We start from the raw sequence: 230686 nt of genomic DNA, 5'->3' as shown, positions 1-230686 counted from the left end.
AAACCGGCCCGTTCCGTCTGGATTGCGCCTGCAAACAGGCCAGACAGCGTTGCTCGTCGTTTATTTGGAATGACCAAACTTCGCTCCTCGCGCCTTGCCTGGCCTGTTTGCAGGCAGCAACTTGGCGGTGCAAATAGGTCAGTGTTTCCCTATTGTTGTGCCACAACAAGCGGCACTGAGGAGACTGCCCGTGAGAACACTACTATCTGCCAGCTGTGGTGTGCTGGTCGCATGTTCGCTGATGGCTTGTAGCGGCAGCGACTCTTCACCTTCCTCGCCGGTCGCCCAGCAGGGGCCGGTGCCCAAGGCCGCCTGTGGCCCCGGCTCGGTGCCCGAGACCGGCATGCAGGGGAGGGTGAGTTCCGAAGATCACGCCGAAGGGCGCGCGGCCGAGGGATTCCGCTGCAACATGGAGGTGGTCGGCAGCTATCTGGTGCCCAACGCCATCGGCACCGTCGGCGGTTTCAAGGTTGAGCGCTACGTCGACGGCCAGGGCAATGAATGCGCCTACTACGATTCGACGCTGCTATACCCCACCAATGCGCTGGATGCAGAGGCGGGTGTCAACGTCATGGATTTGTCGGACCCCAGCAATCCGCAGTTGGTCACCCGGCTGCTGACACCGGCCATGCTGACCCCGCACGAATCGCTGGTGGTCTCGCAGCAGGCAGGCGTGCTGGCGGCGGTGACGGGCAATCCGGGTTTTTATCCGGGCAATGTCGACGTCTACGATATCTCCGAGGACTGCCGCAATCCGGTGCTGCGCTCCTCAGCGCTGGTCGGCAACCTGGGGCACGAGAGCGGGTTGGCGCCGGACGGTCGAACCTTCTACTCGGCCAACCCCGGGACACCCACGCTGGTGGCTCTGGACATCACCAATCCCCTGGTGCCGACACGGCTGTGGACCGGGCCGTACTACTCGCATGGCCTGTCCATCAGCAATGATGGCAACCGCGCCTACATCGCCTCGGGAGACGGCCAGGGCATGCTGATTCTGGATGTCTCCGAGATCCAGGCGCGTGCCGAAGACCCTCAGGTTTACGAGGTCGCCAACATCACCTGGCCCAACCTGACGATTCCGCAAAACGCGATTCCGTTCACCCGGGATGGCCGCGAGTACGTCATCGAGATCGACGAGTACTCCGCCGATTCGCCGGATGGCGGCGTGGCCGCGCATGGCGACGTGGTCGGGGCCGGACGCATCATCGACATCTCCGATGAAACCCAGCCGGTGATCGTGTCCGACCTGCGCCTGGAGGTGCATGAACCGGAAAACCGGGACGAAATCGCCGGTGATCCCGGTGCGCAATTACCGGTGCAGGGGTATGCCGGGCATTACTGCAATATCCCCACGCGCGTGAATCCGGATATCGTGGCCTGCAGCATGATTGTGTCGGGTCTTCGCGTATTCGATATCCGCGACCCGGCCAATCCCAAGGAAATCGCCTATTTCAACGCGCCGGTGAATCCCCGGATCACCCCGGTGTTCGAGGCCAGTAACTGGGCCATGTCCAGCCCGGCCTTTGCACCGGAGCGCAAGGAGATCTGGTACACCGACGGCTACAGCGGTTTCTACGTGCTGCGGGTAACGAACGGGGTCTGGTAGGTCGGGATCAGGGCGCGTCTGCGGGCCGCTCATAGGTCTGGCTGCAGCGGTGCAGGCGCTGTTTGGTGGGGGATCCGATGCAGCGGGTCACCATCTTGCCCTGCGCCGCATCACCAAAAACGAACGCGGCTAGGTCGGGCCGGGAAACGGGTGGTGTGGTTGGGTCGCTGACCAGAAACACATCGCCTGGGGCCAGTTCCACATTGGCGGCGGCATCGTTGCTCAGGCCCACGGCTCCGTCCAGCAGCCCCACCACGGTGCCTTCGTCCGAGGGCGGACGCTGGCAACTGGGCGGCAGGCAAAGCTGCGCCGCAAAGTCGGTACCGCGGATGCCGATAACGGACGTCGGCGTCCGCAACTGATAGTTGGTGGGCGCCTCGGCGTCATTCGCGGGCTGCGCTTCATCTGGGTCTGCGGTGGGGTCCCGCTGGATGAGGTTGCTAACCCAACGTAGACCGCCGCGGGCCAGTGTGAGCAAGGACTTGCGGACATTGCCGCGCGCGTCCACATCCAGGCTGTTAATCGTGAGCTCGCTGGATTCGCGGACGACCAGCAGGCGTCCGTCCACGAGCCGGACGACGGCCTGACTGTCTTCGCCGGTCGCAATTGTGTCTTCCACGTGGACCGCTGCGCCGCGGTCCAGTGCGCGGGCCGGCCGGTCATTACGCAGGGCTTGCGCGTCCGTCCCTTCCAGACTCACCACGCTGCCGGCTGTGTACAGCGGCGCCGGTGGTGTCGGCGCAGGCACAGGCGCCGGCGTTGGCTGGGCCACGGCAGGCAGCGCCAGCGTGGTCCCGACCGGCAGGCGGTGCTCGGTGCCGACAAACTGTTCTCGGTTGACGGTGAAGATGGCTCGCATCATGTCTTGCCAGTGCCCGCGCTGATCCGGGTACTGCTGCATCACAATGCTGCCCAGCGAATCGCCAGGGCGCACGGTGTAGTCGTATTCACCCGCCTGCTCGAAGGGGACGAGTTGCGGGTCAAAGCGGGGCGCGGCGATCGCCAAGCTGCTGGTCAGACCAAGCAGAAGCCAGGCCAGGGCTCGCATCGTCATTCCTCGGGTCAGGCGCTTCTGGGTCATGAGAGCTCGTTTGGAGTCGGGGCACACATGGTCGGTCATGCCCGTGCAGCACGCCAGTCTGCGTAGCCCCAGGACATTGCGCGTGCTTTGCACGGGCTGACCACGATCACCCGGCAGCGTAGGCTGGTGGCATCGCAATCAGCTCTTCTGACATGCCCAAGCACCCCAACCCCCAGGGCAAGGGACTGGTTCCCGTGCTCGCCGATTTGTCGCGGCACCGTGGCCAATGGCTGGCAGCGCCGGCCAAGGCGGTCGAGCAGGTGTCGGCCGAGTTGTTCACCTCGCTCTTCGTTCTCGGGAGCCAGTTCGGGTTTCGCCCGGTGGCTGGCCGGACCTATTTTCTCTATCGCAAACCGGACAAGTTCTGGTTGTCGATGTTGGGCCCGGAGCACTGGAGCGAGGCGGTGGCCGGTGTTTTCATTGGGCGGTGCGTACTGCAGAACGATATGACCTGGACGCTGGCGCTCTCCGATGCTGCCTCCACTGACGTGGCCTTCATGCAGCAACTGGACGAGGCGCGTGCCGATTTTGATACCCGGTTGCGCCAGGCGGCCCAGGTCGAAGACGCCTTGCCCGAGTTCGCGCGCGAGCGGTCTTATTACAAACGCGTGCTGAGTTTTGCGCTGGGGCATTCGCTGGGTGCTTCGCTGTCTCGTGCGGGGCTGGCCGGGCTGTCCTACGAACAGGCTCGCGCGGCACTGGGGCAGGCCTCGAATGACGAGGCATCCACAGGTCACCAGGCTGTCACCGAGGGCGGTTAGCCTGCGTGTCGGCAACTGCGTGGGGTGCTCGATCATGGTGTGTCATGGCTGGCTCAATCGCGCTTGGAGTGGGCGTGGGCGCGGTAATGGTCTCGGGCCGCGTCTAATGACCCAGCTCGTGAGGACGAGCGTGCCCTGTCTCGAGGCGGGTTTCAGGCCCCCGGCACGCTCCAAGCCTGGATCAGCAGTGGTCGGGATGGCGCGGCTGATGGTGGCTGTCGCGGCGGTGCTGCTGGTGACTGGCTGCACGGACGAGGATGCGCCACCTCGTGTCACCGAAACGCCGGCCCCGACCGGTTGGGCATCAGAACTCAACGACGACCCGTTGCCGGTGGGGTGGATGCTCTCCGAAGTTCGGGAGGACTGCCTGTTGGCGCCGGGTGTTCGGCTGCATCGCATCATCCGCGGTTCGCCCAGCGTGGAACCACTCCCGCTACCCTGCGAACAGATTCGGCAGTCGGTTCAGTTTGGCGGCGGTTCGTTGGCTTCGGTGTTTGTCAGCGGGCCTTATGTCTTCCATGTGCTGGAGCTGGACCCCGCGGTGTTCAAGGGCCGGCTGGAGCCGGCGCTGGCCCAGGGTCAGATCGCCGGCAAGGCGACCACCTCGCAAATGGCGAACAGCCGGGGCGCGCTGGCGGCGATGAATGCCGGTTTCTTTGTTGTGGGGCCGGGTGGGACCGGCGATGCGGCGGCACAGATGGGCGACGACGGGATGGCCGGCGACCCGGCCGGTGTGACCGCCCTCAGCGGTCAGCTGATCTCCGAGGCCGTCGGTTCACGCGAGGCCTTGCTGTTCGACACCACGGGCCATCAGCTTCGTTTTCCGCGCACATCCACCACGCTGGCGTTGCAGGCGGGATCGGCGCGGGCGCTAGTCGACGGGCTGAACCGTGTGCCGGGTGCAATCCGCAACTGCGGTGGTGTTGGTGGCGACAGCCCCACCGAAGCGGCGCGCCATGATGTGACCTGCACCGACGCCGATGAACTGGTCGTGTATACCCCGCATTGGGGGCAGGTCACGGCCCCCGTCGATGGACTCGAAGCCGTGTTGGGGCAGGACGGTCAGCTACTGTCCACACGCACACCGGGTGGCGCCATCCCTGCGCAGGGCCGTGTCGTCGTCGCGACCGGCGCCCGGGTGGCCGAATTGGAGGCGATGCTGGCCACAGCCCAGCCTCTGCAGCTGGATGTCGAGTTGAAGCTGGAGGGTGAATCAGCCGAATTGTCCTCGGGAGAGCACCTGCTCAACGGCGGTCCCGGTCTGCTCCGGGATGGCGCGGTTGCGCTCACCGATGCGCAGGGCGGCTTTCGCCATCCCGACAATCCGTTCTTTGGCCTGACCTGGGTCGATGGCCCCAACCCACGCACGCTGGTGGGCCGCACCGCCAGCGGTCGGTGGCTGCTGGTCGTCTGTGATGGCCGCCAGCCGGACTGGAGTGTGGGGCTGCCGCTGCGCGATGCAGCACGGGTCATGCAGCATCTGGGGGCGACCGATGCCATGAACCTGGATGGGGGTGGTTCGTCCACCCTGGTGGTGCGTGGTCAGGTGGTGAACCGGCCGTCCGATGGTGCCGAACGACCGGTCTCCGACGCCCTGCTCATCGTGGCTGAGTAATCCCGGTCCGCGGTGTGGCGGCGCTGGGGCGTCCCAGACCCAGCGCCGCCGATTCCAGACGGTCTGAACATAGGTCGACGCATCGGCTGGATGAGCCGACTCCTGCGCTACTCGTCTGCGGGCCGCAGCGCGCGGTTGGCCAGTGCCGCGATACCCGCGCCGGCGACAGTGGCTGCGGTGAGGGCCCCGGCGCTGCCGGTGGGCGGGCGATCGGTGTCCGGGGTCTCGCCATCCGGCGTGGAGGCGACGGGAGCGGTGCGATATTCCTCGGGGATCGTGATTTCGAACGTGGCGCCGCCGGTGCCGCTGCCGTCGGCCCCGCTGGGGCCGCGCTGGCTGCTGAAGTACAGGCGCGAACCATCCGGCGTGAACGCCGGCCCGGTGATTTCCGAACCGCCCTTGGTGATCTGCATCAGCAGTTTGGCCTGACCGTTGGGCACAACGACGACCAGACGCATTAAGGCACCATCTTCGGCGACGAGCACATCGCCGGAGGGGCTGACCACGACATTGTCGACCTGGTCGAAGCCGGTCTCCATCTGCATGTTGTCGTTGTCGTAGATGATCTCGATCAGCTGGTTCTCGATGTCATAAGCCCAGACGCGGTTGTCGCCCTTCGTAGCGAAAAACATCACGCCCCGTGTCGGGACACTGCCACCTGCTGGGGTTTGTCGCAGGGCCTCGGGAAATTCGTAGTACCAGATCCCCTCGCCACCCGCGAAACGCGTGCCCTGGGTGGTCTCGTCGTTCTGGAAGGTCGGGAACAGCACTCGGCCGGAGGTGTCGATGTCCACGGTCTCCCAGGTTACCGGCTGCGGGCTGCGGGCATCGGCGGCCTCGGGATAGCCGCCGTCTTCGAAGCCTTGGATGCTCAGCACCTGCAGCGTGCCGGACTCCAACCCCATACGGGTCACGCCATTGTCGTCACTGAGGTCGCTTTCATCCGACACAAAGCGCCAGAAGCGCTGGTTACCGCCGTCCTCGGTCATGTAACAGGCATGATGAATCGGGTCGATGGCCACCGCCTCATGCGGGAAGGAGCCCAGCGCGGGCTTGCGCACGGCCGTGGCGGCCGAGCCAAAGGGATCGCACTCGTGGACCTGCCCGCCGGTGGTCTCCTCGCAGGACAGCCAGGTTCCCCAGGGTGTCTGGCCGCCGGCGCAGTTGTTCCGGGTGCCTTCCAGGATGGAATAGGCGTCGATCAGGTTGCCGTCGGCATCAAAGCGCAGCGCGCCCACGCCGCCTGGCGTGTCCTCGGAATTGGAGGCATAGACCCAGCCGCCATCGTCGGCCGCGGGGTACACCGCTCCGCCGTCGGGGTCCAGGTGCCATTCATAGCCGAAGGGGGCGGGCTCACCGGTGAGCGGATTGAGCCCTTCGCGCGCGACGCAGCGCACATCGAAACCGGGCGGCGCGAAGACTTCATCATCCACCCCGTCGATGGCGCCGGCGGTGAGCGTTTTGTGTTCCACATCCGGAATATTGGCCAGCGGACCGACGGGTAGCGGGAGTTCGGAGGCCATCTGGGCCTGCGCACGGCCGATCAGCACCTGGGGCGAACTGGCCGCCGCCGCGCCGATGAACATGGACTTGAGAACGGAACGCCGCGACAGCGTGATGGAAGCGTGATTGGCCACGTCGGAGACACCAGGGTCAAAACAGGACCGCGCAATCTAGCGGCGCTGTGTTGCAGGCCGATGATGGTCCGAGCTGGTGAGGTGGCCGGAGTGCAGCCGGCGCTGATCAGTCTGCGCTGGCGGGGGGATCGGCCGGGTGATCCAGCCCATCGGGCTCAAGCCCTGCCGGCAGCGATTTGGCGGTCTTGGCACCCAGGTCCTTGAGCATTTCCGCCTGGCGGGCGAGGTTGCCACGACCTTCGATGAGCTTGCTACGGGCATCGCGGTAGCTGGATTGGGCACGGTCGAGATGCGTACCGATCTTGTCGATGTCTTCAGCAAACCCGACGAACTTGTCGTACAGCGCGCCGGCCCGCTCGGCGATTTTTTGCGCATTACGGTTCTGCCGGTCGGTGCGCCACAGATTCTCGACCACGCGCAAAATGGCCAGCAGTGTCGACGGGCTGGCCAGGCCGATGCCGGCATCCAGCGCGTCGCGGTACAGGCCGGGGTCGGCGCGCAAGGCTTCGGTAAAGGCCGGCTCGTTTGGCACGAACAAGACGGTGAAATCCAGTGACCGCACGCCCGGCGCATCGTGGTAGGCCTTGTTGCCCAGGCCCTTCACATGGGCGCGTAATGACTGCACATGGGCCTTAAGCTCGCGCTCACGCTCGACGTCGTCTTCTGCGGCGATGAACCGCTCGTAGGCCGTGAGCGAAACCTTGGAATCGACCACGATGTCGCGCTCGCCGGGCAGGCGCACGATGGCATCGGCGATCAGGCGCTGGCTGGCGTCGCCCGAGACTTTGATCTGGGTTTCGTACTCGCGCCCCGCCTGCAGGCCCGAGGCTTCGAGCACGCGCTCCAGAATCATCTCGCCCCAGTTGCCCTGCGTTTTGGTCTCGCCTTTGAGGGCGCGCGTCAGGTTTAGGGCGTCCTCACCGATACGCTCGTTGAGCTTGGCCAGACGGTCGATCTCGCTCTTCAGCACCGCGCGCTCGCGGGCCTCTGTGCCATAGGCCTCGGTGACCTGCTTGCGAAACTCGCCCAGCTGCTCACGCATGGGATTGAGCAACGCGGTCAGCGCCTCGCCGCTCTGACGGGAGAAGCGGTCGGACTTCTCCTGGAAAATGCGGTTGGCCAGCGCTTCGAAATCCTTGCGAAAGTCCTCGCGTGCGGCTTTTAGCTCTTCGATGCGCGTGTTCATGGCCTCGACGGTCTTGGTCTGTTCGGCCTGCAGGCGCGCGATGGTGGCGCGGGCCTCGCCCAGCTCGTTCTGGCGGTGGTCCAGGCGCTGGGTCAGGGCCTCGGATTCCTGCGCCAGCAAGGCGGCTTGCTCGGTCTGTTGTTCGGCCTGAGCCTCCAGCACGGCTAGCCGCGTCTGCAACGCGAACTGCTCGCGCCCGGCCCGCAGGCGCAGCAGCAAAACCGCTGGTAGCGTGATCAGAACAATCGCTAGCGCGGCGCCGAGGCCCAGCGCCTGCAGGGGTGTGAGGGTATTGAGCAAGCTGTCCATGGCGGCATGGTTGCGCAATTTGTCTGTTGTGTCCAGAAACTAGGCATGCATAGAATGTCGTCAGTCCTCTGAAGGAGACCCGGGTTGAGCAACGACAAACCGCTGCGCTGGGAAGTGCGCCAGCGCCTGATCCTGATCGAGGCGCGGTTGATCTGGTCGGGCTGGCTGACCACCCAGGACCTGCGGGGCGCCTTCGGCATTAGCCGGTCACAGGCCAGCAAGGACATCGCTCTGTACGAATCGCTGGCGCCTGGCAATCTGCATTACGACCTGCGGGCGCGCTGCTACCAAGCCTCCCGCGCGTTCCGCCCGCGGTTCCTGCACGGTACGTCGCGGGAGTTCCTGCGGGCGCTACGTCTGTTTGATCCCGAATCTGATCACCCATTGGTCACGCTGGCGGCCGAAACCGCCGCCGTCGAACTGCTGGAGATGCCCGAGCGCGAGTTCGATGTGCTCACGCTGCAGCGGGTCAATACCGCCATCCGCGAAGGGCTGCAGATCGAGGTGGACTACCAAAGCATGCGCGTGCCCGAGCCTCGGCCGCTGCGGTTGTCGCCCACGGCGCTGGTGCATACGGGGTTGCGCTGGCACCTGCGCGCGCACAGTGCTTCACACGGTCGCTTCATCGACGTGCTGCTGTCCCGCATGCGCGGTGTGCCCGTGGTGCTGGATGATCCGGCGGTGGGCGTTGATGAAGACTGGGAGTGGAAGACTATTGTGCCGGTGCGTATCGGGGCGCATCCGGGGCTGTCTGGCTACCAGCAGGCGGTGATCGAAACCGACTACAACATGCAGGGTGGGGTGTTGGAGCGACGGTTGCGCGTGGCGCTGGTGCCGTACTACCTGCGGCTCATGAACGTGGGCCGGGATGATCGCCAGCGACCGCCCGAGCAACAGCAGATCATTCTGCTCAATCCGGAGGAACTCAGTGACCTGGACCGGCTGGCCTAGCCACGGCCCCAGCAGGGGGTGTGGGCGGTGACCCGCCTGCTGCACGCGTCCCGGGTGACCGGCTGGCTCATCGATGCCCTGGCCTTTGCCGGCATTGTGAGCTGGATGCGGCTACGGGCCTGGAGCGCTGGCGACATGGTCTGGAGCCTGTGGATCTCCAGTCTGAGCGTCGGGGCTGTCTGCTTCGTGGCCGCGTTTCTGGGGCTGTTGGTGCGCTGTCTGGTGGGCGACAACTTATCCGCCGCCCTGCGACATGCAGTGGTTGGAGCGGCTGTGGGGCTGGTCACGCTGCTCTTTTTGCTGCGCAGCGGCGAGGCCCTGATCCTGTCCGCCGTCATCATCGCCGCCGGTCTGGCCCTGCTGGCGCTGGAGGTCCAGGCCACGCGTGAGGCTTGGCTGAGGGTCGCGGTTGCGCTGGTGGGCGGCCTGTTCTTTCTGGCCTTCTTTAGCGTGCACTTCGGCGGTTTTCATGCCATCCACGCCTTGTTTCTCAACAGCTTTTTCCCGTTGGTGCCCGAGGCCGACCGCGATCCGTTCGCGGCCTTTCCCGTACTCATTGCGGCGGCCGGCAGCCAGTATCTGGTCATGGTGGTTGTGGCGTTGATCGTGCAGTGGGATGACTTCAGCCGGCCGCTGAATCCCGCTCAGGGGATGTTTACCCCCTACGTCACGGTGGTGAAACTACATCTGACCATTCTCGCCATTGGATTCCTGGAGGCCGGGGGGATGGCGCACTGGGTGAACTATCTGGTGCTGGCCGTGTACTTCATACCGCTGGGCGACCTCTGGCATGGCTTGCGTCCGGCGCGTGACAAGGCCACTGTCTCGCCGCCATGAACCGATGGATTCCCTTGTTGGGTCGCGACCAGCCCACCCCCGCCAGCCTGAGCACAGAGGGCGGCCTGCCGGTGCAGGTGCGTCGCAGTGACCGTGCGCGACGCATGCGCTTGACGGTCGATGCCCAGGGGCAGGCCACGGTGGTGTTACCGCGCCGCGCTACGCTGGCCCAGGCCCGGGCGTTTGTGCAGGCACAGTCAGCCTGGTTGGAACGGCACGCCGGCAAGGGGCGCCAAGCCGGGGCCTCGGCCCAGGCGCACATGCAGCCCGATGCACTGGGCCGGCCGACCCGCGTGTTGCTCCGGGGTGAATGGATCGATTTGCATTGGGGTGGCGAGGGCCCCTTGCCACTGGCAGCCAACGCCCGCACCCCGCAGTTGGCGGCACGACTACGCGAATTGGCGCGTGTGGATGCCCAGCAGGTCATCAATGCCCAGACCCACCGGCTTCCGCGTGTGCCGCAACGGCTGAGTATTCGTGATCAGGCCACCCGCTGGGGGAGCCTGTCCGGTCGCGGCACCCTGTCGCTGAACTGGCGGCTGATCATGGCGCCGCCCGATGTGCTGACCTATGTGGTCAACCACGAGCTGGCCCACCTGACGCATCCCAACCACAGCCCGGCATTTTGGGCCGAGGTGGAGCGCCTCATGCCCGGGCATGATAGCCATCGCCGCTGGCTGCGCCGCAACGGGGACCTGTTACGGCAGGTGCTACCGCCGGACTGATAGCATCCTGGTTCACTGACTGCTGCGGCCATCGACTGCAGCGGCGCTTTCACCGGGAGACACGTATGCAGGACTGGGCCTTATCCATCGCACTCGACAACCCAGCCGACGCCCGGCCGGTCCCGCTCAAGCCCGAGCCGCTGACAGCGGGTCAGGTCAGGCTCCGCATGGAGCGGTTCGCGCTAACCGCCAACAACATCACCTACGCGACCTTTGGGCGCGCCATGCGCTACTGGGATTTCTTTCCGGGTGCTGACGGGCGTGGCCGCTTGCCGGTTTGGGGTATCGCCACCGTCTGCGAATCCGAACACCCCGAGGTGCCCGCAGGCAGTCGCTGGTATGGCTACCTGCCCGCGGCCAGCCAGTGGGTGATGACACCGGGTGATGTCTCGGCGCGGGGCTGGACCGATGTGGCCGAGCATCGCCAACCGCTGCCGCCGGTCTACAACCGGTATTTGCCGGCCGAGCCGCAGCCGCTGGCCACAGAGCAGGCCCGAATGGTCTTGCAGCCGCTCTACATCACCGCCTTCCTGCTGGATCAGGTGGTGGCTGACCCCGTTCAGCCCTGGGCTGGCGCGCAGACTCTATCGACCAGCGCCTCCAGTAAAACCGCCATCGCCATGGCGCACTGCCTGGCCCAGCGTGATGACGTGACCCACATCGGGCTCACCTCGGCGCGTAACGTGGCGTTTGTCGAAGGGTTGGGCCTTTACGACCGTGTGGTTGCCTACGATGCCCTGACAGACCTGGATGCCGGGACACCCAGCGTGATTGTCGACTTTGCGGGTGATGCATCGCTCAACCGGCAACTGCACAGCCATCTCACTGGCGGCTTGCAGGCCAACATCCGCGTCGGCGGCGCTCACTGGATGGCCTCGGCCCCACCCAAAGACCTGCCGCCGCCCAAGCCCACGTTCTTCTTCGCCCCCGACCACGTCCTGCGCCTCAACAAAGCTTGGGGCCGCGAGACCTTCGAGGCCCGCTACGGCGCAGCCTGGCAAGCCTTCGCCACCTGGGCCGTCGGCGCCTTCTCATTTGAGGACCAACAAGGCGTTGACGCCGTCGACGCGACATACCAGCGGCTGATCAAGGGCGATGTGTCACCTCATGCGGCCATGACGCTGGTGCCAGCGGGCGAGTGAGCGGGGCGGCGGGGCCATCCGGAGTGCTCCGAATGACAGAAGTTGAGTGGGATGAGGGTTCTTGTAGAAACCGTGGTCTGGCCCGTTTTTCACGTTTCACTATTTCAAGCGCAGCGCGTGTCTTGATGCCGGTGGCCTGAGCAATGCCGCGTCGCCGTGATACCGAAAGCCTGGACCTGTTCGCCGACGCCCAGGCTCGATACGAAGACAAGCAGCTGCGCCACGCGCCACCGGACCAGCGGCGCTTCCCCACCAATCTGGGCGACTACCGCGTGGCGCAGCCGGTGGAGGCCGATCTGCTGGAATCCGCCTCACCGCTGCTGGTGACCGGCTACGCCGCACTGGATCGCTTCATCGTCTTCTGTGGCCAGGTGCGTGCGCAGCAGGTGCGCGTGCTGTTCGGGCACGAACCGTTCGTTCATGGCAGCCGCTCGTTCCGGCTCGACGGCCAGGATTTTCCGCGCGAAGTGGAGGCCTACTGGCTGGAGCAGCACATCTCGCTGATGCATTCGGCGGCGCTGATTCATGCCATCGAGCTGCTCGAAACCGGCCGCGTTCAGGCCCGGTTCGTGGGTGGCGGGCGGCGCATGCACGCGAAGATCTACGTCGGTGAGCGGGCGGCCAGTGTCGGATCAAGCAATTTCACCGATCCGGGCATGAGTTCGCAGTACGAGGCCAACGCCCGCTTCGAGCGGGCCGAGCAGCCCAAGCGATATGAGGAATTGCAGAGGCTGGCTGAGAGTTACTGGAGCCTGGGCCGAGACTACAACGCAGATCTGCTTGCGTTATTGCACAAGCTGTTGCGCTTCGTGAGCTGGCAGGAGGCATTGGCTCGGGCGGCAGCGGAACTGCTAGAGGGCGAGTGGGCGGCAGACTATCTGCGCGACGACTACCTCAGCGATGCCGACAGTCTCTGGCCGTCGCAGCGGCAGGGCATCGCACAGGCACTGGCGGTGGTTTCCAACCACGACAGCGTGCTGATCGCCGACGCCACCGGTGCCGGCAAGACCCGCATGGGGGCCTATCTGATTGGTGCACTTCGCGACCAGATCACGCGGCGCGGGCGCATGCGAAGTCGCGCCAACACGGTCATGGTATGCCCGCCAGCGGTGATGCAGAACTGGGAGCGGGAGAAGCGTGCCGCCAATATCGACATGGAAGTCTACTCCCATGGTGGCCTCAGCCATCAGTCCAGCCACGGGCATGAACTCAAGGTCGAGGCGCTGCGGCGCGCGCAAATCCTGTGTGTAGATGAGGGCCACAATTTCCTCAACCTGGCGACCAAGCGCACGCAGCTGTTGCTGCGCAACATGGCCGATCACGTGGTGATGCTGACCGCCACTCCGATCAATCGCAGCGTGACCGATTTACTGCGTATTGCCGACATGCTGGGCGCCGACAACCTGGAGCCGTCCACGCTGGAAGCCTTCGACAAGATGCTGGGTGCACGCCGGCTGTCGCGGACCTTGTCGGAGGAGGAGACGCGGTTACTCCGAGACGAGATTCGCAAGTTCACGGTGCGGCGCACCAAGGCGATGCTCAATACGCTGATTGAACGCGATCCAGACTGCTATCGGGATCAAGGCGGACGGCGCTGCCGGTTTCCGCGCCATCGGGCACGGGTCTACCGCCTGGACGAACCGCAATCCGATCGGGCCTTAGCGCTGCGGGTACGGGAACTGAGCAGCCAGTTGCACGGTGTGACCCATTTCGAGCGACCGATTGAGTTGCCGAAGGGCTTGAAGCGCCTCGGCGTGACCGAAGATCATTATCTGAACGGGCGCCTGCACGGGGCGTGCAAGTTGGTGCAGTACCTGATTCTTTCGTCGCTGCGCTCGTCGCGTGCGGCATTGATCGAACACATCGAGGGAACAGAGGCCGCGGTGTCTGCGTTCGGGCTCTCCGGCTTCCGAAAGAAGACGCCGGGAGGCAACATTCTGGCTCGGCTGGCCAAGCAGGCCGGAAAGCTGCCGAATAACAAGCTGAGCATCGCGTTGCCGGATTGGCTCAGCGATGCGCGGGCGCATCGGCGGGCCTGTGAACAGGATGCGGCGATCTATCGGGAAATCGCGGCGTGCTGCCGCGAGATGTCGGATGCGCGTGAGAAGCGTAAGGCCGCGCAATTGCTGGTGAACGTGCGCCATCATTCTCTGATTCTGGCGTTTGATTCGCGCCCGATCACGCTGGCCGTGATCCGCAAGTTACTCGGCAAGGTGCGCGGCTTCGAGACCTTGATGGGCTGGGGCGAAGCGGAGCGCGAACGCGCCGAACTAATGCAGCGCTTCGCGCCCGGTTCGGATGCGCGCAACGTGATCGGCCTGTGCTCCGACAGCCTTTCCGAAGGGGTCAACCTTCAGCGCGCCTCGGCGCTGGTCCACCTGGACATGCCGACGGTGGTTCGAATCGCCGAGCAGCGTGCGGGCCGCGTGGATCGCCTGGATACGGCACATGAGGAAATAGAGGTGTGGTGGCCTGATGACGCACCGGAGTTTGCGCTGGCAGCCGACGAGAAGTTCGTGCAGCGCTACGAAACCGTGGACAGTCTGCTTGGCGCGAACATGCCGTTGCCCGAGCACCTTCGCGATGAGACGCCGCGGGTCCGGGTCGAATCGATGATCGAGGAATACGAACAGGCAGCAACCCAGCCCTGGGATGGGCTGGATGATGCGTTTGCTCCGGCCCGCATGCTGATCAGCGGTGAATCGGCGCTGGTCGATGCACAAACCTATGCGCACTACCGGCACGTCAGTGAGCGCGTTATGTCACGCGTCAGCCTCGTGGGCGCAAAGCGCCCGTGGGCATTTTTCTGTATCACCGCCGGTGCGTTCGCCGCACCTCGATGGATTTTGCTGCCCAGCTACAACGCCGCCGCCGTGACGGAGCTGTTGGATGTCGCCAATGGATTACGAAAGCGGTTGGGGCCCGAGGTGGTGTCACTTTCCGATCACGAGGCCGGAGCCGAGGAGTTGCAGCGGTTCATCCGTCGCCTCGTGCTCGTGGAACGGGAGCTGCTGTCGCGCAAGAAGCAACGGGCTCTGGCGGAGATGGCGTGGTGCCTGAAGCACTTGCGGGCGCGTGCCGCTGAGCAGCAGCGACAACTGGCCGTGGACGTCGTGGATGCGCTGATTCGATTGCTTGATTCGCCGGCGCCGGACGCGCAGCCCGACTGGGACGAACTGGCAACCCGCTGGCTGGACTTGATTCGCCCGGTCTGGTTTTCACAACTCGAAGCGCCGCGTCGCACTCGCCCGCTTTTGTTGAAGGATCTGCGCGGCGCGCTGACGGAGCGAGCCGACTGGTTGGAGAGGGAAGTGATGCAGCATTTTGACGAGATCCCGGTGATGCAGGGGCTGGATCGGCGCATCCGTGCCTGCATCGTCGGCGTGCCAGGTGGCGACTCTTCGTAAACGCCACGCTGTGCTGTACGGCCGCAGTGTCCTGTTCAGTTACATGCGTCTTTCCACCAAACTGATCCCGCCCTTGCTATTGCACGAATGTCGTGTATCCGTTAATGTCGGAGCATGATCCAGTCATTCGGAGATCGGGCAACTGAAGATCTGTTCCACGGCAAGAACAGTGCCCGAGCACGGCGGATTCCAGCGAGCATCGTTGATGCCGCCCTGCTCAAGCTCGATCTGTTGAATGCTGCGGTATCCCTGAACGATTTGCGTTCACCTCCGGGTAATCGGCTTGAAGCACTTCGCGGCGATCTCGCAGGATTTCACAGCATCCGCATTAACGCACAGTGGCGCATCGTGTTTCGGTGGCTCGGATCGAACTGTAGCGAAGTCCGAATCGCTGATTATCATTGATGTTGAGAGGTCAATCATGATTCCTTCAAACCGCCAAGCAACCCATCCTGGAGTGATTTTGCTCAAGGAATTTCTGGAGCCAATGGGGCAGACGCAACGCGCTTTGGCAGATCACCTCGGCATCCCCATACAGCGCATCAATCAAATTGTTCGTGGGAAACGCGGGGTTACTCCAGAAACGGCGTGGCTGCTGTCGGAAGCACTGAACACATCCCCGGAGTTCTGGCTGAACCTTCAGGCTAACCACGATCTATCGGCCACACGGCCATCCCAGCATATCCAGCCACTCGAAAAAGTAGCCGTATAACAACTCATTGCAGCCTGCCCAGCTTCGCTGGGCAGGCCGAATTCGGACGTTATGTTTCCTATTTATTTAAGGAAATCAGCAGGAATCGAGCGCACTGCGGTCCTTTCGTCAGCCTTTGTTGTGCTTTCGCGCTACTTCTTGCCCGATTCTCAACTACTCCAGAGCCGATCCCGGCGGACCCAGCGTAAGCTCCCCCGAATCAACGACAGTTCAAGCGTAGAGTTTCCGGCGCCATCCCGGACAACGGATCAGGCCGCCGATTCTCCCGACACGCGATATCCGCTTTTCTTCAGGTGTACGGCCAGGATCGAGATTGCCGCCGGGGTGATGCCGGGCAGGCGTGAGGCGCGGCCGAGGGTGTCGGGGCGGGCTTCGTTGAGGCGTTGCTGGACTTCGATGGACAGGCCGTGGACTTGTGCGTAGTCGAGGTCATCCGGTAACGGCGTGTGGTCGAGTTCCCGCTGGCGGTTGATTTGGCTTTCCTGCCGGTCGATGTAGCCGGCGTATTTGGCCTGGATTTCGACCTGTTCGGCGACATCTTCTGCAGCGTTGCCGTCACCGATGCATTCGGCGATGCCTGCGTGGGTGATTTCCGGGCGGCGTAGCAGTTCCAGCGCGTGGACCCCCTGGGTGAGCGACCAGTCGGCAGGGGCGGCGTCGGGACGCACCAGCGTGGTGGCCAGACGCCGGTGTTCTGTTTCGATGGCTGCGCGCTTGGCGTCGAAGTGTTGCCAGCGGTTGTCGTCGACCAAGCCTAGCTCGCGGCCGGTTGGGGTCAGGCGCAGGTCGGCGTTGTCTTCACGCAGCAGCAGCCGATGCTCGGCGCGGGAGGTGAACATGCGGTAGGGCTCCAGCACGCCGCGGGTCACCAGGTCGTCCACCAGCACGCCGATGTAGGCCTCACTGCGGGTCGGCACCCAGGGCGCTTGGTCCGCCACGGCACGGGCGGCGTTGAGGCCGGCGAGCAAACCCTGGGCAGCGGCTTCTTCGTAGCCGGTCGTGCCGTTGATCTGGCCGGCGAAATACAGGCCGGGCACATGTTTGGTCTCCAGTGTGGCCTTGAGCTCGCGCGGGTCGAAGTAATCGTATTCGATGGCGTAGCCGGGGCGGGTGATATGCGCCTGTTCGAAGCCTTCGATGGAATGCACCAGCGCCACCTGCACGTCATAAGGCAGGCTGGTGGAGATGCCGTTGGGGTAGATCTCCGTCGTGTTGAGGCCTTCCGGCTCGATGAAGATCTGGTGCGAATCCTTGTCGGAAAAACGCACAACCTTGTCTTCCACCGAGGGGCAGTAGCGCGGGCCCACACCCTCGATTCGGCCGGCATACATGGGCGAGCGGTCGAGGCCGCCACGGATGATGTCGTGGGTTTGGGCGTTGGTCCGGGTGATGTGGCAATGAACCTGGCGCGGGTGCTGGTCGCGGCTGCCGAGGAATGAGAACACCGGACGCGGGTCATCACCCGGCTGTTCTTGCAGACGTGAGTAATCGATGCTGCGACCGTCAATGCGCGGCGGCGTGCCGGTTTTGAGACGGCCGACGGTGAACGGCAGTTCGCGCAGCTTGGCGGCCAGACGGTTGGACGGCGCATCGCCGGCGCGGCCGCCTTCGGATTGCTGCTCGCCGACATGAATCTTGCCGGCCAGGAAGGTGCCGACCGTGAGCACCACGGCGCGGGCATGAAAACGCAGCCCGCCTTCGGTCTCGACACCGGCGACATGCTCTCCCTCGAAGAGCAAATCGGCGACCGGCTGCTGGAACAGCGACAGGTTCTCCTGCCGCTCGAGCGCCTCGCGCACGAAGTAGCGGTAGAGCATGCGGTCGGCCTGGGCGCGGGTGGCGCGCACGGCCGGGCCCTTGCGGGCATTGAGACGGCGGAAGTGGATACCTGCGGCGTCGGCGGCGCGGGCCATGACGCCGCCCAGCGCATCGATCTCCTTCACCAAGTGGCCCTTACCGATGCCGCCGATGGCCGGGTTGCAGCTCATCTGGCCGAGGCTGTCGATGCTGTGGGTCACCAGCAGCGTGCGTCGACCCATGCGTGCGGCGGCCAGCGCGGCCTCGGTGCCGGCGTGGCCGCCACCAACAACGATGACATCGAATGCCGTGTTCACGAGTCGATCTCCAGGGAACCCATGTCCAGCAAGACCATGAGCGCGGCCCATTGTTCATTCTCGATGCCGTTGATCCACAGGCGGCCTTGCTTGTACTCGAGATTCACGGCGATCTGGTCATCTGGCGTGCGCTGCAGAATGTTGTCTTCGATCAGGCCGGGCATCTGGGCGGAGGCCAGGTCCGGACGGTCGCTCATGTCCATCCACTGTCGGGCCAGGGGTTCGTCGACCACGATATCGGCCTCACCCTCCAGGCGGCGTAGCAGCTTGCCCAACGTGAGTCGGCCGTCGACGGCGCCAGGCAGAACCTGCAGCTTGCCGTCGGCGGCCGCCACGCCGCGGTCGGTGACCAGGCGCAGGTCGTTAAAGGTGATTTCCGGGCCTGGGTGCAGCAGCGCCGGGCCGTACTGCATCAGCAGGCCGGCAATCGCCAACCGGGCCTCGGGCGAGGGCGCTTCGCCGCGAATCACCGGCCGCAGGGCATTGCGAATACGCACCAACGTGGCGGCGTCGAGGCGATCGAAGCGAATATTGCCGCGGCTGGCGCCCACGGTTTGTTGTGGGGTGGCCAGCCGGTCGAGCGTGAGGTTCAGGTCGCCCGAAATCAGCCCGTCACGCAGTCGCGTGGAGGCGCCCAGGCGCAGGGCATCGAGCGCGTAGCGGGCGTCTTCTTCCGGGGCCAGAAAGCGGATGCGATCCAGCTGGCCGGACCAATCGCCCAGCAGCAACTCGCCTTCGCGCGAGCCGCTGAAATCTACGCTAATGCCCTTGAGTAAGGCTTGCCGGCCCTGCTGGCCGGTGGCTTCCAGGCGCGGCATTTCAAAATGGGTGGTCAGGTCGCTGGCACCCCGATGGTCAATCACGCCTAGCAGGCCCTCTGAGGCCAAGCTGAACTGTTCGCTGTCGGCTTGCAGGGTTTGCCCTGATGCCGGCATTTCCAGGCGCGTGCTGCTGCTGCCGGTCAGATACACCTTGGTGAAGGCCTTGAGCGGTGGCAGGCCGGGTTCGATGCGGCCGGCACGGAACAGCGGTGCGGGGTCGATGGTGGACTGGATCACCCCGCCCAGCAGGCGGTTCTGGCCACCCAAGGCCTCGGTGGCGCCAAACGGGATTGGGCCGTGGGTGAGCTGGGTCTGCATCTGCAGCACCGGGCAGGGCGGGGTGTCACAAAGACTGGGTGTGAGCGACAGCTCGACATGCGCGGTGGAAGAGAACCAGCCCCGGTGGTAGCGCTCCGAGCGAACCTGAAACGCCCAGTCGGGAATCCACTGCTCCAGGCCTTCGTAATACGCATCCGCCATCACGCCACCGAAGTACACGGGCGACACGCCCAGCAGGGCGAAGAGGACGGCAATGCCGAGTGCAATGGTGGCGCGCATAAGACGGTTGTCGGCGGGGCAGTCCTGAATTATACGGTGCGCATCGCTTCACCGAAGCGCCCTTCGGTTTTCTGGCCTGCCTGTTAGCATCGGGACAATGAGTAAGGAGACTCTGGACAATCAGGACATCTCGCTACGGGTGGGCTGGCGCGAATGGGTTGGCCTGCCTGAACTGGGCATCGCCCATATCAAGGCCAAGGTCGATACCGGCGCGCGCACATCGGCCCTGCATGCGTTCTCGGTCGAGATTCTCGACGGGGATGATGGACGCTACGCACGGTTTGGCGTGCATCCTCAGCAGGACTCGGATCGCGAGTGCTGGTGCCAGGCCCCGGTCATCGACGAGCGCGTGGTCACCGATTCCGGTGGGCATCGCGAAAATCGCCCCGTGATTCTGACCCCGGTGCGCGTCGGTCAGCTGGTCTGGCCCATCGAAATGACGCTGACGGACCGGGATACGATGTTGTTCCGCATGTTGTTGGGCCGCACGGCGCTGCGTGGCCGCGCCCTGGTCGATCCTGCGGCCTCCTATCTCAGCGCACCCCCACCCGAGGAGACGCCGACTTGAAGATCGTCATTCTGTCCCGCAACCCCAAGCTGTATTCGACCCGGAAGATGGTGGAGGCCGGCCGGGCGCGCGGCCACGATGTGCGGGTGATCGACCCGCTGCGCTGCTACATGAAGATCGTGTCGCACTCGCCGGAGATCCACTACAAGGGCGAGAAGGTCGAAAACGTTGATGCCGTGATCCCGCGCATCGGCGCGTCGATCACGTTCTACGGTACGGCCGTGCTGCGGCAGTTCGAGATCATGGGCACCTACCCGGTGAACGAGTCCGTGGCGATTACGCGTGCCCGCGACAAGCTGCGTGCCCATCAGCTGCTGGCACGGCGCGGTATCGGCATGCCGGTGACCGGTTTTGCGCATTCGCCGGATGACACCGAAGACCTGATGAACATCGTTGGCGGTGCGCCGATGGTGATCAAGCTGCTGGAAGGCACCCAGGGCGTGGGCGTGGTGCTGACCGAAACCGAAAAGGCAGCCGAGAGTGTGATCGACGCCTTTCGTGGGCTGAACGTTTATTTCCTGGCCCAGGAGTTCATCAAGGAGGCGGGCGGTTCGGATATTCGATGCCTGGTCATCGGCGACAAGGTGGTCGCGTCGATGAAACGTCAGGGCAAGGAAGGCGAGTTCCGCTCCAATCTGCATCGTGGCGGCTCGGCGACGTCTATCCGGATCACGCCGGAAGAGCGGTCCACCGCCGTTCGTGCGGCCAAGATCATGGGGCTGAACGTGGCGGGCGTGGACATCCTGCGCTCCAATCACGGGCCGGTGGTGATGGAGGTGAACTCCTCGCCGGGTCTGGAAGGTATCGAAACCACCACCGGCAAGGACATCGCTGGCCAGATCATCGAATTCATCGAGAAAAACCATAAGCCGGGCAAGACGCGCACGCGGGGTGCCGGCTAGATGTCGCAATGGCTGTTGAGAGGCTTTGACCTTGGCTGAACGCCGAGCGCTGCTGCTGCTCAATCCCAATGCGCGCAACGGTGACCAGGATGTCGACGCAGCGCTGCAGCGGTTGCGCGACGCCGGGCTTACACTCATCGAGCTGGACCCCGATGGGCCCGACGATGTGCCGTCCTGCATTCGCCGCCATGCCTATGATGCAGAGCTGCTCATCGCTGGCGGCGGCGACGGCACGATGAATTCGGTGGCCGAAGCCCTCATGGATACGGATCTGACGCTGGGCGTGCTCCCGCTGGGGACGGCCAACGACCTGGCCCGCAGCCTCGGCATTCCGGACGATTTGGAAGCCGCCGCAGCCATTATTGCCGAGGGCCGGACCGTTCGGATCGATGTGAGCGAGGTCAACGGGCGTCCGTTCTTCAATGTTGCGCATGTCGGGATTGCCGCCGAGATTCCGCGCAACACCAGCCAGGTGGAGAAGCGCTACTTCGGCCCCCTGAGCTATCTGCTCGCGGCTATCCGCACCTGGCGCAGCCATCGCAGCTTTAACGCCAGGGTTCAGTTGGATGGCCGGCCGCAGCGGCTGCGCTGCACCCAGTTGTCGGTGGGCAACGGCCGGCATTTCGGTGGCGGCATGGTGATTGACGCCGATGCCCGTCTCGACAGTGGTCAGCTGGTGTTATCGAGCTGGAAGCTGCGTTCGTTTTGGCGGCTGGTGCTGATTGGTCTGGCCATGCGACGCGGGCAGCACCGCTACTTTAGCGAGGTCTTGCAGGCCTCGGCATCGGCGATAGAAATCGACACCGACGTCCCGCTCCGGCTCACCGCCGACGGCGAGGAGTTTGGTCATACGCCGGCGACGTTCCGGTTACATCCGGCGCGGGTTGCGGTCAGAGTGGCTCAGGATGATGCAGGAGCAGCACATGTTGATGGATGAACGTCTGGTGGCCCTGAATACGGTGTTGGGTCACTGCAGAGAGTTGGCCGAGCTGTATGGCGGTGATCGCATGGCCGTGGATGCGCAGAGCAAGGCGCTGTTTGACGATTGCGCTCGGGCGCATGACCGCTTTGCCGATGAACTGGCAACCGAAATTCGTCGCCAGGGCGACCTGCCGGCCGAAGAAGACCCCGAACGGCTGGGTGTCGAGCGGCTGGTGGCCGACGTGAAGAGCTTCTTCTCGCCGCGCCGCGAAGCGTCGCTGGCCGAGACCTTCGCGGAGATTGAATCCCGGCTGGATCAGGCCTTGGGTGCGGCGCGGGCCCAGGTGGATGCGCCGATGGACCAGCTATTGGCCCAGCACCAGGCCGCGGTGCGGCGGCATCTGGACGCGCTGAAGCAGATTGGTGACGAGCAGGGCGCGAATGACTGATTTGCTGGAGATTCACGACCAGCAGATTGCCCCCGGCGAGAGCCGGACCGTCGACCTGCCGGTGGCCCAGCTTTATACCGACGCACCCATGACCATGCCCGTGCGGGTGCTGCGCGGGCGCAAGCCGGGACCAACGCTGTTTCTCTCGGCGGCCATTCATGGCGATGAGCTTAACGGCGTGGAGATCATCCGCCGCGTGCTGCGCCTGCCGGGGTTGAAGTCGCTACGCGGTACGCTGCTGGCAGTGCCGGTGGTCAATGTGCATGGTTTTCTGCGGCATTCGCGCTACCTGCCCGACCGTCGTGATCTGAACCGCAGCTTTCCCGGCAGTGAGACCGGCTCGGTTGCGGCGCGGCTGGCGCATCTGTTTCTGGAAGAGGTTGTAGCCCGCTCCGATGTGGGGATCGACCTGCACACCGGCGCCATCCACCGCCCGAACTATCCGCAGATTCGGGCCAACCTCTCCAATCCCGAAACCGCCAATCTGGCGCGGGCCTTTGGCGCGCCGTTGATTCTCGACTCGCCGCCGGTGGAAGGCACGCTGCGCGACTACACCACGCAACGGGACATCCCGGTGCTGCTGTACGAGTCCGGCGAGGCCTTGCGCTTTGATGAGACGGCCATTCGCATCGGCGTGGCCGGGGTGCGCAGTGTCATGCGTGAACTGGGCATGCTGCCGCCCTCGCGGTCGCCGCGCCGGCGGGCGCAGAAGCAGCCCATCGTCGCCGACAGCAGCCACTGGGTGCGCGCGCCACGCTCCGGCGTGTTGCGCACACTGGTTCCGTTGGGCGCCTGGGTGGAGCCCGGTCAGGCACTGGCTGTGGTGGCCGATCCTTTCGGTGAGAGCGAAACCACGCTGAATGCGCCGCGCCCCGGCGTGGTCATTGGTCGGCTGTGCCTGCCGTTGGTCCACGAGGGTGATGCGGTCATGCATGTCGCGCGGATTAACGGTGCGCGCGAGGGCGAGCCGCTGTCGGGGTCTGTGGCCGAGATGGAAGGCCTGCCGCCGGAGCCGCGAATCGTCTGATTCGATGGGCGGCGTCAGCCGGCCCTTCATGCAGGTTTGATGGACAACCCCTGCAAAGGCCGGGGTCGGCGGTGATATACTCCCGCGTCGCTCGACACGCCGCGCGATCGCTGTGTGCGGGGCAACTCTTGATTCTGCGTCTTTGACGCCGCCACGGTCCGCCAGCCAGTCATGCGCCGAACTCACTTTGCGCGCGGGCTAGGCCGACACACGCCGGGAAAACACGTGACACGACACTTCAAACTCAAGAAAGGGTTGGATCTTCCCATCGACGGGGCACCTGAGCAGGTGATCCATGACGGGCCCGAGATCCAGCGCGTCGCCGTGATTGGCCATGACTACGTCGGGATGAAGCCGACGATGCTCGTGACCGAAGGCGAGACCGTCGCCTGCGGACAGCCGCTGTTCGAGGACAAGAAAAATCCAGGCGTGCTGTTCACCGCGCCTGCCGGCGGGGTGGTTGAGGCCATCAACCGCGGCAACAAGCGTGTGCTGCAGTCGGTGGTGATTCGCATCGAAGGCAATGATGCCGTCGAGTTCAATGCGTATTCCGCGGCTGAGCTGGGGACGCTGGAAGGTGACGCCGTGCGTGACCAGCTGGTGCAGTCCGGGCTTTGGACGGCGTTTCGCACGCGGCCGTACAGCAAGTCGCCAGCCGTTGGCTCGTCGCCACGTTCGATTTTTGTTACCGCCATGGATTCCAATCCGCTGGCGGCTGACCCGGCAGTCATCATTGCCGAGCAGTCCGAAGCCTTTAATAACGGCTTGGCCGTGCTCAAGCGCCTGACGGATGGCCCGGTCTTCGTCTGCCAGCGTCCTGGCGTGACGCTGCCGCATTCCGACGATGCGCAGGTGCAGACCGCGACCTTTGAAGGGCCGCATCCGTCCGGATTGCCGGGCACGCATATTCACTACTTGGACCCGGCGGGTGTTGGCCGCACGGTCTGGCATGTGGGCTACCAGGATGTCATTGCCATCGGCAAGCTGTTCACCGAGGGGCGTCTATACACCGATCGCGTCGTGGCCATTGCCGGCCCACCGGTTGCCAAGCCGCGTCTGATTCGCACGCGCCTGGGTGCCTGCGTCGAAGCCATCATCGAACCGGAAACCATCGAGGATGTGGACTGCCGCCCGATTAGTGGCTCCGTCTGGAATGGTCGCCGGGCCAGCGGCTGGGCCGCCTATCTGGGGCGCTTCCATACGCAGATCACCTTTGTGGCCGAGGCCCGCAAGCGCCAGCTGTTCGGCTGGGTGCGCCCGGGTGGCGACAAGTTCTCGGTAATGAACGTGTTCTTCTCGGCGCTGCAGCGCGGTTCGCGGCGTTTCGCGTTTTCCACCGCCGAGAACGGCAGCCCGCGCGCCATGGTGCCGATTGGCAACTACGAGAAGGTGATGCCGCTGGATGTGCTGGCCACCCAGCTGCTGCGCGCCATTGTCGTGCGCGACACCGATTCGGCCCAGCAACTCGGCTGCCTGGAGCTGGACGAGGAGGATCTGGCGCTTTGCTCGTTCGTCTGCGTCGGCAAGTACGACTTTGGTCCGCATCTGCGGGCCAGCCTGGAACAGATTGAGGTGGAAGGCTGATGCGCGAGTTTCTGGACAAGATGCACCCGCTCTTTGCCAAGGGCGGGAAGTTCGAGAAGTACTACGCCGTCTACGAGATGGTGGACACGTTCTTCTACTCGCCGGGTGATCTCACCCGGGGCGCGCCGCACGTCAAGGACGGCATCGACCTGAAGCGGGTGATGATCTACGTGTGGTTGGCCGTGCTGCCCTGCGCCGCCTTCGGTGCCTGGAACATTGGCTACCAGGCCAACACCGCCATGGCCAATCTGGGCGTGGAAACCATCCCCGGCTGGCGCGGTTCGTTGATCCACCTGTTTGCCGGCACCGATCCGACGAGCCTGTGGGACAACTTCTGGCACGGGCTTTGGTATTTCCTGCCGATCTACATCGTGACGTTCGTGTCCGGTGGTGTCTGCGAGGTGATCTTCGCGGCGATCCGCAACCACGAGGTTAACGAGGGCTTCTTCGTCACCTCGATTCTGTACGCCTTGATCCTGCCGGCGACAACGCCGCTGTGGATGGTGTCACTGGGCATTATTTTCGGTGTGGTGATCGGCAAGGAAGTCTTTGGCGGCACCGGCAAGAACTTCCTGAACCCGGCGCTGACCGGACGCGCGTTCCTGTATTTCGCCTATCCCGCTGCGCTGTCGGGTGATGCGGTCTGGACGGCGGTGGATGGTTTCTCCGGCGCCACGCCGCTGGGCCTGGCGGCCACGGGTGGTCTGGAAGCCCTGGCAGCCAACGGGATTACCTGGATGGATGCCTTCATCGGCACGATCCAGGGTTCGGTGGGCTCGACCTCGGCGCTGCTGTGCATCGTCGGTGGCGGGTTCCTGATGCTGACCGGCGTGGCCAACTGGCGGATTCCCGCCGGTGTTGCGGTGGGTATGGTGCTGACCGCCTGGCTGTTCAATGCCATCGGTGGCGAGAACCCGATGATGGCCGTCACTCCGGCCTGGCACTTCGTGCTCGGTGGTATGGCCTTCGGCATGTTCTTCATGGCCACCGATCCCGTGTCGGCATCGCATACCAACACCGGCCGCTGGATTTTCGGTGCGCTCATCGGTTTCATGACCGTGCTGATTCGTGTGGTCAACCCGGCGTTCCCGGAAGGCATCATGCTCGCCATCCTGTTCGCCAACATCTTCGCGCCACTGATCGACTATGGCGTTATGCAGGCCAACATCCGTCGCCGGCTTCGCCGCACGGCTGTGGCCGACGCCGCCTGAGGACCCAGCAATGCCCGGTTTGATGCAACAAGGTAAGGACAGCACCGTCGGCACGATTGTGGTCGCGCTGGCCGTGTGTCTGGTCTGTTCCGTGATCGTGTCGTTTGCAGCGGTGACGCTGCGGCCGATTCAGGACACGAACAAGACGCAGGATTTCAAGCGCAACATCCTGTCGGTGGTCGGCATGCTGGATCCGTCACGGCCGATCGATGAGCAGTTCTCGGCTTTCGAGACGCGGGTGATCAACTTCGACACCGGCGAGTACGCCCCGGAGATGAACACCGAGGAGTTCGACCAACGCAAGTCCTCTAAGGATCCGGAGCTGTCGATCAACCTGACGGCCGAGCAGGACATGGCCGACATCAAGCGTCGTGAGAACTACGGTCAGGTCTTCCTGGTCCGCAACGACGACGATTCGATCCGGTTCATGGTGCTGCCGGTGCGTGGCTACGGCCTTTGGTCGACCCTTTACGGGTTCCTGGCGCTGGAAGGAGACGGCAAGACCATCGTCGGCCTGTCGTTCTACGAGCATGCCGAAACCCCGGGGCTGGGCGGTGAAGTCGACAATCCCAAGTGGAAGGCGCAGTGGCGCGGCAAGCTGGCCTACGGGCCCGAGTGGGAGCCGCGAGCCACCGTGGTCAAGGGTGCGGTTGACCCCACCAGCGAGAACGCCAAGTACCAGGTCGACGGCCTGTCGGGCGCCACGCTGACCAGTCGCGGTGTCGCCAATCTCGTTCAGTTCTGGCTGTCGGAAGACGGCTACAAGCCCTTCATCCAGCGCGTCGCAGACGCTTGAGGTCACATCATGGCTGAAGAATCTCCGAAAAAAGCTCTTCTCGATCCGCTGCTGGATAACAACCCGATTGCGCTGCAGATTCTTGGAATCTGCTCTGCGCTGGCGGTGACCAGCAATCTGGTGACCTCTCTGATCATGTGCCTGGCCCTGACCAGCGTCGTGGCCTGTTCCAACGCCTCGATCAGCATGATTCGCAATCAGATCCCGTCGTCGATCCGCATTATCGTGCAGATGACGATCATCGCCTCGTTGGTAATCGTGGTGGATCAGATTCTCAAGGCCTATGCCTTCGAGATCAGCAAGCAGCTGTCGGTGTTTGTTGGACTGATCATTACCAACTGCATCGTCATGGGCCGCGCCGAAGCCTTTGCCATGAAGAACCCGCCAGGCGTGTCCTTCCTGGATGGTCTGGGGAACGGGCTGGGTTACTCGTTGATCCTGATCGTGGTCGGCACCATTCGCGAGCTGTTCGGTTCCGGCTCGCTGCTGGGCTACCAGATTCTTCCGCTGGCCACTGAAGGTGGCTGGTACGAGGCCAACGGCATGATGCTGTTGCCGCCCAGCGCGTTTTTCATTATTGGCATCTTCATCTGGATTCTGCGGAGCAAGAAGACCGAGCAGGTCGAGCACCCGGATTATCAGATTCATGAAGTTCACCGCACGGAGGTCGTGTGATGACCGACCTGATCAACATTTTCATCAAGGCGGTTTTCGTCGAGAACCTCGCACTGTCCTTCTTCTTGGGCATGTGCACCTTCCTGGCCGTGTCCAAGAAGATCTCGACGGCGATTGGTCTGGGTGCCGCCGTGGTCGCGGTGCAGACGATTACCGTGCCGCTGAACAACCTGATCTATCAGTTCCTGCTCAAGGAAGGCGCATTGGCCTGGGCGGGTCTGCCGGAGGTGGATCTGTCGTTCCTGGGCCTGATCAGCTACATCGGCGTGATTGCGGCCTCGGTGCAGATTCTGGAGATGACGCTCGATAAGTTCGTGCCGGCGCTTTACAACGCCCTCGGGATCTTCCTCCCGTTGATTACAGTGAACTGCGCCATTCTGGGCGGCAGCCTGTTCATGGTGGAACGCGACTACAACTTCGCCGAGTCTGTGACCTACGGGCTGGGTTCTGGTGTCGGTTGGGCATTGGCCATCACGGCGCTGGCCGGCGTGCGCGAAAAGCTGAAGTACTCCGATGTACCGGATGGCCTGCAGGGCCTGGGCATCACGTTCATTACCACGGGTCTGATGGCGCTGGGTTTCATGGCGTTCTCGGGCATCCAGCTTTAAGCGCCATCACGCAACAATCGCGGGCGGGTCGATAAGGCCGGTTCGCCGCAGGTAGAGGTAACACCATGGTTGAAATCGGACTCGGAGTCGGACTGTTCACCGCCGTCGTGCTGTTCCTGGTGATGGTGATTCTGTTCGCCAAGTCGAAGCTCGTCGCATCGGGCACGGTCAATATCGAGATCAATGGCGAGAAGACCGTTCAGGCCCCGGTGGGCGGCAAGTTGCTGGGCGCGCTGGCAGACAATCAGCTGTTCGTCGGCTCGGCCTGTGGCGGCGGTGGCACCTGCGCGCAGTGCCGCGTGAAGGTGATGGAAGGTGGCGGCTCGATCCTGCCGACCGAGGAATCGCACATCACCAAGCGTGAGGCCCGCGACGGTGATCGCCTGTCCTGCCAGGTGACCGTTAAGCAGGACATGAAGATCCAGGTCCCGGACGAGGTGTTCGGGGTCAAGCAGTGGCGGGCCAAGGTCCGGTCCAACCACAACGTGGCCACGTTCATTAAGGAACTGGTGCTGGAGCTGCCGGAAGGCGAGAACGTCGACTTCCGCGCCGGTGGTTACATCCAGATCGAAGCCCCGCCGCACACGGTGCATTACAAGGACTTCGAGGTGGAAGAGCGTTTCCACGAAGACTGGGATCGCTTTAACCAGTGGCAGTACACCTCAACGGTGAAGGAGCCGGTGATTCGCGCGTATTCCATGGCGAACTACCCGGAAGAGCGCGGCATCATCATGCTCAACGTGCGTATCGCTTCGCCGCCTCCGGGCAAGGATTACCCGCCGGGCCAGATGAGTTCGTACATCTTCAGCCTCAAGCCAGGCGATGAGGTGACGATCTCCGGTCCATTCGGTGAATTCTTCGCTCGCGAGACCGAGAACGAAATGGTCTTCGTCGGTGGCGGTGCCGGTATGGCGCCCATGCGCAGCCATATCTTTGACCAGCTCAAGCGTCTTGGCAGCAACCGCAAGATGAGCTTCTGGTACGGCGCCCGCTCCAAGCGCGAGATGTTCTACGTCGATCATTTCGACAAGCTGGCCGAAGAGAACGATAACTTCGAATGGCATGTGGCCCTGTCCGACCCCAAACCGGAAGACAACTGGGAGGGTTACACCGGGTTCATCCATCAGGTCCTGCACGACAACTACCTGAAGGATCACCCGGCGCCGGAAGATTGCGAGTACTACCTCTGCGGACCACCGATGATGAATGCTGCGGTCATCGACATGCTGGAGAACCTCGGTGTCGAGCGTTCGAACATCATGTTGGACGATTTCGGCGGTTAGTACGGAACGTCCATACTCAGGGCTGTCCGAACCGTTACAGTCCTCCGAATTCAGGCAGGAGCAAGCTTCATGGCAATGTTTATCGTCACTTTCGTGATCATGTCGGCCGTCGTCGCCGCCATGTCGGTTGGCGTGATGGCCAAGCGCGACCCCATCAAGGGCTCCTGCGGCGGTCTGAACAAGATCGACGGCATCGACTGCGCCTGCAAGACCAAGTGTGAGGCCGAGTTCAGCGCGCCGGCCCACGATGCATCACGGGCCTATCGGGCTTAGACTGCGAATATCGGACCACGACGAGGCAAGGGGAGGCGGATGCTGCACTCGATCAAGGCCAAGGACTACATGACGGCGAATCTGGTGACCCTGTCACCCGATACCAGCGTCATGGAAGCCATCCGCATTCTCCTGGACAAGGGGATTTCGGGCGCACCGGTTGTCGACAAAATGGGTCGTCTGGTTGGCCTGTTGTCTGAGAAAGACTGCATGCGCGTGGCAACGCACGCCGGGTACTACGGCGAGGCTGGCGGCAAGGTGTCGGAGTTTATGAGCCCTGACGTCATCACCGTGGAAGGCGACACCAGCGTCATCGAGATCGCCAAGATGTTCATGGAAAAGCCGTTCAAACGGTATCCGGTGATGGATGACAACCGTCTCATCGGTTCCATCTCCCGCCGTGACGTGCTGAAGGCGATTCTCGCGATTCACGAGCACGTCTGGTAGCCCGCACGTCCGCGGCCTGCGTGCGCAATCATGGGCTCACGCGTGCCGCATGCCTGCCGATGTTCGGCAGCGCACTCCCCGGTGGCGGTTTGAACCAGTTCAGCTGATGGATTCTTCGTGAAGCGCGGCTCTGTTTTGCTCTGCGCCGTACTGGGTGGCGGCTTGCTGCTTTGGTGGTGGTGGCCCGAGCCTCAGCCCGAGCAAGTGCCGACAGCGCCGGCAGTGACTGCCGCGCCCCCGACTGCGCCGATGGCTCCCCCCGCCAAGCTGCTGGCGCATTCACCCAATGGATCTGATCCGCAGCTGGGGAATCAGCTGCCTGCGAAGCGGGACCGTGTCGCGGATATTCCCGAATCGGTTGCTGGCGACCCTTTGCCGGACACCTACCTGCGCATGCAGCAAACCTTCGCGCGTTACCGGCTGAATCCCGAGCTTTGCGCGGACTGGCTGCCGCGGCTGGAGGGTCTGACCCGGACGCTCACCGAAGGCTCACGGCCCTGGCATCAGTCGCTGCGCCGACAGGCCGAATGCCTCGTCATGCTGGGCCGCCCGGCGGATGCCGAGCGGGCGCTGCATCAGGCGCGTGCCCGCCACCCGGATGATGCAGCGCTGCAAACGACGCTGGCACGCGTGCTGTTCCTGCAGCAGGATGCCGAGGGCGCGTGGCTGGCGCTGTCGCCGCTGCTCGATACGGTGATGGACGCCGATACCCTGGATCTGCTCGCGCAGATCGAAACGCTGCGCGCCACTGACGAGCGCTTCCAGCTTGATCCGGCCGACAACCGCAGACGCCTGCAACGTGCCGAGTCCGCCCTGCGCCGCCTGGTGGCCGAGCAAACGGGCGAAGCGCGGGTCCGGGCTCAATTGCGCCTGGCCGAGAACCTGTCACTGCAAGGGCAAGCCCAATCGGCGCTGACGGCCGTCCAAGACGCGCAGCGTGCCTACGATGAACTGCAAATGGGCGGTGAGGATGTCGCGCCCATGCAGGCGGCGTTGATGTTCGCGCTGGGCGAAACCCATTACCTGGCCGGCGATGTGGATGTCGGGCTGGCGTACATGCAGCAAGCCATTCTGAGTACCGCCGATGCCCAGGAACGTCAGACACTGGAGCAACGGCTGCGCAGCATCGACACCCGCGCCGAGCAGGTGCTCGGTGGCTGATGCCCGCGCAGAGCGTGACCGCGCATGAGGCCATCGACCGCCGGAGCCGATGATCAGCGTCCACCCGAGCCCGGTGAATGGCGTGCCGTGGTGCGGCTCGCGCCTTATCTGCTGACATTTCGTGGCCGTGTTTTGCTGGCCACCCTGTGCCTGATCGCGGCCAAGGCAGCAACGGTGGCCTTGCCCGTCGTACTCAAACACATCGTCGATGCACTGGATGTCGCGGAGCAGACCGTCATCGTGTTGCCGTTGGCCCTGTTGTTGGCATACGGCGCGTTACGCTTTGCCACCGTGGCGTTTGGTGAGTTGCGCGATGTGGTCTTTGGCCGGGTGACCGAGCGCGCGATGAGCCGCGTGGCGCTGGAGGTTTTTGATCACCTCAATCGGCTGGATCTGGGCTTTCATCTGGCGCGGCGCACGGGCGGATTGTCGCGGGACATCGAGCGTGGCGTCGCGGGCATCCGGTTCCTGCTGCGGTTCATGGCATTCAACATCGTGCCCACGCTGATCGAGATCGGCCTGGTCGCCGGCATTCTGCTGGTGGGCTACTCCTGGACCTATGCCGCAGTCATCGCCGTGGCCGTGACCCTCTACATCGTCTTTTCCGTGGTCGTGACCGAATGGCGAACCGGCTACGTGCGTCGTCAGAACCGGCTGGCATCGCGTGCCAATACCCGCGCCATCGACGCGCTGCTGAACTTCGAGACTGTCAAATACTTCGGTAATGAGGCCTTCGAAGCTCGCCGTTACGCCGATAGCCTGGGTGAGTGGGAATCCGCCATGGCCCAGAACCGCGTGTCGCTGGCGACGCTGAACCTCGGTCAGGCGCTGATCGTGGGTGGCGCCGTGACGGTCATGATGGTGCTGGCGGGTCGTCAAGTGGTCGCGGGCACGATGACGCTGGGCGATTTGGTGCTGGTCAACGCCTACATGCTGCAGTTGTTCGTGCCGCTAAACTTTTTGGGCTTCGTCTACCGCGAGATCAAACAGGCATTGGCCGATATTGGTCGCATGTTCCGGCTCACCGATATCGAGCCGGAGGTCCAGGACCCGGAGCCCGCCGTGGACATACCCCGCGCTCCAGCCGCCATCGCCTTCGAAGACGTCCACTTCGGCTACGACAGTCGCCGGCCCATCTTGCAGGGCGTGAGTCTGGAGGTTGCGGCTGGGGAGACGGTTGCTGTGGTCGGTTCCAGCGGTGCCGGCAAGTCAACGCTTGCCCGATTGATCTTCCGTTTCTACGACGTAGACACCGGCGTCATCCGGGTTGCCGGCCATGATGTCCGCAGGCTGAGCCAGGCCAGCCTGCGCGGCAATATCGGTGTGGTCCCGCAGGACGCGGTGCTGTTCAACGATACGCTGGGCTACAACATCGCCTACGGCAATCCCCAGGCGAGCCAGCAGGCGATTGACGAGGTGTTGCGTCTGGCCCACCTGGAAGCCTTTGTCGCCAGCTTGCCGGACGGCCTGGACACCCAGGTCGGCGAACGGGGGCTCAAGCTGTCCGGCGGCGAGAAGCAACGCGTTGCCATTGCGCGCGCGGTGCTTAAGCAGCCGGGCATTCTGCTGTTCGATGAGGCCACCAGTTCGCTGGACTCGGAATCCGAGCAATCGGTGGTCCGCGCCCTGCGCGCCGTGGCGGCTGACCGGACCACGGTGATCATTGCCCATCGCCTGTCCACCGTGGCCGATGCCGACCGGATCGTGGTGCTGGAGCAGGGACGTATTGTCGAAACCGGCCATCACAGCCAGCTGCTGGCGCGTGGCGGCCGCTATGCCGATCTGTGGGCCTTGCAACAGGCCGAGCAGGCGTCGGGGCCATCTGACTCAACAGGTCGGTAATGCAGCGCGTCGGCCCTATCGCTCTCGCAGTCTTCGTCGCCGTAGCGGCATGGATCACGCTCGTCGACCGGACCCGTGAGGAGCCGACGGAGTTGTCCTGGCCCAGCGGGCAGGCTTTGCCGTCAGACTTACGCGATGACCTGATGGCCAACGCACCCGCTGAACTGCCGTATTCAGACCTGCGTGTGGACCATGCGGCAGCCTGGCTGCGGTTGGATCATCCCGATGGCCAGGCCATTCTGAATGTCGGTGGTGACGAGGATGCCGCATGGGCCAGCGTTGGCGAGGCCCGATGGGTCATCGCTTACGCCTTGCTGGCCCGGCTGCGCCAACTTGCACAGGGCAATGCCGGTCGGGAGCCGGTCAGCCTTGCACCAACCCAGAACGGGGAGATGACTGGGGCACGGAGTGTCGTTGATGGCCTGCAGGCTGCCGATGAGCCGGAGGATCACGCATTGCACTCAAGCTTACCGGCCGAACCGGTCCATCCAACCGACGCTTGGCTAGCCGCCCAGGCAGCCAGGGAAGCTTCGGACCCGGCCATCACGCTGGAGCTGCCTCGGCACTGGACATTGCGCCAGACGGTTGACGGCCAATACACAGCCGAGCGTGTGGCGGGCCGTGGCGGAGGCTGGGCTGCGCGTCTACGCAACGCCGTCGAGAATCCGGAAGGCGAGGCTGTGCTGATTCAGACCGTCGATGTGTCCGAGTGGACAGCGCCGCAACTGGAAGCCCGCTGGTGGTTGCGTGGCGCACTGGCGCGGCAAGCCGCCGGTGGACGTTGGCATGTGGAATATGCGGGCACGCGCAGACAGGAATGGCATTCCGCCCCGGGATATGGGGCGCGCGATGCGCTGACAACGGACTGGTCGGTGCATCGGGTCATCACCGGGAGCGCTGATCTACAGGGTCGGCGCGTCGAGCTGGGTATTGTGCTGGCCGGGCAGGGGGGCATCGACATGGACGATGTGCAACTCGTGCCGCACGAGCCCGCGTTACGACCTGGTGAACGGCCCACACCCAACGCCGTTCGCAATCCCGGGTTCGAGCAATGGACGGGGCAGGGCGCTCAGGGCGACCAGTAAACCTGCAGACGGGGCCCGCGATCGAACAGCACGGTGCGCACGGGCATCGCCTCGACATCGCGGTCAGCAATGGCACGTTCGAACGTCTCGCGCTTGTCATCACCCTCGATGTGCAGAAACTGATGTCGGGCGTTGTTCAGGGCCACGGGTGTTAGCGTCATCCGCGCCGTGGGCTGGCTGGGCGGGCGGACCACCTCGCAGGCGTGGTCGCTGTCCAGCACGCCGGTGAGTTCTGGCGCGTCGGGAAATAACGAGGCGGTATGGCCGTCATTGCCCATGCCGAGGACCACGACATCCAGCGGAAAACCGACCTCGGCTACGCGGGCCTCGGCCACCATCTGGCCAGATTCCGGCAATGTATGCGGCGTCTTAAGAGAGATGACATGCGCGGCGGCCGCCTGGTCGCGAACCAGTTCACGGCGGATCAGCCCAACGTTGCTGGCGGCTTCCTGTTCGTCGACCCAGCGCTCATCAGCGGGCAGGACATGAATGCTGGACCAGTTCAGCGGCAGCTTCGACAACGCGCCAAACAGGCGAACGGGTGTACGACCACCCGAAACCACCAACGAGGCCTGCTTGCGGGTATCAATCGCTTCCGCGAGTCGTTCGCCGATGCGCGCGCCTAGCGCTGCGGCCAGTGCATCTCTATCGGGAAATTCAAACCAGTCATGGGCCATCCTCCACCTCCTCGTGCCATGCAAACCCTTCCCGGGCCAGCAGCGAGACGGCTGACGACGGGCCCCAGCTTCCTGCGTTGTATCCACGCGGACGATCACCGTCGTCTTTCCAGGCCGCCAGAATGGGGTCGACCCAGCGCCAGGCGGCCTCGAGTTCATCGTTGCGCATGAACAATGTCAGATTGCCGCGAATCACCTCTGTCAGCAATCGTTCATAGGCATCTAGCGGACGCACCTTAAAGGTTCGCGCGAAGTCCAGGCGCAGGCTGACGGGTTTGAGCCGCATCGCCGGACCGGGTTGCTTGGCCAGCACATTGAGGCTGACACCTTCATCTGGCTGCAGCCTGATGACCAGCCGATTGGCAGGCAGATCGCCGAGGTCTGCTCCAAAGATATTGAGCGGGACCGGGCGGAAGTTGATGACGATCTCCGCTCGGCGCTCTGCCAGCCGCTTGCCGGTGCGCAGGAAAAACGGCACGCCGGCCCAGCGCCAGGTATCGATATGCGCCTTGATGACCGCAAAGGTTTCGGTGCGGCTGTCGGGCTCGACGCCGTCTTCGTCCAGATAGCCGGGTACGGCCTGTCCGTTAATCGCGCCGGCCCGGTACTGGCCGCGCACGGTGTCACGGATGGCCGCCTGACCGGACAGCGGTTTGAGCGCCCGCAAGACCTTGAGCTTTTCATCGCGCACGGCGTTGGCTTCGGTGGCCGTTGGGGGCTCCATGGCCACGATGCAGAGCAGCTGCAGCAGATGGTTCTGGATCATGTCCCGCATGGCGCCGGTGTGCTCGTAGTAACCGGCGCGGCCTTCCAGCCCGACCTGCTCGGCCAGGGTGATCTGCACATCGTTGATATTCGTGCGCCGCCAGAGCGGCTCGAACAAGGCATTGCCGAAGCGCAGTGCCATGAGGTTCTGGACGGTTTCCTTGCCCAGGTAGTGGTCGATCCGGAAGACCTGGTCTTCGCTAAACACCGCGCCGACACGCTGGTTGATCTCGGTCGCTGACTGCAGGTCGCTCCCCAGCGGTTTTTCCAACACGACGCGCGCCTGGGGCGTGTTCAGCCCGGCGCCAGCCAGCCCTTCACAAATGGTCGCAAACAGCTTCGGGGCGGTGGCCAGAAAGAACACCCGGCAGCGGTCCGGGTCCTGCCGATTCAGCTGGTCGGCGAGCTGGGCGAAATCGCCCGCGTCATCGGCGCTGAGCTTGACGTAGTCCAAGCGCTCCAAAAACGCGCGCAGTGCCGCGTCGTCGAGATCGCTGTCACGGACATACTGTCGGCAGGCGCCAGCCGCATGGTCGCGCATGGCGGCCTGGTCCATTGCCGAGCGTCCGGTGCAGAGAATCCGGCTGCTGCCCTGAATCTGGCCGTCCTTGTTCAGGTAGTACAACGCGGGGATGAGCTTGCGCGTGGCCAGGTCGCCCGCGCCGCCGAAAATCACCATGTCGAACGTGTCGCCGCGCATTGTTGCGCCTCCTTTGACGCCGCCGGAGCAGCTGGGGTCTCCGGCGCGTTGTTTGCATGATCTACGCCACAGCACGTTACCACCGCTGCCCGCCGGTGATTCAAGCACCCGGCCTTGACCGGCGCGTGACAAGGTCGGATGAGTGTGGTGTGGTTGAACGGACACCTCGCCGGGTAGACCGGGGGGTGTGCGCGGTGCCTGCCGGCGCCGCCAAACATCCGGTGCAGCAAGGAGCAACGCATGGTTGAACCGCTACACCCGACCGTGGCGGAAGTCACGGCACGGATCGAGTCTCGCAGCCAGGATTTGCGGGCAGGCTATCTAGAACAACTTGGTGCCGCGCGGGCACAGGGCCGGGCTCGCGGGCGCCTGTCCTGCACGAATCTGGCACATGGATTTGCAGCGGCCGGCTCGGACCAGCCCCCTTTGGCGGGGCTGCAGTGGCCCAATCTGGCCATTGTTTCGGCCTATAACGACATGTTGTCCGCGCACCAGCCCCTGGGCGCCTATCCCGAGCTGATCAAGGCCGCTGCGCGCGAAGTGACGGCCACGGCCCAGTTCGCCGGGGGCGTGCCCGCCATGTGCGATGGCGTCACCCAAGGCCAGCCGGGGATGGAGCTCAGCCTGTTGTCCCGCGACGTCATTGCCATGGCCACCGCCATCGCGCTGTCCCACGATATGTTTGACGGCACGTTGGCGCTGGGTGTTTGCGACAAAATCGTTCCCGGGCTGGTCATCGGCGCGCTGAGCTACGGTCATCTGCCCACGGTGTTCGTGCCGGCCGGGCCCATGACCTCCGGGCTGGCGAATGATGAAAAAGCGCGTATTCGCCAGCAGTTTGCCGAGGGCAAGATCGGTCGGGCCGAGCTGCTGGAGGCGGAATCACGGGCCTATCATGGTCCCGGCACCTGCACGTTCTACGGAACGGCCAACTCCAACCAGATGTTGATGGAGGTCATGGGCCTTCACCTGCCGGGCACCGCCTTCGTGAACCCGAATACGCCCCTGCGCGATGCGCTGACCGCCGAGGCGGCGCGGCAATGTGGTCGGCTGGCCCATGCGGCCGAGCGCGGGATCGGTGACATGCTCGACGCGCGCGCCTTCGTCAACGCCATCGTGGGGCTGCTGGCCACGGGTGGTTCAACGAATCACACCCTGCATCTGGTGGCGATGGCACGGGCTGCCGGGCTGATCGTTACCTGGGATGACTTCGGCGCCTTGTCGGCGGTGACCCCGTCGCTGGCGAAGATCTACCCCAATGGCAGCGCGGATGTGAACCACTTTCACGCCGCCGGCGGCATGGGTTTTCTTATGGCCGAGTTGCTGCGCGGCGGGCTGCTGCACCCAGATGTCGAGACCGTCGTCGGCTCCGGCCTGTCGGCCTATACCCGCGAACCGAGACTGGCAGAGGATGGTCGTGTCGAATGGGTGGACGCGCCGGCTCAAAGCGGTGACACCGATGTGCTGCGCGGTCTGGACAACCCCTTCGCGCCCACGGGTGGGCTACGCGTGCTTGATGGCAATCTCGGCCGTGGAGTGATCAAGGTATCGGCGGTTAAGCCGGAGCACCGCGTCATCGAAGCGCCGGCCATGGTCTTCGAGGATCAGCAGGCGCTGATCGACGCATTCCAGGCCGGGCGCATGAACCATGACCTGGTCGCGGTGGTACGCGGTCAGGGGCCCAAAGCCAACGGCATGCCGGAACTGCACAAGCTCACCCCGCAGCTCGGTGTCTTGCAGGATCGCGGCTTCAAGGTGGCGCTGGTCACCGACGGGCGCATGTCAGGCGCATCCGGCAAGGTGCCGGCCGCCATCCATGTCACCCCGGAGGTGGCCGACGGCGGACCGTTGGGCAAGGTGCGAGACGGCGATGTGATTCGCCTGGACGGTGAGCGCGGCACCTTGGAAGCGCAGGTCTCCGCGTCGGTTTGGGCCATGCGTGAGGTCGCGGCGGTGCCGACCAGCCCGCCCGGTTACGGACGCGAGTTGTTCTCCGCGTTGCGTGCGGCCAATAACGGCGCCGAGGCCGGTGCCGCCAGCCTGTTCTGATTCGAGGAGTTCGCGATGACACTCATGGAGTTGTTGCACGCGGCACCGGTGATTCCGGTGCTGGTCATTGAGTCGCCGGACGACGCCGTACCGCTGGCCGAGGCGCTGGTCAGCGGGGGGCTGCCCAATCTGGAGATCACGCTGCGCACGCCAGCGGCGTTGACGGCCATCGAACGGATTGCGCGTCAGGTGCCGGATGCCCGGGTGGGCGTGGGGACCGTGCGCAGCGACGCTGATATCCGCGCGGCCTGGGATGCCGGTGCCAGTTTTGCGGTCTCGCCGGGGCTGCCGCCCTCGCTACGTGCAATCGAGCACCCGATTCCACTGCTGCCTGGCGTGATGACGCCGACCGAAGTGATGACGGCCTACGAGCTGGGTTTTCACGCCATGAAGCTGTTTCCCGCCAAGCTGGCGGGCGGCTCGGATTTCTTGCGGGCAATCGCCGGACCCATCCCCGATGCCGTGTTCTGCCCCACCGGCGGTATTCGCGAAGAGGACCTGCCGCGTTATCTGGCGCTGCCCAATGTGGCCTGCGTCGGCGGCACCTGGATGGCGCCAGCCGATGCCCTGGCGCGCAAGGATTGGGGGTTGATCGAGACATTAGCGCGTCGCGCCGTGCAGATCGCCCACGACGAACCGACCACCACCGGTCAGGCTGCCGGCGTGCAACCGCAGGCTGGTGAAGAAGACCCTGGAGCTGCTCTGGAGACCCTGCGCTGATGAACGAACTTGCCATGGACCCTGAAGACTTCGCCCTGCGTGCCCGCGTCAAGCTGCTGGGCAAGCTCCTGGGGCAGGTCATTGCCCGGCACGCCCGGCCCGGGGTGTTCGAAGTGGTCGAGGAGCTGCGTACCGGCTTTATCGCGCTACGAAACGGCGAGCGGGACGGCCTGGAGGGCCTGGATCGCATGATCCGCGCCCTGGATGCCGAGACCCTGATGCAGGTGGTCCGCGCGTTCACAATTTACTTCCAGTTGGTGAACATCGCCGACGAGCTGTACCAGCACCGGGCGCGGCGCCAGCAGGTGGCCCAGGGTGGCCGGCTGTGGGTGGGGTCTTTTGATGATGCGCTGGCTTCGGCCGTGGAATCCGGGCTGGACGCCACGGCCATGTCCGAGCTGCTGGGGCGCATGCGCTACAACCCCGTGTTCACCGCGCACCCCACCGAGGCCAAGAGTCGCACGGTCATGGAGGCGCTGCGGCGCATTTTCGTCCTCAACGAGCGGCTGGAGGATGGCGAGTCGTCCGAGATCGTCGAGGCCATTGGCCGCGAGATCCAGACGCTGTGGAAGACCGAGGAACTGCGTGGGCAGCGGCCGACGGCGGAGGACGAAATCCGCAACACGCTGCACTATTTCAACCAGTCGATCATCCAGGCCGTGCCGGTGCTTTGTCGCAACCTGGAGCGCGCCCTCGGTCGCAGCTACGAGCAACGTATTCGCTTTCCGGCTTTTCTACGCTTTGGTTCCTGGGTGGGCGGAGACCGCGACGGCAACCCCTTCGTGACAGTGAATACCTCCTGGTATGCGTTGCGCATGCAGATTCGTGAGGTGCTCACCTATTACCTGCGTCAAACCGATGTGCTGGCCGATGAGCTGTCGCATTCACGGCGCTGGTGTGCGCCCACCCCCGCCTTCGAAGCCTCGCTGGCCGAGGATGAGGCCGAGTACCTCAACCGGACCGGCGCCTTGCCTGAGCGCTTTGCCCAGGAGCCGTACCGTCGCAAGCTCTACCTGATGCGCGAACGGCTGACGGCCATGGTCGAGCAGGTCCAGGTCGAACTGGAAAACCGCGCCCAGCGGTCTCGCCGTGCTTCGGGCGGCTATGCCTCGGTGGCCGATTTCATTGATGACCTGCGGCTGATTCATCAGTCGCTGTGCAGCCACGGCGACGACAACATCGCCAATCGCCGGCTCAAGGATCTGATCTTCGCCGCCGAGGCCTTCGGATTCTCGCTGGCCCGGTTGGACCTGCGCCAGGAGTCGCCGCGCCATGAGGAGGCGGTGGCCGACCTGCTGCGCGAGGCGGGACGCTGCGAAGACTACGCCGCGCTGGACGAGCCGCAGCGCATGGAATTGCTCACCCGGATCGTCGAGAACCCGCCGTCACCACCACCGCTGGAATTCTTCAGCGAGTCGGTGCGTCAGGTACTGGCGCCGATCCAGATGATGGCCCAGGCGCAGAATGTCTTTGGTGAGGAGACTTTCGGCGCCTATGTGATCTCCATGGCTCACAGTGCCAGCGATGTGATGGAAGTCTTGGCGCTGGGGTCGGTTTACGGCCTCACGGGCTGGCAGGCCGATGGCGCGGTCTGCCGGATGCGAATCGCGCCGCTGTTCGAAACCATCGAGGATCTGGCCCACATCCGGCCCGTGATGCAGGCCTTGCTGGCCAACCCGGTGTACCGGCAGATGCTCGAGGCCTCTGGCGGGGATCAGGAGGTCATGCTGGGGTATTCGGATTCCTGCAAGGATGGCGGCATCCTCGCTTCGAGCTGGAACCTTTATAACGCCCAGCGCGAAGTCACCACACTTTGTCGTGAGCAGGGCGTGGGTTGCCTGCTATTCCACGGCCGTGGCGGCACCGTCGGTCGCGGTGGCGGCCCGACGCATTCGTCGATTCTGGCCCAGCCGCCAGACACCGTGAACGGGCGGATCAAGTTCACCGAGCAGGGTGAGATGATCTTCTACCGCTACAACAACCCCGAGACCGCGGTCTACGAGCTGACGGTGGGGGTGAGCGGGGTGATCAAGCATGCGCTGTACGCCGACGACGCACCCCAGGCCCACCTCGACGCCATGGCGCGTCTGGCCGCCGAGGGCGAGGCCTGGTACCGGGAGCTGACCGAGCACACGGAAGGCTTTTTTGACTATTTCTACGATGCCACGCCGGTCGCAGAGATCGGCTCGCTAAACATTGGCTCGCGCCCCAGCCACCGCAAGAAGGCCGAGCGGGGCAAATATTCGATTCGCGCCATTCCCTGGGTGTTTGCCTGGGCGCAGTCGCGGCACACACTGCCGGCTTGGCTGGGTGTGGGCACGGCGCTGGAGCGTTTCCAGGCCGAGCACCCGGATGCCACGACCCTGCTGCGGGAGATGGCCGAACAATGGCCGTACTTCGCCAACTTTTTGAACAACACGCAGATGGCCTTGACCAAGGCAGACATGGACATTGCCCGCCGCTATGCCGAACTCGCCCCCGATCAGGCGAAGGCGCAGGCCATTTTCTCGGTGATTGAGGCCGAGTACCGCCGTGCCTGCACAGAGATTTTGCGGATCACCGGGCAGGCGCAGTTACTGGGCGAAGACCCCGCCCTCGGCCGGTCGCTGGAACGGCGCAGGCCGTATCTCGATCCGCTGAACGCGATCCAGACCCTGCTGATCGAACGGTGTCGGGAGCGCCCGGACGAGCCGGTGTGGAAGGAAGCGCTGCTGCGATCGATCAATGGCATCGCAGCCGGCATGCGAAATACCGGGTAGCGCAGATAAAAATTTCGGGCGGATGTCCGGTTTTGTCGACGGAATGCGTTTTATGACCTGACGCGTGTGGTTCCCAGAGGTCCTCCGGTCTCTGACACGCGTCGGGACGTGCGTCGGTCACCTTGGTGATCTTCGCTCCCCCTAATTCCGGCGGTGGTGGCGACCACCGCCGGTTTTTTTTGCCTGCGTCCTGCCCTGTTGTTCGGCGCGTCAGCCCAGCTCCGTCCTGCAGGGGCGACGACCGGTGGTTTTGACCGTGACCAACGGAGGGGTCCACGGGGTTAAATCGCGCGCCAGTTCTCGAATTCTTCAGCCCCGATCCCTTAATCTGTGCGGCGTTGCGCTGTGGCTGCGGTCATCACTGGATGCCGGCGGCCACTTCAAATTGACTGAGTGACAGCGGCCCTGCAGATGCGGGCCAGGGTAGTGCGGTGAAGTGCCTCGGGCTGTCTGCTCGCGCCATGCGCCGGTTGTTGCTTGGCCTATCCGTCGCCCTGCCAGGCGCGGCACAGGCCGTGGATAACCCGCCCATCGGCGTGCAGTGGATTCAACATATCAACGGGTCCGCCATTCGCCTGACGGCCGATGGTTGGGAGGCGGGTATCCGTTCGCAGGCCCGCGAACCCGATCGGCTGTGGCTGCAGCCGGATGCGCGGGTGCGCGATGTGTCTGACCTATCGCTCGCCGGCGACTTCGCATGGCGCGATGACAGTCTCAGTGTGGTCTCGCGCATCGACTACCACTCGCTGGCGCCTCGCCCTGCCTTCAACCATCGCAAGCGTCAGGACGCCAGCCTGCAGACATCGGTGCAGCGGCGGTTCGGGGTCTGGCGCGTTGCGGTGGACTGGCAGCAGTTTGGCGAGGACTACGCCTTGCCAACCGATATTTGGTTTGCCGGCGACCGCGAGCGTCGCGCGCTGCGTGTCGAACGCCCCTGGGCGGGGGGGCAGATCAATCTCGGCTTGGCGGAGCAAGTGCAGCAACGTTCCAAACCGCAGCGTACCCGTACGCAGCGACGCTGGGTGGGCTGGCATGGCATCCGTCGCGGTGGGCGCAGCCTGCGTGTCGAACTGGAGCATCTGGATCGCGCGCCGGCCGGCGTGGCGGTGGGCTGGAGGCAACAAACCGAAACACGTCTGCGCCTGGGCATGGGGCAGCAGCTGGGCCGGGTGCTGCTCAACCTCAATACCGAATGGTTTCACCAGCAGACACGCAGGCATCAGACCCGGTCGCTCACCCGGGCCGGCATTGTGAACCTGTCTGCCGAGTTGCCGTGGCGTCGCCTGCGGCTGCGGGCGTGGACCACCGCGTCGAATTATGACCTGGCGGCCGGACACAACATGGCCGTACATGCGGGGGTTCAGGCCATCGCCGACACCCTGTGGTCGGACGTTCATCTTGAAGTTGGGGTGGACCGCGCCTATCGCGACCAGGTCTGGGCGCAGGCTTCGGTGACCGAATCCCATGCGAACGGCCGCCTGCGCTGGACGCCTCGGCATTTAGGGGGCTATTTCTCGCCAAGCGCCCGGCCCTCACTGGAACTGGTCGCCGACTTGCGCGAGCGCCGCAGCGGTGGCGACGCTGAGCTGGCCGATCCCACGCTCATGCTGATCTGGACTGTGCGCTGATGCTCAAAGCGACCAGGGCCTGGGCCTTAGGATGAGACCCAGTTCCGGTGTCGGGGTGCAGGGACGCTAGGATGAGCCCGGGGTTCAACGCGACGGATGGCCGTGGAACACGCGATTCAAACTGATGCGCTGGTGGAGCTGTGTTACAGCCGGCTCAAGCACACCGCACGCCGGGAGCTACGGCGCTGGCCGGGGGCGGCTAATCCCCAGACCACCGAACTGGTGCACAGCGCCTACCTGCGATTGGCGACCGACCATCGCTGGGCCAGTGTCGAGGATTTCATGGCTGCCGCCGCCAACTGCGTGCGACAGGTTCTGGTCGACGAAGCCCGTGCCCGAACGGCGCTCAAGCGGGGGGGCAAACAGCCTGCGCTGTCGTTGGACGCCCTGGGCGATGTCGGTGTCGATGAAGATGCCGAACTGGTTGAACTGGACGAGGCGCTGTCCCAGCTGGATAGCCTGGAGCCTCGGTTGGCGCGGGTGGTCGAATGCCGCTTTTTCGCAGGATTCTCCAATGCCGAGACCGCGCAGATTCTCGGTTTGACCGAACGCACGATACGCCGTGACTGGATCAAGGCACGCGCGTGGTTGCGCGTGGTCCTCAAGGAATCCGGGTCAGGCTCAGCCGCGGATTCTTAGGCGCGGCTGATGCGGCAGCAGACCCTGCGTGGCGGCTGGCCGCGTCGGCGGTGATCTGCGGATGAGCAGCCCGCGTGACTCGGTGTCTGGCGCAAGCTGCGCGGCCTTGATCAAGGCTCGCACGGGTGTCGCCAAATCGGCGGGCAGCGACCTCAGCATCTGATCCGGACAGTCTGCGGTGCAAACCGCATCAAAGGTTTCGAAGATTTGGCGCCAGGCATACAGAGGCGCTCGGTCGGTATCGGGTCTCATGACTGCCTATGCGAAATTCGCACGCCCATGCGGCCATCTGCCCGATGCAGCTAGCCTGGTGGCGCGGCCGGAACGAAGGCGGCGCTGTGCGCGGTCTCTGGCAGGTTCTCTGCCCGGGCCTCGTAGATTTCGCGATACGCGACGTACACCACCACCGACGCAAACCCGAACCCCAGAATGGTGATGGGCCCCGGCAGCAGCGCAGCCAGCAGCATGAGGGGCAGGCCCACATAACAGCGGCGGATGGGCCCGAGATTGCGCTGCACGCCCAGGGCCGACAGCCTGATCGCCTGCACCCGGTCGGACTCGGTGCGCATCAGCACAGGAATGGCGAACAACTCGGCCAGGGCCACCGCGAGCGGCGACGCCAGTACCGCATACCAGACATGCTCGGCGCAGCCGATGAGCAGCCAGGCAATGGGGCCAGACGGCTCCCAGAGCACGGGTGGTGACTGCTCCGGCTCGGCGGGCACCAGCAGCCACTCGGTGAGCGCCAGCAGGGCCACCTGCGCACCGCAGAGCACGCCGCCGTAGATCAGCATGGTCCGCAGTGATAGCGGGCCGATGAGGCGACGTGACGACCCCAGGAACAGGTCGCGCCACAGCGCAAAGGCATTGCGGCTGTGATCCGCAGCGTAGGCCACGCCCATGATGGCCGCCATGAACCACGGCGCGGTGGCGCAGATCGCCAGCACCATCGTCAGCCAGGTGATCAGGCCCCAGGGGTCATCCAGCGCTGGGGTGCCGTGATGGTCGATGAGTTCGATGGCGGCACCATAGAGCAGGCAGCCAATCACGGCCGTCAGCAGCTTGCGGCGGATGAGCGACCAGGCCGTGCGCAGCCAGCGATTGCGAATGTCGCGGGGGTGACCCGGCAGGCGACGGGGTTCGAACTCCATGCGATGTGTCGAAAAGTGCGGGTCTAGCGACCGACCGTGGGGGCCATCTGGCTCAGAATCCAGGCCTGCTGGCCGCGCGTGTAATCCGTTGGCGGATCGATGCGGTAACGGGTGGGGGCGGGCAGTAGCACGGCCAGCCAGGCGGCATCGCTGCGACTGAGCTGCGAGGCCGGTTTGCCGAAGTAGTGCTGCGCCGCAGCCTCAATGCCATACAGGCCATCGCCAAACTGGGCGAGATTCAGATACAGCGTCAGCGTGCGCTCCTTGGTCCAGACCAATTCGGCGACCACGGTCAGCCAGGCCTCGATCGCCTTGCGGACGACACTGCGATGCGGAGTCAGCCAGAGATTCTTCACGGTTTGCTGGGTAATGGTGCTGGCCCCGCGTAGGGCCTCGCCGCGTTGATGCGCCTCCCAGGCCTTGCGCATGGACTCCACGTCGAACCCGAAATGTTGGCGGAATCGCTGATCTTCAGCAGCGATGACCGCGGCGAAGGCGGTGTCGGCGATGGCATCGGCATCGACCCATTGCTGGGTGACCGGGCGCTCGTTGGCCAGGGCGTCCTGGACCATGAAGGCCGAGGTTGGCGGGTTGATCACCGCCCAAGGGGCGATCAGCGCCAGGCTGGCCAGTACCAGGGCCAACACGCTCCAGCCCAGCCAGCGGATCGGTGCCGGGACCGTGCGCTTCACCTTGTAAATGGCCCGCGCCGGCTGGGCCGGTGGCAGGGTGCGCATCCTGGGCGCTGCCGTGCCGCGGGTCGGTGTCGTCGGTGTCTGGGCGGGCTGGCGCGGTGGCGTCATCTCCGTGGTCAGGTCGTTAATGGGGTCATCGTCCTGCGGGGGCGTCGAACTGGCCGGTGGAGGCGACGAGGGGGGCTCGGCCAGGCTGTCGACGGGGTCGGCCACCGGCGCGAGCAGTCGCTCGGCGCGCCCGGGTGGCAGCGGGCGAAACTCGCCGTCGTCATCCAGGCTGGGGGCGATGCGGCGCGGCTTGTCCGGCATCAGACGACCTCCGTGCGGCTGGGGTGACAGTTCATCGATTTTGAAGTGAACACGCTGAAAGCTTCGCTTTTATTCTCAAGGGGGCTTGGTTACCTTGCCTGGGTCATTCCTACAAGGAGCGTTACATGGCCCGTTTACTCACACTCGCAGCGGCTAGCCTGCTCATGGTCGGCACGGCAAGCGCCGCACCGGTCAAGTATAGCTTTGACCAGTCCCACACCGTCGTCAGCTTCGGCTGGAACCATCTCGGCTTTTCCAATCCCTCGGCCCGCCTGACCGATTTCACGGGTGGCGTGGCCATCGACGAGAGCGACCTGACGCAGTCAATCGTGCAGCTGGACTTCCGGGTCGTGGACATTGATCCCGGTCATGGTGAGTTCTTCAAGCACCTGATGAGCGAGGACTTTTTTAACGCCAAGCAGTATCCCACCGGCAAGTTCATCTCCACGGCCATCACCAAGACGGGCGACAACAGCTTCAAGGTGGTGGGTGATCTGACCCTGCATGGCCAGACGCACCCGGTCACGCTCGATGCCACGCTGAACAAGCAGGGCAAGCATCCCTTCGCCGACAAGTACGTCATGGGCTTTGACGCCAGCGGCACGCTCAAGCGTAGCCAGTGGGGTCTGGACAAATATGTGCCCGCCGTCAGCGATGAAATCACGCTGGAGATCACCACAGAGCTGACCAAGCCGGCCAAGTAAGGCTGCGCAGCGACCCGCCGGAGGCAGGCATGCAGATTCGCAATACGCGACAGCGATGGGGTGCCGCAGCGCAGTTGCTGCACTGGAGTATCGCGGCCGCAGTGCTGGTCATGCTGGGTCTGGGCTGGTGGGCGGAAAGCCTGGGTTACAGCAAGCTCAAAGTGGACTTGTTCTGGGTGCATAAGTCGCTGGGCATGTTGGTGCTTGCCGCCATGACGCTGCGGTTGCTGTGGCGGCTGACCAACCCGGCCCCTGCGCTGCCCGGTGGCCTCAAGGCCTGGGAGCGCGGGGCGGCGCATGTCACCCACTACGGGCTTTATGTGCTGTTACTGGCCATGCCGCTCTCCGGCTGGGTGATTAACTCGGCGGCGAACTTCCCGCTCAGCGTATTCGGCTGGTTCGAAGTGCCGGCGATTGTGGGGCCGGATGACGATCTCAAGTCGCTGGCCAGCGATGTGCATGGCGTGTTGGCCTGGACCATCGTCGGCGTGTTGGTGCTGCACGTAGCTGCAGCGCTTAAGCATCACTTCGTGCTGCGGGATGATGTGCTGCGACGCATGTTGCCGGGTGTTCGGCTGCGCGGTTCCGACGGAGAGATCTAATGCGGCGGCTCGTCACCTTGTTGCTGGTCCTGTGGGCCGGCGTGGCCCAGGCCAGCGAGTGGTCGATCGACCATGCCAACAGCCGGCTGGGCTTTGAGGCCACGCAGTCGGGCGCCAAGTTCTCTGGTGAGTTCCAGCGCTTCGAGGCCACCATGCGCTTCGACCCGGCTGCGCTGGATGAGGCGCTGTTCGACGTGACGGTGGACGTGACCTCCTTCGACTCTAACAGTCAGGACCGCGATTCCACCGTCGCCGGCAAGGACTGGTTCTGGTTCAAGCGTTTTCCGGAGGCCCGCTTTGTCACCGAGCGCTTCGAGGCGCTGGGTGATGAGCGCTACCAAGCCACCGGCATGCTGACCATCAAGGGCGTCGGGCGGTCAATCGAGCTGCCCTTTCGCTGGATCATCGATGGCAACACCGCGACGATGCGAGGCGATGTCACCCTGACCCGCACCGCGTTCAACGTCGGCGAGGGTGAGTGGTCTGATGGCAGCACCGTGGGGCTTCAGGTGGATGTGCAGGTGCGCCTGAACCTGACTCGGGTGTCGGCGGGCGGGTAACGCCGGGCGTGTTCTGCCGGCAGATCACGATGCCGGCCAGGACCAGCCCCCCACCCAGGGCCTGCCACAGGCCGAATGGCTCGGTGAGCAGCATCCAGGCGAACAGGGCAGCCGCAACCGGCTGAATGAGCAGGCTCACCGACGAGAACTGGGTGCTGAGGTGACGTAGCGACCAGGCGATCAGGCCCTGGCCACAGACATGACTGACGAACGCCAGCCCCAGCAGCACGGCCCAGTCCTCGCGCGTCTGCGGCCAGAGAGTCTCGCCGCTCAGCCAGGCCAGCGGCGCGAGTAGCACGGCGCCGACGACGGTGGCTGCGGCCATGACACTGATCACCGAGTGGCGTTCACGCGCTGCGGCCACGGTCAGAATGTATCCGGCATAAAAGCAGGCCGTGAGCACGCCCAGTAGGTCGCCGCCAAGCTGCTGCAGTGACACGCTCAGACTATCGGCCAGCAGCACGGTGGCACCCGCCATGGCCAGGCTTAGCCCCGCGACAAAACCACGCGACAGGCGCACGCCCAGCCAGATCACCGAGATCACCGCGACCAGTGCCGGTTGTAGATTCGCCAGCAAGGTGGCGTTGGCCACGCTGGTCAGATGAATGGCCTGATGCCACACCGCCAGATCACCCGCAAAGAGCAGGCCCGGCCACAGCAGGCGCCAGCTTGGGCGCTCGCGCCGGAATGACCAGGCCAGCAGCAGGAGCGGACTGGCCAGCGCCAACCGCCAGAATGCGGCGGCCGTCGGGCCAACATCGGTGAGCCGGACGAAAATAGGAGCCAGGCCGATGCAGAGCGTGCCGAGAACAAGTGCGCAGAGCGGCCAGCGGGGCGTCGCGGAGGGCATGGCCACGAGCATGCCGGAATCACATGCCGACGTGAACTGGCGAGGCCCCAAGAAATCCCCAGGCATTCGATGCCGCCTTGCCTGGCTGAATTTCCGGCGCTAGCTTGGTGGTGGGAATCAACCCTAATGCGCCGGGGAGCCTGCCATGCATTACAGCGTTTCTGTCGTGATCGATCAGCCGCGTGACCGGGTCGCACAGCTATTGCAGGACCCAGATGCGCTGCCGCATTGGCAGAAGGGCTTTGTGTCCATTACGCCGCAGCAGGGGGAGCCCGGCGCGCCAGGTTCGACAGCCATGCTCGCCTACCAGATGGGCAAGCGAGAGCTCAGCATGCTGGAGACGATGGAATCAACCGACTGGCCGGCGGGGTGGATCGCAACCTATGAGGCCGATGGCGTCTGGAACAGGCAGGTCAATCGATTGATCGAGCAGGCCGGACAGACGCGCTGGGAGTCTGACTGCGAGTTTCGATTCTCAAGCCTGCCCATGCGCTGCATGGGGTGGCTCATGCCCTGGGCGTTTCGCAAGCAGACGCGCTCCTATTTACTCGATTTCAAGCGCTACGCGGAAACCGGCGAGGCGGTTCGCCCATGAGGGCCGGGCTGCTCGTCTTGTTGGCGGCGAGTTGCCTGCTGAGCCTGTCCGGCTGCGCGACCCACAACACGCTGCGCTATGGGCCGCCAGCCGCCCCCAAGGTCTACTCGGGTACCCGGCTGAATGCGGCGGTTCTGAGCGCAGACGGCCCAACACTGGATCGGCTGGCAGAGTCGGGTGTGATGCCGCCCCACTATCCGTTCCCGTTGATGCCGGTGATACACGCCGGCGACCGGGAGCAGGCCCTGCTGGACCTCGTGCCTAGCGCGCTTGCAGATACCCTGCTGTTGCCCGTGACCGTGCCGCACGCGCTTGCGCTACGCTGGGGCGACTCTGCCGATTAACCCGGCCGGCGGAGTCAGGGGGTGCGATAAAACGCCGCTGCGCCTGGCGGCCGGCGCCGAAACCGCTTGTAGCCCCACCAGTACTGGTCCGGGCAGCGGCGGATACAGGCTTCGACTCCAGCATTGAGGGCTTGCGTCGCGCGCTGAATATCCCGGTCGTCGATGCCCTCGGGTGCCGGACAGAAGTGCGTCACATAGCCACGGCCCCACGGCAGGCGCTCGCCGACATAAAACACCACCCGTGCGCCGGTCGACTGCACCAGTCTGGCGACGAGCTTGGGTGTATGAGCGGGAATGCCGAAGAGCGGTGCGTACACGCCGCGGCCGGCAGGCGGGTCTTGGTCTGGCAAAAAGTAGGCAATTCCGTTGTCGCGTAGCTGCGGCAGCAGGGCCCGGACCGTCACGCTGCCTTCCGTTGGCACCATGCGCGCGCCGAAGCGGGTGCGGCCCTCGATAGAGAGGCGATTGAGGCTGCCGGGCTGGGGCTTGTAGAGGCCAACCATGCTGTGCTGGCGCGACAGCATGAGCGCCGGCACCTCAAAGCTGCCGAGATGAGGTGTGAGCAACAGAACACCCCGACCAGCTGCCAGTGCGGCGTCGAGATGCTCCAGACCCCGCATTTCACGCATCAGGCGCTGCAGGCGGCGTTCGCTGCCCATCCAGATCACCGGCGACTCGAACAGGGTTTTCAGCTCATGGCCCAGCGACCGTCGGGCGCGGCGATGCAGCGCGGGCTTGGGTAGCTCGGGGAAGCAGTGACGCAGATTGGTGAGCACCACTTCGCGCCGACGATTGGGAATCCACCACAGCAGCCAGCCCAGGGCCGCCGCAAGCGCATGCAACAGCGGCAGGGGCAGGTGCGAGAGCAGGCGAAACAGCGGGCGCATCAAAAAAACCGAGCGAGGTTAGTGGTGCCCTCGGCTGGCCTGCTGCGCGGCGCGGAGCACGGCCCGGGCCTTGTTCATCGTTTCTTCCCACTCGGTTTCGGGGACCGAGTCGGCGACGATGCCGCCGCCGGCCTGGACGTGCATCTGGCCGTTCTTGATGACCGCCGTGCGAATGGCAATGGCCAGGTCCATATCGCCCGAGAAGGCGAGATAGCCGACGGCACCGCCGTACACACCGCGCTTGACCGGCTCCAGCTCGTCGATGATTTCCATGGCCCGCACCTTGGGTGCACCGGACAATGTCCCCGCCGGAAAGGTGGCCTTCAGCGCGTCCATGGCCGTCAGACCCTCACGCAAGGTCGCCGTCACGTTGGAGACGATGTGCATGACGTGCGAATACCGCTCGATCACCATTTTGTCGTCCAGTTGCACGCTGCCGGTTTCGGCCACGCGGCCGACATCGTTGCGGCCCAGGTCGATGAGCATCAGGTGCTCGGCGATCTCCTTGGGGTCTTGCAACAGGTCCTGCTCCAGCGCCAGATCGGCCTCTGCAGTGGCGCCGCGTGGGCGGGTGCCGGCGATGGGTCGCACCGCAACCTGGCCATCCTCGACCCGGACCAGAATCTCGGGTGACGAGCCCACGACGTGGTGATCGCCAAATCGCATGAAATAGAGATAAGGCGATGGGTTCAGGCTGCGTAGTGCGCGGTAGACATCCAGGGGCTCGGCAGCAAAGGCCGTGGACAGGCGCTGGCTGGGCACCACCTGCATCACATCGCCAGCCCGGGTGTAATCTTTGATGCGTTCGACGGCCGCTTCGTAGCCGGCCTGGGTCAGTCCCGAGACAAAAGAGGCCTCACTGATGGCCTCGCCGCTGGGCGCATCCATCTCCGGCATGGCCAGCGGCTGGCGCAGGGTCTGAACCAGCGTGTCCAGGCGGGCGCGGGCGGCGGCTTCGCCCTCGGTATCGGCCGGGTCGTAGTGATCAATCAGGAAAAGCTTGCCGGCCAGGTTGTCGAACACCGCCAGGCGTTCGGCCACCATCAGCAGAATGTCGGGATTGTCGATGGGGTCTGGCTTGTCGACGTTCGCCAGCCGTGGCTCGATGAGCCGAACGATGTCATAGCCGAAGTAGCCGACCAGGCCGCTGGTCAGGCGCGGCAGGCCGGGCAGGTCGGGCACCTGATAGGCATCGGCGAAGGCCTGCACCCAGGCCAGCGGGTCTTCCGATTCGAAGCGCTCGAGTTCGCGCTCGCCCATGCGGCGGACGATTGTGTGACCGCGAATTTCCAGGGTTTCCTCGCAGGCCAGGCCGATAATCGAATACCGGCCCCAGCGCTCACCGCCCTGCACGGACTCCAGCAGAAAGGTCCAGGGCGCATTCGCCAGCTTGAGATAAGCCGATAGCGGCGTATCCAGATCCGCCAGAATCTCGCGGACCACTGGCGTGCGCTGGCGGATGGCCAGCGAGGCGTTGTTCATTGGCCGGCAGCCGCCAGTTCGTCGCGCATGGCAGCGATGGTTCTGGCATAGTCATCGGCGCCGAAAATTGCCGAACCGGCCACAAAAGTATCGGCCCCGGCTTCGGCGATCTGCCGGATGTTATTCACTTTGACGCCGCCGTCGATCTCCAGTCGGATGTCGCGCCCGGAGGCGTCGATGCGCGCGCGCACGTCGCGCAGCTTGTCCAAGGCCGAGTCGATGAAGCTCTGGCCGCCAAAGCCCGGGTTAACCGACATGATCAGCACGAAGTCCAGCCGATCCATCACATAGTCGAGGATGTGCGTCGGTGTGGCCGGGTTGAGCACCAAGCCGGCCTTGCAGCCGTGACTACGAATGAGTTGCAGGCTGCGGTCGACATGCTGGCTGGCTTCCGGATGAAAGCTGATCCAGCTGGCGCCTGCCTTGGCAAAGTCGCCAATCAACGCATCAACCGGCGTGCACATCAGATGCACGTCAATGGGTGCGGTGATGCCGTAGTCGCGCAGGGCCTGGCAAATCGGCGCGCCGAAGGTCAGGTTCGGCACGTAGTGATTGTCCATGACATCGAAGTGCACGACATCGGCGCCGGCATCGAGCACGGCCTGAACATCCTCACCCAGACGGGCGAGGTCGGCGGAGAGAATCGACGGCGCGATCAGCGGAGTTTGGCTCATGGGACAGACACCTGAAGCGGGCGCGAACTTTACCGGCTCGCGGCGGCTGCATAAAGTTCCGGGTTTCGGTGCCCAGTCACGGCGCCCGGCTTGACCACCAACGGATACGCTCACGCATGGAAGGCTTGCACACGCCTGAACTCGATCAGTTCGAGCTGGTTCACCGCGGCAAGGTTCGCGACGTTTACGCAGTGGACGACCAGCGCCTGCTGATCGTGGCCACCGACCGGCTGTCGGCCTACGACGTGATCCTGCCCGACCCCATCCCGGGCAAGGGCGAGATGCTGACCGGGATCTCCAACTTCTGGTTCAAGACCGTGGCCGCGGACATCCGGCACCACGTTCTGGACGAACCGCTGCCCGAGGGGCTACCGCAGGGTTTTCATGGCCGTAGTGTGCTGGCGCGCCGGCTCAAGCCATTGCCGGTCGAGGCCATCGTGCGCGGCTACATCATCGGTTCTGGCTGGCGGGACTACCAGCGCACCGGCCAGATCTGCGGCATCGACCTGCCCGATGGCTTGCAACAGGCTCAGCAACTGCCCGAGCCGATCTTCACGCCCAGCACCAAGGCCCAGGTGGGCGACCACGACGAGAACGTCAGTTTCCACGCCGTGGTGTCGGCCATCGGCCAGCCACTGGCGGATCGGGTGCGGGATATCGCCCTGGACATCTACGCCCGCGCGGCCGAGTTCGCGCGCGCGCGGGGCATCATCATCGCTGACACCAAAATGGAATTCGGGCTGGATGCCGACGGTGAGCTTTACCTGATCGACGAGCTGCTGACGCCGGATTCGTCGCGATTCTGGCCGGTTGATCAGTACCGGGTCGGTATCAGCCCGCCGAGCTTCGACAAACAGTATGTCCGCGACTACCTGGACACGCTGGACTGGAACAAGACCGCACCGGGTCCAACCCTGCCCACAACAGTGATCAACAACACGGTGGACAAGTATCGCGAGGCCTATCGGCGTCTGATGGGTTAGTCGCCCCCAGATGCGGAACGGCCTGCACAAGGCAGGCCGTCCGATACAAGGTCTTGGCTGGGCCGGGCTATCGGCTCAGCGCTTCCGTGACCGCGGCCACCACATCGACCAGGCCGTGGCCCTTGTCGAAGGACGTGCCCGTGGTGGGGTTGCTGGGGTCCTCCTCATAGGCGGCGCCGAAGGTGATTGGCCGGGCCGTGTCTTCAAGAATGTCTTCCACCTCGGCCGGCGTCAGCCCGGGGTTGGCTTGCAGCAACTGCGCGACAATGCCGGCAATATGCGGTGCGGCCATCGACGTGCCCGACAGCGTGAAATAGTCAAAGCTGCCAATGCCACCCGTGGCGCAGATCGGCAGGGTGGGCCGGCAAGGAGCCAGGATGTTCGCACCCGGTGCGGAAATGTCCGGATAGGTGTTCACCGCGCCATCCAGGCCACGGGACGAGAAGTCCGCCATCGGCCCGTTGGTAATCCCTGCGCCCTGGTCATCGTAGGCCGCCACGCAGATCACGCCCGGTGTCGGGTCGATGCAGGTCGGGCTGGTGCGCTGCACCGAGCCGTCGCCGCCATCGTTGCCCGCAGCGTAGACCACCACGATGCCGGCAGTGACCAGCGCCTTGTTGGCCAGCGACGTCGCGCTGCTCGGGTCGTAGGCTGCCGCCGCGCTGCCCCAGGAATTGTTCACCACGCGGATCGCCGGGCTCACCTGGTCATGGTTATCCAACACCCATTCCAGGCCGGCCAGCGCGTCGTGCATGCTGATGGCGGTGCCGCCGGAGATGCCATAAAGCGTCGCACCCGGCGCCGCGCCGTGGTTCAGCCCGTTCGAGGCCGCGCCGGTGCCGGCGACCGTGCCTGCCACATGCGTGCCGTGGCCGCCCGCGCTAATCGTGTCCGTGTCCTCGAAGGGCAGGGCAATGCCTGTCAGCGGCACCAACTTCACGTTGCCGCCCATCTGGCCGGTCAGGTCCGGGTGCGTGCCATCCACGCCGCTATCGACCACCGCGACGCCAACACCGCTGCCGTCATAGCTAACACCGCCCACGGCGCCCGCCAGCACATCGCTGCCACCCGTCGCCTGGTTCGAGGTGTCCAGGAAGTACTCCAGCGGCTGGTTGTACTCGATGCGGGACACCAGCCCGGTCGCAGCCAGGGCCTCGAACAGCGCCGGCGTGCCGGTCGCACCAAACACCCCGATCTGCTCGAACACGCCAGTCACATCCAGGCCCGCCACATCGGCGGCGGAGACAACGGTGTCGATCAGCCCGATCTGCTTGGGATGGACGATCGCTGTCACCGGGCCGGTGGCCTGCGCGACCTCGGCATCGACAATATCCGTCGTGCCGGTGAGCGCGTTCAACAACCCGGCCTGGGCGGCAGACGTGCATAAAAGGCCCAAAGCCAGGCCACTCGCCGTTGCGAGGGTCGTCATGGATCGTGTGGTCATAAAACGTACTCTCAATGGTCGTTTGCCAGCGCGAAATCAGCTGGTCAGTAAGGGAAATTTCGACCATTCGAGCCTACGGAGCCCCTGCTGCAGCCTCAATGAACAAAGTCCGGGGCGACTTGTAGGGATTTTCTGACAACTGCATGACGGTCGTGTCGAGTGGGTCATTCAATGCCAGCTAGGCTTGCTCGACGACGTGAGAAGAATGAAGCCCGCTCTCTTGGGAATCCGAAGTGTCCGGATTTCACCGTCTTTCTCGTTCAGTACGTAGAAGGGGCGGGTGCGCAGGCCTCTTGGGACCTTGTTGGCCATTTTTTGTTGTCAGGCCGTGAAATTCTAGACGTTCAATCCTTGTGGGAGCTTCGACTAGGCAATGGCAAATTGGCTCAACAATGTTGCGCTTGACTCCTGAACCCAATCCGGCCCAGGGCTCCTCGCGAGCCCATCTTCGCGCGGTAAATCAGACAAATGACATTCAACATTTTCCATAGAATAGCGATCAATTTAGAAAGGGGAGCCATGAGTAGGCACTTCCAATCACTGAAAAAAAAGAGTCGACTGCTGGTGTTTGCGGCGGTGGGTACGTTGGCACCTCTCACCAGCAACGCAGCGACCGTGTCGGGTGATGTGGACCCAGGATTCGGTCAGTCTGGATACCAGGAAAGAGTGCATTCCGAGCCCGCCTTTCGAAATCCGCAGGCGCTTGTGGAGTCCATGCGCGGTATCGATTACGCACAAGGTCTGGACAGAGAGGGAATCTTCTACCCGCACAATCAGAGCCTCTCCCTTTCTGGGCTGCTGCCCAACGGAACGGTCGACACAGAGGCTCCTCGCAACGGGTTCGGCGAGCTGCTCATTCAGGATGGGCGTGATCGGGAATTCGAACTGCTCGGCATCGTTATGGGGCGCGACAACAAGCGCTATGCCGCCCTGAGGACGCAGGACAACGGGCCGGCTGGCTACCTGGGGATTATCGGTGCTGACGGCGCCATTGAGCTGTCGACAAACGCAAGCGCGGAGGATTTAGGCACCATCCTGGCGATTGCAGGCACGGGTAATGGTGTGGCCCTGCTCGCAAACGGCGGAATTCATCGCTCTGATCCGAACTTCGATATCTTTATCGACGTGTATCGCGCGAATTATGGCTCCACCGCTCTCGAAAGAGAGACCATTGATACACGCGGGCAGAGTTGGTACGAGATCTTCGGTGCCGTCGGCTTAGGCGATGATCGTTTTGCAGTTTTGGTAAGTGAACTCGATGACCTCGCCTCTGATGACACATTTGAGACGCTGGCCTACGTTGTTGGCCCCGATAACCGGATTGACACGCGTTACGGGAATAACGGTGTCATTGATGCCATGCCGATCGAACACTCGGGAGACACGTTCGACGTCGAGTATATCGCTGCGGATCTTCAGGGCCGCCTGTATGTTGTGCGCAGTGGCAATCCGCAAGGCGGCACAGAAAACTTCACTCCCGGGCACATCACGCGTTATGCCGCGAACGGCGAACTCGACACCGGATGGGCAAGCCAAGGCGTGCTTGTGGCGCCAATGGCACGCAATGCGGCCCTGTTGTTCTTTGGTGAGGGGCGCATGCTTGTGCCTCATCATTTCAGGACCAATGGTGGCAGGCAATATGTCGTCACCGCTTACTCGGGCGACGGCTCTGTCGACACGAGCGTAGGCAATTCTGGCCAGCTCACGTTCGTGCTGACCAATGATCAGCCCAATGAACAGCATTACGGGGCTCAGATCGCATCCATTGGATCAAGTGGCGGAGCGCTGGTCACGGGCCACAAGACGGATGACGCCAATGGCGGGACTCACGCTGATTGGTTTGTTCGCACCGGGCCATTGGTGGATTTGTCGGCCGATCCTGTCTCGTTTGATCAGCCGACCGTCGACCCGGGGACGCAAGCCGAGTCGACAGCGGTGACCGTTAGCGGTCTACAGGATGGTGTGGCTGCCTTCGCCCAAATGGATTCCGGGGAGGTTTCAGTGAACGGCGGTGAGTTCGTGTCCGAGCCCCAGCTCGTCTCCAACGGGGATAGCATCCGGGTTCGACATGTTGCGTCTCCATCGCCGACAACGGACAAGACCACCTTCCTTCGTATCGGCGGCACCCCCATCCGGGCTACCGGAAAACAGACAAGGGGCTTTCGTTTCGTCCAACATGCCAACTATCAAGGTGGTGCGGGGCTTGCCAATGCAGACGAGTTTCCCTTCACCTCGACGACAACGGCGATTGATACCGAGATTGACCCGATCAGCTTCGATGCCGTCACGGGGGTTACGGGTGGACAGGAGGTCTTCTCCAACACCCAAACGATTACCGGCATCAACGCCACGGCCACGATTACCGTCACGGACGGGGGTGTCGTGGTCAATGGCACCCGTTTTTCAAGCGGCGTGGCGAATCTGGATGAGGGCGACGTCATTCGGCTCTTTACGAATGCCGCCCGTACTGCGGACACACAGAAACTCGTCGATGTCTCGATTAGTGGCGTGGTCCTGCAGTGGTCGGTCACTTCAGGTGAGGCCGCTCCGAGTGGTGGCGGCTCCGGCAGCCTCCCACTCCTGAGCCTGGTGCTCGGCCTGATCGCAGCGATCCGACTACGTGGCGCGGCGCGACTCAGCGACGGAGCGAAGGCCTAGCCAAGCGACGAAGCTTAGTTAGGCTCGCGCCTGCCAACACCTCGAACACTGCGGAAATTGAAATCATGCGCCTGTCCGTCGCCCTGCTGGGCTCAATTCTGTTCACATCCGTCTTCGCCGGACCCGTCCCCGATCAGGGCACACTGCCAAGTGATCACCACAAGGCGACCCTGCCGGCCTACGATGTGCCGGCCGGCCAAGCGCTCTCACTCACTGGCCAGCCGTCCGCTCCCGACGTGCTTGTCCGTGACGAATCGGGTCGGTTGATTCGATACACCGCGAACAGCGAAGTCATGACACTGCCGGTCCACTCTCGGGACATCCAGATTCAACTGGCCAACCCCCTCAAGGTGGATCTGCAATACCAGCGCTTGCCTGTCTCAGAAACTCGGCCAACGACCGCGCTCAATGTCGAGCGAATCATTCCCGGCCAGCTCTTGGTTCGCCGCGACCGGCCCGGCTCGCGCGGGCGACTGATCGAGCTGGCGGGCCTGGGTCGCGACGCAACGATCCTCGAGGCTCAGCGCATGCGCGCGTCCGGCCAGTATCGATACGTTGAGTTCAATTCGATCGTGATGCCGGCAGCCTATGAGAACCAGTGGATGTTGCAGACAGTCCGGCCCACCGGCGCTTGGCACTACACGACCGGCGGCGCGCGGGTGGCGGTGCTCGACACGACGTTCTGGCTGGAACATCCAGCCTTCGAAGGCGTGTTCAACTTGGCTGATAGATTCGACGCGAAGCCCAACACCGAGGACAACCGCGACGTGAGCGCACTCGCGCTTTACGAGCGCTCGGGTGTCCTACAAAACCATGGCTCTGGAACAGCGTCGATGGTCGCGACGGCCTTGGCCGCACACAGCGAGATCATGGGACTGGCCTACGGCAGCCCGATCACTCCGATCCAGATCGGGGCCGAGGATAGCGATGGCGGAACGGCTACAAACGTAATGATTGAAGCCATGCGATTTGCACTCGGCTTGCCGACAGACGCGGGGATTACTGCGTCGCAACCCGTGTCCGTCATCAACGTGTCCTACGAGGACAAGACAAGCTTTGAGTACGCCGCCGAAGCATACGAGGAAATCATCGCCGAGGGTGCCAACCTGGTGTTCTCGGTCGGGAACTCGTCGCTGCGCCGCAATCTCGCGCAGGACAAGGTGCCGGGCGTCATTTTGGTCGGTGCAGTCAAAAGCGACCTGACACGCGCACGATTCTCGAACACCTCACCAGACCTCGACCTCGTTGCGCCAGGCCGCTACGACGGCCAGTTGCGCTCCGGCGCTCACCTTGCTTCGGCGTATGAGCGAGACGGCCAGATTGTTCACTATATTAATGTCAACGGCGAAGGCACCTCCGTGGCCGCTCCGCAGGTCACAGCCGCAATCGCGCTCGCCTTCAGCTTACGTCCGGATCTGACGCCGCAGCAGATCGAGCAAATCATCCACGCGGGTACAGCAACCCGTGACACGGGGCCGGCGGGATTCGATGAAGACACCGGCTATGGCGTGTTGGACGCGACCCGGATGGTCCACGCAGCACGCGACTTCGGTCAGGGCGACGAAACCACACGCGACATCGACAACGATGGTGTCGTCGACCGCGATGATGTCGACGACGACGGCGACGGCGTTGCCGATGGAGATGATGCATTCCCAGCCGATCCGTCGGAGTCTCGGGATACCGATGGTGACGGGCTTGGCGATGATTTCGCCGACCTGGACGACGACGGCGATGGAATCCCCGATTCGCAGGACACCGATTTCGACAACGATGGCACCGACAACGACGCCGACGCGTTCCCGAATGACCCGTCAGAACAGTCCGATCTGGACGGTGATGGCGTTGGCGATAACGCCGATCCGGACCGCGATGGTGACGGAATGCCCAATGAGGCCGATGCCTTTCCAGACGACCCGGCCGAGGACAGCGACCTGGACGGTGACGGTGTTGGCGACAACGCCGACCCGGACCGCGATGGTGACGGAACGCCCAATGAGACCGATGCCTTCCCCGATGATGCAACCGAGCAGTCGGACACGGACAGCGACGGCATTGGAGATCGCGCCGATTCAGATGATGACGGAGACGGTGTGCCTGATGACGACGACGCCTTTCCGCTTGACGCCACCGAGCACTCGGATGCCGATGGCGATGGCGTCGGTGACCAGGCAGACAATGACGACGACAACGATGGCGTTGCCGATGAGCATGACTATGCGCCGCTCGATCCCGCGCAGTCAGCGCCTCCCGTAAACGAATCCGAAGGTGGAGAAGGCGCCGGCCCCATCAGCCTGATCTCGCTGATCATCTTGCTGGTTGCCGGGGGTCGCCGGCGCCAAATCCGGCGGCGTTAGTCGGCGGCGGGATTGAGGGGGTCGAAGCCTCTCGGCATGTAGAGACCGATGAGAACAGCAATAGGGGGCAGCGTTTTCCGGAAGCGCTTAAACCGTGGTCTGTCCCCTATTTCGCGATCGGAATCGGGTATGAGTTGGCGAATCGGACCGGACTGCATGAGACTAGCTGCCAGCACCCGGCTTGATGAACCGTCTGACCTGTCCCTGGTGGACAACCAAGGGTTCGGGCTGGGTCTCAGTCGGCGCTAGATAGCTGTAGAGCCAGGACGGACCACCGATCGAGGCCGCGAGAGCAAAATCCCGAGCACTTAGTGGAGTCTCTCCGGCTTTGCCCTGGATGGGTAGCAGGGATTGATTCGGGTCGATCTTGCGGGCGTAAACACCAATGCCCATTCGGCGATCCGACGAATCTGAACCGATGTCATGATTGCGCCATTCCCACGAAGCCACCCCAGCGGACGATTCGAATCCGCTCTCAACCTTTTGGGGGTTGTTGACTACGAAGAACATCTGGCAGAGCGTGGGTGCCTCGCAGCCCGGTCCCTCCAGCAAATCACGTTGCACCGGCTTGCCTCGCTTCATCAGTGTTCGGCGGGCAATGGAATACTCCGGCGGCAAGCCGGAGACGACCGCATCTCGTAGAACGGTTTTCATCGCAGCTTTCGCGTCTCGGCGCTTCGGCGCCATCGTTTGGGGCATCCAGGCAATGATGTGCGTCATCGTTGCCGGATGATCTCGGCCGGAGGGTGCGAAGAGGAAGTTGCCGAGCATCAGCCCGCCCAAGACGTCTGAACCTGTGCTAAAGAGCGTCGCAGCCAGCGAACCGTCAATAACTTTCCCTGCCGTCCGGACCCCGTGGGTTCCAGGCGCACGGCCGACATTGGCTTCATCAATGGCCTGATCCTTCAATGCCCCGTCATAACGCGTCAGTCCGCTTCGCAGTGCCAAGGACAGGGCGTCGGACACCTGTATGCCTGCCGGAGGCGCGGGTCGAACGGATCCCCCGGTGGCACAGCCGGCCACTAAGCCAATCACCAGCAGGCCCATCACCGAATAACGACTAGACTCACGACGCATGATCAATCAATCCCTGCGGAGTACAGCTCCGCCGATAATAAAGATTTCGTATCAAGTTAAAGGGGAAGCGCAGTCTTAAGAGACAAGTGCAACATTATCCGAAAAGAGCGTTGCGATGTCGCTGATTGATACTTCAGCCCGCCTCGCGCAACAGCGCACACATCCGTGCTGCTTCCGGTGCCGGAAAATGCCAAGTCCGAAGTTGCTGTTCTCCTCCACTGCCCGTAGGCATCTGGAATCGCACGGTCAGGCTGGGTCCTTGGTAGCCCCACTGGCTGAAGTGGTGTGCGTAGGGGTCGGTGGGGTCTATGCGTGGGTGGGCGCTGCTCGGATCTGGGCTGTGGATTTCGATGGACTGAATATCGCGTTGCGCGACCTGGGTGGCGAAGCTGTCGCGGGGGCGTCGTAGGCGTAGGACACGGCCCTCTGGGCCTTCTTCAACGCGTGTTTCCAACGTCCAGCGGTGCCGTAGTAGCAGGTAGGTAGCGAGGGGCAAAGCCAGGTGGATCCAGAGCGGTGCGATGGGGTGGATGATTGCCGCAATGCCGGCACTCAGGGTCAGGCCCAGCAGGGCGCAGAGCCAGCGCGGAGACCGGGCGTGTTGCCGTAGTAGGACGGTACGGCGGGCCATTAGGACGGCTGGTCAGGCGTCCAGGTTGGGGATGAGCATGGATTCCAGCCGAGCAATGGTGTCCTTGAGCTGAAGTTTGCGCATTTTCAGCCGTCGCAGTTCGAGCTGGTTGCAGTAGAGCTGCAGCTCCATCTCCATGATGGCGTGGTCGAGCTGGCGGTGCTCGGCGCGAAGATCACGCACGCGGGCTTTGAGTTCGGTGCGTGAGTACTGCGTCATGCCGGTTCGGCCTCGCGCTGGAGCAGCGGCGCAAGAAAGCGCCCGGTATGGGAGGCCTCGATGGCTGCGACATCCTCGGGCGTGCCCGTGGCCACGACGGTGCCGCCGCCGTCGCCGCCCTCAGGACCCATGTCAATGATCCAGTCGGCGGTTTTGATGACATCTAGATTGTGCTCGATCACGACCACGGTGTTCCCGGCATCTCGAAGTCGGGAGAGTACCGTGAGTAGCTGGGCAATATCGTGAAAATGCAGGCCGGTGGTGGGTTCGTCGAGGATGTACAGCGTTTTGCCGGTGTCGCGCTTGGATAATTCCCGCGCCAGCTTCACACGCTGGGCCTCGCCGCCGGATAGCGTGGTCGCGTTCTGCCCCAGCTTGACGTACGACAGCCCCACCTCCATCAGCATTTCCAGCTTGCGGCGCAGCACGGGCACAGGCTGGAAGAAAGCGGTGGCCTCCTCGACGGTCATGTCGAGCACATCGGCAATGCTGCGGCCCTTGTACTGGATGTCCAGCGTCTCGCGGTTGTAGCGCGCGCCCTTGCAGACATCGCAGGGCACGTAGACATCGGGGAGAAAATGCATCTCCACCTTGATGACGCCATCGCCCTGACAAGCCTCACAGCGACCACCCTTTACGTTGAACGAGAAGCGACCGGGCTTGTAGCCGCGAGCGCGTGCCTCGGGGACGCCGGCGAACAGGTCGCGAATGGGCGTGAACAGGCCGGTATAGGTGGCCGGGTTAGAGCGCGGTGTGCGGCCGATGGGGCTTTGGTCGATGTCGATGACCTTGTCGAAGTGCTCCATGCCGTGAATGGCCCGGGCCGGCGCGGCATGCAGATGCGCGCGGTTGAGCTCGCGAGCAGCGTGCTTGTAGAGCGTTTCGTTGATGAGTGTGGACTTGCCCGAGCCCGACACACCGGTGATGCAGACCATTAGCCCCACCGGAATCTTGACCGTCACGTTTTGCAGGTTGTTGCCCGTGGCGCCCTCGATAATCAGCGACTGTTTGGTGTTAGGGCGATGACGCTGCTCGGGCACGGCAATGGCTTTGCGCCCGCTGAGGTAGTCGCCGGTCAGTGATTCGGGCGCGGCTTCCACATCTTGCGGGGCGCCCTGCGCAACGACCTGGCCGCCATGCACCCCGGCGCCGGGGCCGATGTCGATGACATGGTCGGCCAGCCGAATGGCGTCTTCATCATGCTCGACCACCAACACGGTGTTGCCGAGATCGCGCAGGCGGAACAGCGTGTCCAGCAGGCGGCGGTTGTCGCGCTGGTGCAGGCCGATGGACGGTTCATCCAGTACGTACATCACGCCGACCAAGCCGGCACCGATCTGGCTGGCTAGGCGAATGCGCTGAGCCTCGCCGCCGGACAGCGTGTCGGCGCTGCGGGAGAGGGTCAGGTAATCCAACCCGACATCGACCAGAAAACGCAGGCGCTCGCCGATTTCCTTGAGGATGGGGCGGGCGATCTCCGCATGGCGGCCGCGCAGGTCCAGCGCGGTCATTTCCTGCTGGGCTTCGCGCACCGAGGTGCGGACCAGCTCGGGCAGGCGACGCCCGTCAACCTTTACATGCCGCGCCGCCCGGTTCAGGCGTTCGCCGTCGCAATCCGGACAGGCCTTGTTGGCGAGGTATTTGGCCAGCTCCTCGCGCACCGCGACGGAATCGGTTTCGCGATAGCGGCGCTCCATGTTGGGGATGATCCCCTCGAAGCGGTGTCGCCGCGTGCGGGTGCGGCCACCCTGGCCGGGGTAGGTGAACTCGATGGCATCGCGTCCGCTGCCGTAGAGCACCACCTGCTGGATGTCGTCGGGCAGTTCGTCGAACGGGGTGTCCAGATCAAAGTCGTAGTGGGCGGCCAGCGATTCGATCAACGAGTAGAAATAAGCATTGCGCTTGTCCCAGCCACGAATCGCGCCGTCGCCGAGCGGGACATCCGGGTGGGCCACCACACGGTCGCGGTCGAAGACCTGCAACTGGCCCAGGCCGTCGCAGGTCGGGCAGGACCCGGTGGGGTTGTTGAACGAGAACAGCCGGGGCTCCAGCTCGCCAATGGCCCAGCCGCAGACCTTGCAGGCATAGCGCGATGAGAACGTGAGCGACTCGCCCTCGCGGTTGTACGGGGCCAGCGTCGCGACGCCATCGGCCAGATTCAGGGCCGTCTCGAACGATTCGGCCAGGCGTTGTTTGAGGTCGGCGCGAATCTTGAAGCGGTCGACCACGGCCTCGATCGTGTGTTTGGTCTTCTTGTTGAGTTCCGGTGCCTCGTCCAGTTCGACCACGGTGCCGTCGATGCGGGCACGGATGAACCCCTGGCTGCGCAGCTGCTCGATGATTTGCTTGTGCTCGCCCTTGCGGCCATCAACCACCGGCGCCAGCAGCATCCAGGCCGAGCCTTCGTCCTGCTCCAGCGTCTTGTCGACCATCTGACTGACCGTCTGCGCGATCAGCTCGCCGCCGTGGTCTGGGCAGGACGGAATCCCCGTTCGCGCGAACAGCAGGCGCAGGTAGTCGTAGATCTCCGTCACGGTGCCCACGGTCGAGCGCGGGTTATGCGACGTGGATTTCTGCTCGATGGAGATGGCGGGCGATAGCCCCTCGATGGAATCGATGTCGGGCTTTTCCATCATCGACAAAAACTGCCGCGCATAGGCCGACAGGCTTTCGACATAGCGTCGCTGGCCTTCGGCATAAATCGTGTCGAAGGCCAGGGATGACTTGCCGGAGCCGGACAGCCCGGTGATGACGATGAGCCGGTCGCGCGGCAGGGTCAGGTCGACGTTACGCAGGTTGTGCGTGCGCGCACCGCGAATCTCGATGGTGTCCATGAGGACAAGGGCCCTGTGGCAGGTGAAACGGGGAGTAATCCACAAGTTTAGCAGTCTGCCGGGTGATACCATGCACAGGCCATATCGCCTGAGAAATCCCCTGAATGAATGCACTTGAACGCCGCGCTGTCGGCGGTCTGGCGCTGGTCTACTGGCTACGCATGCTGGGCCTGTTCATGGTCTTGCCGGTGCTGGCGGCCTATGCCGACGACTACGCCGGGGCCACCCCGATGCTGGTCGGTCTGGCAGTGGGGATTTACGGACTAACTCAGGCCTTGCTGCAGTTGCCGTTCGGGCTGGCCTCGGATCGCCTGGGGCGCCTGCCGGTCATCATCGTGGGGCTTGGGGTCTTTCTGCTCGGCAGCTTGCTGGCGGCCTCGGCGGACTCCATCGAAATGCTGATCGCCGGTCGAGCCCTGCAGGGGGCCGGTGCGGTGGCTGCGGCCATTAACGCCCTGCTGGCTGACCTGACACGGCCCGCCGTGCGCACCACGGCCATGGCGATTCTGGGCATTTCCATTGGCATGGCCTTTTTGATTGCACTGATGATCGGGCCCGTCTTCACCGCCTGGCTCGGGCTGGCCGGGGTGTTTCATCTGGCGGCTGGGTTTGCCCTGGTCTCGATGCTGGTGCTGTGGCTGATGGTCCCGCGCCCGCAGCGGCGTGAGCCCACCGGTTTGCTCACAGGGTTGCGTGCGGCGTTTGCCGATCGCCGGCTGCATCCGCTTTACGGCGGAATTTTCGTGCTGCACGCGGCCATGACCGCCGTCTTTGTGGCCGTACCGGTGCTGCTCAGCCGACGGCTGGGCGTGGATGCGGCAGATCAGTGGTCGGTGTTTGCCCCGGCCATGCTGTTATCCATCCTGCCGTTGCCCGTGTTGATCTGGCTGGCCGAGCGCAAAGGCCATCAGGCCAGCGTGGTACTGGGCTGCATCGTGCTGGCCGCCGTGGCGCTGGTTGGAATGACCCAGGTCGGGAGCACGGGCGCCATGCTGCTGGCACTTTGTCTGTACTTCTCCGGTTTCAACTTGCTGGAAGCGTCGATGCCATCGCTGGTCTCGCAGGCGGCGCAGGCAGACGCCCGGGGTGCGGCGCTGGGCATGTATTCCACGTCGCAGTTTCTGGGGGCATTCGCCGGCGGCGCGCTGGGCGGCTGGATCATGGGCGGCTGGGGGCTGGACGCGGTGCTCATCGTCGCTGGCGGGTTGCTCGCGGCCTGGCTGGTGTTTGCCCCCCGAACGCCGTGGCGGATTCCGGCCGCTGCCTCCGGACGCACTGGCTAGGACTGCGCTGCTCCGGGTACGCTATCCGGCTTTCCATCACCGATTTCATCGCAGGGGTTCTCGCATGGCGCGCGGAGTCAACAAGGTCATTCTCGTCGGCAATCTCGGAGCCGACCCGGAAACACGGCGCATTCCGAGCAGCGGAGCCCAGGTCACCAACATCCGAATTGCGACCTCGGAAACCTGGCGCGATAAGCAGTCGGGCGAGCAGAAAGAGCGCACCGAGTGGCATGCCGTGGTCTTTTTCGGGCGTCTGGCGGAGATTGCTGCCGAATATCTGCGCAAGGGTTCGCAGGTGTATGTCGAGGGCTCGCTGCGCACACGTAAGTGGCAGGGCAACGACGGTCAGGATCGCTACACCACGGAAATTGTCGCCAACGAGATGCAAATGCTCGGCGGTCGCGGCGGCTCGGGCGGCGGCGGTGGTGGAGGCAACTATGGCGGCGGATCCGGTGGCGGCTATGGCGGTGGCCAGGGCGGCGGTGGCGGCGGCTATGGCGGTGGCAACCGTTCGGGTGGTGGCAATGCCCCGCAGCCTGCGCCGGTCGATGACTTCGGCGACGACGACATTCCGTTCTAAAGCGTTAATCGGGGGCCGGTTGCGACGGGGCGAGCCCCGCGCTCTGGCAGGTCATGGCGGGGCGATCGCGGCTGGTCGCAACCCGCCAGCTCAAACAGCGGTGAAGCCGAGCCATGTTCAATCGATTTCTTGTCGTCTGCACCGGCAATATCTGCCGGAGCCCCATGGGTGAATACCTGCTCAAAGAGCGGCTGGCCGATCGGCCCAATGCCGTTGTGGAGTCGGCGGGCGTCGGCGCGCTGGTCGGACATCCGGCCGATCCGCTGGCCCTGGAGATCATGCAGGAGAACGGTCTGGATGCCAGCGGCCACCGCGCGCGCCAGATTAATCAGGACATGATTGCCGGTTCGGATCTGATTCTGGTGATGGACAAGGGGCATATGAAGTGGATTCATCAGAATTTTCCGATGTCCCGCGGCCGTGTGCATCTGATCGGCCGCTGGCGCGACAATGCCGAGGTGGCCGATCCGTATCGCCGGCCCCGCGCGGCCTTTGAGCAGGCCTGGCGCGATACCGCCGCCGCGGTCGATGACTGGTTGACCAAGGTCTAAGGCTAGCGCCGCCGGGCGGCTCACGGCACAACGCCTGCTCTTCATCCCTTATACTGCCGGGTTCTTTCGAGCCCTGAATCGTCATGCCGCGCGGCAAGCTATACATCAAGACCTTTGGCTGTCAGATGAACAGCTATGACTCGGACAAAATGGCCGATGTCCTGGCCCGTTCACATCAGCTGGACCGCACTCACAATCCCGACGAGGCCGATGTGTTGCTGCTCAACACCTGTTCGGTGCGTGAGAAGGCCCAGGAGAAAGTGTTCTCCGAGTTGGGCCGCCTGCGGCCGCTCAAGGATCGCAATCCGGGGTTGCTGATCGGCGTGGGTGGCTGTGTGGCGTCCCAGGAAGGCGACGCCATCGCGGACCGTGCGCCTTATGTGGATCTGGTGTTCGGCCCGCAGACGGTGCACCGCCTGCCCGAGATGGTCGACCAGGCGCGTGCCAAGCGCCGCACGGTGGTGGACATCTCCTTCCCCGAGATCGAAAAATTCGACAACCTGCCCGAGCCGCGTGCGGAAGGGCCGACGGCCTTCGTGTCGGTGATGGAAGGCTGCAGCAAGTACTGCACCTTCTGCGTCGTGCCCTACACCCGCGGCGAGGAGATCAGTCGTCCGCTGGACGACGTGCTCACCGAGGTGGCCCAGCTGGCCGAGCAGGGCGTGCGGGAAATTACCTTCCTGGGCCAGAACGTCAATGCCTATCGCGGGGCGATGGCCGATGGCGCAACCGCCGACCTGGCATTGCTCATCCACTACACGGCTGAGATGCCCGGCATCCAACGGATTCGGTTTACGACGTCGCATCCAGCCGAGTTCACGGATGATCTGATTGCCGCCTATGCGGAGGTGCCCAAGCTGGCCGGCTACCTGCACTTGCCGGTGCAGGCCGGCTCGGATCGCATCTTGGCGATGATGAAGCGCGGTCATACCGCCGCCGAATACCTGGACAAGGTGCGCCGCCTACGCGAAGCGCGACCGGATATCGCACTGTCCACGGACATTATCGTGGGCTTTCCGACCGAATCGGACTCGGATTTCGCCGCGACCATGAACGTGATCCACGAGGCGGGCTTCGACCACGCCTTCTCGTTCAACTACAGCCCGCGCCCTGGCACGCCGGCGGCCAATCTGGCCGATACGGTGCCGGCTGACGAGAAGTCCAAGCGCCTGCAGATTCTGCAGAACCGGGTGCGCCAGCAGGGCATGGCCTATGCCGAGGCGTTGGTCGGGACCACCCAGCAGGTGCTGGTCGAGCGTGCGTCGGTGAAATCGCCGAACCAGATGGCGGGACGTGCCGGCAACAATCGCTGGGTGAACTTCGATGGCGATGCGGCTCTGATCGGCCGGATGGTGGATGTCGTGATTACCGAGGCGCTGCCGAACTCATTGCGTGGTCGCATGGTCAGTCATTCCGTCGCCGCCTGATTACCTGTTTTATGGATCCCTCTGTGACTGCCCCGACGTTGCGCCCTCGCGATGTGGTGCTGCTGCCGGCCGACAATGCCCGGCTGGCCCGTCTTTGCGGGCCGGTCGACGCGCATCTGCGTGAAATCGAACAGCGCCTGGGCGTTGAGGTGCGCAATCGCGGCAACCGTTTTCAGCTGGTGGGCGAAGACGAGGCCTGCGACATGGCCGAAACGGTGCTCCGTGAGCTGCACAAGCGCGCCACGGGCGATTTGGGCACGGAAGATGTGCATATGGCCCTGGCGACGGTGCGCGCCGAATTCTCCGAGCGCGCAACCGGTGCGGCGACGTCTGCCGGCGAAGGACGCCCGGTACGGGCGCGGCGCGTGAGCATCAAGGGCCGGACGCCGAACCAGCGGCGGTACATCGAGAACATCCGCAAGAACGATCTGAATTTCGGGATCGGACCTGCCGGCACCGGCAAGACCTACCTGGCCGTGGCGACCGCGGTCGAGGCGCTGGAAACCGAGCGGGTGCGCCGGCTGGTGCTGGTGCGACCGGCGGTCGAAGCCGGCGAGCGGCTGGGTTTTCTGCCGGGCGACCTCGCCCAGAAGATCGACCCTTACCTGCGGCCCCTGTACGACGCACTGTACGAAATGCTCGGCCATGACCGTGTGGCGCGACTGTCAGAGCGCGGCGTCATCGAAATGGCGCCGCTGGCGTATATGCGTGGCCGCACGCTCAACGAGTCGTTCATCATCCTCGATGAGGCGCAGAACACCACCGTCGAGCAGATGAAGATGTTCCTGACCCGCATCGGCTTCGGCTCCACGGCCGTGGTGACAGGCGATACCTCGCAGGTCGATCTGCCCCGGGGCCAGCGGTCCGGTCTGCGGCATGCTGCCGAGCTGCTCAAGGACGTGGACGGCATCAGCTTTGCGCGATTCCAGGCCAAGGACGTTGTGCGCCATCCGTTGGTCCAGCGCATCGTCGACGCCTACGATCGGGAGGACGCATGAGTCTGGACCAGGTCGACTGGGCCGTGCAGCGGCTGTGCGACGACGCGCTGACGCCCAGCGATGAGGATTTTGCGCGCTGGCTGGCGGCCGTGGATGCTGCCGTGCCGCTGTCCGGAGAGCTGACGCTACGCCTGGTCGACAGCGAGGAAAGCCAGACACTGAATCACCAGTGGCGTGGTAAGCCACGCCCCACCAACGTGCTGTCCTTTGGCTATGGCGACATGCCCGAGCTGCTGGGCGACCTGGTCTTCTGCGTGCCGCTGGTGGCCGACGAGGCCCAGGCGCAAGCCAAGCCCTGCCTAGACCACTGGGCCCATCTGACCATCCACGGCCTACTGCATCTGTCCGGCTATGACCACGAGTTGTCATCCGAGGCAGAGATCATGGAGGCTCAGGAAATCGCCATTCTGGCGACGCTGAACATATCCAACCCCTACGAGACACCACACGCCGCATGAACGATTCGGAACCTCCCAGTTCGACCGAGCAGGATTCTTCAGACAACTGGCTGCGCCGGCTTGGCCGCAGCCTCGGTGGCGCCCCGCGCAACCGGGAAGACCTGCTCGCCACGCTTCGCCAGGCAGAAAGCGATGAACTGATTGATCGCGACGCCCGCTGGATGATTGAGGGCGTGCTCGAAGTCGCGGAGACGCAGGTCCGCGACATCATGATTCCGCGCGGGCAGATGGTCGTGATCGAGGCCGACGCCGATCTCCATGCGGTGGTTAACACCGTGGTGGAATCGGGGCATTCGCGTTTCCCCGTGATCGGCGAGAGCCGGGACGAGGTGATCGGAACCCTGCTCGCCAAGGATTTGCTGCGTTACATCCGGGCCGCTGGTTTGGACAGCGAGGCCGGGTTCGACGTGCGCAGTGGCATGCATCCGGCGGTGTTCGTGCCCGAGTCCAAGCGACTCAATGTCTTGCTGAAGGAATTCCGATCCAGCCGCAATCACATGGCGGTGGTGGTGGACGAGTACGGCGGCGTCGCCGGACTGGTCACCATCGAGGATGTGCTCGAGCAGATCGTCGGAGAGATCGACGACGAGTACGACGAAGCCGAGGGTGCCTACATTCTGCGCCAGGACGATGAGCGTTACCTGGTGCGGGCGCTGACACCGGTGGAGGAGTTCAACCGCTACTTCGGTTCGGAGTTCTCTGACGAGGAGTTCGATACGGTGGGTGGTCTGGTCACCCATGCGTTCGGGCGGCTGCCGTCGCGTGGGGAATCGGTGTCCATCGACCCGTTCAACTTCACGGTGCAGCGCGCCGACTCGCGTCGGGTGCAAACCCTGCAAGTGGTGCTGGTCGACACGGCGGAGAGCGAAGACTGAACCCAGGGACTCAGGCCCGCCGGATGCGCTGCGCATGATCTGGCGACTGCTGGCTGCCCTGGCCCTCGGCGGCGGGGCAACGTTGGGATTTGCCCCGTTCGGCTGGTGGCCGCTGACGGTCCTGGCCGTGGTGGCGTGGCTGCTGTTGCTGCGCGATCGGTCCACAGCGCGGGTTGCGCTGCTGGCCTTTGCCTTTGGTTTGGGGCACTTCGTCTCGGGAATCTATTGGGTCTTTTACTCCACCGTCTATTACGGCAACGCGGCGCCTTGGATGGGCGCGATGCTGGTGGTGCTGCTGGCCGGCGTACTGGCGCTGTTTCCGACGGTGCTGCTTGCGCTGGCGCGGTGGCTGGTGCCCACGGCCTCGCGGTTGTGGCCGGTGGCTGTTGCGTTGGGCTGGCTGGCCTCTGAGCTGATTCGCGGCACGGTATTGGAAGGCTTTCCCTGGCTGTCCACGGGGTACGCGTTTATCGACACGCCGTTACGCGGCTTGGCGGCCGTGGCCGGGGTGCATGGCATCAGTGCCGTGCTGTGGCTGGGTTGTGCGAGCCTGGTTGCGCTGCTGCAGCCACCGCATTGGCGCGGTCACGCGGTGATCGGGCTTGCAGCGCTTGTGATCGCAGTGGCGTGGCCCCGGCCCTCCAGCTGGACCCAGGACGACGGCCCGCCGCTGGATGTGGCACTGATTCAGGGCAACGTGGCTCAGGCCGATAAGTGGCGGCCCGGGCAGGCCCCCATCATTGCCCGCCGCTACGAGCAACAAACCGATGCGGTGCTGGGTGCCGATTTGATTGTCTGGCCCGAAGTCGCGGTGCCGTACACCTATCCACAGATCCGCGACGGCTATCTGGCGCGGATTGGTGAGCGCGCGGCGGCCGCCGGCTCGGCGGTGGTCGTGGGCACGTTGATTCCCAACGACGATCGCACGCAGATGCTCAACAGCGTGGTCGGTATTGGCGCCACGCAGGGCACCTACCTCAAACGCCACCTCGTACCGTTCGGCGAGGTGTTCCCGCTGCCGGATTTCATGCGCCCGCTCCTCGATGTGGTGGATTTGAAGTTTGCCAACCTGGACACGGGCCCGGCCGGACAGGCGCATTTTCCGGTCGGGCATACCCAGGCTTCGATCTCGATTTGTTTCGAGGATGTCTTTGGCGACGAGATTGCGCGCGAGGGCCGGGGCTCGGGGCTGCTAATCAATGTGACCAACGATGCCTGGTTCCATCGCTCGACCGCCGCGCCGCAGCACCTGCAGATTGCCCGCATGCGTGCGGCCGAAACCGGCCGGCCGCTGCTCAAGGTGGCACAAACCGGGTTGACGGCGATGATCGGTCCGGATGGCGAGGTGCAGCGTCAGCTGCCGTGGTTTGAACTGGCGACGCTGCGCGGATCAGTGCAGCCGGTGGCCGGACACACGCCGTACATGCGCTGGGATGATCGGCCGCTGTGGTGGGGCTGCCTGTTGGGCGCGTTGCTACTGCTGGGCTGGCGGCGTTACGGGCAGCGGGCCGGTTCCTAGCGCTACCAGCGAGCGAACTGGTCTTCGCAGAATCCCGGGACCTGCGTGATCTCGATGGCGTCGTGGCCGGGCGGCTGCAGGCGGCCGGAGAAAAAGCCGAAGTCCTGGCGAAAATCACTGGCGATGAGTCCCGCGTTCAGCCGTTCGGTGTGGCGACCGCAGGGGACAAACTGCAGATCCAGGGTGCCGCAAGCACTGCGGACCGTCCACGCAGCGGTGAGGTCGTCGCGGCGGAAGTCGAAATGCGTCGGGCCGACGGCAATGCGTGCCCCGTCGAGCCACAGGCAGTTTTCCGAAAAACTGGTTTCGTTGACCCCGCAGGAGACGTTGAGGCCCAGGCGGCGTTCGCCCACCTGGGCGGAAAAACAGGCCCAGTTCCAAAAGGTTTCCCGTCGCATAAAGCCGGCGGAGTAATCATGGTGGGCAAAGGCCCCGATTTCCCCCAGGTCACGCGTGACACCGGCGCCCGTGACCTGGCCGTAGACCCGCGTGCCCGCAATCTTGCGGGCATACACCCAGCCGTTGCGCGCCGTCTGCGTGCAAAGCGACATCGGCTGGCAATGGTCCGGGCCCTCGGCAAAGCTGGCATCGATCTCCAGCCCGGACCGCGTCTCCACCTGTAACGCGCGACCGGCGGCGGAATATCGCAAATGGGCTGTTGCGCGGCGGCAGTGCAAATGGCTGTGGCCGGTGACAGGCTGGTGGGTTAGATGCAGGCCGCGCCCCAGCGGGCGGCGGATGCTGATGGACTCCATGGCGCCGGTCGATGGTACATAGACATACATGAACGCCGCGCCCACCCAGCCCAGGTCGGCCAGGGCACAGCCGGCGAACAGGTCTGGGGCCACGATGCCGAAGTACTCGAACTGCTTATAGGCCAGTCGCCGTCTCAGCCGGCCGTGGCGTCGGCCAAGCGGGCTGCAGTAGTCGGCGTCGCGCCAGTCAACGCGGTCGGGTGTCTGCTCGAACACGCCCAGGGCAGGGCGGCCGTTGGCATCCAGCAATGAGTGCATGGGCGGGGGTTGCGTCATTCGGTATCCTTGCGCGCCTTTCCCTATCCCGGCGCTAGCCGCGCGTTGTAGCACATGAGCCAGTCGTACGATCCCGCTGCCGTCGAGTCCGCCGCCCAATCCTATTGGCAGGAGCAGGCCACGTTTTCCGTGCAGGAAGACGACACGCGCGAGAAATTCTATTGCCTGTCCATGTTCCCGTATCCCAGCGGGCATCTCCACATGGGCCACGTGCGCAACTACACGCTGGGCGACGTGATCAGCCGCTTCAAGCGCAAGCGCGGCTTTAATGTGCTGCAGCCCATGGGGTGGGATGCCTTTGGGTTGCCGGCCGAGAACGCGGCGATCCAGAACAAGGTGCCGCCCGCCGATTGGACCTACGCCAACATTGACCACATGCGCCAGCAGCTGCAGGGCCTGGGCCTGGCCTACGACTGGCAACGTGAGCTGGCGACCTGCAAGCCGGATTACTACCGCTGGGAGCAATGGCTGTTCACGCAGATGATCGAGCGCGGTCTGGCGTATCGAAAAACCGCCGTGGTCAATTGGGATCCGGTGGATCAAACCGTGCTGGCCAACGAGCAGGTGGTTGATGGTCGGGGCTGGCGTTCGGGTGCGCTGGTCGAACGCCGCGAGATCGAGCAGTGGTTTATTCGCATCACCGATTATGCCGATGAGCTGCTGGACGGCCTGGAGCAGCTGCCCGGCTGGCCGGATGCCGTTAAGACCATGCAGCGCAACTGGATCGGCCGCAGCGTGGGTGTGGAAGTCCAGTTCACGGTGGATGCGGCGGAACAGCCGCTGACCGTGTTCACCACACGGCCGGATACCCTGATGGGGGTGACCTACCTGGCGGTGGCGCCCGAGCATCCGCTGGTGGATCAGGCCATGGCCCAAGGCGATGAAGCCTTGCGCGAATTCGTCCAGAGCTGTCGCAGCTCCACCGTCTCGGAGGCCGTCATCGAGGCGCAGGAGAAGGCCGGTCATGCGCTGGGGATCGATGCCATCCACCCGATTACCGGCGAGCGCGTCCCGGTGTGGGTCGCCAACTTCGTATTGATGAGTTACGGCACCGGCGCGGTGATGAGTGTGCCGGCACATGATCAGCGCGACTGGGAGTTCGCGCGTGCCTACGGCCTGCCGATCAAGCCCGTGATCGATCCGGATCATGGCGAGTCTGATCTGGACGCCGGAGCGATCACCGACAAGGGCACGCTGATCGATTCCGGTCCGTATACCGGGCTGACCTCGGCGGCGGCCTTCGAGCGTATTGCCGACGCGTTGGAGAAGGACGGCAAGGGGCGTCGCCGCATCAACTTCCGTCTGCGCGACTGGGGCGTGTCCCGGCAGCGCTACTGGGGCTGTCCCATTCCGGTCATCCGTGAGGCCGATGGCTCGCTGACGCCGGTCCCCGCGGAAGACCTGCCCGTGGTTTTGCCGGAAGACTTGGCGCCGGATGGCAGCGGCTCTCCGCTCAAGGGGCATGCACCGTTTACCGATGTGATCTCGCCCAAAACCGGGCAGCCCGCCCAGCGCGAGACGGACACCTTCGACACCTTTTTCGAATCGTCCTGGTACTACGCCCGGTTCTGCTGTCCCGGGCTGGACACGGCGATGCTGGATGAGCGCGCCAACCACTGGCTGCCGGTGGATCAGTACATCGGCGGCGTCGAGCACGCGACCATGCATCTGATCTACTCGCGCTTCTTCCACAAGGTGATGCGCGATGTGGGCCTGGTGGACAGCGATGAGCCGTTCAAGCGCTACCTGCCGCAGGGCATGGTGCTGGCCGAGTGTTTTTATCGGGAGTCAGCCGACGGCAAGAAAACCTATTTCGCGCCGGATGAAGTCGAGATCGAACGCGACGACAAGGGGCGGGTGATCCGGGCCGTGGCCACCGCAGATGGTGCTGCGGTCTCGGTCGGTGCGCTGGAGAAAATGTCCAAGTCCAAGCGCAACGGTGTGGATCCACAGTCTGCCATCCAGCAGGCCGGGGCTGACGCCGTGCGGCTGTTCATGATGTTTGCTGCGCCCCCGGATCAGACTCTGGTCTGGTCGGATGCGGGCCTGGAGGGCGCAAGCCGGTTCCTCGGGCGTTACTGGCGGCTGGTGCAGGCCGTGGTGGAGGGGCAGGCGCCCGGCCAAGGCCAGGTGGCGGCTGACGAAGCGCGTCGCAAGTTGCACGAGACCATCGGCAAGGTCACCGACGACATGGACCGCCGACAGTCCTTTAATACCGCCATCGCCGCGATGATGGAGCTGACGAATCTGCTCTACAAGGTGGACGCGCGCGGCGAGGGGGCGGCTGTGTTGCGCGAGGCGGCACTGGCACTGACGCAGATGCTCAACCCCTTTGCGCCGCATATCACCCACGTGTGCTGGCAGATGCTGGGCGAGCCCACGCCGATCGAGGACGCCGCCTGGCCCGAGTGCGACGAGCGCCTGCTGGTGGCGGATTCGGTGACCTTGTCCGTACAGGTGAACGGCAAGATGCGTGCGCGTATCGACGCACCGGCTGATGCCGACGAGGCGCAGCTACAGTCCATCGCGCTGGCCGACGAGAATGTCGCTCGCTTTGTTGATGGCAAGCCCCTGCGCCGCTTTATCGTGGTGCCGGGCAAGCTGGTCAATATTGTTGTCTAGGGGCGCGCTGCTGCTACTCGTCGCCGCGGGCCTGAGTGCCTGCGGCTTTCAGTTGCGGGGCGGTCGTCCGCTGCCGGACGTGCTGCGCAGCGTCTTCATTGAGGTGAATCAGGAGTACCGGACGCTGGAGCCGCCCATTGTGGCGTCATTGCGTTCGGCGCTGCGCGCGCGCGGTGCCGAGGTTCAGCGCAAGGCGCGGGATGCCGAGGCCCGCCTGGTCATCGAGCGACTGGATGAGCACCGTCAGGTGATTTCCGTGGGGTCTGACGGCAAGGCCATCGAATACGAGCTGACCACGACCATCCAATACACGGTCAAGGCCGATGGCCGGACCGTGCTGCCGCATCAGTCCTTGTCGCTATCACGCGATTACAGCTTCAACGCCGACGCCGTGTTGGCCAAAGAGGCCGAGGAGCTGAAGCTGCGCGAGGCCATGCAGGCCGAACTCGCCGAGCTGATGATGCTGCGGCTAGAGGCCTCGCTGATGATGCCTACTTCAGTCGAGATGCCGCGACCGACACCGCATTGATCACCGCCTGATCACGATCGGCCCGGCGTAGTGCGCCGCCGATATGCATGGCGCAGCCGACGTTGGACGTGGCCACGCAGTGGCTGCTCTCGCTGACGCCGGCGACTTTCTTGCTCACCAGGGTGTCGGCCATCTCGGGTTGGGTCACGAAATAGCTGCCTGCAGCGCCGCAGCAGCGGTTGTTCTCGGGCAGGGCGCTGACATGGACGCCCGGTACCCGCTCCAGCAGGCGGATGGCAGCGTCCGAATCCTGCAGGACATTGCGCAGCGTGCAGGGCGTGTGCACCTGCACCTCGACCGGCGCCGTATCCCGGAAGGCGGTGTCGGACCATTCGGCCTGGCTGAGGAAGCTGTCGACGTTTTGCACCTTGCTGGCGAACTGGGCGGCAGCCGGCGCGTCGGTCAGGTGGTCGTACTCGGCCAAGGTGCAGGTGCAGCCACTGGCCGTTCCGACAATGGCGTCGTAATCGCCGGCAAAGGCTTCGAGGTTGCGGTTGACCAGGGTTTGCGCCCGGTCCATCAGGCCGTTGTGGCTGGCCAGCGCCCCGCAGCAGGTCTGGCCGCGCGGGACATCGACCTCGTAACCCAAATGTGTCAGCAGCTTGATCGAATCGCCCAGCGTGCGGCCATCGACCATCCGGGATACGCAACCAAGAAATAGCGCAACGCGACCACGGCGTTCGCCCACGGCGGGGTAGTGACCCACCCAGCCGCGAGGACGTTGCAGCGGCGGTAGCAATGAGGCCAGCCGGCCTAGGCCCTTGTTGCCGAACAACCAACGCGTGAGCTGGACGAGGCCCAGGCGCTGGCCCAGCCAGACGAACCAGCTCGCCAGCTGCAGTCGGCCCATGTTGGTCAGCACGCTGGCCATGGCCTTGTCCAGGCGGGTGCGCTCGGGTTTGCGCTCGGCCATTTCGCCGCGGGCGGCGTCGATCATCCGGCCGTAGGGCACTTCAGCCGGGCACACCGATTCGCAGGCGCGGCAGCTCAGGCAGCCGTCCAGGTGGTCCTCTAACGAATCGGAGACCTGCAGCGTGCCATCCATCAACCCGCGCATCAGGCTGATCCGGCCGCGGGGCGAGTCGCCCTCCTCAGCGGTGACGCCGTAGGTCGGGCAGTGGGGCAGGCATAGACCACACTTGACGCAGAGGTCGGTGTCGTCGAGCAGGCGGTTGGACATGGATGTGTTTGGGGCAGTGCGGGGAGCGTTCGTATAATACAGGCTCGCTTCGCTACATTGAGCCGGTGTTCGCTGCCGGCTCGTCTGGCGGCAGCTCCATCGGTTGGCGTGTTGCGCTGCATCGGTGTTGAGTCGTCGTCATGCTGCGATGACCAACTCATCCTCCCCCGAGACCACCACTATGCTCTATCGCGCCGGTCTGCTGACCTCCGCCCTCGCTTCGTTCGTCTTTGTTGGAACCGCCCAGGCTGCCGTTGGTGGTAAGGCGGAACTGGGTGTGCTGCAAACCAGCGGCAACTCCGACTCGCAGAGCATCAACGCGTCGTTTGCGCTACAGCATGAACTGGGTCGCTGGGAGAACCAGTTCACCGCCACGTTGTTCACCGCGGAGGAAGACGACGAGCAAAATGCCGAGCGGTACGCGTCGACGTTCAAGACCAGCTTCGACTTCACCGAGTTCAATTACATCTTCGCCAACCTGTCCTATGAAAAAGACCTGTTCGGCGGCGTGCGTGAACGCACGACTCAGACGCTGGGTTACGGGCGCCGTTTGCTCAAGACCGACCGTCATACGATGAACCTGGAACTGGGCGCCGGTGCGCGGCAACAAGAGTCCCAGAAGCCGGAGTCGCTGCGAGAGAGTGATGCGATCTTCCGCGGGGCCGTTTTCTACACCTTCGAGTTGAGCGAAACGGCCAAGTTCGAGCAGAAGCTGCTGACCGAGTCCGGTGAGGAGAACACCTACACCGAATCCGTGACCGGCCTGAAGCTGACCATCCTCGGCCCGACCTTTGCGGCGATTACCTACACCGTCAAGAACAATAGCGACGTGCCGGCCGAGCGCGAAGAGACAGACACCTATCTGTCGGTCTCGCTGTCCTATGAATTTGGCGACAACGAATGAGCTACTACAAGCACCACATCTTCTTTTGCTGCAACCAGCGGGATGCCGGCGCCGATCGCCCCTCCTGCCAGGAGCACGATGCCGATCACTTTCGTGACTACGTGAAGCGGCGGATCAAGGAGGAGGGCCTGGCCGGCGCAGGCGAGATTCGCGTCAACAAGGCAGGCTGCCTGGATCGCTGCGAGCTGGGGCCGGTGGCTGTCGTCTACCCGGACGAGACCTGGTACACGTACATCGACGAGTCCGATCTCGATGAGATCATCGAGTCGCACCTGAAGAACGGGCAGCCTGTGGAGCGGCTGAAAATCTAGCCAGGGCGGCCGTTCCGGCGGTGCGTGGAAACTTCCGTCCACAGACGGTTGCGCTACCCGCCGGGCTCGGCTAATATTTCGCGCCCTTTCAGCCGGCGTGTTCGGTTGAAACCCTATTTATTTCCGGATTTGCAGCATGAAAACCTTTTCCGCCAAGCCGGCCGAGGTCAAGCGCGAGTGGTTGATCGTCGACGCCACCGACAAGACCCTGGGACGCCTTGCCAGCGAAATCGCTAATCGGTTGCGCGGCAAGCACAAGGCCATTTACACCCCGCACGTGGACACCGGCGACTATGTGGTCGTGGTCAATGCGGACAAGGTCCGGACGACCGGCAATAAGCTGCTCGGCAAGACCTACTACCGTCACACGGGCTACCCGGGTGGCATCAAGGCCACGACGCTGCAGAAGATGCTGGAAACGCACCCTGAGCGCGTTCTGGAATCGGCAGTGCGCGGCATGATGCCGAAGAACCCGCTGGGCCGTGCGATGTTCAAGAAGCTCAAGGTGTACGCGGGTGCCGAGCATCCTCACACCGCTCAGCAACCGACCGCCCTCGAGTTATAAGTCATGGCAGAAACGCAGAACTACGGCACCGGCCGTCGCAAGACCGCGACCGCACGTGTCTTCATCAAGCCGGGCTCCGGTCAGATCACGATCAACGGCAAGGCCGTCGAAGACTACTTCGGTCGCGAAACCTCGCAGATGGTCGTGCGCCAGCCGCTTGAGGTCACCGAATCCACCGATCGTTTCGACATCAAGGTCACCGTTGCAGGTGGTGGTCCGGGTGGCCAGGCTGGCGCCGTGCGTCACGGCATCACCCGCGCCCTGATCGACTACGACGAAGAAAACCGCAAGCCGCTGCGTGTCGCCGGCCTCGTCACCCGTGACGATCGCCAGGTTGAGCGTAAGAAGGTTGGCCTGCACAAAGCTCGCAAGCGCCCGCAGTTCTCCAAGCGCTAATCCGAGTCAGGCACCTCGTCAGACGGCGCGGGTCCGGGTTGTCGTCCTGCATCTGCAGGCTTCAACCCCAAGCAACCAGGCCGGCCTGACAAGTGCCCTCTCGCTCCATCCGGTCCGCCGGGTTTGGGGCGGGAAAGAGGCGGCGCTACACTAGCCGCCTCAACGATTCACCTTGGGGGATCGTCTAACGGTAGGACTACGGACTCTGACTCCGTCAATCCAGGTTCGAATCCTGGTCCCCCAGCCAATCCATCAAAAAGGCCCGCATCAGCGGGCTTTTTTGATGGATCAGTCGTGGCGGCAAGGCCGAGAACCCCCGGTTCGACCAATTCGCCGGGAGCGAATTGGGACGCTGGCGCAGCGCGCCGGCGGGCCGAAGGCCGAGGCCCATGGATGGGCCGAGCAATCCTGGTCCCTCCAGTCCATCGGGCATAAGGGCCCGCATCAGCGGGCCTTTTTGATGGATCGGTCGCGGCGGCAAGGCCGAGAACCCCCGGTTCGACCCATTCGCCGGGAGCGAATTGGGACGCTGGCGCCTCTCGTATCTCAGTGCCTCGCCAAGTTGGCGGGTGGTGTCGTGGTCGTATCGTCCAGCAACTCCCCGACGCCTTCTTCCCGCATGCAGGCCCAAAATGCATCCAGGGCGTGCTGCTCGCTGGGGAAATGCTCATCCCAGACGAAGGATGAGCCATTCGGGTTGACGACTTCCAGAATCCACAGGCCAGGTTTTTCGCTGTTATAGATCTGCACGTCGAATGTGTGACCTGCGACCTCGATGGATTGCGACAGCGGGGAGGTGATGAGCTCGAATTCTGCGTCGTTCATGGCTTTGTAGTCCTTCGTAACGCTCAGCGTCTGCTGTGGCAGGGTCGGTGGGTAATCCTCTCCGGTCAGCAGCAGCAAATGCCGCTCAGCCTACCGGTTTGGTCTGGCGGCGTCGCCATTCCCATTGCGGTGCTGCCCCGAACGCGTCGGTCGCAGCTGGCGAGGCAACCGTCTGTCAGGTTGAACAGGTCATGTACTATCCGCGAGACGATGTCCGGTTTTTGGGGTGGATCTCGTTACCAGTACTAGGGGGAGTGCTGTTGTTGCTCGACATGGAAGAGATCAGGCCGTTCTGCGGCCGAGATAACAACTAGACATGCCCTCCAAGTTTTCGTTTGCTTGGAGCAAAAATTGGTTACAAAAAAATTGCCTGTACGCGGCCTTGTTATAAAAGAGCCGTACGTTAGCTGGATCCTGAGTGGGGAAAAGACATGGGAGATGCGCAGTTCGCATACCCGTGTTCGGGGAGAGATTGCCCTGATTCGACAGGGATCCGGGCTCGTCGTGGGGACAGCGCGACTGGTCGACTCGATCGGACCTCTGTCAGATTCCGACATGCGGGGCAGTCAGTCATTCCATCGGATGACGGACGAATCCATCGAAGACCCTTCGAAGCGAAAATGGCGCCACGCTTGGGTTCTCAGGGACGCGCAAGCGTTCCACCAACCAGTCTCTTACTCGCATCCCAAAGGGGCCGTCACCTGGGTGCAATTGGGTGGAGGAGAGGAGGCATCGCCTTCGGTTTCCCCGGCGCATTTGTTACCCGCGCAAATTTCTACGCGTTCCGTCGAGCCGCTGGCGGACCAAGTTCCCTTGCTGAACTCGATCGAATCTGTCTTGTCGAGCGCGAACTACTTCAAGGTGCGTGAAACCAAGAAGAAATCCTTCTGGGTACACAAGCTGCTTGATGCCGGGGTGTTCATTGACAAGGTGGATGCCGGACGCGATCGAATTTCGGTTATCACACACCCGGATACGCCGCTTTCATCACTGTATGGCATGGCCGGTGTCGAAATCCCTGTGCCGGGAACCTTCTATCACAGCAGCAACATGAGGGAGTTCCCCAAGCGAATGCACAGGGGAGCTAACCCGATCCCGCACGGACACAAGATTCGCGTGGAAAACCTTTCCTCTCTCCGAGCCGCGCTTGACGCCATGCTCGTCCCTGCCTGACCGCAGCCGTATAGCACTATGCAAGAACAGCACTTTAGTTTGACCAGCTTCGTACCGGACGTCTCCCTGCTCTTCTCGTCCGGGGACCCGAAACAGCTCACTGCGATCACGTTCGTCGTCATTGCCGGTTTGCTGCTCTACTTCCTCATTAAGCTGTTGCGGGAGTTCCATATCGCCAAGCGGCGCACTGCGCACGTTGCGGCGCTGGTAGAAGGTGTGGACAAGGCCCAGCTCCCAACCGTGTACCGAGAGCTACGAGCACGTGCCCGCGAACGTTCTGAGACCGTAGGTGATCTCTGGAATGAATTTCATGAATCGCTTGTCTACTCCGAGCGAGACGACCGTGTCTACAACACGTTAGACGCGGGACATTTTTTTAACCCGTACTCCTTGGCGCGAGGTCTCACAGATAACCGCCAGCTCGCAGCAGTCCCCGGCTTCCTGACGGCAATCGGCGTGATCGGCACGTTTGCGGGTTTGCAGATGGGGTTGTCCGGTCTCGACCTTTCATCTGGAGATGTCCAGGTTCTGATTGATGGAATCAAGGGCATGATTCAGGGTGCGTCGGTCGCATTCATCTCCTCGTTGTGGGGTGTGCTGGCGAGCGTGCTTTTCAACGCGATGGAGAAGTCCGCTGAGCGCCAGGTCCGCTCACGGATCGCAGATCTACAGAATCGGCTGGATTATCTATTTCCGCGGATTACCGCCGAGCACTCGCTTCGTGAGATCCAAGAGCAGTCAGCTCAAAGCACGGAGGCGCTGCAGGGTCTGGCAGAGCGGATTGGGGACAAGATGCAAGAGGCGCTGGTGCAGTCCAGTCAGGCGATCCGCAGTGGGCTTGAGGAATCGCTCGAGAGGATTCTCGCACCGGCCTTAGCCAAGCTTGCCGAAAATGCGGAGGATAATTCTCGTGCGATGCTGGAGCGGCTTACCGACACATTTCTTGATCGGGTGGGCTCGCAGGCTGATGCGCAGCGCGATGCATTGGCTGGCGCGTCGAACAGTATCAATCAGGCGATCGAATCTCTCGCAGACAACTTGAAGACATCCGGTCAGGCACAGCAGGAACGCGAAGAGAGGATGTCGGGCAAGATGGACGAACTGTTGGGTCGCGTGGTCGGCGAATTCGAGCGACAGGTCGGTAGCATGGGCACCGTGGAGGCAGACCGGGCCCGCCGCATGCAGGAGCAGCTAAAGGCTTCAGAAGAAGCGCGCCAACAGCACGAGGCACGGATGTCCAGTGAGGTGACAGGCCTGCTTCAGAATGTCGTCAGTACTTTTGGCCAACAGGCTGAGGCAATTGGCGCTGCAGATGCGCAGCGAACGCAGAAGCTCACCGAACAACTGGAAGCGCTGGGTGGCGTGTCAGAGCGCCTTGCTGATCTCAAGACCAGCTTTGGCGAGCTGGTCGATGCACATCGGGCGACAATCGACGCGAACCGAAAGAACACGGTCGCGATGGCGGAAACAACACGCCAGTTCGATGCGTTTGCAAAAAATATTGATCAAGCCACAACAAAGCTGGCGTCGGGTGTCGACGGTGCGCTTGAGTCCGCCGGCCAGGTCTCGAATGCAGCCCAGCAAACCGTGCTTCAAGCGCAACAATTGCTGGAGCAGGGCGGGCAACTGAGTTCACGGCTCAATGAAGTCATCACAGAAGTTCGCGAGATTTCCAAGTACTCCAATGGCGGGCTCGAGACCGTCGAGCAATACCTGCGTCAATCTCAAGAGCACCTGAAGGAACATGTCGCCGAACTGAAGGAATCCGTTCAGAGCCTCCTGGATGAGTACGCAGATCGGGTCAAGAGTCAGACGGTCGAGCGACTGAGCACCTGGAACGAGCAAACCGAGCAGTTCACGCGCTCTATGGTGGATTCAGTCAAGCTGATTCAAGACGTGATTGACGAGATGGAAGCCAAGGGGCGGCCCGCGGCGAACGCGTACCGATGAGCCTCGGTACCCGCACTGTCCAGCACATCTCGAAGCCTGATGAGGAGAATCCCTATTGGATATCTTTCTCCGACATCATGGCCGGGCTACTCATCATTTTTGTGCTCGCGTCATTGGTGCTGATCTACGAACTCACCAAGACCAAAGTGCAGGTCAACGAAGCAATCCTTGAATTGGCCAAAGCGGAAGAGGTGCGTCGCCAAATCGTGCTGGAAGTGAAAGATGAGTTGGCCACCCGAGGTATCGATGTTGAGGTCAGTGATAACCACACCGTTATTCGTATTCCAGAAACGACGTTGGCGTTTGACAGTAACCGCCACGACATCCCCTCACAGCCGTCTACGCAGGAAAGCGTGGCCTATATCGGTGAGGTTCTATACAACACGATTGAAAAAGAGCAGCGCTGGTCGTATCTCGACACGATCTTCGTAGAAGGGCACACGGACATACTACCGTCGCCGCTCGAGATGGGTAATTGGGGCTTGTCCACGTTCCGGGCGATTTCAGTCTGGAACTTTTGGGCAGAGTCGCAGACCGAGGATGAGCAGCTAGCCACAATCAGGAACCACGCCGGTGAGCCGTTGTTCTCTGTCAGTGGCTATGGCGAAACGCGGCCGATCACTGCGTCGCAGGGCACACGCGAGGAGAGAAAGCAAAACCGTAGAATTGATCTGCGAATCACCGTGAAAAAACCCGCGGTGAAGGATTTTGAGGCGCTCAGAGAGATGCTTCAGTAATGGCGCTGTCTCTGCAACTTGGCGAGTTCTCACTTCCGGATTGGCGGCCGGCTGAGCTTAGTTGGATCCGGGCTCGGCATGCGTCTTTAGGCGCAGTGGCGAGTCGGGCAGAGAAGCCGAGCTCCCGCTTCAATTTAAAATCGATTGAGTTGCAACGAGCGGCTCAACGCGGCGGTGTGGCAGCCGTGATGCCCCTGCTGACGGACCGGCTCGCGATTAGGGTCTGCGCAAATCTGTGGGCGGACGTCGATTCACCCAACTTCCGACAAAATTGTCCTCCAACGCAGGAGTTGCTCGATCAGTTCGAGACAGTGGGTCTGCCGCTGTCTTCGCTCACATTGGCGGCGCTCCTGCGAGCCTACTTCGACCATTTCGATCGCTTGTTCCAAGGCGATATGTTGAAGCACGGTCAGACATTTCTTCGTCGTCACCTGAACGCCCGACGGGCAGGGCAATCGGGCAGCGATCTCGACAAAGTCCGAAGCGCTCAGGACTGGCTATTCTCCGAATCGGCAATCCAGGCAACGGTCTCAAGCACGCGCCAACGTTACTCCGATCTCGAAGAAGCATGGCGCGCTTGGGGTCTGCGTGCGTATCGCGCAGGCCGGTTTGCTCAGCGATGCCAGGCCATTTTCTATATCGAGCATCTCGAACAAATCGACGTCGGTGCCGACACAGCTGTGTTCGCTGAGGTTACCCAAAAGTCGGTGGCACGCCTGCCCTATGGCGAAGGGAAAACAATTGGTGTCAAAGTCCTGGAGGTGCTGATCGACCGCAGTGCAGACAGCCAGCTTTCAGACGCCTGGCGTGAGGCCATCCTGGAGATCGCCGGCGATCCGCGGTTGCCTCCGTCAGCACCCAGCTATCAGCGTTGGTGGGATCCAGTTGGCCCAGAGCGCGTTCGGCGCATGCAGGGCTGGATGTCGCAACTGGATATCGGCCTGTTTCTCGAAGTGCTGGAAGAGGTTGGAAAGCAGAGCAGCAACGCTGAGCTGCAGCGTATGTTCCCTGCGAGGAAGCAGCTCTTGACAGCAATTCTTGAGACCGGGGCGGTTGTTAACTCGCGCCTCTTCCTCTCAAGAGAAGCACTTTCCTACGTGAAGAGACAGTACCCGGAGCGTCAGCTGAATGTTTTTGGAAGGCTATCTGACGCGTCCAAATCCGTGATCTACATGCAGGTCGGGTCGGTGCATCTGGTTGAGGGTACGCATAGCTTCCGTATTTACATTTATCCGTCGCTGCCGGCAGATTGCATCGTGTTTCAGCATGATAAACACCCGATTAACCCTCTCGATCTAGGCCCAGATCTAGAACGCTCCCTCTACGATCCTGGTACTCCCAAGTCTCAGTATCGGCATTTTGCCTCCACGCACTACACCAATCTGAAATGGGTGTATGAGGCTATTCGAGTGCTTCGCAATGCAGGTGTGCGGGTCGATGAGACACAAGTGCTTTCTGCTTCTCAGCTCGCCCGGTTCCGGCGAGAAACCACAGCACCCTCCGCGCAGCCTAAAAGACGTATGCAAACACCGAAGGCGCCATTTCGAGACGACGGCAACACGATCGTCAGTATCCGCCAAACCTTGGAGGCGGCTGCGTCGCCGCTCTATGCAACGGAGATTTCCGAGAAGACGGGGATCCGAATCGTGAAAGTCGAACGCGCAATGTTCTCGCGCCCGGATCTATTCAAGCGGAATCTCGCGAATAAATGGAGACTCAAATGAGTCCGGCTCCCGTGCACAAACCAAAGCGATCCTGGATTCAACGCATTCTTGGGCAGAGTCGCAAAGAGGATGCTCGGTTCGCGCTGGAGCTTACGGGTGAGGGCGCAGAGTTCGCGGCTCCGCATGCCAACGCCAGCTCTGACCTGCTCTCCTACCAGCGGGCGCTTTTGGAGCAGATGGAGGAAGAAGGCCTCGCCGAAGCCATCCCCGCGGGGTATTTCGTCGCGGCCCCTGAGCTCTCGAGGTTGGGCGATGATGAGGCGCGCTTGCTGGCCCTGCCTGTGCCGCTTGAGGGCAAGCTTGAGTTATCGGTCACCGGCCGGACGACGCAGCATGCATTCCAGGTGAAGGGGCAGCTGTGTTTGCCTGACGGTGATCGTCTGCCATTGCCGCCGCCATACGGTGTCGTGATTCATATCCCCGGTCTGGGCGACCGGCTGCTGCGCGGTCCATGGTATGACGCGGCACGTGCGCTGGACGATCACGCCAGGCTTGAGTCCGCGCAGCGCACAGAGCCTCGTAATCTGGCGTTGGTTGCCAGTTTGCAGAGCGCGGAGCGCAATGGTTTGCCGATCGACCTTCGGCACTTCCGAGAACTGGAAGTCGTCGTACCCGACAAACCTAGTGTAGCCGTCACCAAGATGCGCGATGGTTCGCTGCGCGTGTCACCAAATTTCGGTGAAGGCATTGCAGTCGATGACGTCGATTTGCGGCTTGGCCAATTGGAAGGAGAGGACGGGAACAGCCTCCGGGTGCGCGACAAGATTGTCCTGCTCGATGGTGAGCGCCGGGCTGCGGTCAAGGAGGTCATGCAGCGGCACCACATCCCAGCAGCCGAGGCCAAACAGTTTCTGGAGACACCGAGCGCATTTCTCGATCCGGGCCTGATCGACCTAGAAACGGGTTTTGCCGTGCGGGTTGAGGGGGTCACCGTCTTCCAGCATATCCCGAGTGCCGAGTTTGGTGGCTCCGGGACGGATTGGTTCGAGGCCGCTGCCAACGCCTGCTCGCCGGAGGTCATTGTCAACTTGATCAGTTCCTTCGAGGAGCTCAGCGAGTTCGAGTGCAACCTGCAAGAGGCCCGGCAGTCTGGCGCAGCCTATGCTCGGTGTCGCGAGCAGTCCATCGATATCTCCGAGCCCGAGGCCGTTGATCAAGCGCTTGACAAAGTTCGAGATCGCCTGGTGAGCGAGCCTTCTGGTGCGGGTGGCGATAAGCCCAAGAAGGAGCGCGCGACCTTCGAGCTGAAGGAAGCCCTCGAAGGCGTTGATGGCAAGCCTGCTGATACGGCCGGCCCAATCGATATTGACTACAGCGCGTACAAGCGCACGCCGTTCACCCACCAGCGAGAGGGGATCGAATGGATGCTGCGCCTGTCGGCGGCTTCGCTCAGGCCGGAGACTCGAGAGCAGGGCCCGCAGGGCGGCTTGTTGGCCGATGACATGGGCCTCGGCAAAACGTATATGGCCATCGTGGCTGTCGATCAGTATCTACAACGCATGCGCGAGGTCGGAGAGACCGAAAAGCCCGTGCTGGTCGTAGCCCCGTTATCGCTGCTGCAAAACTGGGCGGACGAGGTTGAGAAAACGGTTGCCCAGTCGCCATTTGATGACGTCGTCATCCTTCAGGCTGATCGCGACCTGAATCGCTTCCGGCTCGAAGGCCAGGCGCGCGAGACGCACCAGGACCTGGAGGATGGCCAGCTGCTGGACGAAAGCAGCGTGCGTTACGCCTTGCGGGTCGGAAAGACCTACCCTGATTCGGTGCGGCTGGATCGTCCGCGCCGCCTGGTGCTCACCAGCTACGACACGTTGCGCAACTATCAATTTTCGCTGGGTCGGATCGACTGGAGTTGGGTGATTTTCGATGAGGCGCAGAACGTCAAGAACCCCAACACGCTCCAAACAAGGGCCGCGGCCGCGCTACGCGCCCAGTTCAAGTTACTGGCGACGGGCACGCCGGTTGAGAATCGCCTCAGCGAGTTCTGGTGCATCATGGATATTGCCCAGCCTGGCCTGCTAGGCACCTGGAGCGAGTTCAAAGACAGCTACGTCAGCCCGGCGGAGTCCGACCCGGTGGGTGTGGGACGACAGCTTCACAGTGATGTCGGCCGATTCATGCTGCGCCGTGTGAAGGAGGATGTGCTCGATGGCCTGCCGCCCAAGACCATCCTACGCGGGGCTCGCATGCCTACCGATGATGAAGATGCCTCATTTCGTCAGTTTCTTCGGGCACCGATGACCGATGTGCAAATTCGGCATTACGACCAGGCCCTGTCCGACCTCCACGCCCTCAAAGAGGCCAATCAGGGCAACGCCGGTGCCCTCAAGGCGCTGCATCGCCTGCGTCAGGTCTCGCTGCACCCGGCACTGCTGGACAAGGCCACCGACACGCAGTCGCCCCAGCAGTGGGCCGCTGAATCCGGCAAGGTCATGGCCATTCGGCCTATCTTGGAGCAGATTCGCGCGGCCAATGAGAAGGTGTTGATCTTTGCGATCTACAAGACGCTGCAGCGCCACCTCAAGGTTTGGTTAGAGGCTGAGTTTGGAGTGCCTGTCAGCATCGTCAATGGCGAGACCAAAACTCGGGCATCGGGTCACTCACCCAGCCGTTTGCAGATCATCGACCGTTTTCAGCAGACGCCGGGCTTTGCCATCCTCATCATGTCGCCGGTTGCGGCCGGCGTGGGGCTCACGGTGACTGAGGCCAACCATGTCATTCATCTCGAGCGGCATTGGAACCCGGCCAAGGAGGCCCAGGCCACCGACCGTGTGTACCGCATCGGCCAGCAGCGGCCCGTGCAGGTGTACCTACCGGCATCAGCGCACCCACAATTCACCAGCTTCGACGACAAGCTGGACCAACTGCTCAAGTCCAAGGAATCGATCAAGGACGCCGTGATCTCTCCGGCCCTGGATGAATCCGCGGTTCTGAGCACCCTGTAAGACGAGACCCGTTCACACATGATCACAGGCGATATCAAGCATCAGGTTGACCGCATCTGGGATGCCTTCTGGAGCGGCGGTATCAGCAACCCGCTGGAGGTCATTGAGCAGATGACCTATCTGTTGTTCATCAAGCGATTGGACGAACTGCACACCCTGCGAGAGAAAAAGGCCACCCGGCTCGGTCGGCCCATCGAGCGCCCGATCTTCGGGCCAGGTGAGCAGCGGCTGCGCTGGTCCCGCTTTCGCGAATTGGGAGACCCGCAAACGCTCTACAACACCATTGCCGATGAGGTGTTCCCCTTTATCAAGCGACTGGGCGGCGGGGAGGCGGATTCCACGTACTCCGCGCACATGAAGGATGCCCGCTTCACCATCCCGACGCCGGCGCTGCTGGCCAAGGTGGTGGACATGCTGGACGCCATCCCCATGGACGATCGCGACACCAAGGGCGATCTCTACGAATACATGCTGGGCAAGATCGCCAGCGCCGGCCAGAACGGCCAGTTCCGCACGCCGCGGCACATCATCAAGCTCATGGTCGAGATGATGGCGCCCAAGCCGGCGGACACCATCTGCGACCCGGCCTGCGGCACGGCCGGCTTCCTGGTGGCCGCCAGCGAGTACCTGTACGACCACCACCAGGCCGAGATCTACGCCAGCAAACAGTCCACGGCGCGCTTCAACCGCGACACCTTCCACGGCTTCGACTTCGACAGCACCATGCTGCGCGTCGGCTCCATGAACATGCTGCTGCATGGCGTGGAGAACCCGGCCATCGAGAATCGTGATTCGCTCAGCGAAGGCCACGCCAGCGTGGAAGGGCAGTTCAGCCTGATCCTCGCCAACCCGCCGTTCGCCGGGTCGCTGGATTACGAGAGCACGGCCAAGGACTTGCAGAAGGTCGTCAAGACCAAGAAGACCGAGCTGCTGTTCCTCGCGCTGTTCCTGCGCCTGCTGCAACCCGGTGGCCGCGCCGCCGTCATCGTGCCGGACGGCGTGTTGTTCGGCTCATCCAAGGCCCACAAAACCCTGCGCAAGGCTCTGGTCGAGGACCACAAGCTGGACGGCATCGTCTCCATGCCCTCCGGCGTGTTCAAGCCCTACGCCGGGGTGTCCACCGCCATCCTGCTGTTCACCCGGACCGACTCCGGCGGCACCGACGGCGTCTGGTTCTACGACATGCAGGCCGATGGTTACTCGCTGGACGACAAGCGCACGGCGCTGGATCAGACCCAGCACGCCACCAACAACCTGCCGGACATCTTGCAGCGCTGGCAGCACCGCGACGCCGAGGCCGACCGCGCCCGCACCGAGCAGAGCTTCGTCGTGCCCAAGGCCGAGATCGCCGATAACGACTACGACTTGTCGATCAACCGCTACAAGGAAGTCGTCTACGAGGAAGTGCAGTACGACCCGCCGCAGCAGATTCTGGCCGAGTTGAAGGCGTTGGAAGCCGAGATCATGCAGGGGATGGAGGAGTTGGAGGGGATGTTGTCTTGACTGCTGTGCCTATAGTGAGAGTCGGTGATATCTGCGAACAAATTCGTGGCGTGACTTACTCGAAAGCTGATGCCGTCACGACCCCGCGCGAACAATATCTGCCTGTTCTCCGAGCCAATAACATAACGGAATTTGGGCTTACTTCGGATGGCCTCGTCTACATTCCAGAAGGCAAAGTTTCCGGAAAGCAAAAAGTTCGTAAGAACGACGTCGTGATCGCTGCATCTAGCGGCAGCCTTGATGTTGTCGGAAAAGCTGCCCGGTCGTTGGCCGATTTCGACGGCGGCTTTGGTGCATTCTGCAAAGTATTAAGGCCGAGCGATGCTGTAGACGCGGGCTACTTTGCTCAATAATTCCAGACCAAGAAATACAGGCAGAAGGTTTCCAGTCTCGCGGCCGGTGCAAACATCAACAATTTGCGCAACGAACACCTTAACGAACTAGAAATCCCACTCCCCCCACTCCCCGAACAACGTCGCATCGCGGCGATTCTGGACAAGGCCGACGCGCTGCGCGCCAAGCGCCGCGAAGCCATCGCCAAGCTCGATCAACTCCTGCAGTCCGTGTTTCTGGACATGTTTGGCGATCCGGTGACGAATCCGAAGGGGTGGGCGGAGGTGCCAGTAGGTTCCTTGGCGGAACGTATAACCAAAGGCGAAAGTCCAAAATGGCAGGGTTTCGAATACTGCGACGATGGTGTGCGCTTCATCACCAGCGAGAACGTCGGTCGGGGAAGGATGATTAGAAAAGACAAATTCATTCCCAGCGATTTTGACGATAAAATTTGCCGGTCGCGCCTTAAGAGTAGCGATTTGCTAATTAATCTTGTGGGAGCGTCAATCGGTCGTCTCTCCATCATGGAAGACGACTTATTGCCGGCAAACATAAATCAGGCTGTAGCGACTGTGACTTTGGACCGGACGCGAATTTCGGTCGACTTCGTTATGGCAATGCTTCTGACCCCGAGCGGTCAGAATAGGTTGCTTGGCGGGAAGGTTGATGCGGCTCGAGCGAACATAAGTCTGAAGAACATCAGGGATCTTGTTTTGCCGCTCCCGCCATTGCCCATGCAACGACGGTTTGAGCAGCTGTGTGGTGTTATCCGACATCGTCGAATGGAACTAGCGTATTCCGGTAGCAAGCAAGATGAATTGCTCGCCTCCCTCCAGCAACGCGCCTTCTCCGGCCAACTGAGCCAAGCCGCGTGACCTGACATGGCGCAGTTCTTCCCCGCCCGCACCAGCTGCCTGCACCGGATGACCTCCGGCGAGAGGCGCTTGGCCGAGCGGCTGGAGAAGAAGCTGGAGGACGATTACCTGTGCTGGTACGACGTGCCGGTCGGCCCCAAGGCCTTGCGGCCGGACTTTATCGTGCTGCATCCGCTGCGTGGCTGGCTGGTGCTGGAGGTCAAGGACTGGAAGCTGGACACCATCGCGACCATCGACAAGAGCGAGGCGCGGATTGTCGTCCACGGCGGCATCAAGAAGGTGAAGAACCCGATGCTCCAGGCCAGCGTGTATGCGCTGGAGACGGCCAAGGTGCTGGAGCAGGACCCGCGGCTGGTGCGTGAAGGCGGCTCGGCGTATCAGGGCAAGCTGATCATGCCGTTTGCCTGGGGTGTGGTGTTATCAAACATCACGCGGCAGCAGTTCGAGTCCACCGACCTGGGCGAGGTGCTGCAGCCGGTGCGTGTGATCTGCAAGGACGAGATGACCGAGTCGGTGGACGACGAGGCGTTTCAGGAACGGCTATGGGGCATGTTCCACCATGTGTTCCCGTGCCAGCTCACCTTGCCGCAGATCGACCGGGTGCGCTGGCATTTGTTTCCCGAGGTGCGGGTCAACCCGCAACTGGGGCAGTTCGGTTTGCCGCTGGAGACCACGCCCGAGTCCGTACCCGATTTGGTCAAGGTCATGGACTTGCAGCAGGAGCAACTGGCGCGCTCGCTGGGGGCGGGCCACCGCGTGATTCATGGCGCGGCGGGTTCGGGCAAGACCATGATCCTGGGCTACCGGGCGGCGTATCTGTCGCAGCTGTCCAGCAAGCCGGTGCTGGTGCTCTGCTACAACAAGGCGCTGGCCGCGCGCTTGCAGCAGGTGATGGGCGAGCGCGGCCTGAGCGAGCAAGTCGTCGTGCGGCACTTCCACGGCTGGTGCGGCGATATGCTCCGGGCGTTTCATGTGCCCAAACCCGCCAACAAGGGCAATGCGGGCCAGTACGTGGCGGCGCTGGTCGAGACCACCATGGCAGGTGTCGAGCGCGGACAGATTCCCCGCGCCCAGTACAGCGCCGTGCTGATCGACGAGGGCCACGACTTCGAGCCGGATTGGTTCCGGCTGGTCGTGCAGATGATCGACCCCGATACCGACTCACTGCTCGTGCTCTACGACGATGCCCAGTCGATCTACCACCGCAAGAAGCGCGAGCTGGACTTCAGCTTTGCCAGCGTGGGCATTCAGGCGCGGGGGCGCACGACGATCCTGAAGGTGAACTACCGCAACACCGCCGAGGTGTTGTCGGTGGCCAAGCTGTTCGCCAGCGAATTGCTGTCCGAGACCACCGGTGATGACGACGGGGTGCCGACGATTGCGCCGGAGACGGCGGGCCGCAGCGGGCCCTTCCCGGAATTGATCCGCTGCGAGGGACACTGGCAGCAGATGGATTGCGTGGTCCAGCGGATTGTCGACGCCAATGGGCAGGGGCGGGACTACGACGATATTGCGGTGATCTACCGCTCCGGCAAGCAAGCCAGTGCGCTGGAGCGCGCGCTGAAGGGCGCCGGTGTGCCGGTCACATCCACGGCCAGCCGATCCGGCAAGACCGGCCTGTACGCCGACGGGCAGACGGTCAAGCTGGTGAGCATGCACTCCAGCAAGGGGCTGGAGTTCGGGCTCGTGATCATCCCGGACCTGTGCCAGATGCCGAAGAAGGGCGAGTCAGAATCCGATGAGGCGCGGTTGCTGTACGTGGCCATGACCCGCGCCATGGAGCACCTGGTGATGACCTGCCGTGACGAATCGGCATTCACGCAGCGGGTCGCGGACTCCATTCAGGCAGTTGCTCGGCGCAGCCAGGCTGAGGCGACTGGCAGTGGACAAGCGGCCTAGCGTGTTTCGTTTATTTCGTTTAGCAGCTATACTTGAGGGCCGGCGTAGCTGAATTTGGAGGTCAGACATGGCAGACGATGACGGCAATCTGTCTCTTCCCTCCCAAGAAGAGCAAGAGCAAGCGAAACAACTGCAACGCCGGCTTGCCGAGATGGTCGAGACCGATCAGTGCCACGTGCGGTTGCAAGCCAACGGCGGTGATGAAGCGCTCGAACTGCCGGTGTATGTCGTGCGCATGCTCAACCGCATCTTCGCCGAAATGGCTGAAGGCAATGCAGTCACGCTGGTGCCCGTACACGCGGAGCTGACCACCTCACAGGCAGCCGACCTGCTGAACGTATCCCGCCCGTATCTGATCAAATTGCTGGAGTCGGGCGACATTGCTTACATCAAGGTGGGTAGCCATCGGCGCGTGCGCGCCGAGGACGTCCTGCGCTATCGCGAGACGCAGTTGACCAAACGCCGGGAGGCGTTGGCTGAACTCACCGCGGAGGCACAACGCCTGGGCCTGGGGTACTGAGGCTTGCATGAACCGCTTCCGGGTCGTGTTCGACGCATGTGTGCTCTATCCGGCCGCGGTTCGTGATCTGTTGATGGAACTTGCGGTCGCCGGCTTGTACAAGTCGCACTGGTCGGACGAAATCCATGACGAATGGATTCGGAGCGTGCTCGACAACCGCCCGGATCTGACAGCGGAGCGTCTTGCCAACACGCGCCGACACATGGACGCCTACTCCCAGGACGCGCTGGTCGACGGTTATCAGTATCTGATTCCAACCATCGAGCTGCCGGACGCGGATGACCGCCACGTGGTGGCCGCTGCGCTTCATTGCCGGGCTGATGCAATTATCACGTTCAACCTGAAGGATTTCCCGCGCGAGGTCATGGATGCGCTCGGTCTGGAGGCGATTCATCCCGACGACTTCGTCACGTATCAGTTTGATCTGGATGCACCGCGCACCTGTGAATCGGCCAAGCGCGTTCGCTCGCGTTTGGCCAACCCGCCGTATTCCCCGGAGGAGTATGTGTCGCACCTGCGCAAGTCGGGCCTGCCGCGTACCGCGGATCGATACGCTGACTGGCTGGCATTGCTGTAGCAAACCGCAATGAACTCAGCGTCAAACTTCCAGTTCCTGGCCGCCGAGTTCAAGCCACTACACGCCCACGCGATTGCGGCGGAGGCGCTGGTGCATTCCGACGCCCGGGCGTGCTGCATGCGCATCCGCCATGCACTGGAGCAGGCCGTGCACTGGCTCTACGAGCACGACCGTGACCTGCGGATGCCGTACGACAACCAGCTCAACGCGCTGCTAACCCATCAGCAGTTCGAGCGGCTGGTGCCAGATCGCATTCACCAGAAGATGCGGCTGATCCAGAAGTTCGGCAATCAGGCCGTGCATTCGAATCGCTTTGTGCATCCGGGTGACGCACTCAAGCTGGTGCGTGAGCTGTTTCACGTCATGTTCTGGCTGGCGCGGACTTATACACGCGCCAGCGATCCGAAGGCCATTGATGCGCGGTTCGACGATAGCCGTGTGCCCAAGCTGGTGTCCGCCGACGAGGCGGCTGAACAGGCACGGGCTCTGAGCAAGGCCGAGTTGCAAGCTGCCGAAGAACGGTTCCAGGCCCAGATTCGCGAGCAGCATGAGGCCATCGAGCAGCGGGAAGCGGCCATTGCCGAATCGGCCGCCACGCTGGAGGAACGCGAAGCACAACTGGCTGAGCTCAACGCGGAGTTGGCCGCGGCGCGCGCGGCGCTGGCCGAGGCCAAGGCCGCCAACATCGCCGTGCCGGACGAGCACGACTACAACGAGGCCGACACGCGTCGGTTGCTCATTGACGTGCTGCTACGCGAAGCCGGTTGGGTCGTCGGGCAGACGGCGGGCGAGGAGGTGCCGCTGGAGGGTATGCCGAACAGCCAGGGCGAGGGCTTTGCCGATTACGTGCTATGGGGAACCGACGGCAAGCCTCTGGCTGTCGTCGAAGCCAAACGCACGATGAAAGATCCTGAAGTCGGGCAGCAACAGGCCAAGCTGTACGCCGATTGCCTCCAAGCGATGAAGGGCCAGCGGCCGCTGATCTTCTACACCAACGGGCATCAGACTTGGCTGTGGGACGACCGGCGTGCGCCGCCGCGTCAGGTGCAGGGTTTCTACACCCGCGACGAGCTGGCCCTGGCCATCACGCGGCGCGACATCGTGCAACCGCTGCGATCGCTGGCCATCAACAGCGACATCGTCGAGCGTCCCTATCAGCACCGCGCAATCCGTTCCATGAGCGAGAGCTTCGACAGCGGCAAGCGGGCCGGATTGCTGACCATGGCCACCGGAACGGGCAAGACGCGCACGGCCATCGCCTTGGTCGATGTGCTGATGCGGGCCAACCTCGCCAAGCGGGTGTTGTTTCTGGCCGACCGCGTGGCGTTGGTCAAACAGGCCACCAATGCGTTCAAGACCCATTTGCCGGATTCCAGCCCGGTCAATCTGGTGACGGACAAGGCCGGGCAGGGCCGCGTCTACCTGTCCACCTACCCGACCATGATGGGGTTGATCGACCAGCTCGACGGTGAGCGGCGCGCCTACGGTGTCGGGCACTTCGACGTGATCATCATCGACGAGGCCCACCGCAGCGTCTACCAGAAGTACGGGGCCATCTTCCGCTACTTCGACAGCCTGCTGGTGGGACTGACCGCAACCCCGCGGGACGAGGTCGACTTCGACACTTACCGGCTGTTCGGCCTGGAAACCGGGGTGCCGACGGATGCCTACAGCCTGGATGAGGCCGTGGATGATGGGTATCTGGTGCCGCCCCGTGCGCAGTCGGTGCCCATCAAGTTCGTCCGGGAGGGGATTCGGTACGACGAGTTGTCAGACCAGGAAAAGGAGCACTGGGAATCGCTGGACTGGGGCGACCGTGACGACGATGACGTGCCCGATGCCGTCCACGCCGCCGACATCAACAAGAAGCTCTACAACGAGCACACCGTTGACTTGATGCTGCAGCACCTGATGGAGCACGGCCTGCGCGTGGACGGCGGTGACACCATCGGCAAGACCATCATCTTCGCCGTGAACCAGCGGCACGCAAACTTCATTGCGGAGCGGTTCGATCGCAACTACCCGCAGTACAACGGCGCATTCGCGCGCGTGATCACGCACTCCGTCAGCTACGCGCAAAGCCTGATCGACGACTTCAGCGATGCCGCCAAGCTGCCGCAGATCGCGATCAGCGTGGACATGCTGGACACCGGCATCGACGTACCCGAGGTCGTCAATCTGGTCTTCTTCAAGGCGGTGCGGTCAAAGGTGAAGTTTCTGCAGATGATCGGGCGGGGAACTCGGTTGTGCTCGGACTTGTTTGGCCCAGGGCAGGACAAGGAGGCGTTCCTGATCTTCGATTTCTGCGGAAACTTCGAATATTTCAATGAGCACCCCGAGGGCGCGGCAGCATCTGCCGCAGAGCCGCTCGGCAAGCGCTTGTTTAAGCGCCGCCTGGAGCTGCTGACCGCTTTGCCGGCGCGGGCATCAGATGACGCGGTTGTAGTTCGAGACGAGCCTGGCGACTACGGCGGGCTTCGTACTCTGCGGGCGCAGTTGGCGGATGATCTGCAGCGAGAGGTCGCGGCGATGAACCTGCAGAACTTCATCGTTCGCCCTGCGGGTGAATTCGTGTTGCGCTATCGGGAGCGGTCTGCGTGGGAGCACATCGGAGACGAGAATTTCGTTGATCTGCGAGACCATGTGGCCGGGTTGCCAAGTGAACTGCCTCCCGACGACATGACAGCCAAGCTCTTCGATCTGACCTGTCTGCATCTACAACTGGCGCTGGTAAACGAAACCTCAGAGTACCCACAGTACCGGGATCGGATCATCGGATTTGCAGAGGCCTTGGAGACCAAGGACACGATACCGGCGGTCAATGCTGAGCTGTCACTGATTCAGGACGTTCAGACCGATGCATTCTGGAAGGATGTCTCGCTGCCGATGATTGAAACTGTTCGCCGCAAGCTGCGCGGTCTAATCCAGTTCATCGACCGGCAAGCAATCCACCCCGTCTACACCGCTTTGCAGGATGAAATCGGGGAGGCCACTGAAGTCGAGTTGTTGGATGCGACGACAGGCATCAACCTCGCTCGATACCGCCGCAAGGTGGAAGCGTTTATCCGAGACCATGAGCAGCACATTGCGATCGAGCGGTTGAAACGGAACATTGCATTGACGCCGCAGGACCTGAATGAGTTGGAGCGCTTCGTCTACGAGTCCGATGTGGTCGGCGGGCGCGACCAGTTTGTTGAAGCATTTGGCGAAGATCGCTCGCTAGCCGCATTGATCCGGTCCATGGTTGGGCTTGATCGTAGCGCTGCGATGCAGGCGTTTTCGGAGTACTTGGATGAGTCCAGGTACAGCAGTACACAGATTCGCTTTGTACAGATGATCATCGAGCATCTGACCAGAAACGGGCTGATGGACCCTGGTCAGCTCTACGAGCCGCCGTTTAGTGGTTTGCACCACGACGGCGTTGAAGGAGTTTTTGCCGATGCCGAAGTGGACGCACTGATCAGCTGTTTGCAGGCCGTCAACCAAGTGGCTGCCTGAGCGAACGGTCTGGTTGGCCTACGGTGGCCGCCTACCGCCCCAATCAGGCGGGCGTTGCTTACGTGCACATAGGAGCACCGGGTCATAGCGCCTATTCCGCAATTGCGTTGCATTCTCAATTGAGAACAAGGACGATACACCGCGTCATTCAGGGACTGTCTGTTCTGGACAGGAGCAGCCACACAATGCAGGAGCGAAGCGTGTATCGAACCGGATGGGTATTGGCAGGTGTACTGGCCCTGGCGGCCTGCGGGCAGGATAGCGAGCCGGCCGCAGAGTCGGTGTCGCTGGGCACGATCGGGTTGTCGGAGCAGGCCAGTGAGCAGCTGGGTGCGTATGCCGAGCAGGCGCAGGCGTTTGTTGCGGCGCTGGATGAGGGTGCGGACAACGCGGATCTGGCGCATCAGGCGCAGGCCTTGCTGGATTTGTCTGCGCAGATTATCCCTGAGTATGTCGAGGTCTATCCTGGCTGCGACGCGCATCTGACGGCGGCGCTGAAGATTCGCGAGCAGTGGTCTGCGCTGGATCCGGACACCATCGAGCGCGACTACCACCAGGATGCCGCGCTGCCCGAGCCGGCGCCGGGCGCGGATTGCTATCACGCCAAAGATCTGGTGGTGCATCCGGCCACGGCATTGGCGCTGTTAAACCAGCCGGAGGTGGATCGACAGCAGGTTCGCCATGAGATGGCAGAGGTGGCCGCACACGCGGGTGCCGTGCGCAGCGGTGTTGGCTTCAACTCGGGCGATGGCGACTAGACCCGGCTCGGCGCCTCAGCAGCCGACGCGCCGTCGGCTACTGGCCGCCATGGCCGCACTGGGTGTGGTCACAACGGGCGGCATGCTGTGGCAGCGAAGCCGTCACCAAGCGCCGCGTTGGGTGAGTGCAGTGCGCAAGCCCACCGGCCAATACGCGGTTGTGGCGCTGGCTGCCGATGGTCGCCTCATCTGGGAGTTCGGGTTGCCGCATCGCGGTCATTCGGTGGTGCCGTCTCCAGACGGTCAGTTGCTGGCTGCCTTTCCGCGTCGACCGGGCCAGACCATCTGGTTGCTGGACAGCACAGATGGCCGTCTGCTGCGAACGCTACAGGCAGGGCCTGGGCGGCAGATGAACGGCCATGGTGTGTTTTCGGCGGACGGTCGCAGCCTGCTGGTGACGGAAACCGTGTTCGGAGAAACGACGCACGGAGAAATCGCCTTTTACGATGTCCGGTCCGGCACGCTCACGCGCCGATTTGCTTCGGGCGGGCTGGACCCGCACCAATGCCTTTGGTGCGGTGGGCTGCTGGTAATTGCCCATGGCGGTTACATCGAGTTTCCGAACCGCTCCAAACCCAAGCAGCTGGATCCGCTGCGACCACCGAATCTGGCCTGGTTGGACGCAAGCAGTGGTCAGCTCCGCCGGGCGGATGTTCTGGCGGACCCCGGACTGAGCATTCGCCACCTGGCGGCAGATGGCGAGGCTGTCTTCGCCGGGTTTCAGCATGATGACGGTCCGGCCGCGCGGGCGAGTCTGCTCGGCTACGCGACACCTGCTCAGTCGCTCCAGCCCATGGCGGCGGATGCGACGACGTGGGCGGCGTTTAACGGTTATGTCGGCAGCGTGGCTTTGGATGCGAGCGGTCTGCAGGTGATCGCGACGAGCCCCAAGGGCGGGGTTCTGGGCATTTGGGATCGTCGAAATCTGGCGTTTGCAGGGTTGCGGCGGCAGGCCGATGTCTGCGGTGTGGCGGCTGATGTGCAAGGCTGGGTGGCCAGTTCGGGCTTCGGTGTGGTGATGAACGCTGCCGCCGAGGTGGTGCGGACGGACTACGCGTTCGACAACCATCTGGCGGTGATCTAAGCCTCGTAGCCCCGCGCGGGGTCGCCCTCACATGGGCTCTCGACTTGATTGATGGTCCGAGCAGTACATAATGCGGTTTTGCAGGGCAGATCTGCTCTCCGCCAGGTACGGATATGGCCAACCCAGAACGAGTCGCGACCGACCGCACCCAAGAGGTCATCGCGGCGGCGCGTTGCCGCATCGAGCACCCGGATCTCGACGGTGGCACCACCCGGTGGACGTTGCCGCGGGGTGTCCACAATCTGTCGCCGGCAGAGGTCGAGGCCTCTCAGCGTGCGCGGATCTTCTACGGCGTGGTGCATTCGGTGGCCCGCAAGGGCTACACCGCGAGCACAATCGCAGATATCTGTGGGCTGGCGAAGCTGTCCAAAACCACCTTCTATCAGCTGTTCCCCGATAAGGAGTCCGCCTTTCTTGCCGGGTACGAGGCGGTGCATGAGGAACTGGTCAAGCAGGTGAAGCGGTACCGCACGAAGGAGGAGAGCTGGAGCGAACGGATGCGTGAGTCTTTGCGTGTCTATCTGGCATTCAATTTCGCCAACCCGGCTTGCGCCAAGTCCTTTCTATTGGAAATTCATGCCGCCGGCAGTCGGGCCTGGTCCATGCGCGACTGGGGTCACGAGCAGTTTGCCGAGCTGCACCGGAAGCTTTATGCCGATCGACGTCTGGACGCGCCGGAACTCCCGGAGCTGCCTCAGGAGATCTTTCTTGCGGTAATCGCTGCATTGGAAGAGATGGTGTGTACCTACCTGCGTCGCGGACTCGAACAGGACATGCTGGACCTCTTGCCTCGCGCCTTGTTTCTAATCGAGGCCGTTTATAGCGGGCACCCTTCGGCGATGCGGGCGCTGGAGCAGGGCAGCGACTGAGCGGGAGTGGCCTGCTCGGTGGAGGGCCGGGCAGCCAGACGTTGCGTGATTCGGTGTCCCCACTCGCCCGTGAGGTCGGTATCGGGGCGCATCCAAACCGCCCAGGTCAGTGCTTGCAGCGCGGCCATGTCGCGCAGGAGCGTCTGCCATTGTGCTGGCGTCAGGGCGTGTGGCCCGGATTTCAGGGCCTGTCGAGCGGTTTGGTTGAGTTGCTCGCGGATGCGGGCGTGCCGTGAGCGGGTATCTGGCGACATCGCCCAATGGATCGCCCAAACCCGGGGGTCCGCGATGGCATCGGCCGGCTCAAGGCCATGCACCAGACTGTGCTCGCGCTGGCGGGCGACCTCCGCATTGGTCCAGCTCAGAACATCGGGCGCGCGCGTTTCTTCAGGGGTCAGGTAGAGCCGTAGGCATCGCGCCCAGCGGCCTAGGCGCCGGCTGCCGGATAGCGCGGCGACGGGCATGCTGAGCACGATGGGGCCCAGCACCGGAACAGCCCACCACAGATACTCCGGGCTGAGCCACCAGAGGTAACCCCCTGCCGCGGCGGCGATTGCGCTCGGCAGCGCGAACAATCTAATCGCCCCACTCCAGGGTAGGCTGCCATCATCCCGCGACTGCCCGCCCCAACCCGACTTCAATCCCAGCAGGGCCGAGCAGACAAAGCCGGTGTGGGCCACCATGCGCAGCGGCGCGTAGAGGCTGGAGACCAGCACCTCCGTCACCACCGACCCGAACAAGGCCAGCGTGCCACCAAAGCTGCGGGCTTCACCGCGGACCGCCAGCAGGCCTGCGGCCAGCAACTTCGGCGCAATGAGGATGGCCAGCGTCGAGGCAAAGAGGCTGAGCGCCTGCTCGGGCTGCCAGATCGGCCAATCGGGAAACAGCACGCGCTCGTTCGGAAAGTACGCCGGTTCGATGAGCGTTTCGATGGATAGCTGTACGGTCGTCGCCAGCAAGAACAGGAACCACAACGGCGCCGATAAATAGGCCATCGCCCCCACCAGAAAACCCGCCCGGTGGGCTGGGTGGAGTCCCGGGGTGTTGAACAGCCGTAGATGTTGCAGGTTGCCCTCGCACCAGCGCCGGTCGCGGATCAGCTCCTCGATGAGGTTGGGGGGTGGTTCCTCGTAGCTGCCCTGCAGGTCGTAGGCGATCCACACCTCCCAGCCGGCACGTCGCATATAGGCGGCCTCGACAAAGTCGTGGCTGAGAATCGCACCGCCTAGTGGGCCACGCCCCATACGAGGCAGACCGCAGTACTTGATGAACGGCGCGAGACGAATCAGCGCATTGTGGCCCCAGTACTGGGCCTCGCTGAGCTGCCAGTAGTGCAGGCCCGCCGAGAACACAGGCGAGTAAACGCGAGAGGCAAACTGCTGAACGCGCGCGAACAGCGTGCGGCGATTGGCCGGCACGGGGGCGGTTTGCACGATGCCGACCTGCGGCGAGGTTTCAAGGATGCCGACCAGCTGCTCCAGGCAAGCGCCTTGCAGCACGCTATCGGCGTCCAGCACCATCATGTAGTCATAGCGCCCACCCCAGCGGCGGCAAAAGTCCGCGATGTTCCCCGTCTTGCGGTTGATGCGGTGTCGGCGGCGACGGTAGTGGACCCGGCCGGCCAGGCCGGTCTCTCGGATCAGTTCCGCCCAGGCGACCTCTTCCTGCAACTGCGTGCGTGGGTCCGTACTGTCACTGAGAATGAAGTACTGCACCCGGTCGTGCAGAGCAGACTCGGCCACCGACCGCATGGTGGCACGCAGACCGGCGAAGACGCGTTCGACCGGCTCGTTGTAGATGGGCATGACCATGGCGATACGGCTGTCGCCGTCCGGCAGGGTGTCTGGCACGCGTCGGCTGATACGGAATCGGTCGATTCCGGTGAGGCAGATCAGCGAGCCGGCTATCGCCGTCCAGAACCCGATGGATACCCAGAAGAACAGCGCGCCGAACAGCAGGCCGATGACCCACTCCAGGCCGCGTTCGCCTTGATGGGGTAGCAGGTTGATGAAGTAGAGACTGGCAAAGATGGTTTGTGCGGCAGCCATCGTGACCAGTAGCAGGCGGCGCCAGGTCATGATCACCCGCTCGCTAAGCGGCCGGCCGCTGCGCGGCGGTTGGTCTGGCCGTCTGGGCGCCATGGGTGTGCGGCGTAGCGCTGGCATCGACACCAGCTTGAGACGGGGCCAGCCGGTCGGGTCTTGCGCCGGCCCAGGTCGAAACCAATCGCGTAGACGGCGTGCCGCATAAGCGGCCATGTCGGCGTATCGCGGTGGGCCGTTCTGGCTGGTGAGCCCGGCCAGTGCTTGTTGGTGGGCCGTTCGCAGCTTGTTGCCGGCACTGGCCATTAGTTGCCCGGCTCGGTGTAGGTCCAGATTTCGGTGACGCGTTGGCGCTCGGGCGTCAGCAGACTCGCCCTGAGTTCGGCCGGCTGGCCGGATTCCGGTTTGAGCTTGCCGCGGATGACCAGTCGCCATCCGCCGGTTTCCGGATTGCGGAAGCCGATCTGCTCCGCCACGACGAAATGCGGGGGGAAACCCAGGTCGGGTGTGAGCTCCACATCTTCAGGAAGTTCAGAGAGGGCTGGACCCGCGAAGTCGATGACATAGCGGTGCAGGCCATCCAGTTCAGCGGCGCGCGCGATGCGGGTCGCGATGACTCGACCGGCATCGGGGCCGGCCAGTTCGGCGTGTTGCCAAGCGATCCTATATCGGAACTCCAGAGGTTCATCGGCCGGCCAAGGCGCCTTGGGTCGCCAATAGGCCACGATGTTGTCGTTGACCTCATTCTGAGTGGGGATTTGCACCAGTTCGACGGACCCTTCACCCCAGTCACCCTGTGGTGTGATCCACGCGCTGGGGCGTTGATGGTAGTGCGCCTCCAGGTCCTGGTAGCTGGAAAAGTCGCGATCCCGCTGCATGAGGCCGAACCCGTGCAACTGATCGGTTTGGAATGCGTTGATGGTCAGACGCGCAGGGTTGACCAGGCCACGCCACAACCATTCGTCTCCCGCGTGAATGAGCAGGCCGTCGGAATCATGGACCTCGGGACGGAAGTCATGGGGCGGGCGTGGCACTTCTTCCCCGTACTGGAACATGCTGGTGAGCGGCGCGAGGCCGATCTTCGTGAACTCGCCTCGCCGGAACAGCGTGGCGCGCACCTCGGTGGTCGTCGTTGTGCCGGGCGTAACGAGAAACTCGTAGGCCCCGGTGACGCTCTGGCTCTCGAGTAACGCGAGAATGCGGAACTGACGCGCATCCCGTCGTGGCCACTCGATCCAGAACTGCGTGAAGACGGGGAATTCCTCTCCGGAGCGCTCCCCCGTGTCGATGGCCAGCCCACGTGCGGACAGACCAAGCCATTGGCCCGCGCCTAGCGAGCGGAAGTAGCTGGCGCCATGGAAGATGATCAGCTCATCTTTGTAGTCGGGGCGATTCAGCGGGTAGTGCAGGCGAAAACCGGCGAAGCCCATGTGCTGGTCGACATCCGTGGGCGTCGGGTTGCTGCCGTAGTCGAAGAGGTTGGTGGTGTAGTCAACGGTCTGCACGCCATCCGCGGTGAGCAGGTGGATCTGCACGGGCGTGTCGTAGTAGAGGCCCAGGTGAAAGAACTGCGCCTCGATGGGCAGGTCCTGTCCTCGCCAGATCGACTGATCCGGGCGGAACCGGATGTCGCGGTAGGCATCGTAGTCCAGGCCCTGGAGAGCCGGGGGCAGCGTGACCTGACGGGGTTCATAAGCCTGCTGGGCAAGGGTTCTGGCGTGCTCGACCAACGAGGGGTAGTCGGTCACTGCATTGGCGCGGATGGGCCATGGTGCAAGCAAGCACAAGCCGGCACTCAGCAACGCGATGAGGCGGCCGGGGCGCTCACCCGAAACGGGTCGACAAGCCGTGGGCATGTTGATGTCCTATTCATCCCTGATGCGACATCCCTCTCCCTGGAGGGTGGGAGCATCAAAGTGACAACAAGTTCCCCGGCAGGGCTGATTGGCCCGTGGTGATTTATTCCAGCGTGAGCAAATGCGCGTTGCCGCCGACCGCAGCGGTGTTGATCGTCAGCGTGCGTTCCGTGGTGAGGCGGCGCAGATAATCCGGGCCACCCGCCTTCGGCCCGGTGCCGGAAAGCCCTTCTCCACCAAAGGGTTGGACACCCACCACAGCGCCGACCATGTTTCGATTGATGTAGCAGTTGCCCACCCGCGCCCGTTCGCTCACCCGGCGCCAGGTCGATTCGATCCGGCTGTGCACGCCCAGTGTCAGGCCGTATCCCAGACGGTTAATGGCATCGACCAGCTCGTCCAGCCGCTCGTCGTCATAGCGCAGTACATGGAGGACCGGGCCGAACACTTCGCCGCCAATGTGCTCAAGACTGTCCACTTCGTAGGCCACCGGTGGAAAGAAGTGGCCCGCGGCGTTGGCGCTGGGGACCGCGGCAATACGCCGGGCTTCGCGATCCATGCGTTCGCGATGCTGGCGTAGCCGGTCCAGGGCTTCGGTGTCGATGACCGGTCCGACATCGGTTGCGATCTCCGCGGGATCCCCGACGATGAGCTCCTGCATGGCCCCCGCGAGCATCGGGAGCACTCGCTCGGCGATGTCATCTTGCAGGCACAGGACACGCAGGGCCGAGCAACGCTGACCCGCGCTGCCAAATGCGGATTGAAGACTGTCCTTGACGACCTGCTCGGGCAATGCGGAGGAATCCACAATCATTGCGTTCAGCCCGCCGGTTTCCGCGATTAGCGGCACGATGGGGCCCGGGCGCTGGGCCAATTGCTGATTGATCAGGCGGGCGGTGTCCATGGAACCGGTGAACAGGACGCCCGCGAGCTGTGGGATGGCCAGCAGTGCCGGACCCAGGTGTTCCCCCGTGCCTGGCAGCAGATGAAGGGCCTGCGTCGGCACGCCTGCGTCGCGCAGAATCGTACACATGGCATGGGCGACCAGTGTCGTCTGTTCGGCCGGCTTGGCCAGCACACAGTTTCCGGCGACCAGAGCGGCGGCGACCTGGCCGGCGAAGATCGCCAACGGGAAATTCCACGGACTGATGCAGACCATGACCCCCCGGGGTGCATGGCGCAGACTGTTGGTCTCGCCGGTATAGCCAGGCAGTGGCGTCGGCGCCTGCATCAGTTCGCGGGCGCGGGCGGCATAGTACCGGCAGAAATCGGCGGCTTCGCGGACCTCGGCCTGCGCATCGGCGTGGGTCTTGCCCGCCTCGCGGATCAGCAATGCCATGAGGGCGTGGCGCTGTGCCTCGATGCCGTCAGCGGCTCGCTCCAGGCAGGCTGCCCGGTCGTCCACCGGGCGGGCAGCCCAGCGGTCAAACGCTTGAGAGGCCTTTGTTGCGGCCTGATCGACATCTGCCGCGGTTGCCGGATGCCAGCGACCCACGGTGCGGAGCAGATTGGCCGGGCAGACGACCTCGACGGCCGGGCTTGATGCGGTGCTGGGCGGGACGTGGACCGGTGACTGGTCCAGTGAGGCGACTGCCTGACCAACGGTGCTGCGCTCTGTGGCCACGGCGAGATTGAGCCCGCCGGAGTTGCGGCGATCCGGATAAATGGCCGTCGGCAGGGCGATGCCTGGATGCGGCTTGGGGGTCACACTGCGCAGTTCACTCACCGGATCATCGACCACGTCCTCCACGGGGATGGAGGCATCGAGGATGCGATTCACGAACGAGGTATTGGCGCCGTTTTCCAGTAGTCGCCGGACCAGATAGGGCAGCAGGTCTTCATGTGAACCCACCGGGGCGTAGATGCGGCAACCGGCATTTGGATAGCGCTCGCGCACTTCCTGGTAGAGGGCTTCGCCCATGCCATGCAGGCGCTGGAATTCGTAACTGTCGCGGGGGCGGTCCCGACCGTCGTCGGCAAACGCATGGATGGCCGCAACCGTATGGGCGTTATGGGTCGCGAACTGTGGGTAGAACACATCGCGTGCCCCGAGCAGCGCGCGGGCGCAGGCCAGGTAGGACACATCGGTGCTGCACTTGCGTGTGAACACCGGGTAACCGCTTAGACCCTGCTCCTGGGCACGTTTGATTTCGGTATCCCAGTAGGCGCCCTTGACCAGTCGGACAGGCATGCGGCGGCGCATATCGCGGGCCAGGTCGGTGAGCCATTCGATTTGGGGCAGGGCGCGCTTCTGATACGCCTGACAGGCCAGGCCCAGGCCATCCCAGCCCCGGTTCGACGGGTGGCGGTAGGCGGTTTCGAACACGCTTAGCGCCAACTCCAGACGGTCGGCCTCTTCGGCATCGACCGTCAGGCCGATATTGGCGTCGCGGGCTGCGGAACAAAGCGCGAGCAGTTTCTCCGGTAGCTCGCTCAGCACGCGGTCTCGTTGGCTGTACTCATACCGGGGGTGCAGGGCCGACAATTTCACCGAAATACCGGGCCCGGTGATGACATCACCGGCCGCACCCAGTCGATTGCCGATGGTCTGGATGGCGTGGACATAGGCATCGAAGTAGCGGTCGGCATCGGCAGCGGTCAGGGCGGCTTCGCCCAGCATGTCGAACGAATGCCGAATCCGTCCGTCCGGCTGCTTGCCTGCGCGTTTCAGGGCGTCTTCGATGCTCCGGCCCATGACGAACTGGCTACCCATCATCCGCATGGCCTGCCGCAGCGCCGTGCGGATGACCGGTTCGGAGCTGCCGGCGATTAGCTTGTCCAGCATGCCGCGCCAGGCGCCGGCGTCCCGCGTTGGCACACGGACGATCCGTCCGGTGAGCATGAGCCCCCAGGTGGAGGCATTGACGAACAGCGACTCGCTACGCCCCAGGTGCGATTGCCAGTTGGCATCGCCCAGCTTGTCGGCGATGAGCCGTTCCGCGGTGTCTTCATCCGGAATTCTGAGCAGCGCTTCGGCCAGGCACATGAGGAGGACGCCCTCTTCGGAGGACAGGTCGTACTCCTGCATGAAGGCATCCAGCGGTGACTGCTCGTCGCGACGGCGTCGAACACCCTCGACGAGCTGTTCGGCCTGCGCACAAATGGCAGCGGATTCCTCGGCAGACACGTTGCTGACGGCGAGCAACTGCTCAACCACGCGGGTTTCGTCGGCGAGGTAATAGGCGTCTAGGGCTAGCGGCACGGCAACAGTCCCGTCGTCAAAACCGCATCTTAGCGCCGTGCGGGCCTGGCGAGGAATCCGTGCTTTGACCGAAGCGGTCTGGACAAAAAAAGCCCCGCAGTCTGCACTGCGGGGCTTGGATGCGGCGGGGTGGCCTAGTGCATCAGCCTGCGGCGTCGCAGCAGACCGAGGCCGATCAATGCCAGCAGCCAACTGCCCCCGAAGGCGCCGGAACCGCCGCCGCCACCGGAGGTCTGGCCATCGTTGTCCTCGATGGTGACATCCAGCGTATCCGACAGATTGTCGTAGGCGGTGTCGAGGCTTTGCGTCCGCGCGGTGACCGTCTGCGTCACGGTGGCCTGGACCTCGGCATCATCCACGGCCAGCAGCTCGACAGTCTGGCTGATGTTCCAGTTGGATGGCGTGAAGACCAGCCGCGTGTTGTCGGCCGAATTGGCGGTGCGAACCGTCACCCGAGACGGCGTCTCGAAGCTCACAGTGACATCGGCCAACGGGCGTGAGGTCAGCGCGACAGTGGCTGCAGCGGCGGGGCCCCCTTCGGTGACGGTCAGAGAGCCGGACGTGGATTCCACGACAAAGCCGGCGTCATCGTTGTCCGTAATCGACAAGACGGCGCTCGCCGGATCACCAAGCGGAGTGGCCTCATCGGTGAAGGTCACGTTCGACAAGGACATCACCAGGGTTTCGGTTCGTTCGGCGGTTGCGTCGTCGATCAGCGAAACCCGGATGGTCTTGTTGGCGGTATCCCCATTGCTCCAGGTGAGGGTGCCGTCGGCGACGGTGTAGTCGGTACTGCGGTCAGCCGTACCGCCGTTGACCGCGTAGTCGACGGTGACAGTCCCCATACCCATGCCGATGCGCTGAACAACCAACGTGGCCGTGCCATCACCTTCGTCGGCGGTATAGCGATCGGACTCGAAGCGGACCTGGGTTTCATTGTCCTCGATGGTCACCGTAGCGGTGGCCGGATCCTCCAGCAGCACGCGCACAGCCGGGTCGGGCTGCGACAGTTCAATGGTGAACTGGCGGTCGGCATTCAGCGTGCTGTCATCGGCGACATCGACGGTGAACATCTGCGGCGAGTCGTCACCATCCGCCCAGGTCAGGGTGCCGCTTGCGGCCGTGTAATGGCTGCCCGCGACGGCCGTCCCATCCACCGTGCTGTAGTTGACCGAGGCCGCACCGGAGGTGGAGCCCGCACGGGTGACGCTGATCTCGACCGAGCCGCCTTCAACAACCGTATACGTTGCGGTGGCAAAGGCCACGGTGGTCTCGTCGTCGACCACCGTCACGACGGTGGTGTCGTCAGCAGTAATCGTCGTGCTGGCCGACGGCTCCGGAGCGCTGAGCTGCACCGAGAAGTTGCGGTCGTCATTCACCTCCGAGTCATCCTGCAAGGTGATGTTGACGGTCTTGCTTTCGGCGTCTCCATCATTCCAGACCACACGTTCGCTGAATGCGGTGTAGTTCGCCGGCGCGGTGGCTGTGCCATCTGTCGTGCTCACCAGCACCGAGAACTCGCCGACATCAGATCCCACTCGCTGGACCGCGATGCTGACCGTGGCGTCACCTTCTTCAACGCTGACGGTCGGTGCAATCATGGAGAACGCAGCATCATCATTGCGCACGGTGACGGTGGTGCTGGCCTGAGCCGCCAACACGACGCGTGTCCCCGGGGTGGGGTTGCTCAGTTGTACGCTGAAATCACGATCCGCATTGATGTCGCTGTCGTCCTGCAAGGTAACCGCGAACTCCATCGCGCCGGTTTGCCCGTCGGCCCAGTTGAGCGTGCCCGAGGCTGCGGTGTAGTGCGTGCCGGCCTGCGCCGAGCCGTCCACCGTAGCGAAGTCGACGCTGGCGGCTCCGAAGCCGCCGGTGCGGATCGCACGCAACGTCACGGTGCCATCAGTTTCGACGGCACTCGTGCTCGCCACCTCCATGGCAATCGACGAATCGTTGTTGACCACGGTGATGGCTGACTGGGTGACTGCACCGAGCTGGACTAGCCCCGACGGCATCGGGTTGCTGATGCTCAGGGTGAAGTCGCGATCAGCGTTGACGACGAGGTCATCGGCGATCTCGACGGTGATGCTCTTGCTGCCATCCTCGCCATCGGCCCAGCTGAGGCTGGAATCGACGCCGGTGTAGTGCACGCCGTCGGCGGCTGAGCCATCGGCAGTGCGGACGGTGACCGTGGCCGTGCCGCGGGTACCGGAGCGTGTGGCAGTCAGCGTGACCGTGCCGTCACTTTCGATGGCCGAGGCGGTCGCCGCATCCAGGGTGATGACGGTGTCGTCATCCTGGATGGTGGCCGTGGCTGTCTCGATGGCGCCCAGGCGGACCCGGGTATTCGGGTCGGGGTTGCTGAGCGTCAGGCTGAAGTCGCGGTCGGCATCGACGACATCGTTGTCGGCAATGGTCACCGTGATCATCTTCTGCCCTGCCTCGCCATCGTTCCAGCTGACGCTGCCGCTGTTGGCGGTGTAGTCATCCGGTGCCGTGGCCGAGCCGTCGGCCGTAGCAAAGTCGATAGTGGCCGCTCCAAAGTCACCTGTGCGCTCGGCCAAGAACACGATCTGGCCGTCGCCTTCCGGCGCGGCGACCGCCGCGGTGGTCAGCGTGACGGTGGAATCGTCGTTGGTGAGCGTGACGGCGGTGGTCGTCGTGCTGCCCAGCTGGACATCCGCCGATGGGCTGGGCGTGTCGATGCTCAGGCTGAAGTCACGATCCGCGTTGACCTCGGCGTCATCCGTCAGGCTGATGGTGACCGACTTGGTGCCGTCTTCGCCATTGGCCCACTCGAAGGTGCCGGAGGCGGCGGTGTAATGCGTCCCCGCCTGCGCCGAACCGTCTGCGGTGGCGTAGTTCACCGTGGCGGCGCCGAAGCTGCCGGTACGGGTCGCCGAGATCACCAACGAGCCGTCGGACTCCAGTGCCGTGGCCGTGGCCGCGACGAGTTCGATGATGGAATCGTTATCGACGATGGTGATGTCGGTTTGCGTCTGCGTTCCGAGGTGCGTGCGGTCCGACGGTGTCGGGGCGCTCAGGGACACACTGAAGGCCAGATCGCCGTCAACGTCGTCGTTGTCCAGGATCGCGATGCTGACCGACTTGCTGCCGGTTTCACCGTCCACCCAAGACAGCCCGGCCATCGTCTGGTCATAGTCGATGCCGGAGGTGGCCGTCCCATCGCTGGTGGCGATCGTCACGGAAGCCGGACCCAGTGCAGCGCCGCTGCGCGTGGCGCTGACGGTGACCGTGCCGCCATCCTCGTCAACCGAGAGCGTCGGCGCGTCCATTTCGATGATGGAGTCATCATCGGCAATGGTGATGGTGGTTGTGGTCGGGTCGACCAGCGTGACCGTGCCTGCCGGCTGTGGGTTGCTGAGCGTGAGGCTGAAGTCCTTGGCGGATTCGGGCGCATCGTCATTCAGTACGGCCACCGTGACGGTCTTGGCGCCGGATTCGCCATCCAGCCAGGTCACCGTGCCGTTGGTGGCGGTGTAGTCCGTGCCGGCGACTGCGCTGCCGTCGGTAGTCGCATAGTCCACCGAAATCTCACCAAAGGCGCCGGTGCGGGTCAGCGAAACCGTGACCACACCTTCGTTCTCGATGACCGCGTAGGTTGCGGCATCCAGTGCGACGGCGCTGTCGTCATCGGTGATAACCGCCGTGGCAGTGGATGGCTCGACCAGAATGGCGTTGATCTCGTTATCCAGGACCAGTTGGAACTGTTCGTCACCTTCCAGCTCGGAATCGCCAATCACCGAGAAGGTCACCGTCTTGGGTGTGTCGTCACCGGCGGCCCAGGTCACGACTTCGGTCTTGGCCTGGTAATCGACATCGGATTCAGCCGACACCGGGTCCAGCTGCGCGGTGCTGATATCGACCTGCGCGGCTTGGGTGGCCGCACCCACGCGTTCAACAGTGGCCACGATGGTGCCCCCGTTTTCACGGTCGGATACGAAGGTGGTGTCGGTGAAGCGGATGCCCAGTCGGTCTTCAATGGTGACCGGCGTCGGATTGGTGCCACTGATCTCGGCGTAGGCGCTCATGGAGGTGAGTTCCACCGTGAGGCCCTCGTTGCCCTCAGCGTCGTCGTCGGCCACAAGGGGCACGGTGAATTGCTTGACGGCATCGGTGCCTTCGCCATCCGACCAGGTGAGGGTGCCCGTGGTGGCGGCGTAGTCTTCTGGCGCGGTGGCCGTGCCATCTAGGGTCGTGTAGCTGATGACCACGTCGTCACCGGTTACGGCCTGGAGGGGACGCACACTGATTTCGATTTGTCCGTCGGCCTCGTTGGCGGCCCAGCTGGTTTGTTCGAAACCGAACTGCACCAACTCGTCGGAGCGGATGACAACCGTGCCGGTGGACGGCGTGGCCAGGGTCGCGCTGGCGCCGGATTCACAGTTGGAGACATCGGCACTGTCCAGCGTCAGCGTGAAGCGTTCATCGCCTTCGCGGACCGCATCGTCGGCAATCGGAATGCTGATGGTCTGATCGGTGGTGACGCCGTCGTTGAAGATCAGGCTACCGCTGGTTCCGGTGAAGTCGGAGCCTTCGTCCGCCGTTCCGGAGTTCGTTGAATAGTTCACGGTCACCGTGCAGTCCGAACCCACCAGACGCTGGACGGTGAATTCGGCTGTGGTGTTGGTGCCCTCGGTGACGTTGACACCCGCCTCGGTCAGGCTGAACTCGCCTGCCATCGCGGCATCTTCGGAATCGATTTCGACATTGAGTACGGAGTTCGAGCCGAGTTCGAAATTGGCGGGTTGATCGGCTGGCTCGCTCAGCGTCAGCGTGAAATCGATGTTGTTGGGGTCGTAGGCGTTGTCGTCGATGATGCTGACGTTGAAGGTCTGCGACGCACTGCCATCGGGGAAGGTGACCGTCAGGTCGCTGATCGCGACATAGTCTTCGTCACCCACGCTGCTTGCCGTGCCATCGGTAGAGTTGACGACCACCTGCACCTGCTTGTCGGTGCCGCCCGTGCGGGTCAGCGTAACGGTGAGCGTGCCGGCGTCTTCGGAGACCACCAGCGGATTGCTGGAATCGTCGAACTCGAATTCGACCGTGCCGACTTCGACTTCACGAATCGTGACGTTGGCCGGCTGCTGCGCACCCAGATCCCAGACGGTCACACCGCCGAGCAGCAGGGAGAAATCTTCGTCTTCCTCGTCGGTGGTGTCGTCGACGATGCCCACGTCGATCTGCGCGGAGGTGGTCACACCCGCGGCAAAGTCGATCGTCGCCGGCATGGGCGTCGCGTCGTAGTCGGTGGCGTCAGCCGTCCCTTCCTCCGTGCTGATCGACACGCCGCCCAGGGCCTGGCTGACGTCGCCATATCGGCGCAGCACGAACTGCAGCGGGGTGTCGTCCTCGTCGACGGACAGGCTGGGGTCGGCGAATTCCACGGCCGAGAATCCGGCAAACTCGTAGGCGCCCGAGTCGCGCACGACCGCATCGGTCATGTCGTTGGTGCCATCGGCCGCCGGTGCACCGCGTTGGTCGCCGGTGGTGCCGATGGCGTTGCCCAGGTCGATTGCCGGACTGCCGACGAGCAGGCGATGCGTGGGTGTCGCACCGCCATTGTCGGTTAGGTTGGCATCGATCATGACCGCACCAGCGCCAGCAACTTCAGAATCAGTGCCCTGGGTGAAGCCGCAACTCATGTCGCTGGCCAGGTTGGATCCTGAATTGTTGGTGTCATTCAGATGATCGAACAGCCCGGTGCAGTTCTGCGGCGCGTTGCCGACCAGCAGGTTCTTGGCGAAGGGATTGTTGGTATTGCCCGGGAAGACCTTCTCCAACTGCGTGCCCGGCATTTCGATGCCATTACCGGCGCCATCCCCGTTGAAGGCGATGGTGCAGTTGGTCATGGCGGAGGCTTTCTGCACGCTGGGATCAGCGGCGATGGCCGCGCCGAAATCAGCGTTATTGCCCGACAAGGTGCAATTGCTGGCACGGAAGACCGCGCCGTTGGAATTCACGGCGTCCAGGTAAATGGCGCCGCCCGATCCCTCGGTGCCCGGGCTGCCGCCACCGTCTGCGGTGTTGCCGGACAGCGTGGAATTGGTGAGTTCGATCGGGCCATTCAGGCCGATGGAGATGCCGCCGCCGTTGGCAGCCTGGTTGTCGCTGATCAGCGTGTTGTTGATCGTAAAGCTCAGTGCCGAAAACTGCATTTCGGCATAGATGCCGCCGCCGTTGTCTCCACCGGCGCTGTTGCCGGTGATCACCACGCCATCAAGCGCTGTGCCTCCGGTGGTGGCTAGGCGGCTGGACAGGCCTGCACCTGCGCCGTTGGACGCCGAGAAAGTACTGGTGATCAGGCTGTTGTTCTCCAGCCGGGAGTTGGTCAGCGTCAGAAAGCCCTGGTTATCGATGGCACCGCCATAGGTCTCGGCGCTGGCGTCCTCAATCACGGTGTTGCTGATATCGGCCGTGTGGCTGGCGGCGATCTTGATGGCGCCGCCGGGGCCTGCGCTGGCCTCGGTGTCCTGGATCGTCACACCATCCACGGTTAGCGTGGATGCGCCGTCGGTCGGATTGAAGTAGATCGCCGCCCCGCCCCGCGGGTCGCTGGTTTCGCAGCCAACAAGATTGAGGTTGTCGACGCGGTAACCGTCGCTTTGTGCTGTGGTGAACGCAAACGCCGCTGGGACCTCGCCGCCGAGGCTGGCGGCCTCGCAGTTGATGGTCACCGGGCCGGTGATCGCCGCCGGCACGACGATATCGGGCAGGTCCGGCGCCTGAATGGTCACCGTCGTCACCCCACTGGCAAAGGTGATGGTGTGGACGCTGCTCGTGCCCTGGGTATTGATGAAGGCGATCGCCTCGCGCAGCGAGCAGGTGCCCGCCGCATGGCCGGGGCTGCAATCGCTGCCCATTCCCCCGGTGTCCACCTCGACGGAGACCGCGAGAGCGGGCGAGGCCGCGCAAACGAAAACAATGCCGAGCGCGGCGCGAATCAGGTTCTTCATCACAAAAACTCCCCGAGCCCCAGCCAACCGGTATCTGGCGTGAAAATGGGCTGGAATCAAAAAAAATTAAACGTCCCCGCCGGCAGTATGCCGAGCGCAGGCAAGAAAGTTCAATCAATCCCCGGCGCAGCGCGTGTCGGCGCTATGCGTTGATTGGCTTGGCTTTGAATAGGGTTACGTAAAAACGCCAGGAATCCGGACAGACCTAGGGAAGCACTGATTGGTTCGCGCCGCGAATCAATCAGTGCTTCCCTAGTTCACCAGCCAGATGAAAGCCCCGATGGCGGCGAGCAGTCCCAGCGTGCTGATGAGTAACACGCGAGTGCGTTGTGGGCGCCCCTTTTCAGTGGGCGGCTCGACATGGAAATGGGCTCGCAGCAGATCGAGATTGCGTCGGTTGGCCCGCCAGGTGACATCGAACAGGTCTCCGACGACCGGTATGGCGCCCACGGCCACATCGATACCGACATTTTTCAGCATCTGCCCGAGCAGCGCCGGCGGAGCGCCAAGCCGGTGCGCGCGCCAGACCAGCGCCAGCGCGGCTGCGCCGGTGGCCGCATCACCCACGCCGGGAATCAGCCCCACCAGACTGTCCAGACCCAGGCGAATGCGGGTGCCGGGAACGCGGATGCAGTCGTCCAGCAGCCAGACATAGCGGTCCAGTTCCTGGCGGATGGCGTCACGTTGCTCGGGAGTCGGTTGAGGCATCAGTTAGAATTCGCGCTGGAATCACGGAAGTGACAATGAACCCGTTTCGCTGGTTGATGCTTGCAGTGGCTTGGCTGTGGCGCAAGCCGCTGCTGTGGTGGGTGCGCGCGCGCATCGTACCCGACCCACCAGAATCCATTCTGGGTGAGGCGGCCGATCGGCCGCTTTGTTATGTGTTGCCCGTGCGTAGCTGGGCCGATCGTGTCGTGGTCGAGTCGGTGGTGAGCAAGCGGGGTCTGCCGCTGCCTTACCTGACGCGCCAACGCCTGCCCACATCGGAACGCGCGGCGGTGCTGTTCCTGCCCGCGCTAGGGCGAGCCGCGGACGCGCAACCCAGTGAACTCCAGTCGCTGGTTGATGCCGCGCTCAGCTCGTCGGATTACGACGTGCAGCTGGTACCCGTTTCCGTGTACTGGGGGCGTGACCCGGGCCGAGAGACCTCGCTGCTGAAGATCTTGTTCACCGATAGCGACCGGGCGGGCTGGCTGCGCAAGTTTTTCATCGTGCTGGCCAACGGTCGGAACACGCTCGTCAGTTTCAGCAAGCCCGTGTCCTTTAGCGAGTTCATGGCCGATCAGCCGGATCGCGATTCGGGGCTGGTCAAGCTCTCGCGCATCCTGCGCCTGCACTTCAGCCGCAATCGCAGCGCGGTACTGGGTCCGAGCCGGTCCAACCGTCAGGCCGTGGTGCGCAGTCTCAAGAATCATCCGTCGGTGCGGGCCGCGATGGATGCTGCGATGGCGGACGAGGGGCTAAGCCGCGAAGACGTCCAGGCCAAGGTGCAGCGCTACGGAGAAGAAATTGCCGCCGACTACACCATGGCGGCCATTCGCTTCATGGAAGTGGTGTTGGATTGGCTCTGGAAGCGGACCTTCGACGGGCTCAGTGTCTTTAACGTCGAGCAAGCACGCGAGGCCGCCCACGATGGCGGGGTGGTGTATCTGCCCTCGCATCGCAGTCATTTCGACTATCTGCTCGTGAGCTACCTGCTCTACAAACAGGGTCTGGCGCCGCCACATATCGCCGCGGGCATCAACATGAACTTTTGGCCGGTCGGCGGCCTGCTGCGCCGCTGCGGGGCGTTCTACCTGCGTCGCAAGTTCAGGGGTAACCGGCTTTATGGTGCGGTGTTCCGTGCGTATGTCGACGCGCTTGTGACCCGCGGTACGCCCATTAGTTTTTACCCCGAAGGGGGACGTAGCCGGACAGGCCGCTTACGCCGGCCGATGATGGGCATGCTGTCGATGACGGTGGAAAGCGCGCTGCGCAATCCCGACAAGCCGCTGAAGCTGGTACCGGTGTTCTTGGGCTATGACCGCATCATGGAAGTCAATAGCTACTTCAGTGAACTGCGGGGACAAAAAGCCAAGCGTGAATCGGCCGCCCGGCTGATCAAGGCGGGGCGTAGCCTCAAGCGCAAGTATGGGCGACCGTACATTTCCTTTGGCGAGCCGGTGGATGTGCTGGACTTTATTAACGCCCAGCACCCTGACTGGCAGTCGACGGATTGGGCCGCCGAGCAGCGGCCAGCGTGGTGGTCAGGCTTTGTCTCCGATCTCGGGCACGAGATCATGCGGCGTATCAACGGTGCGGCCGTGGTCAGTCCGGTGGCACTGACGGCGGTGAGCCTGCTGGCGACCCAGGAGCGGGCGATGCCAGCGGATGAACTGGCCGAGCGCCTGGCGGCGTTTGTAGATTTGCTCCAACGGGCGCCCTACGGTCCTGCCCTGCAAATTCCGGAAGCCGATGGCGCGGCGCTGCTGGCCCGTGCCGAGCCCATCGCCGGTTTGCAGCGGGTGGCGCACCCCTGGGGCGAGCTGGTCCTGGCGCAGGACAAGGACGCGGTGCTGCTGACCTACTACCGCAACAGTATTCAGCACCTGTTTGCCATGCCTTCGCTGATCGCGAATTTCTTTTCGGCTCGGGCTTTGCGCACGCGCGAGGAAATCTTGTCGGGTGCCCGTGCCCTGTACCCGATTCTGCGCGATGAGTGGTTTTTGTGGGACCACGGCGACAATCTTGACCCGGCGATTGAACGGCAGGTCGATGCCATGGTCGAAGCCGGCATGCTGATTGCGGAAGGCGACAGCCTGAGACGGCCGGACCCTTCCCAGGATGGCTATGGTCATCTGGGGGGCTTGATGCGCATCATGCGTGAGACCTTGGAACGCTATGCGATGACGCTGGTGCTTCTGGCCGAAGGACGCGAGTTGATGACCCTGGAGCGGGCGTCGTTCGAGTCGGAGTGCGTGCTCATGGCCGAACGTATGGCGGTGCTGACAGGGCGCAATGCACCCGAGTTTTTCGATCCGGCGCTGTTCCGTGGCCATGTCAACACGCTGATTCAGATGGACGTGTTGCATGAAAAGTCCGGAGAGGGTGACATGAGGTGGCTGACCGTGGACGCGGCCATTGAACCGCTGGCACGCCAGGCACTGGGATTACTGGGCCCCGAAATCGCACAAACTGTTCAACACCTGACGGGCCGTCGCCGACGGTCCTTTACCATCAGCGACTGAGTCGCTGTGACGGCACACATGGAGTTTTTATGCCTTACACGAAGTATCTGATTGCGGCCTCCGCGATCGCCCTGGCGGCTTGTCAGCCGCAGCCGACCGATCCCAGCGGTGATCCGCCGGATCCGTCGACCTACACGCCGTCCGGTGAGGCCGCGCAGTTCTCCTATGCGGTCGGAGTCGATGTGGCGCGTTCGCTGGAACAGGTCGCCGACAAGGTGGACCCGGAGGCGTTTTCGGCGGGTTTCGCAGCGGCCCACGGTGGCGGCGAGCTGGCGATGAGCGATGAGGAAATGACGGCGGTGAAGACCTCCGTGAGTCAGAGTCTGCAGCAGGCGCAGCAGGCCGAAACCGAAGCGGCGGCTGCAGAGGCCACTGCCAAGGGTGAGGCTTATCGATCGGAAAATGCGGAAAAAGATGGCGTGAATGTCACCGACAGCGGATTGCAGTATGAGGTGCTGGAAGAAGGCGATGGCCCCAAGCCTAGCGCCGAAGACAAGGTCACCGTGCATTACAAGGGCACGCTGATTGACGGCACCGTGTTCGACAGCTCTTACGATCGCGGCAATCCGGCCACCTTCCCGCTCAACGGCGTGATTCCCGGCTGGACCGAGGGTGTTCAGTTGATGGCAGTGGGCAGCAAGTACCGTTTCGTCATCCCGCCGGAACTGGCCTACGGTCAGCGCGGTGCCGGGTCACGAATCGGCCCCAACGAGACGTTGGTCTTCGAGGTGGAATTACTCGAAATCGAGGGTCAGGACGCTTCCTGATCATCGACAAGCTGCTGTCGCAGCGCGGCCTGATCGGGTCGGGCTAGCGACAGGACTGGGAGGCGATCTCCCGGTATTGCTTCAGACGGCTGGATCGCTGCGCGGGTGTCATGCGCACGGTCTGGCCGTTGTCGTTTTCGAAGAGAATCCGAACCGCGGGTGTCCGCTCATAAAACCCGATGCGCTCGCGCGCCTCGGCGCAGCGTTGCGCCAGGACCGCCGGGTCCACACGCGGTGTCGTCGGGTCCGTGGCCTCCGGTTCAGGTGCCGGCGGCTGCTCCGGGTTGGATGCGGGCGTATCCGGGGCCTGGCTGGCTGCGGGTTCGGCCGGCCGCGTCGTGACGGGCTCGACGGTATATGGCTGATTCACCGGTGGTCGGTCCGAGTAGCGGAGCTGACCATTGGCATCGGTCCAGCGATAAATCTCCGCATGAGCAACGGCGCAGCAACTCAGCAGGCTCAGCAGCAGGGTGACTCGCATGCCGCGAGCATAACCCAGCAGCGGGTCTGGCGAGGGCGTGGCCCAGTCTGGTTGCTGGTGGCAGCTGCATGTACCGCCGGCTGCCAGGACGCCGGGTTGGAACACCGGCTGGAGGATTTTCACGGGCGGGTGAGCCATGTGCTGGAGGTGGATTCCCACCCTGTACAGATCCGGTCCGTACCGGCGTACCCACGTCGCCGCCTACGGCGGGTCGCGGCGCCCGAATTGCGCCTGTCGCCTGGCGAGGCGCTGCGGTTTCGCGGGTGTCTGGGGCGTGAGCTGGGCGAGCGCAACAGCATTCTGGGGCAGGTGATGCAGCCTTCCATCCGACTGGCGTACGAGACCCGGGTCGCTGCGGCGTTGCAGGACTGCGCCCCCGAGACCGCCGCCGATCAGGCCTTGCTAAAGCGGATCCGGCAGGTCAAAGCCCGAAGCTTGCAGGTGGCCGGCTATGACCTGCTGTTCGCGTCTGAAGAGGTGGAATCGTTTCTGGGTGTCGCTGCCCGGCCGGCCAGCATGGACGAGCTGCGGCAAGGATTGACCGGTACGCAGGCCCTGTCTGATTTGGCCGCGTTGGTGCGGCATGGCGGTGAGGGCGAGGTTCTGACGCCAGCCGAGCTGGTGGCCGCGCTGCGTCGGCTACGTGAATCTCGCCAGGCGGCGGGCCTGATACGGACCGCTCGCTTGTTTGAAGCCCAGTTGGCCGCGATAGCGGCGACGATCCATCAGCGGCTGGACGCGCGCGCGCTGTGCCTGCAGCCACGGCCGACGCCCAAGGCCCGTGTGGCCGAGACGGTGTTCTACAAGTTCTATGTGCAGCAGATTCAGCCGGATCTCGGTGTCGTGCAGCGCGCGCTGGCAGCGCTCGAGCATGCACTGGATCAGGCGCTGGCGGCGACAACAACAGAACCGACAGGGGCCCTGGTCGCCTATGTAGACGCGGTCCACAGCGTCCATCACCAGCTGCTTGAAGCCTCGCGTGCGCATGCCCGGGCCTGGCAGCGCCTGTTGGGGCAATGCGGTCGCATGCCTGACCGCAGTGACAGCGAATCGGGGACGTGAACACCATTTCCGTACGCTGACGTATGTGTTAGTTTTTCCGTACTCTTCCGTATGGGCGGCTGTGTATGGGCCAGCAAAAACCGACATTAAGCGCCGACGACTGGGCAGATGCTGCCCTGGATGCGATGGCTGATGGCGGGCTGGATTCCGTGGCGGTCGAGCCCCTGGCGCGCAAGCTGGGTGTGACAAAAGGCAGCTTCTACTGGCATTTCGCGAATCGCGATGCGCTTGTCCGTGCCGCGGTCGAACGCTGGGCCCAGCGTGAGACCGAACAGATCATCAAGCGGGCGCGCGGCGTGAAACAGGCGCGCAAGCGCATCCAGACCGTGTTCAAGGCGGCCAACGGCAGCGAGCGCGAAGGGCATTTGTATCTGGCCCTCGCAGCCGCAAGCCGTGATCCGCGGGTGGCCGATTTTGTGCACAAGGTGTCGCAGCGCCGACTCGATTTTCTGACCGAGTGTTACCAGGCGCTCGGGCTGATCGAGCGCGATGCGCGCAAATGGGCAACCTTCGCTTACAGCACCTTTCTCGGCACGTTGCAGTTACGCCGGGACAACCCGTCCGCTTTGCCGGCCGGGCCGTTTTTCAACGAATACCTGCGCCTGCTCATCGAGACGCTGATTCCGCGTCCCGGCGAACAGGCGCCAGCGGCCAGCGCTGAGCGCGCCGCTTAACCGACTCCTTAGTTTTCTCTCTTACTACATCGGAGGTCATGTCATGACGACATTACTTGCAATTCTTGTCGCCGTTGGCGGCTTGTGGGCACTGGCCTACATCGGCGCGCCGTTACTGGTGACATCCGCCGCCATCGGCGCCTACATCGTGGCGCTCTACGGCCTGGGTCTGATGGGCCCCACGGCTTTCGCCGTGACGGGCGGGCTGTTTGCCGTGTTCGCCATCGCCCTGAACCTGCGTCCGATTCGCCGCCTGGTGACCAAGCCGATTTTTGCCGGTTTCAAGGCGGTGCTGCCGCCCATGACGTCCACCGAGCGCGAAGCACTGGAGGCCGGCGATGTCTGGTGGGAAGGCGAGATGTTTCGCGGTCGCCCGGACTGGAACATGCTCAAGAGCTTCAAGCGCACGCAGTTGACGGCTGAGGAGCAGGCGTTTCTCGATAACGAGACCGTTGAACTGTGCCGCATGATCGACGACTACAAGACCGTTTACGAGGACCGTGACCTCGCACCGGAGGTCTGGGACTTCATGCGTCAGAAGAAATTCTTCTCGATGCTGATTACCAAGGAATGGGGTGGCCTCGGCTTCTCCGCCTATGCGCAGTCCTGTGTTGTGACCAAGATCGCGACCAAGTCCATCACCGCGGCCGTAACGGTCATGGTGCCGAACTCGCTCGGCCCCGGTGAGTTGCTGACGCATTACGGCACCGACGCGCAGAAGGAGCAGTGGCTGCCCAAGCTGGCGGACGGTACGGAAATTCCCTGCTTCGGCCTGACGGGGGTTGAAGTCGGCTCGGATGCCACCGCCATCCCAGATGTCGGTGTGGTCTGCAAGGGCGAGTGGGAAGGCCAGGAAGTGGTCGGCATGCGCCTGACGTTTAACAAGCGCTACATCACGCTGGCACCGGTGGCCTCCGTCATCGGCTTGGCCTTTAAGCTGCAGGATCCCGAGGGCCTGCTAGGCGATCCCGATAAGACCGATTACGGCATTACCTGTGCGCTGATCCCGGCCTCGACGCCAGGCGTGGAAATCGGCCGTCGCCACTATCCGTCGGGCGCGTTCATGAACGGACCGATTACCGGCGAAGACGTCTTCGTACCGATCGACTGGATCATCGGTGGCGTCGAAAAGGCCGGTGGTGGCTGGCGCATGCTGGTCGAATGCCTGTCCGCCGGACGCGGCATTTCTTTGCCGGCGCTGTCTGCCGCCGGCGGCAAGATGGCCTATCGCCTGACGGGTGCGTATTCGCGCATTCGCCGGCAGTTCAAGCTGTCGGTTGGCAAGTTCGAAGGTGTGCAGGAAGCCACGGGCCGGATCGCCGGGCTGAACTACCGCCTGGAAGCCGTGCGAACCCTGACGGCGAGCGCGGTCGACAATTGCGCTCCGTCGGTGGTGACGGCCATTGCCAAGTACCACATGACCGAGATGATGCGTCAGTCGCTCACCGATGCCATGGACGTGCATGGTGGCCGCGGCATCATGGTGGGCCCGCGCAATTATCTGTCTTCGGCCTACCAGTCGGTGCCGGTGGCGATAACGGTGGAAGGTGCCAACATCCTGACCCGCAGCCTGATGATCTTCGGTCAGGGCGCCATCCGTTGTCATCCGTATGTCTTCCCCGAAATGGAAGCCGCGCGTGAGGACAATCTTGCCGAGTTCGACAAACTGCTGTGGGGCCACATCGGCTTTTCGATGAACCGCGGTGTTCGCGCCCTGACCCTGGGCCTGACCGGCGGTGCGCTGGCCAAGGCACCCGTGGACGGTCCGACGGCCAAGTACTACAAGCAGCTGGAACGGATGTCGACGTCACTGGCCTTCGTGTCCGATGTGACCATGGGCATCCTCGGTGGTGAGCTCAAGCGCAAGGAGCGCCTGTCGGCCCGCCTGGGTGACGTGCTCAGTCATCTGTACATGGCCTCTGCCGTGCTGAAGTACTACGAGGATGAAGGGCGTCGCGAGGAAGATTTGCCGCATGTGCGCTGGTGCCTCGACGATTCGCTGAACGCCATTTACGAAGCCTTCGATGAGTTCTTCTCGAACTTCCCCATCGGCTTTGTCGGTTCGGCGATGCGCCGCATGGTCTTCCCGTTCGGGCGTAGCTACCGTCCCGTGTCCGATGCGCTGACCGGTGCGATCGCTGACATGATGATGGAGCCCACTGAGTTGCGTGATCGCTTGTCCGAGATCTGCTACCTGCCCAAGGATGCCAATGATCCCGTGGGGCTGATGGAAGTTGCCTTCGACAAGTTGATCCAGGTCGAGCCGCTGTACAACAAGTACTACAAGGCCTTGTCCAAGGGCGAGCTGACGGCCCTGACGCTGGAAGATCGTCTGGTGCAGGCGGTGGAGCAGGGTGTGCTGACCCAGGCTGAGGCCGATCAGGTGGGCGAGTATGATCGGCTTCGCTACGAGGCGATCATGACCGACGCCTTCACCAAGGAGTATCTGGCCGGCACGGCATTTCATCCGGAAGCCGACGCAGAGACTGTCTCCGAGGAGCAGCCCGCTAAAGTGGCCTGACCGCTACGGAGTTCTGTGATGGATGCAGCGGGCCCTTCGGGGCCCGTTGTTTGTTTGGGGCAGGGCATTTGTCTTCATGGGAAGCGACCGCACCCGGTCGGGCTAACGAGGCGCCAGTGAAACGCACGCTATCCGGAATCATCGGCCTTGCTCTGCTGCTGGCATTGCTTGTCGTGTTCCAGCAGCGGGTCGGTTGGGACCAGGCGATGCAGCGTGCATTGGCGCTGCCGCTGTGGGTACATCTGGCCTTCGTGTTGCTGATGGCGGTTTCGTATGGGGCTCGCGCTGCGCGTATGCAATTGGCCACGCTGCCGGTTACGGCAGGTCAGTTCACGGCAGTGCTGCGCTTGTCCTGCATCCACGTCACCGCCAACAGTCTGCTGCCCGCACGGGCGGGAGAAGCCGCCTTTCCCTGGCTCATGTCCCGCTACTTTGGCCTGCGATTACGGGACAGCTTCCCGACGTTGGTGTGGCTCAGGCTGTTCGATCTCCACTGTCTGTTCGGTGCTGGCCTGCTGGGCGTGATGTTGGGGCGGTACGGTTGGGCGGCGGCCTTGCTGGGTCAGATCGCGTGGCTGGCCATGGTGCCGGCCGGATTCTGGTTGCTGCGGCGTTTTGGAGAGCGGTTCCCGCGTCGTGGCTGGGTGTTGGCCTGGGTGGGCGACATGCTGGCCAAAGCCCCCATCCAATGGCGCAGGCTTTATGCATGGACCGTGTTGTCGTGGTACAGCAAGTTTCTCGCGCTGGCGGCCGTGTTGATGCTCATGGTCGAGCTACCCCTGCAGGCCGCTGCCGCTGCCACCGTGGCGGGTGAACTGTCATTCGTGTTGCCGGTGCATGGTGTCGCAGGCGCCGGGACTTATGAAGGCGCCCTGGTGGGGGTGGCCGCCCTCTGGGGGGCGGGCCCGGACGCGATGCTGGCCGCCGCGGTTGACCTGCACCTGTTGGTCCTGCTGGTGACCGTCGTGTTCGGTTTGGCCGGCCTGCTGCTCCCCGTCGGGCGGCCGCCGACCCTGCAGCAGCGCCGCGCCGCCGATTAGGGAAACACTGACCCGTTCGCGGCGCCAAGTTGCTGACTGCAAACAGGCCAGGCAAGGCGCGAGGAGCGAAGTTTGGTCATTCCAAATGAACGACGAGCACCCATTCGCCGGGAGCGAATTGAAACCGCCGAAGGCGGGCCCACCGGGGGAGGCGCATGGATGCGCCGACTAACGCAGTCTGGCCGGTTTGCAGGCGCAATCCTGACGGAACGGGCCGGTTTTCCCGCGATCCTGCGTTGCGAAGCGCGTCCATGCGCTTCGCCCTTCGGGCCGGCCTGCGGCCGTCCGAATACGTTCCCGACGCATTCGTGTCGTTCGCTGACTTGGAATGACCAAGCGGCACTCACTCCGCCTGGGCTCGCGGGAAAATCGGCTCGGTCTTGGTGGCGCGAACGGGTCAGTGTTTCCCTAGCCGAGTCTGCTCGCCTTCGCTTCGCGCGATCACCACGGCGCCGGTGGAGTCCGAAAAGACGTTCACCGCTGTTCGGCACATATCCAGGACGCGGTCGACGGCGAGGATGAGTCCGACGCCTTCTAGGGGCAGTCCGATGGCGGTCAGAATGACGCCGATGGCGACCAGGCTGGCCGAGGGAATCCCTGCCACCCCGATGGACGTCAACAAGGCGGTGAGCACGATGACGAACTGCGTCCCCAGGGTGAGGTCCAGCCCGTAGGCCTGGGCTATGAACATGGCGGCGACACACTCGTAGAGCGCGGTGCCGTCCATGTTGACCGTGGCACCCAGCGGCAGCACGAAACTGCTGGTCTTGTTTGAGACACCGGCGCGGTTTTCCACGCAATCCAAGGTGACCGGCAGGGTGGCCGACGACGAGCTGGTGGAAAACGCCGTGAGTAGAGCAGGCGACATGGCCGCGTAGTGCTTGAACGGGTTCACGCGTGCCACCAGCGCCAGCATGACCGGCATGGTCAGCAGCAAATGCGCGGCCAGCGCCAGCACAACGGTCATGAAAAAGACAAACAGCGGCCGGATGGCATCAAAGCCGGTTTGTGCGACGACTTCGGCCACCAGGCCGAACACGCCCAGTGGGGCGATCCGCATGACCAGGTGCGTCATCTGCAGCATGACCTGATACACGCCTTCCCAGAAATCTTTGAGCACTTCGCCCGGCTGTCCTTGCAGGCGTGCGGCCAGGAAGCCAAACAAGATAGAAAAGGCGATTAGCCCGAGCATCTGGCCTGCCGCGGCCGCATTGACGATATTTGGTGGGACCAGGCGCAGAACAATGCCGATGACGTCGCCAGTGCCGCTGCCTTCGATGCGCTCCAGCACCTGTCCGGTGCTGGCATCCAGCCCGAGTCGGTCGCCAGCCGGTTGGCCGTCGATCTCACCGGGCGAGAGCAGGTTCACAAAGAACAGTCCGATCAAAATCGCGCAGAGGCTGGTGACGACGTAATACGCGAGTGTCTTGCCCCCCAGTCGCCCCAGCTCACGCTCGCCCGGCAGCCCCATAACGCCCACGATGATGGACGACACGATCAGGGGCACGATCAGCATCTTCAATGCATTGAGGAAGAAGGTGCCGATCAGGTCGAAGGCATCAATCCACCAGCCTTCAGCAGGAACAAGTGAGCCGACAATCGCCGCAGCGATCAGGGCGATCAGGATTTGCCAGTGGAGTTTCATGCGCGCGGCACTTTGGTCGGAAAGCCAGAGACGCTAGCGCAGAAGGGCGGGGCGGACAATCGGCGACGGGCGGCGTTGACGCATTGATCGATGCCCGGCTAATCTTCGTGGGAAATAATTCCACAACTATCATCGCGGGGGGATGGAACCATCGCCGCGTCGCGCGTTGAAGCGTTGGCGCGAGCCTCTTGGCCATCCGGGGATTGAGCTATGTACGAAAAACTGTTTGGGAGGCCCGTGGGCCTCGGTGGGGTGCTGTGTGCTGCAATGATTTGCACACCGGCGTGGGCACAGGTTGGCGAGCGCGCTGACGCACCTGAGGAAGAGGATCAGGTCGAACTCCAGACTTTCGAGGTCACCGGCTCGCGTATTCGCCGTGTGGATTTCGAGTCTGCGCAGCCCGTCGTCGTGCTGACGCGGGAGGACATCGAGCGCACCGGTCTGGTGAACATCGGTGACCTGCTGCAGGAAGTGCCGATGGCCGGTTCCGCGCTGAACCGCACGTTCAACAACGGCGGCACGGGGACCACCGAGGTGGATCTGCGCAACCTGGGGTCCAACCGCACGCTGGTGCTGGTGGACGGCCATCGTTGGATTAACGGCACGAGCTTTGCCGGCACCGGCGCGGTCGATCTCAACACAATTCCGACGGCCATCATCGAGCGCATCGAAATCCTGAAGGACGGTGCATCGGCGATTTACGGCTCCGACGCCATCGCTGGCGTGATCAACTTCATCACCCGCAAGGACGTGACCGGCGTGCAGGCCTCGACGCAGTTCGGTGCCTACAATGCGGAAGACGGGTTGCAGCAGCAGCACAACCTGTCCTTCGGCACCGTCAGTTCGAACACCTCGATGTTCACCAACTTTAGCTTCACGCGGCAAAATGCATTGTTTGCCGGTGACCGTGAGCGCTCCTCCGTCCCTCTGTTCGGGACCGGTATCACCCGGGGCAGTATCTTCACCCCGCGTGGCACCGTGTTGTTCGTGCCGAACCAGGCGAACCAGAACATCCTGAATGCCGCAAATTCTGATAACTGTCAGGACCTGGGTGCGGGTGTCGTCAATGGCACGGTTGAGGACGAACTCGGTTTTGATCCGGGTTTGACGATCCCCAACCAGGCGTCGGGTCTGACCCTTTGCAACATTATTCTGCAACGGGGCGAGACCGTGAATCCGGGGGAAACCACGGCAGAGGTTGCGGCGCGCTACAAGCCGTTCGATACCTTCGAAGACCCCTACAACTTCGCGCCGATTAACTATCTGCTCACGCCGTTCGAGCAAACCTCGGTGTTCACCCAGATCAATCACCGTTTCAGCGATTTGATCAACTTCAGCGGGCAGGTGCTCTACAACAAGAGCCGTACCGAGCGTGAGCTGGCAGAGACGCCGCTGATCTTCGGCAACCTGCTGTTCCCGCCCTTTGATCAGGTCTATGTCGCCGACGACCAGTTGTACAACCCCTTCGATCAGGACATCGGCAACTCGGGTGAAGACGGCCTCATCGGTCTTGGCATTGTCGGCCGCCGCTTCCAGGAACTGGGGCCGCGGACGCTGACCCGCGACACCGAGACGATTTACCTGCGTCCGAACATCAACGGTACGTTTGATGCGCTGGGCCGCTTCTTCTCCTGGGAACTGGGCTACTCCTTCGGGACTTCGGTGACGACCAACCGTCACACCGGCGACCTGAACATGGAAAACGTCAAGCGCGCCCTGGGGCCGGCCGAGTTCTGCGGTGGCGATCCGCGCGTGCAGGACGGAACCATCGTGGCCAACGAGACCGCCGACCCGGACTGTGTGCCGCTGGATATCTTCGGCGGCCCGGGGTCGATCACCCAGGAGCAGCTGGACTACGTCTCCTACAACGCCGCCAGCAGTGCCGAATCGCAGGTGCGTGATCTGTACGGCAACCTATCGTTCGATTTCCCGAATTCCGCTGAGTACCTGCCGGCACCGATTGGCATGGCACTGGGCTTCGAAATCCGTAACGAAAAGTTCGAGGACCAGCCGGACGCACTGGTCGAGCAGGGGCTGAGCAGCACCAACCTGCGGCGCTCGACCAAGGGCTCGATCAGCGGTCGTGAAGCCTTTGTTGAGCTGGACATCCCCATGTTCGCCGGCATTGACTTCGTGGAGTCCCTGGACCTGAACCTGGCCGCGCGTTACACGAACTTCGATTCGTATGACCCGGATCTCAGCGGCAAGGTGGGTATTCGCTGGCAGCCGTTCTCGGACCTGTTGGTGCGTGCAACCGGTTCCCAGTCGTTCCGCGCACCGTCGATCACGGATTTGTTCCTGGCCGCTACCGACAGCTATCCGTCGGTTACCGATCCGTGTGTGGGGCGGTCGGAAGGTTCGACCACCGACGAGAACTGTGACGCGGAAGGCGTGGATGGCGGGGTGACCCAGCCGAGCTCGCAGATCTTGACCCAGTTCGGTGGTAACCAGAATCTGGAACCCGAGACGGCTGATACCTTCACCGCCGGCTTCGTGTTCAGCCCCAGCGCGATTCCCGAGTTCAACATCTACCTGGACTACTTCGATATCAAGCTGGACAACTTCATCGGATTCCTGAGCCCGCAGCTGATTCTGGATCTCTGCTACACGGCTGATCGCAGTTCCGGTCGTCCGGCCGTCTGTGACTTCGTGGATCGTAACGATGGTGGCGCCGGTTCCATCCGGACCATCCAGGCGCGCTCCTTTAACTTCGCCAAGCTGGAAACGCGCGGTATCGACGTGGCCTTCGACTACGTTTTGCCGGTGAACGACTGGCTCAGCGGCGTGGGGCTGGACGTGCCCGGACGCTTCGTGCTGTCGGCTGACTCGCAGTATCTGATCAGCTACGAGCAGTTTGTCCCGAACTCCGATGGCAGCTTCACGGGCTTTGAGCTCAAGGGCCTGAACCTGGGTGACACGCCGCTGCCGAAGCTGAAGATCAATGCCGAGCTGACCTGGGATATGGGCCCGTATGGCTTTAGCTGGAGCACCCGCTTCATCCAGGGGACCTGGGAGCAGTGCAACGACGGGCTGAGCCCGCCGGTGCAGGACTTCGGCCTTTGTGACCGCAATGACGAAGACCTGAACACCGATCAGGACGACGATGTCGACGGTTCGCTGCACAAGCTGGAAGACGTGTTCTACCACGACATCCAGTTCACCTGGACGCCCCCGTTCTTCAACCAGGGTGAGCTGACGCTGGGTGTGCGCAACCTGTTCAACGAGCAGCCGCCCGTGTCGTACCAGGCGTTCTCCAACAGCTTCCCGGCCACGCTGTATGAGCCGCCGGATAGCCGTGAGCCCTACCTGCGTATGAAGGTGGCCTTCTGAGCCCAGCCTTCGCGCATCGGCCCCGGCGACTCGCAAGAGTCGCCGGGGTTTTCGTTTCTGGCCTGGTCAGCGTGGCACTGCTCGGTGTGGCCGGCTGTGCCGGCGCCCCGCGTGCGCTGCTGACCGTGCCGGCCGACCCGGTACCGGTGGACCCATTGGTTGCCGGCATCGTGATTGATGCCATCGAAGGTCGGGCAGCCGTATCGCAGCAGCCGCGCTTGCCGGCGGGCGAGTACCGCCTGCTTGTGCGCTCGCGGTTGGATGCACGCACGCTGCGCCAGGGGCCCAAGCGCGTCACGTTGCAGTTGCAGGCCTGTCAGGTCTACACGCTGGGGGCGCAGCACCGTAGTCGTTTCGATCCGCGGTTCGAATTGCTGGTCGTTCGACAACAGCCGATTCCAGGCTGTGTGGCCGGCGAGCGTGACGCACAGCCATCAGCGAGCTGAAGCACGCGCGCTATCATGTCGCCATGAATCAATCTCTCATCGACGAGGCGCTGGAGCGCCACATCCGTCCGGCCGGCGCCGGATGGGCCTGGATACGCGACGCATGGCGCATGTTTACCCGACAGGTTGTGACCTGGTTGGTGCTGGTGGTGCTCCTGTTTCTGGTCGTATTGGGCATTGGCCTGATCCCGCTGGGCGATCTACTCACCAGCCTGCTCAGTCCCGTGCTGATGGGAGGATTGATGTTGGGCGCACACCGCCAGGCCGGCGGTGGTCGTGTCGATCTCGGCCATTTGTTTGCTGGGTTTCGGCGCCAGCTGGGTCCGCTGGTCCTGCTGGGTTTGCTGCAGTTGCTGGCGACCATTATCGGGCTGACCGTGCTAGCGGTCGTCGCCCTGCTGACAGTCGGATTGCAGGCGTTCGAGAGCCCGGAGCTGTTCTCTGATGTCACCCTGGGCAGCTGGATCTTGTTGGCTGTGGTCAGCGCCGTCTTCACGGCGGGCATGGTCATGGCGTTCTGGTTGGCGACACCGCTGGTGGCCATTGCAGGCTGCAAGCCTTGGGAATCGGTCGAGCGTTCGTTTGAGGCGGCATTGCGCAACTGGCGAGCGCTGCTAGTTTATGGCGCGGTGGTGTTGGGTTTGCTGCTCGTTGCGACCATCCCGCTGGGGCTTGGTCTGATCGTGCTGCTTCCGGTGCTCATGATCAGCAACTACACGGCCTGCGCCGACATTTTTGCGTTTGCGACTAGCCCCGCGACAGATGGGGACGCGGATCCGGAGGCCGCTGCGGCCGTGAGGGAGGAAAGACCCGATGAGCCAGACCATCGATAGCGCCAAGGCCGCTCCAGGCCTGGCGCGGCGAATGCGCCAAGTCACCGATTACATGACGCGAGATTTTCTTGGCGGACCGCGCCCCTTGAAGTTCGCCTGGGTGATTAACGCGCAAAAGGGTGGGACCTGCCTGTTCGTCGGCTTGCTGATGCTCTGGTATGGCAACAGCTCGCCGGCTGCCTGGGTTTATCTGGCCTTACATGGCACCTACGGCCTTTGCTGGATTCTCAAGGATGTGACGTTTCCCGATCCGAACTGGCAGGCCCGAGTGACTTTCGGCGGTGCGGCCATGTCCATCGTCGGCGGTTTGGGCCTTTATTGGCTGATCGCGTGGCTGCTGATCTCGGGTGTCAGCCAGCCGGTGTATCCGTTGCCTGACCATGCTTGGTTTGCCCTGTGCATTGCCCTGCACACGCTGGGCATTGCCATCATGCTGTCGGCGGATGCACAGAAGTTCTACACCCTGCGGGTGCAGCGCGGTCTGATTACCACCGGCATGTTTCGCTACATACGCCATCCCAACTATCTCGGCGAGATGATGATTTACGGGAGCTACGCCCTGCTGGTCTGGCACTGGCTGCCGGTCGTCATCCTCGCGTGGATTTGGATCGGAATCTTTGCCGTGAACATGGTGCTCAAGGAGGCGTCCATGTCGCGTTATCCGGAATGGGCAGCGTATAAGCGTCGCACCGGTTGGTTGTTGCCGGGGCTTTGACAGCTGGTCCGGTACGAACAAGGGCGGCCTCGGCCGCCCTTGTTCGTTATGCAATCGGTGTCAGGCGGCCTGGTCCGCAGGCTTGGTTGATGTCGGCTTGCGGCTGGGCAGGGTGCCCATGAGCTTGCAGATAATGCCCAGCATGATTTCATCGGCGCCGCCTCCGATGGAGACCAGGCGTGAATCCCGGTAGGCGCGGGCAATGCGGTTCTCCCACATAAAGCCCTGTCCTCCCCAGAATTGCAGGCAGGCGTCGGTGACCTCGCGCGACACCCGGCCCGCCTTGAGCTTGCACATGGAAGCCAGCATCGAGGCGTCCCGACCATTGATGTAATCCTCGGTGGCCTGCATGGTCAGTGCCTTGAGGCTTTCGATCTCGGTCTTGAGCTCGGCCAGGCGAAAGTGAACGTACTGGTTATCGAGCACGGATTGCCCGAATGCCTTGCGGCTACGGGCGTACTCGATGGTTTCGTCGAGGTTGTTCTCCAGACCCTCGATCGCCGTGGCGGCCCCAAACAGGCGTTCTTCCTGGAACTGCAGCATCTGATACATGAAGCCCATGCCTTCCTGGCCGATCAGGTTGCGCTGAGGGACACGAACATTGTCGAGGAAGATCATGGCGGTGTCTGAGGAGCGCATGCCCAGCTTGTCCAGCTTGGTCTGTCGGTCCACGCCCTTGGCATCCAGCGGCACGACGACCAGCGACTTGTTCTTATGCGCCTTGCCCTCACCGGTGTTGACCAGCATGCAGGCCCAGTCCGACTGCGTGCCGTTGGTAATCCACATTTTGGAGCCGTTGATGACATAGTCGCCGCCATCCTTGGTGGCGGTGGTTTTGATGCTGGCCACATCGGAACCTGCGCCGGCCTCGGAGACGGCGATGGAGACCACTTGCTCGCCGGCGATGGCGGGGGCTAGGTACTCGTTACGCAGTTCATCCGAACCGAAGCGAGCCAGGGCCGGTGTGGCCATGTCGGTTTGGACGCCAATGGCCATGGGCAGGGAGCCGCAGTGGCATCGTCCCAGCGCCATCGCGAACATGAGCTCGTAGGAATAATCCAGGCCCATGCCGCCATATTCGGTGGGCTTGTTCACCCCGAGCAGCCCCAGGTCACCCATCCGCTTCAGGACATCATGGGCTGGCCAGATACCGGCGGCCTCCCATTCCTCAATGTGGGGGTTAAGCTCGTCCTCCACGAACTTGACGACGGTTCGGTGCAGTTCCTTATGCTCATGGGTAAGTTTCATTACTGGTGTCTCCTCGCTAACAGATGCGCTTTCGCTGCTACATTTCATCTCATTCTGTTGCAGTCGATTGCCGGGTGCAACGCTCATCGAAGATGCGGTGCGGTAATGTAAATTACGGTTTGACCGCGACACCTGACAAAACACGGCCCCGCAATGGGTCTACTGTGTCATCGCCATTCGACGGAGCCGCTACGATGCCGACCGTTCTTCCGCCATGCTCGCGGCAACGACGCCCGCAGCCGTTGTCATGAGTCGTTCTCGCCGAGAGTTCGCCGCCCTGGTCGACGCCTATGCGCAAGACCTTTATCGCTATGCGTACTGGCTTTGTCGTGACGCCCATACGGCCGAAGACCTGGTTCAGGACACGCTGCTGCGGGCGTGGAGGGCGTTTGACAAATTGCAGGACGTGAAGGCGGCACGGGCCTGGTTGATCACGACTGTTCGGCGCGAGCACCTGCGTCGGTTCGAGCGGTTTCAACCGACGACGGTGGATGTGGACGAGATGGAGTATCTCCCCGCACTGCCCAGCGACGACATCGCCGCCGCCGACGAAATCCAGGCGCGCATGGCGGCTTTGTCTGTCGCCGATCGGGAGGCCTTGCTGCTGCAGGCCGGCTACGGCTACACCCTCAAAGAAATCGCAGAAATTATGGACACCACCCCGGCCGCTGTAGGCAACCGCGTATACCGCGCCCGGCAGCGGCTGTTGCAGGCCGATGCCTCGTCATCGCGCCAGGAGGAGCAGGCATGAACTGTTTCGATGCGCGCCGCGCTTTACTAACCGACCCCGCCCGGTTGCCGGAACCCATTGCCGATCATGTCAGCCAATGCCGTCGCTGTGCTCGCGAAGCGGCACAGATCCGACGGTTGGATCGGCGGGTGGCCGAAGTGGCCCGGGTGCCGGTGCCCGAGGGGTTGAATGACCGCTTGAAGATGGCCGGCCCGCAGCCAATGCGGCGCCGCCTGCTGCCCTGGGGCGGCGGTGCGGCGCTGGCCGCATCGCTGCTCCTGGCCTGGGTCGTGGTGGGGTGGTCTCCATCGAGTACCGTGTCGGCCAGTGAATGGATGAATTCAATGGTTGCGCATACGGTGTACGACGCGGCCCATGAACTGACGCCAGACCCGGCGGCCGCCCAGGATTTCGAGCGTGTGCTGCGCCGTCTGGGCGGGCAGATCGCCGCTGTGCCCGACGGGATTACCCGCGCGGGCTATTGCGTGTTGGAGGGCCGCGGCGCATTGCATGCCGTGATCGAGCGCGCCGGCCAACGATTGGTGGTCTATGTCATTCCCGGTGTCGCCACACAGTCCATGCTGGTGCGCATGCAGGGCTGGGAGGGCGAGCTGTTATCGGCGCAGGGTGCAACGGTTGCGGTGCTGGGTCAGCAGTCTGACCCGGCGATCGAAGCCCTTGTGCAATCCCTGGCCGCCGCCGTGCAGTGGTCCTGAGCCGCGGCGCGTCCCTGGCGTCGAGAGGATTCCGCGCCGCGTGAATCCGTGGGCAGAGCGCCTGCGCTACGCTGTCCTCCTCACTGACGCCTGGGGCCCGGTCCGATCATGTACGAGCGCTGGATACTTCCCTACCTGCTGGATGGGGCCTGCGGGATCAAAGCAATCCGCCGACAGCGGCAGAAAGTGGTGCCCCAAGCGCATGGGCGGGTGCTTGAAATCGGCATCGGCACGGGGCTGAACCTCGAGCATTACCAGCGCCACCGGATACGGAGCCTGCATGGGTTGGATCCTTCGGTGGCGATGCACCGGCTGGCCCGAAAGCGTATGCGTGAGGCCGGTCTGGATGTCACCCTCGTGCCGCTGTCCGCCGAATCCATTCCAGAACCCGACCACAGCTTCGACACCGTGGTCTGCACCTACACGCTGTGCACGATCCCTGACCCGGTGGCTGCCCTGATCGAAATGAGACGGGTGCTCAAGCCCGAGGGTCAGCTCCTGTTCTGCGAGCATGGGCAGGCACCTGATCGCGGCGTGTCACGTTGGCAACGTCGTCTCAACCCCCTCTGGCGACCGATGGCCGGGGGCTGTCACCTGGATCGCCGCATTCCCGAGTTACTGGATGCAGCGAAGTTCAGTATCGAGCAGCTGGATCAGATGTATCTGCCCGGCCCGAGGGTCCTGACCTACAACTATTGGGGTGTTGCCAAGCCGGTCTAGTCTTCGATTTCCGGAAGTCGCACCGCGACGATCGAGGCAATGATGGAGCCCGTGCCGAACATCAGCACCATACCGCTCGCGCCCAACCAGGGCTCCAACAGGCTCAGCGAACCGCCAGCCAGCAGGAGCAGTCCGATCAGCGTGTTGCTCACGGCGGTATAGGCCGCTCGGCTCTCCTGCGTGGCCATGTCGATTAAATAGGTACTGCGGCCCAGGCGGACGCCACTGTGTGCCAGCGCCAGCACGAAGTAGAAACCGGCGAACAACAGGCTGTGCTGCCAGCCGATGTGCACGGCCGCGAACAAGCCCACGCAGGCGGCGCCGGCGATCCAGCCCGCGCGGATCAGCACACGCCGGCTGGAGATGTCCGACTGATGCCCCCACACCGGGCCTCCGAGCAGATTGGCCGCGCCCACGGCAAGCAGCAGACCCCCCAGGTCTCTGAAATCCGTGCCGCCGGTCTCCCGGGCGGTGACGACCATGAACGGGGCGGCAAATGCCGTGGACAGAAACAGGGCACGGGTGATGACGAACTGGCGGAACTGAGCATCACTGCGCAGCAGCCCGAGCTGGCGGAAGGCTTCCTGCCCGGCATTGCCACCGCCCGCCGTCTGACCGCGTTCCTCGATGACCAACCCATACGCCAGGGCCGCGCCCAGCCAGAGTCCACCGGCGCCCAGCAGCAGTGCGGCCAGATAGCCCAGATGTTCTCCGCCGGATAGCAGCCCGGATGCACCGATGACCAACGCCGCGCCCCCGGCAGCGGATGAGGCATAGCCTGACGCCTTGCCCCGGGTCCGACGCGAGACGGTCTTTCCCTGGACATCCTTGATCGCGACAGAACAGACGCCGCGAGCCAGGCTGAAAATGACCAGCAGACCGAGCAGGGCCCAGCCCGCGGTCGCGCCCTGCAGCATCAGCGCGACGCCCGCCATGGCCACCATGCAGGCGCCCTGGACGGCGCTGCCTCCCACCCAGAACCATTTGCGAATGGCGTGGCTGCGAATCCAGGCGGCGACGAACAACTGTGGGATCAGCGCCAGTGATTCGCGGATAGGGACCGTTAGGCCGGCCATGAAAGCCGGCGCACCGACCGCGCCGAGTACCCACACCAGCACCAGTTTGGCGCTCCCCAGGTGATCCCCGGTCTTGGTCGCCGAGAGCGCGATCACGTGGATGAGAAAGTTGCGTGGCAGGTGTTTGCAGGCAGCGTCCGGGACGTCCTTGCACACGCGAGCGTCTTCTTCTCCGATTAGCATTTCGTAGACGGATCGATCCGGTTCCAAGTGTTTGCTCCCTGCCTGCCGTGGCCGAGAGTCTGCCATGTCGGGCGCCGGCCTGAGCACCCTGCGCAAGGGGGCTTACCGGGCCGGCCGCCGCGGCACGAACGCGAAGACGAGCAGGAGACCCGCGACGAAACCACCGATATGCGCACGAAAGGCCACGCCCCCGCCCGTGCCGCCGGACAGCGCCTCGGAGAGCAACTGCATGGCAAACCACAGCCCGAGTACGGCCACGGCGGGCAGCCGCGTGACGTGTAGATAAAAGCCCAGCGGAATCACCACGGTGACGCGGGCCTGAGGAAACAAGACCAGGTAGGCGCCGAGCACGCCGGAAATCGCACCACTGGCCCCGACCATGGGAATGGTGGAGCCCGGTGCCGGCAGCGCCTGGGCCAGCGCGGCTGCCACCCCGCAGAGCAGATAGAACAGCAGAAATCGACCGTGGCCCATGCGGTCTTCGACGTTGTCGGAAAAGATCCACAAATACAACAAGTTGCCGAGTAGGTGCATCCATCCGCCGTGCAGGAACATCGACGTGAAGACGGTCAGCAAGGCGGGGACTGTGGCGACCTCGGGCGGCAGCACGGCGCCCTGGAGCAGCCGCGCCGGGATAAGGCCGTATCCGAAGATCGCCTGCTGCACGGCCGGGCCCAGCGACCATTCCCAGAGGAAGACCACCACGCAGACGGCGATGAACAGCCAGGTCAGCAGCGGGGGGCGGCGTGCGGGATTGTCGTCGCGGATCGGAATCATGGGCCAAATGCGTGGAGCAGTCCGGGGTCAGCCCGGACGAACCCAAGGGGTCAAGGTGCGTCGTGCACCTCGCGTGGATTTTCCCTAGTGTAGGCGGCATGACGCGACCGCTGGGTCCGGGCGGAGGTCACCGCCCCCGAGTGCCGGTTGCGCGCACAACAAAAGGAGACAGTATGAGCATACCTCGCTCCGTGCTGGACCAGATTGGTCGCACGCCGATGCTGGAGGTGCAGGGCTTTGACACGGGTCCCTGCCGCCTCTTCGTCAAACTGGAAAATCAGAATCCGACCGGGTCGATCAAGGACCGGATCGGTTTGTCGCTGGTCGCTGCAGCGGAACGTGATGGCCTGATCGCGCCGGGAGGCACGCTAATCGAAGCCACAGCGGGTAATACCGGGCTGGGGCTCGCGCTGGTCGCCGCGCAAAAGGGTTACAAGCTACTGCTGGTTGTGCCCGACAAGATGGCACAGGAGAAGATCTTCCACCTCAAGGCCCTGGGCGCAGATGTGCGCATTACTCGGTCGGATGTCGGCAAGGGTCATCCCGAGTATTACCAGGACATTGCCGAGCGCTTGGCGGCGGAGATGCCTAACAGTTTCTACGTCAATCAGTTCGGCAATCCGGCCAACCCCCATGCCCATGAGACGACGACAGGCCCCGAGATCTGGGAGCAGATGGCCGGTGATGTCGATGCCGTGGTTTGCGGCGTGGGCTCGGGTGGCACCATTACCGGGCTGACCCGGTACTTTCGCCAGGTTAGCCCGGACACCCGCATGGTGCTGGCCGACCCCGAGGGATCGGTGCTGGTCGACTATGTACGCACGGGGGCCTACGGAGAGGCCGGTAGCTGGCTGATCGAAGGTATTGGCGAAGACTTTATCCCGCCGATTTGCGACCTGAGCGCCGTGCACGCCGCCTACAGCATTTCGGACGCGGAAAGCCTGCAGACGGCCCGGGCTCTACTTCGCAAATGCGGCGTGCTGGGCGGGTCTTCGACGGGGACGCTGCTGGCGGGGGCACTGCGCTACTGCCGGGAGCAGACCCGGCCACAGCGCGTGGTGACCTTCGTCTGCGACAGCGGAAACAAATACCTGTCGAAGATGTACAACGATTTCTGGATGTTCGACCAGGGTCTGCTCGGACGTGAGCAAACAGGCAACCTGCTGGACTTGATTGCGCGGCGTTATGCCGACGGATCCGCGGTGACGGTCCGTGAGGACGATACGCTCATCCAGGCCTACCGCCGGATGAAGTTGGACGATGTGTCACAACTGCCTGTCATGCAGGACGATCGACTGGTTGGCATCATCGACGAGTCGGACATTTTGATGGCGGTGCACCGGGATCCCAACCGGTTCGAAGCGGCGGTCGCGTCTGCGATGGTCACCGAACTGGAGACCGTTGACGTGCATGCCGAGCTCGATGAGCTGCTGCCACTGTTCGACCGCGGGCGCGTGGCCATTGTCGAGCAAGCGGGTGAGTTCGTCGGCCTGATCACCAAGATCGACGTGCTCAATTATCTGCGACACCGCATTCAATAGGACCTGACGTGAACAAACTTCGCACACTGGCGCTGGCCACACGGGCCATACACGGTGGCCAGCACCCCGATCCGGTGACCGGCGCCGTGATGCCGCCGATCTCTCAATCTTCGACCTACGTGCAATCGGGGCCGGGTGAGCATCAGGGGTTCGAGTACTCCCGGTCACACAACCCGACGCGCTATGCCTATGAACGGGCTGTTGCGAGCCTGGAAGAGGGCCGGGCAGCTTTCGGATTTGCCTCCGGGTTGGCCGCGATGGCCTCGGTGCTTGATCTATTGCCGGCCGGCAGCCATGTCGTGGCATCGGATGACCTTTACGGTGGCAGCTACCGTCTGTTCAATGCGGTTCGCCAGCGGTCTGCCGGGTTGGAGATCAGCCACGTCGACATGCGTGATATGAACGCGCTACGTGAAGCCATCCGCCCCGAGACCGGGTTGATCTGGGTGGAAACACCCACGAACCCGCTGTTGCGCCTGGCAGACCTGGAGGCCATTGCCGCCCTGGCCCGCGAGCGGGGCATTCTGAGTTGTGTCGACAACACCTTCGCCACGCCGATGCTTCAGCAGCCGCTGACGGTTGGCTTTGATCTGGTGCTTCACTCCGCAACCAAGTATCTCGCGGGTCATTCCGATGTGGTGTCGGGGGTGGTGGTGGTGGGCGACGATGCCGAGCTGGAGGACCGGCTACGTTTTGTGCAGAACGCGGTCGGCGCGGTGGCGGGGCCCTTCGACAGCTACCTCGTGCTGCGGGGCATTAAGACTTTGGCCCTGCGCATGCAGCGGCATTGCGAGAATGCGGGCACCCTGGCGGATTGGTTGTCCCGGCAGGCTGGCGTTCGCACGGTGCATTACCCCGGGCTGGCGTCACATCCCCAGCATGCGCTTGCGAAACGCCAAATGAGCGGATTCGGCGGCATGATTTCGGTGGAGATCGCCGGTGGCCTGCCGGCGGCACGCGCCTTTCTCCAAGCCACGTCGCTGTTCCAGCTGGCCGAGTCCCTGGGCGGTGTCGAAAGCCTGATCGAGCATCCCGGCATCATGACCCATGCCAGCGTGCCTGCCGACCAGCGTGAGCAGCTGGGGATCGGTGATGGATTGGTGCGACTGTCCGTCGGCATTGAGGCCGTGGACGACCTGCAGGCTGATCTGCAGCAGGCGCTGCATGCGGCGGCACAGGCTGTCGGCTAGGGCATGCCTTGGGGCGCGCGCTCCGGGCGGCGCAGGCGGGTCGGGACTTCGATTTCATAAAGCGTGCCCCAACGCTTGCCGGTGACGAACAGGCGTTGGGGCGTCTCCAGCCACGCGATGCCATTCAGGGTGCTGCCCGGATGGGCTGGGGTGTTGGCATCGAGATGGCTTAAGTCCAGCCATTCGACGACCCGGCCGCTTTCCGGCGCGATGATGGCAATGCGACGGGTCTGCCAGACGTTGGCCAGCAGGTGGCCCCGGACCCATTCCAGCTCGTTGAGTCTGCGCACGGGTTGCCCACCATCGGTGACACGAAGGCGCCGAATCGGGGTGAAGTCCTCGGTCTCGTGCCAGGTCAGCGTCTCGCTGCCGTCGCTGCGAATCAGCGCCTGCCCGTCAAAGGTCAGCCCCCAACCCTCCCCGCGATAAGACCACTGGTTCAGCAGCCGGCCGTGGCGGGACCAGACCAGCGCACGCCCTGCTTGCCAGGTCAGCTGAACCAGCCGGTGATCAGCGGTGATCGCAAGCCCTTCGCCAAACAGCCGGGGGGACAGCGGAATGCGGCGTTCGACACGCCCGGAGGCCAGATCGACCCAGCGCAGCTCCGAGCGGCCTCGCTGACCGGTGCTCTCCAGCAATTGTTCGCCATGAAAGACCAAGCCCTGGGTGAAGGCATCCCGATCATGTGGATACGTGGCCACGACCTCAGGTTGGGTCATCGGCGCGCGATCAGCCGCAGCCGCCATGCCCAGGACCAAGCTCAGGCCGGTCGCCAGCAGCCATCGACCGCGCATCAGGCGTCCAGCTGGTCTGCCAGCTCGTTCAGACATCCCACCGCAACGGGTGCCTGGGCAGTGATCGGCCAGGCGCCTTGCCCGCGATTCAGCCAGGTGGCCTGGAACCCGGCAGCGCGAGCGCCCAGCACATCGGCATCGGGGTGGTCGCCCACGTGAAGAATGGCGGCGGGTGGAAGCTGCAGATAATCTGCGGTGTGCGCGAAGATGCGCGGGTCCGGTTTCGCGCAGCCGACCTCACGGGCGTACACCGTGTGCTCCAGGTGTTCCAGGCCGCCGGTGGGTGCAGGGCGGCCATTCCCATTGGTGAGCCCGATCAGACGATAGCGCGCCGCCAGCCGCGCCAGCCCGGTGGCGACATCTTCGTAGCATGTGACTGTATTGCGGGCTTCATAAAAGACCTCGAAGGCCTCGGTGGCGCGCTCCGGTGGTTCACCCACCGAATCCAGCAGGACACGAATCATCTTGATCCGCAGCGCTGTCATGTCGTGCATGAGCTCGGGGTTGGCTTCGCCCACCCGCTGACGCACCGCGTGCAGGCCGGCGTCGTCATACCGTTCGAGTACGGCGGGCGCATGGGCTTCAAACCACTGTTTCAGGACGCGTTCGGCCCGATGAATCACGGGCTCGATGGGCCAGAGTGTGTCATCAAAATCGAAGCTAATGGCCTGGATGTGCTGCACTTGCAGCCTGGTTTCAGTCATCGATGAGCTGATACTCGAGCGTGGAGACCACCCGAATATGCTTGATTTCCGGCGAGTGCGCGTCGCGGTCGGTAATGGTGAACAGGCCTTGGCGCGCGCGTAGTAGCCGACCGACCTTGGCCCCGGAATCCTCAGCGAACCGGGCGGCGGCCTGGCGACCGTTGCGGGTGGCCTCGGCGATCATGTCCGGTTTGATGGCGTTGAGTTCGGTGAACAGGAACTGGGTTTGCGCGCCCCACTGATGCATTAACACCACGCCGGCACGGACCAGCTCGCCCGCCTGTTGCTGGGCCTGACGCAGGGCTGCGAGTTGGCTCGTCCGCAGCAACACCGTGGCCTCGGCGGTGTAGCGACTCCCGCGGACGGCGCCGCCGTTCCCGTATTGCTGTGAAAGCTTGTCTGTGATGCGGGGCGCCGAGCGGGTGATGTCCTCGGCATCGAAACCCTGGTCAGCCAGAAACGCGAGTATGCGGTCGGCGTCTCGCTCGAGCAGGGTCTGGACCTGGGGCAGGTCATTGCCGGTGGCGGAATAGACCAGTGGCCAGATCGCCAGATTGGCGGGGACCTCGCGCTCGGCAAGCCCCTTGACCTCGACGTAGCGATCGGACTGTCCGATCTTGCCGAGTGCTGGGGCCAGCAGGCAGGCAGCGATCACCAGGCCGGCGGCGAGCAGGCCGCCGGCCAGGATGCGATCGCTCATTTACGGGCTCGGTTCATCCGAGTCGAAGCCGTCGCCAATCTGGCAGGCGAGAGTCAGTGCGGCCAGGGTGTCAACCGTGATGGTGCCACCGTCGATTAGAGGGTCCGTGTCGTCACCGGGCGGGTCGATGATTGCGCCCATGTCATCACGAATCGATCCCGTCACGCAGGCCGTACCTGTGACCAACGGCTGCGGTTCGACCAAGCCATCGTTGTTGACGGTGACCGGAGAGCCGAAGCCGAACCCGCCCTCAACGCAAACATCGTTCGAATTGTCCCAGGTGCCTTCGATCGGATCGTCCCAGTTGACCGGGAAGTTCGTCTCGACGAACTCGCTGCCGGGCACTGGCTGATCGTTCTCATCCAGCAGGGTGATGCTGACGGCAGCACTGAGCTGCGCCGTGGTCGCCTCAAGCACGCCGGGGATACCAATGGGCAACGTGTCTCCCAGGCCAGAGGCGATGCAGCCGTCCTCAGGCTCTGAAGTCACGACAATATTTGTGGGCAGCACACCCAGGATGGTCGCCGTGAGCGCATCGGCAAAAATGATGTCCTGCGTGACCTGATACTGGGCGCCGACGATGACATCACAGGGTGAGACACCGGCCGTTTCACACACATCGGTGGCGTTGGCGGTCAGGGTGAGGCGGCCTTCGGTTGTGTCGCCGTCACCATCGACGTCATCACCGTTTTCGATATTCGCCAGATCGGCGGTGTTGGTGATGAGTTGATCTTCTTCCGCGCGGACGAGCCAAGTAAGGTCTTCATTCTCGGTGAAGTCCTGGAAGCTACCGTCGGAGATGATGCCAAACGCGAGGAAGTCGCGTTGCAGGCCTTCGCCGACCTGAACTGGGGTGTCAGCCGCGCCGATATAGCAGGCGTCGCGAGTTGCCTGGTCATCTGAGGCGGCCGTGCCAGGGCAACGCTCACAGCGGCCCTCGCTCAGGCGATCTTCTGGACAGGTGTAGACCCCGGCGACTTCCGTCGGCAGCACGGCCACGGTGCTGAGTGAGTTCAGGCTAGGCTGGCCCGGTACGCTTGCCTGGATGTTGACCGAAGCTTCGGCTGCGCTGTCGGGAACAAAGCTACCCGGGTCCTGACAGAAGGCGGCATCAACCGCTTGGGAGGCATCGAAGGAGATGGGCGTGCCAGCTTCGGCCGTCGTGTCGGCTGTTGCTGGTGCCACGGTGACGGGGACTCCCGAAGCCTGCTTGTACCCACCGACGGTGATCAGCGTTGTGGCGTTGGCCGGAGCGATGTTGATTTCCGGGTTGCCACGTAGCGATGACGGCGGCTCGCCTGCTAGACCGGTGACGTCACGGCACAGGCCATCGGAAAATAGTCCATACACTCTGAACGGGACGGTGGTGCCGCGCGAGGTGTTTGCGCCGGCTAGGCAGGCTGTTGGTGAACCGACATCCGGGCAGAGATAGATGCTCTGCAGGACTGCATCGGTCACGAAGACAGGAATGGAATCCGAAGCCGAAGCGCCGCTGTTCTGTGTGAACGTGGCCGTAACGGCAACCCCTTCGTCGTCAAACGCTTCTCCCCAGATGCGGCCGGGGACAGGGTCGCGGCCGGCAGTGTCCAAGCCGGGGCACAGTGTCGGCGAATCTTCGGTTTCCACACAGACGGTGGACGGGTCAGCGCTCACCCAGCTCACCTCGGAGCGCAGGCACTGCGTCAGCGCTGGCAGTGGGTTGCCAGTGGTCGGGTCCTCGAAACGCGCTTCGGCACTGAGTTGACCGCTGCCATCCTGAGAAATCTCGGAGCGGGCAGTCGGGCCCGTGCAATTGCCCGTGGAGTAAACGGTGACCGAAGAGATCACGCCCGCAACAACAGACACGCGGGCAACGCCCGACTTGCCGTCCAGTGTCGCTGTGACATCAATGGCGGATGAGGTCACCGATTCACCGGATACAAGCCCGGCCGCGCTGACTGCAACGAAGCTGGTGTCGGCGCTGGACCAGCTGACCTGGCCGGTAATGTCGATCTGGGTGAAGGTGTTTCCGTCAGCAGGTGGCGTTGTATAGAAGCCAGTTGCCGTGAGCTGTCGCGTCGTGCCTTCGGCGATGCTCAGCGGAGTCGGGCTGACCGTGATTCGGTCCAGCTGCGGCGTGAAATCCGGGCTACGAACCTCGCCACTGCACGCCACGAAACTGCCGGCTGCGACAAGAACAAGTAGGGAGCGAAAAACTGACGTCATGGGGGTTCTCTCCGGCTGCCCAAGTCCTGACGAAGACATGGGTAATCGTCGTTCAGTGAAGACTAGCATGTTTACCAGGATTTCACGGTCGGCGGTGTAGGAAAACTCAGGCGATCTCGGGGTTTCTGCTGCAAACGCCACGGGTGTTGTGACGTCTGCCACAGTGATCACAAGTCCTGATAATTCACGCGCTTGCGTGGCTCATCCTGCTTGGCCGGTCCGATTCGGAACAAACCCCGGTGACCAACGGCCAGTTCGGCGCGACCGACGTGCGGTGGTTATTCCATGCCAGACGGATCGGGGCCCTTGATGTGAAAGCCCTGGACGTAGTGCACGCCCATTTGCCACAGCGCTGCCATGGTTTCGGCGTCTTCAACGCGCTGCGCAATGACTTCGACACGCTCTTCATGCGCCTTGTCGATGACCGCACGCATTTGGTTTTGACTGGGGCCAGGCTGCGAAACGGCGTGCGTGAAGGTGGCGTGCAGCTTGATGAAGTCTGGTAGCAATTCGTCCAGCAACTCGCTGGATCGCTCATCGGTGCCGAAGTAGTCAATACTGATGCCGGCGCCGAAGTGGCGGATGCCGTCGCATAATTCAATGGCCTGATCCAGCCGATTCTGCAGAAACGATTCCTGCAGATTGAAAACCAACTGACGATAGGCATCCGGTTTGCCGACCAGGCGGATGCGAAGCCATTGGAGAAAGGCCTGGGGTTGGGCGACGGTTTGTTCTGATAGCTTGACGAACAGGCGCATGTTGCCGCCTTGCTCGCGTCGACGCTGCATGAGTAGGTCGATGGCGATATCGACCACGCAGCGGTCCAGGTCAACGATGAGTCCGGTGCGCTCGGCAACCTGGATGAAATCACGTGCCTGGAATTCCTTGCCATCCTTGGATGACAAACGCAGCAAGGCGTCGTACTGCTGTTCCTCGGCGTCATCCAGTTTGAGAATGGGCATGTAGCTCAGCGAAAAACCCCCATCACGCAGTCCGGCTTCGATGCGCTTGCGCCAAGCCAAGTCCGACTTGCGGCGTTTGAGGTCGGCGTCGTCGGATTCCAGCAGCATGACCTGGCCCGGCTCCGGCGGCGCGTCGCGGAACTGCTGGGCCGTCCGGCGCAGACAAAGACTCGCATCCTCATGGAGCTCGTTGGCAAAGCCGACGGCGGCCATGCGCAGGTGCATTTGGTGGGTTTGAGTCCGGAAGATGGTGTCCGCCAGCGTTTGCATCCATTCATCTGCCGTCGCTTTCAGGCGCTGGTTCGTCGCACGTCGGTACAGGAGGATTTTGCGACCCGGGGCGACGTTATAGAGTTGGTCATCGCCGTCCAGCAGCGAGCGGAGAAAATGCTCGCAGGCCTCGATGAGCTCACCGAATTCGCTGAAGCCCAATTCTGCTTCCAGGGCTTCGGTTTCGAGAATGCGCAGGTCGAGCAGGCCAAGCACGTCGGTCGAGCCATCGTGGGCAGCGTGGTTTGCTTCCGCGATCAATCGGGCACGGACCCCCATCTGGGGCTCGCTGCGTTCACGATTGGGGGTTCCGACCAACTCCACGCAGGCATCGCCATCACGCTCTATCCGCCGCAGCGCCACCCGAAGCGGCCGGCCACGACTGCCAGCGAACTGGATATTCAGTTCTGCCGACGTGAGCTTGCCCTTGAGCAGCGCGGCGAGGGTGTCGCGCATCTCGAGCTGGTGGGCCGGGTCGATCAGGTCCAGCAGCGGAAGCGCTTCGGGTTCGGACTCGTCAACCAGTTGCGCAAACGGTTCGTTGGCCTCGATGACCACACCATCGCTGATGAGCGCAATGGCCACGCCCATGTCCCGTAGCAGCACGCGTTGCTGCGCCTGGAGCAGGCGGGTTTCCTGTTCACGCTGGGCCAGGCTGCGCCGGGTCTTGGCGTAAGCGATTTCTCTGGCCAAGACAAAGGCCAGGGTGTCGGGTTGGTTGGACCGTAGCCAGTCGCGGGCGTCGTGGGCGAGCAGGGTGTCGGCCACAGGCGCATCGTCTGGCCCGTCGAGCAGCAGCACCGACAGCATGGGGTCGGTCGCACGGGCGGTTTCGCACCAGGCGACCGTGTCAATCTCCAGCGACGGATCAATGATCAGCAGCAGAGGATGCTCGCTGCGAATGCAAACCGTCAGATCATCATCCACACGACGCTGCAACACGTAGATGGACACGCCTCGGTTGCGCAGTTCTCGCTGGATGAGCTGTCCGACATCGGGGTCGCTGGCCAGTAGCAGCACACGAGCGGATCCGGCTTCTTGCTCGGCCTCGTGCAGGCCGGTTGCGACATCTGAAAGGCTGGAAAGACTGATGGGGCTGCTACTCCGATCCGGGTGCCGGACGCTGCCGCTGACCGCGATCCCGTGCGTGATCGTGACGGGCCGGTCCAGGCCCGCCCTGGTGGTCGGGCAATGCTCAGGCAGATGGTGCCCAAAAAAAAGCCCGGGTGGAAGTCACCCGGGCTGGTGTTGCAACGTGGCCTGGTGGCTATTCGGCCAGGCGCAGTTCCACGCGACGGTTGCGGGCGCGGCCCTCTTCCGTGTCATTGGTGGCGATCGGTTGGGTCTCGCCATAGCCGTTGGAGATCAGGTTGTCCGGGCTGACGCCTTTGCTGATCAGATAGCTACGGACCGAGGCTGCGCGCTCCTGCGACAGTTTCTGGTTGTAGGCGGCAGAACCGATGGAGTCCGTGTGGCCGGCGATCTCGGCTTTGACGTCCACCTGATCGCGTAGCGACTTGGCCACGCGATCCAGGATCGTTCTGGCGTCGGGCCGCAGGGTGGCCTTGTTGAACTCGAAGTGCACGCCGTCGAGGATCAGTTCCTGATTGCGGATCGGGCAGCCGGTCTTGTCGACCTCCAGCCCCGGCAGCGTGTTGGGGCACAGGTCATCCTTGTTCAGCACGCCGTCGCCATCCAGATCCAGCGAGCAGCCCCGCTCGTTGACGGCCACGCCCGGTGCGGTGTTGGGGCAATCGTCCTTGTAATCGGGGACGCCATCGCCATCGGTGTCGAACGCACAGCCAAAGCGATCCACCGGCACGCCCTGCGGCGTATTCGGGCACTTGTCCTGCGCGTCCGTCACGCCATCGCCATCGGAGTCCAGCGGGCAACCGTTGCGGTCCACCGGCACACCCAGCGGGGTGTTGGGGCACTTATCGCGGAAGTCCGGAACACCATCGCCGTCGGCATCCAGCGGGCAGCCGTCATTGTCGACCGGTACACCGCGCGGGGTGCCGGGGCACTTGTCGCGGAAGTCGGGTACGCCGTCGCCGTCGGAATCCACGGCGCAACCGCGCTCATCAACCAGCACGCCGGGGGGCGTGTTGGGGCAGGCGTCGAAGCGGTCGGCAACGCCATCGCCATCGGCATCCGGCGGCGGTGGTGGCCAGGTGCCGATGCGGTAGAGCAGGCCCAGTGTGGCGCGGTAGGTGTAGAAGTCGTCTTCAACCAGCACGCCTTCTTCATCGATATGGTCAACGAGGTACTGCCCTTCAAGGCGCAGGTCCAGGTTGTTGTTCAGGCGGAACATGATGCCGCCGCCGCCGTTGTACGACAGCCCGGACACCTCTTCGCCCAGGAAGTTGATGCTGTGCAGGCCAGCGCCCAACAGCCCGTAGAAGCGGGCGCGGCGCGAGTCATTCAGGAACAGCATGAAATGACCGCCAGCAACCAGCCGCTCGTAGGTTGAGCTGATGCGGTCGACCTCGACCTCGCCGTAGCTGGCGAAGGCCTCGACCGCCGTGCGGTGGCCGATGAACTTGCCCCCGGTCAGCATGACCGAGCCGCCGTTGTCCTGATCGTCACTGTCGGTGACCAGGAAGCCGGCGCTACCGGACAGGAAATAGCGATCATCGAAACCGATGTCATACTCCTGCGCGGTCGCGCTCATGGGGACGGCTGCAGCGGCAGCCACGGCGCAGGCGCCGACGTATCGGCAAAAACGAGTAATCATCCGGAAAGGCTCCCTCGGGTGAATGCAATCCATTTGCAGACTAGCCACCAAGCTAGTCTAGGGAAGCCTTGCGGGACTGTCACGGTCCGGTAGCGGGCCAGAGGCCGCTCGTGGGCGCTTTCAACCATCGTGTGTGGGTCATGCGGCAGTGCTGTTTCGTTTGTTCAGTTCGGGTGAAAACGTGAATCCAGAGCCCATCGCGCTGTCGGTGCGCCAGTTACATAAGCATTTCGGAGATATTCACGCGGTTCGGGGGATCGATCTGGATATCGCAGTGGGCGAATGCCTGGGGCTGCTCGGACCGAATGGCGCCGGCAAGACCACGACCGTCGAGTTGCTGGAGGGCATTCAGGTTCCCAGCCGCGGCTCGGTGGTCTACCGGGGTGAGGCGCTGGGTCCGCGGTTTCGCGCCGAGGCGGGTATCCAGTTTCAGCACACGGCCTTGCAGGATTTCCTCACCGTCCGGGAGCACCTGACGCTTTTTGCCCGCTTATACGATGCGCCGTTGCCTGTTGACGAGGTGCTCCAGCGTTGCGCGCTGGAGGCGTTGTCGGATCGCGATGCGCGCAAATTGTCCGGTGGGCAGCGTCAGCGCCTGCTACTGGGGATCGCCTTGATCAATGACCCGGCCGTGCTGTTTCTGGACGAGCCCACCACCGGGCTAGACCCGCAGGCACGCCGTAACTTCTGGTCGCTGGTGAAATCCATCAAGGCGGACGGCAAGACCGTGGTGTTGACCACGCATTACATGGAAGAGGCGTATCAGCTCTGCGACAGAATCGCGATCATGGATCACGGGCGCATCATCGCCCAGGGCACGCCATCGGAGTTGCTGGCCCATCATTTTGGTGGGGCGGTGCTTAGCCTGCCGCAGACGGCCTTGTCAGCCGAGCAGCGTGCTGCTGGCGATTGGCGGGCCGCTGGCGATCGCATGGAATCGGTCGTGGCCGATGTCGACGCCGCGCTGACTGCCTTACACCGCAGTGGCACGTCATTGCAGCAACTGCTGATTCGCGAGCACACACTGGAAGATCTGTTCATCGAGCTCACCGGCGAGGCGCTGCGATCATGAAGCTGCAACGTGTTATCGCGATCACGCATGCGCGTAATGTCGAATTTCTGCGGGACCGTTCCGCGCTGGGCTGGAATCTGCTCTTGCCCGTATTGCTGGTGTTGGGGCTGGCGACCATTTTTTCCGGGGATGGTCAGGCCTTGTACAAGGTGGGGGTTGTGGCGGAATCGCCAGACGCGGTCTTGCCCGTCGCCGAAGTCGAACCGCTGATGGGGCTGGCCTTTACGGATTTCGTCGCCCAGGCTGATCACGCACGTGCCCTGCGCTTGGTGGAGCGCCATCAACTCGATTTGCTGGTCGACTTTGGGTCGCGTCGCTATTGGGTGAACAGCAGCTCACCCAAGGGCTATTCGCTGGAGAGGATGCTGGCCGGGTTTGATGACCGTCCGCTGGAGCGCGCCGTGGTCAGCGGCGAACAAACCCGGTATGTCGACTGGTTGGTGCCGGGCATTCTGGGTATGAACATGATGTTTTCCTGCCTGTTCGGTGTCGGCTACGTCATCGTGCGCTACCGCAAGGCCGGTTATCTCAAGCGTCTTAGCGCCACACCGGTCCGGGCAGCCGAGTTCCTGGTGGCGCAGGTGCTGTCCCGATTGTTGGTCATCATGGTGGTGACCTGCGGGGTGTTTGTCGCGACGGAGTGGATCATCGGATTCCCGGTGGTCGGTTCGCATGCCGCGTTGCTGGTGGTGGCCCTGCTGGGTGCCATCGCGATGATTGCCATGGGCGTGACCGTGGCGGCTCGCACGACCAGCGAGGAACTCGCCAACGGCCTGCTCAATCTGGTGACCTGGCCGATGATGATGGTCTCCGGCGTCTGGTTTTCGATTGAAGGTGCGCCGACGCCGGTGCTGTGGTTGGCCCAGGCGCTGCCGCTCACCCATTTATTGGAGGCCGCCCGCGGCATCATGCTGGATGGCGATTCGCTGATGGCGGTCTCCGGCCACCTGCTCGTGCTGGCGGGGATTGCCGTGGCCTGTCTGGGACTGGGCGCCTGGGGCTTTCGCTGGCGAGAGCGCTAGCGCCCTCGCCGGCAAGCCAAGCTCAGTTGGGCGGGAACGCAGTCCAACCGCTCAGCCAGCTATCTGCTGAACCGGGTCGCACACCGCCGCGATGTCGTGCGCCGCGGTTCCAGAACTCGCCTTGTGGAATTGAGGCCACGGCCGCCAGTGCGGGGCCGATATCCGGTGCGAAATAGGGGGCGATGGGGTCTAGCGCGGTCGACAAATAGGCGGGGTTGACCACGGTTTGATTCTGCAACTCCGGCTGGTTGAGCCAGGCCGCAATATCAAACCCCTCGGGGTCTTCGCGGTCGATGCGGCGATTGCTGCGGTCCATGATGAACAGGGCGTGGCTGATGCTGAGCTGGCCCTCGCTGGCCAGCGCCTGCGAACGATCCCGGATTGAGATGGCTTCGTCCTTAAACCCGGCAATGATGAGGTTGCGGAAGGTGCCGGCCGTGCCTTCTCGTAAGGTCATGGCGCGTTGGGCGCGCGGGGCGTTGGGGTCGGCCACCAGCGTGACATTGATGAAGGTCGGGTTTGAGCGTGGCTCGGCATCGGGCTCCGGGCCGTTGTTGTCACCTTCGAACGCGTTGTCGCCAACATCGCGGCCCATTTGTACGACCAGCGATTGCACGCTGCCGGTCCAGCCGAGATCCCAGTCAAAGGCATCGTCGCCCGGTCGTGTGATCAACAGGTTCCGTAAATTCGCGGTGCCGCCAAACATCTCGACGCCGTCGTCCAGCGGGCTGTGGACCTGGACATGACGGACGATGGTCCCGGCTCCGCAGCCGGCCAGCGTCAAGCCGTTCAGCTCGTTGTTGGCCGAGATCTCGAATCCGGCGAACTCGACGCGGACATACTCCAGGACGCCGCAGGAGCCGTCCGGATTCTGGCCGCCATAGGCCCCCAGCGGTTCGTTATCCGGGACGCCCTCGATGCGGCCGATGCCGATGTTGGTCGGGGCATCGCCCATGAGCACCAGGCCACCCCAGTCCCCCGCCTGGCGGGTGCCCACCGGCTGGGCACTGGTGAACACAATCGGGGCATCCGGCCGTCCGCGGGCGTGAAACTCCGCACCGTTGGCGACCAGCAAGGCCGAACCTGGCTGACCCAGCACGGTGACGCCCGGTTCGATGGTGAGTTTGACGCCGGGCTCGACGAAGACCAGCCCCGTGAGCACCACGCGTTTGCCGGCCTTCCAGGTCGTGCTGGATTCGAGATTGCCGGCAATCTCGTCCACGCTGGGGCCGTTGTTCAGTCGCGACAGCAACAGGAACACAAACAGGGCCAACCCGGCCACAACCGTCGCCCCGGTCAGGGCGCTACGAATCACCCGGCGTTTGCGGGCGGTGTGCAGGCTGGCTTCGAACTCGGTGGTTTGATCGAAGCTGCCGGGTTTCATGGCGTCGGCACCGGCCTGGCGCAGCAAGCTGCCGGTGGGCGCCAGCGTGAGAATGCGCTGTGCCAGCTCGGAGACGGCCGGATCGCTTGACGTCGATGCGGCGGTCAGGGTGCTGTCGCGGTAGTTCTGGTTACCCAGCAGCGCACTGAAATGAATGTAGGGCAGGTCATTGTCAGACGAAGCATCACATGCCCGCTTGAGCTGCCATAAAAGCGTGATGGCTTCCGAGTCGCCGGTGCGCGCCATTCCCTGGTTCCTGGTTGCATTCCCCAGGGCCAAGGTATCGCCAGGACATGGCGATTTGATGAACTAGTCGCCGGTGTTGTTCGTCTCCGGCACGGGATCACTGTGCAGATGGCAGGCGACCCAGTGAGGCCGCTCCTCGCTCCCGACATTCTCCAGCTTCGGCTTGATCTGTGAGCAGTGCGCCATGGCGGCCGGACAGCGGGTATGAAACGGACACCCTGCAGGTGGTTTCATCGGCGAAGGCACATCGCCTGATAGCACGATGCGTTCGCTGCCCTTGCCGGGATCGGGCACGGGAATGGCCGACATCAACGCCTGGGTGTAGGGGTGCTTGGGCTCGGCGTACAGGTCGCTTGCCCCCGCGCGCTCCACCAGCTGGCCCAGGTACATCACGCCGACCTGGTGGCTGATGTGCTATACCACGGCCAGGTCATGCGAAATGAACAGGAAACTGATGCCGAACTCGGACTGCAGATCGTCAATCAGGTTGAGCACCTGCGACTGCACCGAGACATCGAGGGCAGACACCGCTTCGTCGGCCACGATGAACTTGGGGTTTAGCGCCAGGGCTCGGGCGATGCCGACACGTTGTCGCTGGCCACCCGAAAACTCATGCGGGTAGCGATGGAGCACGGCGCGGCGCAGGCCGACGACTTCCAGCAGGTCTTCGACCTTCTTGCGTCGTTCAGCCGCGGTGCCGATACGGTGCACATCCAGTGGCTCGCGCAGGGTTTCAAAGACCGTTCGCCGTGGTGACAGCGAGGCGAAAGGATCCTGGAAGATGATCTGCATGTTGCGACGCAGACGCTTGAGTTCGCCGCCACCGGCTGCGATGACATCGGTGCCGTCCAGCTCCACGGATCCCGAAGTGGGTTCGTGCAGGCGCAGAATCGCCCGGCCCAGGGTGGATTTGCCGCAGCCGGACTCGCCCACCAGGCCCAATGTTTCACCCCGCTGGATGTCAAAGGACACCCCATCGACCGCCTTGACCTGCGCCACCGTCCGGCGCAGCAGGCCACCTTTGACCGGGAAATGCTTGGTCAGATCGCGAACGCGAAGCAACGGGGCAGTCATGCGGAGGTCACGGGGTTGGGGTTGAAACAGGCGGCCGATGTGGCGGTGTCGGGGCTATCGTCCAGTTCCGGATCGAAGCTGCCGCAGCGCTCCAGCGCCTGGCTGCAGCGGTCACGAAAGCGACAGCCCTGAGGCAGGTCCAGCAGGTCCGGCACAATGCCTGGAATGGTCGGCAGGCGCTGCAGCCGGTCGGGCCGGATGCGCGGCACCGAGGCCAGCAAACCGGCGGTGTAGGGGTGGCGCGGTTGGTTGAACAGCGGCCCGACAGGCCCCTGCTCGATGATCTTGCCGCAGTACATGACTGCCGCGCGGTCGCAGGTCTCGGCAACGACGCCCAGGTCATGGGTGATCAGAATGACCGCCGTGCCGTGGTCGGCAGCCAGTTTCTTGATCAGCTCCAGCACCTGCGCCTGGATCGTTACGTCCAGGGCCGTGGTGGGCTCGTCGGCGATGAGCAGCTTGGGGTCGCAGGACAGGGCCATGGCAATCATGACGCGTTGGCGCATGCCGCCAGAGAGCTGATGCGGGTATTCGTCCACGCGCTTGTCCGGGGCCGGGATGCCGACCTCGGCCAGCATCTCGATCGCGCGGGCGCGGGCCTGCTTACGCGTCAGACCCTTGTGCCGGCGCAGCACATCAATGATCTGGTTGCCGATGGTGAACACCGGGTTCAGGGCCGTCATCGGCTCCTGGAAGATCATCGAGATTTCACTGCCGCGTAACTTGCGGTAGGCCTTGTCGCTGAGCTGGGTCAGATCCTGTCCGTTGAAACGGATCTCGCCGCCGACGATCTCGCCGGGCGGGCGGGGGATGAGTCCCATGATCGACAGCGACGTGACTGACTTGCCACAGCCGGATTCCCCGACGATGCCGAGGGTTTCCCCGGCATTCACGGAAAAGGAGACGCCATCGATGGCGCGGGCGATACCGCGTTCGGTCGAGAACTCGACCTGCAGATTGTCGACTTCGAGCAATGCCATGGTCGCGTTGGCCTCAGGTCTTCTTGGGGTCCAGCGCGTCCTGCAACGCGTCAGAGAACATGTTGAACGCCATCACCAGCACGAACAGAAATGCCGATGCCGCGAGGAAGTTGTTGAAGAATCCGGTGGTCACTTCGTTGGTCGACTCCGAGATCATCAGCCCCCAGGAGACGCCATCTTTCACGCCCAGACCCAGGAACGACAGGATGACCTCGCTCTTGATCGCCGAGACGAACGTGATGGTCGCCTGCACCAGCAGGATATGCGTGGTGTTCGGAATGATGTGCCGCGAGATGATGCGCCATTCCGGCACGCCCAGGGCATGGGCGGCTTCGACGAATTCGAAGCCCTTGAGCCGGATGACTTCTGCGCGAACCAGGCGGGCCGTGGTGGTCCAGAACGTGGCGACCATGGCGATGTGCATGGAAAACGCGTAGCCCTGCAATGCAAAAGCGACAGCCGCGACAAAGAGATAAAACGGAATCGAGTCGAGGACGCCCTTGAGCCACAGGATCACCTCATCGGGCCAGCGTCCGGCGAAGAAGCCGGAGATCGCACCGAGGATGGCACCCAGGATGGTCGACAAAATGGCGACGACGAGTCCGATCTCGAAGGCCGTCTTGGTCGAAAAGATGGCGCGCGCGTAGATGTCCTGCCCATTGCGATTTGTGCCAAACCAATGCTCGGCGGAGGCTTCGGCGTTAATCGTCGGGGTCAGGGTGTTCCAGTTGTCGCCCCAGAGCCCGGCCCAGACGCCCAGGGCAATCCCGAAATAGACCAGGACCACGGCCAGGGAGGTCATGCCCCAGCGGTCGCGGCGGAACTTGCCGACAGCCTTCGCCCAGAGCGACTCGCCCTGCTTGCGTGGCGTCGGCGCGGCAATATCGGTGGCTGCGTGACTCACTTGAGTGATACCCGGGGATCGATGACCTTGTACAACACGTCGGTTGCGATCAGGGTCAGAACAAACAGGACAGCCGTGGCACCGACCACTGCTTTGAGAATGGGCTGGTCACCGGTGGTGATCGCGTCATACGTCACCTTGCCCACGCCTGGAATGCCGAAATAACTTTCGATGAGCAGGCTGCCAGAGATCACGACCAGTGGGATCGAGAACATGATGCGCGTAACAATCGGGATGGCCGCATTACGCAACACGTTACGAAACAACAGCTTGGCCGGTGGTGTGCCGAAGGCCCGGGCCGTGCGAACGTGGTCGCGGTTCATCTCCTCGACGATCACGGCGCGGTAGAAGCGTGTGTTGTAGCCCAGTGACACGAAGACGATCGCCAGGGTCGGCACCGTCACGTAGTACAGATAATCCGCCAGGCTGTAGACCTCCCAGCCGCGAACGGGAAAATAGTTCAGGCCATAGCTGGATGACAGCAACACCTGAAAGCCGATGATGATGATCAGAAAGCTGATCGACATTCCCACCACGGCGCCGGCCATGATGCCCCGGTCGATCAGCCCGCCGCGGAAGAAGCCGGCAACAAGCGCCAGCAGCACACCCAGGGCGTTGCCGATGATGAACCCCGGTAGCGTCAACGCCAGTGAGATCGGAATCGTCCGCGCAAGAATCCGCGACACCCGCTCGCCCGTGGAGTCGGAGTAGCCAAAGTCCAGGGTGACCAACTCGCGCAGGTAATCGCCATAGCGCACGAAGAACGGCTGGTCGTAACCCAGCTCCGCGCGGATCTCGGCGATTTGCTCCGGTGTGGCGTTTTTCCCGATCAGTTCATAGGTCTTGTCGGGGCCGAAGTAGACCATCAGCACGAAGCTGATAAAGGTCACACCAAGCACCAGTGGAATACCGGTGATCAGCTTGCGTAGCGCGTATTGCAGCGTGTCCATGAGCGTCCGTCTAAGCGATGAGTCGCGATGGCAAGAGCCAAAGGCGACGCGCGGGCACGCAGGTGCCCGGCGTCAACACTGGCTGAATGCTCTAGGCCCCGGCGTCGGTCTTGACGTCCACGTACTTGAGCCAGAAACCACCGAGAATCTCGCGGTCCGGCACGCCGATGACATCTTTGTGCCACAGATAGATGCGGGTGCGGGACAGGCCGGTCAGCGCCACGCAGTCATCGATCACCATCTGGTTCATCTTCCGGTAGATCGCGGTGCGTTCCGGGCCGGGCTGCATGACGGCGGTCTGCTCGTACAGCGCATCGAACTCTGGGTTGCTGTAGTTGGCGTTGTTCGAGCCCGGTGTGCGGTTCGGTCCGTAGAACAGCTGCAGGGTGTTCTCGGCATCCGGGTAGTCCAGGCCCCAGCCCAGGCCGCCCACGTCGAACTGGTTGGTTTTGATGCCCTTGTTGAAGTCGCCAAAGGTGGCGTAGCTCTCGCCGCGAACCTTGTCGACCGGGAAGCCCAGCTCGGCCATGAAGCCACGGAACTGTTCGAACATCTGGCGGTTGGTCACGCTGGCCACGTGGCCATAGACGATTTCCGGCAGGGTTTCCGGGGTCCAGCCGGCGTCCTCAAGTGCCTGTTTGGCGGCCGCCAGATCCTGCGTCACCGAATCACGCGGCGTGTTGGGGTCGAACTCCGGCACGACCGGGGTGATGACACCGGGGAACACATTGCCAATGCCGGAGTAGAAGCGCGCATTGCGCTCGGCCCAGGAGAAGGCGTCGACCATGGCGCAGCGCAGGGCCTTGTTCTTAGCATCCTGTTCGGGATCGTCGCTGGTCCCCAGCGCCGGCCGATCCATATTGAAGTAGGTGTAGACGAAACCGGCCTCGGTGCCGTGGGCAGAATGGTAGCGGTCGCTCCATTCCGGCTTCAGTTCCAGCGGCTGCTTCGATGCCAGGACGCTGTCCACTTGCTCCACCGGAACATGCGAGTACTGCACTTCCTTGTCGGAGGTGAAAGAGGCCCAACGGGAGGCGGTTTCCGTAATGAAATCGATTTCCAGGCGGTCGACGAAGGGTGGGGCCTTGCCGTCGATGGCCTCCAGCCCGTAGTCGGCGTGCAGCGCCGGATCGTAGCCTTCGGCCGCGAGGTCAACAGGCTCTTGGCGGTAGTTCGGGTTGGGGACGAACACGGCCTTGGCCGTGGAGAAACGCTCGAGCTTGAAGGGTCCGGAGCCGACCGGTCGAACCGACAGCTCGCGACCATAGGCCTCGACCGCCTCGTGAGGCACCAGCGCTGCAAATCCCATGGCCAACGTGTAGGTCAGCTGCGGAAAGGGCTTGACCAGCTTGATCTGGATCGTGTGGTCGTCCAGTGCCTTGAGGCCCTCGATCTCGGCATCGTAGTCCGCACCGTCTTCTTTCCACTGATCCAGGCCGACAATCTTGCCCTGCCACAGCCAGGCGCCCTGCGAGCGATTCTTGGGGTCGAAGTGACGCTTGATGGAGTAGACAAAGTCCTGTGCGACGACCTCGCGTCCCTTGCCATCGGCAAAGGCGGGATCGTCGATGAAACCCGAGCCTTCCTTCATACGAATGGTGTACGTCAGGCCATCCTCGGAGACCTCCGGCATGGCCTTGGCCAGGTTCGGCTTGAGCTCGTAGGGTCGGGTCAGATACTTGTAGCTGTAGAGCGTGTCGTAGGTGTTGAGCACCACGAAATTGGAGTAGATCACCGCCGACTGCACCGGATCGAGATTCACCGGCGCACCGTCCATGGAATGGCGGTAGACCTTCATGGGCGTGCCATCCGCATTGGTGCGGGGTTGGCCGCCACCACAGGCGGCGAGAGTTGCAACGGCAATAGCGGCGGCCGCCGCGCCCAGGAATCGCGGTGTACGGTTCAGCATTGGGGTGATCTCCTGCAGATCGGACACGCGCGGCGATGCGTTCTGGGGCACCGTCCGAACCTGTCAGCTGCTTAATAGATGGTTCAGGCCCAAACAGGGACTGGTATGGCTTCTACCATACCAAATGCGTGCCAACCCGGTCATGGGGCGCCGTCAGGCCCGCCCGGCGTCGGCATCGGCGTTTGATTGCCCGCATCGACTTTGACCCGCCAGCGGCCATCTGGCTGTCGTTGCCAGATATTCAGGTACTTGCCCCTGGCCACGGGGGCGCCACTGGCGCGATCGGTGGCGACATAACGCCCCCAGGTCCAGCCGAGGTCGCCCGATGCAGCCACCTGGCCGTCTTCCGGCTGCCAGCTGACCACGAATGCGTCGGCTGATGAGGTCATGGTCGCGACGATATGGGGGCGACCAAAGACCGGTGGCGCATCCTGGGGCAGTCGGATTGCATCCTCGACGAGATAAGTGGCCAGCGCGTCGGCGAAGCCATGGGTGGCGGAATGCGCCGAAAAGGCCCGATCTTCGGCGAGCAAGGCGGCGCGGCTGGTCGGCGGCCAGTGATCGGCCGGCGTGGCGCAGCCCGCCAGCAAGGCCAGTGAGACCCAGCCCGCATACCGACGCACCCACCACCGAGGCTGCGCTGTCATCGCTGTCATTCCCATGCAAGAGGAAGCGGTTACTGTAGTGCCCTCGCTCGGGCTCTCCAGCCCCTATTCGACCGACGGTCTGCCGATGCGCAATCGACATATCACCCCAGCCTTGATCATGGCCCAGATCAGGCGCCTGACAGGCCTTTGCCTGTTGTCCGTGCTGGCTGCCTGCGGCCAGAGTGCGCAGATCGCGGATGGGGGTGGGGCAGATCTCGGGGTCGATCAACCGCCAGGCGACCGACCGGTTTGCGCGCCGGGCGAGCCGGCGCTGGAATTGACCGGGTCGGTCGACCCGGCCGAGGCCAAGACCTATCAACTGTTCCCGGTGTCGGTGGCGGCCGGGACCGGCCGCATTGAGGTGGGGTATGGCTGGGCGGAGACCGGCCCCCTGCCTGCGACGCCGCTCACGGCCACGACGCTGGATCTCGGCCTTTGGGATCAACGGGGTTATCGCAATCCCGCTGGGTTTCGGGGCTGGTCGGGCAGCCGGCAAGGGCGGTTGGATCAGGGTCGGGATCCGGTCTACATCACCGCCGAAAGCGCCGATCGCGGCTACACGCCCGGGGCCATCGAGCCGGGTGTCTGGTTTGTCGAGCTGGGCATTGCCGCGGTGGCACCGGGCGGTGCCCAGTGGCAGCTGCGCGTGGAATGCCTCAGGGACGACGGCAGCCAACAGCCGATGGCCGATCCGGTCGATCCCCACCATGTGGCCCGGAACCAGCCCGGCTGGTACCACGGTGATTTCCACATGCATGGCTTTCACTCCAACCCGGCTGCACCAGATTGGGACGCGTTGATCGCGCAGGCGCGTGCTGCCCAGCTCGATTTTCTGATGTTGACCGAGTACGTCACCGGCCGGCACTGGGCTGAACTGGGGCCGGTTCAGCGCGCCCATCCGGATTTGCTGATCTGGCCCGGCCGGGAGGTCATTACCTACTTCGGTCACGTCAACAGCTTTGGAGAAACCCCGGAGGTGATCGAATACCGACACGGCTTCGAAGACATCAGTCTGGGTGACGTGCAGCAGCAAACCTTGGCGGCCGGCGCCCTGTTCGGCGTGAATCACCCCACCACGTTTGAAGGACCGCTGTTCGAGAACTTCTGTCGCGGCTGCGCGTTCACGCTGGATGACGCGATCGACTGGTCCCGGGTCGACACCATCGAAATCCAGAACGGTCCGGCGCTGGTGACCGGCGCCGAGCTGGGACTGCCGATCCCGGGCGAAATCCAGAATCCATTCACGTTGACAGCCCTGCAGCGCTGGGATGCCCTCATCGCGCAGGGGGCCGTGCCCACGGCGGTTTCAGGCTCGGATTCCAAGGGGGTCGATGCGCCTGAAGAGCGTGCTCGCAAGGGCTATGGAAGTTCGGTGACGGCTGTTTTTGCGGAATCGCTATCGCGTGCCGCTTTGAAAACGGCGATACGCGCGGGCCATGCCTACATCCGCACGCTGGGTGTGGAGCGCTCACCCGTCGCGGTCATGCAGGTGGCGACCGCCGATGGTCAACAAGGCATTTATGGGGATACCGTCCATGCTGACGAAGCCACGGTGACCACCACCATCACGGGCGGGGCCGGACAGCAGCTGCGCTACATCGTGGACGGGCGGCTGGCCCGCGTGGTGCCGGTCATCGGTGATCCCTTCGTCGATTCCTGGGCGGTGACGCGTGACGCCGGCTCCGGCCCGCTCGGCACTGCCGTGCGTCTCGAAATCGCCACTTCGCAGGTCGTGACGGTCATCGGCAATCCGGTGTTTCTGGCGCCGCCGACGCCTTAGGGCCGGCCAGGTTCATTCCTCAACCCACCGCGGACACCGCGTGGCCTGTTGGCGACCTCGCGGCGACTGCCTATGCTGCGCGGGCGCCCATGGCGCGACGCATCCTGTTCCGTGCTCTGCTGGAAAAACCATGACGCCGAGTTCTGCCGCCCCCCGAGAGCCCCTTACGGATCGCGATGCCCAGCTGCTGCGCAGCATCCGCGATCGCGCGCCGGCTGACGCCGCGCGGCTGCTGTGCCGGCAGCCGGAAGATCAGATCGCCAGGTTGCTGGCGGCACTGCCGGCGCAGGATCGCGGGCGGGTGCTGGGCGCACTGCCCGCAGACCTGCGACATCGATTGGACACCGCGTCGGGCGGGTCGGTCAGCTCGGAAGAACCCGCCATCCCGGATGCCACCGAGCATACGGTGGGGGCGTTGACCGTGACGGCCCCGCTGACGGCGGCGCCGACCGATGCCGTTCACGCGGTCATCGATGCCGTGCGCTCGGCCAGTCAAGGTCGACTGGTGACCTATGTCTATGTGGTCGAGGATCGGCGGCTGGTCGGGGTGGTGACCATGCGGGATCTGCTGCTCGCCGATGCCTCTGCGGCGCTGACCGCCATCATGCTGCCCGACCCCTTTTTTCTCACGCCCGAGACCACGGTAGAAGACGCCATGCGGGCCATGGTGCATCGCCATTACCCGGTGTACCCGGTCTGCGATGCAGCAGGTTGTCTGCTGGGCGTGGTGCCCGGCCATGCGCTATTCGAGGAGCACGCCTACGAATTGTCGGCCCAGCCTGGGCGGATGGTGGGTGTGGACGAAGACGAACAGGTCAGCACGCCCTGGCCGCAGTCGCTCAAGCTACGCCACCCCTGGTTGCAGGTGAATCTGGTCACGGCATTCGCCGCAGCCGCCGTCGTCGGCCTGTTCGAGGGCACCCTGGAACGCATCGTCATTCTGGCTGCGTTCTTGCCGGTGTTGGCCGGCCAGGCGGGCAACACCGGCTGTCAGGCCATGGTCGTGACCCTGCGCGGATTGGCCTTGGACGAACTGCCACGCTCGGCGGTGGCGCGCGTCCTACGCAAAGAGGCGACGCTGGGCCTGTTCAATGGCTTACTCACCGGGCTGTCCGCCGCAGCGGGTATGTGGATTTACGCGACCGTGACCGGTACGCCAGGCGCAGCCATGCTGGCGGCCGTGGTGGTCCTGGCGATGGTGGGCAGCTGTCTGCTCAGCGGCGTGGTCGGTGTGGCCGTCCCGCTGGTGCTCAAGCGTCTTGGCGCAGACCCCGCCACCGCATCCAGCATCTTTCTGACCACGGCCACCGATGTGGTTAGCCTGGGGCTTTTTCTCGGTCTGGCTGCTTTACTGGTGGCGTGAGGCTTCATCAGGGGCAGGCGGCGGCCCGCCGAGCCAGACCAGGGTCAGCACATGGCTGGGGCCCGACAACCAGAGTCCGCGCAGCCTGCTCAGGCTGTCGCGCCAGCGGCACTGAGGGGTGGCTGAAAAGTGCAGGGCGTGATCCTGGGCGGTGACCGCCACGTCGTGGAAGCGCAGCGGTGCGATGCCCAGGGGGGCCAAGGCCTTGTATATCGACTCCTTGGCGGAGAATCGTGCTAACGCATCCAGGGTATTGTCCCGGCGTTCCATGCCGACGCAGACGTGCGCCTCAAAGCCATCACTTAATATTCGGCGCCGCTCCACGTCCAGGCCGAGGCCTGCCAGTTGCACCCGCCGGGCGACGGCGACTGCAGCCACCTCGTCGGTGTGGGTGATGGCACCGACCATCCCGGTGGGCCACTCGGGTGCGCCCGAGGACTGGCTGGGAAGGCGGGGCGGCTGCTCCAGGCCGGCAGCCTGCAGGGCCGTCCGCGCCAGCGCCCGACCGGCCGCAAACTGGGCACGACGTCGCGTGTTGCGCAGCCTGGCCGGGGCCTGATCGGGCTGATCCGGGATGTCCTCGACCCCACGGTCCGGCCCCAGTGCCAGATAGACGCCCGCCGGCAATGCCGATCGCAGCCATGTCATTGCCGCGGGTGCCCAAGGCAAGTCGCTGCCGGCCGGCCAGCAGAGGTTGAGCGAGTCGGCTTGGCCGATGACGGCGTCGGTGGGCAGGGTCATGCGCGGCGCAGAAGACACGAGATACCGGGGGGCAGGATAAGGGATTCCCTGGTGGCACCCTGTCTGTTCGTGCGATTCCCCCGATGCTTCCTTAGACTACGCGAGCATTTCGAACCTGCTGCCAACCTTGTCTCCACTGCATTACCGGATTGAACCTGCCGAACCTGCGGCCCATCGTTTCCACGTGGCGCTGACGATTCAGGCGCCCGACCCATCGGGTCAGTGGCTGGCCTTGCCTGCCTGGATACCGGGTAGTTACCTGGTGCGTGATTTTGCCCGGCATGTGCTGACCTTGTCGGCAGAGGCGGCCGGGCAAGCCGTGGCGGTCGAGCAGGTGGACAAGGATCGCTGGCGAGTCGAGCCGGTCGACGGCCCGCTGACGGTGATGATGGAGGTCCACGCCTACGACACCTCGGTGCGGACGGCTTATCTGGATACCGAACGTGGCTTCTTCAATGCCACATCGCTGTGCCTCAGGGTGATCGGACAAGAGCATCTGCCGTGCACGGTTGATCTCATTGCCCCGGACGCAGCGGCGGTCACCGGCAACTGGCGCGTGGCTACATCCATGCGACCGGTCGAAGCCGAGCCCTGGGGGTTTGGCCGCTACGGCTGTGAGCACTACGACGAGTTGATCGATCACCCGGTTGAGCTTGGCGTGTTCGATGTGGTCGAGTTCGAGGCCGGGGGACGGCCACATGCCATCGCCAACACGGCGGCTGGCCGCTATGACGCGGAGGCGCTGGCCAGTGATGTCGCGCGCATCTGCGATGCCCAGGTGGCGCTGTTCGGCGAGCTACCCTGCGATCGCTACCTGTTCCTGAATAATGTGTCAGCCGACGGTTATGGCGGGCTGGAACATCGGTATTCGAGTGCGCTGGCCGCGCCGCGCCGCGCCATGCCTGACGGCAGCGGGCGCCGCAGCGACGACTACGTGAATTTCCTGGGCCTGGTTAGCCACGAGTACTTCCACCTGTGGAACGTGCGGCGACTGATGCCCGCTGCCGTGGCGCATTCAGACCTGGAGAGCGCTGCCTACTTCGACGATCTCTGGGCCTACGAGGGCATCACCAGCTATTACGACGATCTCGGTCTGTTGCGAGCCGGCGTCATCGATTCTGCCCGCTACCTGGATTTGCTGGCCAAACAGATGACGCGCCTGGAGCGGAACCCGGGCCGGTACCGGCAATCACTGGCGGAGTCGAGTCGTCTGGCCTGGACCAAGTTCTATCAGCAGGACGCCAGCGCCGCGAACGCCATTGTCAGCTATTACAACAAGGGTGCGCTGGTGGCCTGCGCACTGGATCTGACGCTGCGACGCGAAACCGATGACCAATGCTCACTGGATCATGTGATGCGCGAGTTGTGGACGCGTTACGGTCGGGCAATGAAACCCATCCCGGATGCGGCCATCGAACAGGTGGCGGCCGAGGTGTCCGGGCTGGATCTCAGCGATTTCTTCGATGCGATGATCCGGACGCCGGGTGAAGTGCCGCTGCCGGATCTGCTGGCCGATTTCGGTGTGGAGGCCACTTGCCGGCCCGCCGCCGGGCCGGACGACGCCGGGGGACGACAGCCCGGCGAAGCGCCGTCGTCGCGTTGCCGAACCGGATTGAACGCCCGCGGGCAGCGCCAGCCGCGTTTGATCAATGTGCTGGATGACTCGCCCGCACAACAGGCCGGGCTGGCACCGGGCGACCGGCTGGTGGCCATCGACCATGAGGAAGCCACCCCAGCGGTCATCAAGGCTGTTGAGCAACGCCGTGTCGCTGGCGAGACCGTGGCCGTGCATGTGATTCGTGGAGACCGACTGCTGGAGCGCCAGCTGACGCTGGGTGACGCCGAGCCGAATACCTGGACGCTGACACTGGCCGAATCCAGCAGCGAGGATGCGCATGCCCGCCGCTCGGCCTGGCTGCGTACGTCGGCAGCACCTGGCGAATGATCGAGCTGCTGGTCAAGGCGCTGCTGGCTTACCTGTTGGGGTCGGTCATGGGCGGGCTGGTGCTGGGGCGGCTGACCGGGACCGGTGACCTGCGTCAGTCCGGCAGCGGCAACGCGGGTGCAACCAACGCCCTACGCACCCGGGGCAAGCGATTCGGGTTGGCCGTGCTGGCCATCGATGCCCTCAAGGGGGTGCTGGCCGTGCTGTTGCTCCCGCGACTGCCGTGGCCGATGGTCGAATCGCTGGCGGTGCCGGATCAGTGGATCGCCCTGGCCTGTGGTGTCGCCGTGACGCTGGGCCATATCGCCCCCGTGTTCTTTGGCTTTGTCGGCGGCAAGGGCGCGGCCACGCTGCTGGGGGTTTGCATCGTCACGGTGCCCGCCGCTGTGCCCTGGGCCTTGCTGGGGTTTGTCATCACGCTGGTCCTCAGCGGCTATGCTGGGTTGTCCACGCTGATGGCGGCGCTGGTCATGCTGCTCCATGTCGCGTGCTGGTCGGCGGCTGGTCTGTGGTCGCCCCTGGGCGCCTTTGCATCGGCGATGTTCCTGCTGGTGGTCTGGACGCATCGGGAAAATCTGCTGCGCATGGCGCGCGGCGAGGAGGCCCGGTTTGAACGTGCCATGCTCTGGCGCCGTTGGCGGGGGTCACGACCCTGAACGATTCGGTCCTGATCGGGCTGGCTGACGGGGCCTGGCAGTCCGGGGAGTCCCTGGCGCAGGCCGCGGGGATCAGCCGTGCGGCGATCCATAAACGCATACAGAAACTGCGTGACGCCGGTTGGCCTATCGAGGCCGAGGCCGGGCACGGTTACCGGCTGCCCGGTGGCTGGGATCGGCTGGATGCGGAGCAGCTGCAGTCGCGTGCGCCGCAGGCCTGGCAGGTCACCGTCCTGGACGAGACCAGCGGCACCAATGCCTGGCTGGCCGAACAGAGCTACGCGGGACCGCATCTGGTGCTAGCCGAGCAGCAAACCGCCGGGCGAGGGCGGCGCGGCCGCAGCTGGCATTCGCCGCCGGGCCTGAATCTGTATGCCTCTGTGGACTGGCAGTTCGACTGCGCCTCGTCTCAGCTGGGGCCGTTGGGTCTGGTGGTGGCGCTGTCATTGGCCGCCGCGATCGACCGGCCGGGCGTCGGCATCAAGTGGCCTAACGACCTGGTGGTCGACGGGCAGAAACTGGCCGGAATTCTCATCGAGGCCAGCGGCGAGCTGGCGGGGCCGGTGCGCGCCATTATCGGCATGGGCTGCAATGTGTGGATGCGTGAGGGGCCCCGTCTGGATCAACCCTGGACCAGTCTGGCCCGGCTTGGGTGGCGGGGCTGTCGCACCGACCTGGCGACTGCACTCATGCAGCAGTTGGATGGCGATTTGCGCCGTTTTTCCGAGCAGGGCTTTGCGCCCTTCCTGCCCCGCTACCAGGCTCTTGATGTACTGGATGGCGCATCCGTCCGCGTGGAGCAGGCCGGACGCATCCGAATGGGTCGAGCCCGGGGTGTAGACCTGGGAGGACGACTGCAATGCGAAATCGACGGCCAGCTGGTGGCGCTGGCCTCGGGTGAAGTCAGCGTACGCCGGCAATGATCTGGTTACTGGATCTGGGTAATACCCGCGCCAAGGCAGGCAGCTGGCATCAGGGCCAACTGGTCCGTCTGCAGGCGGGTTGCTGGGGCCCTGAAGGTCCCGCTGCCGTGCTCGATCGGCTGGCACCGGCCGAACGGCCGACGGCGATTTGGGTCAGCAGTGTCGCGGGTTCGCAGGTCCAGGCCGCCGTCATCGACTGGGCACGCGGGCGTGATTGGCCCAGTCCCCACTTTGCGCGCAGTACCGCCGAGGCCCTGGGCGTGCGCTGCGCCTATGCGGATCCGTCACGGCTGGGTGTGGATCGGTGGATGGTGGTTTTGGCGGCGGCCGCGACGGGTCGCGATGCCTTGATTGTTGATGCCGGTACGGCCTGCACCGTGGACGCCGTCACAGCCGACGGCCGGCATCTCGGCGGCCTGATCCTGCCGGGCGTGGCGCTGGCTCGCAGCGCACTTAATCAGCGGACACAGTTTCTGGCCGAAGATGTGGTGACCACGCCATTGCCGGTGGTCGGCAATGACACCAATCCAGCCGTGACCGTTGGCGCCGTCCATGCCCTGCTGGGCGCCATCGCCCGGGTGCAGGCGGGTTTGGGGCAATCGTCGGACTGGCACGATCCACTCTGTGTGCTAACCGGGGGCGAGGCGCGTCTGCTGGCACCGCATCTGCCGGGTGGGTGGTTGGAGCGGCCGCATTATGTGCTGGAGGGACTGGCTCGGCTGGCCGTGGCTGCGGACGAAACCGGCGACATTGGGTAAACTACGCGCCGCTGCATCAGCGCATGCAGCAGGTCGCCGGTATAGCTCAGTTGGTAGAGCACCTGCTTTGTAACCAGGGGGTCCCGAGTTCGATTCTTGGTGCCGGCACCATTTCCCCGCGCTGACGGTCCATCGACCGGTCAGCGCTCCGCCGGATGGCTCCCGCTGCCCTGGGCGTTCGCCAGGGTCATCGGCTCGAGCGAGCGCATCTGGGCATCCAACTGTAGTCGCCTGAAGCGGGCATCGCCGGCCCCGGAATCCGTCAGCTCGACCTGATGGCCCGCGTGCCGGGTCAGTTGCTGCAGTCGCAAGCGGAGTCGTTCGTTTTCGGCGGTGACCAGGGCGATGGATCGCTCGGCCCGCTGCAAGGCGTCCAGGTACACACCGTGATCGATGGGGGCGCTTGCCGACGGTGTCTCCAGGGGCTGGGTTGCCGCCTCGAGTCCGCGTCCGCCACCCATGGTCATCCATCCTGCTGCGACCACCACCGTGGCCAATGCCTGTGCGGCTTTCATGCATCCTGCTCCGAAGCCAGTTCCGAGTTCTGGGCATCGGCCTCGAACCGTAATGCTTGAATCACCATTCGTCGGCGCTTCACAAAAATTTGAACCCTTGTGCATCCACAGCGGATTGACGGGCGAAAGAACCTCACAGATCCCGCGCGCGGGATCGATTCGAATCGAACCCACTCACAGGGAGTTGAGATGAGCCATAAAACAGAACGCGCTGGCCTGGCCGTCGCGTTAATGGTGCTCGGAGGCGTGTCGACACCCGCGTCGGCGACCGATTACGTTGTGGATACGCTGACAGACGTATCGGCGGTGGACGGTCTGGTCAGCCTGCGCGAGGCCATTGCGGCCGCGTCCGGCAACGTGGCCGCTAACGAGGCGCCTGCCGGCGAGGCCAGCGGCGACACGATTACGTTTGATGCGGCGATTGCCGGCGGCACCATTCCGCTCACCGCCGTCTTACCCACCATTGCTGATGATCTGGTGATCACCGGCGATGTGACACTGGACGGGCAGGGCGCCGTTCAGATCGCGCTGGTCGATACCGCCGAGCCGGTGACGCTGACCGGCCTGACGCTGACCAATGGTGTGGCCGCCAGCGGCGGCGCACTGGGCATTGCGGCCGGCGCTGACGTGACCCTGGATACGGTGACCGTCAGCAACAATGTCGGGAATGGCGGGACCGCGACCAGCGGGGGCGCCATCGACAATGCCGGCACCCTGACCGTGACCGGAAGCAACTTCACGAACAACGATGCCAGTGCCGGTTCGGGCAGTGGTGGCGCAATCATCTCCAGCGGCACGCTGACGGTGAGCGACAGCAGCTTCACCGGCAACTTGGCCAGCCGCGCCGGCGGTGCCATCGAGATCGCCAACGGGGCATCGACCACGTTGAACAACTTGACGGCCAGCAACAACGAGGTGCTGGTCAGTCCGGGCAATGGCGGTGTGCTGCACATCACCGGCCCGGTCGATGCCACGGTCAATGGCGGTAACTTCTCCTCGAATACCGCCGGTCAGGAAGGTGGCGCGCTGTGGAATAACGCCGGCACGCTGACGGTGAACGGTGGCACCTACGTCAACAACATCGGCGCTGGGGCGGATTCCGACGACGGCGGCGGCGCCCTGCACAACCAGGGCGGCACGCTCATCGTCAACGGCGCGACCATCGAGTTCAACTCGGCAACCGGCGCTGCAGGCAGCGGCGGCGGCATCCTGAACGATGGCGGCACGCTAACGGTTAGCAACACGGTCATCCGGGGTAACTCGGCCAACCGTGCGGGTGGCGGCATTGAGGACAATGCCCGTGTGACGCCCACGACGACCGCGTTGAGTAACGTGACCTTCACGCAGAACTTTGCGGGCAGCGCGCCCGGCAACGGCGGGGCCATGCACGTCTCCGGCCCGGGCGCCGTCAGCTACACCGGCGGCAGCGTGACCGACAATGAAGCGGCCACCGAAGGCGGTGGTCTGTGGAATGGCTCCGGCCTCATGGAGATTGCCAGCGTGACCTTCACCGGCAATGCCGCGAACGGTGATGCCGCCGATAACGGCGGTGGTGCTCTGTTCAACCAGGGTGGTGACATCGTAATCACCGGCAACACCGTGATCGCCGGCAACAGTGCTTTGGGCCGTGCCGGTTCCGGTGGCGGTATCTTCAACAATGAAGGCACCGTGACCATGACCGGTGGCTCGATCACCGGCAACGTGGCCAACCGTGCCGGCGGCGGCATCGAAGACCGCTCGACCACCAACGACACCACCACCGGAACGCCGACGATTGCGCTGACCAACGTGGCCCTCGATGGCAATAGCGTTGGCGTTACGCTGGGCGATCTCGTGTCGGTGGCCGCACCCGGTAACGGCGGCGGTCTGCATATCACCGGCGATGGCGGCGGAACTTTTGGTGGCGTGGTGGCTGTCGTCGGAGGCAGCGTCAGCAACAATGTCGCGGCCTCCGAAGGCGGCGGTCTCTGGAATTTTGGAGCCCCTAGCATTCTGACGGTCGATGGCACGGTGATGGATGCCAACGATGCCCGCGGTGATGCGGCCGATACCGGTGGCGGTGCCTTGTTCAACAACGGCGGTGTCATGACCGTGAGCAATGCCACGATCACCAACAATGCGGCCTCGGGCACGTCGGGCTCAGGCGGCGGCATCCTGAACTTCAATGGCACGCTGACCGTGACCGGCTCGACCATCAACAACAACATGGCCAGCCGGGCCGGCGGTGCGCTGGAAGACGTTTCGACCACATCTGCCACCACGGTCAATATCTCGACGACCACGATGGCCAGCAACCTGGCCGGCAACAATCCCGGCAACGGTGGTGCTGTCCACATCACCGGCGGTGCGACGACCATGACCATTGATCGTTCGACGGTTTGGAACAACGTTGCGAACAACGAAGGCGGCGGTCTGTGGGTCTTTAACGGGTCCACGTTGAACCTGTGGAACAGCACCGTATTCGGCAATGGCGCGATCGAGCAGGATGGTTCGGCCAGTCGTGCGGAAGTGGGCGGTGGTCTGTTCCTGCGCCCGGCCTCGACGATTGACGCGATCAACTCGACCATCGCCTCGAACTCCGCCACGACCTCCGGCGGCGGTGTGTTCCTGGCCGATGCCACGGCCAGCTTCACCGCTACCAACACGCTGATCGGCGACAACGCAGCGGCGACCGCAGCGGATGTCGATGGCGTTGTGGACGGTGGGGGCTACAACCTGGTGGCCGACGTCACGGGTGCGACGGTGAACGGTCCGTCCAACCTGACCGGCGTGTCCACCGGGCTGGACCCCGAGGGTCTGGCGATGAACGGCGGACCGACCATGACGGTGGCGTTAACCGGCTTCACGGCCGTGGACGCAGGCCTCGACAGTGCATGCGCCAGCATGGCCATCAACAACGTCGACCAGCGTGGTGCCGGTTTTGACCGTCCAACCGACGGCAATGGTGACGGCACAACCGCCTGTGACATCGGTGCCTTTGAAGTGACCGCAGCCGATCTCGCGGGTGATCCACCCCTGGCCGTGCAGGCCAACGGCACCAGCGGCGGTGGGAATGGCGTCAGCTTTGGGGCCGGTGCCCAGGACGTGTCAGCCATCAGTCTGACCGTGGCCAATAGCGCGTCGGAGGCGCTGGTGGTTGCCGGCTTCTCGGGCACGCTGAGTGGGTCGGGTGATTTCGACGGTGATATCACCGCCGCCGATGTTTATCTCGATGCCAACGGCAATGGCGCCGTGGATGCGGGTGAGATGACCGTGCCGGCAATGGTGACCATCGATGGCGTGGCCGGGACTTTTGCGGTGAGCTTCTCGCCAAACCGGACCGTCGCAGCCGGCGCCAGCGAGTCATACGTCGTAGCCGTGGACTTCAGCACCAGCATCGCCTGGATGGCGGCGCCGATGTTCGCAGGGAGCGGCCTGATGTTGCTGGGCCTGGCCGGTGTTGGCGGACTGACGCGCCGTCACGTGCCGCTGCTGGCGGCCGCCATTGTGTTGGCGGTTGGCCTGTCCGGCTGTGAGGGTGACAACGGCGCCAACGGTGCCCAGGGCGCCCAGGGCATTCCGGGGCCGCAGGGCCCGGCGGGTCCACAAGGACCGGTCGGACCGCAGGGTCCGGTGGGGCCACAGGGTCCTCAAGGTCCGGGTGCGAGCAGCACCACGTATCAGTTCAGCCTGACCGCCGTGACGGCGACGGGCGCGGACTCCGGTACGTCGGTCCAGGCCACCGGCCTGCCGCTTAACGGCCCGGTGATTACCATCATCGACTAGGTCTCCATGGCGCTTCCCAGACGGGGAGTCTTGGGCCCTCGGCGCTTCGGCGCCGGGGGCTTTTTGCTATGTGGTCGAATGTCAGCGACGCCTGCCGCATAATGCGCGGCATTGTAGACGTCGGCGTACACAGGCGCTGTCAGCGCCAACGGGCTGGGGAGTCGGGGGAGACCATATGCAGAGCTGGGCACTGGGTTTTGCGGCGTTGGCCGCGGCGCTACATCTGTTGTTTTTTCTAATGGAATCGGTGCTATTCGACCGTCCCGCCGTGCAACGCCGTTTCGGGGTTGCGCCCACCGAAGCGGATGCCGTGCGTCCCTGGGCCCTGAACCAGGGGTTCTACAATCTCTTTTTGTCGCTGGCCGTGATCATCGGCATTGGTTTGTGGCTGACGGGCCGGACCCATAGCGGTCAGGCCGTTGTGCTCACCGGCTGCATGGTGATGTTGGGTGCGGGGATCGTCCTGGCCTGCACAGACCGTCGCATGCGCCGCGCTGCGGCGATACAGGCCGTGCCGCCACTGCTGGCCGTTTTGCTGCTGGTGTCGGGCTGATCGCGTGGCCCGAGCCGAGTCCTTCCAGCGGATTTACGAGCGCGCCTGCCAGCGCAAGGGGGGCGAGGCGGCTGTGGCGTCATTGCTCCCATCGGTGGCCGATGCCGAGACCTTGGCGACGACCGGAGATGATCGCTACCTCAGCCTGATGACCAAACGTGTCTTCCAGGCCGGATTCGCCTGGCGGGTGATCGAGCAGAAGTGGTCCGGGTTTGAGGCCGCGTTCGGCGGTTTTGATCCGGCGCATTGCGCGGCGCTGGATGCCGATGCCATCGAAGCGCTGGCGCGCGACCAGCGCATCGTACGGAACAAGCAGAAAATCAACTCCGTGCCGCGTAACGCGCGCTTCGTGCTTGATGTCGCGGAGGCCGAGGGCAGCTTTGCGGCCTGGCTGGCCGCCTGGCCGGTCGAGGACACGACCGGCCTGTGGCGTGAGCTGGCACGGCGTGGCCAGCGGCTTGGTGGCATGAGCGGCTGCATCTTCCTGCGCATGGCGGGCAAGGACACGTTCCAGCTCACCGGCGACGTCGTCGCATTGCTCATCGCCAACGAAGTCGTGACCCGTCGGCCCAGTACCCGTGCCGAGCTGGCGGCCTGCCAACAACAGTTCAATACCTGGGCCGCCGAATCCGGCCGGCCGCTGGCGGAGATCAGCCGCATTTGTGCGTTGTCGGTGGGCGATCAGCGCCTGCGCGCTGATGAGCCGCCGCCTCCGTTCTTGCTGGACCCCGACTAGCCCGGTCCGACCTGCCCGATCCCAACCTGCGACACACCATGATTCAAGCTGACGATTTTCCACACCAACTGACGATTCCTACTCGCTGGAAGGACAACGATGTCTACGGACACGTCAACAATGTCGAGTATTACAGCTACTTCGATACGGTCATCAACGACTACCTGATTCGGGCTGGCGGGCTGGATATCCACACCGGGGCCGTGATCGGCTTGGCCATCGAAACCGGCTGTAAGTTCCATCGCTCACTGGCGTTTCCGGAGCAGGTGAGGGCCTGCCTGCGGGTTGATCACCTGGGTAACAGCAGCGTGCGTTACGGCATCGGTTTATTCGGCGAGACCAGCGAGCAACCGGCCGCCGAAGGCCACTTCGTGCACGTCTTCGTCGATCGCGAAACCCGCCGTCCGGTGCCCATTCCCGACGCGCTGCGAGCCGCACTACAACAACTGGAGGTCACATCATGAGAACCACCCGCGCTGCGATACTGCGAGAGATGGGCGCACCCGCCCCCTATGCGCAAAGCCAGCCCCTGGAGATCCGCGAGGTGCAGTTGGCGCCGCCAGGTGCCGGTGAAGTCACGGTTCGCATCCGTGCCGCCGGGCTTTGCCATTCGGACCTGTCGGTCATCAACGGTTCGCGCCCCCGGGTCATGCCCATGGTGCTCGGGCACGAGGCGGCGGGTGAGGTGGTCGAAGTCGGTCCGAATCCGGGTGGACTCAAGGTCGGCGATCACGTCGTTTTTTCCTTTGTGCCGGTTTGTGGTGAATGCCCAGCCTGCTCCGAGGGACGACCGGCCATGTGCGCCCCCGGCGCGGTGGCCAACGGCGGCGGCAGCCTGCTCAGTGGGGCGCGGCCGTTTGCCGATGACCAGGGCGAGTTGCATCACCACCTCGGCGTGTCTGCATTTGCGGATCACACGACCGTCTCGGCCAAATCCTGCGTGGCGATCGACCCGACGCTGGATTTCCGGATCGCGGCACTGTTCGGTTGTGCGGTCATGACCGGCGTCGGCGCCGTGGTGAATACGGCCAAGGTCGAGCCGGGCACCAGCTGTGCCGTGTACGGGCTGGGCGGCGTGGGGCTGGCGGCATTGATCGGTGCGCGCGCCAGCGGTGCCAATCCGCTGGTGGCCATCGACTTGTCTGATGACAAGCTGGCACTGGCGCGCAGCTTGGGCGCCACGCATACGGTGAATGCCGGCGATGCCGATGCCCTGGAACAGGTGCGCGCCATCACCAACGGCGGGGCGCGAACCGTGGTCGAATCGGTGGGCAGCGCCAAGGTGTTGGAGACGGCCTATGCAGCCACCGGACGGGCGGGTACCACGGTGACGGTCGGGCTGCCGCATCCCGATGCCCGGCTGGACATCCAGGCGGTCAGCCTGACCGTGGACGAGCGTGTGCTGCGTGGCAGCTACATGGGGTCGGCGATTCCGAGCCGGGATATCCCTCGCTTCATCGCCATGTACCAGGCGGGGCTGCTGCCGGTGGACAAGCTGCTGTCCCACACGCTCAAGCTGGAAGAGATCAACGAGGCCTTCGACGTGCTGGATCGCGGCGAGGCCGTGCGGCAGGTCATCGTATTTGACTAGCGGAGCATCGCAGCGGCGAGCCGGCAGAGACGTCGGGCCGTCGCTGTGATTCAATCGTCGCTCAGTACGCGGGGGCGGGTCATCGACATGCTCCCCACCACCAGCCGGCCCAGACCGGTGGCGGAACCGACCTGAGACGAGCGAGACGATGGACGCTGATATTGGCCCACGCGGCCGCCTGAGATTGCTATCGCGGCGTGAAGTAGCCGCGTTSTCCTCGACCGAAGCGGGCGGGCTGCACGATCAATTCCGTGCCTGCGCGCTTGCCGTGCTGAATATCGGCAGCGAGCTGGATGATGCCGCCGCGGTGATGGAGCGCTACGCCAATTTCGACGTGCGCATCCGCGAGGAACCCCGGGGGATTCGGCTGCAGCTGATCAATGCACCGGACCAAGCCTTTGTCGATGGCGAGATCATCGAGGGCATCCGCGAGCACTTGTTCAGCGTGCTGCGAGACCTGGTCGCCGCAGCCAATATTCCGCAGCTCGATACGCCGGCATCGGTGACCGACGGTGTGTTTGAGTTACTTCGAAATGCCGGCGTCATCCATGCCGGTGAACGCGATCCGCTGGTGGTCTGTTGGGGTGGGCACGCCATTGGTCGTGATGAGTACGACTACACCAAGGAAGTCGGTCATGCCCTGGGGCTGCGGGGCATGGATGTCTGTACCGGCTGCGGCCCCGGCGCGATGAAAGGGCCGATGAAGGGGGCGGCCGTCGGCCATGCCAAACAACGGCTGGGCAGCGGTCGGTTCCTCGGCGTCACCGAACCCGGCATCATCGCGGCGGAACCGCCGAATCCCATCGTCAACGAACTGGTGGTGCTACCGGACATCGAGAAGCGCTTGGAGGCCTTCGTACGCCTGGGGCATGCGATCATCGTGTTCCCGGGCGGGGTCGGTACCGCGGAGGAAATTCTCCATCTGCTAGGCATTCTGCTCGATTCGCACAATGCCTCCATGCCGTTTCCGGTGATCTTCACGGGGCCGTCGACCGCGCGGCCCTATTTTCAGCAGCTCCATGCGTTCATTGGCGCCACGCTGGGCCAGGCCGCCCAACGCTTGTACCGCATCGTCATCGATGATCCCATCGCCGTGGCCCGAGCCGTGGGCGAGGGCGCCAACCAGGTGTTCGATTGGCGCGAACAGGCCCGTGATGCCTTCGGGTTCAACTGGAAGCTGCGCATCGACGCCCAGTTCCAGACCCCGTTTGTTCCCACGCATGCCGCCATGTCTGGTCTCAACCTGCACCGGGACCAGTCCAGCAGTGACCTGGCGGCCAATCTGCGCCGGGCGTTCTCCGGCATTGTGGCCGGCAATGTGAAACCGGCGGGCATCCAGGCGGTGGCCGAGCATGGTCCGTTCGAACTGCGCGGCGAGCCGGCGATTGCCGGCGAGCTGGACGCCTTGCTGCGCAGTTTTGTCGAGCAGCGCCGGATGCGCTTGCCGGGGGCCGAGTACGTGCCCTGTTATCGCATCATGCGGTAAACCTGCAGGGCATTGTTCATCCAGAAAACACGCACAGGGAGGTGCGGTGACTGAACTACAAGCCAGGGTCTCTGGACGCATTCGCCTGTTCTACGGCATCGGCTCGGTGGCCGAGGGCATCAAGGACACGGCATTCAGCGTGTTCCTGTTGTTTTTCTATAACCAGGTGTTGGGATTGTCCGGCAGCCTGGCCGGGCTGGCGATTCTCATCGCGCTGTTATTCGATGCGGTGTCCGACCCGCTGCTGGGCGCCTGGTCGGATGGATTGCGCAGTCGCTGGGGGCGCCGCCACCCCTTCATGCTGGCCGCTGCACTGCCGTTCGGGCTGGGGTTGTGGGCTTTGTTCGCGCCGCCCGCCGGCCTGGACGAGCCCGCCTTGTTTGCCTGGCTGCTGGGGTTTTCCATTCTGGTGCGCCTGAGCCTGACGGCGTACTCCGTGCCCAGCAATGCCATGCTGCCCGAAATGACGCCGCATTATGACGAGCGCACAGAGCTGGTCGCGCTGCGGTTCCTGTTCGGCTGGCTGGCCGGGCTGGGGATTGCCACCTTCGGCTATTTCGCGTTGTTCGCGATGCAGCCCGGGGGCGGTGACGGCCGGCTGTCGGCCGAGGCGTATGCCCGCTACGGGGCAACCAGCGCCGTCATTGCAACGCTGGGTGTGCTGCTGTGTACCTGGGGGACGCGCCGACTCATCCCAGAACTGAAGCAACGCATGGTGGAGCGCCCCCTGCGAATGCAAACCTTGCAGCAGGACCTGCGGGCCGTATTCGCCAATAAAGCGTTTCGCATGCTGTTCGCCGGGGCCCTGTGCTCGGCAGCAGGCTGGGGGTACATCAACGCCACCAGTTTTTACATCAACACTTACTACTGGGGTCTGAGTTCCACACAGATCGGCGGACTGAGTCTGAGTCTCTACCTCGGTCTGTTCATCGCCTTTGCGATCACGCCGGTCATCAGCCGGGAGAGTGACAAGCGAGACGCCGCTGTCCGACTGTCGCTGTTCGCCTTGCTGTTCGGCCCGGCACCGATCCTGGCGGCCATGTTGGGTTGGATGCCACCCAAGGGGTCCAGTGACCTGACCATCGCATTGTTTCTGCACACCGGGTTGCTGTTCGTCGCGCTGATTTCGGTGAGCATGCTCTGTGCCTCGATGATTGCCGACATCACCGATCAGAATGAGCTGCAGACGGGGCAGCGGCACGAGGGCCTGCTGGCTGCAGTCATGACCTTTGTGATCAAGGCGACCTCGGGTTTGGGGACATTGCTGGCGGGTGTCGTGCTGGATCTGATCGCCTTCCCCGGTGCGGTGGTGGCGCCGTCGCCAGGGGGCGAGTCGCCAACGGTGGTCGTGGATGCATCCACGGCAGATGCACTGGGTGCCGTCGTGGCCTTGCTCATGCTGGGGCTGTTCGCGCTGTCCGTCTGGTGTCTGTCACGCTACCCCCTGCGGCGCGATCAGCACGCGGACATTCTGGTCGAACTCCGCCGCTTGTCGTCAGAACGCCCCGTCAAGCGTTGAACAGGGTTTCTGCGCCGTCTCATTCAGGTAGGCTAGCGACCATTGTGCAGGTTGCCAGCGTGGAATGTGCTGGTCTGCATGCCCCCTATCAGAATCTGGCGGGCCGATTGGAACCCGGCACAAGCGCCTCCGAGGGATTGCAATGGCCGAGTTCATCGAGTCACTCCGCGAGCATCTACGCCGCGAAGTCAGTGACATCCACGGCATCAATATAGATGAGGTCGATCACACGCTGCAGCGCGTGCTGGCCCTGGTGGCTGGCGGTGCGGCGTCGCGTTTCGCGTGGTTGTCGATGCTGGTGTCAGACCATCTGGTTCCCGTGGCGGCGGTGGGCCTCGACCCAACGGGTGTGACGGCCGCAGATGCACCCGAGTGGGAGGTCGTGCGGACCGGCAAGCCGATCAGAGTCCATCACCTGTCCGAGCTGGACACCGAGGCGGCCCGGTCGATGGTGCAGGGGCCACACCGTATGTGTTCACTCGCGGCCTATCCGGTGTTTACGGTCTTCCAGCAGTCCACGATTGGTGTGCTGGTGGTGGCCCATGATCGGCCGCGCACCTACCCACGGATGCAGCAACGCGTGATCCACGACGGCGTCCGCGTCATCGAAGACGTGCTGTCACTACGCACCGAATCGATTCGCGATCCGCTGACAGGTTGCTATAACCGCCGGCATTTTGATCGCCAGATGCAGAACGAATGGCGCCGGGCCAACCGGGACCACCTGCCGCTGAGCTGCGCGATTATCGATGTCGATCACTTCAAGCGGTTCAACGATACGGCCGGGCACGCGGAGGGTGATCAGGTGCTGCGCCAGATCGGCCAGGCTCTGGCCTCGCGAACCCGGCGGGCGGGTGACCTGGTCTGCCGCTACGGGGGGGAGGAGTTTGGTGTGATCCTGCCCAACACCCCGGGCGATGCGGCGGTGGCCCTCATGGATGAGCTACGCCGCGCGGTGCAGGACATGGAGATCGAGCACCCGGCACTCGAGGGCGCGCCGGTGTCCATTTCCGTGGGCGTGGCCACGGCCACCAGTTTCGAGGAAGTGCTGCGCAACGATGCCGAGTACTACATGGAACAGGCGGATCAGGCCTTGTACCGCGCCAAGGATGGGGGGCGCAACCGGGTGTTCGCGGCCTGGGAACAGGGGGCTGAGGAACAAAGCGCGAGCGCTTAGCCCATACCGTCATTTCCCTGGTTGCAGGATGCGTGGACAACCCCGCTCGTCCGGGGGCATGCTTGCGCCTCCGCCTAGCTAGGCGAACTGCGAGGTCGGTGCGTGCAGAATCTCAGTCAGGTCAAACAGTGGCGCCGAGCGGTCGATCCGGCCGTTGAACTCGAAGGGTTCGATCCCACCACGGGCCTGGCCGGGCGTGACCTGCTGCTCGAGCGACTGGAGCGCCAATGGGTCTGGTGCACCGAACGTCAGCTTGCGCTGTGCCTGCTGCTGATCAACATCCGGCAATTTTCACTGATCCGGAAGCAGCGGGCCGAGGACATCGACCAGGCGCTGATCGCCGTGGGTCAGGTGGTCTCCGACGCTTTGCGGCGTCGGGCGGATTTCGCCGGGCATATCCGTGCCGGTGAGTTCAGCGCCCTTCTGGCGGATGTCACCCGCGATGGGGCCATGCATGTTGCCGAGACCATGATTCGCGCGGTCCGTGAAGCCCGAATCCCCATGCCGGGTCTGCCCGATCAAGTGGTGGAAGTGGCTGTCGGCGGTGCCTGCTATGTGCCGACGGCCAATCATTTTTCCAAGACACTCGTCACCCAGGCCGATGAGGCGCTGGCCGAGACGCGCCGGCACGCAGACGGCCGCGCGGTGATTCACGGCATGGCCAACAAGCCTGATATCGCCCGGGGGGGCTGGTAGCAAGGTCCTTAGGCGTTGCCGGATAACACTTCGCGGCCATGTGGGGCGTTGAAGTCGAGTTCCGGGCCGATGGGGACCACGCCACTGGGGTTAACGGCCGGATGGCTGCCGTAGTAATGACGCGCAACGTGGGTCAGATTGACCGTCGATGCAATCTCCGGCCATTGGTAGAGATCGCGTGTGTAGGCCCATAGATTCGGGTAGTCGATCAGGCGTCGCCGGTTGCACTTGAAATGCCCGTGATAGGCGGTGTCAAAGCGCAGCAGCGTCGGAAACAGACGCCAGTCGGCCTCTGTTGGCTGGTCGCCGGTCAGAAAGCGTCGGCTGGCCAGCTGACGCTCCAGCCAGTCCAAGCTGTCGAACAGCGGAACAACGGCTTCGTCATAGGCGGCCTGGGTCGAGGCAAAGCCGGCTTTGTAGACCCCATTGTTCACGGTGTCGTAGATGCGCTTGTTCAGCGCATCGATGTCGTCACGCAGTGGCGCCGGGTAGTAGTCGCCCGGGGTGGCGCCCACCGTATCGAAGGCGGTGTTGAACATCCGAATGATTTCGGCCGATTCGTTGTTGACGATCGTTCGGCGTTGCGTGTCCCACAGAATGGGGACGGTGACGCGGCCGGTCATGTTCGGGTCGGCGGCCAAGTAGACGTCCTGTAGCCGTGGCAGGCCCATGAGTTTGTCGCCGGTGACGCCTTCACCCGGTTCGAACGTCCAGCCCTCTGATCCCATGTGCCAGTGGACCACGGACACATCGATCATCTGATCCAGCCCTTTCAGCGCGCGGAAGATCAGGGTGCGGTGCGCCCAGGGGCAGGCGTAGGACACGTACAGGTGATAGCGGCCGGGTTCTGCCGCAAACCCGCCGTCGCCCGAGGGGCCGGGCTGGCCGTCTGGCGTGACCCAATGACGAAATGCCTGTTCCTGGCGTTTGAAGCGGCCACCATGCTGGTCGGTGTCGTACCACTGGTCATGCCACTGACCGTCGATGAGTAAACCCATGTGGTTGCTGTTGGCTGAAATGCGCGACCGACGCTAACCGACTTTGCGTGTCGACGCACGGCGCTGTCCACCACAGGGCATACTCGTGGCCGTGTTCTGTCGAGCAGGCCCGACGCGGGTCAACACCATGTCCAATCTGCAGATGCGCGATGCCACGGTCGACGATGCCGCCACCCTGGCCGCGATCTACAACCCCTTTATCACGGAGACCGTGGTCACGTTTGAAGAAACCGTGGTCACGGCCGATGACATGGCCGCACGGGTCACCACGCTGCAGGACCAGGGCTTGCCCTGGCGCGTGATCGAGCAGCAGGGCCGGGTGCTGGGGTACGCCTATGCCGGGCGCTGGCGCAGCCGAGCCGCCTATCGGTATGTCGCGGAGTCAGCGATTTACCTCGGGGAGGCGTCCCGTGGACACGGGCTGGGGACGCGGCTTTATCAAGACTTGTTCGGGCAGCTGCGCGCCCGGGGCCTGCGCGTGGTCATGGGCGTGATTGCCCTGCCGCATCCGGCCAGTGTCGCGTTTCATGAGCGCCTGGGATTCCGACAAGCCGGCTTGTTCCCTCGGGTCGGCTACAAGTTCCAGCGCTGGATCGATGTGGGCTACTGGCAGCTGGAACTGAGCTGAGCCGACGGCCGTCGTGCTGCGGGCGTTCTGGCCGGGTCTTCGAGCCCTGGGCGCTGCGCGTGACCGGTTCTGTTCAAGTGTCGCCGAATGCCGCCGATAGACAGCTGCACCCCGGACAATGCGCGAAATAGGCGGCAAACATGGATCTCGCGACCCTCATCGGTCTGATCGTCGGACTGGCACTGATTATCGGCTCCATGGCCATGGGCGCCGGCCTGGCACCATTTATCAACGTGCCCGGACTGCTGATCGTGATCGGCGGTGCCTTTTGCGGCACGCTGATCCGCTTTCCGATTGGTGAATGCTTCGGTGCGTTCGGCACCGCGATCAAGACGGCTTTTTCGTACAAGGGCGCCGATCCTTATCAGCTGATCGACACGGTCAAGGAAATGGCCGACCTGGCGCGAAAGAAAGGCATGCTGGCGCTGGAAGAGGCCGAAGTGCCGGATCCGCTGCTGGGCAAGGGCATCCAGATGTGTGTCGACGGCCACGATGCCGACTTCATCAAGGAACTCCTGGGTAAGGAAATCACCGCGTCGATCAAGCGGGCCGAAATGGGCGAGAAGGTGTTTCGGGCCATGGGCGATGCCGCGCCGGCTTTCGGCATGATTGGCACGCTGGTCGGCCTGGTGCAGATGATGGCGACGCTGTCCGACCCGTCCGGCATCGGGCCTGCGATGGCTGTCTCGCTGCTGACCACGCTGTACGGGGCCATGCTCTCCAACATGTTTTTCCTGCCCATCGCCGACAAGCTGGCGATGCGCGCGGAGCAGGAGATGGACACTCGCCAGCTCATCGTCGAATCGGTGGTCGGAATTCGTGAGGGCACCAGTCCCCGCCTGTTGGAACAGTGTCTCAAGGCCTGCTTGCCGAACGGAGAAAACACCAAGGCCGCGAATGATGGCGCCGAGGGCGAGCCCGCGGCGGCCTGATCCGTCCGGACAAGCAGACCATCACCATGTTCGAGAATCCGAAGAAGAAAGAGTCCAAGGGCGCCGATGTCCCGCTGTGGATGGCGACCTTTGCGGACATGATGTCGCTGATGATGTGCTTCTTCGTGCTGCTGTTTGCCCAGGCGAAGATGGACGAGGCCAAGTACGAATCGGTCATCGGGTCGTTGCGGCAGGCATTCGGCGGCGTGCAGTTCATCTCGCCTCGTGACGACTCTCAGAAGGGCCTGGAAGCCGGCATCGTGTCCGGCACCGGGCATAACTCCATGCCGACACAACAGGTGCGAACGGTAGAGAAGGTGGTGTCGAGCACGGCAGGCGAGGATCTCTACAAGAAACTCAAGGAAGGCCTGAAGGAAGACATCGAGGCCGGGCGCGTCATCCTGGAACGCAACCGCGATCAGGTCATCGTCCGCTTCCCGGAGCACGTCTCGTTTCCCTCGGGCAGTGCCCGCCTGGTGAGTGGGGCCACGGACCTGATTCGTCGGGTGGTCCGACTCATCGATGCCGAATCGCAGCAGGTCACGGTGGCGGGTCATACCGACAACATTCCGCTGCGCGGTGGCGGCGGGTTCTCATCCAATTGGGACCTGTCGGCGGCTCGGGCCGTGTCGGTGGCCGAACGCGTGCTGGAAGTCGGTTCTATTCAGGATTCGCAGCTCATCGTCAGCGGTTTCGGTTCGTCGCGACCGCTGGTGGATAACAGCACCCGGGAGAACCGCGCGCGCAATCGCCGGGTCGAGATCATCGTGGCCTATCGCCAGGATGTGGAAAGCGGGGAGCCCGGCCTGCCGATTCTTGAATCGACCGATCTCAATGCCGACATCGAAGTCGAGACGTCGCAGGCCGATCCCGAGGACGAGTCCAGCGGGCTTTGGGACGCGCTGGCCCGCGAGGAGCAACCCGGCGGTTAACGCCGCTGCGGTGGCCGTTGGTCACGCGCGCCCACGGCCTTTGGAGGCAGTCGGCCGAGACGTCGCAGGTGGTTTCCGCCACAATGCCCGGCCAATGATTCTCTGCGCCCCCTTCAATCCCCTGTCGACACCTTGCACCGGAGCAGGCAACGCCCGTGCTTGAGGTTGGTCGCGAGCAGCGTCGTGCGGCGCAGACACTGGGTTTTTGTTCGACCCTGGTCGGTATTGCGCTGGGGCGATTCGCCTATCCGCCGCTGATTCCCGTGATGATCGACGCGGGCTGGCTAACGCCGGCCGAGGCCGCGCACGCCGGGGCGGCCAATCTGGTTGGTTATTGTCTTGGCGCGGTTCTGGCGCTGGTGGCACCGCGGATGCCGCATCGCCCGCTGGTGGTATCGGCGCTGATGTTGACCGTGCTGAGCTTTGTCGCCTGTGCCTTGCCGTGGGGTGTGAACTGGATGAGCGGTTGGCGATTCGTGGCCGGCATGACGGGCGCCTGGCTGATGGTGCGCGGCGTGAGTACGGCGTTGACGGCCGTGGGGCCTGCGCAGCGGGCGCGGGTCAGCGGGGTGACCTTTACCGGTATCGGCCTGGGCACTTTATTAACCGCCTGCGTGGCCACGGCGTTGCCGTGGATCGGCCCGACGACCGCCTGGCTCGCCATGGCCGTGATGGCGGCGATCCCCGCTTGGGTGGGGTTGTTGGCTTGGCGACGTCTGCGGGGGGCGCCCATGCCAGAGGATGCCAGCGCGCAGCCGGCGCAGGTCTTGGGTTGGTGGATGTTGGCGCCCGTCTTCATCGTGCTGGCCTACGCGGTGGAAGCCATTGGCATCGTGCCGCACGGTGTGTTCTGGGTAGATTTTTTGGTCCGGGAACGGGGGATGAGCCTGGGCTTTGCGGCCTTGCAGTGGTGGGTGGTCGGGCTGGGGTCCTTGTTCGGCCCCACGCTGATCGTCCGCATCGCGGGTCATGTCGGCATTGGTCGGATGCTGCTGCTGTGCTACGCCGTGACCGCTGTTGCGGTGGGTGTTCCCACGCTAACCAGCAACCCCGTGCTGTTCACATTGTCGAGCCTGACCATCGGTGCGCTGGTGCCCGGTGCGGTCTCCATGACCTCGGCGGCGCTGGCGGAGATTGCGGGTGCCGCCGCGCACGCCCGGTGGTGGGCTAGCGCGACGCTGGCCTTTGCCATCGGACAGGCCAGCGGTGCGGCGGCCATGGCGCGTTGGTACGGTGAGACCGAACTGTATGCCCCCTTGTTTGTCGCCGGTGCCGTGGCCGCCTTGATTGCCCTGATCCTCGGCATGGCCGGACTTTCGGCGCGTCGCCACTACGCTTGACTCTGTAGTCGACTCCAGGCTTTAAACTCGTGGCATGAACACGAGCAAGCCATTGACCATCGGCCGGTTGGCGCGAGCCACGGGGCTTAGCGTCGAGACGATCCGCTATTACGAGCGCGAAGGCATTCTGCCCGAGCCGCAGCGGACCGCGGCCAACTACCGTCTGTATCCCACCGACAGCATCGAGCGTCTGCGCTTTGTGCTGCGTGCCAAGACCCTCGGCTTCTCGCTGGCTGAAATCCGGACCTTGCTGGGCCTGCAGGGCGGCGGCGATCGTGCGGCGGTCCGCGCCTTGGCGCAGGCACATCTAGAGGATATCGAACGGCGCATTCGTGACCTCAACGCCATGCGCCGGGTCTTACGCCAAGCGGTTGCCGATTGCGATGGCCAGGGCTCAACCGTTGGCTGTCCCATTATTCAGGCCATCGAGGCCGATGCAGCATCATCTCAGGAGGGCATCACATGAGTTCATCGGAACACGCCCATTGCAGCCATGAATCATCCCCGGCGGAGACACAGGGCGCCCCGGGCGGCCATGGCACGCTGGGCATGTCGGTGCATGCCACGCTGCACTGCCTGACCGGTTGCTCCATCGGTGAGATCACCGGGCTGGCCATCGGGGTGTCGCTGGGCTGGCCGGTGTGGGCCACCATTGCGCTGGCGACAACCCTGGCCTATATCTCGGGCTTTACGCTGGGGCTATGGCCCTTGGTCCGGCGTGGACACGGCTGGCGCGAGGCCTTCGGCATCATCTGGATTGGTGAGGCGACGTCGATCGCGGTGATGGAGATCGCGATGAACACGGCGGATTACCTGGCTGGCGGCATGACCGCACCCAGCTTGGCGCATCCGGGATTCTGGATCGGATTGGCCGTGGCGATTCCGGCCGGGTTTCTGGCTGCCTGGCCCGTGAACTGGTGGCTGCTACGCCGCAATCTCAAGGCCTGTCACTGATCGGGGCGCACGGCGGGAGTCGACCGCTTCAGGACTCCAGCAGCATGTTCTCCAGCCCGTTCGACAGTTCGTTGATCGGCGGCAGACTCCAGACCTGGTCGATCCGGATACCCACGCGGTTCAGGGTGTAGCCGTTGACCGGTGGCTCCATCCGGATCACCGACGCGGCCGCCAGCACGGAGCCGACGGCCACAATCGCGCCCAAGGCCGAGAACGGCTCGGCGTTGTCCGGATCGCCCGCGGCCTTGAGGCCAGCGGCCAGTTCTTCGGGAAAATGCCAGTGCTCGGCCAACAACGCGCTGGTGGATGCGAAATCAAAGCCGAGCTGCTTGCGTTCGGCCTCTGCGCGTGCGGGCGTGCAATAGGGTTCGGCGCCATCAAGCTGGAACAGCTCCATGGGTTGCGCCCAGCGCATGAGCAGCTCGCCCACCGGGTAGATGATGCCGGCGGCGAAGGCCATTTCCGGCTCCACCTCCTCGCTGGGGCCACTGGCACTGCCCAGTTTGGCCAGCTCCCGTGACGCAACGGCCGTGTATACCGCGTGCCGCCAGAACGTGGGCTTGTCCATGCCGGGCGGTGTCTGCATCGAGCCGACCAGACCACAGCCCACCACCAGATTGCGAACGCGCTCAAAGCCCAGGTGCATCACCGCATCGCCAATGCTGCCGATGCTGCGGCTGCGATGAAAATAGGCGGAATTCGCCATGCGCAGGACTTTGGCGCTAATCACCGGATCGGTTTCGATCAGGCCGGCGATTCGCGCGGTTTCCACGTCTTCTTCCTGAAAGGACGTCATCAGTTCATGCACAACCTTGGGGACGGTTGGCAATTTGTTGACATGGGTTAGCAGTTGTTCGGCAGACATGGTGATTAAACCTCTCAATGGCCTTGTAGCTATCGGCCGGTCGTCCGAGGTCTTAAGTGCCGATTTGCGCCGGGAACAGGCTGCGCGGTGCAGCGCGTTCCCGGCGGCTTGGCTTATTTGAGTTCGGCCGAACTCTTGCCCAGCAGGCGACGGGCGATGATCAACTGCTGGATTTGCTGCGTGCCTTCGAAGATGTCGAGAATTTTGCTGTCCCGGGCCCATTTTTCGAGCAGGCTGTCTTCGGTGTAGCCAAAATTGCCGCAAAGCTCGACGCATTTGAGGCTGATGTCCACGCAGGAGCGACCGGCTTTGGCCTTGGCCATGGAGGCCTGCAGCGAGTTGGGTTTGCGGTTATCGGCCATCCAGGCGGCTTCCATCATCAGCAGGCGTGCGGCCTCGAAATCGGCCTCCATGCGGATGAATTCGGCGGCGGCAGCGGATTGCTGCGTCACCAGCTGGTCATAGTCGATGTCCACCCCAGCGGATTCGAGCGTCTTGCGGGTCTCTTCCAGCGCGGCCCGGGCCAGGCCAATGGCCATGGCGGCGACCAGCGGGCGGGTGTTGTCGAAGGTCTGCATGACCCCGGCAAAGCCCTTTTCGACATTGACCGTGGGGTCGCCGAGCAGGTTGTCTGCCGGCACCCGGCAATCCTTGAGCACGAACGCAGCCGTGTCGGAGGACTTGATGCCCAGCTTCTTTTCCAGCCGGACGAGTTCGAAGCCCGGCGTGCCCTTTTCCACGACAAAGGATTTGATCGCGGCCCGGCCGGCGGATTTGTCCAGCGTGGCCCAGACCACGACCAGATCGGCGCGCTCGCCGGCCGTGACGTAGATCTTCTCGCCGTTGAGGATGTACTCGTCGCCATCTTTCACAGCGGTGGTGCGTATCGCCGCCGAATCCGAGCCGCAGCCCGGTTCGGTAATGGCCATGGCGGCCCAGCGGCCGGCGAAGCGCTCAAGCTGCTCTTCGTTGGCCACCGAGGCGATGGCCGAGTTGCCCAGACCCTGACGCGGCATGGACAGCAACAGGCCGACATCGCCCCAGCACATTTCGATGATGCCCAGTGCCGTGGACAGATTGCTGCCGTTGCGATTGCTGTCGTCGTCGGATTTCTCCCGACGAACGCCCGCCGCCCCGGCGCCCTGACCGCCACCGTCGTTCATGCCGTCGACCAGCGAGGCCAGCATATCCAGCTCCTTGGGATAGCTGTGCTCGGCGCGGTCGTACTTGCGCGAATTGGCGCGCAGCACTTCCTTGGACACCTGATGCGCCTGACGAACCAGGCCGGTGAATTTCTTCGGAACTTCAAGATTGATCATTGTCTGTTCTCCGTCGCGGCGCTCAGACGAGCAGGCCGCCCTCCATGACGCCGATGGCCCGCAGGTCGCGATACCAGCGTTCGACCGGATATTCCTTGGTAAAGCCGTGGCCACCGAGCAGCTGCACACCGTCGGAGCCGATCTGCATGCCCTTCTCAACGCAAAGACGGCGGGCCACGGCGGCCTCACGGGCGTAGTCCTTGCCCTGTTCCGCCAGACTGGCCGCCCGCAATGTGGTCAGGCGCATACCTTCGAGTTCGATCGCGATGTTCGCGACCATGAAGGCCACCGACTGGCGGTGACTGATTGGCTCGCCAAAGGCCTGACGCTCATTGACATAGGGAATGACGTAGTCCTGCACGGCCTTGCCCGCTCCGATGGCCATGGCACACCAGGCCAGACGGCTGAGTCGGACGCATTCCCGGTAGTTGGCCTGTGCCTGTTCGGCCGAGGCTCCCAGGCGGGCGTCCTCGGGGACGACCAGCTCATTGAACTGCACACGGCCGGTGGCTGCCGCCCGCAGGCCCATGGCCGGATCATCGGCGATCTGAATGTGCTCGGGACTGGATTCCACCACAAACAGTGCCGGGCCTTCGCCCTCAACCTGTGCGCCGACGACGAATAGTTCGCACTGCTTGGCGTTGGGCACCAGCGACTTGATGCCGCTAATCGACCAGCCGCCCTCAACACGGCGGGCCGTGGTGGTCGGTGTCATGGGATCGAATAGCGGGGTGGGCTCGGTGAGTGTTAGCGCGGCCACCGGCGAGGATTCTTCGGTGAATGCGGGCAGGTAGCGTGCCTGTTGTTCGGCGTTGCCCCATTGCACCAGCGCCTGGCTGACAGCTGACGGGGCCAGACAGGCCCAGGCCAAGCCCATGTCGCCATGCGCCAGGGCCTCGGCGACGAGCACGTTGGTGACGGTGTTGCGCTCGGTGCCGGCACCACCCAGTTCTTCCGGAATGCCGAGAATGGCGATGCCCAGCTCGTTGGCCATCTCCAGCAGTTCGCCACTGGCCGCGCAGGCCTCGTTGGCCTCTTCGGCCGCAGGACGCAGCGCCTCGGTCGCAAAGCGCTGGGCGGCGTCCTGTAGCATCGCCTGGTCTTCGCTGGGCGTCAGATCGAACAGGCCGGGGTCGCCGGCCTTGGGTAGGCGTTGTGCCTGGCCGGGCTGGCCGCTGCGTTTGAAGCTGCGTGCCGCCGCTGCGGCCACGCCGAATCCTGTGCGGGAGGCGTGGTAGATCGCCCGCTCACTTTGGCGGCGAATCCCTAGTCGGTCCAGCAGGCTGCCGCCAGCCAGGCGGTTCAGCACGCGCAGGCCGCGGGCCATGCTCTCATCTGCAAAGCTCATCCGTGTCGGTCTCGGTCAAAACGTGAGGCACGGACAATAGTCGGCAGGGTGCGGGCTGTCCTTGCCCGCACAGACTGACGGGGGCGGGCAGACCAGCCAATGCGGGCGCTTAGGCCAGCTCGTCTTCCTGTTCGGGGTGCTCGGCGCCCCCAAAGCGGTCGGCCAGCCAGTCACGCAAATCCTCGATGACCAGGAATACCGCCGGTACCAGCAGCAGGATGATGACGGTGGCAAACAAGATGCCGAAGCCCAGGCTAATGGCCATGGGGATGATGAAGCGGGCCTGCAGCGAGGTCTCCAGAATCATCGGCGCCAGTCCCAGGAAGGTGGTTAGCGAGGTCAGCACGATGGGGCGGAACCGCCGCTGGCCAGCGCGGATGATGGCGTCGCGTTTGCTCATGCCCTCGCGGTGATAGCGATTGGCTGCGTCGATGAGCACCAGCGAGTCATTCACCACAACGCCCGACAAGGCCACGATCCCGAATAGCGAGACAAAGCTCATCTTGTAGCCGAGCAGCAGGTGGCCGACGATGGCGCCAACCATGCCGAAGGGGATGGCCGACATCACGATCACCGGCTGCAGATAGCTGCGAAACGCCATGGCCAGCAACACAAAGATGCCGATCAACGCCAGCACGAAACCCCGGCCGATGGCCGAGGATGACTCGGCCTCGTCACGGTTGGCGCCTTCGAAGCTGTATTCCAGCCCGATGTAGCGATCCATGAGCGCAGGCAGGGAGTCCCGCTCCAACTCGGCGATGACATCGTTGGTCTGGGTGGTGTTGGTATCGACGTCGGCCGTGACATTGAGCACGCGTCGCCCCTGATCACGGCGAATCGTGGTGTAGGCCTGGCCGCGTTCGATCTGGGCGATCTCACGTAGCGGGGCCAGCCCCCCGGCGGGCGTCCGGATCAGCAACTCCTCCAGCGTGGCTTCTTCGGCCCGCTCGGCCTCGGGTAGGCGCACCATGACCCGGACTTCGTCGCGGCCGCGTTGCTGGCGCAGCGCCTCGGCTCCGAAGAAGGCGCCTCGGACCTGGCGACCCACTTCGGCTGCGGTCAGCCCCAGCGTCTTGCCGGCCGGTGTGAGGGTGATGTCCAGCTGCTCCTTGCCCCCGGAGTAGCCGTTGTCGATGTCCGACAGGCCGGAGAAGCGCTGCAAGCGCTCGACCAACGCATCAGCTGCCTGCTCGAGCGTGGCGACATCGTGATGCTTGAGCTGGATGGTCAGATCCGAACCCGCGCCCGGACCGGTGGTGTAAATGAAATTGGTCCGTTCGACGCCAGGAATCTGCTGGACTTTTTCGCGCCAGCGGTCGGAAAACGCCTGCGCCGTGACGGTTCGCGTCTCCCAGGGTGACAGCGAGACCTGCACGCTCATCAGATGGCTGGAGCCCAGGCCATTACTCTCGCGGTAGGCAGGGGACAGGCTCGGTTGCGAGCCCAGCTCGGTGATCACCGATTCGATGATGTCGGCGTCGTCGGGGTACTCGTCCAGTGTGGCGTATAGCGCCGAGACGGCCTCGTCGAGCACCTCGCGGGTGCGGTCGATGTTGGAGCCGTAGGGCACCTGGATGTTGGCAAAGATGAAGTCGGCCTCGATGTTCGGGAAGAACTCGGCCTTGACGCGACCACCCGCCACCAGCCCGATGGAGGAGACAAACACGGCGATGCCCAGGGCAATGACAATAGTGCGGTGTGACGTCGCCCAGCGTACGACCGGGGTGTAGCGTTGTTCGATGACACGCTCCATCCAGGCTGCCACGCGGTGCTGGATTCGAACCAGATACCCTTCGACCCCGGTGTTCTTGGGGTGTCGGGAATGCGCGAGGTGGCTGGGCAGGATGAGCAGCGATTCAACCAGCGACATCAGCAGGACGCAGATGACGATGGCAGGTAGCACACGGAAGAAATTGCCGGCCGGCCCCGGTACGAACAACAGCGGCGAGAAGGCAACGATGGTCGTCAGAATCGCGAAGGTGACCGGGGTGGCGACGCTGCGTGCGCCGAGCACCGCCGCCTTTAGGCGCCCATGGCCGAGCTCGCGTTGGTGATAGATGTTTTCGCCGACGATGATGGCATCGTCGACCACGATGCCCAGCGTCACGATGAAACCGAACAGCGAGATCATGTTGAAGCTGACGTCCATGGCCGGCATGAGCAGCATGGCGCCGAGGAAGGAGATGGGGATGCCCAGCGTCACCCAGAACGCCAGCCGCGGCTCGAGAAACAGCGTCAGCAGCACGATGACCAGGACAAAGCCGAGAAAACCATTGCGCAGCAGCAGGTTGATCCGGTCTTCGTAGAACTCCGAGTCGTCGTAAACCGTGTCGGCCGCCAGCCCCTCCGGCAGGCGCTGATTCAGCGTATCCGCATATTCCCTGACCGCTGCCGAGACGCTGATCGGTGTCTGCTCGCCGACGCGAAACACTTCCAGCGTGACCGCAGGCCGGCCATTGAAGGTGGTCTTGAGATAGGAATTGTCGGAGAACCCATCGCGCAGTTCGGCAATGTCGCCCAGCGTCAGCACACTCCCGTCGCGACTGGTGCGCAGCGGAATATCCAGGAACTCGTCGGCAAATTTGCGGCGCTCGTCTAGTCGCACCAGTACCTCGCCACCTTCCGTGCGGATGGCCCCGCCGGGCAGTTCCACGGCGTAGGCCTGAATGCGGTCGGCGATCTCCGGCAGCGACAGGCCGTAGGCATGCAGGGCGCTGGACGGGACCTCGATGGAGATTTCCCTTGGCGGTGCATTGGTGAGCACCACTTCGGTGATGTCATTGCGATTGAGCAGATCCGTCCGGGCGCGCTCGGCCAGCTCACGCAGCGTGGCCAGGTCCGTCTCACCATGGAGGATCAGGGAGATGACCTTGGCCTTGATAGCAATCAGACTGGTGATGGGCCGTTCGGCGTCCTCGGGAAAGCTGGTGATCCGATCAACCGCGTTCTTGATATCGGAGGTGATCTTGTTGGCATTGCTGCCCGTGACGATCTCGGCGATAACCACGCCAGCGCCTTCGTAGCTGCTGGATTCCACCGTCTTGACCCCGTCGATGCTGCGCACGGCATCCTCGACGGCGAGAATCACGCCCTGCTCGACCTCCTCCGGGCTTGCACCGGGGTAGGCGATGTCAATGGTGACGATGTCGGCATCGAACTCGGGGAAGACCTCCTGCTTGACGCCACTGCCGATAATCCAACCACCGATGAGCAGCACCAGCATCAGCAGGTTGGCCGCAACCGGATTGGCGGCCATCCATGCCAGAGGACCGGTCAGCCAGGCGGGTCGGGAACTCGCTGGACCGGTTGCGCTCATGCGTCGCCATCCGTGCCGGACTCTGCCAGTCGCACGCCCATGCCATCCACGGCCAGGGGCAGCCGCGTCAGGACGATGCGGTCACCGGCATCCAGTCCGTCGCCGGCGGGCACGAACACGGTGTCGCGTCCACGCCAGACGATCTTCAGCTGGCGGCGCTCCAGCGTCAGATCCTCGGTCAGACGCCAAACCGAATCCTGTCCGACCAGTGCGGCCCGCGGGACAGCCAGTGTGTTGTCGAGCTGTCGACCCAGCAAATGCACATCAACAAAGGCGCCGACCAGCAGCGGGGTCGGGCCCTCCAGCGGGTCGGGCACCTCGACCAGCACGCGCGCCATGCGACCCTCGGGATCCAGGTCGCCCAGCACTCGAACAACCCGGCCCTGGCGTTGGCTGCGGGTGTTCGGTTGACGAATCTGCGCCTTGGCGCCCCCCTGGCCGGCCGCATCGGGCAGATCGATCCATTGCAGCCGATCTACCGGAATGCTGACCTGAACCCGGAACCGCTCCGATCCCAGCAAGCGCCCCAGCTGCTGGCCGGCATTAATCACCTGACCGGCCTCGACGGCTTCGCTTTGAATCACCCCATCAAACGGGGCCACGACCCCGCTGCGCTCGAGGTTGAGCCGAGCCTCCCGAAGCTGCGCCTCGGCGGCCTGGACATTGGCTTGGGCGGCAGCCAGCTGGGGTTCGCGGCGGGCCAGCGCGCCGTTGCGGTTGCTGTCGTCAAATAGCGTCCACTCCCGTTCGGCGACTTCAACGCGGCCCTGCTCCAGCGCAAGCTCGCTGCGGGCACGCGCCAGCTCGGCCTTCGCGCGGGCTACCGCCAGCTCCAGTCGTTCCGGTTCCAGCTGGACCAGGACTTCACCCGCCGCCACGCGCCCCCCGGGAACAAAGTTGCTCCCAACCGCGGCGACGCGCCCGCCGACTTCAGCGGTGATGAGCACGTCACGGGCGGCCTGCACGCTGCCGGTGGCGTCGACTTCGATGCGGTGTGTTGCTGCATCCAGGGTCACGGTTTCCACCAACGGTGCGGCGGGGCCGGTGTCCGTCTTGCCGGGTTGGGGCCGGGTTTTGACCAGCCCCATCATGATGACAATGCCCAGTCCGACGATGCCGACGAACAGCAGTACTTTGGTCCAAGGTTTCATTCGGGTTCCCCAGTGGGCGTCGTGGCCACGATGGACCAGTCGCCTCCCAGCGCGCGGTGCAGCTGCACACGGAACGACAACAGCTGGCGCTTGGCGGTCAAGAAAGATTGTTCATCGGCCTGGAGTGTCGTCAGGGCCGTGAGCACGGGCAGGTAGTCGGACAGTCCATTGGCGTAGCGCTCGCGCGTGGCGTCGAGCAAGGATTGGCTGGCCACCAGGCGCTGCGACAGGGCGTCAACGTGGCGGCGTTGCTCCTGTTCCTGCAGCAGCGCGTTCTCGACCTCGACCATGGCGTCCAACAACGACTGCTCGAACTGCGCCAGTGCCTCACGGAGCACGGCGTCGGCACGCCGCACGGCGGCTGCGCGCCGCCCGGCGTCGAACACCGGCCCCACGAGGCCGGCGGCCACGCTCCAGATGAGGTCGTCGAATACACGGTCTGAGGACTGGCTCTGGTAGCCCGCATCGGCGGTTAGTCGCAGGCTGGGCAGTCGATCCGCCACGGCCACGCCGACCCGGTGGTCAGCCGCCAGTACACGACGCCAGGCGGCCATGACATCAGGTCGATGCAGGAGCAGGTCGGCCGGCAAGCCCGCGGCCGGTACGGGTGGCAACTGCGGCAGGCTGGACGGCGTCTGAATGCGCAGCAGGCCGGGTGGCTGGCCCGCTAGCGCCGCGAGCTGGTTGCGTAGGACACCGGCCTGCGCCTTGAGCAGAGGTGCCTGGCTGCGCACGCCGGCGACCTGTTGTTCCTGCTGGCGGATGCCGACGATAGAGCCCGCGCCATATTCGAAGCGCAGCCGGGTCAGTTCAAGAAAGCGCGCATTCAGATCGGCCTGGGACCGGGTGAGTCGCAGCCGTGCCTCGGTTTCAATCAGGCTGAGCCAGGCTTCGGTGACCTGCGCCGCAATGCTATGGGCAGCGGCGGTGGCGTCGAGTGCAGCCGCCTCCGCATCCAGGCGGGCGGCCTGGCGACCATGACGGACCCGCCCCCAAAGGTCCAGCTCGTAGGCCGCGCTGGCCGACAGGCTGTATTGGTTGTTGATGGTCTGGATTCGTTGGTCGCCGATGAAGACGACATTGTTGCCGCGGCTGGCGCCACCGGACAGCTCCAGCGTGGGATAGAACAATGCGGTTTGCTGGCGAAGCACGGCTTCGGTTTGCTCAATGCGGGCAAGGGCCGCGCGCAACTGCCGGTTCTGCGTCAGTGCATCGGTCACCAGCGCATTCAGACCGGGTTGCTGGAATCGAGTCCACCAGCGGGGGTCGCCAGACGGCGTGATCGCGTCCGGCGCCCGGGTGTTCCACGCCGCCGGCAGCGTGAGTCCATCATCCGGTGCACGGTCCACGGAATGAACGCAGGCCGACAACAGGGTGGCAGACAACAGGAGCGCGCCGGCTCGCCGCAGCGACGGGCTGGAAAAAGTCAGAACTGGCATCGCGTCAGTATCGCATGTTGCACTGCGTAAACCAGACAGCCGTGCAGTGAGCGGGTTCGTCGTCAGCTGCGCAGTTGGCCGTTCTTGGATGCGTCCAGCTGCGCTTCCAGCTCGGCGAGCTGGGCGCGAGTGGACTCCAGCTGGTGATCGTCGTCGCCGTCGGCCAGCTGTTGTTCGATCTGTTGGCGGGTCTGGGCGATGGCCTCGGCCAGCTCTGCCTTATCGAACACCCGTGCTTCCGGCGTATCGGGGTTCACCGTTGGCGTCTCTGTCCTCGGCGCCGGGGCTACCGGCGGCGCGATGCGCTGATCGTCGGCCAGCTTGCGCTGATTCATAAGCGTTGGGGATGCGATCTCCAGCCCCTGGCCATGCAACACGTCCATCACGGCCTTGCGCAGGTTGGAGCGCACCGTGAGCAAGTGCTTGACCTCCGCCAGCGACCCCGCAATTCGGTACAGCACGGAGAAGTCCTGCAAGGCGACGACCTGAACAAAGGGATCGGTGAGCCCGGCCTGCTCTGCTGCGGCGCACAGTGCCGATTCCACGGTCCCGCGGGGAATGTCATAACCCAGCGAAACCTGCGCCGAGACGATGGTGCCGCTGTGGTGGACGACCGTCAGCGGGTGGGTGATCAGCAGCAGGTTGGGGAAGGTCGTCAGGTCGCGATCCTCGGTTTGGATCTCGACGTGAAACAGCCCGCGCTCGGTGACGCGGCCGAACTGTTCGTTGAGCCGGATGAAATCGCCGGGTCGGAACTGCCCCACGACGCGCAGCATGACGCCCGCCATGGCGTTGGCGACGAAGGTCGTGGACGACAGGCCAATGACGGCCGTGAGGACAACACCCAGCAGGCTTAGCACCTGACCCCGCAGGGTGTCGGAGATCGGCAGCGCCAGCACGATGAACAAGGCGCCGACCAGCGTCATGCCGGCCAACAGCAGCTGGCGCGGCAATCGCGCCTCATTGCCCAGCTCACCCCGGCGCGCGAGTAGCCACCAGTGCAGCCCTGTGAGCGTGACGATGACGCCAGTCAGTACGATCAGAGCCGGCACCCAGTCGGCCAAGGCAGCGGTCAGTTGGTTCATGCCGTTGATCTCCCCTCGAGTCGCACAGCATAGCCGCTGCCATCATGCGTTCGTCATCGCAGTCGCCTACCGTGGTGGGTTTGGACGATGGGACGACAGCATGGCACCACCGAATCGAAGAGACGTTCTCCGGGCAGGGTCTGCGCTCGCCACGCTCAGCCTGGTCCCGGCCTGCGGTACCTCGGAACCTGGTGGAAACCGACGGCCTTCGGCGCCGGATGGTGGCGAGCCCGGCTTCCAACATGGCGTGGCCTCTGGTGACCCGCTGGCGGATCGGGTGATGTTGTGGACCCGTTGGACGCCCATCGCCGGGTCCGGCGCCCAGACCGTGAGTTGGCAGCTGTATCAAGACGCCGACCTCACCGAGGCGGTCACCGGCGGTGATGTGGTGACCGATGCTCATCGCGACTTCACGGTCAAGGTCGATGCGGACGGCCTGCAGCCGGGCCGACATTATTGGTATTGCTTCCAGGCCGGTGGCCAAACGTCATCGGTAGGGCGCACCAAAACACTGCCCGTTGGTCGTCCGGAGCGTGTGCGACTGGGGGTGGCGACCTGCGGTGATTATTCCCGGGGTCTGTGGAACGCCTATGCCCGGCTGGCGGAGCGCGACGAGTTGGATGCGTTTCTCCACTTGGGTGATTACATCTACGAGACCGACCGGAATCGCGTGAGGGCCCACGAGCCGCCCATCGACGTGGTGGCGCTGGATGAATACCGCGCGCGCTATGCGAGTTATCGGCGGGAGTCGGACCTGCAGGCACTCCATGCTGCGCATCCGATGATCTGGGTGTGGGATGACCACGAAACCGTGGATGGGACCTGGCGTGAGGGTGCCGACCCCAATGATCACGATCCAGCCATTCATGGGCCTATCGAGCAGCGCCAGGCCAATGCGCTTCAGGCAGCGTTGGAATGGCTGCCGATCCGCTCACCTGACCCGTCGAACCCCGAGCGGATTTACCGCGATTTTGCATTTGGTGACCTTCTCGATCTCTACATGCTGGACACGCGTCGCATCGGCCGCGATGCCGTGCTGTCGGGAAATCTTGGCTTGGGTGATTTCTTCACCCAGACCGGCGAATTCGCGAATCTGGAACGCCAGATGCTTGGCCCGGCGCAGGAGCGGTGGCTCATCGAGGGCCTCCAGCAATCAACCGCGCAGTGGCGGCTGCTGGGCAACCAGGTGGTCATGTCCCCCCTCAAGCTAGTCGGCGCGCCAGATGCAACGGGGGCGAGCGTTTACGCTAACCCGGACCAGTGGGATGGCTACGCGCCTGCCCGGGATCGCGTGCTGGACGCCATCGAGGCGGGTGGCGTGGACAATCTGATCGTTCTGACCGGGGACGTGCACGCGTCCATCGTTTTCGAGTTGGCGCGCGATGTGAACAACCCCGCGGTTTACGACCCGCTCACCGGCCGCGGCGTGTTGGGCGCCGAGTTCGTCGCACCGTCGATCAGTTCAGCCGGTGACCCCCAGAACCTCGGGCCTGACACCAGCAGCGGGGACCTGCAGGACATTCTGCTCACCCGCGGTGGAGGTGCACTGCTGGCAGTGAACGTTCACGGCAAGTATTTCGAAGGCACTCGCAACGGCTATCTGGTGGTTGATGTGGACCGCCAGCGCACTCGGGTCGAATACTGGACCGTGCCCACGGTCACCCAGACCACCGACGAACAGGCCATGGATGCCGTGTTCGAAGTGGCCTCGGGTGATCCGCGGGTGCAGCAGGTTTGAGACTAGGACCCGATGTGCCGATCCAGAAACGCCTGCAGGGCGTTGTAAAACTCGATGCGATTGTTCAGATCGTAGAAACCATGGCCTTCGCCGGCCTTCGCCATCCACTCGTAGGGATGATTGCGCGCGTCCAGTGCCTCGCGCAGCGCTTCGGCTTCGGAGAAGGGCGCGCGGCGATCTTCTTCACCGTGCACGATGAACATCGGTGCCTTAAGGCGGTCGACCTGTAACAACGGCGATGCGGCGCGACGTAGCTCCTCTGAGGCGCCGATGTAAGCGTCGAAAAACTCACGACCGTATTGCGACTGGGTCACGTCGGTGTTCTTGGCCATCGTTTCCAGGTCATAGACCCCCACATAGCCGACGACGCATTGGTACAGATCGGGCTCGCGAATCGCGCTCATCAGCGAGGCGTAGCCGCCGTAGCTGGCCCCGTAGATGCACACGCGCTGGCCGTCGGCGTGGCCTTGGTTGATGGCCCACTGCGTGCCGTCGACAATGTCGTTGATCATGCCGGTGTGCCACTGCTGGCGACCCGCCTCCAGGAACTCCTCGCCATAGCCGCCCGAACCCCGGAAGTTAACCTGCAAGACGGCGTAGCCCCGGCTGGCGAGGAACTGCGAATCAGGCTCCCATAGCCAGCTGTCTCTGACGCCGATTGGCCCACCGTGCGGGAGTACGACCAGCGGCAGCTTGCCACCTTCATGACCAGGTGGCCGGGTGAGATAACCGCGAATGGTGAGGCCATCCCGTGATTGATACTCAATGGGTTCGCGCCTCGCCATGGTGTCGTGCTGAATCCATTGGCGGGTCGAGAGCAGGAACTTCGCTTGCTTCGCCTTGCGGTCAAACAGGAAAACATCACCGGGGAGGGTGTCGCTGGCCACGGTGAACACGATGCGATTGCGATCCTGAGACCAGCCGATCGGGAACACGACATGTGGCTCGAAGCGTTTCTGAATGGCCTCGAGCAAGCGACCTTCTGGGGACTTGGGCGCCAGGTTGATCGATTCGATGCGTCCCGGCTCGATGTACGCGCGCAGCGGTTGCCTGGAGTCGGGCATCAGTACGACGCTGCCGATGTCGACATCATCGCGACAAGCCACGGCTGTTGCCGAGCTATCCGTCGTCCGGTAGAGGCAGGCCGTCGAGGCCGGCCCTGGGGCTCGGAGATAGGTCGTGCCATCTTCGAGCATGGTCACAGGGCGAGCATGCTTACCCTCGTTGACGGTGAGGGTGTTCCAGGTCTTGGGGTCATCTGGGTGCCGCACAAACGTGGTTGGCTGATAAGTACTCAGCCCTTCCTGGGTGAAGAACCGAACGAAGCCCGACGCGTCGCTGGCAAACTGGCCAGGCCCCGTCACGGGCGCATCGACAATCTTCCGCCGCTGGCCCGAGACGATATGAATCCGCTCAGCGGTGGCGCGCTCATCAATGCCGGGCCGGTAGGTACGGCTGGGGTTGTCCCACTTGAATGGTCGGGTGGAGATCGCCGCATATTTCGGCTCGTCGATCAGTCGATCGACCAGCGTTGTTGAGCCGTAGAACGGATCCTGCCGCCGTGTGCGATAGCCGATGAGGTAGACGAAGGTGGACCCGTCTGCATCAATCGCGAAGATTTCGCCCGCATTGCTGGGCCGGGTCAGCGACCCATAGCTTTCACCCAGCAAACCACTGAGCCGGTCATCGCTCAGCCATTCGATGTCCAGCGCGTGGATACCGGCGCCGAAGTCCCGGGCAGAAACCGCTTCCATGGAGTCGACATCGACCACGATGATGCCGGTTCGGTCTCCGCGTGGGACCGCAGCAGCCAGGTAGCGCCCATTGGGTGACAGGGCCAGATCCTGAAATTCAGGCAGCCGCGCGAAGTCTTCCGTGGGCAGGGGGTCGTTTGCAGATAAGGCCGTTGCAGCCAAGGCAAAAGGCGCAGCAGCCAGCAGTTGAAGAGCGGTTCGCATGATCGTGTCCGGGGGTCGCCCCGTCGCGTGGAGTCAGAGCAAACAGCCTACCGAGGCCCGGGTTAAATTGGCGTTGTGTGCCGAGATGCCCACTGGACAAGCAGGGGTCTCTGCGCGCCGGCGAGTGGCAGGCGCAGTCCAGACGGGACGCGCCGGTTTATCCGGGATTCGGCGTTGCGAAGCGCGTCCATGCGCTTCGCCCTCCGGGCCGGCCTGCGGCCGTCCGAATACGTTCCCGACGCATTCGTGTCGAAGGCGCGTCCATGCGCTTTGCCCTCCGGGCCGGCCTGCGGCCGTCCGAATACGTTTCGTACGCATGCCTTTCGTTCGTTGACCTGGAACGGCCAAGCCGCGCCCGCTTCGCCTGGGCTCGCACGACAATCGGCCCCGTTTTGGTGGCGCTTTCGGATCCGCGCTTGCCTAGGCTGGTCGGGGCATCTCGATCGCTTCCTCCAGCAACTCCGCGACACGAATGGTTCGCTTGTCGTGCAGGTACGGTCCGACGATTTGCACGCCAACCGGCAGCTGGTTGGCAAGGCCGACCGGCGCGACGGTGGCGGGCAGGTGGAGCAGCGTCGCCGGGGCCACCCAGGCCATGTTGTCTGCGTAGGGGCGCGAGACGCCGTCGACTTGGATGCGCCGCTTGAACAGGTTGCCCGCGTGCTGATGCGGCATGGCGGCGGTGGGCGTCACAGGCATTAGGATGACATCGAAGGACTCGAACAAGGCCTGCCACTGATAACGCAGTCGGTGCCGGGCCTCGTTGTCGCGCAACCATTGCCGATGGGTTTGCGTGGCTGCTGCGGCATAGCCTTGCAGCGTGTCGGGCGCGGTCTTGCCAAACAGGCGTCCAAGGCGGGCCGCCCACTGCATTTGCTTGTACAGCTTGGGCGGGACGCCGCCACCCATCACGCCGGCCAGCAGGCGCATGTACAGCGGATAGAACTGCGCCAGTTGCAGTTCATCGGGCGGTGTATCGGTGACGGTGGCACCCAGGCTGCGCAGGGTGCCCGCGGCGTTCCGCAGCTGGGTGCGGTAGGCCGTGTCAATCGGGCAGACGGGATCATCGAACCAGCACAACACGCGCAGCTCATCAGCGGCCCAGGTGCAATCGGGAAGGTCGAGCTGCCAGCCTTCCGCATCCAACTCATCGGGGCCTGCGAGCACGTCCAGCATCAGGCGCAGGTCACGGGCGCTGCGGGTCATCGGGCCAGCAACGGCCATATCAGTCAGCCCCTTGGTCCCCGGCGGGCCGGGGATATGGCCGCGCATGGGAACCACGCCCTGCGAAGGCTTGTGCCCGAATACACCGCAGAAATGCGCCGGGTTGCGGATGGAGCCACCGATGTCGCTGCCCAGCTCCACGGGTGTCATCCCCGCGGCCAGGGCGGCAGCCGCGCCACCGCTGGAGCCACCCGGCGAGCGGGTGGTGTCCCAGGGGTTGTTCGTCGTGCCGTAGACATCGTTGTAGGACTGGAAGTCCCCGCAGTACAGCGGCACGTTGGTCTTGCCGAGGATGATGGCGCCTGCATCCAGCAGTCGCTGAACCGCGGCGGCGTCTTCCTCTGGCTTGAAGCTGCGCAGGCTGGGCGAACCGCTGGCCGTGACCATGCCCTGCACCTGAAAGCCGTCCTTGATGGTCATGGGCACGCCGTGTAGCGGGCCTCGCAGTTGACCGCCTGCGCGTTCTTCGTCGGCTTGGCGGGCCTGTGCCAGGGCCGCATCGGCCTGTTGGGCGACCACGGCGTTAATGGATGGGTTGCGCTCGGCAATGCGGTCGAGCAGGGCCTGGGTTAGGGCTTCGCTGGTCAGCTCGCCAGTCTCCAGCGCGTCTAGAATCGTGCCCAGTGTCTCGTCGACGTAGTCGCTTGCCTGCATGGATGTCGTCCCCGTAATCAATGGTGTGAAATGTGGTGCAGAACAGACTGTGCCGCAGGGTTGTTACGAAGCCATTGGCAGCGCAGTGCATCCGGCGGGGCGCCCGGGTCTAGCCCGGCCAGGGTTTTCCACAGAAACTGTGGATAACACTGTGGAGGAAGCCGCCCGGGCGTTGCAGCGCCCGGGGGTTCTCCGATCTGGTCAGGAATCGTTCAGGCAGCTTGGGCGGTGGTGCTATCCGGTTGCGGGTCCAGCTTCAGGCTGCGGACAAAGGCTTCGCAGGTCGCTCGGTCCATGTAACGGGGCACGGCGTAGGTGAAGTGCGCCTCGGCCATTGCCGCCTTGGCAATGGCGGGAACATCGGCGTCCTGCAATGCCTCGAGGCCCGTCGGAATGCCGAACTCGGCATTCATGTCGCGAATGCGCTGAATGAACCGATCAGCCAGCTCGGCGTTGCTGGCCCCGTTGCTGTCGAGGCCGCTGACGCGGGCCAGGTCTGCCAGGCGCTCGGTGCAGGCGGACTTGGAAAACTCCAGCACATGCGGCAGCACAATGGCGTTACCCAGCCCGTGGGGCGTGTGATAGCGCGCACCGAAATTATGGGAAATGGCGTGCACGTAGCCCACCCCGGCCTGGGTAAAGGCGATACCGGCTTGATAGGACGCCTGCGCCATCTGCTGACGCGACTCGATGTTGTTGCCATCGGCCATGACCTTGGGCAGGTGCTCCATGATTAGCCGCGTGGCCTCCAGGGCTTCGGTGTCGGTGCGCTTGAGCGCATTGCGGGAGATGTAGGCTTCGACGGCGTGGGTGAGCGCGTCCATGCCGGTCGCCGCAGTGACACCCGGTGGCAGACCGGCCATGAGCTTGCCGTCCAGACAGGCGGTAACCGGCGCCAGTTTGAGGTCGATGATCGACATCTTCTTCTGACGTTCGAGATCGGAGACCACGGCGGCGATGGTGACCTCCGAGCCGGTGCCGGCCGTGGTCGGGATGGCATGCAGTGGCAGGGGGCGGCGGAACACGCGGAACAGCCCTTCCATGCGGCGGATGGGCTTGTTGTTGGTCGCCCGCGCGGCAATCACCTTGGCCGCATCGATGCTGGAGCCGCCGCCGATTGCGAGGATGGCCTCGGCCTGATCGGCCTTGACCTGTGTGACCCCCGCTTCGATTTGTTCGACGCTGGGGTCTGGCTCGACACCGTCGTAAACCGTGACCTGGATGCCGGCATCTTCCAGCCGCTGCTTGATCGGGTCGACCAGGCCGATCTTCATCAGTACGGCGTCGGTCACAATCATCAGGCGCTTGGTGCCATCAGCGGCCAGGGCATCGCACAGCGCGAGTGCCGAGTCGGCGCCGGTGAATAATCGCGGCTGCTTGAACGGCAGGATGCGGATCGAGAGCTTCAACAGGGCCATGTAGAAGCGATAAAACAAGACTCGCAGGCTGAACGGCATGACGTCTCTCTGAGCGGGCCAGGCAGTGTCTTTGTCAGCGACTGCGCACCGCCGGCCGCCTGGTCCAGACCGGCTGTGAGCGAGCGGCGCAGTGGATGCGCCACCTGTTTCGATGCCTGCATTATGCCGCTGATCCGGCGGACGTGCCGACTGCGGCCAGACGAACCCGCTGCAGGGCCGCCTGCGCAAGCGACGCGCAGCGGGATCCCGCGTAGGCTCGCAGGCAGCATCACCCGTTTCCATCCTGTCCAGCGCCCGTTTCCATGTCTTCCGCAACCGCCCAGCTGTTCCCTGCGCCCACGCATGGGCGCATTTTCGCCATTGCCTGGCCCATCATCCTCGCGAATATCGCAGCCCCGCTGCTGGGGCTGGTGGATACCGCCGTCATCGGCCATTTTGGGACGGTGTCCGAGCTGGGCGCCATTGCTCTGGGGTCGCTGATTTTTAGCCTGATCTACTGGGGATTCGGCTTTCTGCGGATGGGCACAACCGGCTTCATCGCCCAGGCGGTCGGGCGACGCGATCAGGTCGAGATTCGGGCCACCTTAATCCGGGCCAGCCTGCTCGGGTTGGCGCTGGGTACCGCACTGGTGCTGCTGCAGACGCCGCTAATCCATGGATTGCTCGCGGTGTTTGATGCCAGCGCCGAGGTCGAGGCCGGGGCGGCCGAGTATCTGGCGATTCGCATCTGGGGTGCGCCGGCTGCGCTGGGTGTGTTCGTGCTGTCAGGGGTGCTCATCGGGCAGGGGCGCAGCCGTACGCTCATGGGCATCCAGCTGTTGATGAACAGCCTGAATGTGGTGTTGGACGTCTGGTTGGCGGTCGGGCTGGACTGGGGCTTGCGCGGCATTGCGGCGGGCACCGCGATCTCGGAATGGGTGACCCTGCTCGTCGGCGGGGGGTGGGTGGTGATGCAACTCCAGCGGTCGCGCAGCGATCAGGGCGCCTTTTGGACCTGGTCACAGCTGCGCCCCGCTGCAGCCTGGTGGCCGCTGTTGCGTGCGAACCGAGACATCATGATCCGGACCTTGCTGATGCTGGCCTGCTTCGCCTGGTTCACCAATGCCGGCGCCGTATTCGGTGACACGGTGCTGGCCGCAAACCACGTGCTGTTGCAGTTCATCACCTTCAGCGCCTATTTCCTCGACGGATTCGCCTATGCGGCCGAGGCGTTGGTTGGTGCAGCTATTGGACGGGGGGATCGTCGGCACTTCGATGTTGCTGTCCGCCGTAGCACGCACTGGGCGTTGGCGACCGCGCTGGCGCTGGCGCTGGTCTTGCTGGCGGCCGGCCAATGGCTGGTGGCCTTGTTGACGGATCTCGCAGCGGTGCAGGCCGTCGCGGGCGACTATCTACCCTGGGCAGCCGCGTATGTCGCCCTGTCATTCGCCGCGTTTCAACTCGACGGGGTGTTTATCGCGGCCACGGCCACCGCGCAGATGCGCAATGCGTCGCTACTTTCGGCCTCCGGTTTTCTGGTGCTGGCGATGACGCTGGCGCCGGTAGCGGGGAACCTGGGGCTTTGGATGGCCTTCGTGGCGTATGTGGTGCTGCGGGCGGCGGCGCTGCTGTTGTTCTTCCCGGGGCTGCGTGCTTCGGTGGCGGGGCATGCCGCAGCACGGTCGTCATAGCGATTACCCGCTACAGCCGACCGCACCCGCCGGCTTGCAGCGCTCGGCCTCGAAGCAGGCGTCGTAAACCGAAAGCGGAGATTCGTAGCGGTCGCTGAGTGTGAAGGACCAGCTGGTTTCGGCGCCGCCTGCCAGCCGCGACTGCTGGCGGTGGCTGGGACGATTCGGGCCATCGACCACACAGAAATGTACGGTCACCGGCCGGTCGCAGGCATTGACGGCCCGATATCGCCACTGCCGATTGTCGCCGGCGGCCGCGCCCCGTTCGGTGACGATGTCCACGCATTGGCGGGCTTGTGGATCAGGTTGGTGCCGCGCCGGCTTTGCTGGCGGTGAAGCCGGCTCGGGATTCACCGGTGCGCCGAGCCGGCCGCGATCCGCTGCGGGAAACGCCGCATTCATCTGTTGCTCCAGCTCCGCGATGCAAGCCTGCATCCCCGCGTAGTCACCAGCCTGTGCCAGGGCTTCGCATTGACGGGCTTTTTGCTCCAGGGCCGCCGGGGCGACCTGGGCACCGGCCAGGGCCGGAATCAGGAGGAGCGCAAGAACACATCGAGACATGGGGCGGCACGGATTGGAGGCTTGCCTAGTATGCGCAATCCGTCCGGCCAGGTGGACACGGGGCCCGAAACGACCGCGGCCGCCCGAAGGCGGCCGCGGTCACTGACTTGAACGGCGGTGGCCGATTCAGTCTTCGCCCATCGACACACCGAGGATGTGCAGCAGGCTTGTAAACAGGTTGTAGATCGACAGGTACAGCGTCGTGGTCGCAAGAATGTAATTGGTTTCGCCGCCATTCACGATCTCACCGGTCTGATACAGGATCAGGCCACACATCAGGATGGTGAACAGGGCGGAGATCGCCAGGCCCAGCGGCTGCCAGTAAAAGCCGAACAGCGAGGCAATGAGCACGCCGATGCTGGCCACAAATGCGACGAGGATGCCGGCCATGAGCATCTGGCCCATGAAGCTGAAATCCTTTTTCGTGGTGATCGCATACGCCGACAGGCCGACAAAGGTAAAGCCGGTCAGGCCCAGGGCCATCATCACGATTTGGCCACCGTTCGAGAAACCGGTGAGGTACATGTTGAGTACCGGGCCCAGACCGAAACCCAGCAGGCCGGTGAAGGCAAACACCGCAATCAGGCCATTGGCGGACTGGGCCGTGCGCGGAATCACGAACCAGATGATGGCCAGCGAGGCCAGCGAACACAGCAGCGCCGCGCCGTAGGGCACGTTCAATGCCATCGAGAGACCGGCCATGGCGGCGCTGAACAGCAGCGTCATGGACAGCAACATGTAGGTGTTACGCAAGACCTTGTTGGTCTGCAGCGCGGATTGCGGCCGCGCGGCTGCAATGTCGTAAGAAGAATGCATCAGCAGTCGTTCCTGTATGAATGGGGCAATGTCGACCCTGTCGACAGGGCCTTTATGGAGACACCGGCGAGCAAAGGCAAGTTCCGGGTCTGTGTGTCGAGGCGTCCACATCGATGACATGGAATTGACACGACAGTACAGCATACTAGCGGGCTTGGTTTCGGGAGGGTGTCATGTCGTCGAATCGGACGTTGAATCGCCGCGATTTTCTGCGGTCCTCGGCTGTGGTTGGGGCCGCGAGTGCAGTCACGCTGGCAGGTTGTGGCCAGTCATCTACGCCACGCGATCAGCAGCGCACACCGCTGCCCGGCGTTGGGACGGTGGATCCGTTCAAGCATTCGGTTGCCAGTGGCGACCCCACCAGCAGCAGCGTCATCCTCTGGACGCGCGTGACCCAGATGGATGAGGACGGGCAGCTGATCGCCGGCGACGTCCCCGTACTTTGGTCCGTCTACAGCGACCCCGAACGGACGCAGCGCGTGTCCACCGGCCAGACCATGGCGCTGGCCGCCAACGACTATTGCGTCAAGGTTGATGCCCAGGGGCTGAATCCCTACACGGCGTACTACTACCAGTTCAGTGCCTTGGGCTTCGATTCGCCCGTTGGTCGGGCGCAGACACTGCCGGACTGGGATGCTGACACCGACAACCGGCTGCGAATTGCCGTGGTGTCCTGCTCGAACTACCCGCACGGCTATTTCCACGTTTACAAGGAAATCGCTGATCGCAACGACATCGATCTGATCGTCCACCTGGGCGACTACATCTACGAATATGGCAACGGGGAATACGGTGACACCCGCGAGGTGGACCCGCCTGGCGAGATGCTGACGCTGGACGATTACCGTCGGCGCCATGCCCTGCACAAGGCCGAGCCCGACCTGTCCGAACTGCACCGCCAGTTCACCTGGGTCACCGTTTGGGACGACCACGAGACCACCGATAACTCGCGCAAGTGCACGGCGAACAACCACACGGAAGGCCCGATCGAAGAGGGCGGTGAAGGCGTTTGGTACGAACGCAAAAGTTTTGGCATCCAAGCCTATTTCGAGTGGATGCCCATTCGGCCGGCCGAGGACGATGTCATCACCCAGGGGCAGCTATTCAACCCCTCCCTGGGCAAGACCTGGCGCAAGTACTCCGCGGGCCAGTTTGCCGACATCATCATGATCGACACGCGGCTATGGGGGCGGGACGACGAATCCGAAGCCGGTGCCGCATTCCAGCGAGAAGCGGTGCGTGACTACATGAGCCCGGACCCACTCTGCGGTGATACCACCGCGCACCGGGACATTCTCGGTCCCGATCAGGAAGCCTGGCTGCACGAGCAGCTCCGAAGCTCCCCGGCCAAGTGGAAGATCATTGGCAATCAGCTCATCCTGTCGCAACTGCGGGTGACGCCGGGCGCGCTGGCCGTGCCGCCAACCTATCTGAACACCGACGCCTGGGATGGTTATCCGACCAGCCAGGAGCGTCTGTACGAAGTGCTGCAAGGTCATCACCCTGACGGCTCGGACAACCCGGATGCCGGTCCGGTGGATAACGTTGTGGTGATCACGGGGGATATCCATACGTCCTGGGCGTTCGACGTCACCCCGAACCCGGATGCCCTGCCGAGCTATGACCCGGTTGCCGTGGAGTTTGTCGGCCCCTCCGTGACGTCACCCGGATTGCCGATCCCCGGCGAAGTGGCCAATGCCATCAGCGTCTCCAACCTGCACCTGAAGTACGTCAACCTCGATCAAAAGGGTTGGGTGCTGCTGGATCTGGCTCCCGATTACGCCACCGGCGAGTGGTATCACATTGGTCCCGATGCGGTTGTCGATGCCGAGGAACGCCCAGAACCCAGCACCTTGGCGCGGGTGTACCGGACGCCCTCGACGCCGGGTGACAATGGCATCGAGATCGATCTGACCGACCCCACGGGGCGTTCACATCAAACCGACCCGGGACAGGCCTACCTGGACGGTCGGCCGCCCAAGGCCCCCTGAACCCTGGGCACGGTGACTTGACCGCGAGTCGGGCTGCCGCGTTAGTGTGATCGTTCATCCTGCTAAGGAGTTGGATCATGGATAGCGATCACACATACAAGGTCATCGAAATCGTTGGTTCGTCCACCGAGGGCATCGAGGATGCCGTGCGCACCGGCATCAAGCGGGCCTCCAAGAATGTTGATGAACTGAAGTGGTTTGAAGTGGTGGAGACCCGTGGCTGGATCGACGGCAGTGATGTCGGCCACTGGCAGGTCAAGATGAAAGTCGGCTTTACGCTCAAGGACTGATGAGCCAGCAGGCAGAAGACACGCGGCCTTTCGCACCCGCCTGCGAACGCAATCGCGGGCCGATTCTAGAGGTGTTGCGTGAGCATCTGCCGGCTCGGGTCGAGGTGTTCGAGATTGCCAGCGGCACCGGTCAGCATGCGGTGCATTTCGCATCGCGCTGGCCGGAGCTGCGATGGCAATGTTCGGACCTGCCCGAGCGACTGCCCGGCATCCAGGCGTGGTTGGCTGAAGGTGATCCCCAACAGTTGCCGGCATCCCTGCCCCTGGATGCCCTGCATGGCCCCTGGCCGGCGCGGACGTACGACGCCGTGTTCACGGCCAATAGTTTCCACATCATGCCCTGGGCCGGGGTCGAGGCGGTATTCAAAGGTTTGACCGGTCGACTCAAGCCGCAGGGCCAGCTGATCGTCTACGGTCCGTTCCGGCTACAGGGGCGGTTTGTGTCTGCCAGTGACGCCGAGTTCGACGCCAGCCTGCAGGCGCGCGATGAGTCCATGGGCCTGCGGGATTTAGAGGCCGTCGACGCGCTGGCCACCCGTGCAGGCCTCGTGCGCCGGGCGCGTCATGCCATGCCAGCCAATAATCATTGCGTGGTCTGGCAACGCGAAGCGTGAGTCCTGGGCCCAGCCGGGCTATCGTCATGCCTCGTCTTCTCATCCGGGCTGCACATGCTCTCGCTGCTGATCGTCTTCTTCCTGATCTCGATCGTATTCTCGTTCCTCTGTTCCATGTGGGAGGCCGTGCTGCTCAGCGTCACGCCTGCCTATAGCCGTATTCAGGAAGAGCAGGGAACGGCCATCGGCCGACAGCTGCGGCTGTTCAAGGACAATATCGACAAGCCGCTGGCGGCCATCCTGACGCTGAACACCATTGCCCACACCGTGGGGGCCATCGGCGTGGGCAACCAGGCCGCCGCCATCTGGGCAGATGCCAGCCCGATCATTACCGTGCTGGTGGTGCCGACGGTCATGACGCTGGCAATCCTGGTGCTGTCGGAGATTATTCCAAAAACGCTGGGAGCCACCCATTGGCAGGTGCTGGCGCCTTTCACAGTGCGCAGCCTGCGCCTGATCGGCACGTTGATGGCGCCGCTGGTCTGGATGTCCCAGTTCATCACCCGTCGGTTGAAGCACGGCGAGCCAGGGAGCGTGTTGTCGCGCAGCGATTTTTTGGCGATGACGGACATCGTGGAAGAGCAAGGCGAGCTGCATGCCTCCGAGTCCAGCATCATTAAGAATCTGCTCCGGTTCCAGGATGTCACCGCATCCAGCGTCATGACGCCCCGGGTGGTCATCGTCGCTGCAGAGGAGGATGTGTCGATCGCAGACTTCCATGCTTCGGGCGATGCACTGCGGTTCTCTCGCATCCCTTGTTACACGGGCGGGTCGATGGATCAGGTGACTGGTTACGTGCTCAAGGATGACGTGCTCGAAGCCCTGCTGGCCGGGGAGACCGAACGCGACCTGGGGAGCCTCAAGCGCCCGATGCCCGTCATTCCTGAGGACTATCCGATTCCCAGCCTGTTCGACCGCTTTCTGACCGAACGTGAGCACATCGCCTTGGTGGTCGACCGCTTCGGTGGGACGGCGGGCATTGTGACCAGCGAGGATGTGATCGAAACGCTGCTGGGGCTCGAGATTGTGGACGAGCGCGACGAATCCCAGGACATGCAAGCCCTGGCTCGCAGCATGTGGCGCAAGCGCGCCCGGCGAATGCAGTTACCGGAGTTGCCTACAGACACTCCGGCCGACATGGCAGGTGCTACGGTGCCGCCGCAGTCGGACGCGCCCACTGACGAACGCCAATAAAACGGGGGCGCCGCAGCGCCCCCGTCGATGGGTGCCCCGTTAAGGGCCGGTGTCGCCGGAATTAGCGGGCGAGTTCGCTGACAGTGATCTGGAAAATCGCTGTCGTGCCTGAGATCTCGTTGCCCACCAGCAGCAGCGGGGCGCCGTTCGGGCTATCCGCAGCGGGCACGAACACCATCCCTTCGGGCCCCAGATCACCGGCCGCCGGGTTGTAGCTGTCGTCCGGATTCTGCGGGTCTTCAGAGAAATCACGCGGATTGATGTACTGCACAAAGCGCGGGCTTTCCGGCTCGGAGACGTCGTACACCATGATGCCGCCGACTCGCTCCAGGCCGATAAACGCATAGGTCCGGCCATTGATCGTGCCGACGGTGATGGCTTCCGGTTCCGGGCCCTTGTCGTCGCTGCGGTCATCGCCGCCATTTGCGTCATTGGTGGCGTTGAAGGCGTCCGGCCCCAGGCGATCCGCAGTCACGACCTCGAAGTCGCTGCCGCTATCGAAGACGCGGCGCTGCGACTCGGTGTCAAAGATCGAGAAGGATCGGCCGCCGTAGGCGATTAGCGTCTCATAGACGCAGGCCGCGGTGGGCTGGCCACCGGCATTGAGGCAGCTGGGGTCGGCCAAGCCTTCTGTCGCGATGACCTTGAGGCGGCCGAGGTTTTCGTTCTCGAAGATGTCGGCAATGCCATCGCCATCGGTGTCGGTCTGGCTGCCGGCGTAACGGTTCACCGCCGCCGAGTCGATGCTGGCGCCGACCTCACCTGCGTCGACAATGTCCCGGATGCGAATCTCATCGAGATAGACCAGACATTCCCCGTCATCGAAGTCGGCCAGGCCACGGGTGCAGCTAGCGGCATCGGCCGCCTCGCCGATGTACTCGCGTCCGTCACCCTCGTTGGCGGTGATCAGGTAGGTTTTTCCGGCATAGCTGTAGCTGGCAATCGAGTCCGGCATCAGCAGGCCTTGCACGGGCCAGTTGGCGATGTAGACGGTGTCGTCCCGGTTGCTGACATCGGCTTCGTTGCCCGGCAGGCTGAAATCCTTGGTGCCCGTGCCCCAGACCGAGGTGATGGTGGCGGTGGCCAGATCGATTTCCGCAAAGGCGCTGTTCTCCTGCATGGCGGCCCAGGCGGTGGTGGAATCCGCGGACACCGCGATGTATTCGGGTTCCATGTCCTGGCTGACCGTGGCGCCAAACGGGCGGGGCAGGCGCACACCGGCCGCCTGCAGGTCAGCCGCCGAGAAGCTACCGAAGCTGACGGTGGCCACATCGGCATCCAGCGCCGATGCCGCCCCGCCGGTCAGGTTGATGACACTGATCGAGCCTTCGGGATCCACGCTGTAGTCATCGTTGGGCTCGCCTTCATTGGCGGTCACCACGAATTGACCATCAGGCGAGAAGGTGACCATGTCGGGTAGCGCGCCGACCTGCACGGCGGATAGAAAACTACCGTCGGCGGACTGGTAAAAGGCGACGTATCCGGGGTCGGTTTTCGGATCGGCCTCGATGGCGACAGCCAGCACACCATTGCTCACCGAGATGCTGTTGGCTGGCCCAAGATCACTGGCACTGGCCACGTCGCTGCGGGCAGCAGCCACATCTCCAGAGACGTCCAGCGTCGAGCTTAAAACTGGGCTGGATGGCGACGACAAGTCGACGATGTCGACCGTCTCGGACTGGGCGTTGACGATGTAGAGCTGACGGGTCGCGGGGTCGAAGGCGACAATCTCGGCGGCCGCCTCATCGAAGCCAGCGCTGGGGTTGCGGAAGCTGCCGATCTTCGCCAGCGCGATCGATTGGTCGGTCCCGTCGTCGCCAGCCGGGCCGCTAGGCCCCGTTGGTCCAGCGGGGCCCGTGGGGCCCGAGGGACCTGCTGGTCCGATCGGCCCGGCCGGGCCGGCGGCGCCGGTTGCACCGTTGTCCCCCTGGCAGGCTGCCATGCCCGCACACAACGCCATGACGGCGCCAAGTTTGAATCCATTCGTCACTGTCACGTCGAACGCTCCCCTGTGTGAGTACAAGAGCAGAGACGCTAGTGAGCAAACTTGACGATTTGATGGCAGGGCAGCGGTGGCTGCCGGTCGGGGCGCTTGCTCTGCTCGGGGCACTCGGGCTCGGTGGCTGCGCCGCGATCGGCGAACACCGCGTCGGGCTGACCGCCGAAGGCCGCCTGCAGCCTTGTCCGCCGGCACCGCGCTGCGTGAGTTCGCAGGCTCAGGTTCAGCAGCGGTCGGTGCGCCCCCTGGTCTTGCGGACCGACCGTCCTGATGTTTGGTCCGCGGTGCGCGACACGGTCAGCGCGCAGCCGCGGACGGTGATTGTCGACAGTCGACGGGACTACCTGCGTGCCGAGGTCAGTAGCCCCTGGGGTGTCTACACCGATGATCTCGAGTTGCTGCGGCAGTCCGACCGGATCGACCTGCGGTCCACCGCCCGTCTTGGCTACTACGACTTCGGTGTGAATCGAGAGCGCGTGAACGCGCTGCGCCAAGCGCTGATCCGCCGCGGACTGGTCGAAGTCAGCAATCCGGGCGAGCCTGCCGTCCGACCAAGCGACTAGTCCGAGCGCCGTCGGTACCGTCGGCGGTGTGCGGTGGGGCGCCTGTTATTCCCGGTCGCGGTCACGTTATGCTGAACGGTCCGGGTACTGGCGACCCGCGAGTATCCGGTGAATTACTCAAAATTGAGGAGTCACCGCATGCACGAAGACTTTCAGCACCGCCTGGTGGTGGTGGCCGATGCAGCCCAGGCCAAGATTTTCCGGTTCCGGGCGGCCCGACTACCCCTTGAGCCAGTCGAGGTTTTGTCGCATGAGGCGTCGCGGCTAAAAAACCAGGAGTTGGTCACCGGCGGGCAGGGCGCCACGCACGCCAGTGCCGGCCACGGCGAAGACCAAACCAATGGCAGCCGTCAGGCCCACGAGCATGAGGCGGAGCGCTTTGCAGTCGAGCTGGCGGGTTGGCTGCGCGATGCGCGCACCCAGCAAGGCGTGGACGATTTGGTTCTGATTTCGGCGCCCCGCTTCCTGGGCCGATTACGCGATCATCTGGATCGGCCGACCGCACGATGCGTGTCGCAGTCCATCAATAAGGATCTGGCTTCGCATCCCACCGATGCGATTGAACGTGCGCTAGACATGGACGTCGTTCACTAAATCGCGCCACGCTCCACGTCATGGCGCTATCCAGCGGGGGGCGCATCGGGCAGGATATGGCATCTCATTTGCTGCACCGCATGGACGCGGAACTGGACACGCCATGATGCGCCCCCTGTTGCTTCTGATTGCCTCGCTGACCCTCTCAGCCTGCGCGAGTTCGCCCTACAAGACCTTGTCGGAAGCCGGCACCGGCCAGGACATTGTCGTGATTGGTGCGATCGACGCCATTCTTTATCTGCAGAGCCGTGGCATTCAGGAAGCAGCGCTCGGGCGCGACAGCCTGCGTGTGGATCGCTGGGGGCTGCACGATGTGGTGGCCAACGAAGTGGCCGCGACGCTCCGTGGCCATGGCTTTTCCGAGGTGCGGGTTCAAAACGGCCTTGGGCTGCGGCAGCAGCTGCGCTTCACCGATTCCTATGAGCATTTGAATCAGCCGCAAAGCGAAACCCAGCAGGCGCGTTTACGCGATCTGGCCGGGCGCTTAAACGCCGATGTGCTGGTTATCGCCACGGCCGGTGAGGTCGGCGACGTGTTTTTCGGGACGGGCGAGAGCGTCACCGGCTTCGGCGTTTATCAGTTCTCGGCGCCTTCCGGTCTGCGCGGCGTGAACTTCTCGGCCCTGCAATTGACCGTGTTCGATGCGCAGGGCGCTGAGTTGGGCCACGCGGAGGGCTTTGAGGGTGCCGTGCGTAGCACCGAGCAGTGGCTGCGGGTGCTGGCCTTGTCTGAGGAGCAACTCGACGCGTTACGTCCCGTGATCACGGATCAGCATCGCGTCCTGGCCAAACGTCTCATGCTGGATCTTGGGTTCTAGCGCGTTTATCCGTGAATCCCGTGTCCGCGGTCCCTGCCGCGGCTTGAGACAGGCGCTGGCGAACGGCCGGGGCGTCTTGGGTCAGCCGTGACAGCGTCTCAGCCTGCAACTCGCCACGTGCCACCGAAGACTGGCAAAGATTGGAGGCTGCCGGTGGCGCTCCACGTTTCAATAGCAGCTGTAGCGCTGCACCTCCGCCGCGCATGAGATCCGCGATGACGGCCGGGCTGAACACGCCTGCCTGTTCCCACACGGGCAGTTGGCAGGCGGAATGCAGCGCCGTCAGCAATTTGGGGCCAATCAGTTGCGGGACGACACGCGTGCCGGCATGGGCGCGCAACAGGCGTTCGGCGGTTTCTCGATAAAACGGCAACAGGCTGTTGCCGGTCCGGAACATGAGGGCTGCATTGTGCACCTTGCGATAGCAGCGCCATCGCCGACCATCGGCCTGGACCCAGCACTCTCGCCCGATGGCCGCGTTGGCGGCAGGCAGGTGGAATTCAGCCGGGTTGAAAATCCAGGTGTCGGCATCCAGCCAGACGACGGTCTCCGCGCCTTCATCCAGTCGCTGCTGGAGCCAGATCAGACGACCCAGGTCACTGCTGACGACAGGCTGTGATGCGGTTTTACGCTTCAGGTCATCGGGTAGCGCAGCGAGTAACTCGTCGCCGATGAACTGATAGTCGTAGCCTTGGTCGGCTGCCCAGTTACGTACCGACTGCAAGCACGCCTGAATCCATGGCGTGACGGCGTTCGGATTGTGCGACTGCAGGATGTGGACGGTCATGCCTGGGGGTCTCGCTCGCCGGCAACGCCGCTGCCTGCATGGGCAGCGCCTCGATCAGGGCGTCGGTTTCCGCAAGCATCAGAATCCATTCCCCGCCGTGGCCTTGCTCGGGGAACTGCTCGGCCACTCGCTGGGCTTCGAAACGAAACCCGAGCCGATCGTACAAAGCCTTGGCGGGGCGGTTGTTCGACGAGACGATCAGGCTGACCTGTCGCAGTCCCAGGGCGTCTGCGCGCCGGACCGAGTCGGCCAGTAGCGCACGTCCAACACCGCGGCCACGCAGGCTGGATGCGGTGGCCAGTGCATTGATATACCAGCTGCCCTGGGCCATCTCTTCGAGTTCGACCAAGCCGCGGATCACGTCGCAGCAATTCTGGATGTCCCGGTGATTCCGAACGGAATCCAGGTCGAAGGCCTGGCAGACGCCGACGACGGCATCCTGATGCGCGTAGACGCGAGAATGGGTGAAGCTGAACTCGCCCTGGCGTTCGGACATCTGCCGCAAACCCGCTTCCAGGGGTGATTCGCCGTTGCGGGCGCCGGTGCGCCACAGATATCGGGGAATCCCTTCACCGGCGAGATCCACCATGTCGAGGATCGTCGGTGCGTCGTTCGGGGTCGCGTTTCGAATGTTCATGGACTGTTCGCCTTCCAGTTCTTGCTCTGTTGTGCCGTGCAGCCTTGCTGCAACTTCCCTGGGCTGTCCTGGCGGCTTCTGGCCACCCGGTTCTTGACGGTTCATCAACGTCGCCTACCTAGCCCGGTTCGCAAACAGCGGACCAGGCTGGGAGGTGCATTGAGGATTGTTGCCTAGCGCAAGGCCGGCTCCGTCTTGAAAACTCCCTGACTGTCTAAACGTCAGGCGCCCCAAAAAGCGGACACTGCATGTCCTGTGGCACCTAAAACTTTCTTATGGCGGGCAGTGTAACCAGCCCGCTGCTGGTCGATATGTGACCAATCTCTCGTTGAGGTCGTGATCCTACCAGCGGTCACGGGCCGGCGGGCATCCATCGTTCGGTGGAGTTTGGTGCAACCGTGTTGCGCTGATATGAAGCCCTATTGCGGTGCAGCAAAAAAGGCCCCGGATGGGGCCTTTTTGCGCCGGTCGACTTGTGCTAGGGGAAACACTGGTCTATTCGCACCACCAAGACGGCGCGAATAGATCAGCGTTTCCCCAACGAGCCTACTGCCGCTTCATGGAGTCGAAGAACTCCGCGTTGGTCTTGGTCTGTTTCATTCGGTCGATCAGCAGTTCGACCGCTGCGATCTCGTCCATGGAATGCAGCAGCTTGCGCAGCACCCAGACCTTCTGCAGCGTGACGGCATCCATCATCAACTCTTCGCGGCGCGTGCCGGAGCGGTTGATGTTGATGGCCGGGAACACGCGCTTCTCGGCGATCCGGCGTTCCATCTGGATTTCCATGTTGCCGGTGCCCTTGAACTCCTCGTAGATCACCTCGTCCATCTTGGAGCCGGTTTCCACCAGTGCCGTGGCAATGATGGTGAGTGAGCCACCTTCCTCCACATTGCGGGCCGCGCCGAAAAAGCGCTTCGGCTTTTGCAGTGCGTTGGCGTCCACGCCGCCGGTCAGCACCTTGCCGGAGCTGGGGGCGACCGTGTTGTAGGCACGTGCCAAGCGTGTGATGGAGTCCAGCAGAATGACGACATCCATCTTGTGCTCGACCAGGCGCTTGGCCTTCTCGATGACCATCTCGGCCACCTGGACGTGGCGCGCTGCCGGCTCGTCAAACGTCGACGACACGACCTCGCCGCGCACAGAGCGCTGCATGTCGGTGACTTCTTCTGGGCGCTCATCGATGAGCAGCACGATGAGGTACGCGTCCGGGTAGTTGGCGGCCACGCTTTGCGCCAGATTCTGCATCAGCATGGTCTTACCGGCTTTGGGCGGCGAGACGATCAGCCCGCGCTGTCCCTTACCGAAAGGCGAGACGATATCGACGATTCTTGCGGTGATGTCTTCGGTGCTGCCATTGCCCACTTCCATGACCAGCTGCTGTTCCGGGAACAGCGGGGTCAGGTTCTCGAAGGGCACTTTGCGCTTGGACTGTTCCGGCGTTTCACCATTGATGGTGTCGACCTTGAGCAGCGCGAAATAGCGCTCATTGTCTTTAGGTGTCCGAATCTGGCCGGTAATGCTGTCGCCGGTGCGCAGCGAGAAGCGTCGAATCTGCGATGGGGAGACGTAGATGTCGTCCGGGCCCGCCTGGTATGACGCCTCAGGCGCGCGCAGAAAGCCAAATCCATCCGAGAGAATTTCCAGCACGCCGTCGCCAAAGATTTGCTGACCCATCTTGGCGCGGGTGCGGATCATCTGAAAGATGACGTCCTGCTTTTTGGCCCGCGAGACATTCTCGATGCCCATGGCCTCGGCTTCCTCAATGAGCTCGGAGGCTGTCTTGGACTTGAGCTCACTGATGTTCAGCGGTGGACCGTCGTACTCGGGGATCGGCTCGGGCTGCTGATCACGATTGCGTCGACCACGCCGGCGCCGGCCGCCGCCCTGGTTCTGGTCACCCCCGCGACGGTTGTTGCGACCCCGGTTGCCACCGTTGTCGTCGCCACCGTTGCCGCCGTCATTGTTCTGGTTACCCCGGTCGTCGTCGGAGTCGCCATCGTTGTTGCTGCCGCTGTCGGAACGCTTCGACTTGGCTGCCGGTTTTTCCTTGGCGGGCTCGGCGGCGGGCGCCTCGGGCGCAGCCGCGGTATCGCCGGGGGGCTCGACCGCCAGCTTGACCTTCTTGCGGGGCTTGCGCGCTGCGTCGTCCGTGTTCTCAGGACGATCTGCCACGTCGTCTACGGCGGTCTCTTCTTTCGTCACCGGGTGTCTACCGTAAGGGGTTGGTTAAAAAATGAAGTGGACGGGGCCGGCGTGGCCGGCCCCGAACAGGATCAGGCGATGTGCTGATCGATGAAGTCGGACAATTGGGCCTTGGACAGCGCGCCGACCTTGGTGGCTGCCACTTCGCCGTCCTTAAACAGCATCAGCGTCGGAATACCACGGATGCCGAACTTGGGCGGCGTGCCCGGGTTTTCGTCGACATTGAGCTTGGCCACCTTGAGGCGACCGTCATAGTCCTTGGCAATTTCTTCCAGGACTGGGGCGATCATCTTGCAGGGACCGCACCATTCCGCCCAGTAGTCGACCAGTACCGGTACCGAAGCCTGCTTCACATCTTCGTCGAAGCTGGCGTCGGTTACGACAGCGATGTTCTCGCTCATAACAACTCCTTGAATCAATCGTGGGTTGGGTTGCAGGCCCTTGCAGGCAGGCAACGCCCGAATCAATGGAAGTGACGCCCCTCACGTGAGGGGGCCATCCGTCCCGCCGCGACGATGGCGGTCGCAGGGCGCAGACGCAAGATTGTGCGGGGAATTTGAATATCGTTGTGCGCAGAAGTGATGGCGCGCACGGGATGAAACGTATTGGAGCCCACTTTTGCTACCATTGCAAGTCATCTCGGGTGACGCCTCTGCCGCACCCTCATTTGCATTCATCAGGGCCCCCCTGCGCATGGCCGACGCCGCACATCTCTCCCAAACCGCCTTCTCAGAACTTCCGCTTGCCGAACCCGTTCAGGCCGCCCTGGCCGAAATCGGGTTTTCGCATTGCACGCCGATCCAGGCACAGACGCTGCCCAAGCTCATCGCCGGGCGCGATATCGCAGGCCAGGCGCAAACAGGCACCGGTAAGACAGCGGCTTTTCTGCTGGCGACGATTCACCGATTGCTGAGCCAGGAGCCCAAGCCCATCCCCAAGGGCTTCACCTGTGCACCGCGTGCGCTGATCATCGCGCCGACGCGTGAGCTTGCGATCCAGATCGAAAAGGACGCAGCCACGCTGCTCAAGCATGTGGAGCTGAGCTTGATGGTGGTGTTCGGTGGGACCGGCTACGAATCCCAGCGCGAGGAACTGCGCGCCGGTATCGATATTCTGGTGGGCACGCCGGGCCGGCTCATCGACTACTACAAGCAGAAGGCCTATACGCTGGATCATGCGGAGGCGGTCGTGCTGGATGAGGCGGATCGCATGTTCGATCTCGGCTTTCTCAAGGACATCCGATACCTGCTGCGCAAGCTGCCAAAGCCCCAACAGCGCTTGAATATGCTGTTCTCGGCCACCCTGTCGCACCGTGTGCTGGAGTTGGCCTACGAGCACATGAACGATCCCGAGCTGGTCCGCGTTGAGGCCGAGACCGTCACGGCTGACCGGGTCCGGCAGACCATGTTGCATGTCTCCAAGGACGACAAGATCGCGCTGCTGATCGGCTGGCTGCGCCGTCACGACCCGCATCGCACCATGGTGTTCATCAATACCAAGCGCGTGGGTGAGCGCGTGGCCGACTGGCTCAATGCCAATGGGTTTTCTGCCGCCATCATCTCGGGTGATGTGCCCCAGACCAAGCGCATGCGCTTGCTGGAGCGTTTCCAGCAGGGTGAGCTGTCGATTCTCGTGGCGACCGATGTGGCCGCGCGCGGGCTGCATATTCCTGACGTGACGCATGTCATCAACTACGACCTCCCACAGGATGCCGAGGACTACGTTCATCGCATCGGGCGAACCGCGCGTGCAGGGGCGGAGGGCGATGCGATCAGCTTCTGCTGTGAGGAGTACGTCTACTCGTTGCCTGACATCGAACGTTACGTCGGCTTCAAGATCGAGACCGACATCCCCAGCCCCGACGACATGGCCTCGGACCTCACCCGGCCGAAGCCCCGGCCCCGCAAGCCGCGCGCCGATGGGCGCCGTCGCAGCGGTGGCGGAGGCGGTGGGGGGCGGCGTCGCGGCGGGCCGCGCTCCGGGGGCGGCCGTTAGCCCGCCAGAACATCGGCCAGTCGATCTGCCGCCGGTCCATCATCGACCGGCCGTGCCGGGTGGCGCGAGTCAGGGCGCGCAATCGCCCAGACATGCGGGTAGCCCGCCCGCCGAGCCGCTTCGCGGACCCGCAGGCTGTCATCAACAAAAAGGCTGCGTTTGGGGTCGTGTGGCAGGCGGGCCTGCAGGCGCTCCCAGAACACCGCGTGCTCCTTGGGTGCGTCCAGCTCATGTGAACTGACCAAGGCATCGAACAAGGCTGCAATACCGGTCTGCTCCAGCTTGATTTGCAGCGTCAGGGGATGCGCGTTGGTGACCAGCCACACGGCATGCCCGCGAGCACGCGCCTGTTCGATCGCCGCGAGCGCTCCATCCAGCGGGCGCACCCGGTGTCGGCTCGCCTGCTTGTGGGTGGCGATGTCGAGCTCCAGCGTGCGTGTCCAGTGGTCCAGGCAATACCAGTTGAGGCTGCCAAAGGCCGCATCGAATTGCGCCTGCAGCGCGTCGCGGATGGTGGGGAGTTCAACGCCCCGCGCCCGGGCGACCTGTTCGGGGATGTGCTCCTGCCAGAACCAGTTGTCGTAGGCCAAGTCCAGAATCGTGCCATCCATGTCGAGCAGAATGGTGTCGATGGCAGACCAGTCGGGCTTAGCGGGCGGCATAATGCAAACCATGCGGAGAATTTGGCAATGACAATGACACGCTGGCCGCTTGAGCTGGCCAGTCTGGTCGAGGTGGCCCGGCAGGCCGGTGACCGCATTATGGCTCACTACGCCACCGGGACAGAGGTGCGCTACAAGGCGGATGAGTCGCCGGTGACGGCGGCCGACCTGGCGGCCCACGGGGTGATCGCGTCGGCGCTGGGCGAACGTACGCCCAGCATTCCCCTGTTATCCGAAGAGGGCGAGCCGTGGTCTTGGGCACAGCGACGGCAGTGGGCGCGGTATTGGCTGGTCGACCCACTGGACGGCACGCGCGAGTTCATCGCCGGTAATGGCGAGTTCACGGTGAATATCGCGCTGATTCAGCATGGGGAACCCGTCATGGGTGTGGTCCATGCGCCGGCACTGTCCGAAACCTACGCCGCGGCTCGAGGCGAAGGGGCCTGGCGTTTCGAGGCAGGGAAGCCGCCGACGCGGCTGGCGGTGACGGCGGTCTTGCCACGACGGCCGCGTGTGCTGGTGACCCGCTCCCATGCCAAACCGGCGCTGGCGACGCTCTTAAACCGCCTGCCGCCCCACGAGTCCATTGGCGTGGGCAGCGCGCTCAAGTTCGGGCGTCTGGCCGCCGGGGCCGGCGAGTTCTATCCCCGGATCGGGCCGACCTGCGAGTGGGACACGGCCGCGGGCCACTGTGTGGTCGAGGCGGCCGGCGCGACGCTGCAGGTGGCCGGCGGTGGGGCATTGCGCTACAACCAATGTGAATCTCTGCTCAATCCTGACTTTTCCGTGGCGGCTGCGGTTTGTTCCGCATGGCACGATTACCTGTCATGAGGACTGCCGACGAGAATAATCGGTCCCTGTCCGGGTCTGATTCGGGCATGACCGATACACATCTTCACCACAGCACCCCGGCCGGGCGCGCCGACTTCTGGTTTGCACGCTGGGCACTGCGGCTCATGGACGGCCTGACCGGCGCCACCCTGGGTGCGTTGTTCTATGGTGGCTGGGGTGTGTTCGCGAACAGCGCACACGGGGCGGCAATCGCGGTGCGCGCCGGCTGCGCACAGGGCGCGATGAGCTTTGTCGTGACGTTGACCGGGGTGACCTTGATGCGGCGGCTTTACGGTCGAAGCGGGCACCCGCTTGCACGCGGGGCGCGCGCGGCTTTGGGCGCGTTGGCCGTGATCTACAGCCTCATCGTGGGTGTCCACCTGCTGGTGGGCACGCCCGAGATTCTGCTGACCCTGGCACCGGGTCTGCCCATCACCATCGGCTTTTGTCTGATTTTTACCGCCAGTCTGATTCGCCTGGATGACCCTGCGGCGCCCCCCGCAGTCGCGACGCGACCGGTGTTGTGACCCACAACAGGAATGCACGTGTCTATCAACGCTTTGATCTCTGACAATCTTGCGACCCTGGAGGAGGCTGATGCCCTGCTGGGTTTTCTGGATCCGGGCCATTACGCCCTGGTGGGGCCGCATATGCGCCACATCGTGGACCATTACCAGTGCTTGGTGCAGGGGCTTGAGGATGGGGTGATTGACTACGATGCGCGTGAGCGCTGCCGGGAAACCGAACTTTCGGTCCCGCGCGCACGCCGAGTTTTGCAGTCGCTGCGGCAGGCCCTGGAGCGGCTGCTGGAAGGCGCGGATCCGTCGCTGACGGTCCGGCTGGCCACTGATCCGGGCGAACCCTCGATGGCATCGCGGTCCTCCCTGGGCCGGGAGCTGCAATTTGTGCAGAGCCATGCCGTCCATCACTTTGCGCTGATACGCGCTGCGCTGGGCAATAGCGGCGTGCAGCTGCCGGACGGTTTCGGCAAGGCGCCGGCGACGCTGCGTCATGAGCGCGCAAGCGCTTGAACCGCGCATCTGAGCCGACGCTCGGCTGGCGCACACGCTGGTCGATTCGGCTGGCGCGCCTCGTCCGCTGGGAGTTCTGGCCCGGACCGGTGTTCTACCTGCCTGTGGTGGCCTACATAGTCTGGCGTGCCGTCGTGACGGGGCAGTGGACTCGATTTACCGCGGTGAATCCCGGGATTTCGCATGGCGGCGGCCTGATCGGCGAGAGCAAGCATGAAACGCTTGTCCCGCTTGCGCAGGGCATGCCCGCCTTTGTTGCCGAGTTCGAGCAGATCTCCGCGGACCTGCCGCCTGCTGAACGGACGCGTCGGGCGCTGGCGTTCGCCGCGCGGCAGCCGCGTCCCTGGCCGGTGGTTCTCAAGCCGGATCGCGGGGAGCGGGGCCGGGGCGTCCGTATCGCGCATAGCGAAGCGGCTGTCGTAGATTATTTTCAGCGGCTGCATGTACCCGTCATCGTCCAGGCTTACGTGCCCGGGGCCGAGTTTGGGCTGTTCTTTGTGCGGCGACCGGGTGCCGCCGGCGAGTTGGTCTCGCTGACCGAAAAGCAGTTGCTGCAGTTGGTGGGCGATGGTCGCCACAGGGTCCGGGAGCTCATTCTCCAACACCCGCGCGCCAAGCTGATCGCACCCATGCTGTTTCAGCGATTCGCGACACAGCTGGATCATGTGCTGACGGACGGGGCGACCCTGCCCATCGCCGATGTCGGCAGTCACTGCCGAGGCGCCTTATTCCTTGACGGCCAAGCATTGTGTACGCCCGCCTTGGTTGCGCGTGTCCGGCAACTGGCGGCCGCCATGCCCGGCTTCGAGTTCGGGCGATTGGATGTCCGCGCCGCCTCGCGCGAGGCCCTGGCGGCAGGTGAGGACTTTCAGGTGATCGAGGTCAACGGCGCCAGTTCGGAACCCGCGCATGTCTACCACCCCGGAACCCCGTTGCGGGAGGGGCTGCGCGCATTCCTGGGCATCTGGCGCGACATGATGGAGATCGGCGCGGCCAATGCTCGCCAGGGCGTGCCGTGGATCAGGCCGCTGGCGCTGCTGGCCATGGCCTGGCGCGAACACCGGGCTCTGCGGGGCATCGACTGGCCCAGTAACGTGTGGGAAGGCGACCGCTCGGGTTAGCATCCAGGCCTGCGGTGTCCGCCAAGCGCCAGACGCCTCTGCTGAAGACGACCCGCCGAGGTCGCGCGCACCGCATCGCTTACAGGGAAGGAGACCCAGATGAAACGTGCCGGAAGCTGGCTGTTCTTGATTGTGGCTGTCGTCGGCGGCTATTTACTGTTCTACCCCATAGAGATCGAACCCGTGCGCTGGCAGGCACCACCGGCCCCCGAGCTTGTCGGTGTCTACGAACGCAATGCCCGTTTGGCCGGCGTCCAGCGCTTGGCCGTGGGCGAGGGCGTTGGACCGGAAGATATGGCCGTGGCGTCCAACGGGGACATCTACACCGGCTATGTCGATGGACGGGTTGTTCGCATACCGGCCAACGGGGGTAGCGTGGAGACCATTGCGGACACCGGCGGCCGCCCGCTGGGGGTTGCATTGCTGTCCGACGGCAGTCTGGCGGTGGCCGATGCGTATCGCGGGCTCCTGCGGGTGACCCTGTCCGGTGAGGTTGAAACACTGGCGGCCCAGGCCAACGGCCTGGCCTTTCGTTTTGCCGACGATCTGGATGTGGCGGCAGACGGGACCATTTACTTCTCCGATGCCTCGTGGAAGTACGGCATGGAGCATCTGCTGGCTGACTTTATCGAACACGCAGGCACCGGGCGCTTACTTCGCTACAACCCGGACGGCTCCGTCGATGAGCTGCTGCAAGGGCTCTACTTCGCCAATGGCGTGGCGCTGGGACCAGACGACGCCTACGTGCTGGTCAACGAAACCGGTGCCTACCGTGTCACCCGCCTCTGGCTCAAGGGTCCGCGTGCCGGTGAGCGTGACATTTTTATCGACAACCTACCCGGCTTCCCGGACAACATCAGTTTCGATGCGGCCAATGGCGTGTTCTGGCTGGCCTTGTACGGGCCGCGCAATGCCATCATGGACGCCACTTCAGACCGGCCGTTTTGGCGCAAGGTGATTTATCGGATGCCGGAGTCGTTGCACCCGATGCCCGCGCATCAGGCCTTTGTATTAGGGCTGGATACTGGGGGGCGGGTCGTGGCCAATTTGCAGCATCATGGCGATGAGGCATTCGGGCCGATCACCTCGGCCGAACGTGCCGGCGATCACCTTTACTTCGGCAGCCTGAGTGCTCCATCGCTGGCGCGTATGCCGATTGCTGACGCCTTATCCAACTAAGGAGTGCGACATGGCGGAACCGACCTTATTCGAGAAGATCCTGGCCGGGGACATCCCGGGTGACCTCGTGTACGAAGACGCGCATTGTGCGGCGTTTCGGGACATCAACCCTGCCGCGCCACTGCATGTTCTGCTGGTCCCGCGCAAGGTCATCCCAAAGCTGTCCGACGCCGGGGACGACGACGTCGATTTGCTGGGGCATTTGATGCGCGTAGCGCCCCGTATCGCCGAGGCTGAAGGCTACGGCGACGCGTTTCGACTGGTGGTCAATAATGGCGCCGAGGCAGGGCAGAGTGTTTTCCATCTGCACCTGCATATCATTGCCGGGCGTCCCTTGAAGTGGCCGCCCGGGTAAGCCGGCGGCTAGGGAAGCACTGACCTAGGGGAAACACTGATCTATTCGCACCACCAAGACGGAGCCGGTTTTCGCGCGAGCCCAGGCAGAGTGAGCGCCGCTTGGTTATTCCAAGTCAGCGAACGACACGAATGCGTTGGGAACGTATTCGAACGGCCGAAGGCCGGCCCGAAGGGCGAAGCGCATGGACGCGCTTCGCAACGCAGGATCGCGGGAAAACCGGCCCGTTCCGTCAGGATTGCGCCGGCAAACAGGCCAGACTGCGTTACTCGTCTTTCATTTGGCATGACCAAACTTCACTCCTCGCGCCTTGCCTGGCCTGTTTGCAGGCAGCAACTTGGCGGCGCGAATAGATCAGTGTTTCCCTAGTAATGCGGCGGCAGTTCGTGACCGGGCAAGGCATCCGGGGCGGGCTGCTCCGCCGATTCCACCCGGTGGCGCAGCGCGTCAATTTCGTCGCGTAATCCCTGTATCTGCAGCTGCTGCTTGTAGAGGGCGTCATTCAACTGGCGCAGCGTCTCATCCTGGTGGGCCAGCAGGGTTTCCAGTTTTTCCAGACGGTCTTCAGTCATGGGTCTCTCAACGCGTTCTTGATGGCCAGAATGTCGTCTTGCGCCTCGAAAAAGGCGTCGACGACTCTGGGACTGAAATGCCGACCGCTTTGTTCCTTGAGAAAGACGAAGCACCGATCTAGCGACCAGGCCGGTTTGTAGCAACGGGCGCAGCTGATGGCGTCGAACACATCGGCAACGGCGGTAATCTGCGCAAAGATGTGGATATCGTCACCCGACAGCCCATAGGGATAACCAGTGCCGTCCCACTTCTCCTGATGCTGCAATGAAATCAATTTGGCGGCCTGTAGTACCGGCCGCTCGTAGCCCGAGAGGATGGCGGCTCCGATCTCCGGGTGGCGTTCCATCTCGCGGCGTTCCTCATCGCTCAGCTTGCCGGGCTTTTTGAGGATGGAATCGGCGATGGCGATCTTGCCGAGGTCATGGAGCGGGGCTGCCATTTTGAGCACCTTGGCCTCTTCCTCGGGAATGCCCAGCTGGCGTGCCAGTGTCTGTGCATAGGCGCCCACGCGTCGAACATGGTTGCCGGTCTCCATAGATCGGGCCTCGATGGCTTCGCTGATCAGCAACACGATGTCTTCCTGGCTGCGCTCCAGATCGACGTTCAGCGCGATCGCATCGCGGGCGAGTGAGGCGTTTCGGCAGAACAGCTGGATGAGTTGCCGATCAACATCGTGCTCGGCGGCCATCACATTGACCAGAAACGCACGAGGCAGGCCGGTTGCCGACTCCGAGTATGTGCAGTAGTACTGGCTATCGCGCCAGTCGCGCCGTTCGCGCAGACACTTGCTGATTAACTCCAGCGCGGAGCGAGGCAGGGCGGTGACGCCCAGCCGGTTGGCCAGATCGAATTCGCCGCTGGCGGCGATGACATCCAGCTGCTCGGGTTGATCCCCTCCATCCACGACAACGGCCGATCCACCCTCGACCATCACCGAGGATTGGCCGCCGACCACCAAGCGTGATAGCTCCGAGAGCATGCGCTGTTCGGCGGCGGGCAGGTCATGGTTGCGCGCCATATCGCTGAGTGCATCGAGGATGTCCCGCAGTCCGGCGGTGTGGGCTGCGATGCGCTGATTGGCGCGCTCCAGCGCACAGATTTGTTCGAAGGATCGCAGCGCCGTCAGTACCGCTGTCTTGAGGCGCGTGGCGGTCTGGAAGGATTTCTCCTCGTAGCCGTTGATGTCGTAATCACGGACCGTGTCCCAGGCGGGCGCGAGCCCGGGTTGACCGGTGCGGACGATCAGGCGCGTGCGATGCTCACCTAAGGTGTCGCGAATGAAGCGGACCAGGTCCAGGCCGGCTTCGTCGCTTTCCATGACGACATCGACCAGGGCAACGGCATACACGGTATGTCGCAGCAACTCGGTTGCCTGCTCCGCGCTCTCTGCCGAATGCAGTTCCAGCAGCCGGCCGCTGTGCTCTAGGCCGGCCAGAGCCAGTCGCGTGACGCTGTGGATGTCGGGGTCGTCGTCGACCAGCAGAACCTTCCATGCGTCGTCTTGGCGATTGACGGGAGGTTCGAGCGTGTCTAGCTCTTGCGCAAATTCGAATTCGTCTGAAGACATGTCGCGCTTCTCTGTGGGGCATCTGCGCTGGGTGGCCGGTGCTGGGGGTGCAGTTACGATGCCTTGCATAGTAACTGACTGCGGTGGGACGGTCCTATTAATCGATGCCCAGTTTCTTGGTCCGGTAGCGCAACTGACGAAAGCTCATGCCCAGCCGCTCTGCGGCCTTGGTCTTGTTGAAACGCGTGGCTTGCAGGGCCTCCAGAATGCGTTGGCGCTCAAGGTCCTCCAGCTCGTTCCGCAGGCCATCGGCGTCATCACCGGCATTCATCGAAGCCGGCGGTGCCGGGTCGACCTGTAGATCATCGGCCGTGATCCGATCGTTATCGGTCAAGGCCACAGCACGCTCCAGAACGTTGTCGAGTTCGCGGACATTGCCCGGGAAGCTATGCCCCTGCAGGCGTTCGACGGCATCGGGCGTGAGTGTCGGGGGTTGAGACAAGCCGTAGCGCTCGGCAATCCCAGCGAGCAGGCTGTTGGCCAGTCGAGGGATGTCGGCCATGCGTTCGCGTAGCGGCGGCACGGTCACCTGGATGACGTTGAGTCGATAAAACAGGTCCTGCCGGAAGACTCCCTCGCGAACCCGTTCGGCCAGATCGTGATGCGTGGCTGAAACAATCCGTACATCGACAGGGGTTTCGGCTTTGGCGCCTACGGGGCGGATCGAACGCTCCTGGATGGCGCGCAACAGCTTGACCTGCATGTGCAGCGGCAGGTCGGCGACTTCGTCCAGAAACAGCGTGCCGCCGTCGGCCGCCTGAAACAGCCCTTCCTTGTCCTGGGTGGCGCCGGTAAAACTGCCGCGCAGGTGGCCGAAGAGTTCCGACTCCATGAGTTCGCTAGGGATCGCGCCGCAGTTAACCGGTACGAACGGACCATGGCGGCGCGTGCCCTGGCTGTGGATCTCGCGTGCCACCAACTCCTTGCCTGTTCCGGACTCGCCGGTGATGTACACCGGTGCCTGACTGCGGCCAAGCTTTTCGATGGTCTTGCGTAGCTGGCGAATGCCGGCTGTTTCGCCGACCAGCGCCGTTTGCGCGGGCTGGGGTGTGCGCGGGGAGGCGGGCGACTCCAGCGATAGCGCCGATTCCACCAGCTTGCGCAGCATGTGGATGTCCACGGGCTTGCTCACGAAGTCGAATGCCCCGAGCTTCATGCACTCGACGGCATCGTCGGTGTTGCCATAGGCGGTGATCACGGCCACGGGCAACGTCGGATGGTGGGTTTGGATGTGCCGAACCAAGTCGGTGCCGGTGCCGTCGGGCATCCGCATATCGGTGAGACACAAATCGAACTGTTCATCGGCGAGGCGCTCACGGGCGCACTCAACGTTCTCCGCCGCATCCGTCTCCACCCCCATTCTGGCCAAGGTGATTTCGATCAACTTGCGAATGTCGACCTCGTCGTCGACCACCAGTACGCGGGGTGTACTCATGGGTAGGCGGGTTCTCCAGCGTCGGTCATACGGGCGGGTAGTTGCAGCCGAAAACAGGCGCCCTCGCGGCTTGGCTCCAGCGTCAACTGGCCACCATTATGGCGCGCCAACTCCTTGGCCAGAAACAGGCCGAGTCCCGTGCCAGCGGCGCGGGTGGTGAAGAAGGGCTCGAATATGTGCTCGGCATCGGCGGCCGAAACACCCGGGCCATTGTCAGTTAGCTTCATCGCGACCGAGTCCTCGGTCTGCCGCGCGGTGACGGTGAGCCTGACCGGCTGGGTTGTCGCGTGCTCGCAGCTGTTCTCCCACAGGTTGGTGAGAATGCGCCGCAGGTGGTTGGGGTCCACCATGACCTGCAGTGCAGGGTCCACACCTGACAGGTCGAGCTCGCAATGCTCGCTGAGCCCGGATTCGCGAAATTGCTCGAACACGCTGAGCAGCTCTGCGTGCAGGTCCAGTGCGATGGGCGCGCTGGGGGCCGGCCGTGATAGCGACAGCACGTCGCGCACGATGCTCTCGATGCGTCCGGCATTCCGACGGACGATGGCATTCAGGGCGTGGTCGTCTTCGCCCAGGTCGGGCGACTCCTCCAGCAGCTGCGCAGCGTTGCTAATGGCATTCAGCGGATTACGAATTTCGTGCGCAATCGACGCCGATAGCCGTCCCAAGGCAGCCAATTTCATCTGTTGGGCCTGCTGGGCCAGGGCATCGGCGTCTTCCAACATGATCAGCACCGGGGCGCGATCGCCCCAGCCCAGGCGCACGAACTGGGCCGACACCGATTTGCCGTTCGAAGCCAGCACGCGGTCGTCATGACGGGTGGGGTCAGTGCGCCAGTCATTCAGTGCGCTGGCCAGCCACGGCGCCACGGCGTCCAGCGCGCGACCGTGGGCGGAGGCATCCAGTTTGATCAGTCGCCGGGCCGCTGGATTGACCAGCTGGATGGTGCCGCGGCCGGTGACGGCGATGACACCTGCACGTATCCGCGCAACAATGCTTTCGTTGAGGCGCGACAGGCTGACCAGGTCGCCGCCCACCTGACGTGCCAGCGCTTCACTGCGCCGCGCGCGGCCGGCCAGCGCATGGCTGGTCAGCCCCATGGCGAACATCAGCAGACCAAGCAGCCCGGCTTCGGTCAGCGCCTGGGCGTCCGGGCCGCTCAGTGAGCGCATGACTTCCAGTGTGAGCAGGCCGATGCTCGTCAGCGCAGCCACCAGCAACACCATGCGGCGATTCAGCAACAGGCTGGCCGCGATCATGGGGAAGACCATCAGCACGCCCAGGCCGCTGCTAACGCCGCCGGTGGTCCACATCCACAGGCCGACGGTAGTCATGTCGGCAATGGTTTGGAACAGCGTCTGCGCGTCCAGCGCGGGGCGCTTCAATTCCAGCGTCACCGTGGCGCCCATGGCATGCAGTGCGGATCCGAGCGCGACGATCAGAAACAGTTCGGGGCGGATGATGCCCAGCGCGCGGGCTCCGAGGTCGAGGTAGATCAGGGCCAGCGCGATGACCGACACAATCCAGCGGTAGGCCGTCAGCGCTCGCAGCACGCGCCAGTCGGCTGCGCCCGGTCGATTCACGATTTCGCGCGCGAGAAAACGGCCCGTCATGATGCGAACAAAGGCGGTGTCATGGTGTGAAATCTGCCAGCCGAAGAATGGCAAGCATACGGCCCTGTTTTGCGCCTCGCACGGCGATGGGAGAGAATCCGCAGCCCATCATCCCGAGTCCGGTGTGCAATGAACCTGCATGAGTATCAGGCCAAGGGCCTGTTTGCCGAATACGGCATTCCCGTCCCGACGGGTCACGTCGCCAGTTCTCCCGAAGACGCCGTTGAGGCCGCCAAAAAGCTGGGTGGCGAGCGCTGGGTCGTTAAGGCGCAGGTCCATGCCGGCGGGCGCGGCAAGGCCGGTGGCGTCAAGCTGGTCGACAGTTTGGACGAGGTTCGCGAGGCGGCTGCCGGCATGCTCGGTCAGCGCCTGGTGACCAAGCAGACCGATGCCCAGGGGCTGCCGATCAGCCAGGTGCTGGTTGAGGAGCCGTCGGCCATCGAAACCGAACTCTATCTGTCCGTGCTGGTGGATCGAGGCACTGATCGCATCGTGGTCATGGCGTCGCCGGAAGGCGGGATGGACATCGAGGAAGTCGCCGAGAAGACGCCCGAAAAGATCCTGGCGATCGGCGTGCCGCCGGGCGCCGGCTTTTCCGGTTACCAGGCGCGGCGTCTGGGCTTCTTCCTTGGATTGAACAAGGACCAGGTTGGTCAGTTCGCCAAAATCGTCAACGGTTTCATCCGCTTGTTCCACGAGCGTGATGCCAGCCTGGTCGAGATCAATCCCCTGATTGTC

Annotated in this window: 193 protein-coding genes, 2 tRNA genes and 1 pseudogene (1 of these 196 only partly in view); 125 read left to right on the top strand and 71 right to left on the bottom strand. The window is 63.7% G+C overall.

Features of this window, described 5'->3' with window-relative positions; genetic code table 11:
* Window positions 1-190: 190 nt before the first annotated feature.
* Window positions 191-1606: an LVIVD repeat-containing protein gene (locus DEH80_RS01505; protein ID WP_207774380.1), complete on the top strand. Its 1416-nt coding sequence runs from the start codon at window positions 191-193 to the stop codon at window positions 1604-1606.
* 7 nt (window positions 1607-1613) lie between these two features.
* Here DEH80_RS01505 and DEH80_RS01500 read toward each other — a convergent pair whose 3' ends face one another.
* Window positions 1614-2687, bottom strand: a complete 1074-nt coding sequence (locus DEH80_RS01500) for a FecR family protein (RefSeq protein ID WP_165831230.1) — start codon at window positions 2685-2687, stop codon at window positions 1614-1616.
* Between the two features lie 152 nt (window positions 2688-2839).
* Between DEH80_RS01500 and DEH80_RS01495 the strand changes: the two genes are divergently transcribed.
* On the top strand, window positions 2840-3448 hold the full coding sequence (locus tag DEH80_RS01495) for a DUF2452 domain-containing protein (RefSeq protein WP_109718696.1): 609 nt from the start codon (window positions 2840-2842) through the stop codon (window positions 3446-3448).
* Window positions 3449-3644: 196 nt separating this feature from the next.
* Window positions 3645-5063, top strand: coding sequence for a phosphodiester glycosidase family protein (locus tag DEH80_RS01490; RefSeq protein ID WP_165831229.1), 1419 nt, complete (start codon window positions 3645-3647; stop codon window positions 5061-5063).
* A gap of 107 nt (window positions 5064-5170) precedes the next feature.
* Here the strand turns inward: DEH80_RS01490 and DEH80_RS01485 are convergent, their stop codons facing one another.
* Window positions 5171-6700 (bottom strand): alkaline phosphatase PhoX, encoded by a 1530-nt coding sequence (locus DEH80_RS01485; protein ID WP_207774378.1) that lies wholly within the window; start codon window positions 6698-6700, stop codon window positions 5171-5173.
* 106 nt (window positions 6701-6806) lie between these two features.
* Window positions 6807-8195 carry a DNA recombination protein RmuC gene (locus tag DEH80_RS01480; RefSeq protein ID WP_109718757.1) on the bottom strand — a complete coding sequence of 463 codons (1389 nt, stop codon included), beginning with the start codon at window positions 8193-8195 and terminating at the stop codon, window positions 6807-6809.
* A gap of 84 nt (window positions 8196-8279) precedes the next feature.
* Here DEH80_RS01480 and DEH80_RS01475 point away from each other — a divergent pair, with 84 nt between their 5' ends.
* From DEH80_RS01475 to DEH80_RS01445, 7 genes are all read left to right on the top strand, one after another.
* The gene (locus tag DEH80_RS01475) at window positions 8280-9146 is read left to right on the top strand and encodes a BrxR family helix-turn-helix transcriptional regulator (protein WP_109718694.1); all 867 of its coding nucleotides are present in this window, start codon (window positions 8280-8282) and stop codon (window positions 9144-9146) included.
* A gap of 27 nt (window positions 9147-9173) precedes the next feature.
* Complete coding sequence (locus tag DEH80_RS01470; RefSeq protein WP_133249077.1) at window positions 9174-9983, top strand: DUF6498-containing protein; 810 nt, start codon at window positions 9174-9176, stop codon at window positions 9981-9983.
* On the top strand, window positions 9980-10708 hold the full coding sequence (locus DEH80_RS01465; RefSeq protein ID WP_109718692.1) for a M48 family metallopeptidase: 729 nt from the start codon (window positions 9980-9982) through the stop codon (window positions 10706-10708). Before DEH80_RS01470 ends, DEH80_RS01465 begins: the two co-directional genes overlap by 4 nt.
* A gap of 65 nt (window positions 10709-10773) precedes the next feature.
* The gene (locus tag DEH80_RS01460) at window positions 10774-11850 is read left to right on the top strand and encodes a DUF2855 family protein (RefSeq protein WP_109718691.1); all 1077 of its coding nucleotides are present in this window, start codon (window positions 10774-10776) and stop codon (window positions 11848-11850) included.
* Window positions 11851-11993: 143 nt separating this feature from the next.
* A complete protein-coding gene (locus DEH80_RS01455; protein WP_109718690.1) occupies window positions 11994-15257 on the top strand; it encodes an SNF2-related protein in 3264 nt (1087 codons plus the stop codon).
* Between the two features lie 114 nt (window positions 15258-15371).
* Entirely contained in the window at window positions 15372-15662 is a 291-nt protein-coding gene (locus DEH80_RS01450; RefSeq protein WP_109718689.1) for a type II toxin-antitoxin system RelE/ParE family toxin, read from the top strand.
* Between the two features lie 16 nt (window positions 15663-15678).
* On the top strand, window positions 15679-15969 hold the full coding sequence (locus tag DEH80_RS01445) for a HigA family addiction module antitoxin (protein WP_109718688.1): 291 nt from the start codon (window positions 15679-15681) through the stop codon (window positions 15967-15969).
* A 248-nt stretch (window positions 15970-16217) separates the two neighbouring features.
* On the opposite strand, the gene mnmG is transcribed toward DEH80_RS01445, so the two are convergent.
* Complete coding sequence (gene mnmG / locus DEH80_RS01440) at window positions 16218-18083, bottom strand: tRNA uridine-5-carboxymethylaminomethyl(34) synthesis enzyme MnmG (RefSeq protein WP_109718687.1); 1866 nt, start codon at window positions 18081-18083, stop codon at window positions 16218-16220.
* The gene (locus DEH80_RS01435) at window positions 18080-19462 is read right to left on the bottom strand and encodes a DUF945 family protein (RefSeq protein ID WP_109718686.1); all 1383 of its coding nucleotides are present in this window, start codon (window positions 19460-19462) and stop codon (window positions 18080-18082) included. Before DEH80_RS01435 ends, mnmG begins: the two co-directional genes overlap by 4 nt.
* A 97-nt stretch (window positions 19463-19559) precedes the next feature.
* Between DEH80_RS01435 and DEH80_RS01430 the strand changes: the two genes are divergently transcribed.
* From DEH80_RS01430 to DEH80_RS01355, 16 genes are all read left to right on the top strand, one after another.
* Complete coding sequence (locus DEH80_RS01430) at window positions 19560-20030, top strand: ATP-dependent zinc protease family protein (protein ID WP_109718685.1); 471 nt, start codon at window positions 19560-19562, stop codon at window positions 20028-20030.
* Entirely contained in the window at window positions 20027-20932 is a 906-nt protein-coding gene (rimK, locus tag DEH80_RS01425) for a 30S ribosomal protein S6--L-glutamate ligase (RefSeq protein WP_109718684.1), read from the top strand. The genes DEH80_RS01430 and rimK overlap by 4 nt, the downstream gene beginning before the upstream one ends.
* A 31-nt stretch (window positions 20933-20963) precedes the next feature.
* Window positions 20964-21869, top strand: coding sequence for a lipid kinase (locus DEH80_RS01420; RefSeq protein ID WP_165831228.1), 906 nt, complete (start codon window positions 20964-20966; stop codon window positions 21867-21869).
* Window positions 21862-22302, top strand: a complete 441-nt coding sequence (locus DEH80_RS01415; protein WP_165831227.1) for a ferritin family protein — start codon at window positions 21862-21864, stop codon at window positions 22300-22302. The genes DEH80_RS01420 and DEH80_RS01415 overlap by 8 nt, the downstream gene beginning before the upstream one ends.
* Window positions 22274-23329 (top strand): succinylglutamate desuccinylase/aspartoacylase family protein, encoded by a 1056-nt coding sequence (locus DEH80_RS01410; protein WP_438938284.1) that lies wholly within the window; start codon window positions 22274-22276, stop codon window positions 23327-23329. Before DEH80_RS01415 ends, DEH80_RS01410 begins: the two co-directional genes overlap by 29 nt.
* A 225-nt stretch (window positions 23330-23554) precedes the next feature.
* Complete coding sequence (locus DEH80_RS01405; RefSeq protein ID WP_243412722.1) at window positions 23555-24913, top strand: Na(+)-translocating NADH-quinone reductase subunit A; 1359 nt, start codon at window positions 23555-23557, stop codon at window positions 24911-24913.
* Entirely contained in the window at window positions 24913-26124 is a 1212-nt protein-coding gene (locus DEH80_RS01400) for an NADH:ubiquinone reductase (Na(+)-transporting) subunit B (protein WP_109718679.1), read from the top strand. Before DEH80_RS01405 ends, DEH80_RS01400 begins: the two co-directional genes overlap by 1 nt.
* 10 nt (window positions 26125-26134) lie before the next feature.
* A complete protein-coding gene (locus DEH80_RS01395; protein WP_207774375.1) occupies window positions 26135-26920 on the top strand; it encodes a Na(+)-translocating NADH-quinone reductase subunit C in 786 nt (261 codons plus the stop codon).
* Between the two features lie 9 nt (window positions 26921-26929).
* Entirely contained in the window at window positions 26930-27595 is a 666-nt protein-coding gene (locus DEH80_RS01390; RefSeq protein WP_109718677.1) for an NADH:ubiquinone reductase (Na(+)-transporting) subunit D, read from the top strand.
* Window positions 27595-28203, top strand: coding sequence for an NADH:ubiquinone reductase (Na(+)-transporting) subunit E (nqrE, locus tag DEH80_RS01385; RefSeq protein WP_109718676.1), 609 nt, complete (start codon window positions 27595-27597; stop codon window positions 28201-28203). Before DEH80_RS01390 ends, nqrE begins: the two co-directional genes overlap by 1 nt.
* 65 nt (window positions 28204-28268) lie before the next feature.
* A complete protein-coding gene (gene nqrF / locus DEH80_RS01380; protein WP_109718675.1) occupies window positions 28269-29486 on the top strand; it encodes an NADH:ubiquinone reductase (Na(+)-transporting) subunit F in 1218 nt (405 codons plus the stop codon).
* Window positions 29487-29555: 69 nt separating this feature from the next.
* Window positions 29556-29759 (top strand): (Na+)-NQR maturation NqrM, encoded by a 204-nt coding sequence (gene nqrM / locus DEH80_RS01375; protein WP_109718674.1) that lies wholly within the window; start codon window positions 29556-29558, stop codon window positions 29757-29759.
* Between the two features lie 39 nt (window positions 29760-29798).
* Window positions 29799-30206: a CBS domain-containing protein gene (locus tag DEH80_RS01370; RefSeq protein WP_109718673.1), complete on the top strand. Its 408-nt coding sequence runs from the start codon at window positions 29799-29801 to the stop codon at window positions 30204-30206.
* 249 nt (window positions 30207-30455) lie between these two features.
* The gene (locus DEH80_RS01365; RefSeq protein ID WP_109718672.1) at window positions 30456-31367 is read left to right on the top strand and encodes a tetratricopeptide repeat protein; all 912 of its coding nucleotides are present in this window, start codon (window positions 30456-30458) and stop codon (window positions 31365-31367) included.
* A gap of 24 nt (window positions 31368-31391) precedes the next feature.
* Window positions 31392-33209 carry an ABCB family ABC transporter ATP-binding protein/permease gene (locus tag DEH80_RS01360; RefSeq protein ID WP_109718671.1) on the top strand — a complete coding sequence of 606 codons (1818 nt, stop codon included), beginning with the start codon at window positions 31392-31394 and terminating at the stop codon, window positions 33207-33209.
* A complete protein-coding gene (locus DEH80_RS01355; protein ID WP_109718670.1) occupies window positions 33209-34294 on the top strand; it encodes a hypothetical protein in 1086 nt (361 codons plus the stop codon). Before DEH80_RS01360 ends, DEH80_RS01355 begins: the two co-directional genes overlap by 1 nt.
* Here the strand turns inward: DEH80_RS01355 and pgl are convergent.
* Window positions 34279-34971 (bottom strand): 6-phosphogluconolactonase, encoded by a 693-nt coding sequence (gene pgl / locus DEH80_RS01350; protein ID WP_109718669.1) that lies wholly within the window; start codon window positions 34969-34971, stop codon window positions 34279-34281. The two genes, DEH80_RS01355 and pgl, sit on opposite strands and share 16 nt — an antisense overlap.
* The gene (gene zwf / locus DEH80_RS01345; protein WP_109718668.1) at window positions 34961-36436 is read right to left on the bottom strand and encodes a glucose-6-phosphate dehydrogenase; all 1476 of its coding nucleotides are present in this window, start codon (window positions 36434-36436) and stop codon (window positions 34961-34963) included. The genes pgl and zwf overlap by 11 nt, the downstream gene beginning before the upstream one ends.
* A 240-nt stretch (window positions 36437-36676) precedes the next feature.
* Here zwf and edd point away from each other — a divergent pair, with 240 nt between their 5' ends.
* The 5 genes from edd to DEH80_RS01320 all read left to right on the top strand — a co-directional run bounded on the left by edd (window position 36677) and on the right by DEH80_RS01320 (window position 44231).
* On the top strand, window positions 36677-38485 hold the full coding sequence (edd, locus tag DEH80_RS01340; RefSeq protein WP_109718667.1) for a phosphogluconate dehydratase: 1809 nt from the start codon (window positions 36677-36679) through the stop codon (window positions 38483-38485).
* 15 nt (window positions 38486-38500) lie between these two features.
* Window positions 38501-39205: a bifunctional 4-hydroxy-2-oxoglutarate aldolase/2-dehydro-3-deoxy-phosphogluconate aldolase gene (gene eda, locus DEH80_RS01335; protein ID WP_109718666.1), complete on the top strand. Its 705-nt coding sequence runs from the start codon at window positions 38501-38503 to the stop codon at window positions 39203-39205.
* A complete protein-coding gene (ppc, locus tag DEH80_RS01330) occupies window positions 39205-41964 on the top strand; it encodes a phosphoenolpyruvate carboxylase (RefSeq protein WP_109718665.1) in 2760 nt (919 codons plus the stop codon). The genes eda and ppc overlap by 1 nt, the downstream gene beginning before the upstream one ends.
* 431 nt (window positions 41965-42395) lie before the next feature.
* Window positions 42396-43592: a hypothetical protein gene (locus tag DEH80_RS01325; RefSeq protein ID WP_133249074.1), complete on the top strand. Its 1197-nt coding sequence runs from the start codon at window positions 42396-42398 to the stop codon at window positions 43590-43592.
* 102 nt (window positions 43593-43694) lie between these two features.
* The gene (locus DEH80_RS01320; protein WP_165831226.1) at window positions 43695-44231 is read left to right on the top strand and encodes an ECF-type sigma factor; all 537 of its coding nucleotides are present in this window, start codon (window positions 43695-43697) and stop codon (window positions 44229-44231) included.
* Here DEH80_RS01320 and DEH80_RS01315 read toward each other — a convergent pair.
* Genes DEH80_RS01315 through mtgA form a run of 3 tightly spaced genes read right to left on the bottom strand, consistent with a single transcriptional unit; the run spans window position 44214 to window position 46386 of the window.
* The gene (locus DEH80_RS01315; RefSeq protein ID WP_109718662.1) at window positions 44214-44483 is read right to left on the bottom strand and encodes a hypothetical protein; all 270 of its coding nucleotides are present in this window, start codon (window positions 44481-44483) and stop codon (window positions 44214-44216) included. The two genes, DEH80_RS01320 and DEH80_RS01315, sit on opposite strands and share 18 nt — an antisense overlap.
* A gap of 50 nt (window positions 44484-44533) precedes the next feature.
* A complete protein-coding gene (locus DEH80_RS01310; protein WP_109718661.1) occupies window positions 44534-45382 on the bottom strand; it encodes a hypothetical protein in 849 nt (282 codons plus the stop codon).
* Between the two features lie 23 nt (window positions 45383-45405).
* The gene (gene mtgA, locus DEH80_RS01305; RefSeq protein WP_109718660.1) at window positions 45406-46386 is read right to left on the bottom strand and encodes a monofunctional biosynthetic peptidoglycan transglycosylase; all 981 of its coding nucleotides are present in this window, start codon (window positions 46384-46386) and stop codon (window positions 45406-45408) included.
* Window positions 46387-46511: 125 nt separating this feature from the next.
* On the opposite strand from mtgA, the gene DEH80_RS01300 reads away from it, so the two are divergent.
* Genes DEH80_RS01300 through DEH80_RS01290 form a run of 3 tightly spaced genes read left to right on the top strand, consistent with a single transcriptional unit; the run spans window position 46512 to window position 48252 of the window.
* Entirely contained in the window at window positions 46512-47090 is a 579-nt protein-coding gene (locus tag DEH80_RS01300) for a YceI family protein (RefSeq protein WP_109718659.1), read from the top strand.
* 29 nt (window positions 47091-47119) lie between these two features.
* Window positions 47120-47692, top strand: coding sequence for a cytochrome b (locus DEH80_RS01295; protein ID WP_109718658.1), 573 nt, complete (start codon window positions 47120-47122; stop codon window positions 47690-47692).
* On the top strand, window positions 47692-48252 hold the full coding sequence (locus DEH80_RS01290; RefSeq protein WP_109718657.1) for a YceI family protein: 561 nt from the start codon (window positions 47692-47694) through the stop codon (window positions 48250-48252). Before DEH80_RS01295 ends, DEH80_RS01290 begins: the two co-directional genes overlap by 1 nt.
* Here the strand turns inward: DEH80_RS01290 and DEH80_RS01285 are convergent.
* Window positions 48152-49168, bottom strand: a complete 1017-nt coding sequence (locus tag DEH80_RS01285) for a DMT family transporter (protein WP_207774373.1) — start codon at window positions 49166-49168, stop codon at window positions 48152-48154. The two genes, DEH80_RS01290 and DEH80_RS01285, sit on opposite strands and share 101 nt — an antisense overlap.
* 79 nt (window positions 49169-49247) lie before the next feature.
* Between DEH80_RS01285 and DEH80_RS01280 the strand changes: the two genes are divergently transcribed.
* Complete coding sequence (locus DEH80_RS01280; RefSeq protein WP_109718655.1) at window positions 49248-49697, top strand: SRPBCC family protein; 450 nt, start codon at window positions 49248-49250, stop codon at window positions 49695-49697.
* Complete coding sequence (locus DEH80_RS01275; RefSeq protein ID WP_109718654.1) at window positions 49694-50041, top strand: YceK/YidQ family lipoprotein; 348 nt, start codon at window positions 49694-49696, stop codon at window positions 50039-50041. Before DEH80_RS01280 ends, DEH80_RS01275 begins: the two co-directional genes overlap by 4 nt.
* Before the next feature lie 14 nt (window positions 50042-50055).
* Here the strand turns inward: DEH80_RS01275 and DEH80_RS01270 are convergent, their stop codons facing one another.
* From DEH80_RS01270 to rpe, 3 genes are read right to left on the bottom strand one after another with little or no spacing between them, the layout of a single operon-like run.
* The gene (locus DEH80_RS01270) at window positions 50056-50928 is read right to left on the bottom strand and encodes a lysophospholipid acyltransferase family protein (RefSeq protein ID WP_109718653.1); all 873 of its coding nucleotides are present in this window, start codon (window positions 50926-50928) and stop codon (window positions 50056-50058) included.
* An 18-nt stretch (window positions 50929-50946) separates the two neighbouring features.
* Window positions 50947-52410 carry an anthranilate synthase component I gene (gene trpE / locus DEH80_RS01265; RefSeq protein ID WP_109718652.1) on the bottom strand — a complete coding sequence of 488 codons (1464 nt, stop codon included), beginning with the start codon at window positions 52408-52410 and terminating at the stop codon, window positions 50947-50949.
* Window positions 52407-53084 carry a ribulose-phosphate 3-epimerase gene (rpe, locus tag DEH80_RS01260; protein ID WP_109718651.1) on the bottom strand — a complete coding sequence of 226 codons (678 nt, stop codon included), beginning with the start codon at window positions 53082-53084 and terminating at the stop codon, window positions 52407-52409. Before rpe ends, trpE begins: the two co-directional genes overlap by 4 nt.
* Before the next feature lie 116 nt (window positions 53085-53200).
* Here rpe and DEH80_RS01255 point away from each other — a divergent pair, with 116 nt between their 5' ends.
* Window positions 53201-54067, top strand: coding sequence for a phosphoribosylaminoimidazolesuccinocarboxamide synthase (locus tag DEH80_RS01255; RefSeq protein ID WP_109718650.1), 867 nt, complete (start codon window positions 53201-53203; stop codon window positions 54065-54067).
* 67 nt (window positions 54068-54134) lie between these two features.
* On the opposite strand, the gene DEH80_RS01250 is transcribed toward DEH80_RS01255, so the two are convergent.
* Window positions 54135-55496, bottom strand: a complete 1362-nt coding sequence (locus tag DEH80_RS01250; RefSeq protein WP_165831225.1) for a S8 family serine peptidase — start codon at window positions 55494-55496, stop codon at window positions 54135-54137.
* A 483-nt stretch (window positions 55497-55979) separates the two neighbouring features.
* Between DEH80_RS01250 and DEH80_RS01245 the strand changes: the two genes are divergently transcribed.
* On the top strand, window positions 55980-58169 hold the full coding sequence (locus DEH80_RS01245) for a hypothetical protein (RefSeq protein WP_133249073.1): 2190 nt from the start codon (window positions 55980-55982) through the stop codon (window positions 58167-58169).
* A gap of 65 nt (window positions 58170-58234) precedes the next feature.
* Window positions 58235-60526 (top strand): S8 family peptidase, encoded by a 2292-nt coding sequence (locus DEH80_RS01240; protein WP_109718647.1) that lies wholly within the window; start codon window positions 58235-58237, stop codon window positions 60524-60526.
* Between the two features lie 162 nt (window positions 60527-60688).
* Here the strand turns inward: DEH80_RS01240 and DEH80_RS01235 are convergent, their stop codons facing one another.
* The 4 genes from DEH80_RS01235 to uvrA all read right to left on the bottom strand — a co-directional run bounded on the left by DEH80_RS01235 (window position 60689) and on the right by uvrA (window position 65287).
* Complete coding sequence (locus DEH80_RS01235; RefSeq protein WP_133249072.1) at window positions 60689-61603, bottom strand: hypothetical protein; 915 nt, start codon at window positions 61601-61603, stop codon at window positions 60689-60691.
* Between the two features lie 133 nt (window positions 61604-61736).
* Window positions 61737-62234 (bottom strand): hypothetical protein, encoded by a 498-nt coding sequence (locus tag DEH80_RS01230; RefSeq protein WP_109718645.1) that lies wholly within the window; start codon window positions 62232-62234, stop codon window positions 61737-61739.
* A 12-nt stretch (window positions 62235-62246) separates the two neighbouring features.
* Entirely contained in the window at window positions 62247-62453 is a 207-nt protein-coding gene (locus DEH80_RS01225) for a YdcH family protein (protein WP_109718644.1), read from the bottom strand.
* On the bottom strand, window positions 62450-65287 hold the full coding sequence (gene uvrA, locus DEH80_RS01220; protein WP_109718643.1) for an excinuclease ABC subunit UvrA: 2838 nt from the start codon (window positions 65285-65287) through the stop codon (window positions 62450-62452). Before uvrA ends, DEH80_RS01225 begins: the two co-directional genes overlap by 4 nt.
* Before the next feature lie 104 nt (window positions 65288-65391).
* Between uvrA and DEH80_RS01215 the strand changes: the two genes are divergently transcribed.
* The 8 genes from DEH80_RS01215 to lnt all read left to right on the top strand — a co-directional run bounded on the left by DEH80_RS01215 (window position 65392) and on the right by lnt (window position 72978).
* A complete protein-coding gene (locus DEH80_RS01215) occupies window positions 65392-66570 on the top strand; it encodes an MFS transporter (protein WP_109718642.1) in 1179 nt (392 codons plus the stop codon).
* 64 nt (window positions 66571-66634) lie between these two features.
* A complete protein-coding gene (gene ssb, locus DEH80_RS01210; protein WP_109718641.1) occupies window positions 66635-67150 on the top strand; it encodes a single-stranded DNA-binding protein in 516 nt (171 codons plus the stop codon).
* Between the two features lie 113 nt (window positions 67151-67263).
* Complete coding sequence (locus DEH80_RS01205; RefSeq protein WP_109718640.1) at window positions 67264-67701, top strand: low molecular weight protein-tyrosine-phosphatase; 438 nt, start codon at window positions 67264-67266, stop codon at window positions 67699-67701.
* An 83-nt stretch (window positions 67702-67784) separates the two neighbouring features.
* Complete coding sequence (gene miaB / locus DEH80_RS01200) at window positions 67785-69128, top strand: tRNA (N6-isopentenyl adenosine(37)-C2)-methylthiotransferase MiaB (protein ID WP_109718639.1); 1344 nt, start codon at window positions 67785-67787, stop codon at window positions 69126-69128.
* 23 nt (window positions 69129-69151) lie between these two features.
* Window positions 69152-70126, top strand: a complete 975-nt coding sequence (locus tag DEH80_RS01195; RefSeq protein WP_243412721.1) for a PhoH family protein — start codon at window positions 69152-69154, stop codon at window positions 70124-70126.
* Window positions 70123-70584, top strand: a complete 462-nt coding sequence (gene ybeY / locus DEH80_RS01190) for an rRNA maturation RNase YbeY (protein WP_109718637.1) — start codon at window positions 70123-70125, stop codon at window positions 70582-70584. Before DEH80_RS01195 ends, ybeY begins: the two co-directional genes overlap by 4 nt.
* Complete coding sequence (locus DEH80_RS01185) at window positions 70581-71459, top strand: CorC family transporter (protein WP_109718636.1); 879 nt, start codon at window positions 70581-70583, stop codon at window positions 71457-71459. The genes ybeY and DEH80_RS01185 overlap by 4 nt, the downstream gene beginning before the upstream one ends.
* A gap of 34 nt (window positions 71460-71493) precedes the next feature.
* Window positions 71494-72978: an apolipoprotein N-acyltransferase gene (gene lnt / locus DEH80_RS01180; protein ID WP_109718635.1), complete on the top strand. Its 1485-nt coding sequence runs from the start codon at window positions 71494-71496 to the stop codon at window positions 72976-72978.
* Between the two features lie 2 nt (window positions 72979-72980).
* On the opposite strand, the gene DEH80_RS01175 is transcribed toward lnt, so the two are convergent.
* A complete protein-coding gene (locus tag DEH80_RS01175) occupies window positions 72981-74009 on the bottom strand; it encodes a DUF2804 domain-containing protein (protein WP_207774371.1) in 1029 nt (342 codons plus the stop codon).
* A 54-nt stretch (window positions 74010-74063) separates the two neighbouring features.
* Here DEH80_RS01175 and leuS point away from each other — a divergent pair, with 54 nt between their 5' ends.
* Entirely contained in the window at window positions 74064-76631 is a 2568-nt protein-coding gene (gene leuS / locus DEH80_RS01170; RefSeq protein WP_109718633.1) for a leucine--tRNA ligase, read from the top strand.
* Entirely contained in the window at window positions 76621-77160 is a 540-nt protein-coding gene (locus DEH80_RS01165; protein WP_165831224.1) for an LPS-assembly lipoprotein LptE, read from the top strand. Before leuS ends, DEH80_RS01165 begins: the two co-directional genes overlap by 11 nt.
* Here DEH80_RS01165 and DEH80_RS01160 read toward each other — a convergent pair.
* Window positions 77123-78340, bottom strand: coding sequence for a (Fe-S)-binding protein (locus DEH80_RS01160; RefSeq protein WP_109718631.1), 1218 nt, complete (start codon window positions 78338-78340; stop codon window positions 77123-77125). The two genes, DEH80_RS01165 and DEH80_RS01160, sit on opposite strands and share 38 nt — an antisense overlap.
* Before the next feature lie 181 nt (window positions 78341-78521).
* On the opposite strand from DEH80_RS01160, the gene DEH80_RS01155 reads away from it, so the two are divergent.
* The 5 genes from DEH80_RS01155 to DEH80_RS01135 all read left to right on the top strand — a co-directional run bounded on the left by DEH80_RS01155 (window position 78522) and on the right by DEH80_RS01135 (window position 80763).
* Entirely contained in the window at window positions 78522-79244 is a 723-nt protein-coding gene (locus DEH80_RS01155; protein ID WP_165831223.1) for a DUF481 domain-containing protein, read from the top strand.
* Window positions 79241-79555 (top strand): (2Fe-2S) ferredoxin domain-containing protein, encoded by a 315-nt coding sequence (locus tag DEH80_RS01150; protein WP_109718629.1) that lies wholly within the window; start codon window positions 79241-79243, stop codon window positions 79553-79555. Before DEH80_RS01155 ends, DEH80_RS01150 begins: the two co-directional genes overlap by 4 nt.
* A 136-nt stretch (window positions 79556-79691) precedes the next feature.
* On the top strand, window positions 79692-80120 hold the full coding sequence (gene rplM / locus DEH80_RS01145; RefSeq protein WP_109718628.1) for a 50S ribosomal protein L13: 429 nt from the start codon (window positions 79692-79694) through the stop codon (window positions 80118-80120).
* Window positions 80121-80123: 3 nt separating this feature from the next.
* Window positions 80124-80516, top strand: a complete 393-nt coding sequence (gene rpsI, locus DEH80_RS01140; protein WP_109718627.1) for a 30S ribosomal protein S9 — start codon at window positions 80124-80126, stop codon at window positions 80514-80516.
* Between the two features lie 173 nt (window positions 80517-80689).
* Window positions 80690-80763, top strand: a tRNA-Gln gene (locus DEH80_RS01135).
* Window positions 80764-81062: 299 nt separating this feature from the next.
* On the opposite strand, the gene DEH80_RS01125 is transcribed toward DEH80_RS01135, so the two are convergent.
* The gene (locus DEH80_RS01125) at window positions 81063-81341 is read right to left on the bottom strand and encodes a hypothetical protein (RefSeq protein ID WP_109718756.1); all 279 of its coding nucleotides are present in this window, start codon (window positions 81339-81341) and stop codon (window positions 81063-81065) included.
* Window positions 81342-81680: 339 nt separating this feature from the next.
* Between DEH80_RS01125 and DEH80_RS01120 the strand changes: the two genes are divergently transcribed.
* The 15 genes and pseudogenes from DEH80_RS01120 (at window position 81681) to DEH80_RS01055 (ending at window position 101786) form a co-directional block, all read left to right on the top strand.
* Window positions 81681-82514 carry an ASCH domain-containing protein gene (locus DEH80_RS01120; protein WP_165831222.1) on the top strand — a complete coding sequence of 278 codons (834 nt, stop codon included), beginning with the start codon at window positions 81681-81683 and terminating at the stop codon, window positions 82512-82514.
* An 18-nt stretch (window positions 82515-82532) separates the two neighbouring features.
* The gene (gene zorA, locus DEH80_RS01115; protein ID WP_109718624.1) at window positions 82533-84464 is read left to right on the top strand and encodes an anti-phage ZorAB system protein ZorA; all 1932 of its coding nucleotides are present in this window, start codon (window positions 82533-82535) and stop codon (window positions 84462-84464) included.
* The gene (locus DEH80_RS01110) at window positions 84461-85201 is read left to right on the top strand and encodes an OmpA/MotB family protein (RefSeq protein ID WP_109718623.1); all 741 of its coding nucleotides are present in this window, start codon (window positions 84461-84463) and stop codon (window positions 85199-85201) included. The genes zorA and DEH80_RS01110 overlap by 4 nt, the downstream gene beginning before the upstream one ends.
* Window positions 85201-86925 carry an EH signature domain-containing protein gene (locus DEH80_RS01105; protein WP_109718622.1) on the top strand — a complete coding sequence of 575 codons (1725 nt, stop codon included), beginning with the start codon at window positions 85201-85203 and terminating at the stop codon, window positions 86923-86925. Before DEH80_RS01110 ends, DEH80_RS01105 begins: the two co-directional genes overlap by 1 nt.
* Complete coding sequence (locus tag DEH80_RS01100; RefSeq protein WP_165831220.1) at window positions 86922-89870, top strand: DEAD/DEAH box helicase; 2949 nt, start codon at window positions 86922-86924, stop codon at window positions 89868-89870. The genes DEH80_RS01105 and DEH80_RS01100 overlap by 4 nt, the downstream gene beginning before the upstream one ends.
* Window positions 89871-89888: 18 nt before the next feature.
* The gene (locus DEH80_RS01095; RefSeq protein ID WP_109718620.1) at window positions 89889-91373 is read left to right on the top strand and encodes a type I restriction-modification system subunit M; all 1485 of its coding nucleotides are present in this window, start codon (window positions 89889-89891) and stop codon (window positions 91371-91373) included.
* Window positions 91370-91726, top strand: coding sequence for a restriction endonuclease subunit S (locus DEH80_RS17135; protein WP_133249071.1), 357 nt, complete (start codon window positions 91370-91372; stop codon window positions 91724-91726). The genes DEH80_RS01095 and DEH80_RS17135 overlap by 4 nt, the downstream gene beginning before the upstream one ends.
* A gap of 36 nt (window positions 91727-91762) precedes the next feature.
* A pseudogene (locus DEH80_RS01090) lies at window positions 91763-92581 on the top strand (restriction endonuclease subunit S); the annotation flags it as partial.
* Window positions 92582-92587: 6 nt separating this feature from the next.
* Window positions 92588-94480, top strand: a complete 1893-nt coding sequence (locus tag DEH80_RS01085) for a DEAD/DEAH box helicase (protein ID WP_109718618.1) — start codon at window positions 92588-92590, stop codon at window positions 94478-94480.
* A 67-nt stretch (window positions 94481-94547) separates the two neighbouring features.
* Entirely contained in the window at window positions 94548-95000 is a 453-nt protein-coding gene (locus tag DEH80_RS01080; RefSeq protein WP_109718617.1) for a helix-turn-helix domain-containing protein, read from the top strand.
* 7 nt (window positions 95001-95007) lie between these two features.
* A complete protein-coding gene (locus tag DEH80_RS01075; RefSeq protein WP_109718616.1) occupies window positions 95008-95577 on the top strand; it encodes a PIN domain-containing protein in 570 nt (189 codons plus the stop codon).
* A 9-nt stretch (window positions 95578-95586) separates the two neighbouring features.
* Window positions 95587-99075, top strand: a complete 3489-nt coding sequence (locus DEH80_RS01070) for a DEAD/DEAH box helicase family protein (protein ID WP_109718615.1) — start codon at window positions 95587-95589, stop codon at window positions 99073-99075.
* 200 nt (window positions 99076-99275) lie between these two features.
* A complete protein-coding gene (locus tag DEH80_RS01065) occupies window positions 99276-99833 on the top strand; it encodes a hypothetical protein (protein WP_165831219.1) in 558 nt (185 codons plus the stop codon).
* Window positions 99823-100917: a DUF1513 domain-containing protein gene (locus DEH80_RS01060; RefSeq protein ID WP_165831218.1), complete on the top strand. Its 1095-nt coding sequence runs from the start codon at window positions 99823-99825 to the stop codon at window positions 100915-100917. Before DEH80_RS01065 ends, DEH80_RS01060 begins: the two co-directional genes overlap by 11 nt.
* A gap of 113 nt (window positions 100918-101030) precedes the next feature.
* Window positions 101031-101786: a TetR/AcrR family transcriptional regulator gene (locus DEH80_RS01055; RefSeq protein ID WP_109718612.1), complete on the top strand. Its 756-nt coding sequence runs from the start codon at window positions 101031-101033 to the stop codon at window positions 101784-101786.
* On the opposite strand, the gene mdoH is transcribed toward DEH80_RS01055, so the two are convergent.
* From mdoH to DEH80_RS01030, 5 genes are all read right to left on the bottom strand, one after another.
* Window positions 101735-104134: a glucans biosynthesis glucosyltransferase MdoH gene (mdoH, locus tag DEH80_RS01050; RefSeq protein WP_165831217.1), complete on the bottom strand. Its 2400-nt coding sequence runs from the start codon at window positions 104132-104134 to the stop codon at window positions 101735-101737. The two genes, DEH80_RS01055 and mdoH, sit on opposite strands and share 52 nt — an antisense overlap.
* Window positions 104134-105684, bottom strand: a complete 1551-nt coding sequence (locus DEH80_RS01045) for an OpgD/OpgG family glucan biosynthesis protein (protein ID WP_109718755.1) — start codon at window positions 105682-105684, stop codon at window positions 104134-104136. Before DEH80_RS01045 ends, mdoH begins: the two co-directional genes overlap by 1 nt.
* A 103-nt stretch (window positions 105685-105787) precedes the next feature.
* Entirely contained in the window at window positions 105788-108886 is a 3099-nt protein-coding gene (gene putA / locus DEH80_RS01040; protein WP_207774370.1) for a bifunctional proline dehydrogenase/L-glutamate gamma-semialdehyde dehydrogenase PutA, read from the bottom strand.
* Between the two features lie 134 nt (window positions 108887-109020).
* Window positions 109021-115869, bottom strand: coding sequence for a Calx-beta domain-containing protein (locus DEH80_RS01035; protein ID WP_109718610.1), 6849 nt, complete (start codon window positions 115867-115869; stop codon window positions 109021-109023).
* 252 nt (window positions 115870-116121) lie between these two features.
* Window positions 116122-116577, bottom strand: a complete 456-nt coding sequence (locus DEH80_RS01030) for a DUF4112 domain-containing protein (RefSeq protein ID WP_109718609.1) — start codon at window positions 116575-116577, stop codon at window positions 116122-116124.
* A 35-nt stretch (window positions 116578-116612) separates the two neighbouring features.
* Here DEH80_RS01030 and plsB point away from each other — a divergent pair, with 35 nt between their 5' ends.
* Together plsB and bamJ are read left to right on the top strand one after the other, a co-directional pair.
* On the top strand, window positions 116613-119096 hold the full coding sequence (gene plsB / locus DEH80_RS01025) for a glycerol-3-phosphate 1-O-acyltransferase PlsB (protein WP_109718608.1): 2484 nt from the start codon (window positions 116613-116615) through the stop codon (window positions 119094-119096).
* A gap of 29 nt (window positions 119097-119125) precedes the next feature.
* On the top strand, window positions 119126-119863 hold the full coding sequence (bamJ, locus tag DEH80_RS01020; protein ID WP_109718607.1) for a BamJ family beta-barrel-assembly machinery protein: 738 nt from the start codon (window positions 119126-119128) through the stop codon (window positions 119861-119863).
* A 43-nt stretch (window positions 119864-119906) separates the two neighbouring features.
* Here the strand turns inward: bamJ and DEH80_RS01015 are convergent, their stop codons facing one another.
* The gene (locus DEH80_RS01015) at window positions 119907-120467 is read right to left on the bottom strand and encodes a DUF4124 domain-containing protein (protein WP_165831216.1); all 561 of its coding nucleotides are present in this window, start codon (window positions 120465-120467) and stop codon (window positions 119907-119909) included.
* Here DEH80_RS01015 and DEH80_RS01010 point away from each other — a divergent pair.
* The 4 genes from DEH80_RS01010 (at window position 120441) to DEH80_RS00995 (ending at window position 125641) form a co-directional block, all read left to right on the top strand.
* Window positions 120441-121406: a DUF3080 family protein gene (locus tag DEH80_RS01010; RefSeq protein WP_165831215.1), complete on the top strand. Its 966-nt coding sequence runs from the start codon at window positions 120441-120443 to the stop codon at window positions 121404-121406. The genes DEH80_RS01015 and DEH80_RS01010 overlap by 27 nt on opposite strands.
* A gap of 65 nt (window positions 121407-121471) precedes the next feature.
* Window positions 121472-122080 carry a TetR/AcrR family transcriptional regulator gene (locus DEH80_RS01005; protein WP_109718605.1) on the top strand — a complete coding sequence of 203 codons (609 nt, stop codon included), beginning with the start codon at window positions 121472-121474 and terminating at the stop codon, window positions 122078-122080.
* A 43-nt stretch (window positions 122081-122123) separates the two neighbouring features.
* Entirely contained in the window at window positions 122124-124601 is a 2478-nt protein-coding gene (locus tag DEH80_RS01000; RefSeq protein WP_109718604.1) for an acyl-CoA dehydrogenase, read from the top strand.
* A gap of 116 nt (window positions 124602-124717) precedes the next feature.
* Window positions 124718-125641: a lysylphosphatidylglycerol synthase transmembrane domain-containing protein gene (locus DEH80_RS00995; RefSeq protein WP_165831214.1), complete on the top strand. Its 924-nt coding sequence runs from the start codon at window positions 124718-124720 to the stop codon at window positions 125639-125641.
* Between the two features lie 397 nt (window positions 125642-126038).
* On the opposite strand, the gene DEH80_RS00990 is transcribed toward DEH80_RS00995, so the two are convergent.
* Entirely contained in the window at window positions 126039-127286 is a 1248-nt protein-coding gene (locus DEH80_RS00990; RefSeq protein WP_109718602.1) for a dicarboxylate/amino acid:cation symporter, read from the bottom strand.
* Window positions 127287-127496: 210 nt separating this feature from the next.
* On the opposite strand from DEH80_RS00990, the gene DEH80_RS00985 reads away from it, so the two are divergent.
* The 4 genes from DEH80_RS00985 to DEH80_RS00970 all read left to right on the top strand — a co-directional run bounded on the left by DEH80_RS00985 (window position 127497) and on the right by DEH80_RS00970 (window position 132610).
* The gene (locus DEH80_RS00985) at window positions 127497-130616 is read left to right on the top strand and encodes a TonB-dependent receptor plug domain-containing protein (protein WP_109718601.1); all 3120 of its coding nucleotides are present in this window, start codon (window positions 127497-127499) and stop codon (window positions 130614-130616) included.
* 71 nt (window positions 130617-130687) lie between these two features.
* Complete coding sequence (locus DEH80_RS00980) at window positions 130688-131062, top strand: hypothetical protein (RefSeq protein ID WP_109718600.1); 375 nt, start codon at window positions 130688-130690, stop codon at window positions 131060-131062.
* Window positions 131063-131085: 23 nt separating this feature from the next.
* A complete protein-coding gene (locus tag DEH80_RS00975; RefSeq protein ID WP_109718599.1) occupies window positions 131086-131895 on the top strand; it encodes a BPSS1780 family membrane protein in 810 nt (269 codons plus the stop codon).
* Window positions 131876-132610, top strand: coding sequence for a methyltransferase family protein (locus DEH80_RS00970; RefSeq protein WP_207774368.1), 735 nt, complete (start codon window positions 131876-131878; stop codon window positions 132608-132610). Before DEH80_RS00975 ends, DEH80_RS00970 begins: the two co-directional genes overlap by 20 nt.
* A 60-nt stretch (window positions 132611-132670) precedes the next feature.
* Here the strand turns inward: DEH80_RS00970 and DEH80_RS00965 are convergent, their stop codons facing one another.
* Window positions 132671-133858, bottom strand: a complete 1188-nt coding sequence (locus tag DEH80_RS00965) for an acyl-CoA dehydrogenase family protein (RefSeq protein WP_109718598.1) — start codon at window positions 133856-133858, stop codon at window positions 132671-132673.
* 247 nt (window positions 133859-134105) lie between these two features.
* Between DEH80_RS00965 and DEH80_RS00960 the strand changes: the two genes are divergently transcribed.
* From DEH80_RS00960 to DEH80_RS00950, 3 genes are all read left to right on the top strand, one after another.
* Entirely contained in the window at window positions 134106-134609 is a 504-nt protein-coding gene (locus tag DEH80_RS00960) for a sigma-70 family RNA polymerase sigma factor (RefSeq protein WP_165831213.1), read from the top strand.
* Complete coding sequence (locus tag DEH80_RS00955; RefSeq protein ID WP_109718596.1) at window positions 134606-135304, top strand: DUF3379 family protein; 699 nt, start codon at window positions 134606-134608, stop codon at window positions 135302-135304. Before DEH80_RS00960 ends, DEH80_RS00955 begins: the two co-directional genes overlap by 4 nt.
* A gap of 108 nt (window positions 135305-135412) precedes the next feature.
* Window positions 135413-136024 (top strand): class I SAM-dependent methyltransferase, encoded by a 612-nt coding sequence (locus tag DEH80_RS00950; RefSeq protein WP_109718595.1) that lies wholly within the window; start codon window positions 135413-135415, stop codon window positions 136022-136024.
* Here the strand turns inward: DEH80_RS00950 and DEH80_RS00945 are convergent.
* Together DEH80_RS00945 and DEH80_RS00940 are read right to left on the bottom strand one after the other, a co-directional pair.
* Window positions 136021-137310, bottom strand: a complete 1290-nt coding sequence (locus DEH80_RS00945) for an MFS transporter (RefSeq protein ID WP_207774366.1) — start codon at window positions 137308-137310, stop codon at window positions 136021-136023. The two genes, DEH80_RS00950 and DEH80_RS00945, sit on opposite strands and share 4 nt — an antisense overlap.
* A gap of 75 nt (window positions 137311-137385) precedes the next feature.
* Window positions 137386-138060 (bottom strand): rhomboid family intramembrane serine protease, encoded by a 675-nt coding sequence (locus DEH80_RS00940; RefSeq protein ID WP_109718593.1) that lies wholly within the window; start codon window positions 138058-138060, stop codon window positions 137386-137388.
* A 173-nt stretch (window positions 138061-138233) separates the two neighbouring features.
* Between DEH80_RS00940 and DEH80_RS00935 the strand changes: the two genes are divergently transcribed.
* Both DEH80_RS00935 and DEH80_RS00930 read left to right on the top strand, forming a co-directional pair.
* Window positions 138234-139601, top strand: a complete 1368-nt coding sequence (locus DEH80_RS00935) for a pyridoxal-phosphate dependent enzyme (protein WP_109718592.1) — start codon at window positions 138234-138236, stop codon at window positions 139599-139601.
* Between the two features lie 8 nt (window positions 139602-139609).
* Window positions 139610-140791 carry a cystathionine gamma-synthase gene (locus DEH80_RS00930; RefSeq protein ID WP_243412719.1) on the top strand — a complete coding sequence of 394 codons (1182 nt, stop codon included), beginning with the start codon at window positions 139610-139612 and terminating at the stop codon, window positions 140789-140791.
* Here the strand turns inward: DEH80_RS00930 and DEH80_RS00925 are convergent.
* The 6 genes from DEH80_RS00925 to DEH80_RS17665 form a co-directional block, all read right to left on the bottom strand.
* Window positions 140788-141585: a glutaminyl-peptide cyclotransferase gene (locus DEH80_RS00925; protein ID WP_165831212.1), complete on the bottom strand. Its 798-nt coding sequence runs from the start codon at window positions 141583-141585 to the stop codon at window positions 140788-140790. The two genes, DEH80_RS00930 and DEH80_RS00925, sit on opposite strands and share 4 nt — an antisense overlap.
* Window positions 141585-142289, bottom strand: a complete 705-nt coding sequence (locus tag DEH80_RS00920) for an HAD family hydrolase (RefSeq protein ID WP_109718589.1) — start codon at window positions 142287-142289, stop codon at window positions 141585-141587. The genes DEH80_RS00925 and DEH80_RS00920 overlap by 1 nt, the downstream gene beginning before the upstream one ends.
* Window positions 142282-142989: an SIMPL domain-containing protein gene (locus DEH80_RS00915; protein WP_109718588.1), complete on the bottom strand. Its 708-nt coding sequence runs from the start codon at window positions 142987-142989 to the stop codon at window positions 142282-142284. Before DEH80_RS00915 ends, DEH80_RS00920 begins: the two co-directional genes overlap by 8 nt.
* Entirely contained in the window at window positions 142990-145194 is a 2205-nt protein-coding gene (locus DEH80_RS00910; RefSeq protein ID WP_165831211.1) for an Ig-like domain-containing protein, read from the bottom strand.
* A 278-nt stretch (window positions 145195-145472) separates the two neighbouring features.
* The gene (locus tag DEH80_RS00905) at window positions 145473-147446 is read right to left on the bottom strand and encodes an EAL domain-containing protein (RefSeq protein WP_109718586.1); all 1974 of its coding nucleotides are present in this window, start codon (window positions 147444-147446) and stop codon (window positions 145473-145475) included.
* A gap of 247 nt (window positions 147447-147693) precedes the next feature.
* Complete coding sequence (locus DEH80_RS17665) at window positions 147694-149160, bottom strand: OmpA family protein (protein WP_279323108.1); 1467 nt, start codon at window positions 149158-149160, stop codon at window positions 147694-147696.
* 181 nt (window positions 149161-149341) lie between these two features.
* Between DEH80_RS17665 and DEH80_RS00895 the strand changes: the two genes are divergently transcribed.
* A complete protein-coding gene (locus DEH80_RS00895) occupies window positions 149342-150232 on the top strand; it encodes an ABC transporter ATP-binding protein (protein WP_207774363.1) in 891 nt (296 codons plus the stop codon).
* Window positions 150229-151254, top strand: a complete 1026-nt coding sequence (locus DEH80_RS00890; protein ID WP_109718584.1) for an ABC transporter permease — start codon at window positions 150229-150231, stop codon at window positions 151252-151254. The genes DEH80_RS00895 and DEH80_RS00890 overlap by 4 nt, the downstream gene beginning before the upstream one ends.
* Window positions 151255-151276: 22 nt before the next feature.
* Here the strand turns inward: DEH80_RS00890 and DEH80_RS00885 are convergent, their stop codons facing one another.
* The 8 genes from DEH80_RS00885 to DEH80_RS00855 all read right to left on the bottom strand — a co-directional run bounded on the left by DEH80_RS00885 (window position 151277) and on the right by DEH80_RS00855 (window position 159348).
* Window positions 151277-152884, bottom strand: coding sequence for a beta-helix domain-containing protein (locus tag DEH80_RS00885; RefSeq protein ID WP_109718583.1), 1608 nt, complete (start codon window positions 152882-152884; stop codon window positions 151277-151279).
* Between the two features lie 63 nt (window positions 152885-152947).
* Window positions 152948-153274 carry an oligopeptide/dipeptide ABC transporter ATP-binding protein gene (locus tag DEH80_RS17885; RefSeq protein ID WP_243412727.1) on the bottom strand — a complete coding sequence of 109 codons (327 nt, stop codon included), beginning with the start codon at window positions 153272-153274 and terminating at the stop codon, window positions 152948-152950.
* A gap of 24 nt (window positions 153275-153298) precedes the next feature.
* A complete protein-coding gene (locus tag DEH80_RS00880; protein ID WP_243412718.1) occupies window positions 153299-153958 on the bottom strand; it encodes an ATP-binding cassette domain-containing protein in 660 nt (219 codons plus the stop codon).
* Window positions 153955-154938: an ABC transporter ATP-binding protein gene (locus DEH80_RS00875; protein ID WP_109718582.1), complete on the bottom strand. Its 984-nt coding sequence runs from the start codon at window positions 154936-154938 to the stop codon at window positions 153955-153957. The genes DEH80_RS00880 and DEH80_RS00875 overlap by 4 nt, the downstream gene beginning before the upstream one ends.
* A gap of 13 nt (window positions 154939-154951) precedes the next feature.
* On the bottom strand, window positions 154952-155842 hold the full coding sequence (locus tag DEH80_RS00870) for an ABC transporter permease (protein WP_109718581.1): 891 nt from the start codon (window positions 155840-155842) through the stop codon (window positions 154952-154954).
* Entirely contained in the window at window positions 155839-156792 is a 954-nt protein-coding gene (locus DEH80_RS00865; protein WP_109718580.1) for an ABC transporter permease, read from the bottom strand. Before DEH80_RS00865 ends, DEH80_RS00870 begins: the two co-directional genes overlap by 4 nt.
* A gap of 91 nt (window positions 156793-156883) precedes the next feature.
* Window positions 156884-158701 (bottom strand): ABC transporter substrate-binding protein, encoded by a 1818-nt coding sequence (locus DEH80_RS00860; RefSeq protein WP_133249068.1) that lies wholly within the window; start codon window positions 158699-158701, stop codon window positions 156884-156886.
* A gap of 140 nt (window positions 158702-158841) precedes the next feature.
* Window positions 158842-159348 (bottom strand): YybH family protein, encoded by a 507-nt coding sequence (locus tag DEH80_RS00855; protein WP_165831210.1) that lies wholly within the window; start codon window positions 159346-159348, stop codon window positions 158842-158844.
* An 85-nt stretch (window positions 159349-159433) separates the two neighbouring features.
* Here DEH80_RS00855 and DEH80_RS00850 point away from each other — a divergent pair, with 85 nt between their 5' ends.
* Together DEH80_RS00850 and DEH80_RS00845 are read left to right on the top strand one after the other, a co-directional pair.
* On the top strand, window positions 159434-161128 hold the full coding sequence (locus DEH80_RS00850; RefSeq protein WP_109718577.1) for a CehA/McbA family metallohydrolase: 1695 nt from the start codon (window positions 159434-159436) through the stop codon (window positions 161126-161128).
* Window positions 161129-161258: 130 nt separating this feature from the next.
* On the top strand, window positions 161259-162491 hold the full coding sequence (locus tag DEH80_RS00845; RefSeq protein ID WP_109718576.1) for a magnesium transporter: 1233 nt from the start codon (window positions 161259-161261) through the stop codon (window positions 162489-162491).
* Here the strand turns inward: DEH80_RS00845 and DEH80_RS00840 are convergent.
* Window positions 162477-163232, bottom strand: coding sequence for a 4'-phosphopantetheinyl transferase family protein (locus tag DEH80_RS00840; protein ID WP_109718575.1), 756 nt, complete (start codon window positions 163230-163232; stop codon window positions 162477-162479). The genes DEH80_RS00845 and DEH80_RS00840 overlap by 15 nt on opposite strands.
* Before the next feature lie 127 nt (window positions 163233-163359).
* Here DEH80_RS00840 and DEH80_RS00835 point away from each other — a divergent pair, with 127 nt between their 5' ends.
* The 5 genes from DEH80_RS00835 to DEH80_RS00815 all read left to right on the top strand — a co-directional run bounded on the left by DEH80_RS00835 (window position 163360) and on the right by DEH80_RS00815 (window position 167625).
* Window positions 163360-165177, top strand: a complete 1818-nt coding sequence (locus DEH80_RS00835; RefSeq protein ID WP_109718574.1) for a M61 family metallopeptidase — start codon at window positions 163360-163362, stop codon at window positions 165175-165177.
* The gene (gene plsY, locus DEH80_RS00830; protein WP_109718573.1) at window positions 165174-165833 is read left to right on the top strand and encodes a glycerol-3-phosphate 1-O-acyltransferase PlsY; all 660 of its coding nucleotides are present in this window, start codon (window positions 165174-165176) and stop codon (window positions 165831-165833) included. The genes DEH80_RS00835 and plsY overlap by 4 nt, the downstream gene beginning before the upstream one ends.
* Entirely contained in the window at window positions 165812-166756 is a 945-nt protein-coding gene (locus tag DEH80_RS00825) for a biotin--[acetyl-CoA-carboxylase] ligase (RefSeq protein ID WP_109718572.1), read from the top strand. The genes plsY and DEH80_RS00825 overlap by 22 nt, the downstream gene beginning before the upstream one ends.
* Window positions 166753-167514, top strand: a complete 762-nt coding sequence (locus DEH80_RS00820) for a type III pantothenate kinase (protein WP_109718571.1) — start codon at window positions 166753-166755, stop codon at window positions 167512-167514. The genes DEH80_RS00825 and DEH80_RS00820 overlap by 4 nt, the downstream gene beginning before the upstream one ends.
* 35 nt (window positions 167515-167549) lie before the next feature.
* Window positions 167550-167625 (top strand) — tRNA-Thr (locus DEH80_RS00815).
* A 29-nt stretch (window positions 167626-167654) separates the two neighbouring features.
* On the opposite strand, the gene DEH80_RS00810 is transcribed toward DEH80_RS00815, so the two are convergent.
* Window positions 167655-168029: a hypothetical protein gene (locus tag DEH80_RS00810; RefSeq protein WP_109718570.1), complete on the bottom strand. Its 375-nt coding sequence runs from the start codon at window positions 168027-168029 to the stop codon at window positions 167655-167657.
* Window positions 168030-168218: 189 nt separating this feature from the next.
* Between DEH80_RS00810 and DEH80_RS17265 the strand changes: the two genes are divergently transcribed.
* From DEH80_RS17265 to DEH80_RS00765, 9 genes are all read left to right on the top strand, one after another.
* Entirely contained in the window at window positions 168219-171794 is a 3576-nt protein-coding gene (locus DEH80_RS17265; protein WP_109718569.1) for a beta strand repeat-containing protein, read from the top strand.
* Between the two features lie 175 nt (window positions 171795-171969).
* Complete coding sequence (locus tag DEH80_RS00800; protein ID WP_109718568.1) at window positions 171970-172347, top strand: DUF1304 domain-containing protein; 378 nt, start codon at window positions 171970-171972, stop codon at window positions 172345-172347.
* A gap of 4 nt (window positions 172348-172351) precedes the next feature.
* A complete protein-coding gene (locus DEH80_RS00795; protein ID WP_109718567.1) occupies window positions 172352-173083 on the top strand; it encodes a DNA-3-methyladenine glycosylase I in 732 nt (243 codons plus the stop codon).
* Window positions 173084-173121: 38 nt separating this feature from the next.
* Window positions 173122-173547, top strand: coding sequence for an acyl-CoA thioesterase (locus tag DEH80_RS00790; RefSeq protein WP_109718566.1), 426 nt, complete (start codon window positions 173122-173124; stop codon window positions 173545-173547).
* On the top strand, window positions 173544-174674 hold the full coding sequence (locus tag DEH80_RS00785) for a zinc-dependent alcohol dehydrogenase family protein (protein ID WP_109718565.1): 1131 nt from the start codon (window positions 173544-173546) through the stop codon (window positions 174672-174674). Before DEH80_RS00790 ends, DEH80_RS00785 begins: the two co-directional genes overlap by 4 nt.
* 148 nt (window positions 174675-174822) lie before the next feature.
* On the top strand, window positions 174823-176160 hold the full coding sequence (ppnN, locus tag DEH80_RS00780) for a nucleotide 5'-monophosphate nucleosidase PpnN (protein WP_109718564.1): 1338 nt from the start codon (window positions 174823-174825) through the stop codon (window positions 176158-176160).
* Window positions 176161-176206: 46 nt separating this feature from the next.
* The gene (locus DEH80_RS00775) at window positions 176207-177679 is read left to right on the top strand and encodes an MFS transporter (protein WP_165831209.1); all 1473 of its coding nucleotides are present in this window, start codon (window positions 176207-176209) and stop codon (window positions 177677-177679) included.
* 142 nt (window positions 177680-177821) lie between these two features.
* Window positions 177822-178856 carry a GGDEF domain-containing protein gene (locus DEH80_RS00770; protein ID WP_165831208.1) on the top strand — a complete coding sequence of 345 codons (1035 nt, stop codon included), beginning with the start codon at window positions 177822-177824 and terminating at the stop codon, window positions 178854-178856.
* A gap of 102 nt (window positions 178857-178958) precedes the next feature.
* Window positions 178959-179552, top strand: a complete 594-nt coding sequence (locus tag DEH80_RS00765; RefSeq protein ID WP_165831207.1) for a GGDEF domain-containing protein — start codon at window positions 178959-178961, stop codon at window positions 179550-179552.
* Window positions 179553-179560: 8 nt separating this feature from the next.
* Here DEH80_RS00765 and DEH80_RS00760 read toward each other — a convergent pair whose 3' ends face one another.
* Entirely contained in the window at window positions 179561-180550 is a 990-nt protein-coding gene (locus DEH80_RS00760; protein ID WP_109718560.1) for a glutathione S-transferase family protein, read from the bottom strand.
* A gap of 127 nt (window positions 180551-180677) precedes the next feature.
* Between DEH80_RS00760 and DEH80_RS00755 the strand changes: the two genes are divergently transcribed.
* From DEH80_RS00755 to DEH80_RS00730, 6 genes are all read left to right on the top strand, one after another.
* The gene (locus tag DEH80_RS00755) at window positions 180678-181178 is read left to right on the top strand and encodes a GNAT family N-acetyltransferase (RefSeq protein WP_109718559.1); all 501 of its coding nucleotides are present in this window, start codon (window positions 180678-180680) and stop codon (window positions 181176-181178) included.
* A gap of 140 nt (window positions 181179-181318) precedes the next feature.
* Window positions 181319-182110 (top strand): MotA/TolQ/ExbB proton channel family protein, encoded by a 792-nt coding sequence (locus DEH80_RS00750; protein ID WP_109718558.1) that lies wholly within the window; start codon window positions 181319-181321, stop codon window positions 182108-182110.
* A 26-nt stretch (window positions 182111-182136) separates the two neighbouring features.
* Entirely contained in the window at window positions 182137-183042 is a 906-nt protein-coding gene (locus tag DEH80_RS00745; RefSeq protein WP_109718557.1) for a flagellar motor protein MotB, read from the top strand.
* A gap of 155 nt (window positions 183043-183197) precedes the next feature.
* Window positions 183198-184382 (top strand): YbfB/YjiJ family MFS transporter, encoded by a 1185-nt coding sequence (locus DEH80_RS00740; RefSeq protein ID WP_165831206.1) that lies wholly within the window; start codon window positions 183198-183200, stop codon window positions 184380-184382.
* A 34-nt stretch (window positions 184383-184416) separates the two neighbouring features.
* Complete coding sequence (locus tag DEH80_RS00735) at window positions 184417-184848, top strand: MerR family DNA-binding protein (RefSeq protein WP_109718555.1); 432 nt, start codon at window positions 184417-184419, stop codon at window positions 184846-184848.
* Complete coding sequence (locus DEH80_RS00730; RefSeq protein WP_109718554.1) at window positions 184845-185336, top strand: DUF4396 domain-containing protein; 492 nt, start codon at window positions 184845-184847, stop codon at window positions 185334-185336. Before DEH80_RS00735 ends, DEH80_RS00730 begins: the two co-directional genes overlap by 4 nt.
* Window positions 185337-185364: 28 nt before the next feature.
* Here the strand turns inward: DEH80_RS00730 and DEH80_RS00725 are convergent, their stop codons facing one another.
* The 7 genes from DEH80_RS00725 to DEH80_RS00695 all read right to left on the bottom strand — a co-directional run bounded on the left by DEH80_RS00725 (window position 185365) and on the right by DEH80_RS00695 (window position 195859).
* Window positions 185365-186201 (bottom strand): HDOD domain-containing protein, encoded by an 837-nt coding sequence (locus DEH80_RS00725; RefSeq protein ID WP_165831205.1) that lies wholly within the window; start codon window positions 186199-186201, stop codon window positions 185365-185367.
* A 113-nt stretch (window positions 186202-186314) separates the two neighbouring features.
* Complete coding sequence (locus tag DEH80_RS00720) at window positions 186315-187520, bottom strand: acyl-CoA dehydrogenase family protein (RefSeq protein WP_109718552.1); 1206 nt, start codon at window positions 187518-187520, stop codon at window positions 186315-186317.
* 22 nt (window positions 187521-187542) lie between these two features.
* Complete coding sequence (locus DEH80_RS00715; RefSeq protein WP_207774361.1) at window positions 187543-188868, bottom strand: acyl-CoA dehydrogenase family protein; 1326 nt, start codon at window positions 188866-188868, stop codon at window positions 187543-187545.
* Window positions 188869-188977: 109 nt separating this feature from the next.
* A complete protein-coding gene (locus tag DEH80_RS00710) occupies window positions 188978-192184 on the bottom strand; it encodes an efflux RND transporter permease subunit (protein WP_109718551.1) in 3207 nt (1068 codons plus the stop codon).
* Entirely contained in the window at window positions 192181-193335 is a 1155-nt protein-coding gene (locus DEH80_RS00705; RefSeq protein WP_109718550.1) for an efflux RND transporter periplasmic adaptor subunit, read from the bottom strand. Before DEH80_RS00705 ends, DEH80_RS00710 begins: the two co-directional genes overlap by 4 nt.
* The gene (locus DEH80_RS00700; protein ID WP_109718549.1) at window positions 193332-194774 is read right to left on the bottom strand and encodes an efflux transporter outer membrane subunit; all 1443 of its coding nucleotides are present in this window, start codon (window positions 194772-194774) and stop codon (window positions 193332-193334) included. Before DEH80_RS00700 ends, DEH80_RS00705 begins: the two co-directional genes overlap by 4 nt.
* Before the next feature lie 62 nt (window positions 194775-194836).
* Window positions 194837-195859, bottom strand: coding sequence for a mechanosensitive ion channel family protein (locus DEH80_RS00695; RefSeq protein ID WP_207774359.1), 1023 nt, complete (start codon window positions 195857-195859; stop codon window positions 194837-194839).
* Between the two features lie 100 nt (window positions 195860-195959).
* On the opposite strand from DEH80_RS00695, the gene DEH80_RS00690 reads away from it, so the two are divergent.
* Window positions 195960-197597 (top strand): alkaline phosphatase D family protein, encoded by a 1638-nt coding sequence (locus DEH80_RS00690; protein ID WP_165831204.1) that lies wholly within the window; start codon window positions 195960-195962, stop codon window positions 197595-197597.
* Window positions 197598-197599: 2 nt separating this feature from the next.
* Here DEH80_RS00690 and DEH80_RS00685 read toward each other — a convergent pair whose 3' ends face one another.
* The 3 genes from DEH80_RS00685 to DEH80_RS00675 form a co-directional block, all read right to left on the bottom strand.
* Window positions 197600-199555, bottom strand: a complete 1956-nt coding sequence (locus tag DEH80_RS00685) for an alpha/beta hydrolase family protein (RefSeq protein WP_109718546.1) — start codon at window positions 199553-199555, stop codon at window positions 197600-197602.
* Between the two features lie 420 nt (window positions 199556-199975).
* Window positions 199976-201433: an amidase gene (locus DEH80_RS00680; RefSeq protein WP_109718545.1), complete on the bottom strand. Its 1458-nt coding sequence runs from the start codon at window positions 201431-201433 to the stop codon at window positions 199976-199978.
* Between the two features lie 212 nt (window positions 201434-201645).
* Window positions 201646-202890, bottom strand: a complete 1245-nt coding sequence (locus DEH80_RS00675; protein WP_109718544.1) for an iron-containing alcohol dehydrogenase — start codon at window positions 202888-202890, stop codon at window positions 201646-201648.
* A gap of 263 nt (window positions 202891-203153) precedes the next feature.
* Between DEH80_RS00675 and DEH80_RS00670 the strand changes: the two genes are divergently transcribed.
* Window positions 203154-204521: an MATE family efflux transporter gene (locus DEH80_RS00670; protein ID WP_109718543.1), complete on the top strand. Its 1368-nt coding sequence runs from the start codon at window positions 203154-203156 to the stop codon at window positions 204519-204521.
* Between the two features lie 3 nt (window positions 204522-204524).
* Here the strand turns inward: DEH80_RS00670 and DEH80_RS00665 are convergent, their stop codons facing one another.
* Complete coding sequence (locus DEH80_RS00665) at window positions 204525-205082, bottom strand: hypothetical protein (RefSeq protein ID WP_109718542.1); 558 nt, start codon at window positions 205080-205082, stop codon at window positions 204525-204527.
* A gap of 126 nt (window positions 205083-205208) precedes the next feature.
* Window positions 205209-205898, bottom strand: a complete 690-nt coding sequence (locus DEH80_RS00660) for a Bax inhibitor-1/YccA family protein (protein WP_109718541.1) — start codon at window positions 205896-205898, stop codon at window positions 205209-205211.
* Between the two features lie 173 nt (window positions 205899-206071).
* Between DEH80_RS00660 and DEH80_RS00655 the strand changes: the two genes are divergently transcribed.
* The 4 genes from DEH80_RS00655 (at window position 206072) to DEH80_RS00640 (ending at window position 209987) form a co-directional block, all read left to right on the top strand.
* Entirely contained in the window at window positions 206072-207889 is a 1818-nt protein-coding gene (locus tag DEH80_RS00655) for an alkaline phosphatase D family protein (RefSeq protein ID WP_109718540.1), read from the top strand.
* 77 nt (window positions 207890-207966) lie between these two features.
* Window positions 207967-208179, top strand: a complete 213-nt coding sequence (locus tag DEH80_RS00650) for a dodecin (protein WP_109718539.1) — start codon at window positions 207967-207969, stop codon at window positions 208177-208179.
* Window positions 208179-208793, top strand: coding sequence for a DUF938 domain-containing protein (locus DEH80_RS00645; RefSeq protein ID WP_109718538.1), 615 nt, complete (start codon window positions 208179-208181; stop codon window positions 208791-208793). Before DEH80_RS00650 ends, DEH80_RS00645 begins: the two co-directional genes overlap by 1 nt.
* A 54-nt stretch (window positions 208794-208847) precedes the next feature.
* Entirely contained in the window at window positions 208848-209987 is a 1140-nt protein-coding gene (locus tag DEH80_RS00640; protein WP_109718537.1) for a CNNM domain-containing protein, read from the top strand.
* Between the two features lie 61 nt (window positions 209988-210048).
* On the opposite strand, the gene DEH80_RS00635 is transcribed toward DEH80_RS00640, so the two are convergent.
* Window positions 210049-211983, bottom strand: coding sequence for a choice-of-anchor I family protein (locus tag DEH80_RS00635; protein ID WP_207774356.1), 1935 nt, complete (start codon window positions 211981-211983; stop codon window positions 210049-210051).
* Window positions 211984-212024: 41 nt separating this feature from the next.
* Between DEH80_RS00635 and DEH80_RS00625 the strand changes: the two genes are divergently transcribed.
* From DEH80_RS00625 to DEH80_RS00615, 3 genes are all read left to right on the top strand, one after another.
* On the top strand, window positions 212025-212549 hold the full coding sequence (locus tag DEH80_RS00625; protein ID WP_207774355.1) for a DUF1499 domain-containing protein: 525 nt from the start codon (window positions 212025-212027) through the stop codon (window positions 212547-212549).
* Between the two features lie 138 nt (window positions 212550-212687).
* A complete protein-coding gene (locus DEH80_RS00620) occupies window positions 212688-213143 on the top strand; it encodes a host attachment protein (RefSeq protein ID WP_109718534.1) in 456 nt (151 codons plus the stop codon).
* A 103-nt stretch (window positions 213144-213246) separates the two neighbouring features.
* Window positions 213247-213960, top strand: coding sequence for a hypothetical protein (locus DEH80_RS00615; RefSeq protein ID WP_109718533.1), 714 nt, complete (start codon window positions 213247-213249; stop codon window positions 213958-213960).
* Here the strand turns inward: DEH80_RS00615 and DEH80_RS00610 are convergent.
* The 4 genes from DEH80_RS00610 to trxA all read right to left on the bottom strand — a co-directional run bounded on the left by DEH80_RS00610 (window position 213938) and on the right by trxA (window position 217987).
* Window positions 213938-214747 (bottom strand): hypothetical protein, encoded by an 810-nt coding sequence (locus DEH80_RS00610; RefSeq protein ID WP_165831203.1) that lies wholly within the window; start codon window positions 214745-214747, stop codon window positions 213938-213940. The two genes, DEH80_RS00615 and DEH80_RS00610, sit on opposite strands and share 23 nt — an antisense overlap.
* The gene (locus tag DEH80_RS00605) at window positions 214668-215384 is read right to left on the bottom strand and encodes a GNAT family N-acetyltransferase (RefSeq protein ID WP_165831202.1); all 717 of its coding nucleotides are present in this window, start codon (window positions 215382-215384) and stop codon (window positions 214668-214670) included. The genes DEH80_RS00610 and DEH80_RS00605 overlap by 80 nt, the downstream gene beginning before the upstream one ends.
* Window positions 215385-215930: 546 nt before the next feature.
* Entirely contained in the window at window positions 215931-217190 is a 1260-nt protein-coding gene (rho, locus tag DEH80_RS00600) for a transcription termination factor Rho (RefSeq protein ID WP_243412726.1), read from the bottom strand.
* A gap of 467 nt (window positions 217191-217657) precedes the next feature.
* A complete protein-coding gene (gene trxA / locus DEH80_RS00595; RefSeq protein WP_109718530.1) occupies window positions 217658-217987 on the bottom strand; it encodes a thioredoxin TrxA in 330 nt (109 codons plus the stop codon).
* A 292-nt stretch (window positions 217988-218279) separates the two neighbouring features.
* Between trxA and DEH80_RS00590 the strand changes: the two genes are divergently transcribed.
* Window positions 218280-219581 (top strand): DEAD/DEAH box helicase, encoded by a 1302-nt coding sequence (locus tag DEH80_RS00590; protein ID WP_109718529.1) that lies wholly within the window; start codon window positions 218280-218282, stop codon window positions 219579-219581.
* Here DEH80_RS00590 and DEH80_RS00585 read toward each other — a convergent pair.
* Window positions 219578-220243, bottom strand: a complete 666-nt coding sequence (locus DEH80_RS00585; protein ID WP_165831201.1) for an HAD-IA family hydrolase — start codon at window positions 220241-220243, stop codon at window positions 219578-219580. The two genes, DEH80_RS00590 and DEH80_RS00585, sit on opposite strands and share 4 nt — an antisense overlap.
* Before the next feature lie 27 nt (window positions 220244-220270).
* Here DEH80_RS00585 and cysQ point away from each other — a divergent pair, with 27 nt between their 5' ends.
* The 6 genes from cysQ (at window position 220271) to DEH80_RS00555 (ending at window position 224760) form a co-directional block, all read left to right on the top strand.
* Window positions 220271-221074 carry a 3'(2'),5'-bisphosphate nucleotidase CysQ gene (gene cysQ / locus DEH80_RS00580; protein ID WP_109718527.1) on the top strand — a complete coding sequence of 268 codons (804 nt, stop codon included), beginning with the start codon at window positions 220271-220273 and terminating at the stop codon, window positions 221072-221074.
* A gap of 47 nt (window positions 221075-221121) precedes the next feature.
* Entirely contained in the window at window positions 221122-221601 is a 480-nt protein-coding gene (locus DEH80_RS00575) for a hypothetical protein (RefSeq protein WP_109718526.1), read from the top strand.
* 18 nt (window positions 221602-221619) lie between these two features.
* The gene (locus DEH80_RS00570; protein ID WP_133249065.1) at window positions 221620-222105 is read left to right on the top strand and encodes a hypothetical protein; all 486 of its coding nucleotides are present in this window, start codon (window positions 221620-221622) and stop codon (window positions 222103-222105) included.
* Window positions 222102-223226: a hypothetical protein gene (locus DEH80_RS00565; protein WP_109718524.1), complete on the top strand. Its 1125-nt coding sequence runs from the start codon at window positions 222102-222104 to the stop codon at window positions 223224-223226. Before DEH80_RS00570 ends, DEH80_RS00565 begins: the two co-directional genes overlap by 4 nt.
* Before the next feature lie 99 nt (window positions 223227-223325).
* Window positions 223326-224405, top strand: coding sequence for an SMP-30/gluconolactonase/LRE family protein (locus DEH80_RS00560; RefSeq protein WP_109718523.1), 1080 nt, complete (start codon window positions 223326-223328; stop codon window positions 224403-224405).
* Between the two features lie 10 nt (window positions 224406-224415).
* Window positions 224416-224760 (top strand): histidine triad nucleotide-binding protein, encoded by a 345-nt coding sequence (locus tag DEH80_RS00555; RefSeq protein WP_109718522.1) that lies wholly within the window; start codon window positions 224416-224418, stop codon window positions 224758-224760.
* 365 nt (window positions 224761-225125) lie between these two features.
* On the opposite strand, the gene DEH80_RS00550 is transcribed toward DEH80_RS00555, so the two are convergent.
* The 4 genes from DEH80_RS00550 to DEH80_RS00535 all read right to left on the bottom strand — a co-directional run bounded on the left by DEH80_RS00550 (window position 225126) and on the right by DEH80_RS00535 (window position 230002).
* Complete coding sequence (locus DEH80_RS00550; RefSeq protein WP_109718521.1) at window positions 225126-225332, bottom strand: SlyX family protein; 207 nt, start codon at window positions 225330-225332, stop codon at window positions 225126-225128.
* Window positions 225329-226900, bottom strand: a complete 1572-nt coding sequence (locus tag DEH80_RS00545) for an HD domain-containing phosphohydrolase (protein WP_165831200.1) — start codon at window positions 226898-226900, stop codon at window positions 225329-225331. Before DEH80_RS00545 ends, DEH80_RS00550 begins: the two co-directional genes overlap by 4 nt.
* Before the next feature lie 97 nt (window positions 226901-226997).
* Window positions 226998-228335 (bottom strand): sigma-54-dependent transcriptional regulator, encoded by a 1338-nt coding sequence (locus tag DEH80_RS00540; protein ID WP_109718519.1) that lies wholly within the window; start codon window positions 228333-228335, stop codon window positions 226998-227000.
* Window positions 228332-230002 carry a sensor histidine kinase gene (locus DEH80_RS00535; RefSeq protein ID WP_109718518.1) on the bottom strand — a complete coding sequence of 557 codons (1671 nt, stop codon included), beginning with the start codon at window positions 230000-230002 and terminating at the stop codon, window positions 228332-228334. The genes DEH80_RS00540 and DEH80_RS00535 overlap by 4 nt, the downstream gene beginning before the upstream one ends.
* A gap of 75 nt (window positions 230003-230077) precedes the next feature.
* Between DEH80_RS00535 and sucC the strand changes: the two genes are divergently transcribed.
* Window positions 230078-230686, top strand: partial view of an ADP-forming succinate--CoA ligase subunit beta gene (gene sucC / locus DEH80_RS00530; protein WP_109718517.1) — the 5' portion only. 552 nt of this gene lie beyond the right edge of the window; 609 of the gene's 1161 nt are visible here — the first part of the coding sequence; it begins with the start codon at window positions 230078-230080; the stop codon falls past the right edge of the window.

The organism is Abyssibacter profundi (assembly GCF_003151135.1).
Taxonomy (GTDB): Bacteria; Pseudomonadota; Gammaproteobacteria; order Nevskiales; family OUC007; genus Abyssibacter; species Abyssibacter profundi.
Note: the sequence above shows the minus strand (reverse complement) of the source record. Positions and strands in the feature narration are given on the sequence as shown.

Bases quoted from the DNA above. Each gene is read 5' to 3' on its own strand.
- DEH80_RS00865 (WP_109718580.1), bottom strand. From the start codon at position 156,792: ATGGACACGCTGCAATACGCGCTACGCAAGCTGATCACCGGTATTCCA.
- DEH80_RS01290 (WP_109718657.1), top strand. From the start codon at position 47,692: ATGCGGCGGCTCGTCACCTTGTTGCTGGTCCTGTGGGCCGGCGTGGCC.
- DEH80_RS00955 (WP_109718596.1), top strand. From the start codon at position 134,606: ATGAACTGTTTCGATGCGCGCCGCGCTTTACTAACCGACCCCGCCCGG.
- DEH80_RS01000 (WP_109718604.1), top strand. From the start codon at position 122,124: ATGACGACATTACTTGCAATTCTTGTCGCCGTTGGCGGCTTGTGGGCA.
- DEH80_RS00880 (WP_243412718.1), bottom strand. From the start codon at position 153,958: ATGACTGCCCCGTTGCTTCGCGTTCGCGATCTGACCAAGCATTTCCCG.
- DEH80_RS00590 (WP_109718529.1), top strand. From the start codon at position 218,280: ATGGCCGACGCCGCACATCTCTCCCAAACCGCCTTCTCAGAACTTCCG.
- DEH80_RS01270 (WP_109718653.1), bottom strand. From the start codon at position 50,928: ATGCGCCCGCTGTTTCGCCTGCTCTCGCACCTGCCCCTGCCGCTGTTG.
- DEH80_RS00985 (WP_109718601.1), top strand. From the start codon at position 127,497: ATGTACGAAAAACTGTTTGGGAGGCCCGTGGGCCTCGGTGGGGTGCTG.
- DEH80_RS01060 (WP_165831218.1), top strand. From the start codon at position 99,823: ATGGCGACTAGACCCGGCTCGGCGCCTCAGCAGCCGACGCGCCGTCGG.
- DEH80_RS01490 (WP_165831229.1), top strand. From the start codon at position 3,645: ATGGCGCGGCTGATGGTGGCTGTCGCGGCGGTGCTGCTGGTGACTGGC.
- DEH80_RS01315 (WP_109718662.1), bottom strand. From the start codon at position 44,483: ATGAGACCCGATACCGACCGAGCGCCTCTGTATGCCTGGCGCCAAATC.
- DEH80_RS00550 (WP_109718521.1), bottom strand. From the start codon at position 225,332: ATGACTGAAGACCGTCTGGAAAAACTGGAAACCCTGCTGGCCCACCAG.
- DEH80_RS17665 (WP_279323108.1), bottom strand. From the start codon at position 149,160: ATGATTACTCGTTTTTGCCGATACGTCGGCGCCTGCGCCGTGGCTGCC.
- DEH80_RS00760 (WP_109718560.1), bottom strand. From the start codon at position 180,550: ATGGGTTTACTCATCGACGGTCAGTGGCATGACCAGTGGTACGACACC.
- DEH80_RS00555 (WP_109718522.1), top strand. From the start codon at position 224,416: ATGGCGGAACCGACCTTATTCGAGAAGATCCTGGCCGGGGACATCCCG.
- DEH80_RS00890 (WP_109718584.1), top strand. From the start codon at position 150,229: ATGAAGCTGCAACGTGTTATCGCGATCACGCATGCGCGTAATGTCGAA.
- DEH80_RS00670 (WP_109718543.1), top strand. From the start codon at position 203,154: ATGTCTTCCGCAACCGCCCAGCTGTTCCCTGCGCCCACGCATGGGCGC.
- DEH80_RS01125 (WP_109718756.1), bottom strand. From the start codon at position 81,341: ATGAACGACGCAGAATTCGAGCTCATCACCTCCCCGCTGTCGCAATCC.
- edd (WP_109718667.1), top strand. From the start codon at position 36,677: ATGGTTGAACCGCTACACCCGACCGTGGCGGAAGTCACGGCACGGATC.
- DEH80_RS01245 (WP_133249073.1), top strand. From the start codon at position 55,980: ATGACATTCAACATTTTCCATAGAATAGCGATCAATTTAGAAAGGGGA.
- DEH80_RS01460 (WP_109718691.1), top strand. From the start codon at position 10,774: ATGCAGGACTGGGCCTTATCCATCGCACTCGACAACCCAGCCGACGCC.
- DEH80_RS00680 (WP_109718545.1), bottom strand. From the start codon at position 201,433: ATGCAGGCAAGCGACTACGTCGACGAGACACTGGGCACGATTCTAGAC.
- DEH80_RS01395 (WP_207774375.1), top strand. From the start codon at position 26,135: ATGCCCGGTTTGATGCAACAAGGTAAGGACAGCACCGTCGGCACGATT.
- DEH80_RS01205 (WP_109718640.1), top strand. From the start codon at position 67,264: ATGTTCAATCGATTTCTTGTCGTCTGCACCGGCAATATCTGCCGGAGC.
- DEH80_RS01430 (WP_109718685.1), top strand. From the start codon at position 19,560: ATGAGTAAGGAGACTCTGGACAATCAGGACATCTCGCTACGGGTGGGC.
- DEH80_RS01085 (WP_109718618.1), top strand. From the start codon at position 92,588: ATGGCGCAGTTCTTCCCCGCCCGCACCAGCTGCCTGCACCGGATGACC.
- DEH80_RS01105 (WP_109718622.1), top strand. From the start codon at position 85,201: ATGGCGCTGTCTCTGCAACTTGGCGAGTTCTCACTTCCGGATTGGCGG.
- DEH80_RS00845 (WP_109718576.1), top strand. From the start codon at position 161,259: ATGACGCCGAGTTCTGCCGCCCCCCGAGAGCCCCTTACGGATCGCGAT.
- DEH80_RS00875 (WP_109718582.1), bottom strand. From the start codon at position 154,938: ATGGCATTGCTCGAAGTCGACAATCTGCAGGTCGAGTTCTCGACCGAA.
- DEH80_RS17885 (WP_243412727.1), bottom strand. From the start codon at position 153,274: ATGTACCTGGGCCAGCTGGTGGAGCGCGCGGGGGCAAGCGACCTGTAC.
- DEH80_RS01030 (WP_109718609.1), bottom strand. From the start codon at position 116,577: ATGCCTCAACCGACTCCCGAGCAACGTGACGCCATCCGCCAGGAACTG.
- zwf (WP_109718668.1), bottom strand. From the start codon at position 36,436: ATGCGCGGCGACACGTTCGACATGGTGATTTTCGGCGGCGCGGGCGAC.
- cysQ (WP_109718527.1), top strand. From the start codon at position 220,271: ATGACAATGACACGCTGGCCGCTTGAGCTGGCCAGTCTGGTCGAGGTG.
- DEH80_RS00925 (WP_165831212.1), bottom strand. From the start codon at position 141,585: ATGCGCGGTCGATGGCTGCTGGCGACCGGCCTGAGCTTGGTCCTGGGC.
- DEH80_RS01160 (WP_109718631.1), bottom strand. From the start codon at position 78,340: ATGTCCAACCGCCTGCTCGACGACACCGACCTCTGCGTCAAGTGTGGT.
- pgl (WP_109718669.1), bottom strand. From the start codon at position 34,971: ATGGCCCATGACTGGTTTGAATTTCCCGATAGAGATGCACTGGCCGCA.
- DEH80_RS01275 (WP_109718654.1), top strand. From the start codon at position 49,694: ATGAGGGCCGGGCTGCTCGTCTTGTTGGCGGCGAGTTGCCTGCTGAGC.
- trxA (WP_109718530.1), bottom strand. From the start codon at position 217,987: ATGAGCGAGAACATCGCTGTCGTAACCGACGCCAGCTTCGACGAAGAT.
- DEH80_RS00970 (WP_207774368.1), top strand. From the start codon at position 131,876: ATGAGCCAGACCATCGATAGCGCCAAGGCCGCTCCAGGCCTGGCGCGG.
- DEH80_RS00920 (WP_109718589.1), bottom strand. From the start codon at position 142,289: ATGACTGAAACCAGGCTGCAAGTGCAGCACATCCAGGCCATTAGCTTC.
- DEH80_RS01295 (WP_109718658.1), top strand. From the start codon at position 47,120: ATGCAGATTCGCAATACGCGACAGCGATGGGGTGCCGCAGCGCAGTTG.
- DEH80_RS00960 (WP_165831213.1), top strand. From the start codon at position 134,106: ATGAGTCGTTCTCGCCGAGAGTTCGCCGCCCTGGTCGACGCCTATGCG.
- rpe (WP_109718651.1), bottom strand. From the start codon at position 53,084: ATGAGCCAAACTCCGCTGATCGCGCCGTCGATTCTCTCCGCCGACCTC.
- zorA (WP_109718624.1), top strand. From the start codon at position 82,533: ATGCAAGAACAGCACTTTAGTTTGACCAGCTTCGTACCGGACGTCTCC.
- DEH80_RS00910 (WP_165831211.1), bottom strand. From the start codon at position 145,194: ATGACGTCAGTTTTTCGCTCCCTACTTGTTCTTGTCGCAGCCGGCAGT.
- DEH80_RS17265 (WP_109718569.1), top strand. From the start codon at position 168,219: ATGAGCCATAAAACAGAACGCGCTGGCCTGGCCGTCGCGTTAATGGTG.
- DEH80_RS01230 (WP_109718645.1), bottom strand. From the start codon at position 62,234: ATGGCCCGCCGTACCGTCCTACTACGGCAACACGCCCGGTCTCCGCGC.
- DEH80_RS00620 (WP_109718534.1), top strand. From the start codon at position 212,688: ATGCACGAAGACTTTCAGCACCGCCTGGTGGTGGTGGCCGATGCAGCC.
- DEH80_RS01400 (WP_109718679.1), top strand. From the start codon at position 24,913: ATGCGCGAGTTTCTGGACAAGATGCACCCGCTCTTTGCCAAGGGCGGG.
- DEH80_RS01435 (WP_109718686.1), bottom strand. From the start codon at position 19,462: ATGCGCGCCACCATTGCACTCGGCATTGCCGTCCTCTTCGCCCTGCTG.
- DEH80_RS00675 (WP_109718544.1), bottom strand. From the start codon at position 202,890: ATGCCGTTCAGCCTGCGAGTCTTGTTTTATCGCTTCTACATGGCCCTG.
- DEH80_RS00610 (WP_165831203.1), bottom strand. From the start codon at position 214,747: ATGACCGTCCACATCCTGCAGTCGCACAATCCGAACGCCGTCACGCCA.
- DEH80_RS01225 (WP_109718644.1), bottom strand. From the start codon at position 62,453: ATGACGCAGTACTCACGCACCGAACTCAAAGCCCGCGTGCGTGATCTT.
- DEH80_RS01280 (WP_109718655.1), top strand. From the start codon at position 49,248: ATGCATTACAGCGTTTCTGTCGTGATCGATCAGCCGCGTGACCGGGTC.
- DEH80_RS00725 (WP_165831205.1), bottom strand. From the start codon at position 186,201: ATGTCTGCCGAACAACTGCTAACCCATGTCAACAAATTGCCAACCGTC.
- DEH80_RS00860 (WP_133249068.1), bottom strand. From the start codon at position 158,701: ATGCTGAACCGTACACCGCGATTCCTGGGCGCGGCGGCCGCCGCTATT.
- DEH80_RS00730 (WP_109718554.1), top strand. From the start codon at position 184,845: ATGAGTTCATCGGAACACGCCCATTGCAGCCATGAATCATCCCCGGCG.
- DEH80_RS00810 (WP_109718570.1), bottom strand. From the start codon at position 168,029: ATGAAAGCCGCACAGGCATTGGCCACGGTGGTGGTCGCAGCAGGATGG.
- DEH80_RS00915 (WP_109718588.1), bottom strand. From the start codon at position 142,989: ATGAGCGATCGCATCCTGGCCGGCGGCCTGCTCGCCGCCGGCCTGGTG.
- leuS (WP_109718633.1), top strand. From the start codon at position 74,064: ATGAGCCAGTCGTACGATCCCGCTGCCGTCGAGTCCGCCGCCCAATCC.
- DEH80_RS01465 (WP_109718692.1), top strand. From the start codon at position 9,980: ATGAACCGATGGATTCCCTTGTTGGGTCGCGACCAGCCCACCCCCGCC.
- mdoH (WP_165831217.1), bottom strand. From the start codon at position 104,134: ATGGCCAGTGCCGGCAACAAGCTGCGAACGGCCCACCAACAAGCACTG.
- DEH80_RS01300 (WP_109718659.1), top strand. From the start codon at position 46,512: ATGGCCCGTTTACTCACACTCGCAGCGGCTAGCCTGCTCATGGTCGGC.
- DEH80_RS00850 (WP_109718577.1), top strand. From the start codon at position 159,434: ATGCGCAATCGACATATCACCCCAGCCTTGATCATGGCCCAGATCAGG.
- DEH80_RS00690 (WP_165831204.1), top strand. From the start codon at position 195,960: ATGGCACCACCGAATCGAAGAGACGTTCTCCGGGCAGGGTCTGCGCTC.
- DEH80_RS00655 (WP_109718540.1), top strand. From the start codon at position 206,072: ATGTCGTCGAATCGGACGTTGAATCGCCGCGATTTTCTGCGGTCCTCG.
- mtgA (WP_109718660.1), bottom strand. From the start codon at position 46,386: ATGCCGGACAAGCCGCGCCGCATCGCCCCCAGCCTGGATGACGACGGC.
- DEH80_RS00990 (WP_109718602.1), bottom strand. From the start codon at position 127,286: ATGAAACTCCACTGGCAAATCCTGATCGCCCTGATCGCTGCGGCGATT.
- DEH80_RS00755 (WP_109718559.1), top strand. From the start codon at position 180,678: ATGTCCAATCTGCAGATGCGCGATGCCACGGTCGACGATGCCGCCACC.
- ybeY (WP_109718637.1), top strand. From the start codon at position 70,123: ATGAGTCTGGACCAGGTCGACTGGGCCGTGCAGCGGCTGTGCGACGAC.
- DEH80_RS00720 (WP_109718552.1), bottom strand. From the start codon at position 187,520: ATGATCAATCTTGAAGTTCCGAAGAAATTCACCGGCCTGGTTCGTCAG.
- DEH80_RS00800 (WP_109718568.1), top strand. From the start codon at position 171,970: ATGCAGAGCTGGGCACTGGGTTTTGCGGCGTTGGCCGCGGCGCTACAT.
- DEH80_RS00660 (WP_109718541.1), bottom strand. From the start codon at position 205,898: ATGCATTCTTCTTACGACATTGCAGCCGCGCGGCCGCAATCCGCGCTG.
- DEH80_RS01365 (WP_109718672.1), top strand. From the start codon at position 30,456: ATGGCTCCCCCCGCCAAGCTGCTGGCGCATTCACCCAATGGATCTGAT.
- DEH80_RS01005 (WP_109718605.1), top strand. From the start codon at position 121,472: ATGGGCCAGCAAAAACCGACATTAAGCGCCGACGACTGGGCAGATGCT.
- rplM (WP_109718628.1), top strand. From the start codon at position 79,692: ATGAAAACCTTTTCCGCCAAGCCGGCCGAGGTCAAGCGCGAGTGGTTG.
- rpsI (WP_109718627.1), top strand. From the start codon at position 80,124: ATGGCAGAAACGCAGAACTACGGCACCGGCCGTCGCAAGACCGCGACC.
- DEH80_RS00645 (WP_109718538.1), top strand. From the start codon at position 208,179: ATGAGCCAGCAGGCAGAAGACACGCGGCCTTTCGCACCCGCCTGCGAA.
- DEH80_RS00560 (WP_109718523.1), top strand. From the start codon at position 223,326: ATGAAACGTGCCGGAAGCTGGCTGTTCTTGATTGTGGCTGTCGTCGGC.
- DEH80_RS01390 (WP_109718677.1), top strand. From the start codon at position 26,930: ATGGCTGAAGAATCTCCGAAAAAAGCTCTTCTCGATCCGCTGCTGGAT.
- DEH80_RS00575 (WP_109718526.1), top strand. From the start codon at position 221,122: ATGACCGATACACATCTTCACCACAGCACCCCGGCCGGGCGCGCCGAC.
- DEH80_RS01070 (WP_109718615.1), top strand. From the start codon at position 95,587: ATGAACTCAGCGTCAAACTTCCAGTTCCTGGCCGCCGAGTTCAAGCCA.
- DEH80_RS00605 (WP_165831202.1), bottom strand. From the start codon at position 215,384: ATGAACATTCGAAACGCGACCCCGAACGACGCACCGACGATCCTCGAC.
- DEH80_RS01250 (WP_165831225.1), bottom strand. From the start codon at position 55,496: ATGACGACCCTCGCAACGGCGAGTGGCCTGGCTTTGGGCCTTTTATGC.
- DEH80_RS01445 (WP_109718688.1), top strand. From the start codon at position 15,679: ATGATTCCTTCAAACCGCCAAGCAACCCATCCTGGAGTGATTTTGCTC.
- DEH80_RS01080 (WP_109718617.1), top strand. From the start codon at position 94,548: ATGGCAGACGATGACGGCAATCTGTCTCTTCCCTCCCAAGAAGAGCAA.
- miaB (WP_109718639.1), top strand. From the start codon at position 67,785: ATGCCGCGCGGCAAGCTATACATCAAGACCTTTGGCTGTCAGATGAAC.
- DEH80_RS01100 (WP_165831220.1), top strand. From the start codon at position 86,922: ATGAGTCCGGCTCCCGTGCACAAACCAAAGCGATCCTGGATTCAACGC.
- DEH80_RS01035 (WP_109718610.1), bottom strand. From the start codon at position 115,869: ATGAAGAACCTGATTCGCGCCGCGCTCGGCATTGTTTTCGTTTGCGCG.
- nqrE (WP_109718676.1), top strand. From the start codon at position 27,595: ATGACCGACCTGATCAACATTTTCATCAAGGCGGTTTTCGTCGAGAAC.
- DEH80_RS00750 (WP_109718558.1), top strand. From the start codon at position 181,319: ATGGATCTCGCGACCCTCATCGGTCTGATCGTCGGACTGGCACTGATT.
- DEH80_RS01240 (WP_109718647.1), top strand. From the start codon at position 58,235: ATGCGCCTGTCCGTCGCCCTGCTGGGCTCAATTCTGTTCACATCCGTC.
- DEH80_RS01455 (WP_109718690.1), top strand. From the start codon at position 11,994: ATGCCGCGTCGCCGTGATACCGAAAGCCTGGACCTGTTCGCCGACGCC.
- DEH80_RS00640 (WP_109718537.1), top strand. From the start codon at position 208,848: ATGCTCTCGCTGCTGATCGTCTTCTTCCTGATCTCGATCGTATTCTCG.
- DEH80_RS01500 (WP_165831230.1), bottom strand. From the start codon at position 2,687: ATGACCCAGAAGCGCCTGACCCGAGGAATGACGATGCGAGCCCTGGCC.
- DEH80_RS00735 (WP_109718555.1), top strand. From the start codon at position 184,417: ATGAACACGAGCAAGCCATTGACCATCGGCCGGTTGGCGCGAGCCACG.
- DEH80_RS01055 (WP_109718612.1), top strand. From the start codon at position 101,031: ATGGCCAACCCAGAACGAGTCGCGACCGACCGCACCCAAGAGGTCATC.
- uvrA (WP_109718643.1), bottom strand. From the start codon at position 65,287: ATGGACACCATCGAGATTCGCGGTGCGCGCACGCACAACCTGCGTAAC.
- DEH80_RS01360 (WP_109718671.1), top strand. From the start codon at position 31,392: ATGAGGCCATCGACCGCCGGAGCCGATGATCAGCGTCCACCCGAGCCC.
- DEH80_RS00935 (WP_109718592.1), top strand. From the start codon at position 138,234: ATGAGCATACCTCGCTCCGTGCTGGACCAGATTGGTCGCACGCCGATG.
- DEH80_RS01415 (WP_165831227.1), top strand. From the start codon at position 21,862: ATGGATGAACGTCTGGTGGCCCTGAATACGGTGTTGGGTCACTGCAGA.
- DEH80_RS01370 (WP_109718673.1), top strand. From the start codon at position 29,799: ATGCTGCACTCGATCAAGGCCAAGGACTACATGACGGCGAATCTGGTG.
- bamJ (WP_109718607.1), top strand. From the start codon at position 119,126: ATGCCTTACACGAAGTATCTGATTGCGGCCTCCGCGATCGCCCTGGCG.
- plsY (WP_109718573.1), top strand. From the start codon at position 165,174: ATGATCGAGCTGCTGGTCAAGGCGCTGCTGGCTTACCTGTTGGGGTCG.
- DEH80_RS01150 (WP_109718629.1), top strand. From the start codon at position 79,241: ATGAGCTACTACAAGCACCACATCTTCTTTTGCTGCAACCAGCGGGAT.
- DEH80_RS01175 (WP_207774371.1), bottom strand. From the start codon at position 74,009: ATGACGCAACCCCCGCCCATGCACTCATTGCTGGATGCCAACGGCCGC.
- DEH80_RS00585 (WP_165831201.1), bottom strand. From the start codon at position 220,243: ATGCCGCCCGCTAAGCCCGACTGGTCTGCCATCGACACCATTCTGCTC.
- DEH80_RS00975 (WP_109718599.1), top strand. From the start codon at position 131,086: ATGAATCAATCTCTCATCGACGAGGCGCTGGAGCGCCACATCCGTCCG.
- DEH80_RS01285 (WP_207774373.1), bottom strand. From the start codon at position 49,168: ATGCCTGGGGATTTCTTGGGGCCTCGCCAGTTCACGTCGGCATGTGAT.
- DEH80_RS00965 (WP_109718598.1), bottom strand. From the start codon at position 133,858: ATGAAACTTACCCATGAGCATAAGGAACTGCACCGAACCGTCGTCAAG.
- trpE (WP_109718652.1), bottom strand. From the start codon at position 52,410: ATGAACAACGCCTCGCTGGCCATCCGCCAGCGCACGCCAGTGGTCCGC.
- DEH80_RS01155 (WP_165831223.1), top strand. From the start codon at position 78,522: ATGCTCTATCGCGCCGGTCTGCTGACCTCCGCCCTCGCTTCGTTCGTC.
- DEH80_RS01095 (WP_109718620.1), top strand. From the start codon at position 89,889: ATGATCACAGGCGATATCAAGCATCAGGTTGACCGCATCTGGGATGCC.
- DEH80_RS00700 (WP_109718549.1), bottom strand. From the start codon at position 194,774: ATGCCAGTTCTGACTTTTTCCAGCCCGTCGCTGCGGCGAGCCGGCGCG.
- DEH80_RS01450 (WP_109718689.1), top strand. From the start codon at position 15,372: ATGATCCAGTCATTCGGAGATCGGGCAACTGAAGATCTGTTCCACGGC.
- nqrM (WP_109718674.1), top strand. From the start codon at position 29,556: ATGGCAATGTTTATCGTCACTTTCGTGATCATGTCGGCCGTCGTCGCC.
- DEH80_RS00695 (WP_207774359.1), bottom strand. From the start codon at position 195,859: ATGAACCAACTGACCGCTGCCTTGGCCGACTGGGTGCCGGCTCTGATC.
- DEH80_RS00790 (WP_109718566.1), top strand. From the start codon at position 173,122: ATGATTCAAGCTGACGATTTTCCACACCAACTGACGATTCCTACTCGC.
- lnt (WP_109718635.1), top strand. From the start codon at position 71,494: ATGATCTGGCGACTGCTGGCTGCCCTGGCCCTCGGCGGCGGGGCAACG.
- DEH80_RS01215 (WP_109718642.1), top strand. From the start codon at position 65,392: ATGAATGCACTTGAACGCCGCGCTGTCGGCGGTCTGGCGCTGGTCTAC.
- DEH80_RS00685 (WP_109718546.1), bottom strand. From the start codon at position 199,555: ATGCGAACCGCTCTTCAACTGCTGGCTGCTGCGCCTTTTGCCTTGGCT.
- DEH80_RS00545 (WP_165831200.1), bottom strand. From the start codon at position 226,900: ATGTCTTCAGACGAATTCGAATTTGCGCAAGAGCTAGACACGCTCGAA.
- DEH80_RS00770 (WP_165831208.1), top strand. From the start codon at position 177,822: ATGGCCGAGTTCATCGAGTCACTCCGCGAGCATCTACGCCGCGAAGTC.
- DEH80_RS01255 (WP_109718650.1), top strand. From the start codon at position 53,201: ATGGAAGGCTTGCACACGCCTGAACTCGATCAGTTCGAGCTGGTTCAC.
- DEH80_RS00950 (WP_109718595.1), top strand. From the start codon at position 135,413: ATGTACGAGCGCTGGATACTTCCCTACCTGCTGGATGGGGCCTGCGGG.
- DEH80_RS00885 (WP_109718583.1), bottom strand. From the start codon at position 152,884: ATGGCGCGCACCGGCGACTCGGAAGCCATCACGCTTTTATGGCAGCTC.
- DEH80_RS01310 (WP_109718661.1), bottom strand. From the start codon at position 45,382: ATGGAGTTCGAACCCCGTCGCCTGCCGGGTCACCCCCGCGACATTCGC.
- DEH80_RS00820 (WP_109718571.1), top strand. From the start codon at position 166,753: ATGATCTGGTTACTGGATCTGGGTAATACCCGCGCCAAGGCAGGCAGC.
- DEH80_RS01045 (WP_109718755.1), bottom strand. From the start codon at position 105,684: ATGCCCACGGCTTGTCGACCCGTTTCGGGTGAGCGCCCCGGCCGCCTC.
- DEH80_RS01480 (WP_109718757.1), bottom strand. From the start codon at position 8,195: ATGGACAGCTTGCTCAATACCCTCACACCCCTGCAGGCGCTGGGCCTC.
- DEH80_RS00540 (WP_109718519.1), bottom strand. From the start codon at position 228,335: ATGAGTACACCCCGCGTACTGGTGGTCGACGACGAGGTCGACATTCGC.
- plsB (WP_109718608.1), top strand. From the start codon at position 116,613: ATGAACCCGTTTCGCTGGTTGATGCTTGCAGTGGCTTGGCTGTGGCGC.
- DEH80_RS00855 (WP_165831210.1), bottom strand. From the start codon at position 159,348: ATGACAGCGCAGCCTCGGTGGTGGGTGCGTCGGTATGCGGGCTGGGTC.
- DEH80_RS00715 (WP_207774361.1), bottom strand. From the start codon at position 188,868: ATGAGCTTTGCAGATGAGAGCATGGCCCGCGGCCTGCGCGTGCTGAAC.
- ssb (WP_109718641.1), top strand. From the start codon at position 66,635: ATGGCGCGCGGAGTCAACAAGGTCATTCTCGTCGGCAATCTCGGAGCC.
- DEH80_RS01075 (WP_109718616.1), top strand. From the start codon at position 95,008: ATGAACCGCTTCCGGGTCGTGTTCGACGCATGTGTGCTCTATCCGGCC.
- eda (WP_109718666.1), top strand. From the start codon at position 38,501: ATGACACTCATGGAGTTGTTGCACGCGGCACCGGTGATTCCGGTGCTG.
- DEH80_RS00710 (WP_109718551.1), bottom strand. From the start codon at position 192,184: ATGAGCGCAACCGGTCCAGCGAGTTCCCGACCCGCCTGGCTGACCGGT.
- DEH80_RS00940 (WP_109718593.1), bottom strand. From the start codon at position 138,060: ATGATTCCGATCCGCGACGACAATCCCGCACGCCGCCCCCCGCTGCTG.
- DEH80_RS00615 (WP_109718533.1), top strand. From the start codon at position 213,247: ATGATGCGCCCCCTGTTGCTTCTGATTGCCTCGCTGACCCTCTCAGCC.
- DEH80_RS01355 (WP_109718670.1), top strand. From the start codon at position 33,209: ATGCAGCGCGTCGGCCCTATCGCTCTCGCAGTCTTCGTCGCCGTAGCG.
- DEH80_RS00840 (WP_109718575.1), bottom strand. From the start codon at position 163,232: ATGACCCTGCCCACCGACGCCGTCATCGGCCAAGCCGACTCGCTCAAC.
- DEH80_RS01185 (WP_109718636.1), top strand. From the start codon at position 70,581: ATGAACGATTCGGAACCTCCCAGTTCGACCGAGCAGGATTCTTCAGAC.
- DEH80_RS00785 (WP_109718565.1), top strand. From the start codon at position 173,544: ATGAGAACCACCCGCGCTGCGATACTGCGAGAGATGGGCGCACCCGCC.
- DEH80_RS00650 (WP_109718539.1), top strand. From the start codon at position 207,967: ATGGATAGCGATCACACATACAAGGTCATCGAAATCGTTGGTTCGTCC.
- nqrF (WP_109718675.1), top strand. From the start codon at position 28,269: ATGGTTGAAATCGGACTCGGAGTCGGACTGTTCACCGCCGTCGTGCTG.
- DEH80_RS01495 (WP_109718696.1), top strand. From the start codon at position 2,840: ATGCCCAAGCACCCCAACCCCCAGGGCAAGGGACTGGTTCCCGTGCTC.
- ppc (WP_109718665.1), top strand. From the start codon at position 39,205: ATGAACGAACTTGCCATGGACCCTGAAGACTTCGCCCTGCGTGCCCGC.
- DEH80_RS01235 (WP_133249072.1), bottom strand. From the start codon at position 61,603: ATGCGTCGTGAGTCTAGTCGTTATTCGGTGATGGGCCTGCTGGTGATT.
- DEH80_RS00745 (WP_109718557.1), top strand. From the start codon at position 182,137: ATGTTCGAGAATCCGAAGAAGAAAGAGTCCAAGGGCGCCGATGTCCCG.
- DEH80_RS01110 (WP_109718623.1), top strand. From the start codon at position 84,461: ATGAGCCTCGGTACCCGCACTGTCCAGCACATCTCGAAGCCTGATGAG.
- DEH80_RS00665 (WP_109718542.1), bottom strand. From the start codon at position 205,082: ATGTCTCGATGTGTTCTTGCGCTCCTCCTGATTCCGGCCCTGGCCGGT.
- DEH80_RS00705 (WP_109718550.1), bottom strand. From the start codon at position 193,335: ATGAAACCTTGGACCAAAGTACTGCTGTTCGTCGGCATCGTCGGACTG.